Consider the following 204,695-nt stretch of genomic DNA (forward strand, 5'->3'; position numbering starts at 1 on the left):
CAGCTCCAGGAAGGGCGAGCCGGGGTCGAGCAGGGTGTCCACCCGGTCCCGGGGCAGCAGCTTGCCGCGCGCGACGTGCCGGGCCCGGGACTGCTCGCCGCCGCCGAGCCGGACGGCGGCGAGGCGGGTGCGGAGGTCGTCCGCGAGGGCCTGGTGCGCGGCCTCGTTGGCCCGCCAGGCCGCTGAGGACGGGTCCGCGGTACTGGTCAGCACCGGTGCTTCCTGCATGGTGTCGAGCTCCCTTGCCCGCGTGGTGCGCGGGATGCGCGCGAAGTTAGTGACCGTTAACGTCACTGTGAGGTTAACGAGCGCTAACGAGTCTGTCCAGGGCGGCCGGGGGGCGACCCGGCGGCGGCCGCGGGCGGGGGAGGGGCGTCACGGGCGGGCCGGGGACCGGAGTGGCGGCGGCGCCTCGTGCCGGGCCGGGGAGAACGGGCGCCGGTGGCCGCTCGCGCCGGGCGGGGGCACCCTGCGCCGGTGGCCACTCGTGCCGGGCCGGGGGAACGGGTGCCGGTGATCGCTCGCGCCGGGCCGGGGCCGGGATGCGTGCGGGGCGGGCCCGTCAGGGATCATTCGGCGCATGAGCACGCATGACGCGACGGGGATACCGGCCGGTGCCCCGGCCCCTGGCCCCGACCAGAGACCGCAGCACCCCTCGGCCGCCGCGACGGCTCCGGCCCCGCGGGTGCCTCACACCCCGCAGGACCCGCAGGCCCCACGCGACCCGCAGGCCCCACGCACCCCGCAGGACCCGCCGGGCCCGCTCACCGCGCAGGACCCGCAGGCTCCGCACACCTCGCAGGTCGCGCAGGACCCGTCGAGCCCACGGGTCCCGCATCCCGCGCAGGCCCCGCATCCCGCGCAGGCCCCGCACCCCGCGCAGGCCCCGCGCCCCGCGCAGGCCCCACACGCCCCACACGCCCCCCAGACCCCGCAGGCCGCGCCCCCGGGCCACGTCCCCGCCGGTGTCTTCGGGCCGCCCCCGAGCCCGGTGGGGCCCGGTCCGTACGGGGGTCCGGCGGCCGGGGGCGGTCAGTGGCCCCCGTACCCCCCGGCCCCGGCCCGGAAGGCGCTGCCCGCGCTGCCCGTGCCCCGGCGGATCGTCGAGGTCGACGCCCTGCGCGGGTTCGCCCTGCTCGGGATCCTGCTGGTCAACGTGTTCGTGATGAGCGGTGCGGCCGGGATCGGCGGCGGCACCGGGGCGGTCGCCACCGCGCCGGGCGCCGGCGGCGACGCGACGGGTGCCGACTCCGTGGTGACCTGGCTGGTGTCGTTCCTCGCGCAGGGGAAGTTCTACCTGCTGTTCGCCTTCCTCTTCGGCTACAGCTTCACCGTCCAGATGGCCTCCGCCGAGCGCTCCGGGGCCCGCGTCGTGCCCCGCACCCTGCGCCGCACCGCCGGGCTCCTCGTACTCGGCCTGCTGCACGCCGTGTTCCTCTTCGCCGGGGACATCCTCACCTCGTACGCGCTCCTCGGCCTGATCCTCCTCGCCTCCCGCAACGCCTCCCCGCGCGGCGCCCGCACCGCCGCGTATTGGGTGTGGGGGGCCTTCGGCGCCCTGCTGCTCCTGCTGTCCGCGCTGATGGCGCTCGTCCCGCCGACCGCCGCCGACCTCGCCGGCACGGACGCCGAGTCCGCCGCGCTCGCCGCCGCCTACCGGGGCTCCTCCGCCGACGTCGTCGGCGCCAACCTCGACCAGCTCCCCCTCGTCGTCCTCGTGGCGGTCCTGGGCGCCGGAACGGTCGTCCCCGCCTTCCTGTTCGGGCTGGCCGCCGGGCGCTCCGGCTGGTTCGACCGCACGGACCCGGCCGGGCTGCTCCGTACCGTGCGCGTCGGACTCGCCGTCGGCCTGCCCGCCGCCGCGCTCGCCGCGACCCTGGAGCTGGGCGGCGGGCGCTGGTCGACGCTCGGCTCGGCGCTGGGCATGCTGACCGCCCCGGCGCTCACGGCCGCGTACCTCTGCGGCATGCTCCTGTTCTTCCGCACCCGCCCCGGCCGCCGCGCCGTCGCGGTCCTGGCCCCCGCGGGCCGCATGTCGCTGACGAACTACCTCACCCAGTCCCTGGTCATGGCCCTGGTCTTCACCGGGTACGGCTTCGGGCTGTACGGCGAGCTGGGCGTCGCCGTCCCCGTCCTGATCGCCCTGCTGCTGTACGCGGTCCAGCTCGCGGTCAGCGGACCGCTGATGCGGCGCCACCGGCACGGGCCGGTGGAGTGGCTGCTGCGCGTGGTCACCCTCGCGGGCCGGCCGGGCGGCGCCCGCACCGGCGCCGGTCAAGTTAACGAGCGCTAACGCGCCGGTCTAGAATGCTGCCATGAGCACCCAAGCCGCCCCCGGCGGAACGTCCCGGGTCGCGGCCCCCACCCGCCGCGAGCAGATCCTCAGGGAAGCCGCGCGCCTCTTCGCCGAGCGCGGCTTCCACGGGGTCGGCGTCGACGAGATAGGCGCGGCGGTCGGCATCAGCGGCCCCGGCCTCTACCGGCACTTCGCGGGCAAGAACGCGATGCTCGCCGAGCTCCTGGTCGGCATCAGCGAACGCCTCCTGGAGGGCGGCCGGGCCCGCGTCGCCGCCGCCCCGGACGACCCCGCCGCCCTCCTCGCCTCCCTGGTCGACGGCCATGTCGACTTCGCGCTCGACGACCGCCCCCTGATCACCCTCCACGACCGCGAACTGGACCAGCTGCGCGAGAGCGACCGCCGCCGGGTGCGCCAACTCCAGCGCCAGTACGCGGAGCTGTGGGTCCAGACGGTCCGGGACCTGCACCCGGCGACCCCCGAGTCCGAGGCCCGAGCCGCCGTCCACGCGGTCTTCGGCCTCCTCAACTCCACCCCCCACCTGGGCTCGGGCCTGCCGGACCGGGACGCGACGGCGGCACTGCTGCGCCGCCTGGCCCACGGCGCGTTCGGGGCGCTCGGCTCCTGAGCCCGCCCGCGGGCCCGCCCGGCAGAATGGACCCCATGCCCATACTCAGCCGTGCCGCCCTCGTCGAGCACCTCGTCCGCACCCGCATCGCCGGGGACGTGGCGACCCCGCGCGACAACAACCTCTCCCACTACCGCAAGCTCGCCAACGGCGACCGTCACTACTGGCTCGGCATCGAGCTCGGCGACCGGTGGACGGACGAGCAGGACGTACTGGCCGTGATGGCCGAGCGGTGCGGGGTGAGCGACGACCCCGAGCACCGGCACGGGCAGGACACCATCGACCCCGAGCTGACCGTCGACGCCCTGGACCGGGCCGCCGCCCGCCTGCGCAAGGCCGCCGCCGACCGGCAGCGGGTGCTGTTCGCGACCGGGCACCCCGGCTCGCTGCTCAACGTGCACGGCGCGACCGCGCGGGCGCTGCGGGACGCGGGGTGCGACGTCGTGCGGATCCCGGGCGGGCTGACGGCGGACGAGGGGTACGTGGTGCAGTTCGCGGACGTGGCCGTGTTCGAGCGGGGGGCCAGCCTGTGGCACACGCACTCGCCCGCGCCGATGACCGCGATCCTGGACGGCCTGGAGCGCAACGGCGAGGCCCGCCCCGACCTGGTCTTCGCCGACCACGGGTGGGCGGGGTGCGCCGGGCAGCGCGGCATCGACGCCATCGGGTACGCCGACTGCAACGACCCGGCCCTCTTCCTCGGCGAGGCGGAGGGGACCATGGCCGTCACGATCCCGCTGGACGACCACGTCGTGGACCCGTTCTTCTACGAGCCGATGACCGCCTACCTGCTGGACGCGGCCGGTCTGCGCTGATCCGGGCGACCGCCTACCCGCCGGCCGCGGCCGGCCTGCGCCGGCCCCGGCGCGGGGTCGGGTCCAGATAGACCCGGGCGACGGCCGGATAGCGCTCGCGGAGCTGCGCCTCCGCCTGCTCGCAGGCCCATTCCACCTCGGCGGCCGACGCCACGTCCCGGAAGTCGATCTTCGCGGCGACGAGGACCTCGTCCGGGCCCTGGATGAGGGTGGTCAGTTCGATGACGTCCGCGATGTGGGGTACGGAGAGCAGCTCCTCCCGTACCCCCTCCCCCATCTGCGCCGGCACGGCCCGCCCGATGAGGAGCTGGGCGTTGCTGCGGCCCAGGACCCAGGCGACGTACGCCAGCAGCAGGCCGATCAGGACGGAGGCGAGGCCGTCCCACACGGCCGAGCCGGTGAGCCGGCCCAGGAACAGGCCCGCCGCCGCCAGCAGCAGGCCCGCGAGGGCCGCGGAGTCCTCCATCACGACGGCCTTGACCGCCGTGTCGGGGGTCAGCCGGAAGTAACGGCCGACGGGCGCGCCCAGCCGGGCGGCCTCCGCGCGGACCTGCTTGACGCCGGTGCGCAGCGAGTAGCCCTCCAGGAGGAAGGCGACCGCGAGGACGATGTAGGAGACGAGGGGGTTTCCGAGTTCCTCGCCGTGGGTGAGGGTGTGGACGCCGTCGTAGACCGAGAAGACCGCGCCGCCGACGAAGGTCGCGACGGAGGCGAGCATCGCCCAGATGTAGCGCTCCGGGCCGTGGCCGAGGGGGTGCGTGGCGTCGGCGGGTTTCCCGCTGCGTTTGAGGGCGGTCAGCAGGAGGAGTTCGGTGACCGTGTCGGCCACCGAGTGCGCCGCCTCCGACAGCATCGCGCTGGAGCCGCTGATGACTCCCGCGACCGCCTTCGCGACCGCGATGCCGAGATTGGCGACCGCCGCGACGACCACCGTGAAGGTGCTCTCGCCCCCGGGCTTTTCCGTACCGTTGTCTGTCTTGCCGTGCTCCGCCATGCCTCGGACCGTATGCCCGATCAGCGCGGTACGCGAACCACGCCCTCCTGGATGACGGAGACGGCCAGCCGCCCGTCCTGGGTGTAGATCCGCGCCTGGCCGAGTCCGCGCCCGCCCGACGCCGACGGCGACTCCTGGTCGTACAGCAGCCACTCGTCCGCCCGGAAGGGGCGGTGGAACCACATCGCGTGGTCGAGGGACGCCCCGACGACGTCGCCGGTCGCCCAGCCGCCCCGGCCGTGGGCGAGCAGCACGGAGTCCAGGAGCGTCATGTCGGAGACGTAGGTGGCGAGGCAGATGTGCAGCAGGGGGGCGTCGGCGAGTTTGCCGTTGGTACGGAACCAGACCTGCGAGCGCGCCTCGCGCGGCTCGCCGACCGTGGCGTACGGGGGCGGGTCGACGTAGCGCAGGTCGATCGCGGCGCGGGCCTCCAGCAGGCGGTCCACCGTGGCCGGGTCGACGAAGCGGCCGGCGTGGCGGGGCAGGGTCTCGGCGGCCGTGGGCAGCGTCGCCGGGTCGGGGGAGACCGGCATCGGGGCCTGGTGCTCCAGGCCCTCCTCGTACGTCTGGAACGACGCGGAGAGGTGGAAGACCGGCCGGCCGTGCTGGACCGCGACCACCCGGCGGGTGGTGAAGGAGCGGCCGTCGCGGATGCGGTCGACCGTGTAGACGATCGGGGCAGACGGGTCGCCGGTGCGCAGGAAGTAGGCGTGCAGCGAGTGCGGGAGGCGGTCCTCGGCGACCGTGCGTCCGGCGGCGACCAGGGCCTGGGCCGCGACCTGGCCGCCGAACACGCGCGGGACGATCGCCGAGCGGCTCACGCCCCGGAAGATGTCCTGCTCGATCCGCTCCAGGTCGAGCAGATCGAGCAGGGAATCGAGTGCCTTGGTCATGGGAGGGGCAGCGGGTGGCTGCTACAGGCCCATGTCCTTGGCGATGATCATCTTCATGACCTCGCTGGTGCCGCCGTAGATGCGGTTCACCCGGTTGTCGGCGTACAGGCGGGCGATCGGGTACTCGTTCATGAAGCCGTAACCGCCGTGCAGCTGGAGGCACTTGTCGATCACGCGGTGGGCGACCTCGGTGGTGAACAGCTTCGCCGAGGCGGCCTCGGCGGCCGTCAGCTCGCCGGCGTCCAGCGCCTCCGTGGCCCGGTCCACGACCGCCTCGGCGGCGTCCACCTCGGCCTGGCAGGCGGCCAGCTCGAACTTGGTGTTCTGGAAGGCGGCCACCGGCTTGCCGAAGACCGCGCGGTCCTTGACGTACTGCTTGGTGAAGCGGATCGCGGCCTTCGCCTGGGCGTACGCGCCGAACGCGATGCCCCAGCGCTCGGAGGCCAGGTTGTGGCCGAGGTAGCCGAAGCCCTTGTTCTCCTCGCCCAGCAGGTCCTCCACCGGCACCTTCACGTCCACGAACGCCAGCTCGGCGGTGTCGGAGGTGCGCAGGCCCAGCTTGTCCAGCTTGCGGCCGACCGAGTAGCCCTCCAGCGTGGTGTCCACGGCGAACAGCGAGATGCCGAAGCGGCGGTCGTCCTCGCGCGGGGGCGCCGTGCGGGCGCAGACGATCACGCGGTCCGCGTGCACGCCGCCGGTGATGAAGGTCTTGGCGCCGTTGAGGACGTAGTGCGTGCCGTCCTCGGAGAGCTTGGCGGTGGTCTTCATGCCCGCCACGTCGGAGCCGGTGCCCGGCTCGGTCATGGCGAGCGCCCACATCTCCTCGCCGGTGACGAACTTCTCCAGGTAGCGCTTCTTCTGCGCGTCGGTGGCGAGCATCTTGATGTACGGCAGGCCCAGCAGGACGTGCACGCCGGAACCGCCGAAGGTGACGCCCGCGCGGGCGGTCTCCTCGTACAGGACGGCCTCGAACTTGTGCGACTCCATGCCGGCGCCGCCGAACTCCTCGGGCACGTTGATGCCGAAGACGCCCAGCTCGCCGAGCTTGTAGTAGAACTCGCGCGGCGCCTGTCCGGCGGCGAACCACTCGTCGTAGACGGGCACGACCTCCGCCTCGATGAAGGCCCGCAGGGTCTCCCGGAACGCCTCGTGGTCCTCGTTGAATACGGTACGGCGCACGTGACGCTCCCTCTGCGAGTGGTGGTTCCCTGTCCTTGAGCGAGGCCCGCCGGCCGCGACCGCTAAGCGCTTGCTCAGATACCCGGCAAAAGTTACCGGCCGGTTCTGGGGGTGTCCAGGGGGGAGGGGTGTCGGAGGGGCCACAGGGGGCCGTCCGGGGGGTGCGGGCGGGGTGGACGCCCGGCAGGGGGCGGGTCCCGCGCGGCGGCCTGTTCTGTCCTTCGCGTACAGGTGCCGGGGCCTCTTCATCCATCCGTACATGTGCGGAATCCGTCGTGCTGCCTACGCTCGGAGCCATGAACACTCCCTCTTCCGAGCCCCGCGGCCCCGTCGACTCGTCCCGCATTCCCCGGTACGCCGGTCCGGCGACGTTCGCCCGGCTGCCGCGCCTGGACGAGGTCGGTGGGCGCACGGATGTCGCCGTCGTCGGCGTTCCCTTCGACACCGGCGTCTCCTACCGGCCGGGCGCCCGCTTCGGCGGCAACGCCATCCGTGAGGCCTCGCGGCTGCTGCGGCCCTACAACCCGGCGCAGGACGCCTCCCCGTTCGCGCTGGCGCAGGTCGCCGACGCCGGGGACATCGCCGCGAACCCGTTCAACATCAACGAGGCCGTCGAGACCATCGAGGCCGCCGCCGACGACCTGCTCGGGTCCGGCGCGCGGATGATGACGCTGGGCGGCGACCACACCATCGCGCTGCCGCTGCTGCGGTCGGTGGCGAAGAAGCACGGGCCGGTCGCCCTGCTGCACTTCGACGCGCACCTGGACACCTGGGACACGTACTTCGGCGCGGAGTACACGCACGGAACGCCGTTCCGGCGGGCCGTCGAGGAGGGCGTCCTCGACACCGAGGCGCTGTCGCACGTCGGCACGCGCGGCCCGCTGTACGGCAAGCAGGACCTGCGGGACGACGAGAAGATGGGCTTCGGCATCGTGACGTCGGCCGACGTCATGCGGCGCGGCGTGGACGAGGTCGCCGACCAGCTCCGGCAGCGGATCGGGGACCGGCCGCTGTACATCTCGATCGACATCGACGTGCTGGACCCGGCGCACGCCCCCGGCACGGGCACGCCCGAGGCCGGCGGCCTCACCTCGCGGGAGCTGCTGGAGATCATCCGGGGGCTGTCGTCCTGCCACCTGGTGTCGGCGGACGTGGTCGAGGTCGCGCCGGCGTACGACCACGCCGAGATCACGTCGGTGGCGGCCTCGCACACGGCGTACGAACTGACGACGATCATGTCGCGGCAGATCGCCGCCGCGCGGGGTTGAGCGGGGTCCCGTGCGGGGTTGAGCGGGGTCCCGTGCGGGGTTGAGCGGGGTCCCGTGCGGGGTGGGGGCGGTTCCCTGTCCCGTGCGGGGAGGTGGGGGGTCCCTGTCCCGTGCGGGTGCGTCGTGGCTGGGCGCGCAGTTCTCCGCGTCCCTGACGGCACGCCCTCCGGGCAGCCGTCCCCGCCCCGGCACGGGCCCGCCGCCGCACCATGCGCCAAGCTGGGGTGCATGACCCACGATCACGACCTCGTCCTGCGGCCCACCCCCGCGCAGACCGCCGCCGCCCTCGCCCCGCCCGCCGGGCGCACCGGTGGGGACCTGGTCGTGGAGACCCTGCGGGGGCTCGGGGCCACCACCGTGTTCGGGCTGCCCGGGCAGCACGCCCTGCCGCTCTTCGACGCCCTGCGGCGCTCGCGGCTGCGGTACGTGGGGCTGCGGGTCGAGAACAACGCCGGGTTCGCCGCCGACGGCTACGGGCGGATCACCGGCGAGGCCGCCCCGCTGTTCCTGTCCACCGGGCCCGGCGCGCTCACCGCCCTTCCCGCCCTCCAGGAGTCGGCCGCCGCCTCCGCGCCCGTGCTGGCGATCTCCAGCCAGGTGCCGGTGGACGGGCTGGGGGGCCACCGGCGTGGCCACCTCCACGAACTGCGGGACCAGCAGGCCTCGTTCCGGGACGTCGTGAAGTCCGTGCACATCGCCCGTACGCAGTCCCAGATCCCGTCCGTGATCGCCGAGGCGTGGGAGTCCGCGCTGAGCGCCCCGCACGGGCCCGTCTGGGTCGAGATCCCGCAGGACGTGCTGGCGGCCGAGACCTCCGTGCCGGTCGTCGTCGCCCCGGACGGCATCCCGCACGAACTGCCGCCCCGCCCCGAACTCACCGCCGTGGCGGCCCACCTGCTGTCCACCGCCGCGCGCCCGGTGATCGTCGCGGGCGGCGGAGTCGTACGGTCCGACGCCTCGAAGAAGCTCAGGCAGCTCGCCGAGCGGCTCGACGCGCCCGTGGTCACCACCTTCGGCGGCAAGGGGGCCTTCCCCTGGCACCATCCGCTCTCCCTCCAGTCCTGGCTGGAGGACCGGCACCTGACCGACTTCCTGGAGGAGGCCGACGTCCTGCTCGTCGTCGGGTCCGGGCTCGGTGAACTGAGCACCAACTACCGGACGTTCGCCCCGCGCGGGCGGATCATCCAGATCGACGCCGACCTCGGGAAGCTCGAAGCCAATTACCCGGCTCTCGGCATCCACGCCGACGCCCGGCTCGCCCTCACGGCCCTCCTGGAAACCGTCGAGGAGGCGCGGGCGGACGACGGCGCCGCCGCAGCCGTACGGGACGTACTCGACCGGATCCGTCAGCGCATCGACGGGCAGGGGCTGCGGCTGGAACAGGACGTCCTGGCCGCCGTCCGCGAGGCGCTGCCCGCCACCGCCCCCAGCTTCTGGGACATGACGATCCTGACCTACTGGGCCTGGTCCGCCTTCGACGCCGGCCGGCCCAACACCATGCACTCCGCGCAGGGGGCGGGCGGGCTCGGCTACGCGTTCCCGGCCGCCCTCGGCGCGGCCGTCGCCGACCCCGACAGCCCCGTCCTCGCCGTGTCCGGGGACGGCGGCGCCCTGTACTCCGTCGCCGAGCTCGCCACCGCCCGCCAGCACGACCTGCCGGTGACCTGGCTCATCGTCGACGACGGGGGGTACGGCATCCTGCGCGAGTACGCGGACGAGGCCTACGGCGAGCCGTTCGGCACCGAGCTGTCCCGGCCGGACTTCGTCGCCCTCGCCGAGTCCTTCGGGGTGCCCGGGACCCGTACGACACCCGAGTCCCTGGCCACCGACCTCGCCGCCGCGCTGAAGGCCCCCGGGCCCTCGGTGGTCGTGCTGCCGGCGCGGCTGCGGATGTTCGGGGCGACGCACACGCAGGCGACCTAGGCCTGCGCTGCCACCGTGACCTCGGGCGGCCGGTCCTGGCGGTCCGGAGCATCGGCGGCCGGGGTTTCGCCGGCCGGGGCCCCGGCGAGGGGCTGGAACTCGACCGTCCAGGTGTCGCCGCTCAACCGCATCGTCAGCGCGGCCTCCAGGGCCAGCGCCAGCCGGCCCAGCAACGGCAGGGTGGGCACGGTTCCGCCCAGTTCCATCTTCGAGAGCTGGGGCTGGGACATGCCCGCCCGGCGGGCCAGCACGGTCTGCGAGAGCCCGAGCGCGGTGCGCCTGTCATAGATGATCTGCCCGAGGTCCCAGGCGAGATCGCGCTCCTTGCGCCGCCGCTCCCGCTCCGGGTCCTCGGCAATCCCCTCGACGACCTTGCGGTCCCGGGATCGCTTCCACTCCGCGTGACTGACCATGGGGTCATCCTCTCTCAATCGGTACGACGAAATTCCTGTTCCGCGGGATCGTGCTCGGCCTCGCACTCGGCCTTGGCGCGCCGCGCACGGGCCACTTCGGTGGTCTCCCGCTGCCGTGTCTTGCGAAAGACGGTCAGCATGACCACCCGGCGGCCGGGGGCGAGCCAGTACGTGATGCGGACGGACCTGCGGTCGTGGCCGATGGTGAAGCGCAGTTCACGGACGCCGTCCCCCAGGTAGCGGGAGTAGGGCTCCCGCAGGGTCGTGGCGTTGTGGCGGAGGCGTTCCGCCGCGTCCTCGACGGCCTCGTAGTCCTCGGCCGGCAGATTCATCAGCCACAGCCGAACCTCCGCCTCGATCTCGATCTCGAATGGATCACTCATGTCTGGGACCGTATAGATCCTCAGAAGTATATATCCGGTAACAGCTAAAGGGCCCCTCGAAGGTGTGAACCCTCCCTTCCCGCTGACGCCACCGCCCCTTCCCCCCACGGCGTACAACCTTTTCCCTCCCCCCGAGTCCTCTGTGGCGGGGAGTGCCGCACAGCCGCTCCCGGGCCGCCGGCACCCAGTGCGGTCCAGCCAGCAGAGTCCAGGGGACGGATACGCATGCCCATACGCACCAGCGCCACCACCACGCACCGCCGCATAACCAGAGGCCTCACCGCCGCCGCCCTCGCCGCCGGCGTCCTCCTCCCGGTCGCCGCCGCGGGCCCCGCCACCGCCGCCGCACCCCGGGTGACGTGCAGCTCGAACAAGGCCGGGCTCGCCAAGAAGCTCACCGCCGACCTCACCGCCGCCCTGCGCGGCCGGCCCGGCGCCCCCGCCCTCGCCGTCCACGAGCGGGCGACGAACACGTACTGCACCCTGCGCGCCCAGGACTCCTACGACTCCGCCAGCATCGTCAAGGTCACCGTCATGGGCGCCCTCCTGTACGACGCCCAGAAGCGCGGGCGCGCCCTGACCGCCCGCGAGCGCGACCTCGTCACCGCCATGATCACCACGTCCGACAACAACGCCACCAGCACCCTGTGGAAGCAGCTCGGCACGGGCAAGGTCAACGCGTTCCTGAAGGCCGCCGGGGCCACCCGCACCAAGCCCGGGGCGAACGGCTACTGGGGCCTCACCCAGGTCAACGCCGCCGAGCAGAGCAAGGTCCTCGACCTGTTCACCCGGACCAACGCCGTCCTCACCGCCGCCTCCCGCGCCTACGGCCTGGACCGCATGGCCCGCGTCGTGCCCGCCCAGCGCTGGGGCGCCCCCGCGGGCGCGCCCCGCACCGCGAAGGTCCACGTCAAGAACGGCTGGCTGCCGCGCGCCACCAAGGGCTGGCGGGTGCACTCCCTCGGCGTCTTCACCGGCCAGGGCCACGACTACACGATCACCGTCCTCACCCACGGCAACACGACGATGCGGCAGGGCGTCGACACCGTCCAGGCCGTCTCCCGCGCCGTCCACCGCGACCTGAACCCCGCCGCGAAGGCCGCCCACACCCTCCAGGCCCCCGAGGTCGTGCCCCCCGCCGTCCCGCGGGAAGTGATCCCGCCGACCCCGGAGAACCCCGCCCGGCGGTGACCGGGGGCGGCTCCGGCGCACCGGACCGCCGCCCGCGCCCCCGCCCGGACCCCGCGGCGGGATGAAATCCGCAGCTCGCGGCGTTGGTGCCTTCCGGTGGGACGAGAACCAACGGGAGGCACCGCGTGGCAGACCAGGAACAGAGGGCCGTCGGGGCCCGCAAGGCGGGCTGGGCCCGGCGGCTGACCTCCTACGCCTGGCGCTACCGCGCCAACGTCCTGCTCGCCCTCGGCTCCTCCCTCGGCGGCATGGCCGTCATGGCCCTCGTCCCGCTCATCACGAAGATCGTCATCGACGACGTGATCGGGAAGGGCACCCGGTCGCTCGCCGTGTGGACCGGGCTGCTCATAGCCGCGGCCGTCGTGGTGTACGTGCTGACGTACATCCGCCGGTACTACGGCGGCAAGCTCGCCCTGGACGTCCAGCACGACCTGCGCACCGAGATGTACGGCACGATCACGAGGCTTGACGGCCGCCGCCAGGACGAGCTGTCCACCGGACAGGTCGTCGGCCGCGCCACCAGCGACCTCCAGCTCATCCAGAGCCTGCTGTTCATGCTCCCGATGACCATCGGGAACATCCTGCTCTTCGTCATCTCCCTCGGGATCATGGCGTGGCTCTCACCGCTGCTCACCCTGGTCGCCCTCGCCGTCGCCCCCGCTCTCTGGTTCATCGCCCGGCTCAGCAGGAAGCGCCTCTTCCCCGCCACCTGGTACGCCCAGGGCCAGGCCGCCGCCGTCGCCGGAGTGGTCGACGGGGCCGTCTCCGGGGTGCGCGTCGTGAAGGGCTTCGGGCAGGAGGAGCAGGAGACCGGCAAGCTGCGCGAGGTCTCGCGGCGGCTGTTCGCGGGCCGCTTGCGGACGGTGAAGCTCAACTCCCGTTACACCCCCGCCCTCCAGGCCGTCCCCGCCCTCGGCCAGGTCGCCATGCTCGCCCTCGGCGGCTGGCTCGCCACCCGGGGACAGATCACCCTGGGCACGTTCGTCGCCTTCTCCACCTACCTCGCCCAGCTCGTCGGCCCGGTCCGGATGCTCGCCATGGTGCTCACCGTCGGACAGCAGGCCCGGGCGGGCGTCGAGCGCGTACTGGAGCTGATCGACACCGAACCGTCCCTCGTGGACGGGACGAAGGAACTCCCCGCGGACGCCCCCGCCACCGTCGAGTTCGACGCGGTCGCCTTCTCGTACGAGGAGGGCCGCCCGGTCCTCGACGGGTTCTCGCTGGAGATCCGCGAGGGCGAGACCGTCGCCGTGGTCGGCTCGTCCGGCAGCGGCAAGTCGACCGTCTCGCTGCTGCTGCCGCGCTTCTACGACGTCGAGCGCGGCGCGGTCCTGGTCGGCGGCCACGACGTGCGCGAGCTGACCCTGGAGTCGCTGCGGGACGCCATCGGGCTGGTGCCCGAGGACAGCTTCCTCTTCTCCGACACCGTCCGCGCCAACCTCGCCTACGGCCGCCCCGACGCCACCGACGAGCAGATCCGCGCCGCCGCCCGCGCCGCCCAGGCGGACCGCTTCATCGACGAGCTGCCGAACGGCTACGACACCCTGGTCGGCGAACAGGGCCTCACCCTCTCCGGCGGCCAGCGCCAGCGGCTCTCGCTGGCCCGCGCCATCCTCACCGACCCCCGCCTGCTCCTCCTGGACGACGCCACCTCGGCCGTCGACGCCCGGGTCGAGCACGAGATCCACGAAGCGCTGAAGTCCGTGATGGCGGGCCGCACGACGCTCCTCATCGCGCACCGCCGCTCCACCCTGAACCTCGCCGACCGGATCGCCGTCCTCGACCGGGGCCGCCTCGCCGACATCGGCACCCACGCCGAACTGGAGCGCCGCTCGGCCCTCTACCGCCGTCTGCTCACCGACCCCGACGAGCTCGGCGGCGTGTCGCCCGGGCACGTGCTCCAGCAGGCGCCGGTCCAGGACGACCGGTCCGTGCAGGCGGAGCTGGACGCCGAGTTCGACGCCGAGCGCGGCATCACCCCCGCCCTGTGGACACGGGACGGGAACGACCCGGCCGAGGACACCGGCCACGCGCCCGGCATGCCCGCCACGCCCGAGCTGCTGGCACAGGTCGAGGCACTGCCGCCCGCGCACGACGTCCCGGACATCGACGAGGCCCGCGCGGTCGCGCCCGAGGACTCCTACAACCTCCGCCGGCTGCTGCGCGGCTTCGGGCTGCCGCTGCTGGTCAGCCTCGGCCTGGTCGCCGTCGACGCGGGCATGGGCCTGCTGCTGCCGGTCCTGATCCGGCACGGCATCGACGAGGGCGTCACCCGGCTCGCGCTCGGCGCGGTCTGGACGGCCGCCGGGCTGGCCCTGCTGGCCGTGCTGGTGCAGTGGGGCGCGCAGGTCAGCGAGGCCCGGATGACGGGACGCACCGGCGAGCGGGTGCTGTACTCGCTCCGGCTGAAGATCTTCGCGCAGCTCCAGCGGCTGGGACTCGACTACTACGAGCGGGAGCTGACCGGGCGGATCATGACCCGGATGACGACGGACGTCGACGCGCTCTCCACCTTCCTCCAGACCGGCCTGGTCACCGCGTTCGTGTCCGTCGTGACCTTCCTCGGCGTGCTGGTGGCGCTCGTGGTCATCGACGTCGAACTGGCGCTGGTCGTCTTCGCGACGCTCCCGCTGCTGGTCGTCGGCACGTACTTCTTCCGCAGGAAGAGCGTCCAGGCGTACGAACTGGCCCGCGACCGGGTCTCCGTCGTCAACGCCGACCTCCAGGAGTCCGTCGCCGGACTGCGCGTCGTGCAGGCCTTCGGACGGGAGCGGGCCGGCCGCGAGCGGTTCGCCGAGAACAGCCGCGACTACCGGCGGGCCCGGGTGCGCGGCCAGTGGCTGATCTCGGTGTACTTCCCGTTCGTACAGCTCCTCGCGTCCGTCGCGGCGGCCGCCGTCATGATCGTCGGGGCCGGGCGGATCGAGGCCGGGACGCTGACGGCGGGCGCGCTGGTGGCGTACCTGCTCTACATCGACCTGTTCTTCGCGCCGGTGCAGCAGCTCTCGCAGGTCTTCGACGGGTACCAGCAGGCCACCGTCTCGCTGCGGCGCATCCAGGAGCTGCTGCGGGAGCCCACGTCCACGGCCGGTGCGGCCGCGCCGAAGGACGTTCCGTCGCTGCGCGGCGAGATCGCCTTCGAGGACGTGTCGTTCAGGTACGGAGAGGAGGAGGAGGCGCTCTCGGACGTCTCCCTGCGCATACCGGCGGGCCAGACCGTCGCCTTCGTCGGCGAGACCGGTGCGGGCAAGTCGACCCTGGTCAAGCTGGTCGCCCGGTTCTACGATCCGACCTCGGGCCGCGTCACCGCCGACGGCCTGGACCTGCGCGACCTCGACATGACCGCGTACCGCCACCGCCTGGGCGTCGTCCCGCAGGAGGCGTACCTCTTCGCCGGGACGGTCCGCGACGCCATCGCCTACGGGCGGCCCGACGCCACCGACGCCCAGGTCGAGGCGGCGGCCCGCGCGGTCGGCGCGCACGACATGATCGCCACCCTGGACGGCGGCTACCTGCACGAGGTCGCCGAGCGCGGACGCAACCTCTCCGCGGGCCAGCGCCAGCTCGTCGCGCTCGCCCGCGCCGAGCTGGTCGACCCGGACGTGCTGCTCCTCGACGAGGCGACCGCCGCGCTCGACCTCGCCACCGAGGCGCAGGTCAACCGGGCCACCGACCGGCTCACCGGCCGGCGCACCACCCTGGTCGTCGCGCACCGGCTGACCACGGCCGCCCGCGCCGACCGGGTCGTGGTGATGGACCGCGGGCGGGTCGCCGAGGACGGCACCCACGACGAGCTGCTCGCCCTGGACGGGCGGTACGCCCGGCTGTGGCGCACGTTCGTGGGGGAGGACGAGCCGGCGGCGGTCTGAGCCGGGAGCCCCGCGGCCCGGCCGGCCCGGCTCGTTCCCGCCCCTCGGTGCCGGTCGCCCGCTTTGCCCGTGCAACCGTTGTGGGCCCCCGGGCGTCGTACGTGCATACGACCCCCGGGCCGCCGGGGGTGCGGGTGTTCGACGGTGCGGGGGTGTTCGGTGGGGAGGGGCGGGGCAGGCGTGGGTCCGATGGGACGGATGAGGCGAAGAGTGACCGGTGTGCTGGCGGTGACGGTCGCGGCCGGGCTGCTGACCGTGGGCGGCCCCGCCGTCGGCCGGGCGGACGCGGCGGCCGGCGCCTGCGCCGGGACACGTGTCAAGACGTACGGCTTCGCGACCGGCGAGGTCCGCGTGCACCGGAACGGCTCCTACGTGTGCGCCATGACGGTCGCCAAGCGGCCGGGCGTGCGGCAGAGGATGCGGGTCGGCGTTCAGGCGCGCGGGAGCAGGGCGGCCGTCGACTCGGGGACGTACGCGCGACGGGCGGGGCCGGTGACGGTGTACGCCAGGGCACGGTGCGTGCGGGTGGAGGGGGCGGTGGCCGGGCGGGGGACGGCCTCGGGCTGGATCCTGTGCTGAGACCGGCCCGGACCGCGGATTCTTCCGTCCGGTTGCCGGTGTGGCGCACATTCGTCCAACTTCCCTGGTGACAAAGGGGTTTGCGGGACACTAGGTTCCCCCTGTTGTCCGTGTGCCGACAGGGGAGTGGTTCATGCGCAAGACGTTCCGGGCAGTGGTCGCGGGAGCGGTGCTCATAGGCACCGTCGGAGCGACCGGGGGCGCCGTCCAGGCCGCGCCCGCCGAGCCGAGACCCGCCGCACGGCCGGCCGCCGCCGACATCAGGGACCGCATCCTCGCGGTACCGGGCATGAGCCTGATCGAGGAGAAGCCGGTCGACGGCTACCGCTTCTTCGTCCTGAACTTCACCCAGCCGGTGGACCACGCCCACCCCCGGAGGGGCACCTTCCAGCAGCGCCTGACCGTCCTGCACAAGGACGTGGACCGGCCCACCGTCTTCTCCACCAGCGGTTACGACCTCTACACCGACCCGTCGCGCAGCGAGCCCACCCGGCTCATCGACGGCAACCAGGTGTCCATGGAGTACCGCTTCTTCACCCCCTCCCGCCCCCGGCCCGCCGACTGGTCCAAGCTCGACATCGAGCAGGCCGCCGACGACCAGCACCGCGTCTTCACCGCGCTGAAGAAGATCTACGGCAAGAAGTGGCTGTCCACCGGCGGCTCCAAGGGCGGCATGACGGCCACCTACTACGAGCGCTTCCACCCCCGCGACATGGACGGCGTCGTCGCCTACGTCGCCCCGAACGACGTGGACAACCGTGAGGACTCGGCGTACGACCGCTTCTTCCGCACCGTCTCCACCAAGGAGTGCCGCGACAGGCTCAACGCCGTGCAGCGCGAGGCCCTGGTGCGGCGCGGACCGCTCACCGCCAAGCTGAAGAAGTGGGCGGCGGAGAACAGGGCGACCTTCCGCACCGTCGGCAGCCTCGACAAGTCCTACGAGTCCTCGGTGCTCGACTTCGTCTGGGCCTTCTGGCAGTACAGCGACGAGTCCGAGTGCGCGGACGTCCCCGCCGCGGACTCCTCCGACGAGGTCATCTACGACTACGTCGATTCCAAGTCGCCGTTCTCCTCCTACACCGACCAGGGCCTCGACCCGTACACGCCGTACTACTACCAGGCCGGCACCCAGCTCGGCGCGCCCCAGTACACGTACCCGCACCTCAAGGGCCTGATGAAGTACGGCCCCGACTACTTCCAGCCGCGCGCCTTCGTGCCGCGCGAGATCCCCATGCGGTGGCAGGAGGGCGTCATGAAGGACGTCGACCGCTGGGTGAACCGCAACGCGCACCGGATGATGTACGTCTACGGGGCCAACGACCCGTGGGGCGCGGAGCGCTTCCGCCCCGCGCGCGGCGGCGACAACCACGTCTACACCGTGCCGGGCGCCAACCACGGCGCGAGCATCGCGGGCCTGCCGGCCGATGAGCGGGCCGCCGCCACCGCCCGGCTCCTCAAGTGGGCCGACGCGGCGCCCGCCGCCGTCCAGGCCGACCCGTCGAAGGCCGAGCGGCTCACCGCGTACGACGCCCGGCTCGACCGGACGGAGCTGAACAGGGAGCGGACGCTGCGCCCCTGACCCCTACACCGGCCGGGCGCACCCCACCGGCTTCCCGCCGCCCAGCTGCACGTACAGCCGGGTGGCGGGAGGGCAGTCGGGGCGGGCGTCCACGGCGCGGCTCACCCGGTACTCCGGGGAGCGCCCGCCCGAGCCGTCGCAGGGGGTCTCCTCGACCTGGCCGCCGCCCGCCCCGTACAGGCAGTCCCCGACGATCGTGTGCGGGCCGCCGCCCCCGCCGGGGTCGCCCGGGTGGGGGTCGGTGAGGTTGCGCATGCAGGCGTAGCCGCGCGGGACGACGCCGTCGCCGTTCTCGTCGCCCCGGGTGTCGCCGGGCGGGCGCGACTCCGAGATGTGCAAGACGAAGTCGGTGGTGGCGGGACACGAGGGGCCGTTCCCCGCCTGCCCGTTGTAGCGGGCGGTCACCTTCGCGGCGGCGCGCTCGCTGCGGCAGGAGACCTCGCGGGGGGCCCTCCCGTACGAACTGCACTCCCGTACGTCCAGGAAGACGGCCCCGTGGCCGGACGGCGCGGCGGGCAGCGAGTCGGCGGCCCGGGCCGGACCGCCGCCGGTGGCGCCGTTGCCATTGCCATTGCCGTCGCCGTTGCCGTCGCCGTCGCCGGAGAAGGGGTTCTGGCAGCCGGTCAGCACGGTCGCGGCGAGGAGGGCGGCGACGGCCCAGACCCTGGGCGAGGGCCGCGTGGCCCGGGTCTGTTCGCCTGCTCTCCGTGCCCCGGTCGTGCTGGACGTCCTCGTCGTTCCTTTTGTCCTGCGCATGCAGCATCCCCCCCGAAAGCCTCCGCACCTGTGCCCAGAGTGGGCCGTCCTGGCGGGCGCACGCCAGGCTCACGGGGGCGAATTACGTCGTACGGGGCGGCGGCGGGGCCTTCCGGCCCGCAGAACGGCCCCGTGTTCGACCACATCCGTCACTCCGTGCGCCCGCAGTCGCTCCCGTACCGGCTCCGGTAAAAACCATGGAATCCGGGGAACCCGGCCGCGACCCGCTCCGTCCCATCGCCGTACTGCTGGTGAGTCTCCGCAGAGCGGTGTCGGCCCACGCTGCTGGCCGCGTTCGCCGACTCCCCTCTCCAACCGCCTGCGGCCGGCAGCACGGCCGCCACCGGTGCGCCCCCTGACGTATGCGCCGGTGGCGGCCCCCTCTCTCCTCCCCCTCCGGAACCGCCGACTCCGTTCCCCCGCACGGCTCTTGACGGGTACTTAGTTTCAGGGAAGCGTGACCCCGCTGGAAGTTTCCGTCAAGGGCCGCCGCGTCCGCCGAGGGCTTCATGGAGGGGTACCGCGATGTCCGAGAACACCTTCGAGCCGTCCCGCCGCGCACTGCTGGGCGCGAGCGCCGCCGCGGTGGCCGTCGCCGCCTCCGTCGCGCCCGTCGCCGCCGCCGAACGGCCCACCGCGTACTCCGACGCCCGGCTCGGACGGATCATCTCCGGCATGACGCTTCCGGAGAAGGTCGGCCAGCTCTTCGTGATGCGCGTGTACGGGCACTCCGCGACCGCCCCCGACCAGGCCGACGTGGACGCGAACCTCAAGGACCTGGGGGTGCGCGACGCCGCCGAGCTGATCGCCAAGTACCACCTCGGCGGGATCATCTACTTCGCCTGGGCGCACAACACCCGCGACCCGCACCAGATCGCCGACCTGTCCAACGGCATCCAGCGGGCGGGGCTGGCCGAACGCCACCGCGTCCCGCTGCTCGTCTCCACCGACCAGGAACACGGCATCGTCGCCCGCGTCGGCAAGCCCGCCACCCTGCTGCCCGGAGCCATGGCGCTCGGCGCGGGAGCCTTCCGGCGGGGCGCCCGGGACGCCCGCGAGGCCGCCCGGATCGCCGGGGCGGAACTGCTCGCCATGGGCATCCGGCAGAACTACGCGCCGGACGCGGACGTCAACGTCGACCCGGCGAACCCCGTCATCGGGGTGCGCTCCTTCGGGTCGGAGCCGCGCGCGGTGGCGGAACTGGTCGCGGCACAGGTCCGCGGCTACCAGGGGGCCGGCGTCGCCACCGCGGCCAAGCACTTCCCCGGGCACGGCGACACCAAGGACGACAGCCACGACCAGCTGCCGCACATCGACCACACGCGCGAGGAGTGGGAGGCCCTGGACGCCCCGCCGTTCCGGGCCGCGATCGCCGCCGGGATCGACTCGATCATGACGGCGCACATCGTCGTGCCGTCCCTCGACCCGGCGCTGGACCCGGCCACCCTGTCCCGGCCGATCCTCACCGGAGTGCTGCGCGAACAGCTCGGCTACCGGGGCGTGGTCGTCACCGACTCGCTCGGCATGCAGGGGGTGCGCACCAAGTACGGGGACGACCGGGTGCCGGTCCTCGCCCTGAAGGCCGGCTGCGACCAGCTCCTCAACCCGCCGAACCTGGCGGTGGCGTGGAACGCGGTGCTCGCTGCGGTCAGGAGCGGCGAGCTGACCGAGTCCCGCCTCGACGAGTCGATCCTGCGCATCCTGCGCCTGAAGGCCCGGCGCGGCCTCTTCGACCGCCCGTACGTCACCCACCGGGGGGTCGACCGGACCGTGGGCGTCCGCGGCCACCTCGCGGCGGCGGACCGCATCGCGGACGCCACGACGACGCTGCTGGTCAACGAGGGCGGCCTGGTTCCGCTCTCCCGGCGCGAGCACCGCAGGGTACTGGTCGTCGGGGCCGACCCGGCCTCGCCCTCCGGCACGACGGGACCGCCGACAGCCGTCCTGGCCCGGCTGCTCGGGGAGGCGGGCTTCACGGCGACCGCCCTGTCCACCGGGTCGGCCCCCACCCCCGCGAAGATCGCCGAAGCGGTGGCGGCGGCGCGGGCGGGCGCGGACGCGGTGCTGGTCGCGACGCGGAACGTCTCGGCGACGAGCGCCCAGCGGACGCTGGTGAGGGAACTGGCGGCCACCGGGCTGCCGGTGGCCGTCCTCGCCCTCCAGAACCCGTACGACGTCGCGCACCTGGCCGGAACGGGAGCGCGGGCCCACCTGGCGGCGTACTCCTGGACGGACGTCGAGCTGGGCGCGGCGGTACGGGTCCTGACCGGCCGGACCCGCCCGGCCGGGCGGCTGCCGGTGCCGGTCCAGCGGGCGGACGACCCCACGAAGGTGCTCTTCCCGGTGGGCCACGGCCTGCGCCGCTGACGCGGGGACGGGGCGTGCCGCCGCGCCCCTCCCAGGAGCCGGGGTCCGGAAACCGCCCCGGTCTCCCGCACCCCCGGCCGCCTACGCCGCCGGCGCCCGCAGCGCCAGGAACTCCCGCCCCGCCACCAGCAGCCCCGGCAGCTCCGCGGCCTCCGGATACCACCGCTTCTCGTACTCCCAGCACACCCACACGTCGTCATCGGCCCCGGCGGTGCCGGGGGCGGCGTCGGACCCGCCGAGCTGCGCCAGGCACTCGTCCAGCGGCAGCACCCCGCTGCCCAGCGCGAGCGGCGTGGTCACGTCCCCGGAGGCGATGTCCTTCACCTGTACGTAACCGAGGTGCGGCGCGAGCACGCCGTAGGAGGTGACGGGGTCCTCCCCGCCGAGCCAGGTGTGCATGACGTCCCACAGCACCCCGACGTTCTTGTGCCCGACCGCCGCCACCACCCGGGCCGCGTCCACGCCCGTGCGGTGCGAGTCGTGCGTCTCCAGCAGGATGCGCACGCCGTACTCGTCCGCGCTCTCCGCCGCCGCCCCGAGCCGCCGCGCCGCCCGCTCGTCGCCGCCCCCGACGTCCTCGCCCGCCCCGGGGAAGACCCGCACGTACCGGGCCCCCAGGTCCCGCGCGAGCTCCAGCAGCCCCCGGACCTCCTCCAGCACGGGCCCGTCCTCGCCCTCCGCCGCGACCTTGGCGTACCCGGCGACCGTCAGGATCTCGACGCCCGCGGCGGCGAACGTCTCCACCACCTCCGCCCGCTCCTTCGCCCCGATCCCCGGATGCACCGGCTCCTCCGGGTGCGCACGCAGCTCCACCCCCTGGAACCCGCACGTCTGCGCCAGCGCGGCGACCTCCGACATCGGCATCCCGGGCACCCCGAGGGTGGAAAAGGCGAGCTTCACCGTCTGAACAACTCCTTCGATCCGTGTGCGTGCGCCGCGTCCGGTGTGCGTGCGCCGCGTTCCGTACGCGGGGGCCGCGACCTGCACGTCATCGGGTGCGCCCTTCCCTCCCGGTACCCCTGTCAGCGGTCCGAAACCGCCCGCACCCGCCGTCGCCGCGTAGCCGCGCCCCGCACGGGGCAGGGAACGGCCATGACCCCTACCGCAGCCACGCCCTGGCAATTCACCGACTCCCGCGGCCAGTTGGTGACCGCGCCGGCCCGCCCGGCCCGTATCGCCGCCTACATCCAGGCGGGCGCGACCCTGTACGACCACGGCCTGCGCCCCGCCGGGATCTTCGGCTCCTACCACGACGGCCCCGCCCCCGACCCGGCCAAGGCGGGCAGCCTGCCGCTCTCCGAGGTCGCGTACTTCGGCGCGGGCCAGGCACTGGACCCCGACGCGGTCCTCGCCGCCGGAATCGACCTGCTGGTCGCCGTCAGCTACGGCGGCAGCGCGGTCTACGGCATGGAGCCGGACACCGCCAAGCACCTCGAACAGCACATCCCCACCGTCGTCCTGGACATCGGCCAGGGCCGCTCCCTCTCCGAGGTCCGCGACACCTTCCACGCCCTCGCCGAGTCCCTCGGCAGCACCGAGCCCCCGGAGGCCGCGCACGCCCTGGCCGACGCGCAGGCCAAGCTGAAGTCCCTGATCAGCCCCACCACGCCCGCCCTGCTGGCGCTCTCCCCGGCCGACGCCGCCGACGTCCACCTGGCCCGCCCGCACGCCTGGCCCGACCTGCGCGCCCTCACCGCCCTGGGCGTCCCCCTGCTGGACCCGCCCCCGGAGGGCGGCGCGAACTGGTCGACGGTGCCGTGGGAGCGGGCCGCCGGACTCGCCCCGCAACTGGTCCTCGCCGACGTACGGGCGAACGCGGCCCCCTTCGAGGCGGGGCGAATCGGCCCGGACGTCGAGGTCGTCCCCTGGAACCCGGAACTCCCGGCGAGCGCGACGGCCCACACGGCCTTCTTCGAGTCCATCGCCGAAGCCCTCCACGAGGCCTGAGGAAACCGCCTCAGCGGTGCGGGGGACGCCTGGGGTGACGGCGCGGGGCCGAGGGCCTGGAGGCGGAGCCCCGGCGGCGACCGCACCCCCACCCACCCGCACAACGGACCCGCCCCCCGAGGGATCATGGACGGCGCGCGACGCACCGACCCGCCAGGAGGCCCCATGTCCCGCCCCATCACCCTCGTCACCGGCGGCAGCCGCGGCATCGGGGCCGCCACCTGCCTGCGCCTGGCCGCCGACGGCCACGACATCGCCCTCGCCTACGCCCAGGACGAGAGCGCCGCCCGGACGGTCGCCGCCCAGGTCCGCGAGGCCGGGGCCCGCGCCCTCGCCGTCCGGGCCGACACCTCCCACGAGCCCGACGTCGACCGCCTCTTCGACACCGTCGCCGCCGAGCTCGGCCCCCTCACCGGCCTGGTCAACAACGCCGGCGTCACCGGTCTGCTCAGCCCCCTCGCCGAGGCCTCCACCGGCGACCTCCGCCGCGTCCTGGACGTCAACGTCCTGGGCACCCTCCTGTGCTGCCGCCGCGCCGTCCGCGACATGACCGCCCACGGCACCCCGGGTGCCATCGTCAACGTCTCCTCCGGCGCCGCCACCCTCGGCAGCCCCGGCGAGTACGTCCACTACGCCGCCTCCAAGGCCGCCGTCGACACCATCACCCTGGGCCTCTCCAAGGAGCTCGGCCCCGACGGCATCCGCGTCAACGGCGTCGCCCCCGGCCTCGTCGACACCGACATGCACGCCACCATGGGCGACCCGGACCGCCCGGCCCGGATGGCGCCCGGCATCCCGCTGCGCCGGGCGGCCGACCCGTCCGAGATCGCCGCGGGCATCGCCTGGCTCCTGTCGGAGGACGCCTCGTACACGACCGGCACCGTGCTGCGCATCGCGGGCGGCCGCTGACCGGGCCGCCGCCAACGAGCGCCTACGCGACCGGCGGGGCGACGTCCGTCCTGGCGGACCGGCTCAGCCCAGCCAGCGTTCCCGCTCCGCCCGCAGGGCGTCGCCGACCGTCGCCGGTTCGGCGTCCCACACCCGGGTGGCCCGGCCCGCACGGGTGTAGCGCGGCCAGTCGGCGCCCGGGTCCAGGTCCCGGACGAAACCGACCCACGCGCCGTGCATCGCGTCCGCGAGCGCCTGCGGCGGAGTCGGGCCCGCGACCTCGGCGACGTTCTCCGCGTCCAGCGCGTCGAAGGAGAACGGCAGGTCCAGGCAGTGGAAGGCCTGCCCCGCGAACGGCCCCGCGGCCTTCGTCTCCCACCGGAACTCGTAGAACCAGGTGGGCAGTTCGCGTGCCGCGCGGCCCTCGGCGATCGTCAGGCCGGGCCGGCGGAAGACGGCGTCGGTGAGGGCGGAGCCGCCCATCGCGTCGAACTCGTCGCGGGTGAACCCCAGCATCAGCGGCTGCTCGCCGACGCCCGCGCCCGCACCGCCGTCGGCGAGCGCCTCGGTCACGGGCACGGGGATCAGCCCGCCGTCCGCGAAGGGGGCGAGGGCGAGGCCCTGGGGCAGGCCCTCGCGGTCGTCGCCCGGCGCGTCCAGGGCGTCCTGGAACTCGTACAGCGTCCCGTACGGCAGGTCCCGCAGCGCGGCGGCCGTCGCCGGGACCCCGGTGCGGGCGGTGAACAGCCGGGCGACGCCCTCGCCGGCGGCCTTGTCCTGCGGCCGCATCACCGCGCCGGACACCGAGATCGCCGCCCGGAACAGGCCCTGGGCGCGCGGCGTGGCCAGCAGCGTCTGGACGGCGCCGCCGCCCGCCGACTGACCGGCCACCGTGACCTTCGCCGGGTCGCCGCCGAACGCGGCGATGTTGTCGCGCACCCACTCCAGCGCGGCGATCCAGTCGAGCACCCCCCGGTTGTCGGGGGCGTCGTCCAGGTGCAGGAAGCCCTCAATGCCGAGCCGGTAGCCCACCGACACCAGCAGGACGCCGTCCCGGTTGAAGGCGGCCCCGTCGTACCAGGGACTGGCGGCCGAGCCCGCGACGTAACCGCCGCCGTGGATCCACACCAGCACGGGGAGCCCGCCCCGCTCGGGGGCGGCCTCGGCGCGCGGTGTGAAGACGTTCAGGTTGAGGACGCCCTCGCCCGGGATCGTCGGCTCGGGAATGATCGTCATCTCAGTGAAGGCGCGGCGCTGGGCGGTGGGTCCGTACGCGGTGGCCTCCAGCGGCCGGGTCCACGGCCGCGGCGGCACGGGCGCGGCGAACCGCAGGTCGCCGACCGGGGGTTGGGCGTACGGAATGTTGAGGAAGCGGTCGCCGCCGGCCCGGCGTTCGCCGCGTACGGGGCCGAGGGCGGTGGTGACGACGGGGGCCTGGGCGGACATGGCACTGCCTCTCCTGGGGCGCGCACCGGCGTCGTGGCCGACCGGAGCGGGGGGGTGCTGTGCGGGGTGGACTCGCTGCTCCTCAGCAGGTTCCGCTTCCGCCCCATTTAAGTCAAGGGTTGAAATAAATGAGGTGGCCGCCCCCGCACCCCCCGTCGGGCCCCACCGGGCACAATCGGCGGGTGCCGCACACCACGCCCGCCCCCGTCCCTCTCGACTCCGCCTCCGTACGCCGGCGCAACCTCGCCCTGGTCCTCCAGCACATCGCCGCCCACGGCCCCTGCTCCCGCAGCCGCATCGCCGCCGCCGTCGGGCTCGTGCCCGCGTCCGTCACCGGCCTGGTCGCCGATCTGGCCGCCCGCGGCCTCGTCCAGGAGGAGGCCGGCGGAACCGGGGGAGGGCGAGGCCGCCCCGGCCGCCCCGTCCGGCTCGCCCCCCGGCGCGTCCTGGCCGTCACCGTCCAGATCACCCTGGAACAGCTCCGCACCCAGGTCACCGACCTCGCCGGCGCCGTCATGAGCCGCGCCGACACCCCGTACCGCGTTCGGCACGGCGACCCCGCCCCGCTGGCCCGCGCCGTCGCGGCCGTCGTGCGCGAGGCGGAGGACCGGGTCCGGTCCGTTCCCGGTGCGCTGCTCTCCCGCGTCGTCGTCGCGATGGCGGGCCCGGTCACCTCCGACGCCTCGCACGCCGTCCTGGCCGCCACCGACTTCGGCTGGACGGCCCCGGTGGACCTCGGCGCCCTCGTCACCGCCGAACTGCCCTCCCTGGGCTGCCCGTTGGGGGTCGTCAACGACGCCAACGCCGCCGCCCTCGCCGAGTACCAGGCGCTGGCCGCCGACCGGCCCCGCCCGCCCCTCGGCCTCGCCTACCTCAAGGCGGACACGGGCGTCGGCGGCGGCCTCGTGGTGGGCGGCCGCATCGTGGACGGCAGTCACGGCGCCGCCATCGAACCCGGCCATCTCCCCGTCGCCCTGGACGGCCCGCCCTGCGCCTGCGGTGCGCGCGGCTGCCTCGCCGTGTACGCGGGCCCGGAACCCCTCCTGGCGGCCGCGGGCCTTGCCGCCGCACTCCGTACGGACGGCAAGGACGCGGCACTCGCCGCACTCGACCGGGCCCTGCACGCCGGCGACCCGGCCGCCCTCGCCGCCCTCGCCGCGGCGGGCGAGGCGGTGGGCGCGGCGATCCTCGGCATGGTCGCGCTGCTGGACGTCGAAGAGATCGTGCTCGGGGGCTACCTCGCGGACTGGCACCGGTGGCTGGCGCCCGCCATCGACGCCCGCCTGGCGGGCCGCCGGGCCCTCGCCGCCCCCTGGATGCCCCGCCTGACCCCCAGCACGCTCGGCACCGGCGCCACGCTCCACGGCGCCGCCGCCCTCGCCCGCGCGGCCGTCCTCGACGACCCGGGCGCGATTCCGCCGCTGTCCCCGTGACCCCCGCGAGCGCCGGCCCCGGCCCGCCCCCTCACCCGGCCCGCACCACCCCCGTCGAGCCCCGCACCACCAGCTCCGCCGCAACCACCTCCACGTGCCCCGCCGCCCCCGCACCGGCGGCGAGCGCCCCCGCCCTCGCCCCCGCCTCGTACAGCGGCAGCCGTACCGTCGTCAGCGCGGGCACCGCGTCCGTCGCCGACGGCAGGTCGTCGAACCCGGCCACCGACAGATCCTCCGGAATCCGCAGCCCCCGCTCCCGCGCCTCCGCGCACACACCGAGCGCGATCGTGTCGTTCGCGGCGACGATCGCGGTCAGGTCCGGGGCGGCGGACAGGAGTCGGGCGGCGGCCGCCCGGCCGCTCGCGCGGTCGTACGAACCGTGCAGGACCAACGCCGGATCGTCGGCGGCCCCCGCCGCCGCGAGCGCCTCCCGGTGCCCCTCCAGCCGGTGCCGGGTCGTGGTCCGCTCGGCCGGTCCGGCGACGTAACCGATCCGCCTGTGCCCGAGGGAGAGCAGGTGCCCGGTGAGGCGGCACGCCCCGGCCCGGTTGTCGAAGGAGAGCGTCGCGTGGACGAACTCCGCCCCACCCAGCGCCGGCCGCCCGCACAGCACGATCCGGGTGCCCGCCTCCGCCAGCCTGGCCAGCTTCGCCGCGACCGCCGCCGAGTGCTCGGCGTCCTCGATCGCACCGCCGGTCAGGATCACGGCGGCCGCGCGTTGGCGCTGGAGGAGAGTGAGGTAGGTGAGCTCCCGGGCGGGCGAGCCCCCGGTGTTGCAGACGACGGCCAGCCGCTCGGCGTTCGTGCGGATCGGGGCCGAGGCGTCCGACGGGGTGTTGAGATGGGCCTGCGCCGCCCCCGCCATGATCCCGAAGAAGGGGTCCGCGATGTCGTTGACCAGGATGCCGACCAGGTCGGACGTGGCGGCGGCGAGCGCGCTGGCCGGGCCGTTCACCACGTAGTCGAGCTCCGAGACGGCGCGCAGGACGCGCTCGCGGGTGGCCGCCGCGACGGGGTAGTTCCCGTTCAGCACCCGGGACACCGTCGCGGGGGACACCCGGGCGTGCGCCGCCACGTCCGCCAAGGTCACTGTCATCGCGCAGTCCTCATCAAGCCCTCATCCGTCCGTCCCGGTCCGCCGGGTCCCGCCCGCCCGCTCGCCGGGACCAGGTGCGCGGTCCCGGGTCTTGTCGCATCGCCGTGCACAGGTTAGCTTCTTGCCTCACAGCGTATAGAAAGCGCTTTCTACAGGGTGGGGCCGCCGAGCGCGGCCGTACGAAGGGACTGACGTGACACGCAAGACAGTGCGGATCGCCATGAACGGCGTCACCGGGCGCATGGGTTACCGCCAGCACCTCGTACGGTCCATCCTGGCGATCCGCGAACAGGGCGGCCTCGACCTCGGCGACGGCGAGGTCCTGTGGCCCGAGCCCGTCCTCGTCGGCCGCCGTGAGCACGCCCTGCGGGCGATGGCCGAGCAGCACGGCATCGAGGAGTGGTCCACGGACCTGGCGGCCGTCCTCGCCGACGACTCCGTCGACGTCTACTTCGACGCCCAGGTCACCTCGGCCCGCGAGGACGCCCTGAAGCAGGCGATCGCCGCCGGAAAGCACCTCTACACCGAGAAGCCGACCGCCACCGGCACCGAGGGCGCCCTCGAACTCGCCCGCCTCGCCCGGGCCGCCGGCGTCAAGAACGGCGTCGTCCAGGACAAGATCTTCCTCCCCGGCCTGCTCAAGCTGAAGCGCCTCATCGACGGCGGCTTCTTCGGCGACATCCTCTCCGTCCGGGGCGAGTTCGGCTACTGGGTCTTCGAGGGCGACTGGCAGGCGGCGCAGCGCCCCTCCTGGAACTACCGCTCCGAGGACGGCGGCGGCATCGTCGTCGACATGTTCCCGCACTGGGAGTACGTCCTGCACGAGCTCTTCGGCCGCGTCACCTCGGTCACCGCCCAGGTCGCCACGCACATCCCCGAGCGCTGGGACGAGAACGGCAAGCCCTACCCCGCCACCGCCGACGACTCCGCCTACGGCATCTTCCAGCTCCAGGGCGGCGCGATCGCCCAGATCAACTCCTCCTGGTCCGTCCGCGTCCACCGCGACGAACTGGTCGAGTTCCAGGTCGACGGCACCCACGGCTCCGCCGTCGCGGGCCTGCGCAACTGCCGCGTCCAGCACCGCTCGGCCACCCCCAAGCCGGTCTGGAACCCCGACCTGCCGGTCACGGAGTCCTTCCGCGACCAGTGGCAGGACGTCCCCGACAACGCCGACTTCGACAACGGCTTCAAGGCCCAGTGGGAGCTCTTCCTGCGCCACGTCGCCCTCGACGAGCCCTACACCTGGGACCTCCTGGCGGGCGCCCGCGGCGTCCAGCTCGCCGAGCTCGGCCTCAAGTCCTCCGCCGAGGGCCGCCGCTACGACGTCCCGGAGCTGTCCCTGTGAGCACCGTGCTCCTCCCCCTCGCCGGAGGCGGAATCCACACCCACACCCCCCGCACCGAGACGTCCTCGTACGTCCCCGGCGGCAGCCCCCTGGTCTCCCGTACGGTCTTCTCCGCAGCCCACGTCGTCGCCGACCCCTGCGCCGACACGAGCCCCGACTCCCCGGCGGCCGTCGACTGGGACGCCACCCTCGCCTTCCGCCGCCACCTGTGGTCGCACGGCCTGGGCGTCGCCGAGGCGATGGACACCGCCCAGCGCGGCATGGGCCTGGACTGGGCGGGCGCGGCGGAACTCATCCGCCGCTCGGCCGCCGAGGCGAAGGCGGTCGACGGCGCGATCGCCTGCGGCGTCGGCACGGACCAACTCCCCCCGGGAGCACACGACCTGGCGACGGTCACGGCCGCGTACGAGCAGCAGCTCGCCCTCGTCGAGTCCACCGGCGCACAGGCCGTCCTGATGGCATCGCGCGCCCTCGCGGCGGCGGCCCGTGGCCCCGAGGACTACCTGGCGGCGTACGGGCACCTCCTGCGGCAGGCCACCGAACCCGTGATCCTGCACTGGCTGGGCCCGATGTTCGACCCCGCCCTGGAGGGCTACTGGGGCTCGACCGACCTGGACGCGGCGACCGAGACCTTCCTCCAGGTCATCACCGCCCACCCCGAGAAGGTCGACGGCATCAAGGTGTCCCTTCTCGACGCCCGGCGCGAGATCGACCTGCGCCGCCGCCTCCCGGAGGGTGTGCGCTGCTACACGGGCGACGACTTCCACTACCCCGAGCTGATCGCGGGCGACGAACACGGCTTCTCCCACGCCCTCCTGGGCATCTTCGACCCGCTGGGCCCACTGGCGGCGGAAGCGGTGCGGGTCCTCGACACGGGGGACCGGGACGGTTTCCGTAAGCTCCTCGACCCGACCGTCGAACTCTCCCGGCACCTCTTCCGGGCCCCCACCCGCTTCTACAAGACAGGCGTCGTCCTCCTCGCCTGGCTGGCGGGCCACCAGTCCCACTTCACGATGGTCGGCGGCCTCCAGTCCGCCCGCTCCCTGCCGCACCTGGCCCACGCCTACCGACTCGCGGACGGAGTGGGCCTGTTCCCGGACCCCGCCCTTGCCGCGTCCCGTATGCGCTCCCTGCTGACCGTCCACGGAGTACCCCAGTGACGACCCCCGACCCGACCCGCCTCAGCATCAACCAGGAGACCATCAAGCAGTGGTCCCTGGAGGAACTGGCCACCGGCTGCACGGCCGCGGGCATCTCCCACGTCGGCCTGTGGCGGGCCCCCGTCCAGGAGTACGGCGTAGAACGCGCCGCCAAGCTGATGCGCGCCTCCGGCCTGGCCGTCACCAGCCTGTGCCGGGGCGGCTTCCTCACGGCCACCGACCCGGAGCAGCGTGCCGCCGCCCTCGACGACAACCGCCGCGCGATCGACGAGGCGGCCGTCCTGGGCACGGACACCCTTGTCCTGGTCTCCGGCGGACTGCCCGACGGCGAACGGGACTTGACGGCCGCCCGCGAACGCATCGCCGACGCGCTCGCCGTCCTCGCCCCCTACGCGGCCTCCTGCGGCATCCGCCTCGCCATCGAACCCCTGCACCCGATGTTCGCCTCGGACCGCTGCGTGGTCTCCACCCTGGGCCAAGCCCTGGACCTGGCCGAACGCTTCCCCGCCGACCAGGTCGGGGTGGTCGTGGACACATATCACATCTGGTGGGACGACCAGGCTCCCGCGCAGATCGCCCGGGCGGGTGCGTCCGGCCGCCTCCACTCCTTCCAGGTGGCGGACTGGATCACTCCGCTTCCGGCGGGTGTCCTGCTCGGCCGGGGCCGGCTCGGTGACGGCAGCATCGACATGCGCGCCTTTCGTGAACTGGTCGATGCGGCGGGCTTCGTGGGGGCGATCGAGGTCGAGATCTTCAACGAGGAGCTCTGGGGGCGTCCCGGGGCGGAGGTCCTTGGGGAGGTCGTGGCCCGCTTTACGGAGCACGTGCTGTGACATCGGGCTGTACGAGTGGGTCCCGCCCCCTTGGTAGTGGTGCTACCGGGGGTGGTCCCGTTTCGGGAGGGCGGACGAGGTCCCGGAGTGGGGTGGGGCCTGGTCGGGTGTGCGGGAGAGATCGCGGGGTGGGGTGGGGTGGGGCGGGGCCGGGTCGGGTCGGGTGTGCGGGTGGGGGCGGTGGTTGATGGGCCCGGGTCGGGTGTTGTGGGGGCCGTCCTCTTGTCCGGAGTGTGGCGCTTGCGGGGAGCCCGTCAAGGGCGCTCCTTCGTCGCGTCGGCTTCGCCGATGTCGCGTGCGCTCCACCCTTGACTGTCTCCCCTCCAGCGCTGGTTTCGTGGTGCGGAGGACGGCCCAGAAATGGCCCCGGAGGAGGCCGGGAAGCGGCCGTTCGCCGTTGCCGGGTGCGAGTGGGTGGGTGGGGGCGCCGGGAAGTGGTCCGGGTTGCTCGCTGCCCGTCGGCGGGTGGGTGGGGTGTCGGCTATGGGTGACGGGTGTGTGCGCCTGATGCTGCCGGTGGGGGTGCGCCGACTTGAATGGGGCTGCGGGCGTCACGTCGGCGGGTGCGGGCCGCCGTGGGGCCGATGCTCAAGCTGGTGGCTGAGGTAGGTGGGTGGATTCAAAGGAGAAACGACAGGCGTAGGTGTGCTGGGACATATGCATTGAGCCCATATATCGCCGCCCGCCCCCCTGTCTGCTGGTGCCCGCCGTGTCTGACGTCTTGGAGGAAAAGGTCGTTCGTCAAAGCAGAGGCGGGCGGGGGAGTGATTGATGGGGTGGCGCGTGCGGCGCGGAAGCGGCCGGAACACGATGGGGCATCACAGAAGTGGGACACATCTGCGCTCGTGTGTCCCACTTCGCGGCCCACGCGCACCCGCAATTCCAGCGGAGCGCAGACAAACGGGGAGCACCCCTCGCCCCGCCGTCCCACACCCGTCCCGCATCCGTCACATGTCCGAATGTGCCCGCATATCGGTCCTGCTGTTAGCTCATGTGGTGAAGGTGTCCCAGAAGTAGGACACTCCCGCGTCTATGTGTCCCACTTTTGGAACACACCCCCCGCGAACCCGCTCTGCGAAGCGCCCTCCCAACCCGCCCACGCGGACCAGGCCCGGCACCGTACAGGCCTTCAGGGGGGTGGGTAGTGGCATGTGCGTCCAATGCAGATGTCCCAGCACACCTACGAACACCGATGAGCTGGGAATCCACCCACTGACCTCAGCCACCAGCTTGTGCACCGGCCCTACGGCGGCCCGCACCCGCCGATGTGACGCCCGCAGCCCCATTCAAGTCGGCGCACCCCCACCGGCGGCATCAGGCGCACGCACCCGTCACCACTAGCCGACACCCCACCCACCCGCCGACGGGCAGCGAGCAACCCGGACCACTTCCCGGCGCCCCCACCCACCCACTCGCACCCGGCAACGGCGAACGGCCGCTTCCCGGCCTCCTCCGGGGCCATTTCTGGGCCGTCCTCCGCACCACGAAACCAGCGCTGGAGGGGAGACAGTCAAGGGTGGAGCGCACGCGACATCGGCGAAGCCGACGCGACGAAGGAGCGCCCTTGACGGGCTCCCCGCAAGCGCCACACTCCGGACAAGAGGACGGCCCCCACAACACCCGATCCGGGCCCATCAACCACCGCCCCCGCCCGGGCTACTTCTTGCCGCCTCCCAGCACCTGACCCAGCAGATCACCGAGCCCGCCCCCCGCGCCGGGCCCCGCCCCCGCCGCCCCGGGGTTCCGCTTCTCCGTGGCCCGCTTCGTCACCACCGCCAGGACCACCGGCAGCGCGATCTCGATCGCCCGCGTCACCGACGCCTCGGGCAGCCCGGTCTTCTTCGCGACAGCACTCGCCACCGGCTTGGCCATCTTGCCGAGCATCCCGGCCATCATTCCGCCGCCGAGCAGACCACCCAGGCCGCCGCCCAGCGTGGCCACGCCCTGGAGCGGCGGATCCGCAGCCTCCGTGAGGGCGGCCCGGACCTCCTCGGCCTCCTCGGGCGAGGCGTTCTCGGCCTTCTCCGTGAGCCCTCCCGCGAAAGCGTCCGCGGTGGACGCGACGACGCTCTGGGCGCCGGCCGCGTCCGTACCGAGCAGTCCGGCGATCTCGGCGAGCTTGTCGTCGCCCAGCTCGTTGAGCACGTCCTTCTGAAACGAGTCGTCGTTCATATCGGAAACGCTACGTCTGCACCCAAATGTCGGCACCTTATGACCACCCGAAGAAAATCCCCCGCCGCCGTACAACCCTTGGCCGCCCTCGCGGGTCTTACGTGACATCAGGGCTTCCGGGGGGAATCTGGGGGGATTCGAGGGAGGCCTGACACGGGGAGGGGGACATCGAAGGGCCCGGTCGACGGACCGGGCCCTTCGACTTCCACGAGGAAGCTGCGCGAGGGAGTTCCCTCGATGCCGCGTGCTTCAGGCAGTCAGTCTGCCGCTCCGCACCGCGCCCACGAAGGACGATCGGCCCTCGACGGGCAAGCGGGCAAGCGGGCAAGCGGACGACCGGGCAAGCGGACGACCGGGCCACGCGCCGCCGGGCCCCCGTCCCCGGCACGGACGTCCCCGGTGAACCCCACCAGGCGCCTCGTCGAAGTCCTCCCTTCGAGCAGAAGGCGAACGGTTCACAAGACCCCGGCCCGCGCCCGCCCTAGCATGGGCGCTCCCGGCCCCGACCGCCCGCAGAGGAGTTGACCATGGTGTTCGCCGTTGACCCCGAGGCGTGCGAGAGAACGGCGGATGCGGTGCGTGTCGCGCTGCAACGACGCCCCGACTGGCTCCAGGCCTTCGAGCAGGACTGGCTGAGCGCCGCCGCGGACTTCGACAGCGAGGCCCTGGAGCGCGTGGTCGACAAGTGGTTTCCGTTCGCCTGCGCCTGTGCCACCCCCGGCTACCTGGACGAGGTGGAGCACACCGTCAAGCGGATGACCGAGGGGGACACCGAGGGCATGGTCTTCTTCGACGACGACGGCAACACGTACGACGCCGACAACAGGCCGGTGGACGCCAGGGGACACGGATGAACGACGTGTACGCGATCCGCTACGCCGACCGGGCCGCGCGGTGCAAGGCGACTCTCACGGCACCCCGGGCCGCGTCCCTCGCGGCGCTGGAGAAGCAGTTGGCCCGGAATCCCTTCGGGCCTCCGGCGACCAGCAACCGGGACAACAGTTGGTCCGCCGCCTTCACCGGCGGCTTCGTGACGTACATCGTCTCCAACCGTCACGTCGTGGTGAACGTCGTGGATCTCGTCGCGCTCTGACCCGGGCCCCGGCCCGGGCCTTCGTCCACAGCCCCGCACACGTTGTCGGACCCCGGCGGTAGCGTCGTCCCATGTCCAGCACAGGCAGCGCGGCAGGCGCACAGGGCGGTCCGGTCAACAAGGCGGTTCTCGAAGGCGTCCTGGAGCGGATCACGTACGCCAACGAGGAGACCGGTTACACGGTCGGCCGTGTCGACACCGGGCGCGGGTCCGGCACGGGCGACCTGCTGACCGTCGTCGGCGCGCTGCTCGGCGCGCAGCCGGGGGAGTCCCTGAGGATGGAGGGGCGCTGGGGGTCCCATCCGCAGTACGGCAAGCAGTTCACCGTCGACAACTACACGACGGTCCTGCCCGCCACCATCCAGGGGATCAGGCGCTATCTCGGTTCCGGGCTGATCAAGGGCATCGGGCCGGTCATGGCCGACCGGATCACCACCCACTTCGGCGTGGACACCCTCGACATCATCGAGCAGCAGCCGAAGCGGCTGGTGGAAGTGCCGGGGCTCGGGCCGAAGCGGACGAAGATGATCGCCGTCGCCTGGGAGGAGCAGAAGGCCATCAAGGAGGTCATGGTCTTCCTCCAGAGCGTGGGGGTCTCCACCTCCATCGCCGTCCGCATCTACAAGAAGTACGAGGACGCCTCGATCTCCGTCGTGAAGAACCAGCCGTACCGCTTGGCCGCCGACGTCTGGGGCATCGGCTTCCTCACCGCCGACCGCATCGCCCAGGCCGTCGGCATCCCGCACGACAGCCCCGACCGGGTGAAGGCGGGCCTGCAGTACGCCCTGTCCCAGTCCTCCGACCAGGGGCACTGCTTCCTCCCGGAGGAGCGCCTCATCGCCGACTCGGTGAAGCTGCTCCAGGTCGACACCGGGCTGGTCATCGACTGCCTCGCCGAACTGGCCGAGGACCCGGAGGGCGTCGTACGGGAGAAGGTGCCCGGTCCGGAGGGGCCGGGCGGAGAGCCGGTCACCGCCGTGTATCTGGTGCCCTTCCACCGGGCGGAACTCTCCCTCGCCGGGCAGGTGCTGCGCCTGCTGCGCACGGAGGAGGACCGGATGCCCGGCTTCCGGGACGTGGACTGGGGGAGGGCGCTTTCCTGGCTGGCCACGCGAACGGGCGCCTCCCTCGCCTCCGAGCAGGAGGCCGCCGTCAAGCTCGCGCTGACGGAGAAGGTCGCGGTGCTGACCGGCGGCCCCGGCTGCGGGAAGTCGTTCACCGTACGGTCCGTGGTGGAGCTGGCGCGGGCGAAGCAGGCGAAGGTGGTGCTGGCCGCGCCCACCGGGCGGGCGGCCAAGCGGCTGTCCGAGCTGACGGGGGCCGAGGCGTCCACCGTGCACCGGCTGCTGGAGCTCAAGCCGGGCGGGGACGCGGCGTACGACCGGGACCGGCCGCTGGACGCCGACCTGGTGGTCGTCGACGAGGCGTCCATGCTGGATCTCCTGCTCGCCAACAAGCTGGTCAAGGCGGTGGCACCCGGTGCCCACCTCCTCCTGGTGGGGGACGTGGACCAGTTGCCGTCGGTCGGGGCGGGGGAGGTGCTGCGGGACCTGCTCGCGGCGGGCGGCCCCGTGCCGCACGTGCGGCTCACCCAGATCTTCCGGCAGGCCCAGCAGTCGGGCGTCGTCACCAACGCGCACCGGATCAACTCCGGGGAGCACCCCCTCACCCAGGGCATGAAGGACTTCTTCCTCTTCGTCGAGGACGACACCGAGGAGGCGGGCCGGCTCACCGTGGACGTCGCGGCCCGCCGCATCCCGCAGAAGTTCGGGCTCGATCCCAGGACGGACGTGCAGGTGCTCGCCCCCATGCACCGCGGCGCCACCGGGGCCGGCAACCTCAACGGGCTGCTCCAGCAGGCCGTCACCCCCGCCCGCCCGAACCTCCCCGAGAAGCGGTTCGGCGGCCGCACCTTCCGCGTCGGCGACAAGGTCACCCAGATCCGGAACAACTACGACAAGGGGGAGAACGGCGTCTTCAACGGGACCGTCGGCGTCGTCACCGCGCTGGACCCGGTCGAGCAGACGCTGACCGTGCGTACGGACGAGGACGAGGAGGTCGCGTACGACTTCGACGAACTCGACGAGCTGGCCCACGCGTACGCCGTCACCATCCACCGCTCCCAGGGGAGTGAATATCCGGCCGTGGTGATCCCGGTCACCATGAGCGCCTGGCCCATGCTGCAACGGAACCTCCTGTACACCGCCGTCACCCGGGCCAAGAAGCTGGTCGTCCTCGTCGGTTCCCGCAAGGCCATCGGCCAGGCGGTGCGCACGGTCTCGGCCGGTCGCCGGTGCACCGCGCTGGCCCACCGGCTCGCAGGCGGAACGTACGTGCCGACCCCGCGTCAGTCCTCCCGGTCAATCTCTGCGGGCCATCGGTGGGAAACATCACCCGGGGCTTCCGGAACCGGGGCGAAGGGGGCAGTATGAGCAGGTTGGCGGCACTCAGTGCCGCGAACTGGCCTGTTGGCCGACCCCGAGTGCACTCTGCTGAGCCAAGTGGGGGATGGTAGAGACAGTCAGGGCACCTCGAAGAAGAGGCACTACGTCGGTGAGGGATGACGTGAGCGAGAGCGACAACTCTGTAGTACTGCGGTACGGCGATGGCGAGTACACCTACCCGGTGATCGACAGCACCGTCGGCGACAAGGGCTTCGACATCGGGAAGCTCCGGGCCCAGACAGGACTGGTGACCCTCGACAGCGGCTACGGCAACACCGCCGCCTACAAATCCGCGATTACCTACCTCGACGGCGAGCAGGGCATCCTGCGCTACCGCGGGTACCCGATCGAGCAGCTGGCGGAGCAGAGCAGCTTCCTGGAGACCGCCTACCTGCTGATCAACGGCGAGCTCCCGAAGGACGACGAGCTGTCGACCTTCAAGAACGAGATCACCCAGCACACGCTGCTGCACGAAGACGTCAAGCGCTTCTTCGACGGCTTCCCCCGCGACGCGCACCCGATGGCCATGCTGTCCTCGGTCGTCTCGGCGCTGTCCACCTTCTACCAGGACAGCCACAACCCGTTCGACGAGCAGCAGCGCCACCTGTCGACGATCCGTCTGCTGGCCAAGCTGCCGACGATCGCCGCGTACGCGTACAAGAAGTCGATCGGCCACCCGTTCGTCTACCCGCGCAACGACCTCGGCTACGTCGAGAACTTCCTGCGGATGACCTTCTCGGTGCCCGCGCAGGAGTACGACCTCGACCCGGTCGTCGTCGCCGCGCTGGAGAAGCTGCTCATCCTGCACGCGGACCACGAGCAGAACTGTTCGACCTCCACCGTGCGCCTGGTCGGTTCCTCGCAGGCGAACATGTTCGCCTCGATCTCCGCCGGCATCTCCGCCCTGTGGGGCCCCCTGCACGGCGGCGCGAACGCGTCCGTGCTGGAGATGCTGGAGGCCATCCAGGCCGACGGCGGCGACGTGGACGCCTTCATCCGCAAGGTGAAGAACAAGGAGGACGGCGTCCGCCTGATGGGCTTCGGCCACCGGGTGTACAAGTCCTTCGACCCCCGCGCGAAGATCATCAAGGCTGCGGCGCACGACGTCCTCTCGGCCCTCGGCAAGTCCGACGAGCTGCTGGACATCGCGCTGAAGCTGGAGGAGCACGCGCTCTCCGACGACTACTTCGTCTCGCGCAACCTCTACCCGAACGTCGACTTCTACACGGGTCTGATCTACCGGGCGATGGGCTTCCCCACCGACATGTTCACCGTGCTCTTCGCGATCGGCCGCCTGCCGGGCTGGATCGCGCAGTGGCACGAGATGATCAAGGAGCCGGGTTCGCGCATCGGCCGCCCGCGCCAGATCTACACCGGCGAGGTCCTGCGCGACTTCGTTCCGGTCGAGGGCCGCTGACCTCTTCGCCTCCGGGCCGCGACAGCGAAAAGCGCCCCGCCGCCGATCCCCCCACGGGTCGACGATGCGGGGCGCTTCCCTGTTTCCCGGATCGGATTCCCCCCACGGGATCCCCACCGGGCCGTCTGACGGCTTGCGCCGCCAGAAGTCTCTGGGTCGTGCGTCCTGCTCGGTCCTGCTGTGCGTGCGTACCGCTCGTACGTCCTGCTCCGTGCGCGTCCTGCGTACCGCTGCGGTCCGCCAGGACACGTAACGGACGGGAGGGCCGCTCAAAGCTCCCCGGCGTACGTGTCCCGGCCAACGCTTGCCGGGGACGTCCCCCAAGACATCCCGCGAACGTCCCCCAAGACGTTCTTGGCATCGCTTCTTGGACTCGCGAACCCGGCCAATGGTTACCCCCTCAACACAGTGATCTGCGTCACTCCACCATGCACTGTAGTTGCGACGCGTTCGTGTGTGTTGGTGTACGTCATGTGAAGGTACGGAGCCGGAGGCTGTTTGTCACTACGAAGACGGAAGAGAACGCCATCGCGAATCCCGCGATCATCGGGTTGAGCAGCCCGGCAGCCGCCAGCGGGAGTGCCGCGACGTTGTAGCCGAAGGCCCAGAAGAGGTTGCCCTTGATGGTCGCCAGGGTCCGCCGCGACAGCCGGATCGCGTCCGCCGCGACCCGCAGGTCGCCCCGGACGAGCGTCAGGTCGCCGGCCTCGATCGCCGCGTCCGTGCCGGTGCCCATGGCCAGGCCCAGGTCAGCGGTGGCGAGCGCCGCCGCGTCGTTCACGCCGTCGCCGACCATCGCCACCGTGCGGCCCTCGCCCTGGAGGCGGGCGACCACGGCCGCCTTCTCCTCGGGCAGGACCTCCGCGTACACCTGTGCGGCGTCGATCCCCACCTCTGCGGCCACCGCGTCGGCCGCCCGACGGTTGTCGCCGGTCAGCAGCACCGGTACGAGACCGAGGGCGCGCAGCTCCCGCACCGCCTGGGCGCTGCTCGCCCGCACGGTGTCCGCGACGGTGAGCACTCCGCGCGCCTCGCCGTCCCAGGCCACCGCGACGGCGGTACGCCCCCGGGCCTCGGCGGCGGCCTTCGCGTCGGCCAGCCGCGGCGGCAGCTCGATCGCGGCGTCGGACAGCAGCTTGGTCCGGCCCACGAGGACGGCGTGTCCCTCGACCTCGCCCCGCACGCCGAGCCCGGGGACGTTGGTGAAACCGGAGACGGGCGGGTGGTCCCGGCCCGCGCCGCCCTCCGTGTCCGACGCCGCGGCCACCCGCGCCACCGCCCGCGCGATCGGGTGCTCGGACGCGTGCTCCAGCGCCCCCGCGAGCCGCAGCAGCTCCGCGCGCCCGACCCCGGGGGCCGGGAACACGTCCTTCAGCTCCATCCGGCCGGTGGTCACCGTGCCCGTCTTGTCCAGGACGACGGTGTCCACCCGGCGCGTCGACTCCAGCACCTCGGGCCCCTTGATCAGGATGCCGAGCTGCGCGCCCCGCCCCGTCCCCACCATCAGCGCGGTCGGCGTCGCGAGGCCCAGCGCGCACGGGCACGCGATGATCAGCACCGCCACGGCGGCGGTGAACGCGGCCGTCACGTCGTCCGTGACCAGCAGCCACCCCACCAGGGTGCCCAGCGCGATCAGCAGCACCACCGGCACGAACACGGCCGAGATCCGGTCCGCGAGCCGCTGCACCCGCGCCTTGCCGTTCTGCGCGTCCTCCACGGCCCGCGCCATCCGGGCCAGTTGCGTGCCGGAGCCGACGGAGGTGGCCTCGACGACGATCCGCCCGCCGGCGTTCACCGTCGCCCCGGTGACCTTCTCGCCCGGACCCACGTCCACCGGCACCGATTCACCGGTGAGCATCGAGGCGTCGAGCGCCGCACGGCCCTCGACGACCGTGCCGTCGGTGGCCACCTTCTCCCCGGGCCGTACGACGAACCGGTCGCCCACCGACAGCAGCCGGACCGGAATCCGCACCTCCTGGCTGCCGCGCAGGACGGCGACGTCCGTGGCGCCCAGTTCCATCAGCGCGCGCAGCGCCGCGCCCGCCCTCCGCTTGGAGCGGGCCTCCAGCCAGCGGCCGAGCAGGATGAACACGGTGACCCCGGCGGCCACCTCCAGGTAGACCGCGGACGCCCCGTCCGGGCGGCCCGCCGTCAGGCCGAAGCCGTGCCGCATCCCCGGCATCCCCGCGTCCCCGAGGAACAGCGCCCACAGGGACCAGGCGAAGGCCGCCAGGGTGCCCGTCGAGACGAGGGTGTCCATGGTGGCCGCACCGTGTGTGAGGTTCGTCCAGGCGGCCCGGTGGAAGGGCAGCGCCCCCCACACCACGACCGGCGCGGCCAGCGTCAGGGACAGCCACTGCCAGTTGTCGAACTGGAGGGCGGGGACCATGGACAGGAGGATCACGGGAGCGGCGAGCAGCGCGCAGACGACCAGCCGCTGCCGCAGGGCGAGGAGGTCACGGTCGGCCGGCTGCTCCCGCGCCGCCTCCTCGGGGGCCGGCGCGGCGGGCTCCTCGGCGGTGTACCCCGTCCGTACGACGGTGGCGATCAGGTCCGGCACGCCGACCGCCGCACCGTCGTACGCGATCCGGGCCTTCTCCGTCGCGTAGTTGACGGTGGCGGCCACCCCCTCCATCCGGTTGAGCTTCTTCTCGACGCGGGCCGCGCAGGAGGCGCAGGTCATACCGCCGATGGCCAGCTCGACGTGCGTGTCCAGAGGGGCGGGCGGGGTGGCGCTGTTCATCGGGGCTCCAGACAGCGGACGGGCCGTACCCGTACCAGTATGGGGAACCGGCGGGTACGGCCCGGCAGGGCGCGGGGGCGGCGGGTCAGCGGGTGCCGACCAGCTCGTACCCGGCCTCGTCGACGGCGGCGCGGACGGCCTCCTCGTCCAGCGGGGCGGCGGAGACCACGGTGACCTCGCCGGTCGAGGCGACCGCCGTGACCGAGGCGACGCCGGAGAGCTCCGAGATCTCGGCCGACACGGCGCCCTCGCAGTGGCCGCAGGTCATGCCCTTGACCTCGTACACCGTGGTGACGGAACCGACCGCCACGTCCGCCGCGCCGGCGGAACCGCAGGAACCGGACGGCGAGCAGCAGGAGCCCGAGGCGGCCTGGGGGGTCTCGGCGGCGGGGGTCTGAGCAGTCATGTCGGTGCTCCTCTTCGAAGGACGTACGCGGCACATCCGGGCGGTGTCGCGCGACTGTGGTGCTCAGGGAGGGCACGGGGCTGCCGTGACTCCCTGACACGGCACACACTATACCCCTAGGGGGTATCAAATCCAGCGTGGCCCGGCGACACGCCGAGCGCGGTGCCGCCCGCCCTGTCGCCGGGCGCGGCGACGACCGCCGTCGCCGTCGGCGGCAGAGCGGCGGCCGAGAGCGAGGCGGGGAAGCCGGAGCGGTGGCGGTGGCGGTGGCGGTGGCGGAGCCGGCGTCGGAGGCGGAGTCGGAGTCGGACGGAGCCTCAGTGGGCGGGCCGGCCCCGGTGGACGGCCCACTCCCGGGCCAGGATCGACATCCGCGTCGCGTCGACCCAGCCGTCCCGCTCGTCCCACAGGGCCTCGCGCTCGACCCCCTCGGCGACGAAGCCGACCTTCTCGTAGGCCCGGCGGGCGCGCGGGTTGAAGTCGTAGACGCCGAGCCCGACCCGGTTGAGGCCGAGCACGTCGAAGGCGTACGTCACGATCAGGCGGCAGGCCTCGGTGCCCAGGCCCCGGTCGCGTCCCGCGGGCCCGAGCAGGGTGCGGAAGGAGCAGCTCCGGTTGGCCGGGTCCCACTCGTTCAGGACCACTTCGCCGACGCACATGCCGGTGGCCCTCTCGACGACCGCCAGGTCGAGCCGGTCGGTCTGCCCGGCGCGGGTCAGGTACCAGGCGCGGGTGCGGTCCACCTCGTCCTCGGTGAAGGCCGGGGAGCCGGTGAAGCGGGCCACCTCCGGGTCCCGGAGCGCCGCCAGCATCGCCGGGAGGTCCCCCTCGGTGAAGGGGCGCAGCAGGGTCCGCCCGCCGGTCAGGGTCGGCTTGACGGAGAGGTCGGCGTGCGGGGCGGCGGTCATGCGGTGATCCTCCGCGCCGCGGGGGAACGGCGGCAAGCGAAATTCGGGGGGAAGGGGGCGGGCCCCGCACCGACGGCCTGGATGCGGCCGGGTGCGGGGCCCGCGGGCGGCGGAACGGTCAGCCCCGGCGTCCTCTGTTGCCGGGACGGCGGGACACCCAACTGCGGATCGTGTCCGCGTACCAGTACGGCTTCCCGCCCTCCACGTGGTCGGGCGGCGGCAGCAGGCCGTGCTTGCGGTACGAGCGCACGGTGTCCGTCTGCACCTGGATGTGTGCGGCGATCTCCTTGTACGACCAGAGCTTGTGGTCCGTCGTCATCGGTGCACCTCCCTGCGACTGCCCGCAGCCACGGCCGGGGGGCCGTCGGGGGAGCTGCGGCTGTCGCTTGGCGATCACTCAGCCTCTGCCCCGTGAACGACGCTGCGTGACCAGGAGGGAGGGGCTGTCGTGTGCCTGTGACGGAAGGCCCGCGTAATGGCGACAAGTGTGACGCAAAGGACATCTCTGTGACGGAAGTGGTGCGGGGGACAGGGGCGACACACCGGCCGGGCCGGACCGATGTGCTCGGCCCGGCCCGGCCGGGGGTGATAGGGGAAGCGCCCTGGCGGCGGCCTTCCGCTCCACTCCTCCGGCCGCGCCCCGCGCCCCGCTACGCCCCGCACCCCCGCAGGAACGCCCGTGTCCGGCGCGCTATCGGCAGCGGCGCGTCCGGCGCGCACGGGTACATGTCCTGCTCGACGATCGCGAACAGGTCGCTGCCGCGCGCCTCCGCGAGGCGCCGCGCCGCCGCCAGCACCGGTGCGAGGTCGGGCACCCCGCGCGGCGGTTCGCACATCACCCCGAGCCCGACGGCGGGGCCGAACGGCAGCCGTTCCTCCCGCACCCGTGCCAGCACCACCGGGTCCACCTGCTTCAGGTGCAGATAGCCGATGCGCTCCCCGTACGTCTCGATCAGCTCGACGCTGTCGCCGCCGCAGTAGGCGTAGTGCCCGGTGTCCAGGCACAGCGACACCAGTCCGGCGTCGGTGCCGTCCAGCAGCCGTACGACGGCCTCCTCGCCGTCGACGTGGGTGTCCGCGTGCGGATGCACGACGACCTTCAGCCCGAACTCCTCGCGCACCTGCCGCGACAGCCGCTCCGTCTGCGCGGTGAGCGTGCGCCACTGCGCCGGGGAGAGCGTCGCGTCCTCCAGCACCTCGCCCGTCCTGTCGTCCCGCCAGAACGCCGGAATCATCACCAGGTGGTCCGCGCCCACGCCCTGCGCGAGGCGGGCCACCGTCGACACGTGCGACCAGGTCGACTCCCAGTGCCGTACGCCGTCGTGGTGCAGCGCGGTGAAGACGGTGCCGGCCGCCGCCCTGAGGCCGCGCGACCGGAGCTCCGGCAGCAGGGCGGCGGGCCGCGGCGGCAGATAGCCGTACGGGCCCAGCTCGATCCACTCGTACCCCGCGCCCGACACCTCGTCCAGGAAGCGCCGCCAGGGAACCTGCCGTTCGTCGGAGGGGAACCAGACACCCCAGGAGTCCGGGGCGGAGCCGATCCTGAGGCGCGGGTGGCGTGCGTCGGGAGCCATGGGGGAAGGGTCCGGGCAGGCCGAGAGGGGTGTCAAGGGGGAGGCGGGGGAAGGCGGTCGGGGAAGCGGCGCAGGCCGCGCGGTCCGTATGTCCTGACAAACCATTGACAGTGTTCCGGGCCCGCGGATAGACCTGGGACCGCCGCCGGCCCGAGGAGGTGCTCGTGTACGACCTGATCGTGATGGGCCGCCTCGGGGTGGACCTGTATCCGCTGAGCGCGGGCGTGCCGCTGGACCGGGTCGAGACCTTCGGCCGGTTCCTCGGCGGCTCCGCGGCCAACGTGGCGGTCGCGGCGGCCCGGCTGGGGCCGCGCACGGCACTCGTCTCGCGCACCGGGGCCGACCCCTTCGGGGCGTACCTGCGGCGCGAGCTGGCGGCCTTCGGCGTCGACGCGCGCTGGGTGACCGAGGTGGCCGCGTACCCCACGCCCGTCACCTTCTGCGAGGTCTTCCCGCCGGACGACTTCCCGCTGTACTTCTACCGGCGGCCCCGCGCCCCCGACCTGGAGATCCGGCCCGGCGAGAGCGACCTCGACGCGGTGCGGGCCGCCCGCCTGTTCTGGGCCACCGGCACCGGGCTCTGCGCCCAGCCCAGCAGGGACGCCACCATGGAGGCCCTCGCGGCCCGTTCGCGCGCCCCGCACACGGTGTTCGACCTGGACTGGCGGCCCGTGTTCTGGACGGGGCAGGACCCGCGCCCGTACTACCGGGAGGCCCTGCGGCACGCGACGGTGGCCGTCGGCAACCTCCAGGAGTGCGAGATCGCCACCGGTGCGCGGACGCCTGCCGAGGCGGCGGCGGAACTGCTCGCCGCGGGGGTGGAGCTGGCGGTCGTGAAACAGGGCCCCGAGGGGGTGCTCGCCGCGCACCGGGACGGGACCCGGGTGCGCGTGCCGCCCCTCGAGGTGACCGTGCTCAACGGGCTCGGCGCGGGGGACGCGTTCGGCGGCGCGCTGTGCGAGGGGCTGCTGGCGGGGCGTCCGCTGGAGGAGACGGTGCGCCGGGCGAACGCGGCGGGGGCGCTGGTGGCGACCCGGCTGGAGTGCTCCTCCGCGATGCCCTACGCACACGAGATCGACGCACTGCTGGCGACAGGGGGCACCGGGCATGGCTGAGCACCCGCACGAACCCCGACGGGGGGCCCCGGGCATGGCCGGGCACCTGCACGTACCGGCGGGCGGCGCGGCGCACGGACCGTACGCGCTGGACATCGGCCCCGAACGGGCGGGCTGGACGTACGCGTCGCTGCGCGTGCTGGAGCTGCGGCCCGGCGGGTCCCACCACCTGGCCACCGGGGACGCGGAGTGGATCGTGCTGCCGCTGGCCGGGGCGTGCGACGTCCTGGTCGACGGGCAGGCCGTCGGACTGCGCGGCCGGGAAGGGGTGTTCGCCTCGGCCACCGACTTCGCGTACCTGCCCCGGGACGCCCACGCCCGGATCTCCTCCGGCGCGGGGGGCCGGTTCGCCCTGGCCGGGGCGAGGTGCGAGCGACGGCTCCCCGTCCGTCACGGACCGGCGCCGGACGTGCCCGTGGAGTCGCGGGGGAGCGGCCGCACCGCGCGCACGGTGCGCAACTTCGCGTCCGCCGACGCCTTCGCCTGCGACCGGCTGATCGCGGTGGAGGTGGTCACCCCGCCGGGGAACTGGTCCTCCTACCCGCCGCACAAGCACGACGAGGCGGTGGCGGGGAAGGAGTCGGTGCTGGAGGAGATCTACCACTTCGAGCTCACCGGCGTCGGCTACCAGCGCATCTCGCCGTCCCGGCCCGGGGGATCGGACCTCCTGGCGGAGGTGCGCTCCGGGGACACGGTCCTGGTGCCCGACGGCTGGCACGGCCCGTCGATCGCGCCGCCGGACGGGCCCCTGTACTACCTGAACGTCATGGCGGGCCCGGTCCGCTCCTGGGAGATCACTTTCCGGGAGGGGCACGGCGGGGCCTACCGCTGACCAGCCCGTGCGGGGCGGGCGCGCGGTGTCCGTCCCGTGCGGGAGCGTCCGGCCGGTCGTACGCCTGACGGCAGGCCGTCCCCGTCCCGAACCCCTCCCGGAGGAGGACCCCGATGCCCGCCACCGCCACCACCCGCCGCCTGACCACCGCCCAGGCTCTCCTCACCTTCCTCACCCACCAGTTCACCCCCGCCCGCACCCGCCTCATCTCCGCCACCTGGGGCATCTTCGGGCACGGCAACGTCGCCGGGGTCGGCCAGGCCCTCACCGAACTCGGCCCTGCCGCCATGCCCTTCCTCCAGGGCCGCAACGAGCAGGCCATGGTCCACGCCGCCACGGCCTACGCCCGCCAGAGCCGTCGCCTCTCCACCCACGCCGTCACCACCTCCATCGGCCCCGGCGCCACCAACCTCGTCACCGGAGCCGCCCTCGCCACCGTCAACCGTCTGCCCGTCCTCCTCCTGCCGGGCGACACCTTCGCCACCCGCCCCGCCGACCCCGTCCTCCAGCAGCTCGAAGTCCCGTACGCGGGCGACGTGTCCGTCAACGACTGCCTGCGCCCGGTCTCGGCGTACTTCGACCGCGTCACCCGGCCCGAGGCCCTGATCCCCGCCGCCCTGGCCGCGATGCGCGTCCTCACCGACCCGGCCGGGACCGGCGCCGTCACCCTGTGCCTGCCGCAGGACGTCCAGACCGAGGCGTACGACTGGCCGGAGGACTTCTTCCGCGACCGGGTGTGGCGGGCGCGCGCCCAGGAGCCGGACGCGCACGCCCTGGACCGGGCCGTGGAGTGGCTGGGAGCGGCCCGCCGCCCCCTGATCGTGGCCGGCGGCGGCGTCCGGCACGGCCGCGCCGAGGACGCCCTCGGCCGCTTCGCCGAGCGCACCGGCATCCCCGTCGCCTCCACCCAGGCGGGCAAGGGCTCGCTCCCGTACGACCACCCCTGCGACGTCGGCGGCGTCGGGCACACCGGCACCGCCACCGCCAACCGCCTCGCCCGCACCGCCGACCTGGTGCTCGGCGTCGGCACCCGCTGGAGCGACTTCACCACCGCCTCCCGCACCCTCTTCCAGCACCCCGGCGTCCGCTTCGTCAACCTCAACGTGACCGACGCCGACGCCCACAAGCTGAACGCCCTCGCGCTGGTCGGCGACGCCCGCAAGGGGCTCCTGGCCCTCGGGGACGAGTTCAGCGGCCGTACGCCGGAGACCTACCGCACCGAGTTCCGCACGGGAAAGGCGGAGTGGGAGGCCCATGTGAGCGCCGTGTACGCCGCCCGCGACGACAAGGCCGCACCCACCCAGGCCCAGGTCCTGGGCGTGCTCGACGCACTGGTGGACGAGCGGGACGTCCTGATCAACGCGGCGGGCTCCCTCCCCGGCGACCTCCACCGGCTGTGGCGGACCCGCTCGCGCGACCAGTACCACGTCGAATACGGGTACTCCTGCATGGGGTACGAGATCCCCGCCGCCCTCGGCGTCCAGCTCGCCGCCCCCGGGCGGCCCGTCTGGGCGCTGGTCGGCGACGGAACGTACCTGATGAACCCCACCGAGATCGTCACCGCCGTGCAGGAGCGCCTGCCGGTCAAGGTGGTGATCCTCGACAACCGCGGGTACGCCTCCATCGGCGGCCTCTCCGAGACCGTCGGCGCGGAGCGCTTCGGCACCGACTACCGCTTCCGCGCCCCCGACGGCACGTACACGGGAGCGCCCCTGCCGCTGGACCTCGCCGCCAACGCGGCCTCGCTCGGCATGCGGACCCTGCGCGCCCACACCGTCGCTGACCTGCGGGAAGCCCTCGCCGACGCGCGGGCGAGCACGGTTCCCACATGTGTCTACGTCCGGACCGAAACGGGCGACACAGTGTCGGGCCCCTCCGGCGGCGACGCGTGGTGGGATGTTCCCGTGGCCGAGACCGCGACCCGCCCGTCGGCGGCCCGGGCACGCGCGCAGTACGACCGGCACGTCGCAGCCCGACGCCACCACCTCTGAAGGAGTGCAGTTCATGAAGACCGTCAACCACTGGATCGGTGGCAGGACCGTCGAGGGCGCGTCGGGCAACTGGGGCCCCGTCACCGACCCGGCCACCGGCGCTCCCGACACCCGCGTCGCCCTGGCCTCCGTCGAGGAGGTGGACGCCGCCGTCGCGTCCGCCAAGGCCGCGTACGCGACCTGGGGCACCTCGTCCCTCTCCACCCGCACCGCGATCCTCTTCCGCTACCGCGCCCTGCTCGACGCGCACCGCGACGAGATCGCCGCGCTGATCACCGCCGAGCACGGCAAGGTGCACTCCGACGCGCTCGGCGAGGTGGCCCGCGGCCTGGAGATCGTCGAGCTGGCGTGCGGCATCACCACGCAGCTCAAGGGCGAGCTGTCGACGCAGGTGTCCAACCGGGTGGACGTGTCGTCGATCCGGCAGCCGCTCGGCGTCGTCGCCGGCATCACGCCGTTCAACTTCCCGGCCATGGTGCCGATGTGGATGTTCCCGATCGCCGTCGCGTGCGGCAACACCTTCGTGCTGAAGCCCTCCGAGAAGGACCCCTCGGCCTCGCTGCGCCTCGCGGAGCTGGCCACCGAGGCCGGTCTGCCGGACGGCGTGCTGAACGTCCTGCACGGCGACAAGGTCGCCGTCGACCGCCTCCTGGAGCACCCGGACGTCGCCGCGGTCTCCTTCGTCGGCTCGACCCCGATCGCCCGCCGCATCCACCAGGTGGCCTCCGCCAACGGCAAGCGGGTCCAGGCCCTCGGCGGCGCCAAGAACCACATGCTGGTCCTCCCGGACGCCGACCTGGACGCCGCCGCCGACGCGGCCGTCTCCGCCGCGTACGGCTCGGCGGGCGAGCGCTGCATGGCCGTCTCCGCCGTCGTCGCGGTCGGTTCGATCGGCGACGAACTCGTCGCGAAGATCGTCGAGCGCGCCGAGAAGATCAAGATCGGTCCGGGCAACGACCCCGCCTCCGAGATGGGCCCGCTGATCACCGCCGCCCACCGCGACAAGGTCGCCTCGTACGTCACGGGCGCGGCCGCCCAGGGCTCCACCGTCGTCCTCGACGGCACGGGTCACACCGTCGAGGGCTTCGAGAACGGCCACTGGATCGGCCTCTCGCTCCTGGACCACGTCCCGACCGACTCCGACGCCTACCGCGACGAGATCTTCGGCCCGGTGCTGTGCGTGCTGCGCGTCGACACGTACGAGGAGGGCGTGGCCCTCATGAACGCGTCGCCGTTCGGCAACGGCACCGCCATCTTCACCCGTGACGGCGGCGCGGCCCGCCGCTTCCAGCTGGAGATCGAGGCGGGCATGGTCGGCGTCAACGTGCCGATCCCGGTGCCCGTCGGCTACCACTCCTTCGGCGGCTGGAAGGACTCGCTCTTCGGCGACCACCACATCTACGGCAACGACGGCGTCCACTTCTACACCCGGGGCAAGGTCACCACCACCCGCTGGCCGGACCCGGCGGACGCGCCCTCGGGCGTCGATCTGGGCTTCCCCCGCAACAACTAGCCCCTACGGTTCCGCTCCCTCACCCCGCCCCGCCTCGACGGCCCCGCCCCCGCTCCCTCGGGTGGCGGGGCCGCCCCCGGGGGGGGAAAACGGGCAGGCAAGGGGGCGGCCTCTCCCGCTCCCGGCCCACCCGGGTGCCCCCGCCCCGACACCGGCCGCTCCCGCGCACGAGCCCCGCCCCGTGCCCCCCCACCCCCTACGGATACATCCCCCCGGCCCCCACCCCCCGCGCCCCCACCACCCGCTCCACCGACACCAGCGTGAACCCCCGCTTCCGCAAGCCGTCCACCACCTCCGCCACGGCCGCCCCGTCCGCCCCCTCCCGCACCCGCACGATCCCTCCCGCTCCCCACCCCACCTGCACCAGCCCCAACTCCCGGCACACCGCCCCCACCTGCCGGTTCGTCAGCCCCTGCGGCGGCCGCATCAGCCGCGGCCGACGCCCCGTCACCTGTTCGACCACCCGCTGCGTCTGCGCCAGTTGCCGCCGCGCCTCCGCCACCGGCACGTCCGTCAGCCGCGGCTGCGTCCAGGTGTGGTTGCCCACCTCGTGACCCTCGGCGGCCATCCGCCGCACCAGCTCCGGATACCGGAAGACGGGCCCCCGCCCGGCGACGAAGAACGCCGCCGGGGCGTCCTTCCGCGCCAGCACGTCGAGCACCGCTCCCGTGCGCGGCCCCGGCCCCCCGTCGAAGGTCAGCGCCGCGCACGCGACGACCCGGCAGTCCACCGGGTCCGCCGTCGTGCCGCCCGCGAAGCCGGTCAGCAGGGCGGCGCCCACCGCGGCGGCGGCGGCGATCAGGGAACGGCGCGGTTTCGTCACCGCACACCGGTACCAGCGCGGGCCCCCCGCACAAACGCCCCGCCCGCCCCGGGTCACCCGGTCAGCGCGGCGACGTCCCCACGGCGACCGTCGCGCCCGTCTCCTCGTCCTCCTCCACCCGTGCGGCCAGCCCGCCCCGTGCCATCGCCGCCACCGTCCGCCCGGCCTGCCGTTCGCTCGTCTCGATCAGCAGACTGCCGCCCGGAGCCAGCCAGCGCGCCGCCCCGGCCGTCACCCTGCGCTGCACGGCCAGGCCGTCCGCGCCGCCGTCGAGCGCGACCCGGGGCTCGTGGTCGCGGGCCTCGGCGGGCAGCAGGGGGATGTCGTCGGTGGGGACGTAGGGGGCGTTGGCGACGAGGACGTCCACCCGGCCCCGCAGCGCCGTCGGCAGGGGCGCGTACAGGTCGCCCTCGTGGACCCGGCCGCCCAGCGGCTCCACGTTGCGCCGCGCGCACCGGACCGCCGCGGGCTCCACGTCGGCCGCGTGCAGCTCGGCGCCGGGCAGCCGCGCCCCCAGCACCGCCGCCACCGCCCCCGAACCGCAGCACAGGTCCAGGACCACGGCCCCCGGCTGCCGGGCCGCGGCCAGCGCCAGCGCGTGCCGGACGAGGAACTCCGTACGCGGCCGGGGAACGAAGACGCCCGGGTCGACGGCGACGCGGTGACCGCAGAACTCGGCCCAGCCGAGCAGGTGTTCCAGCGGCAGGCCGGCCACCCGCCGGGCGACCAGCGCGGCGAGGTCCGGGCCGGTGCGTCCGGTGGACAGGAGCAGCCGTGCCTCGTCCTCGGCGAACACGCAGCCGGCGGTGCGCAGTCGGGCGACGAGGGCGGTGAAGACGGCGGGGGAGAGCGCGGTGAGGGACATGGGAGAGCCTTTCGGAATGCTTACCGAGGGCGCTCTCCGGTCGAAATCCGTTACGACGGGACCGATGACGGTGTCATCGGGCGACGGCTACGGCGACCACGGGGCGAGAGCACCCGACCTGCGACAGCGGTAATGGGTCTCACCTCCTGAGGTCCGGGCCCACACACCGGTGGTGGGCAACGCGGTCCGACCGTACCCGAGCAGGTCAACCGCTGTACAGGCCGGTGGACGACCGGGCCGTCGGGCGGGCGCCACCGGTGACGGCGGGCGGCGCGCCGCCCGCGCGGCGCACGCCGAGCGAGCGCGCGGTACGCGGCCGCCGGGAGGCCCGCGTCGACGACCGGCGGAGCCGGGCTCCGCGACAACGGGTGCGGCACACGGGCGGCGCGGAAGACCGGCCGGCGGGGGAGGCCGGGCGCTCCGCGGTCACCCCCACCGCGCCGGGCCCGCCGAAGGGGCCCCGTATGCCTCCGGGCCGGGCGCTGGACGCGCGCCGGGCCCCGCGTGCCTCCGGGCGCCGGGCGTTGGACACGCGCCGCCGGTGTGCCGTCGGCGGACTACTTGCCGGCGGCGAAACGCATCAGGGCCTGCTCGTCGCCCTGCTTGATCTTGCCGGTCTGGTTGATGACCTCGAGCTGCCAGTTCGGCCCGTTGCGCACCGCCTTGGCGACCGCGCAGCCGTTGTCGCTGGTCAGCAGCGAGGGCCAGATGTCGGCGACCTGCTGGACGCTGCCGCCCGTGGCGTCGTACACCTTGAAGCTGATGTTGCGCGCCTTGGAGAAGGAACTGCTCTTCTTGAAGGCGGCGGCGACGAACACGATCGACGTGACGTTCGGCGGCACCTTGGAGAACTCGACGGTCACCGTCTCGTCGTCGCCGTCGCCCTTGCCGGTCTGGTTGTCACCGCTGTGCACCAGGCCGCCGTTGCCGAGCGGGTCCAGGGAGTCCAGGCCGGCCAGGCGCACCGGGTCGCCGCCCGACATCGCGACGGCGATCAGGTCCAGGTCCGTGCCGACCGTCCGCAGGAGCTTGCCCAGGACACCGCCGCTGCTGCCGGAGGTGGGGTCCCAGGACACCCCGATGGACATGTGGGTCACACCGGCCAGGTCCGCCGGTCCGTCTTCCTTGCTGAGCGTGATCATGTGCGATCCCTTTGCTGGTGGACAAGTGAGTACAAAGTCTGCATCGAACACTGCAACGATCTCCGGGCGGGGTTGGTTCCAGCGCGGGCGCACCGGACCCGGCAACCGAGCGCCGGCGGCCGCGGTCCGCCGTCCGGGGCGTACAGCGCCCGCGGTAGGGCGGCCGGGCGGTCTACTCCCGTCGGAGGGGCACGAGTTCCACCCGGCGGCGGCCCGGGGCCGCCGGGGCGGACCGTAGGGTCGTCAGCATGGAGAATCCCCTTCGCCGACTTCCGCGCGGACGCCCGCGCGGGCGTCGGCTCGCCGCCGTGGTCGCGGTGCTCGCCGTGTTGCTGGGCGGAGGCGTCTGGGCGTCCGTCGCCGCCGCGGACGACCCCGTACCGGTGCACAGGTCCGACCGCATGCTGGAGATGCCCGGCGCACGCGTCGACACCTCGTACTTCGTCGGCGACGGCGGCGGCCGCCGCCCCGCCGTCCTGATCGGGCACGGCTTCGGCGGGTCCAAGGACGAGGTCCGCGCCCAGGCCGAGCAGCTCGCCCGCGACGGGTACGCCGTCCTGACCTGGTCCGCCCGCGGCTTCGGCAGGTCCGGCGGGAAGATCGGCCTCAACGCGCCCGACGCCGAGGTCGCCGACGTCACCCGGCTCGTCGACTGGCTGGCCGGCCGGAAGGAGGTCCTGCTGGACAAGGAAGGCGACCCCCGCGTCGGCGTCACCGGCGGCTCCTACGGCGGCGCGGTCTCCCTGCTGGCCGCCGGCCACGACCCCCGCGTGGACGCCGTCGCCCCCCGGATCACGTACTGGGACCTCGCCGATTCCCTCTTCCCCGACGGGGTGTTCAAGAAGCTCTGGGCCGGGATCTTCGTCACCACCGGCGGCGGCTGCCACCGCTTCGAACCGAAGCTGTGCGAGCTGTACGAGAGGGTCGCCGTCACCGGAAAGCCCGACGACGCGGCGCGCGCCGCCCTCCGGGCGCTCAGCCCCTCCGCCGTCGCCGACCGCATCAAGGTGCCCACCCTGATCCTGCAGGGCCAGAGCGACTCCCTCTTCCCCCTCGGGCAGGCCGACCGGATGGCGCGGGCGATCACCGGCAACGGCGCCCCCGTCGCCGTCGACTGGCTCTCCGGCGGACACGACGGCGGCGACCCGGAGACCGCCCGCGCACAGCGGCGCGTCACCGCCTGGTTCGACCGGTACCTCAAGAAGGACACCTCCGTCGACACCGGTCCCGCCTTCCGGGTCAGCCGCACCGGAGGCGTCGACTCCACCAACGGCGCAGCCCGGCTGCGCGGCGCCTCCGCCGACGTCTACCCGGGCCTGCGCGGCGGCGCCCGGGCCGTCCCCCTCACCGGCCGCAAGCCCGAGCAGACCTTCGGCAACCCGGCGGGCGGCAACCCGCCCGCCATCTCCGCCGTGCCCGGCGCGGGCGCCCTCTCGCAGCTCTCCGGGCTCGGCGTGGGCCTCTCCCTGGACTTCCCCGGCCAGTACGCCCGTTACGACTCCGCGCCCCTCGACGAGGGCGTCCAGGTCACCGGAACGCCCACCGTCAAGGTCAGGGTGAAGTCCACCAGCGACGACATGGTCCTCTTCGCGAAGGTCTACGACGCCGCCGCCAACGGGCGGCAGGTGCTCCCGCGCCAGCTCGTCGCCCCCGTCCGCGTCACCGGCGCGAAGGCCGGGAGGACCGTCGAGCTGACGCTCCCCGCCGTCGACCACACGTTCCAGGCCGGACACCGGATGCGGCTCCTGCTCACCGCGACCGACCTCGGCTACGCCTCCCCGGCCGAGCCCGCCGCGTACACCGTCTCGCTCGCCGACGGCACGCTGAGCGTCCCCACCGACGCGGAGCTCGCCACCGCCGCCGCCGGGCTCGCCCGGTGGGTGTGGGGGCTGCCGCTCGCCGGCGTGCTGGTCGCGGGACTCCTGCTGCTCAGCGCCCGGCGCCGGACGGCCGCCCCGGCGCCGGACCCGGCGCTCGCCGAGGTCCCCCTCCAGATCACCTCCCTGAGCAAGCGGTACGGCAAGTCCGGCGACCGGTACGCCGTCCGCGACCTCTCCTTCCGGGTCGAGAGGGGCCAGGTGCTGGGCCTGCTCGGCCCCAATGGCGCGGGCAAGACCACCACCCTGCGCATGCTGATGGGCCTCATCACCCCCGACGGCGGCGAGATCCGCGTCTTCGGGCACGCCATCCGGCCCGGCGCGCCGGTGCTCTCCCGGGTCGGCGCGTTCGTCGAGGGCGCGGGCTTCCTGCCGCACCTCTCCGGACGCGCCAACCTCGACCTGTACTGGCAGGCCACCGGGCGGCCCGCCGAGGACGCGCACATCGACGAGGCCCTGGAGATCGCCGGCCTCGGCGACGCCCTCCAGCGCGCCGTACGGACGTACTCCCAGGGCATGCGCCAGCGCCTGGCCATCGCCCAGGCCATGCTGGGCATGCCGGACCTGCTGATCCTGGACGAGCCGACCAACGGCCTCGACCCGCCGCAGATCCGCGAGATGCGCGACGTGATGATCCGGTACGCGGCCGGCGGACGCACCGTCATCGTCTCCAGCCACCTCCTGTCCGAGGTCGAGCAGTCCTGCACCGACCTCGTCGTCATGGACCGCGGCAGGCTCGTCCAGGCCGGGCCCGTCGCCGAGATCATCGGGTCCGGCGACACGCTCCTGGTCACCGTCGCCGGCGACGTCAGCGCGGCGGCCGTCGAGAAGGTCGCCGCGCTGCCGGGCGTGGAGACGGCGGTACGCGCCGAGGGCGGCCTCCTGGTCCGGCTCGACGGCGCGAGCGCACAGCAGCTCGTCGCGGAACTGGTGCGCCTGGACGTGCCGGTGACGGGCGTCGGCCCGCACCGCCGCCTGGAGGACGCGTTCCTCACCCTGATCGGAGGCTCCGCATGAGCACAGCAGGCCCCGCCGCGGCGGACACCGCCCCCGGCTACCGCCCCGGCCGCACCCTGCCGCTGCGGGTGGAGGCCCGCCGCCAGTGGCGGCGGCGGCGCACGCTGGTCATGGCGGTGATCCTGGGCGCGCTGCCCTTCGTCCTGATCGCCGCCTTCGCCATCGGCGGCACCCCCGCCGAGCGCGGCAGCGGCGCCAACAACCGCATCAACCTGATGGACACCGCCACCGCGTCCGGCGCGAACTTCGCCGCCACCTGCCTCTTCGTCTCGGCGGGCTTCCTCCTGATCATCCCGGTCGCGCTGTTCTGCGGCGACACCGTCGCCTCGGAGGCCAACTGGTCCTCGCTGCGCTACCTGCTGGCCGCTCCGGTGCCCCGCGCCCGCCTGCTGTGGAGCAAGCTGGCGGTGGCGCTCGCCTTCAGCCTCGCGGCGATGGTCCTGCTGCCGCTGGTCGCCCTGGTCGCGGGCACCGCGGCCTACGGCTGGGGGCCCCTGGAGCTCCCCACCGGAGGCGCCCTGGCGGCGGGCACGGCCCTGCCCCGCGTCGCGATCATCGTCGGCTACCTCTTCGTCTCCCAACTGGTCACCGCGGCGCTCGCCTTCTGGCTCTCCACGAAGACGGACGCCCCGCTGGGCGCGGTCGGCGGCGCGGTCGGCCTGACCATCGTCGGCAACGTCCTGGACGCGGTCACGGCGCTCGGCGACTGGCGCGACTTCCTGCCCGCACACTGGCAGTTCGCCTGGGTGGACGCGCTGCAACCGCAGTTGGAGTGGGGCGGCATGCTCAAGGGCGCGTCGGTCTCGGTGACGTACGCGCTGGTCCTCTTCGCCCTCGCCTTCCGGGGCTTCTCCCGCAAGGACATCGTCTCGTGACGTAATCGAAGCTGCGGCGGGCGGCCGGCTCCGTACATCATGTGCGGCATGTCAACTCTTCTGCTCGCCCTGGCAGTTGTCTCCGCCGGCCTCTACGCGGGCATGATGCTCGTCTTCCGGACGGGCGTCATGCCCGCACTCGCGCGGGTGCCGGACGACCAGTTCGCGGCGGTCATGCGGCGCATCAACGAGGAGGTGCCGCGCGCTGTCTTCGTCACGACGATGTTCGCGTCGGTGCTCTTCCCCGCCGCCGCCCTGTTCGTCCCCCCGGAGGGCGGCCGCACCTCCCTCCAGCTCTGGCTGCTGATCGGCGGCCTGGCCCTCACCGTCCTCAACCACGCCGTCACGGCGGGCGGCAACGTCCCCCTGAACAACGCCCTCGCGTCCGCCGAGAACGGACCGGCGACGGACGCGCAGGCCCGCGCGGCCTTCGAGACCCGCTGGAACCGCCTGCACGCCGTCCGCACCCTGTGCGCGGTGGCGGGCTTCGCGCTGCTGGTGGCGGGCGCGGTGGTGACCGGCTGACACGGCCCCCCGGTCCCGTCCGCCCCGCGCGGGCTGTTCATTCCGGCAGGTGTGATCGCGGTTCCGGGTGCCGGTACGGCGACACCAAGGGTTCAATCATGCGGAAAAGCGGAATTCCGGAGTCCTCAAGAGGCGATCTTCCTTCGAAGGGGGGAGGGTGAGCACCGGGTCGATTCGCCGTCGCGCACGCCACGTTCTCTACCCATGGAGGAAAGAGAGAGTGTTTTCGGAATCCGCTTCATTCCGTGCCGCATGGATTACTCGCGGCCTGTCCGGGCATTTCGGCACCGGAGGCCGCGAGCCCGCCGAAGGGTGCCCGCCGCAGGCGCGCCGGCCGGTGCGGCGTCGCGCCCGGGCGGGCGTGGCGGCGCTGGTGCTCGCGGTCACCGGGGGCGCGCTGCTGCCCGTGGCGGCGGCCGGCGCCGCTGCGGCCGCCCGGCCGGCCGAACCGCTGCCACCGGCGCCGCAGTACGCGCCGGGCCCGCCCCCGGCCCACCACGCGAGCCCCCCGCCGTCCGGTACGTACACCATGCCGCCGCCGTCCTGGCACACCGCCCCGCAGGGGGCGCCCGACGGGCCCTCGCCCCGCCAGGCGGCCGCCCGGGCCACGCCGAGCCAGGTGGCCACCGCCTTCGTGCGGTTGCTCAACCGTGAGCGGGCGGCCGCCGGATGCCGTCCGGTGCGCACCCAGCGGACGCTCACGTACGTGGCGCAGCAGCACAGCGCGTACCTGGCGAAGAGCCGCACCCTCACCCACACCGACGCGTACAACCGGGACGTGGGAGAACGGCTGAACGCCGCCGGGTACCGCTGGCGGCGCGCCGCCGAGAACCTGGCCGTGGCCTCCTCCGACGCGCCGTCGGCGCTGCGGGAGTGGAAGGAGAGCCCCCGGCACCGCCGGTCCATGCTCACGTGCGCGTTCCGCCACGCGGGGGTGGGAGCCGTCCGGTCCGGCGGCCGCACCTGGTGGACGCTGACCCTGGCCGTACCGGCCCGCTAGGGGCCGCACGTGCGTGACCGGCCGCACCCGCGGCGGCGGGCCGGTCGCGCACGGCGCTCCGCAGTCGGCGAATTCGGGGCCGCAGTGCGGAACCTGCGCGCGTTTTTCGACGACGCGCACCCGGGCGGGGACGGGCGGCGGATTCCGTCGGGCGGAACAGCGGTGGCAATTCCACATCGGTAAGTGAAGCGCCCCCGGTTGCGGAGCCTTTGCACTCGACGACATCGACGGGCCCGTCCTCCCACGCGCCGTTCACCGCATTGCCCGTCCTCCGTCCGGTGCGGGGAAAACCCCTCGAACGGGAATTCCGCACGACGTTGTTGACGTGGGCGTCGTCATCGGGGAGGGCGGGGCCCGGCGGTTCGGGAACGGGGCCCCGCTGCCGGGTGAGGCCGCTCTGCGGGCCCGCGGGTGCGGCGACGGCGCGTCGCGCGGCCCGGGTAGCGGCGGTGCGCGCGAAAAAGGCCCTCCCCGGAAGGAGGGCCCGAAGGTTTTCGCGCGGTGCGCCCCCGGCAGGACTCGAACCTGCGGCCAAGCGCTTAGAAGGCGCCTGCTCTATCCACTGAGCTACGGGGGCCGGGCGGTGGGCCTGGTGGGGCCCGGGTCGGCCGGTGGGGCCGTTGCCGGGGACAAGGATAGGGCTCCGATCGCCTTGGCCCGGCTGCTTCACCTGCGTGGCACGATGTGGAGGTTCAGTGAAGCGCCCCCGATAATCGCAGGCAAGTGCGAATCCCGCACCGCTTTTGGCGTCCCGTACCCCGGGTGTTGTGCACTCGTTATGCCTGTGCCCCACTCGTCCCAAGTGTCCCGGGGTGCGCATTGTCACCGATTGGGGGGATATTGGCGCGCAGAAGCCCTCTATACGCTTCTAAAAAAGGTCATAATTGGGCATTCTTCGTATGTGGTGACCTTGGACGTACGGCCTCAGCTGCTCGACGCACTTTCCGCCCTGCGCGACCGTGTCGCCGCCGTGCGCCTCCCCTTTCCGCTGCCGGGAGCGCCCAGGGCCCGGCAGACGCGGGTGGAGCTTCTCGCACAGCTCGACGACTACCTGGTGCCCCGGCTGCGCGCCCCCGAGGCACCGCTGCTCGCCGTCATCGGCGGCTCCACCGGGGCCGGCAAGTCGACGCTCGTCAACTCCCTGGTGGGCAGACGCGTCACCGAGGCCGGTGTGCTGCGGCCGACGACGCGCACCCCGGTCCTGGTGTGCCACCCCGACGACCACCACTGGTTCGCGGGACAGCGCGTCCTGCCGCAGTTGACGCGCGTGTGGCTGCCGGAGCGGTGCGAGGAGGAACGGGAGGACCAGGACGCCAGGGGCGACGGGAGCGAGGAGCAGGAGAGCGGGGTGCTGCGGGTGGAGACCTCCGCGTCGCTCCCGGCGGGACTCGCCCTCCTCGACGCCCCCGACATCGACTCGCTGGTGTCCGCCAACCGGGTGCTCGCGGCCGAACTCCTCTGCGCCGCCGACATCTGGGTGATGGTGACGACGGCGTCCCGCTACGCCGACGCGGTGCCGTGGCACCTGCTGCGTACCGCCAAGGAGTACGGCGTGACGCTGGTGACCGTTCTCGACCGGGTGCCCCACCAGGTGGTCGGCGAGGTGTCGCGGCAGTACGCGGCGCTGCTCACCCGCGCCGGGCTCGGCGCGGTGCCCCGCTTCACCGTCCCCGAACTCCCCGAGTCGGCGGGCGGAGGCAACGGGCTGCTGCCGTCCACGGCGGTCGCCCCGCTGCTGGAGTGGCTCACCCACCGGGTGCGCGACCCCGCCGCCCGGCAGCAGGCCGTCGCGCGCACCGCGTGCGGCGTCATGGACTCCCTGAACGCCCGGATGCCGGAGCTGGCGGGCGCGGTCGCCGCCCAGTACGCCGCCTCCGTACGGCTGACGGGGGCCGTGGAGAACGCGTACGCGAAGGAGGGCGCACGGGTGCGCGGGCGGCTGGAGAGCGGTGCGGTGCTCTCCGGTGACGCCCTCACCCGCTGGCGGGCCCACCCCGCGGACGCCACCGACGGGGAGCTCCTGGAATCCCTGGTGGACAGCCTCACCGCCCTGTTGCAGTGCGCCGTCGCCGCCGCGGACGAACAGGTGCGCGCCGTGTGGGGCGCCGAACCCGCGGCCCGGGCGGTGGTTCCGGCCGGCCCCGACCCCGAGTCGGGCGAGCGCATCGGGCTGGTCGTGCGGCGCTGGCGGCGGGTGCTGGAGGAACTGGCGGAGGAGGAGGTGCGGGAGCTGGAGCGGCCCGCGGCCCCCGACCCCGAGGCCGTCGCCGCCCTCCTCGCCGCTTCCCTGCTGGGCGGCAGGCGGGCCCGTTCGGCCGGGGAGCGGCTGGCGGAGCGCATCGGTGCGCAGGGCGCGCTGCGGTTGCGCGACCGGGGCGGCGAACTGGTGACGACGTACATCGAAAGGGTCCTGCACGCCGAGCGCGACCGGCGGCTGGCCCCCCTGGACGCGCTGGACGTGACGCCCGAGCCGCAGGCCGAGCTGATCGCCGCGCTGTCCGTGACGAAGAAGGAGAGGTGACGGCGATGGGCGCGGAGACGGGTGCGGACGCGGCGGACGCGGCGAGGGCGAACCGGAGCGGCTGGGACGACGGGCTGATCGCCCGGCGGGCGGCGGACCGGCGGCCGGGCGACGGCCCGCGCGGGCGGGTGCCGCGGGCGCGGGCGCTCGAAGGGCCGCGGGGCTTCCCCGCGGACGAGTTCGGCGACCTGCCGCCGGGCGGGGGCGAGTACGGGGCCGACCTGTCCGTACGGCTGGACGCGCTGCGGGAGTTGCTGGGGCTCTCGCGGACCCGGCTCGCGGACGACGCCCTGCACGAGGCCGGGCGGGTGCTGGACGAGGCGGTGGCACGCCGGCGGCTGTCCGCCCAGCACACGGTCGTCGCCGTCGCCGGCGCGACCGGAAGCGGCAAGTCCACGCTCTTCAATTCCCTCGCGGGAGTGAGGATCTCCGAGACCGGGCTCAAACGGCCCACCACCTCCGCGCCGATCGCGTGCAGTTGGACCGACGGCGCGGCGGGGCTCCTGGACCGCCTCGGCATCCCCGGACGGCTGCGCCGGCGCCCCTCCCCGGCCGGTACCGGCGCCGGCGGCGACGAGGGCCTGCGCGGACTGGTCCTGGTGGACCTGCCCGACCACGACTCGGCCGTCACCGCGCACCGCGAACAGGTGGACCGGGTGCTGGCCCTGGTGGACGCGGTGATCTGGGTCGTCGACCCGGAGAAGTACGCGGACGCCGCCCTCCACGAGCGCTATCTGCGGCCGCTCGCCGGGCACGCCGAGGTCACCTTCGTCGTCCTCAACCAGATCGACCGGCTGCCCGGCGATTCGGCCGACCTGGTCCTGGACGACCTGCGCCGCCTCCTCGACGAGGACGGCATGGCGCTCGGCGAGCACGGCGAACCCGGCGCCGTCGTCCTCGCGCTCTCCGCCCTGACGGGTGAGGGGATGGAGGAACTCCGCGAACTGCTGCGGGCGTTCGTCACGGAAAGGGGCGCGGCGGGCCGGCGGCTCGCGGCGGACGTGGACGCGGCGGCGGCCGGGCTGCGCCCGGTGTACGTGGCGGAGGGCCGGGCGGGACTGGGCGAGCGGGCGCGGGCGGAGTTCGCGGACCGGCTGGCGGCGGCGGTCGGCGCGGCGGCGGCCGGGGAGGCGGCCGAGCGGGAGTGGCGGCGCAACGCGGGCAGGGCGTGCGGGTCGCCGTGGCTGCGGCTGTGGCGCTGGTACGAGGCCCGGCGCGTCCCGGGCGGCGGCGCGGTGGGGCCGGAGCGGGCGGCCGTGCCGCCCGCGGACGTGGAGGTGACCGCGCGCCAACGGGTCGAGCAGGCGGTGCGGACCCTCGCCGACGCCGCGACCCACGGGCTGCCCGCTCCCTGGGCGCAGGCCGTACGGGAGTCCGCGGTGCGCGGGGCGAAGGGGCTGCCCGAGGAGCTGGACGTGCTCGTCCTGGAGGCCGGGGTGCCGCGCGGCAACCCGCCCAGGCCCGCCTGGTGGCCCGCCGCGGTGCTCGCCCAGGCGGCGATGACGCTGCTTCAGGTCTACGGCGGGCTCTGGCTGCTGGGCCAGGTCCTCGGGGTGCTGGAGCCCGACCTGCTGCCGCCGTTCCTGCTGATGCTGGCCGGGATGGCCGGCGGGCCGGTCGTGGAGTGGGGCTGCTGGGCCGCGGCCAGGGGGCCCGCGCGGCGGTACGGGCAGGACGCCGAGCGGCGGCTGCGGGAGGCGGCGGCGGGCTGCGGCCGCGCCAAGGTCCTGGACCCGGTCTCGGCGGAGCTGCTGCGCTACCGGGAGGTGCGGGAGCGGTACGCGGTGGTGACGGGGGCGGGGCTGGGCTGACGCGCCCGTTCCACGTCGTGCGGGCTGCTCGCGCGGTCCTCGCGGAAGGCCCCGTCACCCCGTCGGGTGACGGGGTTCTCCCCATCCGGCCCGTTGTCCACAGGCCCCGGCGGGAATCGCGGAAACCGGCCAGCATGACGACAGGCGCCTTACGACAGGCGCCGCACGGCAGGCAGAGAACGGGGGAGAAGCGATGAACGACACGATGGTGACCCTGGTGGGCAACGCCGCCACCGCACCCGTCTTCATGGAATCGGCGCTGGGCACGGGATCGGTACGGCTGCGGCTCGCGGTGACCGCCCGGCGCTTCGACCGCGGGCAGGACGCCTGGGTCGACGGCCCCACCAGCTTCTACACGGTGTGGGCCAGGCGCTCGCTCGCCGGGAACCTGGCCGGTTCGGTGGACGTGGGCGATCCGCTGGTCGTCTACGGCCGGCTGCGGGTCAAGGACGAGACGAAGGACGACCGGCGCTGGCTCTCGGCGGACGTCGACGCCGTGGCGGTGGGGCACGACCTGTCCCGGGGGACCTCCGCCTTCCGGCGGGTGGCCAGGGCGGACCCCCGCCTGGTGGAGCCGGTCTCCGTCCGCGAGGCCGCCGCCGCCGGAAACGCCGGGAACGGCGGAGCGCCCGGGGCGGGCTCGCCCGCGGTCGTGGGGTGGGGCGGCGAGATCCCGGTGACCTGGGCGGCACGCGGGGCCCCGGCCGAGGCGGTCCCGGACGGGACGGGCCCGGACCAGGCGGTCCCGGACAAGGCGGGCCCGGACCAGGCGGTCCCCGGCGGTGGGAGGACTCCGGACGTGAAACCCGCCCGCAGGCCCGGCCGCCCCGTGGGGGCCGCCTCCTGACCCGGCGTCACCACGCAACGTGGCCAAGCACAAAGGAACGGTCACCGACGATAACGATTCCGATGCTAAATCGGACGTCCGGACGCAAGGCGGGGAGCTGTTCGGCGGAGCGTCCATAGGATTCCCGGATACCCATGGGGCTCTTGAGGTTGCAGGCGAGGCACTCCCCACACGCGCACCATGCGAAAGAACCTCGCCCGGAGGGGACTTGCATGTTTGACGAAGCGCCCGCTTCGGAACGAAGGCGCCGCACCGCTCGCGCGCCCCGTACCACCACCAGCACCGCCCGCACCACGAGAGCCGGCCGCACCAGCAGAACCGCCCGCGCCGCCCGCGGGCTCGCCGTCGTCGCGCTGGCCCCCGCGCTGCTCCTGGCGGGCCCGGCGGCCGGCACCCCGGCGGCGGCGGCCGAGAAGCCGCGCAACCCGGGAGGCGCGGCAGCCACCCTCGGCAGGCTCACCGTCCACGGCACGGTCACCATCCGTGACGCGGGCCAGGAGTGGAAGACCGAGGCCGGCCTCTACGAGATGACCGTCACCGGCGGCGGAACCCTCCAGAGCTACGGCGTCGACCTGCGCAGCGCGGCCCGCACCGGGACGACGTACAAGGAAGTCGGCTGGGACGAGTCCTCGCTGCACAAGAACAAGAACGCCGGGAAGATCCGCTGGATCCTGGAGCACTCCTACCCCCAGGTCAACAACCTCTCCGAGCTCGCCGAGGCGGCGGACGTGAAGTCCCTCGACGACACGTCCGCCGCGGCCGGCACCCAGGCCGCGATCTGGCACTTCTCCGACAACGTGGAGGCGGTGCCGGCCGGCCGCAGCGCCCGCAGGCTCGCCGCCTACCTCACGCGGGCCGCCGAGCGCGCCGCGGAGCCCGAGGCCTCGCTCGCCCTGGACCCGCCCGCCGTCGCGGGCCGGGCCGGGGAGCGGGTCGGCCCGGTCACCGTGCGCACCCGGGCGGACCGGGTCACCGTCGCCCCGTCCGGCGACGCACCGCACGGGATGCGGATCGTCGACGCCGAGAACCGGCCGCTCCGGGACGTCGGCCGGGGCGCCCGCCTGTACTTCCAGCCGCCCGCGGACGTCCCCTCCGGCACCAGCGCGCTCACCGTCCAGGCGGACGCCCGGGTGCCGATCGGGCGGGCCCTGGTCAGCGACACGCACAGCCAGACCCAGATAGTGGCCGGTTCCAGCTCCTCCACCGTCACCGCCGAGGCCACCGTCACCTGGGCCGAGAAGCAGGCCGCGGGCGCGGTCCCGGCGCTCTCCGCGAAGCGGGACTGCGCCAACGGCGGCATCGCCCTCACCGGCACCAACGCGGGCGACGCCCCCTTCACCTTCGAGCTCCTGGGCGCCCGGCACACCATCCCGGCACGCGGCTCGCGCACGGTGACCGTCCCGCTCCAGGAGGACCAGGCGTACGACCTCACGGTGTCCGGTTCCGCCGGCCCCCCGGCCCCCCACGGCTCCGCCGATTCCGGCAGCCCCGTCGCCCTGCGGATGAACGTCAGGGGCGTCCTGGACTGCGAGATCGCGGGCGCCGCCGCCATCGGCACCGCCGACGCCCCCGCCAACCGCCCCACCCCGGCCACCGGCGGCAGCGCCCCCCTGGCCACGGCCCCCGGCGACAACCTGGCCGAGACCGGCGCCTCGGGCGCCACCACCGCGATCCTCTACTCCGCCCTGGGCCTGCTGGTCCTGGGCACCGGAGCGGTCGTCCTGCTCCGCAAGAAGGAACCCGCCCCCGCCCCCGACGGGAACTGACCGCCCCCGGAAGACCCACGGCACCCCCGGGGGCCTGCCAGGACAGGCCCCCGGCCCCCCGCGCCGGGCCCCGCGTCCGGCACCCCGGCAGTTATCCGGTTACCGCCGGGGGAGTGACGTCAGGCAAGATGGGGTGTATCTGCCCACCCCACGATCTGCCGGACGGTTTCTCTTGGCTGAGTTCATCTACACCATGCGCAAGGCGCGTAAAGCGCACGGCGACAAGGTGATTCTCGACGACGTCTTCCTGAACTTCCTGCCCGGCGCGAAGATCGGTGTGGTGGGCCCCAACGGTGCGGGCAAGTCCACCGTTCTCAAGATCATGGCCGGTCTGGAGCAGCCGTCCAACGGCGACGCGTTCCTCTCGCCCGGTTACAGCGTCGGCATCCTCATGCAGGAGCCGAAGCTCGACGAGTCGAAGACCGTGCTGGAGAACGTCCAGGACGGCGCCGCCGAGCAAATGGGCAAGCTCAAGCGCTTCAACGAGGTCGCCGAGCTCATGGCGACCGACTACAGCGACGAGCTCCTGGAGGAGATGGGCAAGCTCCAGGAGGACCTGGACCACTCCAACGCCTGGGACCTCGACGCCCAGTTGGAGCAGGCCATGGACGCCCTGGGCTGCCCGCCCGGCGACTGGCCCGTCACCAACCTCTCCGGTGGCGAGAAGCGCCGCGTGGCGCTGTGCAAGCTGCTCATCGAGGCCCCGGACCTGCTCCTCCTTGACGAGCCCACCAACCACCTGGACGCCGAGTCGGTGAACTGGCTGGAGCAGCACCTCGCGAAGTACCCGGGCGCCGTCGTGGCCGTCACCCACGACCGGTACTTCCTGAACAACGTCGCCGAGTGGATCCTCGAACTCGACCGCGGCCGCGCCATCCCCTACGAGGGCAACTACTCCACGTACCTCGACAAGAAGGCCACCCGCCTCAAGGTCGAGGGCAAGAAGGACGAGAAGCGCGCCAAGCGCCTCAAGGAAGAGCTGGAGTGGGTGCGGTCCAACGCCAAGGGGCGTCAGACCAAGTCCAAGGCCCGTCTCGCCCGGTACGAGGAGATGGCGGCTGAGGCCGACAAGATGCGGAAGCTGGACTTCGAGGAGATCCAGATCCCGCCGGGCCCGCGACTGGGCTCGATCGTCGTCGAGGTGGAGAACCTCTCCAAGGCCTTCGGCGACAAGGTCCTCATCGACGACCTCAGCTTCACCCTGCCGCGCAACGGCATCGTGGGCGTCATCGGCCCGAACGGCGCCGGCAAGACCACGCTGTTCAAGATGATCCAGGGCCTGGAGAAGCCGGACAGCGGCTCCATCAAGGTCGGCGACACCGTCAAGATCAGCTACGTCGACCAGGGCCGCGCCAACATCGACCCGAAGAAGTCGCTGTGGGCCGTCGTCTCCGACGAGCTGGACTACATCAACGTCGGCCAGGTCGAGATGCCCTCGCGCGCGTACGTCAGCGCCTTCGGCTTCAAGGGCCCGGACCAGCAGAAGCCGGCCGGCGTCCTCTCCGGCGGTGAGCGCAACCGCCTCAACCTGGCGCTGACCCTCAAGGAGGGCGGCAACCTGCTCCTCCTCGACGAGCCCACCAACGACCTCGACGTCGAGACCCTCTCCTCGCTGGAGAACGCGCTCCTGGAGTTCCCCGGCGCCGCGGTCGTGATCTCCCACGACCGCTGGTTCCTGGACCGGGTGGCGACGCACATCCTCGCGTACGAGGGCGAGTCCAAGTGGTACTGGTTCGAGGGCAACTTCGAGTCGTACGAGAAGAACAAGGTCGAGCGGCTGGGCGCCGACGCGGCCCGCCCGCACCGCGCCACCTACAAGAAGCTGACCCGAGGCTGATAGCCAGTGGCACGCCACATCTACTCCTGCCCCCTGCGCTGGTCGGACATGGACGCCTTCGGGCACGTCAACAACGTCGTCTTCCTGCGGTACCTGGAAGAGGCGCGGATCGACTTCATGTTCCGGCTCGCGCCGGGGGAGGGCAGCGCGTCCTTCACGGGCGGGTCCGTCGTCGCCCGGCACGAGATCGACTACGTGCGGCCCCTGGTGCACCGGCACGAGCCGGTGCGCATCGAGTCCTGGGTCACGAAGATCGGCGCGGCGTCCCTGACGATCGCGTACGAGATCAAGGACCCCGAGCAGGTGTACGTCCGGGCGTCCACGGTCGTCGTCCCGTTCGACCTGGCGGCGGGCCGGCCGCGGCGGATCACCGCCGAGGAGAAGTCCTTCCTGCTGGAGTACCTGGACGACTCCGCGACGCCCGCCGACGTCACCGGCCGCGGCAAGGCCGTGGCGGCGTGAACGTGCGGGCGGGAGCCCTGACGCTGGAGCTCGAAGGACCCGGGGAGGCGGCGGACCTCGCCGCCTTCCTGGGCCGTCTGCTGCGGTACGACCGGGCCGCCGCCGTCCGCCTCCAGGCGCACGGCGGCGCGCTCGCCGTCTTCGGCCGCCCGCCGTCCTTCGACGTCCTTGCCGTCCGCGCCGCGCGCCTCGCCCGGCCGGCGGACCTGGACGTCACCGTCTCCGCCGGTGAGCTCCTCGACGGCATCGAGGACGCCGCGCCCGCGGTACGGGTCCCCCAGGCCGTCACCGGGCCGCCGTGGGCCGGTCTGCTCCCGCCGCGCGGCGGCTGGCACCGGGTCGAGGGCGTCCCGGACGCCGGGGCCATGCGGGGCGTGGTCGCGGCGGCCGTCGCCGAGTTCCGCGCCCGGGACGAGGAGCTGGGGGAGGCCGGGCGGACCCGTCAGGCCCGGGACCGGATCGGGGCCGACATCTGGTCGCGGACCCTCGCCGGCACCGAACTGCCGCTGCGCGCCGTGCACGCGGCCCAGTCGCTGGGCTTCCTGCGCCCCGGGGTGCCGGTGGCGCTCTTCGCGGCGGGCGCGTGGCTGCGGCTGCGCACGCCCTACGGGGAGATCGCCCTGCGCGGGGTCACGGGCGGACTGGGCGCGCTCCAGGTCACCCCCGCCTGAAACCCCGCGCCTCCCAGGGAGGCGCCGGAGGCCGGCCCGTTACTTCTGGTCGTCCGGCCACACCCCGATGTGGTCCGACTCCAGCTCCAGCATCACCCGGTGCCGCATGTCCAGCGACTCCGTGTACTCCTGCGGGAGCTGCAGCCGCCCGGCCCGGTCCAGCATCGCGTACTCGCGTGCGACCACCGACTCCTGGCCGGTCGCGGCGTCCACCTCCGTGCGGCGCAGCACCTCGGTCGAGGTGCGGCCGTCGCGGATGGCGACGGTGCGCCGGACCTCGTCGGCCACCGTCTGGTCGTGGGTGACGATGACGACGGTGGTGCCCAGCTCCTCGTTCGCCCGCCGGAACGCGGCGAAGATCTGCTCGGCGGTCACCGAGTCCAGCTCGCCGGTCGGCTCGTCCGCGAGCAGTACGGACGGTTCGTTGGCCAGCGCCACCGCGATGGCCACCCGCTGCTGCTGGCCGCCCGACATCTGCGCGGGCCGCCGGTCGCGGAGCTCGGCGACCTCCATCATCGCCAGCAGGTGGTCCACCCGGGCGACGCGCTCCGCGTTCTTGCCGCGCCCCTTCAACTGCATGGGCAGCGCCACGTTCTGGGCCGCCGTCAGGTACGGCAGCAGGTTGCGGGCGGTCTGCTGCCAGATGAAGCCGACCACGTTGCGCCGGTAGTGCAGCCGCTCCTTGGCGCCCATCGCCAGCAGGTCGCAGCCCGCCACCTTCGCCGCGCCGGCCGTCGGCTCGTCCAGCCCGGCGAGGATGTTCATCAGCGTCGACTTGCCGCTGCCGGACGCGCCGACCAGGGCCATCAGATCGCCCTCCTGGACCAGCAGATCGAGCCCCTGGAGGGCCTGCACCTCCACCCCGTCGGTGGTGAACACCCGCACCAGCCGGTCGCAGGCGATCAGCGCGTCATGCCCGAACGCGGGCTTCGCCCGCCGGGAGGCGGCCGCCCGCTCCAGATCCGCCAGGGTCGTCGCCGTACCGGACCCCGTGCCGGAGGCCGTACCGGAAGTCGCGCCGGTCATCGCATCGGTCATCGAGCGTCTCCTGCCCTGAGTTCTGTCGTCGTGGTGCGCCGCGTGGACCACCACGCCTGGAGGGCCGCCACACCCGTCGCGATGCCCACCACCGCCACGGCCGGCACCAGCAGCGACCAGCCGTCCGTGCGCAGCGGGGCCGCGGCGGTGCCCACCCAGTGCGTGTGCGTGGCCAGGGCCAGCGTGGCCAGGTCGATGCTCGGGGACAGCAGGGCGATCGCCGTCCAGCCCACCAGCGCCCCGCCGCAGGCCGCGAGCAGCGCCTGCGGCAGCGACTCGAAGACCAGCAGCCGTCTGCTCTGCCTGCGGGTCAGGCCCATCGTGCGCAACCGCGCCAGCAGCGCGCCGCGCTCCGGGGAACTCTGCAGCAGCGACAGCAGCACGGCCAGCACCGCGAAGCCCGCCCCGGCCGCGATCGCCGCCGTGTACACCTGCTCGGCACCCCGCTGCAACGGCGGGTCGCTGAGCTCGGCACGGGCCTCGGTGCGCAGTGCGACCACCGCGTCCCGGCCCGCCAGCGCCCGCAGCGCCTTCTTGTCCAAACCGCTGCCCGTGATCATCAGGGTGGACGGCCTGAAGCCCGGGAGCGCCGCCTTGTCGATCACCAGGAACTCCCGTTCGTCCATGACGGGCGTCGCCGACAAGGTGCCGCCCAGGCGCGTCGTGAAGGAGCCGAGGACGACACTGCGCAGCGCCAGGTCCTTCTTCCCCGCCAGCCGCTCGGCCGTCTTCGGCGAGGCGAGCACGGGGAACACCCGGCCCCGCGGGGCCAGCGCTCCCGGGTCGAACTCGCCGATGCCGGTGTGACGGGACAGCTTCGCGTACGAGTCCGGGTCGACGGCGACCAGCGTGACGTCGGGCTGCCGGTCCTGGAGCGACAGGCGGTAGTCGACGCCGACCGGGCTGACGTCCCGCACCCCGGCCGTCCGCCGCACCTCGGCGACCGTCCCCGCGTCGAACGAGCCCACGTTGCGGCGCAACATGGCGTCCGCGCCGACCGTCACCGTGGCGGCCCGGTCCCGCGAGTCCGACACCCCGGCCAGGACGGAACCGCCGAACGCGGCCGTGGACAGGGCGATCAGCAGGGCCAGCAGCGGCAGCGTCGCCGTGGCCGGGGCGCGCCCCGACCGGGCCGCCGCCAGGAACCCGACGGCCCCCCGGCGCCGGGCCGCCGGACGCGCCGCCAGCCGCAGGGGCAGCGGGTACAGCCGTACGAGGACGAAGGAGGCGATCACCGCGACGAGCACCGGAGCCGCACTGACCAGCCCGTCGGCGCCGCTCCCGGTGCCGCGGCGGCTCAGCGCGGCGATCGCGCCCGCCGTCAGGGCGACGAAGGTGAGCTCGACGACGGTGCGCCGCCGGGACGGCTTCGCCCGGACCAGGTCGGCGCGCTCCCCGTGGGTCCTGGGCCGCAGGTGGGCCACGGCGGCCCGGACCGGCAGTCCCGCCACCGCGGTCGCCGCGACGGCCGCCGCGGCCAGCACCGACGCCGTGGTGCGCGCGCCCGGCAGCAGCAGCCAGGCGGCCAGCCAGCCGACGGCCGCCGCGGGCACCGCCACCACGGCCAGCTCGGCGCACAGCCGCCCCGCCATGCCCCGCACCGAACCGCCGCGGGCCCGCAGCAGGGCCAGTTCGCCGTGGCGGCGGGCGGAGGCGAGCGCGCCCATCATGAGCAGGACGACTCCCGCGACCGTACCGATGCCGTATCCGGCGACGGCGACGACCGGGTCGATGGTGGCGCGGCTGGCCAGATGACGGGCGACCAGGGTCTCCAGGTCGGTGGTGAGGACGGTCGTCACCCGGGCCCGCTCGCGCAGCAGGCTCTGCGCGGGACCGCTCTCCAGGGAGGCGACCGCGCTGGTCAGCGGCCCGGCGTCCGGTGCGGTGAGGGCGTCCGTGCGGGGCGCGAGGTCCCAGAAGGGGGCCGGTTCGGTCCGTCCGGCGGGCAGGTCGGGCCCGGCCTCCAGCGGCAGCAGCACCTCGGCCGACCAGAAGTCGGTCTCGCCCGACATGTCGGCGGCCTTGACCACCGGGGTGTGCAGGCTCGGGCGGACGTCCCAGTACATGGACGCGGGGCGCAGCGGCTCGACGATGCCGGTGACGCGCACCGCCGTGTTGCCCCCGCCGCTCTTCTGGGCGAGATGCAGCACCGCGCCGACCTTGATGCGCAGGTCACGGGCGGTCGCCCGGGTGACCACGCCCTCCAGCGCCACCTCGGGGCCGTCCGCGGTGAAGTCGTCCCCGGCCCCGGCCCCGGAAGGCGGGTGCACGGCGGCCCGTCCCTCGACCAGCCGGGAGTGCCGGGCCAGGTCCGAGCGCGTGGACAGGGCGAGTTCGGCCGGCTCCAGGCTGAGCCGGGGCAGCCACTTGTCCTGGCCGACCAGCGGCTGGTGGGCGCGGACCCCGTACGCGGAGTCGGCGAGGTCCGCCGTCAGCGGCGCCGGGAGCGTGCGCACGATCTCCTGGAGCGTGCCGCGGAGCTTCTCGGGCGTCCTGACCAGCCGGCCGTCCGGGACGGACGAGGGGTCGAGGGTGACCTGCACGGCCCGCTGCTCGGACGGCGCGGTGCCGAGCGCGTGACGCAGCCCGGCGTCCTGGTACCGGTCCACCGCCCGGGGATAGGCGGCCGCGAGGAAGGCCGTGACCAGGACCAGCACGCCCAGCGCGACGGCGGCGCCGGGCGCGGTGCGCAGCCGGGTGCGCACCCAGGGGGCGACAGCGCGGTGGCTCATCAGTTGCCGCCTCCTTGGAAGCGCAGGGTGGTGGCGGGGTCGCCGCGGCGCAGCGCGAGCAGCAGCACCACCAGCAGCGGTACGGCGACGACGCCCGCCAGCAGCACGGCGACCTGCCCGGCGGGCAGGTGCACCAGGACGTGGGGCAGCGGCTGGGTGGCCTGCCCGGTCAGTACGATCAGCGGGACCACCGCCCGGGTCAGCACGGCGCCCAGGGCCACGCCCACGACCAGCGCGACGCCGATCAGCAGGGACTGCTCGGCGGCGATCAGCCGGGCCAGTTGCCGCGGCGGCGTGCCGAGCGCCCGCAGCACGGCGAACTCCGCGGTCCGCTCCCGCAGCGAGCCCATCGCGCCGACCGCGAAGCCGACCGCGGCGAGCAGCGCCGCCACCACGGCCACCGCGAGGAGGGCCGCCTGGGGGCCCGCCCCGAGCGGGTCGTCCGCCAGCTCGCGCAGGGTCTCGTCCCGCACGACCACCTGGGAGGGGTCGAGGTCGGGGCGCTCGCGCAGCTCGGCGGCGGCCTGCGCGGCCCGGCCCGGCGCGGTGGCCAGCCACCATTCGTCGGGCTGCGGGGTCGTCGCCTGCTGCCGGGTCAGCTCCCGGTTGAGGGCGTTCAGGTCCAGCAGCAGGCCGTCGCCGTCGCGTTCGGCCTCCTTCGGGCTGCCGCCCGGCAGGGTGGCCGGGCCGGTGGTGGGCAGTTGCCGCAGGGTGCCGGCGACGCGGACGGTCAGGGTGGTGCCGGACAGGTCGAGGTCGATGTCGGAACCGGCCCTGGCGCCGGCCGACGCCAGGAAGGAGTCGGTGGCCAGGGCCCGCAGCGGGCCCGGCCGGGGGCCGGTCGCGCTGAGCCGCACGGTGGACACGGGGATCTGGGCGGAGAAGGCGTCCTCGGGCTTGTTCGCCCCGGTGTCGAAGGCGGCCCGCAGCAGCGAGGCGCCCGGCTCCCGGACGGCGACGCCGGCCTCGGCGTGGGGGTTGGCGCCCGCCGCGTCGTTCTCCGCCCCCACGGTGACCGAGGCGCCCATCCAGTCCAGCCGGGCCGGCCGGGGCACGGCGGTGCCGTCCGCGGCCCGGACCGCCGTCAGGGCCAGGTCCAGGTACTCCGGCTTCCCGGCGGGCCTCGGGAGCGTCGCCTCCAGCCCCGTCACGTACAGGGGCCGGGGCGGGTCGCCCGCCGCGGCCAGGTCCGCGGTCAGCACGTGGGGGCGCGTGTCGGCGGTCAGCGCCCCGGCGGGCAGCCGGTGGGCGGTGCCGTACCGGTCCTCCACGACGACCTGGATCTCCGCCCGGGTCGTGGAGGCGGCGCCGGACGAGCGGCCGAGCGTCAGGTCCAGCCGGAACCGGTCGCCCGCGGGGACCGGGACGCCGTGGCGTTTCAGGTCGCTGCCGCGCAGGGCGGCGGTCAGCGTGCCGACGGCCGGGGCGCCGCCCTCGACGAGGTCCTCGCGCAGCAGCAGGCCCTCGTCGGCCTGCGCGGTGTCCAGCGCCAGCAGGGTCGCCGTCCGGTCGCCCGACAGCGGAACCGTGCGGCGCACGGCGGGCGCGGCCGAGGTCACCCCGGGGGTCTTCAGGTACGCGGCCCCCGCGCCCGAACCGGAGTCGGTGCTGCCGGTGATCCGGAGGGAGGCCCCGGCGCGGAAGTCCGCCTGGTCCTCCTGCGAACGGTTCCAGGACGCGCCCTGCCCGATGGCGAGCATGCCCATCGCGACGGCCAGCACCAGCAGCAGCACGGGCCCGGTCCCGCGCAGCGGCCGCCGGCTGAGCTGCCAGCCGGCCAGCGCCACGGGCAGCGCACGGCCGCTCGCCGCCCGCTTCTCCGCCAGCCGGGCCAGCGGCGGCAGCAGCCGCAGCGTCAGCACGGTTCCGGCCAGCAGGGCCAGCGCGGGCGCGGCGACCAGCAGCGGGTCCACGCCCAGTTCGCCGGTGCGGTCGCCGGACAGCGGTCCGGCGCCGGAGGTCTGCCGGTCCAGTTGCCAGTAGGCGACGGCCGCGACCACCAGCAGGGCCACGTCCGCGCCCGCCTTCATCGGCGCGGGCACCGAACGGCCCTTCTTCTCGCGGCCCGCGGCGAGCGCCGGGGCCACCACGGCGAGCGCGCACCCGACGCCCACCGCGATGCCGACGGCCCAGATCCCCGGCGTCGGGCCCGCCGCCTCCAGCGAGAGCCCGATCCGCCCGAGTGCGCCCTGTTCCGAGAGCAGCCGGGCCAGCGGGCCCGCCAGCAGCGGCGCGAGCACGGCGGCGGGCAGCGCGAGCAGCGCGGCCTCGATGGCGGACAGGGCCACGACGCGCTGCCGGGAGCCGCCCCGCGCGATCAGCAGCGAGGTCTCGCCCGCCCGCTCGGCGCTCAGCAGCCGCGCGACGAGCAGCAGCGCGTAACCGGCCAGCAGCATCAGTTGCAGGGAGACGATCAGCAGCGTCGAACGCGACACCAGCAGGGCCCGCTGCGCCTGGTCCAGCACCTGGGGCAGCCCGTTGGCGACGGCCACCGCCCCCTTGAACGGCGCGGTGGCCTCGACGTACGCGGCGCCCCCGACGGCGGCCTCCCGCAGCGCGCCGATCCGCCGGGTGTCCACGGCGCGGAAGTCCGCGGTGACCATCCAGGCGACGCTGCCGAAGGACACGGTGGCCGAACGCAGCAGGGCGGGGTCGGCGAGCAGCGGCCCGTAGGAGGTGAAGGTGGCGCTGCGGATGCCGCGCCCGTTCAGCTCCTCCAGCTTCCAGTACGGGTCGGAGGGCTTCCGCGGCTCGTACAGGCCGGTGACGCGGATCTTCCGGGCGGGGCCCGAGAGGCGGTCGGTGAGGGTGACGACCGCGGGGCCCGGGGTGAGCTTCAGCACCTTGGCAGCGTTGTCGGGCAGCGCCACCTCGATGACGGTGCCGCTGTCCGCGCTCTTCGGCGCGGCCCCGGGCCAGCTCCCGGCGGTCAGCCGCACCCGGTCCCGGTCGAGCCCGGCGAACCTCGTGAGGCCGGGTTCGCCGCCCGGGGACGCGGCGGGGCCCAGGGTGCGCGGGAGCGCGTAACTCCCGGACTGGTTCAGGGCGTCGACGCGGGTCGGCAGTCCGTCGAAGGTGCGCCGCGCCGCCTCCCGCACGACCTCGTCGGCGTCGGCGCGCCGCGCTTCGGTGACGGCGCTGCTGGTGACGGTCAGCGCGGCCGCGGAGGCGTCGCGGGAGCCGAGCGAGCGGCGCAGTCCCGCGTCCCCGATGGAACCGGAGAAGGCGGTCAGCGCCGCCAGTACCGCGGTGGTCAGCAGGACCGCGAGCAGCGCCGCCGCGAGCAGCAGCCGGTGCGCGCGCACCCGCAGAAAGACAAACCCCGTCACCTGTCCCCCTGACCCGCCGCGTGGGAGGGCTCCGTGGAACCCTCCCGGGATGCTGTCAGAGGAACAGAGGGACGGAAACCGCTTACCGTTCCGCCTTGACCTGATCGTGATCGTATTCCGGCGGCGGATCACCGCATGCCGGTCAACGGCGGGCGGATTCGTCCAACTCTGCGGTCACCCGGGGTGGTTCAGCCCTCCGTGTTGACCATGGAGGCGGCGGCGTACGTCATGTAGTTCCACAACTGCCGCTCGTGCTCCGCGGCCAGCCCCAGCTCGTCGACCGCGTCCCGCATGTGCCGCAGCCACGCGTCGTGCGCCGCCCGGTCCACCCGGAACGGCGCGTGCCGCATCCGCAGCCTCGGATGCCCGCGCTCGTCGCTGTACGTGCGGGGGCCGCCCCAGTACTGCATCAGGAACAGCCGGAAGCGCTCCTCGGCCGGACCGAGGTCCTCCTCCGGGTACATCGGCCGCAGCAACGGGTCCTCGGCGACGCCCCGGTAGAAGCGGTGCACCAGGCGACGGAAGGTCTCCTCCCCGCCGACCTGCTCGTAGAAGGTCTGCTCCTGAAGCGTTCCCCGCGGAATCTCGTTCACCTCTCCATCGTCTCAGACGCCCCGGCCGAGGACTCGGGTCCTAGGGCCCTCTCGCCAAGGGGGCGGTGCCCGCGCCACAGTGGGCACATGGGCGCAACAGCGGAGTCCGGCGGCCCCCACCCGTACGCCGACGAGCGGGCCGCCCTCGTCACCGAGATCGCCGCGGCCGGAGCACTGAAGGACCCGGCCTGGCGGGCCGCCTTCACCGACGTGCCCCGGCACCTGTTCGTGCCGTACTGGTTCCGCCCGGGGCCCGGCGGGTACGAACGCCTGTGGTCCGAGGACCCCGACCCGCGCCGCCGGGCCCGCTGGCTGCGCGGCGTCTACGCCGACGTCCCGCTCGCCACCCGGGTGCGCGACGGCGTCCTGCTCTCCTCCAGCAGCCAGCCCTCGCTGATGGCGCGGATGCTGGACGAACTGGAGGTGCGCGACGGCCACCGCGTCCTGGAGATCGGCGCCGGCACCGGCTACAACGCCGCCCTGCTCGCGCACCGCCTCGGCGAGGAGCAGGTCACCTCCGTCGACCTCGACCCGGAGACCGCGGACGCGGCCCGCTCGCACCTGCGCCGGGCCGGCTGGGCGCCGACGGTCGAGACCGGCGACGGCGCCCGGGGCTGCCCGCGGCGCGCCCCCTACGACCGGATCACGGCCACCTGCGCGGTGCCGTCGGTGCCCCCGGACTGGCTCAGCCAGTGCGTGCCGGGCGCGCGGATCCTGGCGCCGCTGTCGACGGGCCTGATCGCGCTGCGGGTGCGCGACGCGGGACACGCGGAGGGGCGCTTCCTGCCCACCCCCGCGTACTTCGTCCCGCTGCGCGGCGGACTCACGGCGCCGGCCCCGCGCTACACGGGAGGCCTGCCGCGCACGGCGCTCGACGACGACCTCTTCCGCTTCCTGCTCTCGCTGAGCACGAACAGCCTCGACCCGCACGAGGCGCTCGCCCTCTGGCACCTGGAGGGCCGCCCGCGGCGCGAGCGCTTCGGGGTCACGGTGACGCCGAGCGGCCAGTGGGCCTGGCTGGACGACGCGGCGGGCCCGTACGCGTGGCCGCTCCTGGGGCCCGGGGGCTGAGCCCCGGGCCCCGGGGCCTCAGCCCCGGTGGATGCGGATCGTCGTCCAGGCGCCGACGTGCACCCGGTCCCCGTCGTTCAGGGGGACGGGCACGTACGGCTGGATCGGGTCCTCGCCGCCGTTGATCGTCGTGCCGTTCGTCGAGTTCTGGTCGACGACCGCCCACGACCCGTCCGGCTGCTCCACCAGCACCGCGTGCTGGTGCGAGACGCCCGGGTCCTCCGGCGGCACCGCGAGGTCCACGTCCGGGGACTCGCCGGTGGAGTGCCGGCGCCGCCCGATGGTGATCTGGTTGCGGCCGCTGAGCTGGATCTGCTGCTCGGGCGAGTACGCGGGCAGGTTGAGGCCGCCCGCCTCCGGGCCGCTGCGCTGCATCATCGCCATGAAGTAGTCGCGGTCCGGGCTCACGGTGGCCGACCACTGCCCGCCGCCCTGCTGGCCCTGCTGCGGATACCCGTAGCCGCCCTGCTGTTGCTGCTGCGACGGCGGCGGCAGCATCCAGTCCTCGTCACCGCCCCCGCCGTGCTGCTGGCCGTGGCCCTGCTGCCCGGGAGGCCCCTGCTGCTGGTACTCCTGCTGGTAGCCGCCCTGCTGGTACGGCTCGGCGGGACGGTTCAGCTGCGAGGGCCGGGACCCCTGGTACTCGTACGGGTCGCGCCCCTGCTGTCCGTACCCCTGCTGCTGCATGTGCTGCTGCGGCGGCTGCGCGTACGTCGCCTGCTGGGTGAGGAAGTTCCACCGGCACTCCTCGCAGTACGGCGCCATCGGCTCGCGCGGCGTGCGGCACTGCGGGCAGAGCTCGGCCTGCGCGGTGGCGTCCGGGCCGTACCCCGGGTCGGGCTGTGGATATCCGTAACCGGGCGGCGGGGGCGGCGGCGCGGCGCCGGCCATGCGATGGCCGCAGACCTCGCACCAGTCGTCGGAACCCGACTGGTGTCCGTTCGGGCAGGTCGGCATGTCGGCGCTTCCCCCTCTCCTCGTCCGGCCCGCAGGCCGTACACAGTCTCGTGAAATCCGTGGATCCCTTGAGACAACTCGTGATCGAAAACGGTTGTACTGGATTTACTTCTTTACTCGGACGGTCTTCGTGGACCGGGTTTCGAGAGTCATCTCGTCCGCTTCCGCGACCTTCGCCTTCAGCCGCACAGTACCCGTCGCCTCGTCGACGACGTCCACCACCTTCGCAAGCAGTTTCGCAGTATCCGCGTTCCCCGAGGCCGCCGCGAGCTGCACCGCCCGTCCCAGTTTGGCCGTGGCACCGTCGAAATCGCCCGATTTCCGGGCATCCAGCCCCTGTTGGATCGCCTGCGCGAGTTCCGCCTGGCCCGTGTAGTGGGCGACCTGCGGATTGATCGAGGTGGAGGCCGCCATGTCGTCCGTCCACACCGCGCGCACCAGCCCCTGCGACAGGGTCGTCGGGGCGCCGCCCGCCGCGTCCGGGAGGATCAGCGAGACCCGCGCGGCCAGCATCTCCTGGCCCACACCGGCCTGCGGCACCGTCACGCACACGTGGTAGTCGCGCGACTCGTCACCCCAGGAACCCGTCGGGTAGTCTCCGGCGCGGGGACCCGCCTCGCTCCTGCGGGAGGTCAGCTCCTCGACCGTCGGGGCGACCTGCTTGACGAACTTGATCTCCACGCCGACCGGGGTCCACAGCCGCAGGTTCACGTCCGCGACCTCCTTGCCCATCGCGTTCTCCATCATCCGCGTGAAGTCTGCGGCGAGCCCCGCCGGGTCCGCGACGATGTCCGCCGTGCCGAGGAGCGCGGAGGCGATGCCGGTGACCTCCTTCACCTCCCAGTCCGTCCCCACCCCGCGGGCGTCGCAGGTGAAACGGCCCGCGACGGCCTCCAGCGCGGCGGCCAGGTCCTGGGGCGACTCGTGCTCGTTGCGGCCGTCGGTCAGCAGGATGCCGTGCCGGATCGGGGCCTGCGAGGTGGCGAGGAGCCGGTCGGCCAGCCGCAGCCAGGTGCCGATCGCGGTGCCGCCGCCCGCGGTGAGCGAGCGCAGCGCCCCCTGGGCCTGGGCGCGGGTGGTCGCGTCGGCCACCGCCAGCCTGCCCTGCCCCGGGTAGACCTCCTTGGCCAGATGGGTGCCGCCGACCACCGCGAAGGCGGTCCCGTCGCGCAGCGCGTCGATCGCCGCGGCCGTGGCGTCCCGGGCGCCGCGCATCTTCGTCGGCGGGTAGTCCATCGAACCGGAACAGTCCACCATGATCACCACGGCCGCCGCGGGGCCGGCTCCGGGTATCGCGGAGGGCACGCCGGACGCACCCGTCAGGGGTGCGCCGCCGCTGGTGCCGCCGCCGGTCGAGGTCACCGTGACGATCGCGTTGACCTCCCGGCCGCCCTCCGGCAGGAACTCGTTCTGGTACACGTCGACGGAGAACTGCGGCACGTTGGACTTGGCGAAATTGGCCATCGAATCGGCTCCTGGTGAGTCCTGCGGAGAGTGCGAACCTGCGGAATCCTGTGGGTGGGGGGCGAGGGGCGGCCGGCCCGGCGACGGGCGTCCGTGGGGGACGCCCGCCTACGCGTAGGCGGAGCCTGCCCCCTGCGACGGCATCGGGAACGGCACGACCGCCACTGTTACGTTGTCGTGGCCCCCGCCGTCGAGCGCGTGCCCGACCAGCACCTGCGCGCTGTGCAGCGGCCGGGTCCCGGCGTCGGGGGGGACCGCCCGCGCCATCTCGTGCGCGGACTCCGCGTAGTTCCACAGCCCGTCCGTGCAGACGACGACCACTCCCGGCCGGTCCGGCTTGAACGAGGCGGTGTGCGGATCGATCTCGTACGCGTCCGCGCCCAGCCAGCCGGTGATCGCGTGCGCCCGGTCGTCGGCGTACGCCTCGGCCTCGCCCATCAGACCCGCCGCCACCATCTGCGCCGCCCACGAGTCGTCCTCGGTGAGCCGGGACGGCGGGGCGGAGCGGTCGTCGGGCACCCAGTACACCCGGCTGTCGCCGATCCAGCCGACGACCAGCAGGCCGCCGGCGACGATCGCGGAGACCAGGGTGCAGGCGGGCGCGTTCTGGTGGCGGTGCGGGTCGTGCTCCATGGGCTGCGCCTGCTGCGCGGCGAGCGTGTTGACGGCCTCGGCGGCCGCCAGGATCGCCTCGTGCAGGGCCTGCTGGGGGTGCGTGCCGCGGGGCAGCGCCGCCCGGAGCGAGGCGTCGGCTGCGGCCGCGGCGGCGGCGGACGCCTCGTCGGGGCGGGTCGCGGAGGACACCCCGTCGCAGACCACGGCGATCGTGGCGGTCGAGCCGTCCGCGAGCGCCGCCTCCGAGACGGCGAACGCGTCCTCGTTGCGGTGGTGGCGCAGCCCCCGGTCGCTGACCGCGGCGACCGTGCCCAGCTCGTACTCCTGGTGGTCGCGCTCGCGGGGCTGGGCGTGGCCGCAGTTCTCGCAGTAGCCGTCGGTGTCGATGCGCCCGGCCCGGCAGGCCACGCACACCTTCTGGGCGGCGGCGGGCGCGGGCAGGGGGTAGTCGTCGCCGGCCGGCCGGTCCGGCTGCTCCACGACGGGCATGTCCGCGGTCTCCTCGCCGCCGTCGTCGTCCGGCACGCCGGAGCCCTGCGGGTGCCCGGAGCTCTGCCCGTGTCCGGGGCCCTGCGGGTCTGCGGCGGCCTGCGGGTGTCCGGGGCCCTGCGGGTCTGCGGCGCCCCGCGGGTGCCCCGGGCCGAAGTCCGGTGCGGAGGCGTCCCGGGTCGGCGGATGCGCGGGCTGCCCGGCGCCCGCGTACGCCCCGGCGGCCGGCTCCGTGCCCGCGGGGCGGTCCGTGCCGCCGCCGTCGGCCCCGCGCCCCGGCGCCGGGGACCCGGGCCCGTACGGTCCCGGGTCGTGGCTCCCGACGGCCACCGTCGGCCGGTCGGCCGGGGGTTCCGGCACGGCCGTCAGGTCGTACCCGCACTCCTCGCAGAACGAGTCGCCCGCTTCCAGCGGCTCCTCGCAGCGGGGGCAGGCCGACAACTGGTGCGTCTGCGACATCATCACACCCAAGTCCGGGGGCGGAGGCGGTTGGCCCGCTCCACCAGGTCGATCCTCTCGTCGCCGCGCTGCGCGAGCCGTGCGAGCACCCGGTACGAGCGTTCCAGCCCGAAACGCAGGCCCCGTTCGTCCAGCGGGCTGCCGAGCAGCGCGGTCTGCACGGGGCGGGCCCCGTGCCCACCGGAGAGTACCCAGTCCAGCGCCGTACCCAGCACCTCGGTGGCCAGCTGTTCCCGCCGCACGGCGTCCAGGCCGAACCCCTGGAGGGCCTCCACCTGCGCCGCCGACGCCAGCAGGTCGTCGATCAACGGCTCGTGCGCGGCGCGCCGCCGCAGCCTCGCCCGGACGGCCGCCACCCGGGCCGCCGTGTAGTGGATCGACGCCTCGGGCACCGACTCCAGCGTCCGCACGGCCCCGGTCCGGTCGCCCGCCGCGAGCTGCACCCGGGCCAGGCCGAAGGCGGCGCTCACGAAGGAGGGGTCCGTCGTCCACACCAGGCGGTAGTACTCGGCGGCGTTGTCCAGTTGGCCCAGCACCTCCGCGCACACCGCGAGCGCCAGCTTCGGCGCGGCCTCGCCGGGGAACGCGTCGTAGACCGCGTCGAAGGACAGGGCGGCCGTCTCGTTGTCGCCGGCCGCGAGGGCGGCGACGCCCCGGTACCAGACCACCCGCCAGTCGTCCGGGTAGGCGGCCTCCAGGTCGGCCAGGGTCTGCGCGGCGGTGGGTACGTCGCCCATCTCCAGGCGGGCCCGCAGCTCGCGCAGCCGCCGCTCCACCGAGTCGCCCGGCGCCTGCTGGAGCGCCGTGAGCAGCTCGGCCGGGGCGGAGGCCATCAGACCCGCCAGGAACCCGGCGTTGGGGTCGTTCGGGTCCACCCGGGGCACCGGCAGGGCCAGCGCGGTGGTGGCGGAGTGCAGGGACACCAGGTATGAGGGCGCGTTCTCCGGCGCGACGGAACCGGCCGCGCCGGCCGCGGCCGGGGCGGCGCCGGGCGGGGCCTGCGGCGCGGGCGGCGCGCCGGGGGCCTGCGGCGGCAGGGGGAGCGCGCCCTGCGTCGGGGCGTACGCGGCGGCCTGCGCCGGGAGCGGCGCGCCCGGCCGGCCGGCCGGGGCGCTCTGCGGGGCGGAGGGGGCGGGCGGCGCGCCCTGCTGCGCCGGGACCGGCGCGGGGGCCCCCTGCCGCCGTGCCGCGCCCCGCCCGGTCCGGCGCGGCGCGGGCAGCGACCGTACGCCCAACTGCGAGACGGAACCCGTCAGTTCCGCGAACAGTCCGGTGTCCGTGACCCGCAGCTCCGGGCCGAACAGCGTGGACAGCGACGGCCGCGGCCTGCCCGTCTGGAGCGCCACGACCTCCCGCAGCACCCCGGTCAACTGGTCGGCCATCTCCGAAGCGGAGGCGAACCGGCGGGCCGGGTCGGGGTCGGTGGCCCGTACGAGCAGGCGGTAGAAGGACTCGTACTGGTGGAAGACCGGAATGTTGTCCGGGTCCGGGAGGCAGTCCACGAAGACGTTCGTGTAGCCCTGGAAGTCGAAGGTGAGGACGGCGAGCGTGCGCGCCACCGTGTACAGGTCCGAGGCGACCGAGGGGCCGAGCTCGGCGACCTCGGGGGCCTGGTAGCCGACCGTGCCGTAGATCGCGGACTCGTCGTCGTCCATGCGGCGCACCGCGCCCATGTCGATCAGCTTGAGCTGGTCCTGCTGCTGGATCGCGTTGTCGACCTTGAAGTCGCAGTAGAGCAGGTTGCGGCTGTGCAGGTGGCCCAGGGCCTCCAGCGCCTCGATGCCGTACGCGCAGGCCTGCTCGACCGGCAGCGGGTCGCGCTTGCCGCCGGCGTCGCGGCGCTCGTTGGCGATCTCCTTGAGCGACTTGCCGCCCACGTACTCCATGACGATGTAGCCGTCGAGGGAGCCGGTGCGGGTGTCCAGGTGCTCCACGAAGTTGTAGATGCGCACGATGTTGGAGTGCTCGATCTCGGCGAGGAAGCGGCGCTCGGAGATCGCGGCGGCCATCGCGTCCTGGTCGCCGGTGTCCAGGAGGCCCTTGAGGACCACCCAGCGGTCCGAGACCGCCTTGTCGACGGCGAGGTAGACCCAGCCCAGGCCGCCGTGCGCCAGGCAGCCCACGACCTCGTACTGGCCGTGCACCACATCACCGGCGTTCAACTTCGGCACGAAGGAGTACGGGTTGCCGCACTTGGTGCAGAAGCCCTCGGTGCGGCCCGTCCTGGCGCCGCGCGAACGGCCCACCGGCGCACCGCACTCCGAGCGCGAGCAGAACCGCTTGCGCTCCGGCACCTCCGGATTGTCCATGATCGCCGTGCGGGGGTCGGGGCGCGGCACCTCGGGCACGCTGACCAGGCCCGCGCCGAGCCGGCTGCGGCCGGAGGCGGCGGTCGACTTCCCCGAGGAGCGCACGGACACCGAGCGGGACGCCGTCGAGCCGGTGAGCGCGCGCGAGAGCCTGCCGGACACCGAGCGGCGGGAGGTCGACGAGCGCGACGAGCGGGACGCCTGCGAGGAGGCGCGCGACCCGGACTGCGCCGAGCCGCTGCCCGAGCCCCGGGACGACGCCCTGCCGCCGCCGGTGACGCCGGTGGCGGTCGGGGCGATCATCCCGTTCGGCGACACCACGGGGGCCAGCCCGCAGGTGTCGCAGTACAGCTCGCCGCCGCCCATGTCCTCGTAGGCGCCCCCGCAGCCGGGGCGCTGGCAGGTCGTACTCATCGGTTTCCCCCGTCGGTGCGGTCGTTGGGCTCGTACGTGGCAGCCGGGGCGGGGCCGGTCGCGGAACGCGCGGCGGGCCCGGCCGGGCCGGGCGCGAGGACGTCCCGCGCCGTCTCCTGGTAGCGCAGCACCGCCTGCTCGGCGACCCGCAGGTCGCAGGGCGCGCTCCACAGCATCCGGCGGGCCGCGTCGTAGCGCTCGACGAGCTGCGGGTCCTCGGCCATGCCGTGCCGGGCCACCTTCGCCCGGTACGCGTCCAGCCTGCCGCGCAGCTCGGCGCGGACCGCCAGCGGGGCGGTCACGGCCGTCAACGACTCGCGGGCGCGCAGCAGTTCGTTCTCGGCGTCCCGCTCCAGCGATTCCAGCAGCGGCGACAGCCGGTGCCACTGGGCGCGCCTGCGGTACTCGGCGGCCGTCGCCAGGAGCTCCTGCAGGGCGGTCGGCGGGCCGCTCACCGCGGGCACCTCGGAGGCGGCGATCTTCGCGAGCACCTCGCCGCGCGCGGACCGCGCCTCGGCGAGGGTGCGGTCCGCCCGCGAGAGCACGTCCCGCAGCCGTACGAGACGCTGCTCGGCGTCCTGCCGTACGGTCAGCACCGCGTCGACCTCCCGGCGCACGTCCTCCAGGGCGCGCGCCGCACGGTCGTAGCGGTCGGTGTCGGGGCGGCCGCCGCCGGGCGCCGAACTGCCGGGCGCGGGGCGCCAGAAGGCCAGCGGGTCCGACACCACCTGGGCGCGCAGCGCCGCCAGCTCCCGGGTGATCGACTCCAGGTCGTCGCCCGCCGGGTGCTCCCCGGGACGCACCCCCACCGAGTGCGCCAGCGAACGCGTGCGGTGCAGCTCGGCCGCCAGCAGGTCTATCCGGGCCGGCAGCGCCGACCACACCGCGTCGGCCGCCACCACCATGTCCAGGGACGCGGCGTACAGCTCGTTCATCCGGGCGACCAGATCGGCGAGCGAGAACTGCTCGGACAGCTTCGCCGGGCCGTTGACCGAGGGCGGGGCGCCGTGCGCGTGCGCGCCGCCGGAGACGGTGACGCCCGTGCCGGTGAGGACGTCGGTCAGCTCCACCAGGTCCTCGCGGCTCGGCCAGCGCCGCCGCGCCCGTACGTCACGGGCGTGGGCGAGCGCCGCCGCGTACGCGTCGAAGTACGTCCACAGCAGTGCGATCGACTGCTCGGCGGACGCCCACCGGTCCTTGGTGACCCCGGTCAGCTCCGCGCCCTCCAGCAGGCGCCGGCCCGCATGGTCCTGGAGGGCGAGCAGTGACGTCTCGATCGCCTCGTGCTCGGCGCCGAGCCGCGCCAGCGCGCGGTCGGCCAGGTCCCGGTCGAACACCGGACCCCGGGCGCTGCCCGCCGGGCCGGGGGACGATCCCGCGACGCCCATCGATCACCTCTCCTGCTTCCGGTGTGCCTGGTGCTGCGTGTGGTGCCGGTACGGCGCTCTCCCGCCCGGGGCTCAGTCGAGGAACTTCGGTTCCGGCGGCCCGGTGAGCCCCTTGAGGTCCTCCGACAGCCACGCGCGGTACGACTCCTGCCACGGCCCCTTGCCGTAGGCGGCCAGCACCTTGTTGATCCGGCGCACCAGGTCGGAGGCCTCCTTGTTCGTCGCGACGGCGTAGAACTCCTCGGTGAACGGCCCGGTGCCCTTGAGCTCGATCGCCGGGTCCTGCGCCGCCTGGCTCGCCGCCAGCGCGTTGTCCGTGACGATCGCGTCGACCTGGCCGAGCTGGAGCCGCACCAGGCAGTCCAACTGGTTGGGGACGAGCAGTTCGGGGGTGTTGAAGAGCGCCCCGTACGACTCCTTCTTCATGGCGTCCAGGGCGGTGGAGCCCCTGGCCGTGCAGACCTTCTTGCCCTTCAGGGAGGCGTCGTGCCCGGTGATCCCGGACTCCTTGGGGGCCAGCACCTGCTGGCCGGCCTGGAAGTAGGCGTGGGAGAACGCGACCTTCCGGATCCGGTCGCAGTTGACCGTCATCGTGCGCACCACGATGTCGATCTTCCCGGCCTCCAGCAGCGGAATGCGCTGGTTGGTGGGTATCGCCCGGTAGATGACGTCGTTCTCATCGCCCAGCACCTCCTTCGCGATGGCCTTGACGATGTCGATGTCGAAGCCTTCGAGCCGGCCGGTGGCCGGATTGCGGTAGCCCCACCGGAAGCTGTTCTGGTCGACGCCCGCGATCAGCTTGCCGCGCGCCTTGATCTTCTCGATCGTCGGGCCGTCCGCCGAGTCCGCGCGCAGGCTCCGCTCGGGATTCTGGCAGTCGGGGGCCTTCGCGGCGGCCGCGGCCGCGGTGCCGTGCGCGGCCGTCACCGTGTCCGGACCGGCCTGCGCGGGCAGCGGCAGCACCGCGGCCCCCGCGGTGAGGGCCACCGCCGCCCCCAGCGCGACGAGCCCGAGCCGCCAGCCACCGCGCAGGGTGCGGGCGGCGGGGTGCGGTGTGCTCTCGCCCGCGTGCGCGGAAGCGGCCCCCGGGCGGGGCGCACCGTCGCCCGCGGGCAGCGCGCGGGCCCCCGCGGGCGGCGAACCGTCGCCGTGCGTACCGGTGTCGTCGGCGCCGGACCCGGCTCCGTGCCTGCTCATCGCACTCCCTGTGGCCGCCGCGTCCTCGTGCGCGCCGTGCGCGTCGCGTCCCCTCATCCCCCTCATCACCTGTACTCCGAAAGCCTGCGCCCGATGCCCAGCAGCGCCGCGGCGGCGGCCAGCACGGCCAGCACGGCCGCCCCGGCCGCCAGCCCGGACAGGGCGCCCCGGCCGTCCTCGGCCGCCTCGGTGAACTCGCGCCGCTCCCACTCCAGGGCCGCCGCCAGCGCCTGGTCGACCTTGCCGAAGGACTGGCCGGTCGAGTCGCTCGCGCCGATCACCTTCTCCAGCGCCGCGTCGTAGTCGCCCTGGTCGTCGGTCGCCCGGGCGTCCTTGTGCTGGGTCTTCCAGACCTTCACGCTCTCCGCGGCCTTCTGCACCGGGCCCTTGCCCCCGTCGTCGTCGGCGAGCTGCCCGGCCCGGGTGAGCTGCTTCTCCAGGTCGGCCATGCCGCTCGTGTAGTCCGCCTCGTACTTGTCGCCGCCGGCCGCGGTGGAGACCGCGCCGCGCGAGACCAGGGTGAGGTTCTCGTTCGCCCGGGCCTGGAGCGAACTGATCCGGGCGTCGCTGAGCACCTTCAGCGACTCCTGCCCGTACGTCCTGGAGTCGTCCAGCCCGGACGAGGCCAGCGCGTGCCCGACCGCGAGCCACAGCAGTACGGCGAGCGAGGCGACGGACGCCCCGAGCAGGCCGTGGTTGAACACCCGGTTGGTACGGCGGTAGTTGCGCAACTGCGCCCAGCCGAGGCCGCCCAGCGCCAGCACGCCGAGCCCCAGCGCCACGAACGGCCAGGCCGTCGCGTCGTCGTAGTCCCGGTAGAGGCGGTCCGTCTCCTCGTCGTACAGCTTCTTCGCGGCGGGCAGCAACTGCGTCGTCATCCGCTCGTTCGCGTACCGCAGGTAGGCGCCGCCCAGCGGCAGGCCCTGGCGGTTGTTGGCGCGGGCGCGCTCGACGAGGCCCGTGTACGTGGGGAGCAGCTGGTTGAGCCGGGCGATCTGCCGGCCCGAGGTGCTCGCGCTGGAGGTGTTGGCCGCGGCCTTCACCAGCAGGCCGGAGGCCTCCGCGATGTCGTCGTTGTACTGCTTGATCACCGACGGCGGTTCCTGCGCGCCCGCGAGGAAACCGCTGGCGGCGGCCGTGTCGGCGGCGGCCAGCGCGCGGTAGATGCTCGCCGCGTCGGCGGACAGCGGCTGGCTGCGCACCACCACGTCGTCGGCGGCGGACTCGCGGTCGGCGACCTGCCAGGCCGTCACCGCCCCGAACGCGATCACCAGCGCGGCCAGCGCGGCCCCGATGATCCGCAGCCGGCCGGGCTCGGTCGTCGCGGCGGCGCGCAGCTTCTCCACGCCCTCGGACCAGGCGGTGCGGCGGGCGGGCGGCGGGTGGTGCGGCGGCAGCGGCCCGGACGGGCCGGAGGCGGCCGCTCCGGGTGCCGGCGGTCCGGACGCGGGCGCGCCGGGTGCGGGCGCCCCGGGCGCGGTCGGCGTCACAGCCACGGCGGTCCCCCCTGGGCCGCCCGTCGGCGGGTGTGCCACGAGACCTCCCCCTCGGTCGTGGACGGCTGGCCCGCCCTCCGGCAGGCCCCCTCGACATGAATACGTCGCAGAGATCCGTTTGGTTCCCGTACCGAACCCGGGAGGGGGTCCGTTCGTTGCCCAATTCGCGCCAGGGACATGCCACTTCACGCCTGATCCTATGCGCCGATCCGCCCCCGGACCATGCCCCCTGCCCCCTTGGGCCTCGCAGCCTCTCCAGCCCCTCGGGCAGCGGGGTCCCCGGGAGCGAGGGGGGTGCCCCCTGTTCGAGCGAGGCCGAGAGCTCGGGGGAGGGCGGGCAAGGGGGCGGTCCTCCCGCTTCCGGCCCACCCGGGTGCCGCTCCTCGCGTGAGCGCCTGTGCCGGACGCCCGTCCAGGAAGCCCCGGCCCGTCCCCGTACCCCCGTACCCCCTATGCGAAGTGCTCCCGCACCACCCGCCGCACACCGCCCCCCGCCCCCACGGCGTCCAGCCCCAGCAGCGCGGCCCCCAGCACCGGCGCCGCCGTCACCACCCGCACCTCAGCCTTCGGCGCCCGCTCCGCCAGCAGGGCGCGGATCCGCGTGTCCAGCTCCGGATGCCGCGCCGCCAGCACACTCCCGCCGAGCAGCACCGGCGCCTCGTCCTCCAGGAGGCCGAGCCGTTCCAGCGCCACGGACGCCATCGCGACCACCTCGTCCCCGAGCCGGTGCACCAGCCCGCGCGCCACCGCGTCCCCCGCGGCGCTCACCGCGAACACCAGCGGCGCCGCCTCGTGCAGCCGCACCGCCGGGATGCGCCCCAGGTGCAGCGCCTCCACCAGGGCGTACATCGACTCCACCCCGTAGTGCGCGGGCAGCACGGTCGCCAGGGCCGTCGGCTCGCCCCGCCCGTCCTCCGCCCGCGACGCGGACCACATCGCCTCGTCGGCGAGACCCCCGCCGCCGCCCCAGTCCCCGGAGATCTTCCCGATCGCCGGGAAGCGGGCCGTGCGCCCGTCGGGCAGCATGCCGACGCAGTTGATGCCCGCCCCGCACACCACCGCCACACCGCGCGGCTCGTCCACCCCGGCGCGCAGGATCGCGAAGGTGTCGTTGTACACCTCCGTCGTGCGCCCCCAGCCGCGCGCCTGCACCGCCGTCGCCAACTCCCGCTCCTCCACCGGGAGGTCCGCGTTGGCCAGGCACGCCGAGACGTGGTCCACGCCCGGCACGCCGGCCGTCGACAGCGCCTGCGCGACCGCCCCCGCGAGCACGTCGACCGCCACCTGGACCCCCACCAGGGGCGGCTGGAAACCGCCGCCCCTGCCGGTGCCCAGGACCCGGCCGTCCGCGCCGATCACGGCGACGTCGGTCTTGCTGTTGCCCGCGTCGATCGCGAGGACGCTGCCGTCCTCGAACCGGTGCGGGGGAGTGCTCACGCCCACGCCAGGTGCTCCCTGTTGTGCGCGATCAGTCTGTCCGTGAGCGCCTCCGCGTACTCGATCTGCCCCACCAGGGGGTGCGCGAGCAGTGCCTTGAAGACCCGCTCGCGGCCGCCGTGCAGCGCGGCCTGCAGGGCGAGGTCCTCGTACGCCGTGACGTGCGCGACGAGCCCCGCGTACATCGGGTCCAGCGGCGGCGTCCGGAGCGGCGTCGCCCCGCCCGCGCCGATCCGCGCCTGCGTCTCGATCACCGCGTCGTCGGGGAGGAAGGGCAGGGTGCCGTTGTTGTACGTGTTGACCACCTGCACCGGTGATCCGCCGCCGCCCAGCAGCCCGGACGCGAGGTCCACGGCCGCCTCCGAGTAGAAGGCGCCGCCGCGCCCGGCCAGCAGCTCCGGCTTCTCGTCGAGCGTGGGGTCGCCGTACAGCGCCAGCAGCTCCCGCTCCATCGCGGCCACCTCCGCCGCCCGCGAGGGCTTCGTGCCCAGCTCCCGTACGACCTCGTCGTGCTGGTAGAAGTAGCGCAGGTAGTACGAGGGGACGACGCCCAGGCGGTCGACGACCGTGCGCGGCATGCGCAGGTCGGCGGCGATGGCGTCGCCGTGCTCGGCGATCAGCTTCGGCAGCAGGTTCTCGCCGTCCGGGCCGCCCAGCCGTACCCCCAGCTCCCAGGTGAGGTGGTTGAGGCCCACGTGGTCGAGGTGGATCTCGGCGGGGGTGACGTCGAGCAGCGCGGCGAACTTCCGCTGGAAGCCGATCGCCACGTTGCACAGGCCGACCGCCTTGTGCCCGGCGTTCAGCAGGGCGCGGGTGACGATGCCGACGGGGTTGGTGAAGTCGATGATCCAGGCGTCCGGGTTCCGGCGGCGCACCCGCTCGGCGATGTCCAGGACGACCGGGACCGTGCGCAGCGCCTTCGCGAGGCCGCCGGCGCCGGTCGTCTCCTGGCCGACGCAGCCGCACTCCAGCGGCCACGTCTCGTCCTTCTCGCGGGCCGCCTGGCCGCCCACCCGGAGCTGGAGCAGCACCGCGTCGGCGTCCGCGACGCCCGCGTCCAGGTCGGAGGTGGTGGTGATGGTGCCCGGGTGGCCCTGCTTGGCGAAGATCCGGCGGGCCAGCCCCCCCACCAGGTCCAGGCGGTCGGCCGCCGGGTCGATCAGGACCAGCTCGGAGATCGGGAGCGTGTCCCGCAGCCGGGCGAAACCGTCGATCAACTCGGGGGTGTAGGTGGAGCCTCCACCGACTACTGCGAGCTTCATGAGTGTGATGACCTAGCCCTTCACTCCGGTCAGCGTGACACCCTCGACGAACGCCTTCTGGGCGAAGAAGAAGACGAGGATCACGGGGGCCATGACCAGGACGGTCGCGGCCATGGTCAGATTCCAGTTGGTCTGGTGCGCGCCCTTGAAGGACTCCAGGCCGTAACTCAGCGTCCACGCCGCCGGGTTCTCCGAGGCGTAGATCTGCGGGCCGAAGTAGTCGTTCCACAGGGCGAAGAACTGGAACAGGGCGATCGCCGCGATGCCGGGCTTGGCCATCGGCAGCACGATGCGGACCAGCGTGCGGAATTCGCCGCAGCCGTCCACCTTCGCCGCGTCCAGGTATTCGTTGGGGATGGTCAGCAGGAACTGCCGCAGCAGGAAGATGGAGAAGGCGTCCCCGAACGCGAGCGGAATGATCAGCGGCCACAGGGTGCCGGTGAGGTCGAGCTGCTTCGACCAGAACAGGTACATCGGGATGATGACGACCTGCTGCGGCAGCATCATCATCGAGATCACCAGCAGCAGCGACAGATTGCGCCCGCGGAAGCGGAACTTGGCGAGCGCGTACGCGACGGGGACCGAGGAGACCACCGTCAGGACGGTGCCCAGGCCCGCGTACAGCAGGCTGTTCTTCCACCAGGTCAGGAAGCCCGGCGTCTCGAAGACCTTGACGTAGTTGCTCCACTGCCAGGTGTGCGGCACCAGGTCGCTGGTGAGCGCCTGCGCGTCGCTCATCAACGAGGTGAGCAGCAGGAAGACGAACGGCAGCACGAAGAACAGCGCGACCGCGATGCCCAGGGAGTGCACGCCGATCCAGTGCAGCGCCGCCCTGCGGCGGGCGGTGCGGTGCGCGGGGGTGGGGGCGGGCTCGGGGGTCTTGAGCGGTCGTTCGAGTGTCGAGGTGGACACGGACATCAGTCACCTGCCTGGAGGAGGCCGCCACGACGTCGCATCAGGAGGGCCGTGAAGGCCATCGCGAGGACGAACAGGACGAGTGCGGCGACCGCGGCGGCGCCGTAGTCGAAACGCTGGAAGCCGAGGTTGTAGACGAGCTGCGGGAGGGTCAGGGTCGACTTGTCGGGGAAGCCGGGCTCGAACTGCTGGCCCGAGTTCCCGATGACGCCGGAGGCGACCTTTCCCGCCACCAGGGGCTGCGTGTAGTACTGCATCGCCTGGATGACACCGGTGACGACGGCGAACAGCACGATGGGCGAGATGTTCGGCAGCGTCACGAAGCGGAACCGCTGCCAGGACGACGCGCCGTCCAGCTCCGCCGCCTCGTACTGCTCCTTCGGCACGTCGAGGAGCGCGGCCATGAAGATGACCATCAGGTCGCCGATGCCCCACACCGCGAGGACGGTGAGCGCCGGCTTCGACCAGGCCGGGTCGGTGAACCAGTTCGGCGCGGGGACGCCGAGCGAGGACAGGATCTCGTTGACCGGCCCGGTGCCCGGGTTGAGCAGGAACACGAAACCGAGCGTGGCGGCCACCGGGGGCGCCAGGTACGGCAGGTAGAAGAGGGTGCGGAAGACTCCCGTACCCGTCTTGATCTTGGTGATGAGCAGGCCGACGCCGAGGCCGAAGACGACCCGGCACAGCACCATCACGACGACCAGCCACAGCGTGTTGCGCATCGCCGGCCAGAAGTTCGGATAGTCCTGGAAGACGTAGCTCCAGTTGTCGAGTCCGTTGAAGACCGGGACGCCGAAGCCGTCGTACTTGGTGAACGAGAAGTACACGGTGGAGACCAGCGGGTACGCGAAGAACACCGCGAAGCCGATCAGCCACGGGGACATGAAGGCCGCCGTGCGCAGGGCCGCCTTCCGGCGCTTCGCGGCCAGGGCCGGCGCCCCGCGCTTCGTGTCGAGCGTGTGGATGGTCATGCGCGGACTACTTCGCCTTCGCGATGTCGGTGTCGATCTGCTTCGCGGTGCGCTCCAGACCGGCCTTCAGGTCCTTCTCCGCGCCCTTCTCGTACTGGAAGCCGAACTCCTGGAGGGTGTTGAGGTACGAGGCGCCGTTGACCGCGCCCGAGGGGGTGTTGGACTTCGCGTGCTGGGCGATGTCCAGGAAGGTCTTGAACGCCGGGTCGTTCTTCAGGTCCGGCGACTTCAGCGCCTCGAACGTCGAGGGCACGTTGTGGATGCCGTTGGAGAACTCGACGACCGCCTTGGTGTCGGTCGTCATGAACTTCACGAGTTCCCACGCGGCGTTCTGCTTCTTGCTCTGCGGGGCGATGCCCAGCACCGTGCCCGACAGGAAGCCCTTGCCGTAGTCGCCGACCCGGTTGTCCGGCACCGGCATCGGCGCGACACCGATCTCGAAGGGCACCTTGGCGTCCTTCGCCATCCCCAGCCGCCACTCGCCGTCCAGCTGCATGGCGACCTGGCCGGTGTGGAAGGGGTGCTTGGCGCTGAACTCGTCGCCGAAGGTGTTGCGGTACTTCTCCAGCTTGTCGAAGCCGCCCAGCCCGTCCACGAGCTTCTTCTGCGCCGTGAACATCTCCGCGAACGCCGGGTCCGTCGCCACCGCCGACTTGCCGTTCTTGTCGAAGTACGCCGGGCCCCACGAGCCGAGGTAGTGCTCGGTGGTCGTCTCGTAGCCGTGGTAGTTCGGCATGAAGCCGAGCTGCTCGTAGCTGTCGCCCTTGGTCTTCGTCAGCGCCTTCGCCGTCGTCAGGAGTTCCGAGTACGTCTTCGGGGCCTCCTTGATGCCGGCCTTCGCGAAGGCGTCCTTGTTGTAGTACAGGCCGTACGCGTCCGCCAGCAGCGGCAGCGCGCAGCGCTTCCCCTCGAACTGGGTGTAGTCGAGCATGACCTTCGGGAAGGTCTTCTCCAGGTCCAGCTTCGACTTCTCGATGAACGGCTTCAGGTCCGCGAACGCGCCCGAGGAACAGAACTTCCCGACGTTGGACGTGGTGAACGACGACACCACGTCCGGGCCCTTGGAACCGCCGCTGCGCAGCGACTGGTTGAGCTTGTCGTCGTTGACGTTGCCGACGACGTTCACCTTGATGTTCGGGTGCGCCTTCTCGAACCGGTCGACGTTCTCCTTGATCGCCTTGACCTCGCTGGGCGCGCTCCAGCCGTGCCAGAAGTTGATCGTGGTGTTGGCGTTCGGGTCGTCCTTCGCCACGTTCTCGGCGGAGCCGGTACAGGCGGTGGCGAGAACGGAGATCGACGCGACGGCGACGGCGGCGGCGGTCAGACGGCGGTTTCTGCGCATGGCAAAGCTCCCAGGGACAGGACGGGGCAGGACGGGACGAGGCGGGCAGGGACGGGGGACTAGCGGGAGGAGGTGTCGAACACTTCGTCCCGGGTGGCCTCCAGGGCGCTCTGCAGCGCACCTCTCAGCACGGGGCTCCGGTGGATCTCACCGAGCACCAGGCGGGGACGGGGCGCGGCCAGGTCGGCCAGCTCCGTCTGCACGAGCGAGCGCAGGGGTTCACCGCCGGCGACGGCCAGCCCACCGGACAGGACGATCAGTTCGGGGTCCAGCACCGCCACCACGGACGCCAGCCCCACCGCCAGCCGGTGCGCGTACTCGGGCAGCAGTCCGCACAGCCCGGCCTCCCCGCACGCCGCCCGCTCCAGCAGGTCCACGGCGACCTCCACGGCGGGCTGCTCCGGCGTCTGGTGCCCGAGGCCCTTGGCGATCCTCGGTACGGCGACGGCGCCGGCCAGCTCCTGGAAGCCGCCGCCGTTGGCCTGCGCCACCCGGCGGATCAGCGGGGCGCCGGGCACCGGCAGGAAGCCGACCTCGCCCGCGCCGCCGGTCCAGCCGCGGTGCAGCCGCCCGCCCAGCACCAGGGCGGCGCCGAGACCGGCGTCGGCCCACAGCAGGACGAAGTCCCCGTGGCCCCGGGCCGCACCGAGCCGCTGCTCGGCGACCGCCGCCAGGTTCACGTCGTTCTCGTACTCCACCGGCATCGGCAGCGCCGCCGCCAGCTCGTCGAGCAGTGTGGGGGAGTGCCAGCCCGGCAGGTGCGAGGCGTACCGCAGCCGCCCGGTGCTCGGGTCGAACGCGCCGGGGGTGCCGATGACGACCCGGTGCAGGCCGGCCGTGGTCAGGCCGGCGTCCTTCGCGGCGCCCTCGACCGCCTGCGTCACCTGGCTCACGACCCCCGTCGACGCCCGTCCGGGGGTGGCCAGTTCGAAGCTGCCCACCGTCTCGCCGGTGAGGTCGGCGACGGCGGCCCGGATGCGGCCGGGGTCGACGTCCAGGGCGGCGACGTGCGCGGCGCCCGCGTTGACCGCGTACAGCTGCGCGCTGGGTCCCGGGCGGCCCTCGGTGGTGCCGGTGGCGACGACGAGCCCGGCGGCCTCCAGGCGGGCCAGCAACTGGGAGGCGGTCGGCTTGGAGAGCCCGGTGAGCTTGCCGATCCGGGTGCGGGAGAGCGGGCCGTGCGCCAGCAGCAGATCGAGCGCCGCCCGGTCGTTCATCGCGCGCAGCACACTCGGTGTGCCCGGAGTCGTGGCCATGACGCCCTCACCCGCCTTTCGGCTGCCTGCTCCCCAACCACGTTGTTAGGAAAGTTTCCTATTCGGTGCGAGGAACGTAAGGCGCAGGTGAAAGGCCCGTCAATGGGAAGCGCCCCCGAGGCAACCAAAGCGTTACCTGCGGGGGCGCAGAAAGGTGTTCCTGGGGCTGTTGTGTCTTTTGCGCTTTTCGCGCGGTACGACACCGGGCGGGCCGGTACCTACTTGTTCAGGTTCGGCTGCGCGGCCGGCGCCGGAGCCGGTGCGGCCGGGCCCGGGCCGGGCGTCGCGCCGGCGGGCGGGATCGGGTTGGCCGCCATCGACTGCGGGGACAGCGGGTTGGCCATGGCGGACGGGGCGGCGACACCCGCCGACGGGTCGGCCGCCTCCGCCTCGGGCACCGCCTCGGGGCCGCCGACGATCCGGATGCCCGCCTTGTCGAAGGCCGCCTTGACCCGCCAGCGCAGCTCGCGCTCCACGCCCAGCGCCTTGCCCGGCATCGTCTTCGCCGACACGCGCACGATCATCGACTCCAGCAGCACCGAGTCCAGGCCCAGGACCTCGATGGGACCCCACAGCCGCTCGTTCCACGGCTCGGCCTTCGCCATCTCGTCGGCGACCTCGGCGAGCACCTCGCGGATGCGCTCCAGGTCCTCCGTCGGGCGGACCTGGACGTCGATGCCGGCGGTCGCCCAGCCCTGGCTCAGGTTGCCGATCCGCTTGACCTCGCCGTTGCGCACGTACCAGATCTCGCCGTTGTCGCCGCGCAGCTTGGTGACGCGCAGCCCCACCTCGATGACCTCGCCGCTCGCCACCCCGGCGTCGATGGTGTCGCCGACGCCGTACTGGTCCTCCAGGATCATGAAGACGCCGGACAGGAAGTCGGTGACCAGGTTGCGGGCGCCGAAACCGAGCGCCACGCCCGCGACACCCGCGGACGCCAGCAGCGGTGCCAGATTGATGTTCAGGGCGCCCAGCACCATCAGTGCCGCGGTGCCCAGGATCAGGAACGACGCCACCGAGCGCAGCACCGAGCCGATCGCCTCCGAGCGCTGCCTGCGGCGCTCGGCGTTGACCAGCAGCCCGCCGAGCGCGGTGCCCTCCACCGCCTGCGCGCTGTTGTTCATGTGCGTTATGAGCTTGGTGATGGTGCGCCGGATGACCGTCCGCAGCACCGTCGCGATGATCACGATGAGCAGGATGCGCAGGCCCACGTTCAGCCAGGTGGACCAGTTCTGCTCCACCCAGCTCGCGGCGTTGCCGGCCTTCTCCGCCGCCTCGTCGAACGTGCCGGGATCGGCGGGCGGACCTGCGACCAGTAGGGCGGACCAGGACACCTCGGGCACCTCCATGCGATGTGGCAGGCCCACCACACTAACGGGGCAAGGTGGCACACCTTGTTGACATCGGGGCGCCGGGCCTGTGGTTCCGGACACCTCCGCGGCCGGTTCCCCGCTGTGGCGCACAACACGTCGGGCCCATTACCCGGACGTGGTGGCGCCACGACCAGGCATGAGGGGAGACTGTTCGGGAATCGTCCCGGCGCGAGCCACGCGCCGCCGGCGTACAAGGAGGCATCCGTGCCGCATGTCCTGGTACTCAACGCGTCGTACGAGCCCCTCGGCGTCGTACCGCTCCGCCGCGCGCTCGTCCTCGTCCTGGAGAACAAGGCCCTGTGCCTCGAGGAGTCCGGCGCCTTCCTGCACAGCGCGACCCGGGCCGTCCCCGCGCCCAGCGTGGTACGGCTCAAACGCTTCGTGCGGGTCCCCTACCGGGGGCCCGTTCCGCTCACCCGCCGTGCGCTCTTCGCCAGGGACGGCGGGCGCTGTATGTACTGCGGTGGCGTCGCAACCAGCGTCGACCACGTCATTCCGCGCAGTCGCGGCGGACAGCACGCCTGGGAGAACGTGGTGGCGGCCTGCCGTCGCTGCAATCACGTCAAGGCCGACCGGCACCTGCTGGAACTCGGCTGGCGCCTGCGCCACCAGCCCGCCCCGCCGTCGGGGCTGGCCTGGCGCATCATCGGGACGGGGCACCGCGATCCGCGCTGGCTGCCGTACCTCCAGCCCTTCGGCGCGGACGACGCCCTGGCCCGGATCGACGGCGTCTCCGCCTGAGACCGGGCTCTTTCGTCGGCGTTCGCCCACCCGCCGGGCGGGGCGGGTGAGCGTTCACACACCACGGGCTTGAGGTGAGTGAGCGCTCACTCGCGTGGTCCGGGTGGAGGGTGAACGCTCACTCACCCGGCCCGGCCGGAGGGCCAACGCTCACCCGCCCCTGCCGGACCGCGGGCGCACGCTCACTCACCCCGCTCGCGCCCTCGCCCCCGCTCCTCCTCCGCCACCGCGTACACCTCGACCGACCACAGCGAGTACCCGAACCGGGTCGCCCGCCTGTCGCCCTGCACCCGGACGAACCTCACGTCCCGTGCGTCGAAGCGCACCGTCTCCGCACCCCCGCGGCCGTCCCGGACGGTGGCCGCCGTGCGCCAGGTGCGGCCGTCCGCCGACACCTGGACGCGGTACGCCGTCGCGTACGCGTCCTGCCAGCGCAAGGACACCAGGCCCACCCGCGTGGGCCTCGCCAGCTCCGCCTGCCACCAGGCGCCCGCTCCCGCCGGCGACGACCAGCGCGTGCCGGCCCTGCCGTCCGCCGCGGCCGACGCCGGGAAGTCCGCCGTCTCGTCCCCCGAGGAGGAGATCCGCGCCGTACGCGCCAGATCGGGCCCCGCCGTACGGGGAGCCGCCCGCACGACGAGCGTCTGCTCCGCCCCCTCGCCGAAGGACACCGGAATCCGGTACTCGCCCGCCGGGGCGTCCTTCGCGACCCTGACGTCCAGCGGCACCGAGGCGTCCGTGCCGCGCGGCACCACCGTCGCCTTCGGCGCGAGCACCTCGATGCCCCGGGGAGCCCTCGCGACCAGCTCCCCGCGCACCTCGCCGGGCCGCTGCCCGGTCAGCGCCGCCCGCACCCGCACCGGCGGCCCGCCGATCTCCGCGTCGATCTCCGCCCGCGACAGCGCGAGCCTGGCCTCCGGCTCGTCCGCGTACCACGGCACCACCCGCTGCACCCGGGGGGCCTGCCGCTGCCAGGCGAGCCGCACCGCGTCCACGCGCGTGCCGCCCACCGGCGTCTGCGTCCAGCCGTCCGCCGTGAGCGCCCCGGCCCGCCGCCACCCCTCGCCGGGGACGTGCACCTCCACGGCGGCGTCGGTGACACCGGGGGCGGCCATCGTCGTGACCGTCGACACCGGACGCGCCCGGCCCAGCCGCACGGTGTACGTGCCGGGCCCCTCGGTCACCTGCCCCGGCTCGCGGTCGGCGCCGGTCCAGGCCGCGCCCTGCCGCACCGCCTTCGACAGGAACGGGTCCAGCACGCCCTTGCCGACGGTCACCCGGGGCGCGCTGAGCGCCTTCCGGGAGGCGTCCAGGGCCCGCGAGTGCCGCCAGGCGCCCGCGCCGTCCCCGGCGGCCTGCGCCTGGAGCATGTCCACGGCCTGCTCGCCCGCCTGCCCGTACCGGGCGAACCGCTCGATCCACGGCCGCACCTCGTCGTCGAAGGCGCCCTGGGCGGCGGCGCCGAGCCGCCGCGGGGTCTCCCGCATCACCGTGAAGGCGGCCCGCAGCCGCTGTGCCGCCGCGTTCCGCGGACCGGCGTCGGCCGACGAGCGCGACGCCCAGAACGCGTCCATCAGGGGACGCAGGTACGCCGACTCGTGGTGCGGGTCCAGGATCGAGGAGGCGTGGTTCCCGGCGAACGCCCGCATCGCCTCCCGGGCCTTCGCGTCGTCGCCCGCCAGGTCGTCGACCGCCGCCCGCCAGGACTCCTGCGGCCGGTAGCCGCGCGGGTTCCAGGCGAAGTCGGCGGCCGTGAACAGCGGAATGCGGGACGCGGAGGGCTGCTCCATGGCGTTCGACAGCAGCGCGGCGCTGCGGCCCGCCACGGCCGGTTCGCGGCCCGTGTAGGGGCCGAGGAAGATGCGGTCCTGCGCGTAGTCGTTGACCGGGTAGTTGTCCATCGTCACCAGCGGATGGCCGAACGCCTCCCGGGTGGTGACCAGTTCGCGCCCGCTGATGGTGCGCGGCACCACGCCCACCCCGGTCCACGCCACCTGCACCCGCCCGTCCAGCTCGGCGGCCAGGGCGCGCCGGTACTCCGTGGCGCCGTCCTGGTAGAACTCCGTCGGCATCAGCGACAGCGGCTCCGCGCCCGGATGCCGGTCCGCGAGGTGGCGGGCCACCGCGCTCGCCACCCGCGCGTGCGCCTTCGCCGCGGCCGCCGGACCCGACCCGAACACGTCGGCGTCCTGACCGCAGTGCCACTCGCTGTAGCTGACGTCCTGGAACTGGAGCTGGAAGACCCGCACCCCCAGCGCCCACATGGCGTCCACCTTGCGGGTGAGGGCGCGCACGTCCCGGTCGTCGGACATGCACATCGCCTGCCCCGGCGCCACCGCCCACCCCAGCGTCACGTGGTTGCGCCGCGCGTGCTCCGCGAGCACCCGGAAGGAGGCGCGCTCGGCGGCCGGGTACGGATCGCGCCACAGCGCCTGGCGGTACGGGTCGTCCCCGGGCGCGTACAGGTAACGGTTCTGCTTGGTGCGGCCCAGGAAGTCGATCTGGGCGAGCCGCTGCTCGGTGGTCCACGGCCGCCCGTAGAAGCCCTCCGTCATGCCGCGCACGGCCGTCCCCGGCCAGTCCCGCACGACGACGCCGGCGACGGCGGTGCGCGCGCCGTCCGTGCGGACCAGCTGCCGCAGGGTCTGCGCCGCGTGGAAGACGCCGTCCGCGCCGACGCCGTCCAGCGCCACCGTGTCGCGCCCCCCGAACCGTCCCACCGCGATCCGGTAACCCCCCCGCGGGAGATCGCCCGTCGCCGGCGCGCGCAGCGCCGCCATCGCCTCGTCGGCCGCCCCGGCCCGTACGACCAGACCGCGCGGCGGCAGCGGCTCGCCCGGGGCCACCTCGTAGAGGGTGTGCGCGCCCGCGCCCCGCAGCACGCTGCGCAACGCGTTCACCGCGTACGCGTCGGTGCCCGGCGCGACCACCAGCACCGCCTCGTCGCCCACCGGAACGGCGGGGCCGGCGGCACGCACCGTCTGCGGGCGCGGCCACACCGCCGGCGGCGCGCCGTCGCCGTCCTGGTCCCGCGACGCGGGGGCGGGCAGGTCCGGGGCGGGCGGAGCGGCCGCCGCGCCCGGCGCACCGCCGAGCAGGCCGCCCATCACGGCGAGCGCGACGGCGGTCGCGCCCCTTCTGCGCCCCAACTGCACCCCAGTACTCCTCTGTGCTCACGTGCCGCGCGCCGCCGCGGCGGACGGCCGCGGCGCATCGCCGTCGCCGCCCGTCCGCGCCCGCGCCGGCGTGCGGCATTGATCGTTCCGTTACCCGCGCGCGCCGAGCCCATCACCCGTGTGCCGACAGTGTCAATGCGGGCGCCACCGGCGTTCCGCCCGCGCACGGCGGATGTGCCGGACAGTCTGCGGCCGTGCGTCCGATTCCTTCCACTTCTTGCGCCGACTGCCCATCGGAGGAAGTAATGTGACCCGGATCACGTTCCCGTACGGGAAAGGTCTGCGGCTCCGCCCGGTGGGTAGAGACGCTGAAGTCCGCGTCCCCCACCGAGGGAGGCCTCCGTGGCCGCTTCCGCCCAGCTCCTCCTGTCCGCCCTGTCCCCACAGGTCTCGGGCCCCGACTCCGTCCTCGACGGGTCCTGCGCCTGTGGCTGCGGCGCCGAGCCGCTCCTGACCAGCGAGCCGCCCCTCGCCGACGCCGCGCCGCTCACCAGCGAGCCTCCGCTCACCGACGCGACGCCCCTCACCAGCGAACCGACCTCGTACGGCACCGCGTCCGGCACGGAGTACCAGCACCCGGGGATCTGAATGACCGCAGCAGGGGGAACGGCGCCCGACGACCGGCCGCCGGTTCCGCGCGACACGCCCGGGGCGCCCGCCGCGCCGGGACAGCCCGACCGGGCCGGCCGCGACCGTGCGCCCGGCACACCGCCGGCGGAGCCGCGCCCGGCCCCGGCGCCACCGCCCCGGCCCGCCGCCGACCCGCCGGAACCCCCAGCCGCGGACGCCCGGCCGAACGGCACCGCCGGGCCGGACCCCGCGCCCGGCGGACACCCGGACCCGGCCGCGGCGGACCCGCCGCCCGTCTCCGGCACGCCCTTCTCGGCGGCACCGGCTGATCCCGGCCGGCCCGCCGCCCCCGACCCGGCCGCCACCGCGTCGTCCGAGACTCCCGACGCGCCCACGGCGCCCGGCCCCTCCGACGCCCCCGCCGTCGCCGCCCCGCTGGCCCGGCTCGCCGCCCTGCACGGCGTCGCCGTCTCCTACGCGCCCTCCGAGGGCCGCACCGTCCACGTCCCCGAGGCCACCGTCGTCGCCGTGCTCGCCGCCCTGGACGTCGACGCACGCACCCCCGAGGCCGTGGACGCCGCGCTCGCCGCCCACGACGCCCGCGCCGACAGCGCGGTGCTCCCGCCCACGCTCGTCCTGTGGCAGGACGCCCAGGAGCCCCCCGGGGCCCTCACGGCGCTCCCCGGAGGCACCGCGCTGCGCGTCAGCACCGAACAGGGCGAGACCCGCACCTGGTCCGTCCCGGCCCCCGCCCGCCGCGACAGCTCCGCCCCCGCCGCCGGGAGCGCCCCCTGGGCCGAACTGCCGCCCGGCGTCCACCGGTTGTCGGCCGTCCTGCCCGACGGCCGCGAGTCCTCCTGCCACCTCGTCGCCGCACCCGCCCGCACGGTCGCCCCCGAAGGCCCCCGGCACGGCTTCCTGGTCCAGCTCTACTCGCTGCTGTCCACCCGTTCCTGGGGCATGGGCGACCTCGGCGACCTCGCCGAACTCGCCGCCTGGGCCGGACGGTCCGTCGGCGCGGGTTTCGTGCAGGTCAACCCGCTGCACGCCGCCGTCCCCGGCGCCCCGACCGACCCCTCCCCCTACCGCCCCTCCTCCCGGCGCTTCCCCGACCCGGTGCACCTGCGGATCGAGGACGTCCCCGAGTTCGCTCACGTCACCGGCCCCGGCGACCGCGCCCGCCTGGACGGCCTCGTCGCCCGCGCCGCCGCCCTGCGCGACGGGGTGCTGTCCGAGGGCGCCCTGCTCGACCGGGACGCCGTCTGGGCGCTCAAGCGCGAGGCGCTGGAGATCCTGTACGCGGTGCCGCTGGGCCCCGGCCGGCGCGCCGCCTACCGCGACTTCCTCGCCGAACAGGGCACCGCCCTGGAGGACCACGCCACCTGGTGCGCCCTGGTCGACACCTACGGCCCCGACCGCGCCCGCTGGCCCGGCGCACTCGCCGACCGCGCCTCCGCCGACACCGCGCGGGAGCGCGCCGCGCTGGCCGGCCTGGTCGACTTCCACTGCCGGGCCGTCTGGGACACCGACCGCCAGCTCGCCGCCGCCCAGCGCGCCGCCCGGGAGGCGGGCATGGCCGTCGGCCTGGTGCACGACCTGGCCGTCGGCGTGCACCCCGACGGCTCCGACACCTGGGCGCAGGCCCAGGCGTACGCGTCCGGCATGTCGGTGGGCGCGCCCCCGGACGCCTTCAACGCCCACGGCCAGGACTGGGGCCTGCCGCCCTGGCGGCCCGACGTGCTCGCCACGACCGGCTACGCCCCGTACCGCAGCCTGCTGCGCAACCTCCTGCGGCATGCCGGCGCCGTCCGCATCGACCACGTGATGGGCCTCTTCCGGCTCTGGTGGGTGCCCGCGGGCCTGCCGCCCACCGAGGGCGCGTACGTCCGGTACGACGCCGAGGCCATGCTCGCCGTCCTCGTCCTGGAGGCGCACCGCGCCGGGGCCGTCGTCGTCGGCGAGGACCTCGGCACCGTCGAGCCCGGCGTGCGCGACGCGCTGGCCGCGCGCGGCGTGCTCGGCACCTCCGTGCTGTGGTTCGAACGGGACTGGGCCGGCACCGGCCGCCCGCTGCCCCCCGACGCCTGGCGCGAGGGCTGTGTCGCCACCGCCACCACCCACGACCTGCCGTCCACCGCCGCCCGCCTCACCGGCGACCACGTCGCCCTGCGCCACCGCCTCGGCCTGCTCACCCGCCCCCTGGAGGAGGAGCGGGCCGAGGACGCCGCGGAAGTCGCCGACTGGCTCACCTGTCTCACCCGGCTGGGCCTGCTGCCCGAGGGCGGGGGGGACGAGGAGGCCGCGATCCGGGCCGTGCACCGCTTCCTGCTGCGCACCCCCGCCCGCATGGTCGGCATCTGGCTGCCCGACACCGTGGGCGACCGCCGCCCGCAGAACCTGCCCGGCACCTGGGACCAGTACCCCAACTGGCGGCTGCCCCTCGCGGACGCCGCCGGCCGTCCCCTGACCCTGGAGGAACTGGTCGCCTCGCCCCGGCTGCACGCCCTGATGGAGGTGTTCCGCGAGGCGTCCGGCACCGGCACGGAAGCGGGGGCGAAACCCCTTACGGCACCCCCGGGCGAGCGCCCCGCTTAGTCGTTCGCTACTTTTGCACCGTGGACAAGAAGAACGCTCTGCGCGCCGGCGCTGTCGCGACCGGTACGACGCTGATGATGCTGCTCCTGTCGTCTCCCGCGCTCGCGGCCGTACGGGACGACGGTGACGACCCGGGCAAGGGTCTGAGCGTCGCGGAGACCCTCGGTCTCTTCGTCGCCGCCCCGATCGGCCTGTTCGTGGTCATCGCCGGCCTGGTGATGGTGCTCGACAAGTCGCGCAAGCAGGCCTGACACCGGACTTCGCCTCTCCGAGGGCGGGGGGGGGGGGGGGGGGGGGGGGGGGGGGGGCGCGCGCCGCGCCCCCCCCCCGGGCCCCCCCCCCGCGCAACAGCGGGGAAGAATATGAGGGTGGGGGGGTGGGTGGCCACCCGGGGCCGCCGGGGGCCGGGCCCCGGTTGTCCCCCGCGCGGGGGGGGGGGTGGCCCCGTGGCACCGCGGGCCGCCCCCCCGCCGCCCTCGCTGCGTTCGCCCACGCCTTCATCGTTCGTTTTCACTGAACAGTGGTGTCGAAAAGTTTCGATGGACCTGAACGTCGCCCGGGTGTGACGGTGGTGCCCTCACCGGCCACCGCGACATCCAGGGGGACAACGATGGCAGTACTCCACCGCACACCGGGAAGCACCACCGCCGCCGCGACCGAGCCGGACGCCGGCACCGCTCCCGGCCCGGCCCTCCGAAGGAGCGCCGGGCTCGGGCTCCTGCTCGCCGCCGTCGCCACCGTCGTCTGGTCCGGCAGCTTCGTCACCTCCCGCGGACTGCACGACTCCGTCCCCCCGGTCCAGGCCGCCTTCTGGCGCTGGATCGTCGCCCTGCTCGCCGTCGCCCCCTTCGCCGTCCGCGCCACCTGGCGGCAGCGCGCCGTCCTGCGCGAGCACCTCGGCTTCGTCGCCCTCGCCGCCCTGCTCGGCGTCACCGTCTACAACACCCTCGTCAACCAGGCCGGTCTCGACACCCCCGCGGGCACCATGGGCATGATCATGGCCGCGTCGCCCGTCGTCATGGCGGTGCACGAGCGCCTGGGCGGCCGGCGGCTCGGCGCGCGCCGGGTCGTCGGCATGCTGGTCGCCTGCGCCGGCGTCCTGCTGCTGGTGAGCGAGGGCTCCCTCGCCCTCGGCCTGTCGGCGGGCGCGTTCTGGATGATCGCCGCCGCGCTGTGCTTCGGCTCCTACAGCACGCTGCTGCGCCGCAAGCCCGCCGGCATCGGCGGACCGGCCTTCCTGTTCAGTACGTTCGTCCTCGGCGCGCTGATGCTGGCCCCCGTGTACGGCGTCAGCCTCGCCGTCCAGGGCGGCTTCGAGGCGCGCCCCGGCACCGTCGGCCCGCTCCTGTACGTCGGCGTCTTCTCCTCCGCCGTCGCCTTCTTCGCCTGGAACAAGGCGGTCTCCCTGATCGGCGCGGCCCGCGCGGGCGTCGTCTACTACCTCCAGCCGGTGTGCGTGGCGCTGCTGTCCTACGCCGTCCTGGGCGAGGAGACCGGATGGCTCCAGGCGCTGTGCGCGGCGCTCATCCTGGGCGGCGTGGTGCTGGGCGCGACCGCCGGTCCCGCCGGGCCGCGGAAGGCCCGCTAAGTTGCGGGTCATGACCGAGTGGGACATCAAGAAGCTGCGCATCCTGCGGACCCTGCGCGAGAGGGGCACCGTGACGGCCACCGCGGAAGCGCTGCTGATGACGCCGTCGGCCGTCTCCCAGCAGCTCTCCAACCTCGCCAGACAGCTCGACGTGACCCTCCTGGAGGCGCACGGCCGCAGGGTCCGCCTCACCGACGCCGCCCACCTCGTGCTCCGGCACGCGGAGGCGGTGTTCGCGCAACTGGAACGCGCGGAGGCCGACCTGGAGGGCTACGCCAAGGGCGAGACGGGCGAGGTGCGCGTCGGCGCGTTCTCCACCGCCGTGCCCGCCCTCGTCGTACCCGCCGTACGGCGCCTGCGCGAGACGCATCCGGGCCTGGAGGTGCGCGTACGGGAGGCGGAGGCGGCGGAGGCGTACGAACTCCTCGCGGACGGCGCCGTCGACCTCGCCCTCTCGCTCGCCGCGCACGCGCCCACCGCCCGCGACCCGCGGTTCGCCCGCGTCCCGCTGCTCGCCGACCCCCTCGACGTGGCGCTGCCCACGCACCACCCGCTCGCCGCCGCCCCCGGCCTGCGCCTGGCGGACCTCTCGGGCGAGGCGTGGATCTTCGGCGGCAGCGGCCCCTGGTCGGAGATCACCACCGCGGCCTGCGAGGCGGCGGGCTTCGTGCCGGCGCAGGCGCACAGCGCCGCCGGCTGGACGGCGATCCTGGCCATGGTCGAGGCGGGCATGGGGGTCGCCCTGGTCCCGCGGATGGCCGCCGCCGAACGCCGCGCCGGCGTCGTGATGCGCGTGCTGGAGGCCGATCAGCCGCGCCGCCACGTGGTGGCCGCGGTACGCCGGGGCGCGGAGGACGGTCCCGCGGTGGGCAGGGCGCTGGCGGCCCTGCGGGCGGTCGCGGGCGAGAGGGCGTAGAGCGGCTCCACGAAGGTTCCGGGCGGGGGCCGCATCGCCGTGCCGCCCCATCGTTCAGTTCTGCTTCAAAGCCTGTACGAAAACTTTCGATGGACCTGGGTGGTGCCGGGGCCCCACAGTCGTACCCATGACGACCAACGAGAGCGACCCGCACGCCAACGACGCAGCCCCCTACGGCGGAGGCGACCCGTACGCCGACTACCGCGGTGCGGGCGACCTCCCGTTCACCGAGCTCGTCGACCTCGCCGACCGCCGCCTCGGCGCCGGTGTCATCGCCGCCAACGACGAGTTCTTCGCCGAGCGCGAGAACCTCCTCATCCGCGAGCGCGCCGTCTTCGACCCGGAGCACTTCGGGCACAAGGGCAAGATCATGGACGGCTGGGAGACCCGCCGCCGCCGCGGCGTCGACGCCGAGCACCCCTTCCCCGAGGCCGAGGACCACGACTGGGCGATCATCCGGCTCGGCGCGGCCGGCGTCATCCGCGGGATCGTCGTCGACACCGCCCACTTCCGCGGCAACTACCCGCAGCGCGTCAGCGTCCAGGCGACCGCCGTCGAGGGCTCCCCGAGCCCCGAGCAGCTCCTCGCCGACGACGTGAAGTGGGAGGAGATCGTCCCCGTCACACCCGTCAGGGGCCACGCGGCCAACGCCTTCGCGATCGACGTCGAGCGCCGCTTCACGCACGTACGCCTGTGCCAGCACCCCGACGGCGGCGTCGCCCGGCTGCGCGTGCACGGCGAGGTCGTCCCGGACCCCGAGTGGCTCCAGCTCCTCGGCACCGTCGACCTCGTCGCCGTGCAGAACGGCGGCACCTACGAGGACGCCTCCGACAAGTTCTACTCCTCGCCCACCCAGATCATCCTGCCCGGCACCTCCCGCAAGATGGACGACGGCTGGGAGAACCGCCGCCGCCGGGTGCGCGACACCAACGACTGGGTGCGCTTCAAGCTCGTCGCCCAGGGCGCGATCCGCGCCGTCGAGATCGACACCGCCTACCTCAAGGGCAACTCGGCCGGCTGGATCGCCCTCAGCGGCCGCAACGGCGACAGCGGCGACTGGTTCGAGATCCTGCCGCGCACCAGGCTGCAGCCCGACACCCTGCACCGCTTCAAGCTCCCCGCGCAGGCCGTCGCCACCCACGTGCGCCTCGACGCCTTCCCCGACGGCGGCGTCGCCCGCATGCGCCTGCACGGCACCGTCACCGAGCAGGGCCACGCCGAGCTCACGGCCCGCTACGCGGACCTGAGCGACTAGGAACCACAGGCTCCGTGCGTGCGGTGGACAGCGAACCCGCACGCACGGGAACAACAGAGGGCCCCGGCGCACACCCACCCGCGCCGGGGCCCTCCTCCCGTTCGGCCGCCGCTACGCAGCGGCCGCCTCGTCCGCCGCCTGCGCCTTGAGCGCCCGCTCCACACCGGCGCGCGACTCCGACACCAGCCGCCGCAGCGCCGCACTCGGCTCCGCCGACGCCAGCCAGACGTCCGTCGCGTCCAGCGTCTCCTGCGACACCTGGAGCGCGGGGTAGAGACCCACCGCGATCTGCTGGGCGATCTCGTGCGAGCGGGAGTCCCACACCTCCTTCACCGCGGCGAAGTACTTCGCCGTGTACGGAGCCAGCAGCTCCCGCTGGTCGGTCTGCACGAAGCCGCCGATGACCGCCTCCTGGAGGGAGTTGGTCAGCTCGTCGGACTCCACGACCGACGCCCACGCCTCCGCCTTCGCGGCCTCCGTGGGACGCGCCGCACGGGCCGAGGCCGCGTGCTGCTGGCCCGCCGAGGTGTTGTCGCGCTCCAGCTCCGCCGCGATCTCGTCCTCGTCGACGACGCCCACGGCCGCCAGCCGGTTCACGAACGCCCAGCGCAGGTCGGTGTCGACGGCCAGGCCCTCGACGGACTCCGAACCCTCCAGCAGCCCGCGCAGCAGGTCCAGTTGCTGCGGGGTGCGCGCGGTGGCGGCGAACGCCCGCGCCCACGCGAGCTGGTGGTCGCTGCCCGGCTCGGCCGTCCGCAGGTGTGCCAGCGTCGCCTCGGTCCACTGCGAGAGGCCCGCCTCGCGCCAGGACGGCGCCGCGTACAGGTCCAGCGCCAGCTTCACCTGGCGGTGCAGCGACTGCACCACACCGATGTCGGACTCCTTGGAGATGCCGGAGAGCACCAGCGCGAGGTAGTCACGGGTGGCGAGCTCGCCGTCGCGCGTCATGTCCCAGGCCGACGCCCAGCACAGGGCGCGCGGCAGCGACTCGGCGAAGTCGCCCAGGTGCTCGGTGACGAACGCCAGCGACGCCTCGTCCAGACGCACCTTCGCGTAGCTCAGGTCGTCGTCGTTCAACAGCACCACGGCCGGACGCGCCCGCCCCACCAGCGCCTCCACCGGCGTCAGCTCGCCGTCGACGTCCAGCTCGACCCGGTCGGTGCGCACCAGCCGGCCCGTGTCGTCCAGGTCGTACAGGCCGATCGCGATGCGGTGCGGCCGCAGCGTGGAGACGCCCTTCGCGCCCACGGGCAGCGTCGGCGCCTCCTGCTTGACGGCGAAGGCGGTGACGACGCCGTCGGCGTCCGTCTCGATCTCCGGGCGCAGGACGTTGATCCCGGCCGTCTGGAGCCACTTCTGCGACCACGTCCCCAGGTCGCGGCCACTGGTCTGCTCCAGCGCGCCCAGCAGATCGCTCAGCTGCGTGTTGCCGAAGGCGTGCGCCTTGAAGTACGCCTGCACGCCGGCGAAGAACGCGTCCATGCCGACGTACGCCACGAGCTGCTTGAGCACCGAGGCGCCCTTGGCGTACGTGATGCCGTCGAAGTTGACCAGCACGTCGTCCAGGTCACGGATGTCCGCCATGATCGGGTGCGTGGAGGGGAGCTGGTCCTGCCGGTAGGCCCAGGTCTTCATGGAGTTCGCGAACGTCGTCCAGGAGTGCGGCCACTTCGAGCCCTCGGCGTAGGCCTGGCAGGCGATCGAGGTGTAGGTGGCGAACGACTCGTTCAGCCACAGGTCGTTCCACCACTCCATCGTCACCAGGTCGCCGAACCACATGTGGGCGAGCTCGTGCAGGATCGTCTCGGCCCGCACCTCGTACGCGGCGTCCGTGACCTTCGAGCGGAACACGTACTGGTCGCGGATGGTCACCGCACCGGCGTTCTCCATCGCGCCCGCGTTGAACTCCGGCACGAAGAGCTGGTCGTACTTGGCGAAGGGGTAGGCGTAGTCGAACTTCTCCTGGAACCAGTCGAAGCCCTGCCGGGTGACGGCGAAGATCTCCTCGGCGTCCAGGTGCTCGGCCAGCGAGGGGCGGCAGTAGATGCCCAGCGGCACCCGCTGCCCGTCCCCGCCCTCGTACACCGAGTGCACCGCGTGGTAGGGACCCGCGATCAGAGCGGTGATGTACGTCGAGATGCGCGGCGTCGGCGCGAAGACCCAGACGTCGTCCTTGACGTCCTCGGGCTCCGGCGTCGGCGAGTTCGAGATCACGGTCCAGCCCGCCGGGGCCTTCACGGTGAACTGGAAGGTGCCCTTCAGGTCGGGCTGCTCGAAGGAGGCGAACACCCGCCGCGCGTCCGGCACCTCGAACTGCGTGTACAGGTACGCCTGCTGGTCGACCGGGTCGACGAAACGGTGCAGGCCCTCACCGGTGTTGGTGTACGCGCAGTCCGCGACGACCCTCAGCTCGTTGGCCCCGCCGCGCAGCGACGGCAGCGCGATGCGCGAGTCGGCGAAGACGGCCGCGGCGTCCAGCGCCTCGCCGTTCAGCACGACCTCGTGCACGGTGGGCGCGACCAGGTCGATGAAGCTGGCGGCGCCGTCCTCGGCGGAGTCGAAGCGCACCGTGGTCACCGAGCGGTACGTGCCGCCCTCCTGCGCGCCACTGAGGTCGAGCTCGATCTCGTACGCGTCCACCGTGAGCAGCCGCGCGCGCTCCTGCGCCTCTTCGCGGGTCAGATTGGTACCGGGCACCCTGTCATCTCCTCGGATCGTGACGTTCCGGGCCATCCTTCCACGGCCCGGTCCGCAGTCGGCAGTGAGATTTGCGGTCCCGGCGGGCGCACACGACAAGGGCGGCGGCCCCCGGGTCCCCGGGGGCCGCCGCCCTTGTCGTGGCGGGACGCGTCAGCCGTTGAGCTCCGCCGCCACCAGCTCCGCGATCTGCACCGCGTTCAGCGCGGCGCCCTTGCGCAGGTTGTCGCCGGAGACGAACAGCGCGAGGCCGTTCTCCACGGTCTCGTCCACCCGGATGCGGCCGACGTAGGAGACGTCCTGCCCGGCCGCCTCCAGCGGCGTCGGGATCTCCGAGAGCGCCACCCCCGGCGCCCCGCCGAGCAGCTCGTAGGCGCGCGCCACGCTGAGCGGACGCTCGAAACGCAGGTTGACCTGGAGCGAGTGGCCGGAGAAGACCGGCACGCGCACACAGGTGCCGGACACCTTCAGCTCCGGGATCTCCAGGATCTTGCGGGACTCGTTGCGGAGCTTCTGCTCCTCGTCCGTCTCGAAGGAGCCGTCGTCCACGATGGAGCCGGCCAGCGGCAGCACGTTGAACGCGATCGGCTTCTTGTAGACGTTCGGCTCGGGCAGCTCGACCTTGTCGCCGCCGTGGGTCAGCTCGGCCGCCTGGTCGACGATCTTCTTCACCTGGCCGTCGAGCTCGGCGACACCGGCCAGACCGGAACCGGAGACGGCCTGGTAGGTGGTGGCGACCAGCGCGGTCAGACCGGCCTCGTCGTGCAGCGGACGCAGCACCGGCATCGCGGCCATCGTCGTGCAGTTCGGGTTGGCGATGATGCCCTTGGGGCGGTCGGCCACCGCGTGCGGGTTGACCTCGGACACCACGAGCGGGACCTCGGGGTCGCGGCGCCAGGCGGAGGAGTTGTCGATGACGACGGCGCCCTGGGCGGCGACCTTCTCGGCCAGCGCCTTGGACGTGGCGCCGCCGGCGGAGAAGATCACGATGTCGAGGCCCGTGTAGTCGGCCTGCGCGGCGTCCTCGACGACGACCGGCCTGCCGTCCCACTCCAGCGTCGTGCCGGCGGAGCGCGCCGAGGCGAACAGCCGCAGCTCCTGCACCGGGAACTTCCGCTCCGCGAGGATCCGCAGCACAACTGCGCCGACCTGACCGGTGGCTCCGACGATTCCGACCCTCACGGTGACTCCTCAGTCCCTTGTGTGTGCAGGCATGGCGACCTGCGGCGATGGCACCCATGATGCGGGAGGTGCCGTCCGGCTTGTCCAATCGGTTGTCCGAGGGGCGGACCGCGGCGCCGCGAAGCGTCCGCTCAGCGGACAGCGGGCACCGGATTTCCCGAACCTCCGGACACAGGGTCCCTGCCCCCTTCATGCTCTGCCCATGACTGTGACAAAGAACAAGTGGACGCCGACCCACGGCGACCCCTACCGGCCGGTCCCGTACACCCCCGCCCGGATGGACGCCGCCGCGTCCCTGGCCCGCGCCGCCGAGCTGCGCGCCCGCATGGACGAGCGCCGCACGGTCCGCCAGTTCTCCACCGACCCGGTCCCCGAGCAGGTCGTCCGGGACGCCATCGCGTGCGGCGCGACCGCCCCGTCCGGCGCCCACCAGCAGCCCTGGACCTTCGTCCTGGTCAAGGACCCCGACGTACGCCGCCGGATACGCGAGGCCGCCGAAGCGGAGGAGCAGCTCTCCTACGACGGCCGGCTCGGCGAGGAGTGGCTCGAAGCGCTCCGCCCGCTGGGCACCGACGAGGTCAAGCCGCACCTCACGGACGCCCCCGCCCTGATCGTGGTCTTCCAGCAGCGCTACTGGCTCGCCGAGGACGGCACCAAGCGCAAGCACTACTACGTCGACGAGTCGGTCGGCATCGCGGTCGGCATGCTCCTGTCCGCCCTCCACCTCTCGGGCCTCGCCGCCCTCGTCCACACCCCCAGCCCCATGCGCTTCCTCTCCGAGGTGCTGCACCGCCCGGTCAACGAGAAGGCCTTCGCGGTGATCCCGGTCGGCTACCCGGCCGACGACTGCCGGGTCCCCGACCTGGTCCGCAAGTCCCTGGACCAGGTCCTCGTCGAGATCTGACCGGCGCCTGCGCCTGTCACCGCATCCGCACCTGCCACCGCACCCGCGCCCGCCCCGGCCTCCGGACGCGCGAAAGGGGCGGACCGGAGACTTCCGGCCCGCCCCTCACTCGTACAGGAAGATCAGTCCGTTACTGGACGACCTTGTCGATCTGCACGCTGCCCGTGCCCGCGGCCGTGCCGCGCGCGTTCAGCAGTTGCACCTGGCCGAAGAACTGCCGGCCTTCCGGCGCCGGGCCACCGACGTTCACCGAGGCCGTGACCTGGGCGGACGCACCGTTGGCGAGGGTGACGGTCTTGCTCTCGTCGGTCGTGACGGTGCCGAGCGACGGCGCGAAGAACACGTCCCGGTAGTCGTACGTGGTGCTGCCGGCCGGAACCGAGTAGCCGTCCACGACGATGGTGTACGTGCCGGCGGCGGGCTTGACCAGGCTGACGGCCTCCTCGGAGTCGCCGTCCGCGGCCTTGCCGACCTCCTTGCCGTCCTTCAGGACCACCAGGTCCAGGTCCGCCTTCGCGTCGGAGACCTTGCCGATGGCGACGTCCAGGCGCTCGACGCCCTCGCCGAGGACGACCGTGGTCTCCTGCGTCTCACCCTGCTTGATGGCCGGCGTGGCGACCTTGGCGGAGCCCAGCGGGCCGCCCTTCAGCTTGCCGGTGAGAGCGCCGAAGTCGTTGGTGACCTTCCACTCGACGGGGGCCGGCGTGCCGGCCTTCGCCTCGGGGACGACCTTGACCGCGGGGTCGAAGGTGGCGCCCAGCAGCGTCACGTCCAGCGTGTGCGGGTTGTCCAGCAGCGGCGACGTACGGCGCGACTCGACCTCGATCTCCCAGACGCCCGGCGCCGGTTCCGGGTAGGAGCGCACGTCCGGGCGGCAGGTGTTCGCCGGGTTGGTGTAGTTCGGGTAGCAGTTGGTGGTCGCCGTCGGGTCGGACGGGACGCCGTAGGGGTGGATCGAGATGAACCGGGTCTGGCTGCCCGCGGCGAGCCCGCTCAGCGCCACTTCCAGGTTCTTCGCGCCCGCGGGGACGTTGACGAAGTACGAGGTGGGGGCGTTGCGCTGGACCGTGCCGGTCTTCTTCAGCGCGTAACCGGGCTTGGCGAGCTCGTCGGCCGCGACCACGGTCGTCAGGATCTGCTTGTCGATGCCCTCGGTGGCCTTGTCGGAGACCTCCAGGACGGCGCTGTGGATGCCGCCGGTGCGCGGCTGCGCGGACACCTTCACCGTGACCGGCTTGTTCAGCGGCAGCTTCACGACGTCGTCGCCGACGACGCGGAAGGTGCCGTCGTTGTTCTCGAAGTGCAGCTCGTGGCGGACGTCGCCGGCCGGGCCCGAGGTGCGGGTGACGGTGATGTCGTACGTCTTCTTCTGTCCGGTCTTCAGGCCGCCCTCGCGGTCGTACAGACCGGTGCCGAAGCCCGGCGTCTTGAGCGCCTGCTCGATCGCGGTGTCGACCGGGGCCTTCACCGTGTACTCGTGCGCGGTGGCGCCCTTCTTCAGCGACTTCCACGCGTCGACGACGTTGATGAGACCGGCGCCCTGCTCGTGCGCCTGCACGCCCTTGATGTGGTCCGCCTGGCTGACCAGCGCGGTGCGCAGCTTCGCCGGGGTGAGGTCCAGCTTGGCCTGCTTGGCGGCCGACAGCAGCAGCGCGGAGGCGCCCGCCGCCTGCGGGGAGGCCATCGAGGTGCCCTGGAGCATCTGGTAGCCGGCCGGCAGCGGGTAGCCCGCCTCGGCGACCGGGCCGCCGGGCAGCCAGGTCTGCGTGGTGTTGATCGCCGCGCCGGGCGCGGTGATCGTCGGCGCGAAGCCGCCGTCCTCGCGCGGGCCGCGGGAGGAGAACGGCATCATCGCGTACTTGGTCTTCACGACCGAGCCGTAGTTGGCCGCCCAGGTCTCCTTGGAGATGGACGCGCCGACCGAGATCACCTTGTCGGCGAGGGCCGGGTCGCCGATGGTGTTGGTGCCCGGGCCGCTGTTGCCGGCCGAGATGACCAACTGCACGCCGTAGGTGTCGATCAGCCGGGTGTAGAGCTCGGCGCGGGCGTTGTTGCCGTCGTTGAGCGCCGGCAGACCGCCGATCGACATGTTGACGATGTCGACGCCGCGGTTCTGGACGAGGTCGGCCATGCCCTCGGTCAGGGCGATGTTGGTGCAGCCGCCGTCCCAGGTGCAGGCCCGCGAGGACACCAGCTTGGCGCCGGGCGCCGCGCCGTTCATCTTGCCGCCGAAGAGCTTGTTGGCGGCGGTGATGCCCGCGACGTGGGTGCCGTGCTCGCTCTCGATGAGACCGATGTTGACGAAGTCGGCCTTCGCGCCGGCGCCGTTGTAGACGACGTCCTTGCGGTACTCGACCACGAACGGGATCTGCTCGACGACGTCCGTCGCCGGGTCGTCCTTGCCGAAGTACCCGATCTGGAACTTGTCCTTGTACGGGCTCATCGCGGTCTCGTCGGCGAAGTCGCCGTCGTTGTCCAGGTCCACCCGGACCGTCCCGGCGGCCGGGTCGTACAGCACGCCCCAGACGTCGGTGGTGTCGCCGTCGCGGTTCAGGTCGCCCTTGGCGTCGCCGCCCGTGGTGGCGTTCTCGCGGAAGACGTTGAACTTGTACGTGCCCTCGGGCGCGCTCCAGGTCCGGCCGCCGGCGGTGAAGGCCGGGCCCTTGACCTCGGTGAGCATCGGACGCCAGGTCAGGTCGCCGTCGGCCACCGGGTCCGTCGACGTCACCCAGTCGACGATCTTGCGCTCGCCGGTGGTGGTCTTCTGGAGCGCCGGGTGCCCGAGGTCGACACCGGAGTCCATGATGCCGATGGTGACGCCGCGGCCGTCCGCCTTCGAATTCTTCTTCACGAAGTCCACGGCGCCCGTCTCGAAGGACGGGTTGTACGGGTTCTCGGCGGGGGTGTTCCGGTCCGGCGCCGGGTACGTGCCCTTGCCGGCCTCGGCGGCGCCCCGGGCGCGGTCGGCGGACGGCGTCGGGTCGTCGAGCTTGATCTCCTGCTTGAGGTCGATCGCGTGGACGCTGGAGAGCTTCGCGGCCGCCTTCAGCGCGGCCTCGGCCTTCGCGGTGGGCAGCGTGGCCCGCACGTAACCGAGCTTGTCGTCCCGCTTGCCGACGATCGCGCCCTGCACGCCGTCGAACTGGGCCGTGACCTGCTCGGTCGCGCCCGGCGCGGTGGCCACCATCACGGTGACGTCCTTCGCGCCCGAGTTCTGCGCCTCGGTGAGCAGCGCCTCGTCGACGCTGCCGAGCTTGGCCTCGGCGGCCTTGGGGGCCGGAGGAGTGGGGTCCGGGGCGTCCGCGGCGAAGGCGGGCAGCGGCGCGGTCGCACACAGCGCTGCGACCAGCGAGGCCGCGAAGGCTATTCGCGCGGTACGTCTGACACCGCCCGCGCGGGGCGCGGAGGGCTGGGGGGTGGCGGTCATGTGCATCCCTGAATGTGAAGGATCTGGAAGAAGTCCGGACAGAAAGAGTCCGGATTTCGGTGCCCAATGACCGGTCAGCATGTCGTAAGTGACAGTTGTTTGGGGAGAGTTGACTGAGTCGTCATCGCCTCTGGCGTGAACCCGCCACTGGCACGATCCCGCCCCGCGGGAACCGGGTGCCCTCTGCACGCACCCCGGCCGCCCGTCCCCCGCGGCCGCTCCCCGGCCCCCGGGGCCCGCCGCACCCGATTGCCCCCGTTCCGGGTGCGCGGCGCCCGGTACCGCCTAGCCTCTCCAGATGAACGCAGAGTTGAGAGTGGCCGCCTACGCCGTGTGCGTACGGGACGAGAAGGTGCTGCTGGCCCGCTGGGTGGCCCGCGACGGCGCGAAACGCTGGACGCTGCCCGGCGGCGGCCTCGAACACGGCGAGGACCCCCTGGAGGCGGTCGTCCGCGAGGTCGACGAGGAGACCGGCTACGCCGTCGAGCCGGTACAGCTCCTCGGACTGGACTCCATCCGCCGCCGCTACCCCCGCCGCCTCGGGTCCTTCGCGGACTTCCAGGGCCTGCGCGTCGTGTACGAGGCGAGGATCACCGGCGGCGAGCTCCGCCACGAGACCGGCGGCTCCACCGACCTCGCCGCCTGGCACCCCCTCGAAGCCGTCACCGCCCTCGACCGGGTCGAGCTCGTCGACACCGGTCTCGAACTGTGGCGCACCCGCCCGGCCACCGGCCGGGTGAAGTCGCCCTCCTGACCCGGGCCCGCCGCACGGCGGGCCGGGCCGCCGCCGCCGCCGGCTCAGCGGGGGAGCACGACCACGTAGGCGGCCGGGTCGCGGTCCACGGACGCCATGAGCGCCGTGCGCACCACGGCCGCCTGCTGGTCCGCCGCGTCCCGCAGCTTCTTCGGCGTGAGGTGCACGACGGTGATGCCCAGACGCTCCAGGTGCTCGCGCTTGCGCGCGTACTCCGTCCAGAGCGCGTCCTCGTCCTGGCGCGGCGCCCGGGTGTCCAGCTCCACGGCCACCGACTGGTCCGGCCAGAACGCGTCCACGCCGCCCAGGTGCGGGCCGCCCGGCAGCCGCAGGTCCACGTTCCACACCGGGTCCGGCAGCCCGAAGTCGCGCACCATCGCGTACAGGCGGTCCTCGGCGATCGAGCGGCCCTCCGCCAGCAGGGCGTCCACCGCGTCGCTCACGTGCGGCCGGGTCAGCAGCCGGGCCAGGGTCAACTCGCGCACGATCGACGCCGGTTCGCAGTGGCCTTCGCGCACCGCCTCCGTCAGGACGCACCGCACCGCGTTCGCGTCGCTCAGTTGCGCCACCGCGTCGGCGACCGCCCGCGCCACCGGGGCCACCGGCAGGCCCGTGACCAGCTGGGCGCCGGGCAGCGCGTGCGCCCGTACGACCCGGACGAAACCGACCGACCGCAGCCGCCGGGTGCGGGGTACCAGCACGTCGATGTGCTCCAGGCCCAGCAGCGGCGGCGCGGAGGCGAACCGGTGCAGGGCCAGGGCCGCGAGACCGGTGATCACCGCGCCCTCCTGGGACCGCCCGGTGTACAGCAGCGCCGCGTGCAGCCGCTCCTCGCTGGTCGCCGCCCCCCGGTGCAGCAGGAACACCCCCGGCAGCACCTGCTGCCACGGTCCGCCCGCCCGGCACTGCGCCGCCGCCTTCGCCGCGGAGACGCCGTGCTCGCGCAGTTGGGCGGAGGTCAGGACCCGGCGCTGGACCTCGGAGAGGTGACGGAGCGGCAGGGCGCGGACGGCGGCCTCCGCCGACACCGCGGGGGACGCGGTCCGGGGCCCGGGGGTCGTGCGCGAGGCGGGCACGGACTGCGCCGGGGGCGTGGACCGGCCCGGGGGCGTGGACTGCGCCTGGGGGTGCGTGTCGTTGTTCATGCCGACGACTTTCCCGCCCCCGGCCCCGCTTCTAACCGCTGTTACAGTCCCGTCGACATTCCGGGACAACCCCGCCCTAAAGTACGGCTGTTCGACTGCCGAGCAGTACCCCGGGCGGAGCGTCCGAAACGTACGCGGACGTCCGAAAGGTGCGCGGGGCGCACCGAGAACGCACGCGGGGTACGCCGAGAACGCACGCGGGTACGCCGGGAACGCACGCGGGGGCGCGCCGGGAACGCACGCCCCCGCAGGCCGGTCAGACCGCGTCGCACTCCTGCGCCCGCTGCGCCCGCGCCAGGTCGTCCCGCGCCTCCAGCACCAGTCGCCGCAGCGCCGGGGCCGCCTCCTCGTGCGCGGACAGCCACGCGTCGGTGGCGGCCAGCGTGGCGGCCGGGTCCTGGAGCGAGGGGTACAGGTCACGGACGATCAGGACGCCGATCTGGATGGAGCGTTCGGCCCACACCCGCTCGATCGCCGCGAAGTACTTCTCCGCGTACGGCGCGAGCAGCTCGCGCCGGCTGCCGCGCACGAAACCGGCGTTGGTGGCCTCCACCAGCGCGTTGGACAGCGCGTCGGACTCCACCACCGCCGCCCACGCCTGCGCCTTGACCGCCGCCGAGGGACGCGAGGCGAGGCAGCGCACCTGGTGCCGCTTGCCGGACGCCGTGTCGTCCCGGGCGAGTTCGGCGCCGATCGCCTGCTCGTCGGCACGGCCGTGCGCCGCCAGCGGCGACAGGAAGGCCCAGCGCAGCTCCTGGTCGACGTCCAGGCCGTCGATCCGCGCCGAACCCGCGAGCAGCCCCTCCAGGAGCTGGAAGTCGGCGTCCGACGACGCCACGGAGGCGAAGAAGCGCGCCCAGGCGAGCTGGTGCTGGCTGCCCGGCTCGGCGCCGCGCAGCTCGCGCAGCGCCCCCTCGGCGAGCTGCCGCGCCCGCTGCTCGCGCGTCGCGGGCGCCACGTAGTGGACGAGCGCCGTCTGCGTCCAGGCGTGCAGCATCTGCAGCACCCCGATGTCGGACTCCCGGCCCGCGAACCGCAGCACCAGGTCGAGGAAGTCCCGGGCGGGCATCAGGGCGTCCCGGGTGAGGTTCCACAGCGCCGACCAGCACAGGGCGCGCGCCAGCGGGTCGGTGAGGTCGCCGAGGTGGGCGCGCAGGGTCTCCAGGGAGCCCTGGTCGAAGCGGATCTTGCAGTACGTCAGGTCGTCGTCGTTGACCAGGACCAGCGCGGGCCTCTCGGCCCCGGTGAACTCCGTGACGACCGTGCGCGCACCGGCCACGTCCGTCTCCGTACGGGCGTAGCGCACCAGTTCGCCGCCCTCCAGCCGGTACAGGCCCACCGCGACCCGGTGCGGGCGCAGCTCCGGGTGCGACGCGGCGGCCTCCTGCACGACGGCCAGCTCCGTGACGCGCCCCGCGGCGTCGTACGTCACCACCGGGGTGAGCGCGTTGACCCCGGCCGTCTGGAGCCAGGCGCGCGACCACTCGCCGAGGTCGCGGCCGCTGGTCTCCTCCAGCACGGAGAGCAGGTCGCCGAGCCGGGTGTTGCCGTACGCGTGCGCCTTGAAGTAGCGGCGCGCGCCCTCCAGGAACGCGTCCCGGCCGACGTACGCCACCAACTGCTTCAGCACGGAGGCGCCCTTGGCGTACGTGATGCCGTCGAAGTTCAGCTTCGCGTCCTCCAGGTCACGGATGTCGGCCGTGATCGGGTGCGTGGACGGCAGTTGGTCGGCGCGGTACGCCCACGCCTTGCGGCGGTTGGTGAAGGTGATCCAGCCGTCGGTGAAGCGGGTGGCCTCCACCATCGAGAAGGAGCCCATGAAGTCCGCGAACGACTCCTTCAGCCACAGGTCGTCCCACCACTGCATGGTGACCAGGTCGCCGAACCACATGTGCGCCATCTCGTGCAGGATGACGTTCGCGCGGCCCTCGTACGCCGAGTCCGTGGTCCTCCCGCGGAAGATGAGCTCCTCGCGGAAGGTCACCAGGCCCGGGTTCTCCATCGCGCCCAGGTTGTACTCCGGGACGAAGGCCTGGTCGTACTTCCCGAAGGGGTACGGGAAGTCGAAGTTGTCGTGGAAGAAGTCGAGTCCCTGCTTGGTGACCAGGAAGACGTCGTCCGCGTCGAAGTGCTTCGCGAGCCCCTTGCGGCACATCGCGCCGAGCGGGATCTCCAGCGTCGTGCCGTCGGCCAGGGCGCGCGTGTAGGTGTCGGTGACGCAGTGGTACGGACCGGCCACCACGGCGGTGATGTACGTCGAGATCGGCTTGGTCCCGGCGAACGTCCAGACGCCGTCCACGAGGTCGCCCGCGCCGTTGCTCCACACCGTCCAGCCCTCCGGGGCCCGCACCGAGAAGCGGTAGGGGGCCTTCAGGTCGGGCTGCTCGAAGTTGGCGTACACCCGGCGGGCGTCGGCCGGCTCGTACTGCGTGTAGAGGTAGACCTCGCCGTCCTCCGGGTCGACGAAGCGGTGCATGCCCTCGCCGGTGCGGCTGTAGGCGCAGTCGGCGTCGACCACCAGGACGTTCTCGGCCGCCAGGCCGTCCAGGGCCACCCGGGCGCCGTCGAAGACCTTCGCGGGGTCCAGCCGCGTGCCGTTGAGCGTCACCGCGTTCACCGAAGGGGCGACGAGGTCCGCGAACGTGGAGGCGCCGGGCGTGGCGGCCCGGAAGCGGATCGTCGTCACCGAACGGAATGTGCGCGGCCCTTCCCCCTCGTGGTCGCCGACCGCCGACCGCAGGTCGAGCGCGACCTCGTAACCGTCGACGGACAGCAGCTCTGCCCGCTTCCGGGCTTCGTCGCGGGACAGGTTCTCACCGGGCACGGGCACTCCTTCGTGACACGTCGGACATGGTTCGACGGCTTCTCGAAACAGGTCCGATCCTCCCATGTGCTCCTTACCCGGCGTGCACGGGAATGCGGGCAGTGCCCGCGTGGTTGTGTGGCGCACAGCGCGCGACTCTTGAAACATTCACGAGGAGAGACATGTCCGAGAACGCGAAGACGAACGAGAAGACCACGGCCGACTTCTGGTTCGATCCGCTGTGCCCGTGGGCCTGGATGACCTCGCGCTGGATGCTGGAGGTCGAGAAGGTGCGCCCCGTGCGGGTCCAGTGGCACGTGATGAGCCTGGCCGTGCTCAACGAGGGCCGCGACGACCTGCCGGAGCGGTACCGCGAGGCCATGAAGACGGGCTGGGGCCCGGTGCGCGTCGTCATCGCCGCGCAGCAGCAGCACGGCGAGGAGATCACCGGGGCGCTCTACACCGCGCTCGGCACCCGCATCCACAACGAGGGGCGCGGCATCACCGACGAGGTCGTCGCGGAGGCCCTCGCGGAGGTCGGCCTCCCCGCCGAACTGCTCTCGTACGCCACCTCGGACGCGTACGACAAGGAATTGCGCGCCTCGCACCAGTCGGGCATCTCGCTGGTCGGCGAGGACGTCGGCACGCCCGTCATCGCGGTGCCCGGGGCGGACGGCGAGAAGGTCGCCTTCTTCGGCCCGGTCGTCACGCCCGCCCCGAAGGGCGAGGACGCGGCCCGCCTCTGGGACGGCACCCTGCTGGTCGCCGGGACCCCCGGTTTCTACGAGCTGAAGCGCACCCGCACCCAGGACCCGGTCTTCGACTGACCGCCGCCCCGGCCGTCCCGCGCTCCGGCGGCCACCGCCGCGCGCGGGCGCCTCGCGCCGACACCGGTGCCCGGCGGGGCGTGGGTGCCCCGTGTGCGCCGCCCAGCAGGCGCCACGCGCCCTCCCCGCTTAGCGTCTCTCCATGGAGACAGGCGCGATACACGGCGACAGCCACATAGGCGGCACGGGTACGGCCGACCCCGGGGCCGCCGTCATGGCCGGCGGCCCCGCAGCCGCCCCGTACCTGCCGAACGACAACGCCCCCCATGCCACCCTGCCCGTCCGCCCGACCGACCGGGCGGTGCGGGCAGGGTGCCTCGTCCTCGCCCGCCTCTGGCGGCTGACCGGCCTGCGGAACGCCTCCGGCGCCCTGCGCCACTACCTCGGCGGCACCGGTGAGACGTACCGCATCGACGCCAGCACCCTCGTCGCGCTCCCGCCGGTCCGGGCCGCCGTGAACACCCGCCTCATGGAGGCCGAGGCGGGGCGGTGGTCGCACCGCGACACCTGGCACGGCGTCACCGTCACCCCCGCCACCAGCCTGGACTGGTGGCTCGCCGTCCGCGGCGTGCAGTTCCGCGTCGAGCGCCCGAACCCGGACTTCTACCGGGTGGAGTTCCACAAGACCTGGAACTTCGACCGGGGCGAGTCCGCGTTCGGCATCCCCTTCACCCTCTTCGCCCGCCTCCACGAGACGGGCCTGGCCTGGGAGTTCGTCGCCGTCGGCCGCACCGGATACCTCCCCAGGTGACGCCCGTACCGGCACAGAAGAGCCCCCGCGAGTCATGTCCTCGCGGGGGCTCTTCGTCATTCCACCCGCCCGGTGAAAGTTGAGAAGACGATCACGAGCAGGGTGCTGAGGGGTCCCGCCGCGGGGCTGCGGCACACGGCGGGGCGTCGCGCACCGCGGTCGCGGTGCGCGCCGGACTTCACGGCGTGATGAGAGGCGTCCGGTTCTTCGCGTCGGCGTAGCGCTTCGCGACGTCCTGCCAGTTGACGACGGCCCACATGGCGTCGATGAAGTCGACCTTCTGGTTCTTGTACTGCAGGTAGAAGGCGTGCTCCCAGGCGTCGAAGACCAGGACCGGCACGGAACCCTGGCCGACGTTGCCCTGGTGGTCGTAGACCTGCTCGACGATGAGGCGGCCCGAGACCGGCTCGTACGCCAGGACGCCCCAGCCGGAGCCCTGCGTCGTGGCGGCGGCCTTCGTCAGCTGCGTCTTGAACTTGGCGAAGGAGCCGAAGGACTCGGTGATGGCGTCCGCCAGGTCGCCGACGCCGTCCGCGGCCGTCGGCTCGCCGCCGCCGCTGTCCTTGGGGGAGGCCATGTTGTGCCAGTAGATGCTGTGCAGGATGTGGCCGGACAGGTGGAACGCGAGGCTCTTCTCCAGCCCGTTGATCGCACCCCAGGCGTCCTTGTCGCGGGCCTCTTCGAGCTGCTCCAGGGTGTCGTTGGCACCCTTCACGTACGCCGCGTGGTGCTTGTCGTGGTGCAGCTCGATGATCTGCGGGTTGATCACGGGCTCAAGGGCCGCGTAGTCGTACGGAAGTTCAGGAAGCGTGTAGATGGCCATGTCGTCCGACCCCTCCGATTGCTTATTGCAAGTCTTATGCATCTGCACGCTACCAGCACTTATGTGGGGGAGCAGCTTAGGTCTGCCTCAGTAAAAAGCCCTAGGTCCGCAAGCCGGGGGCTTGCGGACCTAGGGCCGACGAGGGGTGCGCGCGGGTCTAGTCGCGGGCCTTGGCCAGCTTCTGGCGGACGACGCCCACCACGATCAGGAAGAGCGTCAGGCCGCCCGTCCCGGCGAGCTGGAGACGGGTGTCGGGCTGGCGCAGCATCAGGAAGAAGATGACCGCCATCCCCGCCAGCGCCACCCAGGTGAGCACCGGGAACAGCCACATCCGGACGACCAGCTTTTCGGGCGTCTCCCGCTCGGTGCGGCGGCGCAGGATCAGCTGGGAGACCGCGATGAAGATCCAGACCACCAGGATCAGCGCGCCGATCATGTTCAGCAGCCACGGGAAGACCTTGTCCGGGCTGATCCAGCTCAGCGCCACGCACACGAAGCCGAACACCGAGGAGCACAGCACCGCGACCCGCGGAACGCCGCTGGACAGCCTGCCCAGGAAGGCCGGGCCCTGTCCGCGTCGGACCAGCGAGTACGCCATGCGGGACGAGCCGTAGATGTTGGCGTTCATCGCCGACAGCAGCGCCGCCAGCACGATCACGTTCATGATCTGGCCGGCCGCCGGGATGCCCAGGTGGTCGAGGGTGGCGACGTAGGGGCCGATCGCGGCGACCTTCGGGTCGTCCCACGGCACCAGGGTGACCACGACGGCCATCGAGCCGATGTAGAAGACCGCGATGCGCCACATCGCGGTGCGCACCGCCTTGGCGACGCCCTGCACCGGGTGCTCGGACTCGGCGGCGGCGATCGTCACCGTCTCCAGGCCGCCGTACGCGAAGACCGAGGCGAGCAGGCCGATGATCAGGCCCTCGCTGCCGTGGGGGAAGAAACCGCCCTCGCCGGTGAGGTTGGTGAGGCCCGGGGCGCCGGTGTCGCTGCCCGGCAGCACGCCGAAGATGGCCAGCAGGCCGATCACCAGGAACAGCGAGATCGCGCCGACCTTGAGCGCGGCGAACCAGAACTCGAACTCGCCGAAGTTCTTCACCGCCGCCAGGTTCGTGGCCAGGAAGATCACCATGAACAGCGCCACCCAGGCCCACTGCGGGGAGCCCGGGAACCAGCCCTGCATGATCTTCGCCGCGCCGATGCCCTCCAGGCCGACCGCCACGCACAGCAGGAACCAGAACGCCCAGCCCGCCGTGAAGCCCGCCCACGGCCCGATCGCCCGCTCGGCGTGCGCGGAGAACGAGCCCGAGCTCGGGTTCGCCGCCGACATCTCGCCCAGCATCCGCATCACCAGCATGACGAGCAGGCCGGATATCGCGTACGCGATCACGATGGAGGGACCCGCGGCGGCGATGCCCGCGCCCGAGCCCACGAAGAGCCCGGCGCCGATCACCCCGCCGAGGGCGATCATGGAGAGGTGGCGCTGCTTGAGGCCGTGCCCGAGCGAGGCGTCGGCGTCGGCCGGTGCGGCGGGCGTCCGTGAAGGCGGCGGGGGCGCGGAGGTCCGGGACATGAGCGTGCCCTGTTCACTAGCTGAGACGGGGGAGCGAGCCAAGAGTGGCCCTCAGTCTCGGTACGGCACCGCTCAGAGGGAACCGTCGACCGCTATACGGACACGACGCTCACACACTGTGAAGGTTCAGGCACGCCTCGCGCGCAATTCCCGCACGAGTGACACCAGCAGCACCACCGCTGTCGCGCCCGCCGACCACAGCAACTGCGGCCGGGTCGAGGCGTCCAGCAGCATCAGCACCAGGACGACGGCCATCGCGGCCAGTGCCGCCCACGTCAGATAGGGGAACGCCCACATCCGCAGCGTGAGCCGCTCCGGCATCTCGCGCTCGATGCGCGGGCGCAGCTTGAGCTGCGAGACCGCGATCAGCCCCCACACGAACAGAAGCACCGCGCCGACCGCGTTGAGCATGTACAGGAACACCGTGTCCGGCCACAGCAGATTGAGCACCACCGACCCGAACCCGAAGGCCACCGACGCCAGCACCGCCCGCCGCGGCACCCCGCCCGGGGAGACCCGCAGCAGGCCCCGTGGCGCCTCACCGCGCTCGGCCAGTGAGAAGACCATGCGCGAGGAGCCGTACAGATTGGCGTTCAGCGCCGAGAGCAGCGCCACGAACACCACGATGTTCATGATCGTCCCGGCCGCCGGAATCCCGATCCGGTCGAGCACGGCGACGTAGGGACTCAGCCCCGGCGTCATCGAGTCCCACGGCAGCAGCGTCACGACGACCAGCATCGAGCCGACGTAGAAGAACAGGATGCGGAACACCGCGCTGCGCACCGCCCGCCCGACCGCGCGGGCCGGGTCGTCGGTCTCCGCGGCGGCGATCGTCACGACCTCCAGGCCCCCGAAGGCGAAGACGACCGCGAGGACGCCCGAGATCACCCCCGACGCCCCGTTCGGGAAGAAGCCGCCGTCCCCGGTCAGGTGCGCCGTGCCGACCGGATCGGTGTCGGGCAGCACGCCGAAGACCGCGAGGGCGCCGAGCGCCAGGAACAGCACGATCGCCCCCACCTTGAGCGCGGCGAACCAGAACTCGAACTCCCCGAAGTTCTTCACCGCCGCCAGGTTGGCGGCCGTGAAGACCACCATGAACACCAGCACCCAGGCCCACTGCGGCACCCCGGGCGCCCAGCCGTTGGCGATCTTCGCCGCACCCGTGGCCTCCACCGCCAGCACCACGACCAGCAGGAACCAGTACAGCCAGCCCACGCTGAACCCGGCCCACCGCCCCAGCGCCCGCTCCGCGTGCACCGAGAACGAGCCCGAGGCCGGCATCGCCGCCGACAGCTCCCCGAGCATCCGCATCACGAGCATCGCGATGGCGCCCGCGATCAGGTACGACAGCACGATGCCGGGACCGGCCACCGCGATGCCCGCGCCCGAGCCCACGAACAGCCCGGCGCCGATCACCCCGCCGAGGCCGAGCATCGTCAGATGGCGCTGCTTGAGCCCTCCGGACAGGGGCTCCTGCGAGCCCTTCGGGTTCTGCGGCTCTTGCGGCTGCCGTACGGCCTGGTCGTGCATGGCGCTCGTGCTCTCGAAGGACCGTGGAGCGGAACTCGACGGCCGTGGGGGCGGAAAGGGGGACGGGGCCGCGGGACGGCCACCCGATTTGGCGGGACCCCACAGTGTCCCCTCACCCGGCCCCGCCGCGCAAAAGGGATCTATCTGCTTTCGCCGCCAGTGACGCGCGTCACGCCGCGCCGGGTCGAGTCCTGGCCCTTTGTACGAAGTCCACCAAGCCCCTGTTCGCGGCTTTGTCGGCGCTCTAGGGTGATCGGGCGACGGCCCCCGGGTTAACGTCGCCATGTCCCTGACTGCCCCCCTCTTCACCGCGGAGTCCCGATGAGCACTGCTGCCGTAACCGCCCGCCCCGGCGCGGTCCTTGCCGACCTGCTTCCCGCCACGCGCGTACGCGACCTCGCGCTCGTCGTCGGCGGCGCGGCGCTCACCGGCATCGCCGCCCAGATAGCCGTCCCGGTGCCGGGCTCCCCGGTCCCGGTCACCGGCCAGACCTTCGCCGCGCTCCTGGTCGGCACCGCCTTCGGCGCACGCCGGGGCTTCCTCTCGCTGGCGCTGTACGCGCTGGTGGGCATGGCCGGGGCGCCGGTCTTCCAGGCGGGCACCTCGGGACCGGGCGGCGCATCCTTCGGTTACGTCATCGGGATGCTGCTCGCGGCCACCGCGGTCGGCGCACTGGCCCGGCGCGGCGGCGACCGCTCGGTGCTGCGCACGGCGGGCACCATGGCCGTCGGCTCGGCGGTCATCTACGCCGTCGGCGTCCCGTACCTGATGGCCGCCACCGGCATGGACCTCTCCGCCGCCCTCGCCGCGGGCGTCGTCCCCTTCCTCATCGGTGACGCCCTGAAGGCGGCCCTGGCGATGGGCGCGCTGCCCACCGCGTGGAAGCTCGTGGGCCGCAAGGGCTGAAGTCCGTCGCCCGTACGTCGAAGGGGGCTCCCGGCACCGGCCGGGAGCCCCCTTCTTCCATGGGCGCCCACAAGCTCCCCGTCGCGGCGGCGGACGGTGTCCGAGTGCGCGCCGCCCGCCCGCGCCGGGGCGCTCCGGGGCTACGGGCGGACCACCGGCTCCTCCGCACCGCTCCCAGCGGCCGGCGGCAGGGTGCCGTTGCGCTTCTGCACAACCTCGCGGACCAGCGCGAAACCGACCACCAGCGCGGCGACCAGCAGCGACAGCAACACCTGGGTGCGGCCCGCGTCGTCGGTGAGCATGTAGACGAGCACGAAGGAGATCATCGCGATCGTCGCCCACGTCAGATACGGGAACAGCCACATCTTCACGACGAGCTTGGACGGGTCCTCGCGCAGGATCATGCCGCGCATCCGCAGTTGTGTGAAACAGATGACCAGCCACACGAAGAGCGCGACCGCGCCGGAGGAGTTCAGCAGGAACTGGAAGACCGTGTCCGGCCACTTGTAGTTGAAGAAGACGGCGACGAAACCGAAGACGACCGACGACAGGATCGCGACCTGCGGCACACCGCTCTTGTTGACGCGCGTGAACGCCTTCGGCGCGTCCTTGCGCCGGCCCAGCGAGTAGGCCATGCGGGAGGCGGTGTAGAGACCGGAGTTCAGGCAGGACAGCACGGCCGTCAGGACGATCACGTTCATGATCTGACCGGCGTGCGGGATGCCGATGGAGTTCAGCGCGGCGACGTACGAGCCGCCCTCGGCGACGATCGACTTGTCGTTCCACGGCAGCAGCGTCAGCACGACGAAGATCGAGCCGAGATAGAAGATGCCGATGCGCCAGATGACGCTGTTGGTGGCCTTGGTGACGGCGCGCTGCGGGTCCTGGGACTCGCCGGCGGCCAGCGTGACGATCTCGGAGCCCATGAAGGAGAACACGACCATCAGGACACCGGTCAGGATCGCTCCGTACCCCTTGGGGAAGAAGCCTCCGGTGTCGGTGAGGTGCGCGAACCCGGCGCCGGGGTTGTCCGAGCCCGGCAGGACGCCGAAGACGGCCAGCAGGCCGATCACCACGAACGCGCCGATCGCGACGACCTTGATGCCCGCGAACCAGAACTCGAACTCGCCGTACGACGACACCGAAGCGAGGTTGGTGGCCGTCAGTACCAGCATGACGATCAGGGCCCAGCCCCACTGCGGCACCGCCGGTATCCAGCCCTCCAGGATCTTCGCACCGGCCGTCGCCTCGACGGCGAGCACCACGACCCAGAAGAACCAGTAGAGCCAGCCGATCGAGAACCCGGCCCACCGGCCGAGCGCCTGGTCGGCGTAGGCGGAGAACGACCCGGACGAGGGCCGCGCGGCGGCCATCTCGCCGAGCATCCGCATCACGAACACCACCATCACGCCCACCAGGGCGTACGACAGCAGGATCGCCGGACCCGCCGCGGCGATGCCCGCACCGGAGCCCACGAAGAGCCCGGCGCCGATGACGCCACCGATCGCGATCATGGACAGATGACGGTTCTTGAGACCGGCCTGGAGGCCGCCGCTGTCACCGGTGGCGGAGGCGGCAGCGGGCACACCGGGGTCGCCGGGCCCTCTGTCCTGCTTCTCCGTCGGGGTCGGGTGCGCACTCATGCACAAACCTCATTCGTTCTTCGGGCACGTCGTCGGGCCGCAGGGTCATGACACTCGGGGCAGACGGTCGGTCTGCCGAGCCCCCGCATTCAAGCCGAGCCGGAAGCGATCCGGAAGACCTGATTCCGGATCGTTGTGTCGGGCAGAAGTCCCGGACGTACGTCCCGAGCCGCGAGGGACCAAGGTCCTTACCCCGATGCGCCCTACCCCGCGCGGCGCATGCCACACTCGACCCATGCGCGTGTACCTCGGTTCCGACCATGCCGGATACGAACTCAAGAACCACCTCGTGGAGTGGCTCACGGCCCACGGCCACGAGCCCGTCGACTGTGGTCCCCACATCTACGACGCCCAGGACGACTACCCGCCGTTCTGCCTCCGCGCCGCCGAGCGGACGGCCGCGGACCCGGACTCCCTCGGCATCGTGATCGGCGGCTCCGGCAACGGGGAGCAGATCGCCGCCAACAAGGTCAAGGGCGTACGGGCCGCCCTCGCCTGGAGCGAGCAGACGGCGGCGCTGGGCCGCGAGCACAACAACGCGAACGTCATCTCCATCGGCGGCCGCATGCACACCGAGGCCGAGGCGACGAAGTTCGTGGAGATCTTCCTCTCCACCCCGTACTCGAACGAGGCCCGCCACAGCCGCCGCATCGACATGCTCTCGACGTACGAGACCACGGGCGCCCTCCCTCCCATCCCCCCGCACCACCCCCACCAGGACTGACCCCCTCACCGAAGCCCCTCGTCCCCTTGGGCCTCCCCCCGTCCCCTTGGGGGGCGGGGCCGCCCCGGGGGGCGGAACGGGCGGGCAAGGGGGCGGCCCCGCCCGCTCCGGGCCCACCCCGGAACGCCCCCGCCCAGCCCCGCTTGCCGGCCGCCCGCCCCCGCCGAGGCCCCGGCCCGCCCCGCGCCGGCCGCACGCCCCGCGAGGGCCCGCCCACCCCCGCACCCCCTCCGGAGGAGCCCCGTGCCCGAGGGCCACACCATCCACCGCCTCGCGCACGAGTACGCCATCCGCTTCACCCCCCACCCCCGCCTCCGCGCCACCAGCCCCCAGGGCGCCTTCGCCGCCTCCGCCGCCCTCCTCGACGGCCACCGCCTCACCGCCACCGAGGCCCACGGCAAACACCTCTTCCTCGGCTTCGGCCCCCTCGGCTGGGTCCACATCCACCTGGGCCTCTTCGGCAAGGTCGCCTTCGAGGGCGCCCAGGGCCCCGGCGCCAAGCCGGACACCGTACGCCTGCACCTCGCCACCCCCGCCGGCGACGCCCGCGCCGACCTCCGCGGCCCGACCGTCTGCGCCCTCGTCACCGACGCCGAGAAGCAGGCGGTGCACGCCCGGCTCGGCCCCGACCCCCTGCGCGAGGACGCCGACCCCGACCGGGCCCGCGCCCGCGTCCGCGCGTCCCGCACCACGATCGCCGCGCTCCTGATGGACCAGAAGGTCGTCGCCGGCGTCGGCAACGTCTACCGCGCCGAAGTCCTCTTCCGGCACGGCATCGACCCGTACACCCCGGGCAGGGAGATCACCGACGCCCAGTGGGACGCGGTCTGGCAGGACCTCGTCGACCTCATGCGGGAGGGCGTGCGCCTCAACCGCATCGACACCGTCCGCCCCGAGCACACCCCCGAGGCGATGGGCCGCCCGCCCCGCAAGGACGACCACGGCGGCGAGGTGTACGTCTACCGGCGCGCCGCGCTGCCCTGCCACCTGTGCGGCGACGAGATCAGCACCGCCGGCCTCGCCGCCCGCAACCTCTTCTGGTGCCCCACCTGCCAGAAGGCCTGACCGCGCACCGCGGCCGGCGCCCCGCTAGAACCCGTGCGGCAGCCACGGCGCCACGTCCGACCCGAACGCCGCCGCGGCCTGCGCCACCGCTCCCTCGCGCAGCTCCCGCACCCGTCCCGCCGCCGCCAGCGCCGCCAGCGAGAACCCGCCCAGATAGGCCGCGCCCAACTCCCGTACCGACAGCGCGACGTCCGCCGGGTCCGTGGTCCGCTCGCACACCGCGCCCTTCGCGTCCCCGGTCAGCCGCCACCGCCCCTCGTTCCACGGGCAGAACGCGTCCTCGACCTCGAAGACCACGTCCACGGCCGTCCGGTAGGTCCGGGCCTCCAGCGCCGCCCCCACGTCCACCAGACGCACGTGCAGCGCGTCCCGCAGCACCAGCGCGCTGCGCCGGGTGTCGGAGACCAGGTGCAGCCAGGTGTCGTCGCAGGGCCGGTTCACGGAGACCAGCTTCGACGTGAGGTCCAGGTCGAACAGGAACCGCCACAGCGCGGCCGCCGCCTGCGGCGCGCGCGGTCCGACCGCCTCCAGGTCCTCCAGGACCACCACCCCGTCCGCCCCCGCCGCGCTCCACTGCGGCTTCACGCGGAACCGGGCGAAACCCAGCACCGTGCCGTCGGGGTCCTCGGCCAGGACGCACTGGAGAGCCGTCGCCCCCTCCCGGTCCTTCTCCGGGTCCAGCACCTGCAGCCGGTCCCAGCCGGGCTGCCGCGCCATCATCCCGGGCCGGCCGGGTACCGCGGCGGCGTAGATCTCCTCGCACGTCCGGTGGACGTCCGCGTCGGTCACCTGCGCATAACGCAGCCGTACGTCGTCGGTGCCGTCCGGCACCGAGAGCCGCACCCGCGCGGTGTCGATCTCGGCCCGCATCTCGCAGGTGGCCACGCCGTACCCGAACCGGCCGTAGATCACCGGCTCCGACGCCACCAGCACCGCGACGGCCTCGCCGCGCGCCCGCACGTCGTCCAACTGCCGGCGCATCATCGTCGTCAGCACCCCGCGGCGGCGGTGCGTGGCGGCCACGCTCACCATGGTCACCGCGGCGACCGGCAGCGACGCCCCGCCGGGCACCGTCATACGGAAGCTGAAGGCGCCCGCGGTGCCGACGCAGCCCGCGCCGTCCCAGACGCCGATCGTGCGGTCGAACTCGGTCAGGTCGCGGAAGAGCTCCCGCTCCTCCTGGGACTCCGTGACCCCGAAGGCCCTCTCCAGCGACGCGTAGAAGGTGTCCCACTCGGCAGGCGTGAGCACGCGCAGTTCCGTCGTCATGTGCCCATGCCTACCAGCGGCCGCCCCCGCCGAGCCACCCATTTCGAACGCGATGTCATGGGGTCCCCCTGCGGAGCAGCCGTGCGGGTGGATAAGGTCCACGGCAATGGGCGCGGCACGGAGAGTCGATTCGTACACGGCCCGGTGGCGCAAGTCCGCGCACCGGGTCCGCAACGGGCTGCGCCGCTCCGGCGTCGACTACTTCCGCGGCGACGGCTCCGACTGGATCGCCCTCGCCGCCCTGCTGCTCACCGTTCCGGCGATCGCCCTCGGCACGATCCTGATGCCGGTGTGGTGCGCGCCGGCCCTGCTCGTCCTGCCGATCGTGGCGGGCGGGCTGCTGCTGCGCCCGGCGAGCCTGCTGGGCCTGTACGCGGCCGCCGCCACCGCGCTGATCGTCGAGTCCGTCGTCCTCGGGCCCTACACCCAGGGCCCGGCGCGGGTCACTCCCGGCACCGTGCTGACCGTCGCCGCGTGCGGCTTCTTCGGGCTGGTCGTCGCGCAGTTCAGGGCGCGCGTCGGCGTGCCGTGGAGACGCGGCGGCACCATGCTCTTCGACCTGCGCGAACGTATCCGGGTGCAGAGCGCCCTGCCGCAGCTTCCCAAGGGCTGGCACCGGGAGATGGCCCTGCGCCCGGCCGGCGGCCAGTCCTTCTCCGGTGACTTCGTCGTCGCCGCGCGCACCAACGGCGGGCGCACCCTCGAAGTCGTCCTCACCGACGTCTCCGGCAAGGGCATGGACGCGGGCTCCCGCGCCCTGCTGCTCTCGGGGGCCTTCGGCGGCCTCCTCGGCTCGCTGCCGCCGCACGACTTCCTGCCCGCCGCCAACGGATACCTGCTGCGCCAGAACTGGGACGAGGGCTTCGCCACCTCCATCCACCTGGTGCTCGACCTGGAGACGGGCGAGTACGAACTCCTCTCCGCGGGACACCTGCCCGCCCTGCAACTGCACGCGGGCAGCGGCCGCTGGGAGGAGAAGTCGGGGGAGGGGCCCCTGCTGGGCGTCTACGACGGCGCCGAGTTCGACCCCGGCAAGGGCGTGCTGGCCCCCGGCGACGTCCTGATGCTCTTCACGGACGGCCTGGTGGAGGCCCCGGGCCGCGACATCAGCGAGGGCGTCGACCGCCTCACCGGCGAGGCCGACCGCTATGTCGCCGCAGGCTTCGAGGGCGCCGCCTGGCACCTCATCGAAGCGGTCGCCAAGGACGTCAACGACGACCGGGCGCTGCTGCTCCTGTGCCGCGACTGACACCGGCGCCGGCCTCCCCGGCGCCGGTGCCGGGCACCGTCGTACGGCCTGCGGGCATCACCGCGCGGCCGACGGCTCCTTCGTCGGCGACACGTCCGTCACCTGCGGCGGTACGTCCTTGTCCCGGCCCGGCAGGATCTTCGCCAGCCAGTGCGACTGCCCGGCCGCCAGCGGCCCCAGCACGGCCAGCAGCAGCACGTACCCGGCGATGAACGGCGACAGCCGCTCGTCCAGCCCGGCGCCGGCCGCCATCGTGGCGAGGATCAGCGCGAACTCGCCGCGGGCGAGCAGCGTGGTGGAGATGTTCGCGGCCGGCTGCGCCCCGAAACCGTGGATCCTCGCGGCGCTCACCCCCGCGATCACGTTCATGACCAGCGTCACCGCGACGGCCGCCAGCACCGGCCACAGCACGACCGGCAGGTCGCCGGGGTCGATGGACAGCCCGAACGCGAAGAAGAAGATCGCCCCGAACGCGTCCCGCAGCGGGTGCACCAGCTTCATGATCCGCGGCCCGGAGGACGTGCTGCCGAGCATCAGACCGACCATGAACGCGCCGATGGCGTCCGCCACCCCGAACCACTCGGAGACACCCGCCACGAAGACGGCGGCCCCGAGGAAGGAGATGACCAGCAGTTCGTTGTCCTCGGTCCCGATCAGCCTGCCGACGGCCCTCGTGCCGAACCGGGCGGCCAGGGCGAGCAGCAGCAGGAACCCGAAGGCCTTGCCCGCGTCCACGGACGCCGCCGCGAGGCTGTCCGCGCCGGACAGGATGGGCTGGAGGGCGGCCAGGTACAGCGCCAGGAAGATGTCCTCGACGACGATGATGCCGAGGATCGGCTTGGTCTCCGCGTTGCCGATGCGGCGCAGGTCGACCAGGACCTTGGTGACGATCGCCGAGGAGGAGATGCCGAGCACACCGGCCAGGACGAGGGCCTCCGGCGTCCCCCAGCCGAGCGCGAGACCGAAGCCGAGCCCGGCGCCGACGTTCAGGACGAGGTAGGCGGCCCCGGCGAACGCCATTTTGCGCCCGCCCGCCTTGAGGTCGTCCAGGTGGAATTCGAGACCGAGGTAGAAGAGCAGCAGGACCAGGCCCAGCGCGGAGAGCATCTCCAGCTCGTGCGGGTCCTTCAGCAGGACCCAGCCGGGCGTGTGCGGGCCGAGCAGGATCCCGGCCAGGATGAACAGGGGGATGGTCGGCAAACCGATCCGGCCGCCGAGCCGGGCGAGGACAGCGGCGGCGAGAAAGGCGCCGCCCATGGCTATGAGTGTGTCTGCGTGTCCGATGGGACCGTTCCTCCTGTGGCGTCGGGGGATCGTCAGAGGGGTGAGGTCAAGCGCGCGTCAAGAAACCGTCAGTAATTAGTTTACCGAACCTTTTGTGCCGCAAGGAGTGCCCCGGGAAGAACACCCCGGCGGCTTGGCCCCCGGACGGCCGCCCGCCCTCAGCGCACCCCGCCCGCCGCCTTCCGGAACGCCCACCCCAGATCCGGTTCCGTCACCGGCTTCAACGCCCGCCGCACCACCGGAGCGCACAGCACCGTCACCAGCGCCACCGCGCACACCGTCACCACCACCCGCCCCACCGGGGTCTCCAGGTGGTACGTCCGCGCCCACCCCGCGTACTCCGCGTACCGGACCACGAAGCCGTGCAGCAGATACCCGCCGATGGTCCCCGCGCCCAGCGACGTGAACCACATCCGCCGCCGGGGCACCCACGCGAGGAAGCACGCGGTCAGCGCCAGCGCCGCCCCGGACAGCGCGACGGTCGTCAGCACCCCCACCCACCACGGCTGGCCCATCTCCTGCGCCCCGTGGTTGCGGTACACCCAGTCCAGCCGGGTCCGCGGAGCCGCCCAGTACACGACCGCGAACGACACCGGGCACACCACGGCCGCCGCCCACCGCGCCCGCCACCGCTGTACCAGCCGGAAGTGCTCGGGCCGCAGCCGCAGCCCCAGCACGAAGAACGGCAGGAACTGCAGCACCCGCTGCGCCGACAACTGCTGACCGATGTCCGGTACGGCGGCGGCCGCGGCCGCGATCAGCAGGGCGAGCGGAACCGGCCACCGCACCGCCAGGAACAGCGGGGTCAGCAGCCGCCAGAAGAACAGCGCCATCAGGAACCACATCAGGAACCACGGCGACAGCATCCGCACCGGCACCCGCTCGCCCTCCATGACGCCGAAGAACACCGCGTAGGCCGCCTGGAAGACCGCATACGGAACGACAACGCTCGAAACAAGCCGCATCAGCTTGCGCGGCTTCATGTCGAAGGAGCGCGAGAAGTAGCCGGAGATCAGAACGAACGCCGGCATGTGGAACACGTACACCCACATGTACAACGCCTCGGTGGTCCGGCTCCCGGAGAGCACGAGGGGCCACGAGTGCCCCATCGCGACCAGCACGATCGCCAGGTACTTGGCGTTGTCGAAATAGGCGTCCCGCCCCTTGCTCCCCTGGTCCCGCCGCTCCCCGGCGGCCCGAGCCGCCGTTCCGCGGCCGCCGTCCTCCGAGGGGGCGAGCCCGGGGACCGCCTCCCGCGACGGCGCAAGAGGGTCCCTCTGTCGTGTCTGGGGCGTCGGAGACATCTGAGGCACCCTAGTGCCGCCCGTGACCCGGGACGCCCGTTGACCGCCACCCCCGTGTGTCGCCTACACCACCGCTGCGGCAAGATCACGTCATGATCCGGCCATCGTCCACGGCCGACTGTGCGTCACCCGGCAGTCAGCGACGGGGTGTTGGTGGCACGATGGCCTAGCGGGGGAAGCACTGGGCCGTGTGTCCCCGGGCCGGCAAGGCGGACCGACCAAGGGTGTGATCAGTTGTGGCCATTTCACTGTCAGTGGTGCTGCTGTTGGCAGTCGTCCTCGTGGTGTTGATACGAGGCGGCTCGCTCAAGGGGGGACCCGCTGTCGTCGCGATACTTTTCGGCTTCTTCCTGGCCTCCACCGGTATGGCAGACGACATCCAGCGCTTCCTCAACTCCATAGCCAGTACCCTCAACTCCATCAACTTCTGAGGCCCGGTGCACGCGAAAAGGCCCCCGGCCCGGCGAGCGAACTCACCGGGCCGGAGGCCGTTGCGGAGCGGGCGACGGGAATCGAACCCGCGTAGCTAGTTTGGAAGACTAGGGCTCTACCATTGAGCTACGCCCGCGCGCACCCCGCGGTCGCCGCGGCGACCGGGGTACGGACAGCACTGTAGCGGGTCGGAGCGCGTCGACGCACACTCCGGGGGGACGAGCCGGCGAAGCGGCCGACGCAGCGCCTCGGGACATGTACCCTACGTGTCGCACCGACGGGGTGTGGCGCAGCTTGGTAGCGCGTCCGCTTTGGGAGCGGAAGGTCGTCGGTTCGAATCCGGCCACCCCGACCAGCACGATCCTGTCTCCACCTGTCTCCGCCTTGTGTCCACCGCCCGCCGCGGGCCGCTCCGGTTCCGGCCGCGGGATCGCATTGTGGGAGCACGTCCGCTTGCCGTTACTATGCAAGCTGCGTGCCCGTGTGTCTGATACCGGGCTCGATGAGCAGGACCGCCCCACTGAAGCGGTTCGGCAGAACCCCAGAAGTCAGCCACCAAGGAGACCGAACCGTGAAGAGCGCCGTGGAGACCCTGAACCCGACCCGGGTTCGGCTCAGCATCGAGGTGCCCTTCGAGGAGCTCAAGGACAGCCTCGACGCGGCGTACAAGAAGATCAACCAGCAGGTCACGGTGAAGGGCTTCCGCAAGGGCAAGATCCCGAACCGAGTCATCGACCAGCGGTTCGGCCGTGGCGCTGTGCTGGAGGAGGCCGTCAACGACGCCCTCCCGAAGTTCTACACCGAGGCCGTCAACGAGGGTGAGCTGAACCCGCTGGGTCAGCCCGAGGTCGACATCACGGAGCTGAAGGACGGCGAGCTGCTGGCCTTCACCGCCGAGGTCGACATCCGCCCGGCGATCGAGATCCCGGACTACTCCGGCATCGAGGTCGAGGTCGACGCCGTCACCGTCTCCGACGAGGACGTCGACAAGGCTGTCGAGGACCTGCGTGGTCGCTTCGCCACCACCAACCCGGTGGAGCGCGCCGCCGAGGACGGCGACGTCGTCACGATCGACCTTCAGGCCAAGGTCGACGGCGAGGTCCTGGAGGACGGCGTGGCCGAGGGTGTCTCGTACACCATCGGCTCCGGCGAGCTCCTCGAAGGCATCGACGACGCCGTCAAGGGCCTGGAGGCCGGGGCCGAGGCCACCTTCACCTCCCAGCTCAAGGGCGGCTCCGCCGAGGGCAAGGACGCCGAGGTCACCGTGAAGGTGTCCGCCGTCGCCGCCCGCGAACTCCCCGAGCTGGACGACGACTTCGCCCAGATGGCGTCGGAGTTCGACACCCTGGAGGAGCTGCGCGCCGACAGCCGCAAGCGCCTCGAGAACATGAAGCAGTACGACCAGGCCACCCAGGCCCAGGAGCGCGTGCTCGACAAGCTCATCGAGCTCGTCGAGGTCCCGATCCCCGAGAAGCTGCTCGAGGACGAGGTCAAGACCCGCAAGCACAACCTGGAGCACCACCAGCTCGGTCAGATGGGCCTCGACCTCGCGAAGTACCTGGAGATCCAGGGCAAGACCGAGGAGGAGTTCGACAAGGAGACCTCCGAGCAGGCCGTCAAGGGCATCAAGACCCAGTTCATCCTCGACGAGCTGGTCAACAAGGAGAAGCTGAACGTCAGCCAGGAGGAGCTCACCGAGCACCTCATGCGCCGCGCGCAGTCCTCCGGCATGTCCCCCGACCAGTTCGCCCAGGCCGTCGTCGAGGGCGGCCAGGTCCCGATGCTGGTCGGCGAGGTCGCCCGCGGCAAGGCCCTCGCGGTCGTCGTCGAGGCCGCCACGGTCAAGGACACCAACGGTGAGCTCGTCGAGCTCGACGACGACGAGGACGAGACCGCCGAGACGGCCGAGGCCGCCGAGACGGTCGACGCCGACGCCAAGGACGACGCCGACGCCAAGGACGCCGACGCCGCCGAGGCGAAGGACGCCGCCGAAGCCAAGTAGGCCCCAGCAGCACCCGCGTGACGACGACGGGCCCGGACGCACTCGCTGCGGCCGGGCCCGTCGCCGTACCCGCCCGCCCGCCCGGACCCGTACACCTGAACTCACCACCTTGCGCTCCCAGCGAACAGTTCAGGAAGCGGGATGGCGTTGTCCTACCTGCGCGTTAGGGTCCATGAGTAGGCGGGTTGGGTGGGACACCCGACCCCCCGTACGAAGACGCTGAGACGGCCGGAGCCGTCAGAGACGAGCAGGTGGAATACGTGACGAATCTGATGCCCTACGCCGCCGGCGAGCCGTCCCTCGGTGGAGGCCTCGGCGACCAGGTCTACAGCCGACTTCTGGGCGAGCGCATCATCTTCCTCGGCCAGCAGGTCGACGACGACATCGCCAACAAGATCACGGCGCAGCTGCTCCTCCTGGCCGCCGAGCCGGAGAAGGACATCTACCTCTACATCAACAGCCCTGGCGGTTCGGTCACGGCGGGCATGGCGGTCTACGACACCATGCAGTACATCCCGAACGACGTCGTCACGATCGGCATGGGAATGGCGGCCTCCATGGGCCAGTTCCTGCTGACCGGCGGCGCCCCCGGCAAGCGCTTCGCGCTGCCCAACACCGACATCCTGATGCACCAGGGCTCGGCCGGCATCGGCGGCACGGCCTCGGACATCAAGATCCAGGCCGAGTACCTGCTGCGTACGAAGAAGCGCATGGCGGAGATCACCGCCCGGCACTCCGGCCAGACCGTCGAGACGATCATCCGCGACGGCGACCGCGACCGCTGGTACACGGCCGAGGAGGCCAAGGACTACGGCCTCATCGACGAGATCATCTCCGCTGCTTCGGGTGTTCCGGGCGGCGGCGGCACCGGGGCCTGAGCCCCGCCTGCCACTGCTCCGCAACCTCGCCCCATGAACGCCACCAGGATGGTGAACACCCCCATGAGCAACTTCTCCGCCCCTGCCAACGGCCTGTACACGGGTCCGCAGGTGGACAACCGCTACATCGTTCCCCGCTTCGTCGAGCGCACCTCGCAGGGCGTGCGCGAGTACGACCCGTACGCGAAGCTCTTCGAGGAGCGCGTGATCTTCCTCGGCGTGCAGATCGACGACGCCTCCGCCAACGACGTCATGGCGCAGCTGCTGTGCCTGGAGTCGATGGACCCCGACCGCGACATCTCGATCTACATCAACTCGCCCGGCGGCTCCTTCACGGCGCTCACCGCGATCTACGACACGATGCAGTTCGTGAAGCCCGACATCCAGACGGTCTGCATGGGCCAGGCGGCCTCCGCCGCCGCCGTCCTGCTCGCCGCCGGCACGCCGGGCAAGCGCATGGCGCTGCCCAACGCCCGGGTGCTGATCCACCAGCCGTCCTCGCAGACCGGCCGCGAGCAGCTCTCCGACCTGGAGATCGCGGCCAACGAGATCCTGCGCATGCGGACCCAGCTGGAGGAGCTGCTCGCCAAGCACTCCACCACGCCGATCGAGAAGATCAGCGAGGACATCGAGCGCGACAAGATCCTCACGGCCGAGGACGCCCTGGCGTACGGCCTGGTCGACCAGATCGTCTCGACGCGCAAGAGCACGGCAGCGGCTGCGGCCTGAGTGCCCCTACTGTGAAGTAACGGGTCCTGCCCACCCCTTGGCACCGTCCACACCACGTCCGCGTACGCGTGAACCGTGCCAAGGGGGGCCCGAACGGGGGGTCAGGCAAGGTACCGTCGAAGATTGAGGCACCAGGAGTCGCTGCACCCGGCGGCTCCCAGGCGAAGGGGATTCACCTCGTGGCACGCATCGGTGACGGCGGAGACCTGCTCAAGTGCTCGTTCTGCGGAAAGAGCCAGAAGCAGGTGAAGAAGCTCATCGCAGGTCCCGGTGTGTACATCTGCGACGAGTGCATCGACCTCTGCAACGAGATCATCGAGGAGGAGCTCGCCGAGACGAGCGAGGTCCGCTGGGAGGAACTGCCCAAGCCTCGCGAGATCTACGAGTTCCTGGAGGGGTACGTCGTCGGGCAGGAGCCCGCGAAGAAGGCCCTCTCGGTGGCGGTCTACAACCACTACAAGCGCGTCCAGGCCGGTGAGAACGGCGGCGGCGCGGGTCGCGAGGACGCGATCGAGCTCGCCAAGTCCAACATCCTGCTGCTGGGCCCCACCGGCTCCGGCAAGACGCTGCTCGCGCAGACCCTGGCGCGCATGCTGAACGTCCCGTTCGCCATCGCCGACGCCACCGCCCTCACCGAGGCCGGTTACGTCGGCGAGGACGTCGAGAACATCCTCCTGAAGCTGATCCAGGCGGCCGACTACGACGTCAAGAAGGCCGAGACCGGGATCATCTACATCGACGAGATCGACAAGGTCGCCCGCAAGAGCGAGAACCCGTCGATCACCCGCGACGTCAGCGGCGAGGGCGTGCAGCAGGCACTCCTGAAGATCCTCGAAGGCACCACGGCCTCGGTGCCTCCGCAGGGCGGGCGCAAGCACCCGCACCAGGAGTTCATCCAGATCGACACGACGAACGTGCTGTTCATCGTGGGCGGCGCCTTCTCCGGACTGGAGAAGATCATCGAGTCCCGGGCCGGCGCCAAGGGCATCGGCTTCGGCGCGACGATCCGCTCCAAGCGCGAGATCCAGGCCAGCGACCAGTTCTCGGAGATCATGCCGGAGGACCTGGTGAAGTTCGGGATGATCCCCGAGTTCATCGGCCGCCTGCCCGTGATCACCTCGGTCCACAACCTGGACCGCGAGGCACTCCTGAAGATCCTCATCGAGCCGCGCAACGCCCTGGTCAAGCAGTACCAGCGCCTCTTCGAACTCGACGGCGTCGAGCTGGACTTCGACCTCCCCGCCCTGGAGGCCATCGCCGACCAGGCGATCCTGCGCGGCACGGGCGCGCGCGGCCTGCGCGCGATCATGGAGGAGGTCCTCCAGTCGGTGATGTACGAGGTGCCGTCCCGCAAGGACGTCGCCCGCGTGGTCATCACCGAGGAGGTCGTCCACTCGAACGTGAACCCGACGCTGGTGCCGCGGGAGCCGCGCATCATCGGCAAGAACGACGGGCGGCACGAGAAGTCGGCGTAGGTCTCGTCCTGGTACGTACGAAGGGGCCCGCCCGGTGGAATCCACTGGGCGGGCCCCTTCGCGTACGTACGGCCGCTACTTCTTGACGCGGACCTCGTTGCGGAGCTTGGCGACCTGCTCGGCGGTCTCCTCCATGCTCAGCCCCTGCTGCGCCGCCGAGGCGGAGCCCCCGGCGATCGTGCTGTAGTCCGCCCAGACACAGAGGGTGCTGGGGACGAGTGCCCCGGTCTGCTTGTTCTTGCTCTCGGCGGCCTGGCACCGCATGAGCGCGTTGTCGAGCGAGCTCGGGCTCATGTCCTGCGGGCTGCCCAGCAGCTTGACGGTGTCCTTCTTCTCGGCGGCCTTCTTGTCGGAGTCGGCCTTCAGCTTCGCGAAGAAGTTGTCCAGCGCCTTCTCCGGATCCTTGATCGTGCCGTAGGCGCCGTTGAAGTTGACGGTCTTGACCGCCTTCAGCTTTTCGAGCGTGCCGGGGTCCGTCGGGCTCAGCTTGGACGTGTCCACGTCGGAGTAGAGCATGGACACCGGCTGCGGGTCGGCGACACCGGCCGCGGTGTACTCCTCGACGGACTTGCTGTCCTTCGACGTTCCGTCGGTCTTCAGCATCTTCGAGTACGTGCCGCCGAACACCTTCTCCTGCGCGACCAGCTTGTGCGGCCCGTCGTCCGAGATGCCGTTGAAGAACGCGAAGTACGCCCCCGCGCCCGCCGCCGCCAGCACCACCACCGCCAGCCCCACGATCAGGCCCGTCTTCTTCTTCTTCGGCTCCGGGCCACCGGGGTACGGCTGCTGCCCGTACGGGGCCTGCGGCGGCTGACCGTACGGGGGCTGCTGGCCGTACGGGGGCGGCTGCTGGCCGTAGGGCTGCTGGGGCTGCTGCGGGTACCCGTACCCCTGCGGCGGCGGTGCCTGCTGCGGGTAGCCGTAACCAGGCTGGCCCTGCGGCGGCTGGCCGTAGGGGCCGGGCTGGCCGCCGTACGGATTCGGCTGCTGCGGCTGCTGGCCGCCGTACGGGCCGGGCTGGTTGTAGCTCATGTGCCGGGTTCCCCCTCCAGATGCTGATGCGTCGCGGACATCCTCTCGGACGGGTGTGACAACAGGGCTTCCGGGGGCCGCACTGTTACCAAAGAAACGCGTTTCGGAGCGGTGCTCCGGGGCCCTTAAACTGGCCGCGTGACCGAGAACTCTCAGACTCCGCAGCCCGCAGCCACCGACGCATTGCCGACGACCTACACGCCGGCCGCCGTAGAGGGGCCGCTGTACGAGCGCTGGGTAGAACGCGGTTACTTCACCGCCGACGCGAAGAGCGACAAGCCCGCGTACACCGTCGTCATCCCCCCGCCCAACGTCACCGGCAGCCTCCACCTGGGCCACGCCTTCGAGCACACGCTGATCGACGCCCTCACCCGCCGCAAGCGGATGCAGGGCTACGAGACGCTGTGGCAGCCGGGCATGGACCACGCGGGCATCGCCACCCAGAACGTCGTCGAGCGCGAGCTCGCCAAGGACGGCAAGTCCCGTCACGACCTGGGCCGCGAGGCGTTCGTCGAGCGCGTCTGGCAGTGGAAGGAGGAGTCCGGCGGCCAGATCTCCGGCCAGATGCGCCGCCTCGGCGACGGCGTCGCCTGGGACCGCGAGCGCTTCACCATGGACGAGGGCCTCTCCAGGGCCGTCCAGACCGTCTTCAAGAAGATGTACGACGACGGCCTCATCTACCGCGCCGAGCGCATCATCAACTGGTGCCCGCGCTGTCTGACGGCCATCTCCGACATCGAGGTCGACTACCAGGACGACGACGGCGAGCTCGTCTCCATGACGTACGGCGAGGGCGAGGACACCATCGTCGTCGCCACCACCCGCGCCGAGACGATGCTCGGCGACACCGCCGTCGCCGTCCACCCCGACGACGAGCGGTACGCCCGCCTCATCGGCAAGCAGATCAAGCTGCCGCTGACCGACCGCAGCATTCCCGTCGTCGCCGACACGCACGTCGACCCGGAGTTCGGCACGGGCGCCGTCAAGGTCACCCCCGCGCACGACCCGAACGACTTCGCCATCGGCCAGCGCCACGACCTGGAGACCATCCAGGTCCTCGACGAGCGCGGCGTCATCATCACTCCCGGCCCCTTCCAGGGCCTGGACCGCTTCGAGGCGCGCTCCGCGATCGTCGCCGCCCTGCGCGCGGACGGCCGGATCGTCGCCGAGAAGCGCCCGTACGTCCACTCCGTCGGCCACTGCTCCCGCTGCAAGACGACGCTGGAGCCCCGCCTGTCGATGCAGTGGTGGGTCAAGGTCGAGACGCTCGCCAAGGCGGCCGGCGACGCCGTCCGCGACGGCCGCGTCGACATCCACCCCGCCGAGCTGACCCAGCGCTACTTCGACTGGGTCGACAACCTCAACGACTGGTGCATCTCGCGCCAGCTCTGGTGGGGCCACCGCATCCCCGTCTGGCACGGCCCGAACGGCGAGATGGTCTGCGTCGGCCCGGACGACGAGGCGCCCGCCGGCGAGGGCTGGCACCAGGACACCGACGTCCTCGACACCTGGTTCTCCTCCGGACTGTGGCCGTTCTCGACCATGGGCTGGCCGGAGCGGACGGAGTCGCTGGAGAAGTTCTATCCGAACTCCGTCCTGGTCACCGGCTACGACCTGATGTTCTTCTGGGTCGCCCGGATGATGATGTTCGGCCTGTACGCCATGGACGACGTCCCGTTCCGCACCATCGCCTTCCACGGCATGGTCCGCGACGAGAACGGCAAGAAGATGTCGAAGTCCTTCGGCAACGTCGTCAACCCGCTGGACTGGATGGACAAGTACGGCTCCGACGCCGTCCGCTTCACCCTGGCCCGCGGCGCCAACCCGGGCGTCGACGTGCCGATCGGCGAGGACTGGGTCCAGGGGTCCCGCAACTTCGCCAACAAGATCTGGAACGCGACCCGCTTCGCGCTGATGAACGGCGCGACCGTCGAGGGCGAGCTCCCGGCCCCCGAGCGGATGACGGCCACCGACCGCTGGATCCTGTCCCGCCTCAACACGGTCGTCGCCCAGGTCGACGCGCTCTACGACGACTACCAGTTCGCGAAGCTGTCCGACGCCCTGTTCCACTTCGCGTGGGACGAGGTCTTCGACTGGTACGTCGAGCTGTCCAAGACGACGTTCTTCGCCGAGGGCGAGCAGGCCAAGGTCTCCGCGCGGGTCCTGGGCGAGGTCCTGGACGTCACCCTGCGCCTGCTCCACCCGGTCGTCCCCTTCGTCACCGAGACGCTGTGGACGACCCTCACGGGCGGCGAGTCCCTCGTCGTCGCCGACTGGCCGACGGACTCGGGCTTCCGGGACCCCGCCGCCGAGCAGGAGATCGAGCTCGTCCAGCAGGTCGTCACCGAGGTCCGCCGGTTCCGCTCCGACCAGGGCCTCCAGCCCGGCCAGAAGGTCCCCGCCCGGCTCACCCTGGACGGCACGGCGCTCGCCCCGCACGAGGCCGCCATCCGCCAGCTCCTGCGCCTCCAGCCGGCCGGCGAGGGCTTCCACGCCACCGCCTCGCTGCCCGTCGCCGGTGCCACGGTCGCCCTGGACCTCTCCGGCACCATCGACGTCGCCGCCGAGCGCAAGCGCCTCACCAAGGACCTGCAGGCCGCCGAGAAGGAGGTCGTCCAGGCCAACGCCAAGCTCGGCAACGAGGCCTTCCTCGCGAAGGCCCCCGACAACGTCGTGGACAAGATCCGCGGCCGCCTGGCCAAGGCCGAGGCCGACATCGCGCGCATCACCGCGCAGATCGAGGCACTGCCGCAGCAGTAGGCGGAGCTCCCGGCGCGCGGTGCGCGCGGGGCCGCGCACGTCAGGGAAGAGCCCGGGGGCACCACGCACAACGCGCGGTGCCCCCGGGCTCTCTCCGTACGCCACACCGCGGAAACGCTCTCCGCCGGCGCCCTTCGCTCCCGGGGTGCCGCAGGTCACGCGGGTAAAGGCGCCAAGGCCGTCGAACCGGGTCGAAAGACCCAGGCATGATGGAGCGTATGCACGACAAGCCCACCGCCTCGCCGGTACACCGGGCCTGGGCGGCGGGCCGGCACTGGCTGGACGCCCGCACCGTCCACCGGCACGCCCTGGACCTGCTGGTCCCGCTGATCTGCTTCGCCCTGATGCTGCTGGACGTCCCCGGCCTCGCCGAGGCGGACAACTCCCTCAACCGCGTCTCCGCCACCCTCGTGCTCGCGCTGGGGGCGGCCTCCCTGCTGCTGCGCCGGCGCTTCCCCTGGATCCCGTACGTCGTCGCGCTCGCGCTGCTGGGCTGGCTGCACGAACTCACGCTGATGCAGTTCGCCCTCTACAAGATCGGCCGCTACCGGGGGCGGGCCGCCGCCGCCCTGGCGACGCTGGGGTACGTGGGCTTCGCCTATGTGCTGTTCCTGCTCCAGCGGTGGCCCGAGAAGCAGGCCGACACCCTCACGGAGTTCCTCAGCCTCATCGTGCCCATCGGGGTGCTCGCGGCCGGTGTGGGCGTCGCCGCCAACCGGCAGGACCTCGTACGGGAACTGGAGGTCCAGCGGGGGCGCACCGCCGCCCTGCAGGCCGTGCAGCAGGAGCGGCTGTCGGTGGCGCGGGACGTGCACGACTTCGTGGGGCGGGAACTGACGCTGCTCGCGGTACGGGCCGAGGTGCTGGCCGTCCGGGCCAGGGGCGAGGCCCACCAGAAGGACTTCGACGAGCTCTCCGACACCGCCCGCAAGGCGCACCGCATCCTCAACGAGATCATCGTGCAGCGCGCCCGCGAGAACGACGCCACCCCCGGCATCGACGGACTCGCCGTGCTGGCGTCCGAGGGCGAACGGGCGGGCAGCCCGGTGGTCCTGGACATCGACGGCCGGGCGGGCGCCCTGTCGCCGCTGCGGCAGGCCGCCGTCTACCGGGTCGTGCAGGAGTGCCTGACCAACGCGGTCAAGCACGCGCCGGGCCAGGAGGTCCGGGTACGGATCGCCCTCGACGGCGTCCATCTGAGCATCGAGGTGTGCAACGACCTGCCCAGCGCCGTCCCCGCGAAGGAACCCGTCTCCGCCGGCACCGGCACCTTCTCCATGGGGGAGCGGGTGGAGTCCATGGGCGGCACCCTCCGGGCCGGACACCACGACGGGAAGTACCGCGTCCTCGCGACCCTTCCCGCCGGGGTGTGAGTCTTCCCAAGCGACGGACGGACGTCCGGCCCCTCCGCGGGATCGTTCAACAATCCGCCTAGCCGGCCTTCAGGAGTTTCTGGAGGTTGTCGAAGTCCTCCACGCACTTGCCGGACCCGATCGCCACGCAGTCCAGCGGATTGTCCGCGACGTGCACCGGGATGCCGGTCGCCGCCGCGATCCGCAGGTCCAGGCCCGGCAGCAGGGCGCCACCGCCGGTGAGCACGATCCCGTACTCCATGATGTCGCCGGACAGTTCGGGCGGGCACTCCTCCAGCGTCGCGCGCACCGCCGCGATGATCGCCTCGACGGGCTCCTCCAGCGCGGCGCGCACCTCGGACGTCGTGAGGTCGAGCGACATCGGCAGACCGCCGACCTTCTGCCGCCCGCGGATCGTGAAGGCGCGCATCTCCATCGCCGGGTCCTCCGGCACCGGCCACGCCGAACCGATCGCCACCTTGATGTCCTCGGCGGTGCGCTCGCCGATGAGCAGCTTGTGCTCCTTGCGCACGTAGTCGGTGATCGCGGTGTCCATCCGGTCCCCGCCCACCCGCAGCGACTGCGCGGTCACGATGCCGCCCAGCGAGATCACCGCGACCTCCGTGGTGCCGCCGCCGATGTCCACCACCATCGAACCCCGGGCGTCCGACACCGGAAGGCCGGCGCCTATCGCCGCCGCCATGGGCTCCTCGATGAGGTGCACGGCACGCGCACCGGCCCTGGTGGCCGCGTGCACGATGGCGCGGCGCTCCACCGGCGTCACCCCGCTCGGCACGCACACCACCATGCGCGTGCGGGGGCGGCGCCCCGGCACCGCCTTGCGGACGAAGTGCCGGAGCATCTCCTCGGCCGCCTCGTAGTCGCTGATCACACCGTCGCGCAGGGGACGGATCGCCGTGATGGACCCCGGTGTGCGCCCGATGGTCTCCTTGGCCTCGGTGCCGACGGCCAGCGCCGTCGTCGAACCGGCCTTCACCGCCACCACGGAGGGCTCGTTGAGGACGATGCCGTGCCCCCGCATGTACACCAGGGTGTTCGCCGTACCCAGGTCGATGCCGATGTCCCGGCTGTCCCGCCCGCCGCGGATGCGTGCGGGGGCGGCAGGGGCCTGCGTGGTCTCGTCGCTCACTCGACAACCTCCTGATTCGTGATCTACCAGGGTCACACACCCCTTTGGTAAGGAAGGGATAAAAGACCCCCGGGGTGGCCGCCCGAAGGCCCCGGGCCCACGGACGCCGGTCACGCTCCGTACCGGGGCGGTCCCTGTGGGACGTTGTCGTACCGCCTCCGTAGACTGGCGGGGTGAGTGACCTCCCCCAGCCAGACGACCAGCCCGACGACCAGGCCTTCGCCGAGATCGTCGCCGCCGAGACCGAGCGTGACCCCGACCTCGCCGTCATCGAGGCGGGCAGCCGCACCCTGCGCACCCACGGCGGCGCCCCCGCCGGCGACACCGTGCCCACCCGCCCCGCCGACCCGGAGGTGGACAAGGCGCTGCGCGAGGTCGAGACCGAACTCGCGAGCCGCTGGGGCGAGACCAAACTCGAACCCTCGGTGACCCGCATCGCGGCCCTCATGGACGTGCTGGGCGAGCCTCAGAAGGCGTACCCCTCGATCCACATCACCGGCACCAACGGCAAGACCAGCACCGCCCGCATGATCGAGGCCCTGTTCGGCGCCTTCGAGCTGCGCACCGGCCGCTACACCAGCCCGCACGTGCAGTCGATCACCGAGCGCATCAGCCTGGACGGCCTCCCGATCAGCGCCGAGCGCTTCGTGGAGACGTACCAGGACGTCAAGCCGTACGTCGAGATGGTCGACGCCGCCCAGGAGTACCGCCTCTCCTTCTTCGAGGTCATGACCGGGATGGCGTACGCGGCCTTCGCCGACGCACCCGTCGACGTCGCCGTCGTCGAGGTCGGCATGGGCGGCACCTGGGACGCCACCAACGTCATCGACGCGGCCGTCGCCGTGGTCACCCCGATCTCCCTGGACCACACCGACCGCCTGGGCGGCACGACCGCCGAGATCGCCGGTGAGAAGTCCGGGATCGTCAAGCAGGACGCCACCGTCGTCCTGGCCCAGCAACCCGTCGACGCGGCGCAGGTCATGCTGAAGAAGGCCGTGAGCGTGGACGCCACGGTGGCCCGCGAGGGCATGGAGTTCGGCGTCGTGGCCCGCGAGGTGGCGGTCGGCGGCCAACTGGTCACCCTGCGCGGCCTCGGCGGCGAGTACGAGGAGGTCTTCCTCCCGCTGCACGGCGCCCACCAGGCGCACAACGCGGCCGTCGCGCTCGCCGCCGTCGAGGCCTTCTTCGGCATCGGCGCCGACCACGCCCGCACCCTGGACATCGACACCATCCGCAAGGCCTTCGCCTCCGTGACCTCCCCGGGCCGCATGGAGGTCGTCCGCCGCAGCCCCACCGTCGTCCTGGACGCCGCGCACAACCCGGCGGGCGCGCGGGCGGCCGCGGAGGCGGTCAGCGAGGCGTTCAGCTTCAGCCGGCTGATCGGCGTCGTCGCCGCCAGCGGCGACAAGGACGTACGGGGCCTCCTGGAGGCCTTCGAGCCGATCTTCGCCGAGGTCGTCGTCACCCGGAACTCCACCCCGCGCTCCATGGACGTCGACGAACTGGCCGCCCTCGCCGTCGAGGTCTTCGGCGAGGAACGCGTCCAGGTCGAACCGCGCCTCGACGACGCCATCGAGGAGGCCATCACCCTCGCCGAGGAGGACGGCGAGTTCTCCGGCGGCGGCGTCCTGGTCACCGGGTCCGTCATCACCGTCGGAGAGGCCCGGCTGCTGCTGGGCAGGAGCTGAGGTCCCGCGATGCGTACGCTCTGTGCCTCCACCCTCGTCGGGGAGTTCTTCGTGATCGGCTTCGCCGGGCTGGTCGCGATGAAGTCCGACGACCTGTCCATGGCCACGGTGTGGACGGTGTGCGGCATCGCGATGCTGCTCTCCGTCCTCCTGTGCGGAATGATCACGCGTCCCGGCGGGCTCCAGCTCGGCTGGGCGCTCCAGGTCGGGCTCGTGGTGAGCGGCTTCTGGGTGCCGGTGATGTTCTTCCTCGGCCTGGTCTTCGGCGGGCTGTGGTGGGCCTCCATCCACTACGGCCGCAAGATCGACGAGGCCAAGGCGCGCTGGGCGGCGCAGGCGGAGGCGGAGGCCTGACTCCCTGGGCCTGACGGTGCGTGACAGGTCCCCCGTTCGGCCCTGTAATCTGCCCACCACCGCATCCGCACCCGCGAGAAACGCACCCAAGGAGCCCGCACGTGACCCAGCGCACCCTCGTCCTTCTCAAGCCCGACGCCGTTCGCCGCGGTCTCATTGGCGAGGTCATCGGCCGCATCGAGCGCAAGGCCGGCTGGACGATCAGCGCGCTGGAGCTGCGCAGCCTGGACCAGGACACCCTGGAGGCGCACTACGGCGAGCACAAGGGCAAGCCCTTCTACGAGCCCCTCGTCGCCTTCATGTCCTCGGGCCCGATCGTCGCTCTCGTCGTCGAGGGCGAGCGCGTCATCGAGGGCGTACGTCAGTTGGCCGGTCCGACCGACCCGATTGCCGCGGCTCCGGGGTCCATTCGGGGTGACTTCGGCACCATCGTCCGCGAGAACCTGATCCACGCCTCGGACTCCGAGGAGTCCGCCGAGCGCGAGCTGAAGCTGTTCTTCCCGGGGCTCGTCTGACCGGAGGAAACGGCGCACTTTCTGACTGAATGTCAGCCGAACAGCGCCGCCCGCCTGGGGCGACCGAAGTAATTCGGTCGCCCTTCGGCATATGCGTCCCGCCGGAGGGAACGCATCCCCCCGACACGGCGTCACCATGGGTGAAGCGGGTACGTGTTCTGCCCACGACGGCGGCCACAATGGCGCAGGGCCCTCGCGCGGTGACCGTACATGCGGCACTACGATGGAAGTCACCGCGCCCGCACCGTCCAGCGCACCACCCGCTTCGCCTACCGATACAAGCCATCGCACGCAGCAATCGGGAAGGCCCGACGCATCCTCATGGGGAAGAAGAGGGAACCAATGTCGTTCATCGGCCGTGATATGGCTGTCGACCTCGGGACCGCCAACACGCTGGTGTACGTCAGGGGTAAGGGCATCGTGCTCAACGAGCCCTCCGTCGTCGCCATCAACACCAACACCGGCGGCATCCTCGCCGTCGGCGCCGAGGCAAAGAAGATGATCGGCCGTACGCCGGGCAACATCGTTGCCGTACGGCCCCTGAAGGACGGCGTGATCGCCGACTTCGAGATCACCGAGCGGATGCTCCGCTACTTCATCCTGAAGATCCACAAGCGCCGTTACCTGGCCCGCCCCCGCGTCGTGGTCTGCGTGCCCTCCGGCATCACCGGAGTCGAGCGCCGCGCCGTCATCGAGGCGTCCACCCAGGCCGGCGCCCGCCAGGTGCACATCATCGAGGAGCCCATGGCCGCCGCCATCGGCTCGGGCCTGCCCGTCCACGAGGCCACCGGCAACATGGTCGTGGACATCGGCGGCGGCACCACCGAGGTCGCCGTCATCTCGCTCGGAGGAATCGTCACGGCACAGTCGATCCGCGTCGCGGGCGACGAGCTGGACAACGCGATCATCCAGCACATCAAGAAGGAGTACTCCCTCCTCCTCGGTGAGCGGACCGCCGAACAGATCAAGATCACCATCGGTTCGGCGTTCGACCTGGACAAGGACGAGCACACCGAGATCCGCGGCCGCGACCTCGTGTCCGGTCTGCCGAAGACCGTCGTGATCTCCGCGGCCGAGGTCCGCAAGGCCATCGAGGAGCCGGTCAACGCGATCGTCGACGCGGTGAAGACGACGCTCGACAAGTGCCCGCCGGAGCTCTCCGGCGACGTCATGGACCGCGGCATCGTCCTCACCGGTGGCGGCGCCCTGCTGCGCGGCCTGGACGAGAGGCTGCGCCGCGAGACCGGCATGCCGATCCACATCGCGGAGGACCCGCTGGACTCCGTCGCGCTCGGAGCCGGCAAGTGCGTGGAGGAGTTCGAGGCGCTCCAGCAGGTGCTGGACGCCCAGCCCCGCAGGTAATGGCTTGATCCACGGCGTCCGGGGCCACCTGCCGGCCCCGGACACCGCAGAAGAATCCGCCGTACGGGGCCTGTCGTCCCGTGCGGCGGATCGTTGACATACACGCATACGCATTTTCCCGACGAGGAAGGCACGGCCGCCGCACGTGAGGGACACACGAGAGAGCCGGCTGCTCCTGGTGCTGCTGATCGCCGTAGCGTTCGCGCTGATCACGGTGGACATCCGCGGCGGCGAACAGTCACCCGTCGACGGAGCCCGCAAGGCCGCCGCCGCCGTCTTCGGACCGGTGGAGAAGGGCGTCGCCACCGCCGTCGACCCGATCGGCAACGCCATCGGCGCCGTACGCGCGTCGGGTGACGACCACGATCAGCTCAAAGCCCTGGAGCGGGACAACCAGGAACTGAGGCTGCGCCTGGGCAGCGACGACCGCAACCAGAGCCGGGTGCGCCAGCTCGACGGCATGCTGAAGAAGGCGGGCGCGGGACAGTACGGCATCAAGGGCGCCGAAGTCATCGCCATAGGAGCGGCCCAGGGCTTCTCCTGGACCGTCACCATCGACGTCGGCAGCAACGACGGCATCCAGCGCGACATGACCGTCCTCAACGCGGACGGACTCGTCGGCCGCGTCACCACCGTCGGCCCCCACACCTCCACGGTGCTGCTCGCCAACGACACCAAGTTCACCGTCGGCACCCGCATGGAGAAGAGCGACGAACTGGGCTTCGCGACCGGGCAGGGCGACCGCCCGCTCAGCGTCCAGTTCCTCAACGGCAAGGCCAAGGTCAAGCCGGGCGACCGCCTGGTGACGTTCGGCTCGCGCGCCGCGAAGCCCTTCGTGCCGGGAGTCCCGGTCGGCGAGGTGGTCCGCGTCGACCCCTCCGGCGGCGACCTCACCCGTACCGTCTACGTCCGCCCCTACGTCGGCTTCACCAAGCTCGACATCGTCGGCGTCGTCGTGGCCGCCCCGCGCACCGACCCCCGCGACACCGTCCTGCCGGAGAAGCCCACGCCCGCTCCCACCGTCACCGTCACCGTGACACCGAAGCCTCCCGGCGAGAACAACGGCAACGGCAACGCCGAGAACAACGGCAACAACAACGCCGACGGAAACGCCGCCGACAACAACGCCAACAACAATGGCAATGCCAACGACAACGGCAATGCCAACGCCAACAACAACGCGAACAACAACGGCAACGGCAACAACAACGGCAACGGCAACAACAACGGCGCCGGCGACGGCAACGCCGACGGCCAGTGACCAGGAGCTGAAGAACCTGATGCGCTTCAACCGGATCCTGCTCTCCGCCACCCTGGTGGTCGTCGCCCTGGTCATCCAGGTCACCGTCCTCGCCAGGCTCCAGCTCCCCGGCGCCGTCCCCGACCTCACCCTCCTGGTCGTCCTCGCCCTCGCCTTCGTGTACGGACACGTCAGCGGCGCCCTCATCGGCTTCGCCGCGGGCCTCCTCGCCGACCTCGCCCCGCCCGCCGACCACGCCGCCGGGCGCTACGCCCTCGTGCTGTGCGTCATCGGCTACCTCGCGGGCCTCGTCAAGCCCGAGAACGGCAAACTGCGTTCGGCGACCGCCCCCATGCTGGTGGTCGTCGGGGCCGCCCTCGGCTCCACGCTCCTGTACGCCGGAGTCGGCGCTCTCGTCGGCGACAGCGCCGCACGCCACGTCGGCCTCGGCGGACTGCTGTTCACCGCCGCCCTGTACGACCTGCTTCTCGCACCCTTCGTCGTACCCGGCATCATGGCGCTCGCCCGCCGCGCCGAGAACGACCCCCTCACCGAATCCTCCTCCTCCGGCTCCGACGTCTCCTCCGGCTGGCTCGCCGGCGGCACGGGGCTGCGCATCGGCGAGCAGAAGGGCGGCCTGCGGCTGCGCGCCGCCCGCTCCCGCGCCCAGCGTGCCGGACGCATCAAGGGAGTGAAGCGCCTGTGAGCAACATCCCCGAGACCGGGCGCACCGCCCGCGTCACCATCCGCCTCGTCGTTCTGCAGGTCCTCGTTTTCTCCCTGCTGCTCACCCTCGGCGGGCGCCTGTGGTACCTCCAGATCCGCAACGGCCAGGAGTACACCGACGAGGCCAAGAACAACCACGTCCAGCAGGTCGTGCAGCCCGCCGTCCGCGGCTCCATCCTCGACGCCCGCGGCGTCCCCCTGGCCGACAACGAGACCAAACTCGTCGTCTCCGCGTCCCGCACCGAGCTGATGAAGATGAAGGACGACGGCAAAGCCGTCCTCACCCGGCTCGCCGACGTCCTGGACATGCAGCCCAAGGACGTCACCGACAAGGTGCGCCTGTGCGACTCCAAGACGCCCCAGCCCTGCTGGAACGGCTCGCCCTACCAGCCGATCCCGGTCACCAACAAGGCCACCACGCAGCAGGCCCTCCAGATCCGCGAGCGCGCCGAGGACTTCCCCGGCATCACCGCCGAACCCACCGCCGTACGCCGTTACGCCGCCCCCGGCAAGGCCAACACCGCGCAGGTGCTCGGCTACCTCTCGCCCGTCACCGACGCCGAGATCGAGAAGGCCAAGGACAGCGACTCCCCGTACCTGCGCTCCGACCAGGTGGGACGCTCCGGCCTGGAGCGCACGTACGACCGTGAACTGCGCGGCAAGGCCGGTGTCACCCGCTACGAGGTCGACAACCTCGGCCGCGTCATCGGCCGCGCGAAGGCCGACAAGGCCGAGCCCGGCGCGAACGTCGTCACCAGCATCGACGCCCGCGTCCAGGCCGTCGCCGAGTACGAACTCCTCGCCGCCATGAAGGAAGCCCGCAAGGCCCTCGACAAGAACACCGGCACCAACTACAAGGCCGACGCCGGCGCCGTCGTCGTCATGGAGTCCAGGACCGGCCGCGTCGTCGCGATGGCGTCCAACCCCACCTACGACCCCAACGCCTGGGTCGGCGGCATCTCCGGCAAGGACTACGCCGCGCTCACCGGCAAGGACTCCAACTTCCCGCTCCTCAACCGGGCCATCCAGGCGCAGGCCGCCCCCGGCTCCATCTTCAAGGTGATCCCGACGACCGCCGCCGTCAACGCCGGATACGACTTCAACGGCAGCTACCCCTGCCCCAGCTCGTACTCCATCGGCGGCCAGACCTTCACCAACTACGAGTCCAAGGGCCACGGCAACATCAGCCTCGGCGGCGCCCTCGAAGTCTCCTGCGACACCGTCTACTACGCCCTCGCCCACCAGCAGTGGCAGCGCGACGGCGGCACCAAGCCGAAGAAGGACGCCAAGGACTGGTTCTACAAGACGGCCCACCAGTTCGGCCTCGGCAAGGAGACCGGCATCGACCTGCCCAACGAGGTCCCCGGCCGCGTCCCCGACCGCCAGTGGAAGCAGAAGTTCTGGGCGGCCAACAAGGACGCCTGGTGCAAGCAGGGCAAGAAGGACGGCTCCTTCGTCGAGAAGATCGCCTTCGAGAACTGCATCGACGGAAACCGGATGCGCGCCGGTGACTCCGTCAACTACTCCATCGGACAGGGCGACACCCTCGTCACCCCCATCCAGATGGCGTCCATCTACGCGAGCATCGCCAACGGCGGCACCGTGCACACCCCCTCCGTCGGCAAGGCCGTCATCAGCGCCGACGGCAAGAAGGTCACGGAGATCAAGCCGAAGACGCAGGGCCGGCTCCCGATGAACGCGAGCACCCACAAGCTGATAGACGGCGCCCTCGCGGGAGTCGCCACCCGGGGAACGGCCGCCTGGAGGTTCCAGGGCTGGCCCCAGGACAAGATCCCGATGCACGCCAAGACGGGTACCGCGGAGGTCTACGGCAAGCAGACGACCTCCTGGTTCGCCACGTACACCAAGGACTACTCCGTCGTCATGACGATCTCGCAGGGCGGCACCGGCTCCGGTGCTTCCGGACCCGCCGTACGCAAGATCTACAACGCGCTGTACGGACTCGACATGGCCGGCAAGTACGACCCGAAGAAGGCGCTTCTGCCGCAGCCGCAGAAGAACCTCCCCACGATCCAGGCGGACGGCTCCATCGACGCACCCGAGATCAAGCCCTACGTCCCCGCGCCTGACGAGCCCGTCGCGCCGGAGGGCGTCGCTGGCCCCCCGCCCGCCGGCCCCGGCACCAGGGGCGGCCACCCCGCCGGCCGCGGCGCCGGCGTGCAGAGGGTGGGTGACTGACCATGGCAGGCAGCACCCACGGCTTCTCCGTCCAGCGCTACGCACCCGAGCGCGGCACGCTGGCCAGGCTGACCGCACGCGACTCCGTCCTGCGCCGCCTCGACTGGCCCCTGCTGCTGTCGTCGCTCGCCCTGTCCGGGCTCGGCGCGCTGCTGGTGTGGTCGGCGACCCGCAACCGCGACACCCTCAACCACGGCGACCCGTACTACTTCCTCTTCCGCCACCTCATGAACACCGGCATAGGGGTCGCGCTGATGATCGGCACGATCTGGCTAGGCCACCGCACCCTGCGCGGCGCGGTGCCGATCCTCTACGGGCTCTCGGTGCTCCTCGTGGTCGCCGTGCTCACTCCGCTCGGCGCCACCGTCAACGGCGCCCACGCGTGGATCGTCATCGGCGGCGGCTTCTCCCTCCAGCCGTCCGAGTTCACGAAGATCACGATCATCCTGGGCATGGCGATGATGCTCGCCGCCCGGGTCGACGCCGGCGACCAGGACCATCCCGACCACCGCACCGTGCTCAAGTCGCTGGGCCTGGCGGTCGTCCCGATCCTGATCATCATGCTGATGCCGGACCTCGGCTCGGTCATGGTCATCGCCATGATCATCCTGGGTGTGCTGCTGGCCTCCGGAGCCTCCAACCGGTGGATCTTCGGCCTGGTCGGCGCGGGCGTGCTCGGCGCCGTCCTGGTCGCCGTCCTCGGCCTCCTGGACGAGTACCAGATCAACCGCTTCGCCGCGTTCGCCAACCCCGACCTCGACCCCGCCGGCGTCGGCTACAACACCAACCAGGCGCGCATCGCGATCGGCTCCGGCGGACTCACCGGCACCGGACTCTTCAAGGGCTCCCAGACCACCGGACAGTTCGTCCCCGAACAGCAGACGGACTTCGTCTTCACCGTCGCCGGAGAGGAACTCGGCTTCCTCGGCGCCGGCGCCGTCCTCGTCCTGCTCGGCGTCGTCCTGTGGCGGGCCTGCCGCATCGCCCGGGAGACCACCGAGCTCTACGGCACCATCGTCGCCGCCGGCATCATCGCCTGGTTCGCCTTCCAGTCCTTCGAGAACATCGGCATGACGCTGGGCATCATGCCGGTCGCCGGACTTCCGCTGCCGTTCGTCTCCTACGGAGGCTCGTCCATGTTCGCCGTCTGGGTGGCGATCGGACTCCTGCAGTCCATCCATGTGCAACGGCCCGTCACCGCGTAACAGCGCGCCCCTGTTTGGGACCGGCCGCTGCGTCTAGATTCATGTCATGGCGGACACCAAGCGCGAGATCGAGCGAAAGTACGAAGCCACTCCGACCGACACCGACAGCGAACCCCGGCCGCCCGACTTCACCAAGGTGGCCGGGGTCGCCTCCGTCCAGGACCGGGGCGTCGTTCACCTGGACGCCGTCTACTACGACACAGCCGCCCTGGCACTGGCCGCCCACGGCATCACCCTGCGCCGGCGCACCGGCGGCGAGGACGCAGGCTGGCACCTCAAACTGCCCGTCGCCCCGAACGTACGGGACGAGATCCACGCCCCCCTCACCGACACCGACGACGTGCCGCGCACCCTGTCGGCCCTGGTGCGGGCGCGCACTCTGGGAGAACCCCTGCTGGCGACCGTACGACTGCGGTCCGCGCGCCATGTGTGGCACCTGCGGGACGCAGCGGGAGAACTCCTCGCCGAAGCCGGCCTCGACACCGTGACGGCGCAGCGCCTCGACGGCGGCGACGCCCGCACCTCCTTCACGGAGATCGAGATCGAGCTCGCCGACGGCGGCGACCCCGCCTTCCTGGACGCCGTCGACAAGAAACTCCGCAAGGCGGGCGTACGGCCCTCCGCCTCCCCCTCCAAACTGGCGCGCGCCCTCGCCGAGACCGGCGGCGGCCCCGAGCCCCGCGCGGTGCGGGACGACGACAGCGCGGGCGGCCGCGTCCTGGCGTACCTCCGCGACCAGATCGAGGCCATGGCCGTCCACGACCCCGCCGTGCGCCGCGACCTCCCCGACTCCGTGCACCAGCTCCGGGTCGCCACCCGGCGCCTGCGCAGCGCGTTCAAGACGTACCGCACCGTCCTCGACCGCACCGTCACCGACCCGCTCGGCGACGAGCTCAAGTGGCTGGCGGCCGAACTCGGCGTCGACCGCGACCAGGAAGTCCTCGCCGACCGCCTCCTCGCCCGGCTGACCGCCCTCCCGCGCCCCCTCCTGCTGGGTCCGGTGCGCGGCCGCCTGCGCATCTGGTCCGTCGCCCGCCGCAGCGGCTCCCGCCGCCGCACTCTCGCCGTCCTCGACAGCCGCCGCTACCTGGAGCTCCTGCGCTCCCTGGACGCCTTCCTCGCCGCGCCGCCGCTGCGCCCCGCCGCGGGCCGGGACGCGGCCGCCGTCCTGCACAAGGCCCTGGTCAAGGACCACGCCCGGCTCGCCGACCGCACCGAGCACGCCCTCGCGCTCCCGCCGGGCCCGGAGCGCGACCTCGCCCTCCACGAGGCCCGCAAGGCCGCCAAACGGCTGCGCTACGCCGCGGAGTCGGCCCGCCCGGCACTCGGCAAACCCGCGAACAAGCTCCGCAGGAGGGTCAAGGAGGTGCAGAGCGTGCTCGGCGACCACCAGGACAGCGTGGTCGCCCGCGCCGAGCTGCGGAACCTGGCCGTCCAGGCCCACGCGGCGGGGGAGCCGTCCTTCGTGTGGGGCCTGCTGTACGGCCAGGAGGAGGCCCGCGCCGCGGACCGCGAACGGGAGCTCCCCGAGGCGTGGCGGAGGGTGCCGGGGGTGTGACCCGGCCGGGCCGGGGGGTCCCGCGGGGCCGGACGTGCACCGGCACCCCGTACCCGCGTTAGGCTTGAGGGTCCCCCCTGCCCGCTCATGAGAGACACCGCGATGCCTGTTGAGTCGGTCTTCCCCCGCCTGGAAGCCCTCCTGCCGCACGTGCAGAAGCCCATCCAGTACGTCGGCGGTGAGCTGAACTCCACCGTCAAGCCGTGGGAGAGCGCCGACGTCCGCTGGGCGCTCATGTACCCGGACGCGTACGAGGTCGGACTCCCCAACCAGGGCGTCATGATCCTCTACGAGGTGCTCAACGAGCAGGAGGGCGTCCTCGCCGAGCGCACCTACAGCGTGTGGCCCGACCTCGAAGAACTGATGCGCAAGCACGACGTGCCGCAGTTCACGGTGGACGCCCACCGCCCGGTCAAGGCCTTCGACGTGTTCGGCCTCAGCTTCTCCACGGAGCTGGGCTACACCAACATGCTCACCGCCCTCGACCTCGCCGGCATCCCGCTGAACGCCGCCGACCGCACCCTGGACGACCCGATCGTCCTGGCGGGCGGCCACGCCGCGTTCAACCCGGAGCCGATCGCGGAGTTCATCGACTGCGCGGTCATCGGCGACGGCGAGCAGGCCGTCCTGGACATGACGGCCATCATCCGGACCTGGAAGGCGGAGGGCCGCCCCGGCGGCCGCGAGGAGGTCCTCTTCCGCCTCGCCAGGACCGGCAACGTCTACGTCCCGGCGTTCTACGACGTCGAGTACCTCCCCGACGGCCGTATCGCCCGCGTCGTGCCCAACAGGTCCGGTGTGCCGTGGCGGGTCTCCAAGCACACCGTCATGGACCTCGACGAGTGGCCCTACCCCAAGCAGCCCCTCGTCCCGCTCGCCGAGACCGTCCACGAGCGCATGAGCGTCGAAATCTTCCGCGGCTGCACCCGCGGCTGCCGTTTCTGCCAGGCCGGCATGATCACGCGCCCCGTGCGGGAGCGAAGCATCACCGGCATCGGCGAGATGGTCGAGAAGGGCCTGAAGGCCACCGGCTTCGAAGAAGTCGGTCTCCTCTCGCTCTCCTCCGCGGACCACACCGAGATCGGCGACATCGCCAAGGGCCTCGCCGACAGGTACGAGGAAGACAAGATCGGCCTCTCCCTGCCCTCGACCCGCGTCGACGCGTTCAACGTTGACCTCGCCAACGAGCTGACCCGCAACGGCCGCCGCTCCGGCCTCACCTTCGCCCCCGAGGGCGGCAGCGAGCGCATGCGCAAGGTCATCAACAAGATGGTGTCCGAGGAAGACCTCATCCGCACCGTCTCCACCGCCTACGGCAACGGCTGGCGTCAGGTGAAGCTGTACTTCATGTGCGGCCTGCCGACCGAGACCGACGAGGACGTCCTGCAGATCGGCGACATGGCGGTCAACGTCATCGCCGAGGGCCGCAAGGTCTCCGGGCAGAACGACATCCGCTGCACCGTCTCCATCGGCGGCTTCGTGCCCAAGCCGCACACGCCCTTCCAGTGGGCGCCGCAGCTCAGCGCCGAGGAGACCGACGAGCGCCTCGGCAAGCTCCGCGACAAGATCCGCGGCGACAAGAAGTACGGCCGTTCCATCGGTTTCCGCTACCACGACGGCAAGCCCGGCATCGTCGAGGGCCTGCTCTCGCGCGGCGACCGCCGCATCGGTTCGGTCATCCGCGCCGTCTACGAGGGCGGCGGCCGCTTCGACGGCTGGCGCGAGTACTTCAGCTACGACAGGTGGATGCAGGCGGCCGCCAAGACGCTGCCGGAGTACGGCGTCGACGTCGACTGGTACACCACGCGTGAGCGCACCTACGAAGAGGTGCTGCCCTGGGACCACCTGGACTCCGGTCTCGACAAGGACTGGCTCTGGGAGGACTGGCAGGACGCCCTGGACGAGACCGAGGTCGACGACTGCCGCTGGACCCCGTGCTTCGACTGCGGTGTCTGCCCGCAGATGGACACCAGCATCCAGATCGGCCCGACGGGCAAGAAACTGCTGCCGCTGTCGGTCGTGAAGTAGCCGCAACCGAACCGAGGGGCCCGGCCGGGGAACGCATCCCGGCCGGGCCCTTTTCCGTCCCGCCGCGAGAGCATCCACAAAGGCCGCCGCGGCGTCCTGTACGGAAACGGGGGAGGAACGGCCATGGATCTCGACAAGCGACCACCCGGAACACCGGCGCCGGCCACCGCGGCAGCGCCGCCACCGGCGCCCGCGCCGGTGCGGCAGGAGGGCTGTCTGACGGCCTTCGTGCGGATTCCGGTACGGATCGTGGTGCTGGTCCTCGTCCTGCCCGTACGCGTGGTGTGGGACCTCGTGCGCACCGGCGGCGGACTCCTGCGGCGCACCGTGCTCATCCCGCTCGGGCGCGCCCTGGCCCGGCTCGGACGCACCCTGGTGGTGATTCCCGCCGGGTGGCTGTACGCGGCGGTGCTCACGCCCCTGGGACACGGCCTGAAGCGGCTCGGGCGAGCGGTGTTCGTCACACCGTGGGCGGCGCTCGGGCGGCACGTGGCCGTCCCGCTGGCGCGGTGGCTCCACCGCACCCTGCTGACACCGCTGGGCCACGGACTGCGAGCGCTCGCGGAGCTGCTGTTCGTCTCCCTGTGGGTGGCACTGTGGCGTCACGGTGTCGCCGCCCCCGGGCGCTGGGTCCACCAGTGGCTCCTGACGCCGCTGGGGCGCGGGCTGCGGTGGCTGGGGCGGGTGCTGGGCGCCGGGGGAGCGGCGGCGGGACGCGCGCTGTGGACGGCGCTCCGGTTCCTCGTCGCCCGGCTGGTGGTCGTACCGCTGGTCGCACTGTGGACCTGGGTGCTGGAGCCGGCCGGCCGGGCCGCCGGGTGGCTGGCCCGCCACCTCGGCAGCGTGCTCGCCGCCGCCGCGCGCGGACTGTGGACCGCCCTGAAGTGGACCGGCCGCACCCTGGTGGCGGTCCCCGCCGGGTGGCTGTACGGGGCGGTGCTCACCCCGCTCGGCCGGGCCGTCGCGTGGAGCGTGCGGACGCTGCTGGTGCGGCCCGTGCTGTGGCTGGCCCGCGAGGTCGGGGCCGCCCTCGGGCTCTGCTGGCAGGTCGCCGGGTACGTGTCCCGGGCGCTCGGCCGCGCCGCGAAGTGGCTGGCGTGGAACGCGCTGGGCCGCCCCCTCGCCTGGACGTACCGCACCGTCATGACCCCCGTGGGCCACTGGCTGCGCGACGACGTCTGGCGGCCCGCCGGACGGGCGGCCGCGGAAGCCGGCCGTTCGGCCCGCGAGGCCCTCAGCGCGGCCCGCACCGCCTTCCGCGACACCCGCCGCGACCTCTGGCGCGGCCTCGTCGGCTCCCCGCAGCGCCCCCCGGCCCCGGCGCGCCCGACCGAGGTGTCCGCCCCGCTCCTGGAGAAGCCCCGCCCCTGACCCCCGTGCGGGACGGTCCGCAGGAGTGGATCACCCCTGCCCCGGGAACCAGCCCGGTCCCCGGCGCGTACTCTGGGTAGTACAAAGACTGCCCCGGCGCAGCACCCCCACCGAGGCCCCCTGCTCCGCAGGGCCGGACCGGAACGGGAGACGCCGCACGGGGACACCCCACAGGCCCGTGGGCGCGCGGAAGACGCGCCGCCCCGCACCGAGGAGAAGAACCACTGGGCAAGCGACAGCCCGAAGGCCCGCCGCCCGCACCGGCGGTGCAGCGCATCCGACTGCGCTACACCAAGCGAGGCCGCCTCCGGTTCACCAGCCACCGAGACTTCCAGCGCGCTTTCGAGCGCGCCCTGCGCCGTGCCGAGGTGCCCATGGCGTACTCGGCGGGCTTCACCCCGCACCCCAAGGTCAGCTACGCCAACGCGGCGCCCACCGGCACCGGCTCCGAGGCGGAGTACCTGGAGATCGCCCTCACCGCGCCCCGCGACCCGCAGACCCTGCGCGGGCTGCTCGACGCGTCGATGCCCGACGGCCTCGACATCGTCGACGCGGTCGAGGCCCGGACCTCCGGCCTCGCCGACCGGCTCACCGCCTCCATCTGGGAACTGCGGCTGAACGGCGTCACCGGCGAGCAGGCCGCCAAAGCCGTCGAGTCCTTCCTCGCCGCCGGGACCGTCGAGGTCCAGCGCCGCACCAAGAACGGCATGCGCAGCTTCGACGCCCGCGAGGCCGTCGTCGAGATGGCCGCCGTACCGCTCGCCGAGAGCGTGGCCGCCCCGCAGGGTGAGGCAGGCGATAGGCCCCCGGCGGAGCCCTGTGCGATACTGCGGCTGGTAGTGCGGCACATGACACCCGCCGTACGACCCGACGACGTCCTTTCCGGTCTCCACGCTGTGGCCGACCTGGCGCCGCCGGTCCCCGCAGCGGTGACCAGGCTGGCGCAGGGGCTTCTCGACGAGGAGTCCGGAACGGTGACCGACCCGCTCGCGCCCGACCGCGAGGCAGTGCAGGCAGGCTCTACCACAGCCCCCGCAGCCGCCGCCGCGAAGGTGCCTGAAGGTTCCGGTTCCGCGTAAGGACAGTCGCCGCAGCGCAGCCCTGGCACTCGGGAGCCACCTGGGTCGGGCCGCGTAACCAACCGGACTTTCGCCAGGCCGTACGTCTCGTGCATACGGAACCGGCGAGCTAGAGATCAGCTCCCGTGCGGCGCCCGCGCCCCGGACGGTGGCCCCGCACCACGCGAGGGCCGCGGCCGGACCGGATCCAGGCGCGGCGCCCGGGAGCGCGACGGGAGAACCCCGCATGCTTGAGCCGATCGACCCCGCTGAGGCCGACAACACTTCGCCCAGCGACACCCTGCCGCCGCGCCGCAGGCGCCGCGCGGCCTCGCGTCCCGCCGGACCCCCCGGGGGCGGCGCGACCCAGCAGGACCAGCCGGACCCGTCGGATGCCGCCAAGACCGTAGAGGCCGCGGCTCCGGCCATACCGGCCGGAGAGGGTGCCGTGACCGACACCACCAACAACGCTGCCAACGCCGACACCACCGGCACCACCGCGAACGCCGGCACCGGCGACAGCGCCGCCCCCGCGCGTCCGCGCCGCCGTGCCGTGCGCAAGGCGTCCGCCCCGGCGGGCCCGCCCGCCCAGGCCGCCGAGAAGGCACCGGCAGCCGCCCCGGCCGTCGACGAGGCCCCGGCCGCCGAGGCCGCCGCCGAGGAGGCTCCCGCGCCGCGCACGCGCCGTCGTGCCGTGCGCAAGGCCACCGCCCCGGCGGGCGCCCCGGTCGAGGCCGGCGCCGCACCCGCCGTCGCCGAGGAGGCCCCCGCCGCCGACGAGGCCCCGGCCGAGGCCGCCGCGCCGCCGCGCCGCCGCGCCACGCGCAAGAGCGGTGCCGCCGCACAGCCCCGAACGGAGCAGAAGCAGGCCGAGCAGCCCCAGGCCGAGGAGACGCCCGCCCCCGTGGCGGAGCCCGCCCCTGTAGCGGAGCCCGCCGCCGAGGAGGCTCCCGCGCCGCGCACGCGCCGTCGTGCTGTGCGCAAGGCCACCGCCCCGGCGGGCGCCCCGGTCGAGGCCGCCCCCGCCGAGGAGATCCCGGCCGCCCAGGAGACGCCGGTCGTGGCCGAGACGCCCGCCCCGGTCGCCGAGACCGCCGCCGAGGAGACGCCCGCGCCCCGCGCCCGCCGTCGTGCCGTGCGCAAGGCGTCCGCCCCCGCGGGCTCGCCCGCGCCGGCCGCCGCCGAGACCGCGGCCGAGCCCGTCGCCGTACCGGAGGAGGCCGCGGCGGAGAAGGCCGTGCCGGAGCAGCAGGAGCAGCCCGTCGAGGAGGCACCGGCCGCCGAGGAGGCGCCCGCGCCGCGTACGCGCCGTCGTGCCGTGCGCAAGGCCACCGCCCCGGCGGGTGCGCCCGCGCAGGCCGAGGCCCCGGCCGCGGCCGAGCCCGTCGCCGTACCGGAGACCGTGCGGGAAGCGGCGGAGGAGACCCCGCGGGAAGCCGCGAAGGAGGCCGTCGAGGACGAGGCGCCGCGAGGCCGCACCCGTCGTCGGGCGAGCCGTCCGGTCGCCACCCCGAAGTTCACCGCCGAACAGACCGCTCCTGCCGCGCCCGCCGCCGAGGAGAAGGCCGAGGGGAGCGCGCCGCGTTCGCGCCGTCGTGCCCAGCGGCCCGCCGTCGCCGTCTTCCAGGCGCCGGTCTTCGCCGAGCCCATGTTCCAGACCCCGGAGACCGCCGCCATGGCCGCGGCCTCCGCGCCGGTCGAGGAGCCGGAGCCGGAGGACGCCGAGGAAGAGACCACCGAGGCCGAGGCCGTCGTCGAGGCGCCCGTGCAGGAGGCGGAGCCCGCGCAGTCCGGCAGCCGCCGCCGTCGCCGCCGGCGCGGCGAGAGCGCCCCGGCCGAGCAGCCCCGTACCGAGGTCCGGGAAGCCCCGCAGGACGCGGCCGACGCAGCCGACGCGGCCGACGAGGACACCGCGCAGGGCCACGAGGCCGACGGCCACGACGAGTCGGACGACCCCGACGACCGTCGTGCCCGCCGCCGCCGTCGCGGTGGCCGTCGCCGCCGCCGGGGCGAGGCCCTGGAGCACGGCGACGTCGAGGACAACGACAACGAGCGCGACAGCGGCCACAAGCGGCACGAGGACGCCCCCGAGCCGCAGCAGGACGTGGAGCACGCCTCCGACGAGGACGACTCCGACGACCACGACGACGAGCACCAGGCCGGCTCCGCCAGCAGCCGCCGTCGGCGCCGTCGCCGCCGTCGCAGCGGCGACTCCGGGCACGACGAGGTGCAGTCCGGCTCCGACGACCCGGAGCGCACCGTCGTCAAGGTCCGCGAGCCCCGTAAGAAGGAGGCCGAGCGCGAGCCGGGCACCGGCTTCGACGAGGTCCAGTCCATCAAGGGCTCGACCCGTATGGAGGCCAAGAAGCAGCGCCGCCGCGAAGGCCGTGAGCAGGGCCGCCGCCGCGTCCCGATCATCACCGAGGCGGAGTTCCTGGCACGCCGCGAGGCCGTCGAGCGCGTCATGGTCGTCCGCCAGAACGGCGAGCGCACCCAGATCGGCGTCCTCGAGGACGACATCCTCGTCGAGCACTACGTCAACAAGGAGCAGTCGACGTCCTACGTCGGCAACGTCTACCTGGGCAAGGTGCAGAACGTCCTCCCCTCCATGGAGGCCGCGTTCATCGACATCGGCAAGGGCCGCAACGCCGTCCTGTACGCCGGTGAGGTCAACTTCGAGGCGCTCGGCATGGCCCACGGGCCGCGCCGCATCGAGACCGCCCTCAAGTCCGGCCAGTCCGTCCTCGTACAGGTGACGAAGGACCCGATCGGCCACAAGGGCGCACGTCTGACGAGCCAGGTGTCCCTGCCGGGCCGCTACCTCGTGTACGTGCCCGAGGGCTCCATGACCGGCATCAGCCGCAAGCTCCCCGACACCGAGCGGGCGCGGCTGAAGACCATCCTCAAGAAGATCGTCCCCGAGGACGCGGGCGTCATCGTGCGCACCGCCGCCGAGGGCGCCAGCGAGGACGAGCTGCGCCGCGACGTCGAGCGACTGCAGGCGCAGTGGGAGGACATCCAGCAGAAGGCGAAGAGCAACGGCGCGTCCAACGCCCCGACGCTGCTCTACGGCGAGCCGGACATGACCGTCCGCGTCGTCCGCGACATCTTCAACGAGGACTTCTCCAAGGTCATCGTCAGTGGTGACGACGCCTGGCAGACGATTCACGGATACGTCGCCCATGTCGCCCCCGACCTCACGGACCGGCTGTCGAGGTGGACGTCGGAGGTCGACGTCTTCGCGACGTACCGGATCGACGAGCAGCTGATGAAGGCGCTGGACCGCAAGGTCTACCTGCCCAGCGGCGGTTCACTGGTCATCGACAAGACCGAGGCGATGATCGTCGTCGACGTCAACACGGGCAAGTTCACCGGGCAGGGCGGCAATCTCGAAGAGACCGTCACCAAGAACAACCTGGAGGCGGCCGAGGAGATCGTGCGCCAGCTGCGGCTGCGCGACCTCGGCGGCATCGTCGTCATCGACTTCATCGACATGGTCCTGGAGTCGAACAGGGACCTGGTGCTGCGGCGCCTCCTGGAGTGCCTGGGACGCGACCGCACCAAGCACCAGGTGGCGGAGGTGACCTCGCTCGGCCTCGTGCAGATGACCCGCAAGCGGGTCGGACAGGGCCTTCTGGAGTCCTTCTCGGAGACCTGCGTCCACTGCAACGGGCGCGGCGTCATCGTGCACATGGAGCAGCCGACCGCCCTGGGCGGCGGTGGCGGCTCCAAGCGCTCGAAGAAGCGCGGCAAGGGCGGCAGCGGCTCCGAGCACGCCGACCATGCCGAGCACGTCGAGCACGCCTCCGGTGCCGGTCACTCCGAGCACTCCGCCCCGGACAACGGTTCCGGTCACGGGCACGACCACCACGCGGACGAGCCCCTGGAGGTGGAGACGGAGGCGGAGGTCGCCGCCGAGGTGGCCGCGCCGGTCGCGCTGCCCTCGCCGGACTTCGTACCGGACGAGGAGCTCTACAGCAGCGCCGCGGAGGCCGAGGCCGCCGCGACCCGCGGCCGCGGCCGTCGGCGGGCCTCGCGCAAGGCGTCGGCCCCGGCCGGTGCTCCGCGCGGCAGGACCTCGCCGGCGGACTACATCGAGAACGCGTCGCCGATGAAGGCGAAGGCGGCCGCACCGCAGGCCCCCGAGGCCCCGGCCGCGGAAGAGGCTCCGGTCGCCGAGGAGGCTCCGGTCGTCCAGGAGGCTCCGGTCGCCCAGGAGGTGGCCGAGGAGACCGCCGCGGCGCCGCGCGGGCGTCGCAGGGCGACCCGCAAGGCGTCGGCTCCGGCCGGCGCCCCGAAGGAGACTCCGGCCGCCGAGGCAACCGCGGTGGAGTCGGCTGCGGCCGCTCCCGCCCCGGTCGAGGAGGCCCCGGCCGCTCCGGCGGCGGAGGCCGCCGCGGCTCCCGCCGCTCCCGTGGCGGACGCGGCGCCGCCGCGGGCCCGCCGCAGGGCGACCCGGAAGGCCACCGCTCCGGCGGGGTCGCCCGCCGGGTCCACCGAGGCGGCCGTGCTCGTCGTGGACGCCGCACCGTCGGCGTCCGCCGCGAAGACGTCCGACGCGCCGGTTGCCGAAGCGCCGACGGACGCACCGACGGCGGAAGCATCGGTGACGGACGCACGGGTGACGGACGCAGCGGTGACCGAGGCAGCGGCGTCGGAAGGCGACGAGGCCGCGGCCCCGGCCAAGAAGACGGCACGCAAGATCGCCGCCAAGAAGGCCGCTCCGGCGAAGAAGACGGCGGCCAAGAAGACCGCCGCCAAGAAGACCGTCGCGAAGAAGACGGCCGCCAAGACCGCCAAGACGGCGACCAAGACGGCCACGAAGACGGCGGCCAAGAAGACTGCGAAGAAGACGGCCGCGGCGGAGCAGACGCTCCCCTCCGTGTCCGCCCCCGCGCAGGACTGACGCTCCACCGGTCCGCCCGCATCCCGGGGCGGCGCCAGCAGCACCAGCAGGGCTCGCAGTACCAGCAGTACTCGCAGTACCCAGCGGAACCGGCCTCGGCCGGAACCGGGTGGCCAGCGCCGATCGGGCGCTGGCCACCCTGGTATCCGGGACCTGTCCGAGATCCGCCCGGGGCCCTGCCCGGCCATCCGATCGGGGCCCGGGGCCGAAGGCCGTGAAATGACCCTGAACAACGGAGAGTTCGAAACCTCATGAGCAACAGCGCCACCCCTCGCCCCATACGCAAGGCCGTCATCCCGGCCGCAGGGCTCGGCACCCGCTTCCTGCCCGCGACCAAGGCCACTCCCAAGGAGATGCTGCCGGTCGTCGACAAGCCCGCGATCCAGTACGTGGTCGAGGAAGCCGCCGGGGCGGGACTCTCCGACGTACTCATGATCACGGGCCGCAACAAGCGCGCCCTCGAGGACCACTTCGACCGCAACTACGAGCTGGAGTCGGCGCTCACCAAGAAGGGCGACGCCGACCGCCTCGCGCGCGTCCAGGAGTCCAGCGACCTCGCGACCATGCACTACGTCCGCCAGGGCGACCCGCGCGGCCTCGGCCACGCGGTGCTGTGCGCGGCCCCGCACGTCGGCGACGAGGCCTTCGCCGTCCTCCTCGGCGACGACCTGATCGACCCCCGCGACCCGCTCCTCGCCCGCATGGTCGAGGTCCAGCAGACGTACGGCGGCAGCGTCGTCGCGCTGATGGAGGTCGACCCGGAGCAGATCCACCTGTACGGCTGCGCGGCCGTCGACGCCACCGCCGAGGGCGACGTCGTCAGGATCAACGGCCTGGTCGAGAAGCCCGCCACCGAGGACGCCCCCAGCAACCTCGCCATCATCGGCCGGTACGTCCTGGACCCGGCCGTCTTCGAGGTGCTGCGCAAGACCGAGCCCGGCCGCGGCGGCGAGATCCAGCTCACCGACGCCCTCCAGACGCTGGCCGCCGACGAGGCGGTCGGCGGCCCCGTGCACGGCGTCGTCTTCAAGGGCCGCCGTTACGACACGGGCGACCGCGGCGACTACCTGAAGGCCATCGTCCGCCTCGCCGCGGAGCGCGCGGACCTCGGCCCGGACTTCAAGACGTGGCTGCGCGGCTACGTCGCGGAGGAGATGTAGTCCTCCTCCGGCAGTCCGCGACGGAGCCACGGCGCCCTCGCGGGACGCCTCTCGGGGCGGTCACCCTCGTACCACCGGGGGAGGCCGCCCCGTACTCTTTGCCCCGCACCACCCTCGCACCCCCGCACCACCACCCCTGCACGACCGCACGACCCCCGCGCGACCACGCACACCCCGCACGACCGCACGAAGGAGAACCCCATGATCGGCCTGGTACTGGCGGCGGGCGCCGGACGGCGTCTGCGTCCCCACACCGACACGCTGCCCAAGGCGCTCGTGCCCGTCGACGGCGACACCACCGTCCTCGACCTCACCCTGGGGAACTTCGCGAAGGTCGGCCTCACCGAGGTCGCGATCGTCGTCGGCTACCGCAAGGAGGCCGTCTACGCGCGCAAGGAGGAGCTGGAGAAGACGTACGGCGTCACGCTCACGCTCATCGACAACGACAAGGCCGAGGAGTGGAACAACGCCTACTCCCTGTGGTGCGCCCGCGACGTCCTCAAGAACGGTGTCGTCCTCGCCAACGGCGACACCGTCCACCCCGTCTCCGTCGAGGAGACCCTGCTCGCCGCCCGCGGCGACGGCCGGAAGATCATCCTCGCCCTCGACACGGTGAAGAACCTCGCCGACGAGGAGATGAAGGTGATCGTCGACCCCGCCACGGGCGTCAGCCGGATCACCAAGCTGATGGACCCGGCGACCGCCACCGGTGAGTACATCGGCGTCACCCTCATCGAGGGCGAGGCCGCCGACGAGCTGGCCGACGCCCTGAAGGCGACCTTCGAGCGGGACCCCGACCTGTACTACGAGGACGGCTACCAGGAGCTCGTCAACCGCGGCATGACGATCGACGTGGCCCCCATCGGCGACGTGCGGTGGGTCGAGATCGACAACCACGACGACCTCGCCAGGGGCCGGGAGATCGCATGCCGGTACTGACCCGGCTGATCCCCTCGCCGGTCGCCGTCGACATCTCCTGCGGAGCCCTCGACGGCCTCGCTGACGTCCTCGCGGACCAGCGGATCTCCGGTTCGGGCGCGCTCGCCGTCGCCATCAGCGGCGGCTCGGGCCTGGCGCTGAAGGAGAGGCTCGCGCCCGTCCTGCCGGACGCCGACTGGTACCCCGTCACCGACGGCACCATCGGCGCGGCCGTGCGGCTCGCCGAGGAGATGAAGGGCCGCAAGCGCTACGATGCGGTCGTCGGCCTCGGCGGCGGGAAGATCATCGACGTCGCCAAGTACGCGGCCGCCCGCATCGGGCTGCCCATGGTCGCCGTCGCGACGAACCTCTCGCACGACGGCCTGTGCTCCCCGGTGTCGATCCTGGACGACGACGACGGACGCGGCTCCTACGGTGTGCCCACGCCCATCGCGATGCTCATCGACCTCGACGTCATCCGGGACGCCCCGCCCCGTTTCGTACGCTCCGGAATCGGCGACGCCCTCTCCAACATCTCCGCCGTGGCCGACTGGGAACTCTCCCACCAGGTCAACGGGGAGAAGGTCGACGGCCTGGCCGCCGCCATGGCCGGGCAGGCCGGCGAGGCGGTGCTGCGCCACCCCGGCGACATCACCCAGGACGCCTTCCTCACCGTGCTCGCGGAAGCCCTCGTGCTGTCCGGCATCTCCATGTCGATCAGCGGCGACACCCGGCCCTCATCGGGCGCCTGCCACGAGATCAGCCACGCCTTCGACCTGCTGTACCCGCAGCGCTCGGCGCTCCACGGCGAGCAGGTCGGCATCGGCGCGGTCTTCGCGATGCACCTGCGCGGGGCGCACGAGGAGGCCGGTCTCTTCGCGGACGTCCTGCGCAGGCACGCCCTGCCGGTGCTGCCCGGGGACATCGGCTTCACCGTCGAGGAGTTCGTGGCGGCCGTCCGGTACGCGCCGCGGACGCGGCCGGGGCGCTTCACCATCCTGGAGCACCTCGATCTGTCGGAGAACGGCATCAGGGACGCGTACAACTCCCTGGTGAAGGCCGTCGGCGCGTCGGGTGGGCAGCCGTGACGGCGGGCGTCAGCCCGGTTTGACCCGCCGGTCGGGGCCCCGTAACCTTGACCGTCGGCGTCTTTTTGTGCGCCAAACCCCTGAGCAACCCCCTCCCGGATCACTTCGGTGCCTGCGGGAGAGGCCGCTCGTCCTGTTTCGCGCCGGAAGCGGCTGGCATCAGGGGTCCCGTCTTCGAGTGAAAGTGAGATCCGCGTGTACGCCATCGTGCGCAGCGGTGGTCGCCAGCACAAGGTTGCTGTCGGCGACATCGTTGAGGTTGACAAGATTTCCACTGCCAAGGTTGGCGACGCGGTCGAGCTTTCGACGCTGCTCGTTGTCGACGGTGACTCCGTGACCAGCGACCCGTGGGTCCTGGCCGGGATCAAGGTCACGGCCGAGGTCGTGGACCACCACAAGGGCGAGAAGATCGACATTCTCCGCTACAAGAACAAGACCGGCTACCGCCGTCGCCAGGGTCACCGCCAGCAGTACACGGCGATCAAGGTCACCGGTATCCCCACGGCTGCGAAGTAAGGGACTGAGACATGGCACACAAGAAGGGCGCATCGTCCACTCGGAACGGTCGCGACTCCAACGCTCAGCGGCTCGGCGTCAAGCGCTTCGGCGGCCAGGCCGTCAACGCCGGTGAGATCCTGGTCCGCCAGCGCGGCACCCACTTCCACCCGGGCACGGGCGTCGGTCGCGGTGGCGACGACACGCTGTTCGCTCTCGCCGCCGGTGCGGTCGAGTTCGGTACGCACCGTGGCCGCAAGGTCGTGAACATCGTTCCGATCGCCGGCTGAACAAGCCTGCTTTCCCGAGCACCTCGCAGAGGCGCTCGGTCGAGTGCCTCCACGAGGTGCTCGGAGCGACACACCGCATGTTCCGAGGGCGGACGCTCTTTCCCGGCTACGGGGAAGCGTGTCCGCCCTCGGCGTGTTACGTATGTAGACATTCCGCATTACCTGTACTGGAGGACACCCATGACCACCTTCGTGGACCGCGTCGAACTGCATGTCGCCGCGGGTAACGGAGGCCACGGCTGCGCCTCCGTACACCGTGAGAAGTTCAAGCCGCTCGGCGGCCCGGACGGCGGCAACGGCGGCCGCGGCGGCGACATCATCCTCGTCGTCGACCAGGCCGTGACCACCCTGCTCGACTACCACCACAGCCCGCACCGCAAGGCCACCAACGGCCAGCCCGGCGCCGGCGACAACCGCTCCGGCAAGGACGGCCAGGACCTGATCCTGCCCGTGCCGGACGGCACCGTGGTCCTCGACACGGAGGGCAACGTCCTCGCCGACCTCGTCGGCCACGGCACCACCTACATCGCCGGTGAGGGCGGCCGCGGCGGCCTCGGCAACGCCGCCCTGTCCTCCGCCCGGCGCAAGGCCCCCGGCTTCGCGCTGCTCGGCGAGCCGGGGAAGTTCGCGGACATCGTCCTGGAGCTCAAGACCGTCGCCGACGTGGCCCTGGTGGGCTACCCCAGCGCCGGGAAGTCCTCGCTGATCTCGGTGCTCTCCGCGGCCAAGCCGAAGATCGCGGACTACCCGTTCACCACGCTGGTCCCCAACCTCGGCGTCGTCACCGCGGGCTCCACCGTCTACACCATCGCCGACGTCCCCGGTCTGATCCCCGGCGCCAGCGAGGGGCGGGGCCTGGGCCTGGAGTTCCTGCGGCACGTCGAGCGCTGCTCGGTCCTGGTGCACGTCCTGGACACGGCGACGCTGGAGTCCGACCGCGACCCCATCTCCGACCTCGACGTCATCGAGGAGGAGCTCAAGCTGTACGGCGGCCTGGACGACCGGCCGCGCCTCGTCGTCCTCAACAAGGTCGACATCCCCGACGGCAAGGAACTCGCGGACATGATCCGCCCGGAACTCGAAGCCCGCGGCTACAAGGTCTTCGAAGTGTCCGCCGTGTCCCGGGTGGGCCTGAAGGAACTGTCCTTCGCCCTCGCCCAGGGCATCTCCAAGCTGCGTGCCCGCAAGCCGGTGGAGGAGGCGACCCGCATCGTCATCCGCCCGAAGGCGGTCGACGACAGCGGCTTCAAGGTCGTCAAGGACGAGGTCGAGAACGTCTTCCGGGTGCGCGGCGAGAAGCCCGAGCGCTGGGTGCAGCAGACCGACTTCAACAACGACGAAGCCGTCGGCTACCTCGCCGACCGCCTCTCGCGCCTGGGCGTCGAGACCGAACTGATGAAGGCGGGTGCCCGCGCGGGCGACGCCGTCGCGATCGGCTCCGAGGAGAACGCGGTCGTCTTCGACTGGGAGCCCACCGTCATGGCGGGCGCCGAGATGCTCGGTCGTCGCGGCGAGGACCACCGACTCGACGCCCCGCGCCCCGCGGCCACCCGCCGCAAGGACCGCGAGGCCGAGCGCGACAATTCGCAGAAGGAATACGACGAGTTCAAGCCTTTCTGACGCATCGTCAGTTATTTGCTCGTCGGCTGTTCCTCCCGTCGGTGTCCGACGTGAGACAGGGGCCCGGCGCCGAGACCTCCCTCTCGGTGCCGGGCTCTTTTCCGTGATCCCGTCCGCCCGCGCCGCCGGGCGCCGGCCGTGCGGACAGAAGTCCTTGCGGGCACCGGCGTTGCGGCATACCGGATTTCGGCGTGCCGTCGAGCCGGGCGACGGTGTGCCGTCACTGCCGAGGTGCGGCAGATACTCTCCGAGTGCATGTTCCACGCCTGCGGTGCGGGCCCGACCCAGGACCGTGTTCTCGGCGAGACGGCCGACGCGCACGCAGGTGTCGGTCGTTCGGCAGGGGGGCTGCCGCCGACGCGTGAAGAGAAGTGGGAACCGACGTTCACTTCAAGGTTGCTTGGGCGAGGGTTTCCGGGGTGGTGCCGTGAGATCTAGTGAAAACCGGCAAAGCGGAATCCCCGACGCAGGGCGTCTACCCTGGAAGACCCCCGTGCGGCCATCGGTTCTGTGACGACGGCTGCACCGGAGTTTGGGGCCCGCTTCCTCCGGGGAGCGGCGCGCGAAGAGTTCCGGTCGGTACGGCCGGTGCGACATCAATGAGGAGCATTCAGGGTGCACCCCGCACAGATCACCGTGGTCGTCATCGTCTTCAACGACGCGGACCGCATCGCCACGGCTGTCGAGTCCGCCCTCGCCCAGGGTGATGCCGTCGGCGAAGTGATCGTCGTCGACGACGCCTCCACCGACGGCACCCGCGAAGCCGTGGAGGCCATCGCCGCCCGACACCCCCGAGTGCGCCCCCTGTACCGGACGCAGAACAGCGGCGGCTGCGGCAGTCCCCGCAACGACGGCATCACCGCGGCGGCCTTCCCCTACGTCATGTTCCTCGACAGTGACGACGTCTACCCGCCGGGCGCCGCCGACGCCCTCCTCGCCGAGGTCGCCCCCGGCATCGACGTCGTCGCCGGAAGCTGCGTACGCCGCGAACTGCCCGAGAACCGCGACACCGTGTGGGCGCCCGCCCTCTACGACACCAGCACCGGCGCCACCCTGCCGGGCACCGTCCTCAAGGGCATCACCGCACACCCCGAATTCCTCGTCGACACCCTCTCCGTGAACAAGCTCTACCGCCGGGACTTCCTCGCCGAGCACGCCGCCGTCTTCCCCGACGGCCCCTTCCACTACGAAGACTTCGTCTTCACGGCGAAGGTGTACGCGGCCGCCCCCCGCATGGCCGTCATCGAAACCCCGGTCTACATCTGGCACGTACGCCGCGCGGACGCGGCACTCTCCATCTCCCTGCGCCGCGCCACCCTCGCCAACTGGGAGCACCGGGTGGAGGCGCACCGCCGCGTGGTCGAAGTGTTCCGCACCGCGGACCTGCCCGACCTCGCGGTCGCCGCCCAGACCAAGTTCCTCGACTACGACCTGCCCATGTACGTACGGGAACTCGCCCAGCGCGCCCCCGACTACCGGGCCGACTGGTGGAAGCACGCCCGCACCTACCTCGCGGACTTCGACCCGACCGCCTACGAGAGCGCCGAGGCGCCGTCCCGCTGGCTGGCCCGCGCCCTGACGGCCTGGCCGCGGCCCGTGGAACTCGACAGGGTCATGGCCCTGGCCGCCCAACCGCCTCGGCTGCTGCCCCCCTCGTACACCAACGCGGCGGGGGAGCCCACGCTGTCCGGCCGGCATCCCGAGGTCGTCCTCGACGGTCTCTCCGCACTGCCCACCGAAAAGCTGCCCGTGACCGTCAACGGCACGGTGTCCGTGGGGCACACGCTCGGGTTCACCCTGACGATCCCGGAACTCCACGGCCTGCTCGGCCCGTTGGACCCGCAACGGGCCGTCCTGCGCCTGGCCGACCAGCACGACGACCTCCCCGCGAGGATCCGCGAACAGCCCCTGCGCCGCACCGAAGACCGGTGGCAGGCCACCTTCGACGTGACCACCAAGGACCTGGCCGATGCCGCCCGCCTGGTGTCCTGGCGCGTCCAGGCCGACGTGATCTGCAAGGGCGGCGAGCGCATCACCACCGAAGTGCGCGCCGCACACCCCGGCGTGGCCCGTCGTCGGGTCGTCCCGCGGCTGGGCCGCCCCCTGCTCGTCCAGATCCACGTGACGCCGCGGGGCGCACTGATGGTGCGGATCGCCGGAGGGCTGCACGGGGTGCTGGACGTGGCCCGCCACCGCCTCAAGAGGCTGCTGGCACGCTGAACCGCGGCAGGCCGCACCACGGGAAAGCGGGGCCGAACGACGGGAAACGCGACGCAACACCACGGAAAATGCGACGCCCGCACCCCGAGAAACACGAGAAAGAGGGGCGTCCCCCGGACGACAGGTCCGGAAAAAGCCCCTCTTCGTACTTCTCTTCACTCTCGGATGCCCGAGGAATCAGCGCTCCAGGAACGCGAAGAGCTCCTCCCACCGCCGGGTGATCGACTCCGGCGAGTACCGCTGTACGTTCTCCCGGGCGAGATCGCCCATCCGGTCCCGCAATTCCTGGTCCTGCATCAGCCGCACCAACTGCCGGGCCAACTCAGGAGTGTTCCCGGGGCGCGCCAATAGGCCGTCCACCCCGTCCTGGACGATCTCGTGCACACCCGGCGCGCAGTCGAACGCCACACACGGCACACCACACGCCATGGCCTCCAGCAGCGCCAGCGGAAAGCCCTCACCGCGCGAGGACTGCGCGAACACCGAAGCGCCGTGCAGCGCACCGACCACGTCCCGGGTCTGACCGGCCCACTCGACCGAACCGTCCAGGCCCAGATCCGTCGCCTGCTTCTTGAGCGACTGCTCAAGCTCGCCCGCACCGTACAGCTTCAGCTTCCAGCCCGGCACCTGCGGAGCCGCCTCCGCCCAGGCGTCGAGCATCATGTCGAGGCCCTTCTGGTGACTGAGCCGGCCGATGCTGACGACCGTCTTCTCCGTACGGGGAGACACCGTCTCGGGCATCATCGGCAGCGGATTCGGCATGAACCCCACGTTGTTGAGCCCCTTGACGGCCCACAGATCGGCGTCCTCCTGCGTGAGCAGCAGCAGCCGGTCGACGTTCTTGTAGTGCTTCAGCACACGCCCGTAGCGCGAGGACTGCCGCGAGTACTCGTAGCTCTCGTGGCTCATGCCGATGACCGGGTGCCCGGCCGTGTCGGCCAGCTCGACCCACTCCATCGCCCACACCTGGGTGACGACGATCATCGCGCCCGGTGCGGCCGTGCGGAACATCCGCGACAGCTTCGCGGACGTCTCCCGCATTCCGGCGTCCCGGCGTGCGTTGTGCAGCCGTGCGGCGACGTCGACCTTGCCGCGCAGCCCGCGCACCGGCCTGCGGCCGGGCGGACGCTGCTCGTACAGCGTCACCCGCTGGTACGGAGGGTTCTCCCCGAGATCCATGGCGACGTCGGCGGGCGCGATGCCCACGACGGTGACCCGGTGCCCGCGTTCGGCCAGCAGCGAGGCCATCTGGGTCTGCCAGCGGGCCACGCCGCCGAGTTCGTCGACCTCATTGCCGACGAAGAAGATGTCGCGTGGAGTCATCGGGAGCGGCCCTTTCCTGCGAAGAAGCGGTCCGCGATCTGCGCGGCCGCGTCACCGTGGTCGTACTCGCCGTACCGGTCCACGAATTCCTTCACCTGCGGACCGTACTGCGCACGCACGCCGTCCAGGTCCTCCAGTACGGAGAACAACTCCGCCTCGGTGCGCGGAACCGGGCCCGGGGCGGTGCCGAGGAGGTCGAAGTATGTGCCGCGGATGTCCTGGGAGTACTCCTCCCAGTCGTACGCGAAGAACACCATCGGCCGTTGCAACAGCGCGAAGTCGAACATCACCGAGGAATAGTCGGTGATCAACGCGTCCGACGCGAGGAGCAGCGGAGTGATGTCCGGTTCCTCCGAGACGTTGACGACCCGGCCCGCCATCGCCGGCGGCAGCGCCACCTGGTTGAGGTAGTGGGTGCGCACCAGCAGGGTGCACTTCTCACCGAAGCGGTCCGCGAACTCCTCCACGGAGAAGGGAAACTCGAACTTCTGGACCTTGCCCTGGGCGTTGGCGCGGAACGTCGGCGCGTACAGCACGACCGGCAGCCCGGGACGAATGCCCAGCCGCTCCTTCAGCTCCTTCACCTGCGCACTCTCCACCGTCGCGTCACGCCCCTTCACCAGGGCGTCGTTGCGCGGGTAGCCGGTGCGCAGGAGTTTGGACTCCGGAATCCGGTAGGCGCGCGCCAGAGTGCGCACGTCGTGCTCGGTGCGCACCACGAAGTGGTCGAACCGGTCCAGCGACTTCTGGTACGAGGCCTGTTCCGTCTCCGACATCAGCCGGTAGCCCGGCTCGTCGAAGCCCATGCGCTTCAACGCGGAGCCGTGCCAGGTCTGGATGTACGTCGTCTCGGGACGCTTGGCCAGCTTCAGCGGAAAACCCTGGTTGTCGACCCAGAACTCGGCCTGCGCGAGCGCCCTCAGGTACTTCCAGGACCAGCGCTTGACCAGTTCCACGTCACCGGGGAAACCGTTCGGCTTCGCGCCCGCGTACGACCAGATCGCGTGGACCGGGGCGCCGCGCCGCTTCAGCTCCTCGTAGAGCGCCCGCGGGCTGTCGCTGTACTGCTTGCCCAGGTGGCTCTCGAAGACCACGGTGCCCTTGCGCACGGGCAGCGCCCTGATCATGCGGTGGTAACCGTCGATCTTGCGGGCGCCGGAGTTGAGCTCCTTGCGCACGCTGCGGGCCTTGCGGTACGTGGTCTTGGCGATCCGCGCCGGCAGGCTGTCCATGTTGTTCTGGATCAGCGCACGGGCCCTCTGGGCGGCCGCGCTGTGCTGCACGATGTGGAACGCCAGGTGACCGCGCCCGGAGACCTCCGCCTCCATGCGGTCGCCCGCCAGGCGCGTCAGCCGCGGCTTGACGCCGATGATGCCGGTGCGCTCGATGTCGGTGTTGCCGACGGTGATCGCGCTCTCGGTCTTCTTCCCGTCGACCAGCAGGTGCAGCCGTACGTTCCACACGTCGTCGACGACGCCGAGCGGGCGCAGCTCCTTCGCCAGCGGCAGAGCGGCCTCCCAGCGCACCCGGTCGCCGTCGACGCGCACACTGCGCGCGGGGAAGCGGAACGTCTGCAGGCTGGCTCGGCGGGCCTTGAGCACGACCTCGGCGGACAGCTTCGCCTCCGGCAGGATCTTGCCCAGCGGGTTGACGACCGCCCCGGCGAGCTCCACGACGGTGGGGCGCTCCGTGTAGCGGGTGAGGCTGTTGCGCAGGTCCAGCTTGTCGACCGGCCTGGTGTGGTAGCCGAGGTCGGTGACGTCGAGCAGGGCGCGGGCGTGCGGATCGTCCAGGTGCTCCGCGCACCAGTAGATCCGGCCGTCCTTCTCCACCAGCGGCATCGTCAGCTTGTTCCGGTTGAGGAGCATGTCGATGGCCGGCATCAGGTTGTCCCAGTCCTCCTGCAGCAGGAGGTAGGCGCAGATGGCGTGGGCGGGATGCAGTTCGCTGTACGCCTCGGGGGCGAAGGACTGGACGTACTCCCGGGCCATCCCGGCGAAGGCGTGCCGGTAGTCGTCGTCCAGGAACGGCAGCTCGCGCAAGTAGAGGACCAGGTCGTGCTTCAGGAACTTGATGTCCTTGTGCAGTTTCAGGTCGTCCATCGAACGGGACTTCAGGATTTTGTCGATCCGCCGGTGGATCTCCACCCGGTCCGCGAAATTATTGATTTCATTGCGGCGATTACTGATCGACTTCTTCTCGGTCTTCTCGACCACGTTCCAGAAGTAGACGGTATTGGGGATCAGGGTGATCCGGGAGGCGGCCAGGTAAGCCTGCGCGGAAAAAAGCAGGTCCTCGTAGTGAATCCGCTTGGGGAACGTGAGGTTGCTTTCGATCAGGAATTCCCGCCGGTAACACTTGTTGGTCGACAGGGTGTCGAAAACCAGCAGGTCCGGCAGTTCGGCGACGGAGTCCAGCGTGCGCGTGGAGTTGTAGAGCCAGCGGTACCACTCGGTCGTCTTGCCGTGCCTGCTGTCGACGTGCACCCGCAGACACAGGCCGGACACCAGGTCGGCGCCGGTGCTCTCGGCGGCCTCCAGCATGTTGCGGCAGGCATTGAGTTCGAGTGTGTCGTCGCTGTCGAGGAACATGACGTAGCGGCCGCGGGCCACCGCGATACCCTGGTTGCGTGGCTCACCGCAGCCGCCGCTGTTCTCCTCCAGTTGGATCGCCCGGACCCGGTCGGGGTGCTCGGCCGCGAGTTTCCTGGCCACGGCATAGGAACCGTCGGTGGAGCAGTCGTCGGCGACGATCACCTCGACGTTGTGCAACGTCTGGTCCAGGACCGACTGCACGGCCGTCGGCAGGCGCTCGGCGTCGTTGTAGACGATGACCACGACACTGATGTCCGGCACGGTCGTCGGGAGGGTGTCCGGCGAGGGAGACGGGCTTGACAAGGCCACCTCTGTCTTCACGTCCTCGGTACGTTTTGATTACTGACCCCTCACAACTGCGGGTATGCGAGGGAGGGCCAACTGATGAGTCCTGAGGGATCTTCTCGAAGGATTTCGACAGTCCTCGTCAGGCTAGCCCATGGGTGAAGCCCCTGATCCCATGCCCAGAGATACCCCGATCGGTGAGCAATCGGCCTCTGTATAGTGCCTCTATGACTTGGCTGGTAACGGGTGGCGCGGGATACATCGGTTCACACGTGGTAAAGGCTCTCGCCGACGGCGGGGAAAGCGTTGTGGTGCTGGACGACCTGAGTACGGGATCGGAGGCGAGGATTCCCTCCGGCGTTCCGCTGGAGCGCGGCTCGGTGCTCGACCGCGCGCTCCTGGACGACGTACTGAACAAGCACCGTGTCACCGGTGTGGTGCATATCGCCGCCAAGAAGCAGGTGGGCGAATCAGTGGAACAGCCCCTGTTCTACTACCGCGAGAACGTGGTCGGTCTGCAGACCGTCCTGGAGGCGTCCGCCGCGGCCGGGATCAAGCACTTCGTCTTCTCCTCCTCCGCCGCCGTCTACGGCATGCCCGACGTCGACCTCGTCACCGAGGACACCCCCTGCCTCCCCATGAGCCCCTACGGCGAGACCAAGCTCGCCGGCGAATGGATGGTCCAGGCGGTCGGCCGCGCGCACGGCATGGCCACCGCGTGCATGCGCTACTTCAACGTCGCGGGTGCCGCGACGCCCGAACTCGGCGACCCCGGCGCCTTCAACCTCGTCCCCATGGTCTTCGAGCGCATCGACGCCGGTGAGTCCCCGCTCATCTTCGGCGACGACTACCCGACCCCCGACGGCACCTGCGTCCGCGACTACATCCACGTCGTCGACATCGCCTCCGCGCACGTCGCCGCCGCCCGCAAGCTCGTCGCCGCCCCCGGGACCCACCTGGTGCTCAACATCGGCAAGGGCGAAGGCGTCTCCGTCGCCGAGATGATCGACGTCATCCGCGAGGTCAGCGGCCACGGCGACATCAAGGCCGAGGTCGCCCCGCGCCGCCCGGGAGACCCCGCCCGCGTCGTCGCCGCAGCCGACCGCATCCGCGCCGAACTCGGCTGGGAAGCCGGCCACGACGTACGGGACATGGTCGAGTCGGCCTGGGCCGGCTGGCGCCACCGCCACCCGCAGGGCTGACCACCCGCACGTGCGCCACGTTGACGGCGGGCCCCGGAAACCTCCGGGACCCGCCGCCGGCGCGTCCGGGGGCCGGAACTGCCGAGCACCGCACCACCGCTCTCCCGTACATTGCGGGAAACCCGTCGGCACCGGAGCCCCGGAGTCGGAACGCGGGAGACCGCCGGCCCCGGAGCACGGGAGCCGCGGACAGGGACACGGTGACCGCGCGCGAAAAACCAGCGCGCGGCACGGCGCACGCGAACCAAGGGGATGCAGGCACGTGGCAGGGGCAAGCGGACGACCGGATCAGGACGCCAGGCAGGGCGTCGGCGAGGCACGCAGAGTCGTCGTCAAGGTCGGCTCCTCGTCGCTGACCACCGCCGCGGGCGGCCTCGACGCCGACCGCGTCGACGCCCTCGTCGACGTCCTCGCCACCGCCCGCGGCGGCGGCGCCCGCGAGATCGTCCTTGTCTCCTCCGGTGCCATCGCCGCCGGACTCGCCCCCCTCGGCCTCAGGAAACGCCCGAAGGACCTCGCCCGCCAGCAGGCGGCCGCGAGCGTCGGCCAGGGGCTCCTCGTCGCCCGCTACACCGCCTCCTTCGCCCGCTACGGCGTCCGTGTCGGCCAGGTCCTGCTCACCAGCACCGACACCAGCCGCCGCGCCCACTACCGCAACGCCTACCGCACCCTCGACCAGCTCCTGGCGATGGGCGCCCTGCCGGTCGTCAACGAGAACGACACCGTCGCCACGGACGAGATCCGCTTCGGCGACAACGACCGGCTCGCCGCCCTCGTCGCCCACCTCGTCCGCGCCGACCTCCTGGTCCTTCTCTCGGACGTCGACGGTCTGTACGACGGAGATCCGGCCAAGCCGCACACCTCCCGCATCGCCGAAGTCACCGGACCCGACGACATCGCCCACGTCCAGATCGGCAGCGCCGGCAAGGCGGGCGTCGGCACCGGCGGCATGGTCACCAAGGTCGAAGCCGCCCGCATCGCCGCCGCCGCGGGCATCCCCGTCGTCCTCACCTCCGCCACCCACGCCGCCGACGCGCTCGCCGGACGCGACACCGGTACGTACTTCCACCGCACCGGCAGGCGCAGCGCCGACCGCCTCCTGTGGCTCGCGCACGCCTCCACGCCCCAGGGTGCGCTCACCCTCGACGACGGTGCGGTACGGGCCGTGGTCGAGCGGCGTACGTCGCTGCTGCCCGCAGGGATCGCCGCCGTCGAGGGGGAGTTCGGCGCGGGGGACCCCGTGGAACTTCGCGACAGCACAGGCCGAGCCGTCGCCCGTGGACTGGTCAACTTCGACGCGAAGGAACTTCCGCAACTTCTCGGCCGCTCCACCCGCGACCTCGCCAAGGAACTCGGACCCGCGTACGAACGCGAGGTCGTGCACCGCGACGACCTGGTACTGCTCCACGGCTGACAGCTTCGTGAGCAGACGCTCAAAACCCTCGTGGCGTGCACCGGGCGTCCACGAAACGGCCAAAAGTCCAGCCTCCCGGTGGAGACCTTCGGGAAAACCGCCCGCAACCGGCTCCGGACTGGTCAACTTTGTTGCGGGGGTACAGCACACAAACGCATCAGGAGGCCGCCGGTGAGACGAGCGCGCCCGGGGACGCCGCCCCGAGGTACAGCCGAGCGAGCTCTGACGAGCGTCGGGGCGGGCACTGACTTCGACGACGGCGCAGACACCCGCGAGGGCCGGGAGACGGAGACGGACCGGCAGACCCGGCCCGTCCGGCGACAGGACCCCGAGGTGTCACGCCTCTGGTACATCACCCTCAGCGTCTCCGGCGCCGAGACGCCGCTCGCCGAGGTCAGACGCGGCCTCGAACAGCTGGCACACGACCATCCCTTCCTGCTGACCAGCCGCTACGCCAGCGATCACGCGGAGATCCGCTACTGGGAAGAGGCCCGCGATCTGCACGACGCGGCCGCCGTCGCCCTGCGACTGTGGGGCGAACACCGCTCCACGGCGAAACTGCCTCCGTGGGAGATCGTCGGCCTCGAAGTCATCGACCGCCACACCTATCACCAGCGTGTGGCCGAGGGGTACGGACCGCCCCCGGCCGCCCCGGTGGGCGTGCACCCGTACTGATGCGTTCTCGGCTCCCCGGTCCGCCCTGTCGCTGCTGTGGAGCTCCCTCGGGGGCTGAAGCAGCTCGCAGGAGCGGGCCGGGCACCCCGGCGCGCGCCAAGAAACGGTCCGGGCACATCAGCGGGGCAGCCCGGTGCGCGGTAAGGGAACGGTCCGGGCGTGCCAGAAGCGGGGCCGCTGCGCGCTGGGGGGCGAGCCGGCGAGAGTGCATCAGGGCCTCGGCGCAGCCTCCCCCGAGCCCCTCCCCGCCCTCGGTCGTCGCCTCCCTCGGCCCGCCCCGTCGCGTGTCCCGCCCGTCTCGGACTCCGAAACACCTCCCGGACACCCCGCGGCACGGGATTACGCTGCCCCCATGACCCAGCACCGCGCCCCCGCCGAGCTCTCCCCGGTCCTCACCGCCGCCACCCGCGCCCGTGAGGCCGCGGCGGGGCTCGCCCCGCTCCCGCGCGCCGCGAAGGACGCCGCCCTCCTGGCCGTCGCCGACGCCCTCCTCGCCCGCACCCAGGAGATCGTCGAGGCCAACGCGCGGGACGTGGAGCGCGCCCGTACGGCGGGCACGGCCGAGTCCGTGGTCGACCGGCTCACCCTCACCGCCGAACGGGTGCGCGCGATCGCCTCCGACGTGCGCGACGTGGCGGCCCTGCCCGACCCGGTCGGCGAAGTCGTCCGCGGCTCCACCCTCCCCAACGGCATCGACCTGCGACAGGTGCGCGTCCCCCTCGGCGTCGTCGGCATCATCTACGAGGCACGCCCCAACGTCACCGTCGACGCCGCCGCCCTCTGCCTGAAGTCCGGCAACGCCGTACTGCTGCGCGGCTCCTCCTCCGCGTACGCCTCCAACACCGCGCTGGTGGGCGTCGTACGGGACGCCCTGGAAGAGGCCGGGCTGCCCGCCGACGCGGTGCAGCTCGTGCCCGGGGAGTCCCGTGACTCCGTACGGGAGCTGATGCGCGCCCGCGGCCTGGTCGACGTGCTCATTCCGCGCGGCGGCGCCTCCCTCATCCGCACCGTCGTCGAGGAGTCCACCGTCCCGGTCATCGAGACCGGCACCGGCAACTGTCACGTCTACGTCGACGCGGCCGCCGACATCGACACCGCGGTCGACGTCCTCATCAACTCCAAGGCGCACCGGGTGAGCGTCTGCAACGCCGCCGAGACACTCCTAGTGCACCGGGACATCGCCGACGCCTTCCTGCCGCGCGCCCTGGACGCCCTCGCCGACGCCGGTGTGACCGTGCACGCCGACGCCACCGTTCTCGCGCACGCGGAGAGCTCCAAGGCCACCGTCGTACCGGCCGACGAGTCCGACTGGGAAACCGAGTACCTGTCGTACGACATCGCGGCCGCCGTGGTGGACTCCCTGGACGACGCCGTCGCCCACATCCGGCGCTGGTCCTCCGGCCACACCGAGGCCATCGTCACCACCTCGCAGGGCGCGGCCCGCCGCTTCACCCAGCTCGTCGACTCCACGACGGTCACGGTCAACGCCTCCACCCGGTTCACCGACGGCGGCCAGTTCGGCTTCGGCGCGGAAATCGGCATCTCCACCCAGAAGCTGCACGCCCGCGGGCCGATGGGACTCCCGGAGCTGACGTCCACCAAGTACATCGTCACCGGCGACGGTCACATCCGCTGACACCGTTGCGTGCGTTTCCCTCACACTGTCACGTGTGTCCGTCCGCACTGTCGCGCCCGCCCCCGCGTCGTCAACTCTGCTGCCTCCTGTGTCCGTTCTCTGCCCAAAACGACCGTCCGGGTCTACGCTGAACGAGTGCCGGACGACGTGGAGGGCAAGCCGTTCCCGGATGGCTGGGAACCCGACGACGACCGCGGGGGCGCGGACGAGGACTTCGCCACCGTGGTGTTCGACGAGGACTTCGTCAAAGCCGCCGAGTTCCATGAACCCAGTGCGGTGGAACGCCTGCTGGCGGCCGCCGAAGCGCGTGCGGAGGCCGATGCCGCCCGCGCCTGGGCCGGTCGGCTGCCGCCCGACGACGACTCGCCGTACGAGATGCGCGACGGGTCTTTCGCCTACGGCGACACGGACGGTTACGACCGTTACGGCAACCCCGCCCACCCCGGCCCCTACGGACCGTACGGCGGCACGCTGCGCCCGTACCGCAACTCCGCGCGCTGGCACCGGCCGGTCGCCTGGGTCCTCGCCGTGCTGATGGGGATCGGCATGGTGGCGTTCGCCTTCGCCGCCGTTTACCGGGGGGCTTCCGGCAGCCGCGACGGGCAGGCGCCCGCGCCCGCATCCACGAGTGGCGTCGACGCCATCCCGCCCGCTGTCCCCGGCAACGCTCCTTCGGCGTCCGCGGAATACACGGCTCCGGCCGTTTCCGCGCATCCCCGCACGCCGTGAATCCGCCGGAACCGAAGAACCCCTCCGCAAACCTTCAACACCGTTCGAAATGACGGAACTTCCGGCGAAATTCTGCCGTACCGCGGCGTTTGACTTCGCTTCTTGCGACCTACTCTGAAAGGGAGACTCTCTCCCCACCGTAGGGCTCAGGGAGAAGCGATGGCAGGCCGATCGGATCCGCCCGAGGGCACCCCGCCCGAGGGCTTACCCAACAGTGGTGACGACGACTACCGGTCCGTCGTGTTCGACGAATCGTTCGTCCGCGCCGCCCGGCTCCAGGAGTACTCCGCGACGGAACGCGTGGGAGACCACGCGCCCGCCGTCAGGACGCTCCCGCCCGCACCACCGGCACCGGCCGCCCGCAACGGGCGCACCCAGGTGCTCCTCCTCGTGCTGCTCGTCGCGCTCGCCTTCGCCACAGCCGTCTACCTGGGGGTACGCACCCCCGCGCAGCCCCCGTCCGAGCACCGCCCCGACGCCTTGCGCGCCACTGTCGTACCGCTGGCGCCCCTCGGCCCCGTACCCGGCGGCAAACCCGCCGAACTCCTCCTGCACAGCCCCGCCGCCCAGTTCCGCACCGGGGCCGAAGGCATCCAGCTGCCCGTACCCAGAGGCACCCGGCACTTCTCCGAGAGCCAGGTGCAGGCCGCCCTCACCATCGCCAAGGACTACCTGGTGCAGTCCTCCCTCGACCCGGAGGTCCTCACCGGCGGCAAGGACCGTGCGGTGCGTCTGCTGCTCGACCCCGATCAGCACAACCAGTTCGACGCCGCCTTCGACGTCCCGGCCGAGCCCGGCGCCCAGGCCTCGGGCTGGCTGGTCCGCTTCGACCCGCAGAAGGTGGCCCTCGCGGGCGCCCCGCGCGCGAACGGCTTCCTGCGCGCCGTCGAGCTCGGCCCCGACCTCCTCGACGTCACCACCGACCACACCTTCGTCTACCCGCTGCGGCCCGCCGCGGGGAAGGCGGCCGCACGCGCCGACGGGGCATCGCTGTTCACCGTGCGCCGCGAACTGCACTTCCGGTACGACGCCGAGGACCTGCGCCGGCACCGTACGGAGCTCCTCACCGCCTCCGCCTTCGCCGGCCCCCAGGCCTGCGCGGCCCCGGGAGCGGAACAGGCCTGGCAGCCCCTGCTGGCGGGCCCGCGGGCCCCGGAGCCGGGGAAGGCGCACGAGGTCGCCCGTACGGCGCCCACGGCCTCCTCGGGCGCCTCCACGGCCCCCTCGCGGGCTTCGGCACCCGGCATCGACCCGTACGCGACGGGGGCCCGGTCCGGAACGCTGTGCGGCACACTCTCCGCCGCCGCGCAACCGAGCGGGCCCCCGCCGCGCTGACATCAGCCCCCGGAGCCGTTCTCGCCGGAACCGCTCCTGCCGGTTCCCGAGCCGCCGGTGAACTTGTCCCGCAGCTTGCCGCCGAGGTCGCCCGCACCGCCCGCGATGTCGCCGACCAGTTTCATCAGCGGGTCCTTGCTGGTCTTCACGGTGTCCGCGTAGTGGGCCGCGGACTCCTTGATGGAGTCCGTCACCGAGGTGTCCTTGTCCTCGTCCCGGCGCGGGTAGTGGCCGTCCATGATCCGCTGGTAGTCGCGGCTCTCCGACCACTTCTTGAGCTCCGCGGCGCGCACCGTGGTGAACGGGTGCGAACGCGGCAGCACGTTCAGGATCTTCAGGACGGAGTCGCGCAGATCACCGCCCGCCTCGTACTCCTCTGCCTGCTTGAGGAACGCGTCCACGTTCATCTCGTGCAGGTGGTTGCCGCCCGCGATCTTCATCAGCCCGCGCATGGACGCCTGGAGGTCCTGACCGACCAGCAGGCCCGCGCGGTCCGCCGAGAGCTCCGACTTGCGGAACCACTCGCGCAGCGCCGTGACGATCGCCATGATCGCGATGTTGCCCAGCGGAATCCACGCCACCTTCAGCGCCAGACTCGTCAGGAACAGCAGGATCGTCCGGTACACCGAGTGCCCGGACAGCGCGTGCCCCACCTCGTGCCCGACGACCGCCCGCATCTCCTCCTCGTCGAGGAGTTCCACCAGACCCGTCGTCACCACGATGATCGGCTCGTCGAGACCGATGCACATGGCGTTGGGCTTCGGGTCCTGCGTGACGTACATCGCGGGAACCTTCTCCAGGTCCAGGATGTAACAGGCGTCCCGCAGCATCGAATTGAGGTGCGCGAACTGTTCGTCGCCCACCCGCACCGAGTCGGACAGGAACAGGAGCCTGAGACTGCGCTCCGGCAGCAGCCCGCTCAGCGCCTTGAACACCGTGTCGAACCCGCTCAGCTTGCGCAGCGCCACCAGGGCGGACCGGTCCGCCGGGTGCTCGTACGCCCGCGAGGAGATTCCGGGGAACCTCCGGCGCTGCCGGCCCGGCAGATTCTCGTGCCCGCCGCCGTCCCCGTCGTCCCGCCCGTGCCCGTGATTGCCGTCTGTCATGAATGACCCCTGCTCTCGTACGAGACATGTCCCGTCCCCCGGACGGCCCCAGCCTAGAGGGGCGCGTTCGGAGGCCCTCTCCTGGCTGACGCGGCCCCGCCCGTACCGGTTGCCCGGGAGCCGATATCCGCCCAACGACTGAGTCGGCGTGAGCGTGCCCGCTCCCGCCGCATACGATGTTGCCGAAGTCTCCCCTCCGTCTCCCGATAGGTCCGCCGAAGATGAGCCTCCACCAGACCGCAGCCCAGCTCGTGACCCTCGCCTCCGGCGAAGGCGGCGGGCACGTCGACCAGCACGCCTCACTCAGCCCCCTCATCACCGGCGGCGGCGCCTTCATCGCGCTGATGCTGCTGCTGTGGATCACCACCCGCTTCAACCGGGACCGCTGAACCGGGCCGGGGGACCGGGCCGGCCGCACGGGCCAGTAGGGTCTGCACGCATGGGAGAGCAGGTAACGCCTACCGGTCCGGCCGGTGGCAGCAGCGGTGACAGTGCCGTCGGTACGGGTAAGGGCAAGCGCCGCCTCGGCGTCATGGGCGGCACGTTCGACCCGATCCACCACGGCCACCTGGTGGCGGCCAGCGAAGTGGCCGCACTGTTCCACCTCGACGAGGTGGTGTTCGTACCGACCGGACAGCCGTGGCAGAAGAGCCACAAGCTGGTCACCCCCGCCGAGGACCGCTACCTGATGACGGTCATCGCGACCGCGTCCAACCCGCAGTTCTCCGTCAGCCGCATCGACATTGACCGCGGCGGCCCCACGTACACCATCGACACCCTGCGGGACCTGCGCTCCCTCAACGCGGACGCCGACCTGTTCTTCATCACCGGCGCCGACGCCCTCTCGCAGATCCTCACCTGGCGCGACGCGGAGGAACTCTTCGCCCTTGCGCACTTCATCGGCGTCACCCGCCCCGGACACGACCTGACGTCCGACGGGCTGCCCGAAGGCGGTGTGTCCCTGGTGGAGGTGCCCGCCCTGGCGATCTCCTCGACGGACTGCCGTGCGCGTGTACGCGGCGGAGACCCGGTCTGGTACCTGGTGCCCGACGGTGTGGTCCGCTACATCGACAAGCGCGAGCTGTACCGGGACTGACGGCACACGGCACTGAGCAGCAGCACGGAAATGGGGCACCGGTGAACGACCGCCAGAACCCGTACGACCCATACGCCCAGGACCCCTACACCCCGCCGCAGCCGGAAATCGTCGGCTACGACGCGTACGGGCAGCCGGTGTACCAGCAGACCCCGCAGCAGCAGACCGCACAGTCGCAGATTTCGCAGTCGCAGCAGGGTTACGACCCCTACGCGGCGCAGCAGCAGCCCCAGCAGCAGGCGTACGGATACGACCCGTACGCGCAACAGTCCCAGCAGACCGCCGGGTTCGACCCGTACACATCCCAGGCGACGCAGCAACAGATTCCGGAACAGTACGGGTACGAAACCGGACGGCAACAGCAACAGCCGCCGCAACAGCAGTGGATTCCGCACCAGGCGCCGGCCCCGGGGCCCCAGCAGGGTCAGAGGCAGCCCCAGCCCGAGCCTGCGGAGCAGGAGACGGCGCAGCCGGAATCACCGCAGGAGTCGCCGTCGCCCAAGCGTCGCTCCGGCACTCCCGAGTACGCCACGGAACAGTTCTCCTTCGTCGAAGAACCGGACGAGAACTCCGAAGACGTTATCGACTGGCTGAAGTTCACCGAAAGCCGCACCGAACGCCGCGAAGAAGCCAAGCGCCGCGGGCGTTCCCGCGTCGTCGCCCTCGCCGTCGTCCTTGCCCTGGTCGTCGTCGGCGGCGTCGGCTACCTCTGGTACGCGGACAAGCTGCCCGGCATGTCCTCGGAGAAGAGCGGCGGCCCTGCCGCGGCAGGCGCCCAGAAGCGGGATGTGATCGCTCTGCACCTGCACGACGTCAAGGACCGCAACGCCACCTCCACGGTGCTGCTCGTCGACAACACCAGCACCGGACAGGGCACCACCGTGCTGCTTCCCGACGCGCTCACCCTCGCCGACGACAACGGGGTGGCCACCACCCTCGCGAAGTCCGTCGGCGACGACGGAGCCTCCGGGACCCGCGAGTCCCTCGGCACCGCGCTCGGCACCCGCATCGGCGGAACCTGGCGGCTGGACACCCCGTACCTGGAAAACCTCGTCGACCAGGTCAGCACCATCGAGATCGACACCGACACCTCCGTGCCCGACCCGACGAAGAAGGGCGCGGCGCCCCTGGTGAAGCAGGGCAAGCAGCAGACCCTCAGCGGCACCATGGCCGTCGCGTACGCCACCTACCGAGCACCGGGCGAACCCGAGGCCAAACAGCTCGCCCGCTTCGGAGCGGTCATGAACGGCGTCCTGAAGAAGCTCTCCGACGACCCGGACACCGCCCTGATCACCGTGCGGAACCTCGGCATGATCCTCGACCCGTCGCTGCCGGAGAAGACGCTCGCCACGTCCCTGGCGAAACTCGCCGCGCACGCGAAGAAGGGCGCCTACCGGACGGTGCTGCTCCCAGTGGGATCCGACGGGCGCGTCAGTGCCTCCGACACCGTCGTCAAAACCGTCCTCGGCGGCACCGCCGGCACCCCCGAGCAGGGAGCCGCCGTACAGGTCGGGGTGCGCAACGCCACGGGCAAACCGGCAGCGGTCGAGGCCGCACGGATCGCCCTGGTCAACGGCGGTTACACGTTCGCCGACGGCGGCAAGGAGGCTGTCGCGGCCGCCTCCCGGGTCACCTATGCCGACACCGCGCAGAAGACGACGGCCGAAGAGGTCGCCAAGACCCTCGGGCTGCCGACGGCCGCCGTCAGCAAGGGGAGCACCACACCGAACGTACAGGTCGCCGTCGTCCTCGGCCGGGACTACAAGGTTCCCGACTCACCCAAGTAGGACCAGGCGCCTGCCTGCCCCGCCGGAAAAACACCGGCGGGGCATGTCAGCGTGACGTGAGACCCTTGTGGTAATCACCTACCGCCGACGAAAGCCTGCTAGTGACCGCCACTGACCGTTCCATCGAGCTCATCAACGCCGCCGCCCAGGCGGCCGCCGACCGGCTCGCGCACGACATCATCGCGTACGACGTCAGCGATGTGCTGTCCATCACGGACGCCTTTCTGCTGGCCTCCGCGCCCAACGACCGCCAGGTCAAGTCGATCGTCGACGAGATCGAGGAGAAGCTCAACAAGGAGCTCGGCGCCAAGCCGGTCCGCCGCGAGGGCGACCGCGAGGCCCGCTGGATCCTCCTCGACTACGTCGACATCGTGGTGCACGTCCAGCACAGCGAGGAGCGCGTCTACTACGCGCTGGAGCGCCTGTGGAAGGACTGCCCCGAAATCGCGCTCCCCGAGGACGCGGTGAAGACCCGCGGCAAGGCCGAGGAGCACGCCAAGCTGAACCCGGCCGGCGAGCTGGACGGAGACCTGGACGGAGACGCGTTCTGAACGGCACGGGGGCGCAGCAGCGCGCAGCAGGGAGCAATCGCGGCCGTCGCATCGTCCTGTGGCGGCACGGCCAGACCTCCTGGAACCTGGAACGCCGCTTCCAGGGCAGTACGGACATCGAGCTGACCGACACCGGAGTGGCCCAGGCCCGCCGGGCGGCACGCCTCCTCGCCTCACTGAAGCCGGACGCCATCGTGGCCTCCGACCTCAGCCGGGCCGCGGCCACCGCCGGGGAGCTGGCCGCCCTCACGGGCCTCGACGTCACCCACGACGCGGGCCTGCGCGAGACGTACGCCGGTGCCTGGCAGGGCCTCACGCATGAGGAGATCGTCGCGCGGTACGGCGAGCAGTACGCCGCCTGGAAGCGCGGTGAGCCGGTCCGGCGCGGCGGGGGCGAACTGGAGACCGAGGTCGCCGACCGGGCCGCTCCCGTGGTCCTGGCACACGCCGACAAGCTCGCCGACGGCGGCACCCTCGTCGTCGTCAGCCACGGCGGGACCATTCGCACCACCATCGGCCGTCTCCTCGGCCTGGAGTCGCACCACTGGGAGGGCCTGGGCGGCCTCTCCAACTGCTGCTGGTCCGTCCTCGGCGAGGGCGCCCGTGGCTGGCGGCTGATGGAGCACAACGCCGGGACCCTTCCGGAACCCGTGCTCGGGGACGACGACTGAGCGGTTCTTCGGCCCTCCCGGCCCCTCCGGGAGCGGCGGCCGACCCGGATTTCACTTTCCGGCAGGTCACAGGCTAGAGTTCTTCTTGTTCGCAGCGCGGAGCGGGAAACACCGCACAGAGTTGAGAACACGCGGGGCTATAGCTCAGTTGGTAGAGCGCCTGCATGGCATGCAGGAGGTCAGGAGTTCAATTCTCCTTAGCTCCACAATCAAGATCCCGTCCCCGGCAGGGGGCGGGATCTTTTGCTGTCCCCCTTGCGTAGCCGTGACAGAATCGACGGCCCAGGGGGCGGCCGCCGAAGGGGAGGGGACGATGGGCGCACACAGGCGAAAGTGTGACTGGTGCGGCAGCGGCACACCGATCGTCCGCGACATGGAACCGGTCAACTCCGAGTACCAGTACTGGTGCGAGGAGTGCGCGCGGGCGCTGATCATAAAAGGCGACCCGATCGAGACGTACCGGGAGCTGGAGGGCGAGCCGATCTACGGTCGGCTGCTGGACGAGCACTGCACCCTCAAGCGCTTCTACTCGTTCGCGCGGGCCTGACGGCTGCCGGACGTTCTTCCCGTGCACGCTGGGAACGACGCCGGCCCGGTCCGTACGTCCTGAGCAGATCCGTGCCGCGAAAGCCCGCGAGGACGAAGGCCAGTCCCACGGCCGGGTAGCCCGCCGACAGCAGGAACTGGCCGAGGTCCTGGTCGAGTTCCGGGCGTCCCTGCCGGCCGTGTGGGACGGTCCACAGGGCGTACGAGAAGAAGACCGCGGCGGCCGCCCAGACGCCCGCCGCGTACACGCGCCCGCTCCGTACCGCCTGCCCGGCCAGGAACACCACCAGCGGTACGCACCACACCCAGTGGTGCGACCAGGAGATCGGGCTGATCAGCAGGGCCGTCATGGCACAGGTCAGCACCGAACGGGCACCCTTTCCGCGCAGTGCGGCGTCCACCGCCGTGCACAGCCCCACGGCCGCCACGAGGGCGGCGACGGCGACCCACCAGCCCCCGGGGGCGTCCGTGTGCAGGAGACGGGCCAGTACCCCGGCCAGGGACTGGTTGGCGGTGTCCTCCGTGTTGCCCACCCGGGTGGACTCGAAGAGCGCCCGCGTCCAGAAGGTGAGGGAGTCCCGGGGCAGCAGCAGTGCCGAGCCCACCGTTGCGGCAAGGAAAGCGCCGACGGCGACCGACGCCTGCCGCAGCCAGGGATCGCCGCGATACGTTCCGGTGTGCCGCCCCCTGGCCAGACCTGCCAGCAGCAGGAAGACCACGAAGAGTCCCGGCGTGAGCTTCACCGCCGTCGCGAGCCCGATGCCCACGCCCGCCCAACGGTGCCCCTCCTTGCGCGTCAGGTCCCACAGGACCGCGACCGCGATCGCGAGATTGATCTGTCCGTACCTCAGCGTCGTCCACACCGGCTCGCACCAGACCGCTGCCGCGGCCACCCACAGGGCCGTCGCGAAACGGTTGCACCCGACGAGTCGCAGGGAGAGGCGCACCAGGGCGACCAGCAGGACCAGATTGCCCAGTGTCCCGAGAATGCGCAGGAGATCGGGGTGTGGCAGCGACAACGGTGTGAACAGCAGTGCCGCGAAGGGCGGATACGTCGTCGGAAGGTTCGCCGCGGTGGCACGCAGCGCGTAGAGATCCCCGCCCGCCAGGACCGTGGCACCCTCCGCGCGGTAGACGATCAGATCGATCATCGAGACCCGGGCGAGGCGCTGTGCGGCCCAGAAGACGGCGAAGGAGAACAGACAGACCACCCCGGCGACAGCAACCGGATGCCGCGCGACAGTACTGCGTACAGGGGAGGGAGGCACGAACCGGGGGGATCTCACAAAGGGTGACCGTACCGTCACACAGGGGTGCGGCGGAGTGGAGCGCGCGGCCGACGGAAAGGGGTGCGGAAAGGGATTTGGTGATGCGGCGATCCACCGTCTAAAGTTGGCGATGTCGCCGGGGGAGACCACGGAAAACGACACGAAGTGCACAGCACGGGGCTATAGCTCAGTTGGTAGAGCGCCTGCATGGCATGCAGGAGGTCAGGAGTTCAATTCTCCTTAGCTCCACAGTGAAAGAGGCGGCCCGTCCATCGGACGGGCCGCCTCTTTGGCATGCCAGGGTGCGTGGTACGGGCCGTCAACCGCGGCCCTGCTCCAGGAACTTGCGGGGCATGATGGCAGTGCTTTCGGCGCGGGACCGCTCCAGGCGGAGGGCGAGCGCGGGGCACCGGCGCACCGCGCGCCGGGCCCGGTCGTGCAGGTGCAGGGGAACCGAGGTGTCGGCGAAGGCGGGAAAGCCGTCGTGGCCCATGCGAATCAGCTCGGGAACGACATCGGCGCACAGACCGTGCCCTTGGCACAGCGTCCAGTCGACCTCCAGTTTCTCGCCGCTCGCCGCACTTTCCTGATGGCGTGCTCCATGTCGGACGGGGGCGGGGAGAGGCAGCACGCCGGTGGTGGGACGCCCGCAGCCGCCACCCAGGACATGGGCGGCCAGATCGTCGGTGAAGGCGTGCAGGGCGGACAGCAGGAAACGTACCGAGCCGTCAGGGTGCTTGCAGGCACCCCGGCCCTTCGCCGTCTGCGACACCTCCCGCAATGCTTCCAGTGCGGCCTGGCCGCCGCCGTCCAGCACGTCGGAGAGTCCACCGGCCGCGGCGGGCAGGCCGAGCCGGCACGGGCCGCACTGGCCCGCGCTCTCGGCGGCCAGCCAGTTCGCCACGCGCAGGGACTCACCGAGCGGGCATGTCTCCGCGCCGATCGGCAACAGGGCACCCGCCCCCAGGGCCCCGCCGAACGACGCCAGGGACGCCCGGGAGACCGCGGCGTCGTGCGCGGCATGGGCGTCGATCCAACTGCCGTGATAGCCGCCGGTCAGCACGCCCTGGGGGAGCGGCGGAGCGCCTGCCAGCCGCAGGACGTAGCCCAGTGGAACGCCCGAGGGAGCCTCCATCACCACTGGGCGGGCAACGGCACCGGAAACCGTGAGCAGGATGGTCCCTGGCTCATCGGGGGCACCGGTACGGGCGTAACGGTGCGGCCCCAGCCGTGCGGCGACCGCAAGCTGTGCGTACGTTTCGGCATTGGACAGCAGGGTGGGGGCGCCCGACACACCGGACTCGGCGGCGCGTTCACGGCGGCCGGGAGGAAGCGCGGGGCCGCCGTTCACGGCACGGATCATGGCGGACGCCTCGCCGGAGACCATGCGTTCGGGAGTGCGTACGACGCGGGCCCGGAGGCCGCGGTTGCGGATGCGACGGTCGGTGAGGCCGCGCTCGTCGAATGCGTCGCGCAGGGACGCCTCGGTGGAGTCACGGGTGACGGCGACGACGAGCAAGCGCGCACCGAGCGCCTCCGCGGCGAGCAGCGCACCGTCCAGGACGAGGTGCGGGGCACGGTTGATGAGCACGGTGTCCTTGCGGCAGGCGGGCTCGCCCTCACTGGCGTTGACGACGACCACGGGCTGCACTCCGCGGCGCACCGCGGACTTTGCGACGGTTCGCAGCTTGCGGGCGAACGGGAATCCGGCACCGCCCCGGCCGAGGAGGCGGACTTCCTCGGCGAGAGCGACCAGCCGCTCTCCGGAAACCGGGGCGAGCGGGCCATGCACCTTCAGATGCGTGGCGAGGTTAAGGCGGTCGGCCGTCTCGAAGCCCCTGGTGAGATGCGGGAGACCGACGGTGACGACGTGCGGGACGTCGGGCAGGGGTGTGTTGCGGTCGTTCAACTGTGATCTCCCGTGGGGGTGCGCGCGTGCCGGGGCTGGGACAGGGCGGCACGCGGTGACCTGGCGTGGGGCAGGTGCGGCGTGGACCTTCGCTGCGGCGGCGGGCCCAGGGCGCCGGCGACGATGCGCCTCTTGATCCGCTCGGGAAGCAGACGCAGGCCCAGCACCGCCGACACCGCCGCCAGACACAGGCCGTACAGCACGACGATCCACCCGGCGGCCGGCCGGCCGGTGAACAGGCCGTGCAGTAGGGCAGAGCACCACGCCGGATACGCCAACATGTGCAGCGCCCGCCACCGGCCCGGCAGTACCCGGCCGGGCACCGCGAACGCGCTGCGCAGGGCACCCGTGGTGGCGGCCGAAACCATCAGCAGGCCGGCCAGTGAGCCGAATCCGACGAGCACCGCCGTGGCGGAGGAGCCGCCCGAGAACGGCACCAGGGCCGCCAGCAGTGTGGTGTGGCCGAGTACGACCTTGACCGTGAGATGCAGCAGGAGGAAGCACAGGGAGGCGATGGCAGTGAACCGGTGCACACCCTGGGCCACCAGACGGTGCCGGGGCCGCAGCAACAGCCGATCGGTGGCCAGCAGACCCCAGGCGACGGACGCGGTGAGGGCGACGAGGGCCAGTGCACCCGTGGTGAAGTCAAACGCCGCTCGCAGGCCGTCGCCACCGAGGACAGCGACCAGCGGCAGCGACGCCGGCGCCAGGGTGGCCAACAGTTGGGGCGGCGCGCATCGGGGCGGGCGTCGGCTCGGGGAGGGCGGTGCGGCTGCTTTGTGATGCGCACGCGGAGAGAGGTTCATGGGAGAGGACTCCGGAAGCTCGGGAATGTGGTCCCGTGGGGGGAAGCTAGGCGGCCCGGAGCGAGGCACAGGGGGGTTTGGTGGTTCCCCGGTGCGCGGAGAGGGCGGGCGGGTACGGTCCGCGCAGCATGTGCTGGGAAGTCGGCCGGGGGAGGCGTTCGTACAGGCGCCGGAATCGTGTACTGCTCGGTGGCGGGCGGGCGGCTCGATGCGACGTCCATGACCCCTGCGGTACCCTGACGCCATGCGTGCCGTACGCCTTCTGCTTAGTGAGCCGCGCTGATCAGTCCCGACCGGTGAAAACACCTGGCCGGCATCGGCGCGGCGTCCCCTCCTGTGCGAGGGGATTTTTCATTTCCGCAGGCAGAGATCCGTAGGCAGAGACGAAATCGATGGAGCTTCGAAAAACATGAGCGAGATGAATGCCGCTGCCGCTGCCGAGACGGCAGCCGCACACCGCTACACGGCTGCCATGGCCGCCGACATCGAGGCACGCTGGCAGGACTTCTGGGACGAGGAAGGCACCTACGAGGCGCCCAACCCCGGCAACGGAGACCTGTCGGGCGACGCGGAGCTGGCCGCGAAGCCCAAGAAGTTCATCATGGACATGTTCCCGTACCCCTCGGGGGCGGGTCTGCACGTCGGGCACCCGCTGGGCTACATCGCCACCGACGTCTACGCCCGTCACCAGCGGATGACCGGCCACAACGTGCTGCACACGCTGGGCTTCGACGCTTTCGGCCTGCCCGCCGAGCAGTACGCGGTGCAGACCGGCACGCACCCGCGGACCTCCACCGAGGCCAACATGGCCAATATGAAGGACCAGCTGCGCCGTCTGGGGCTGGGGCACGACAAGCGCCGTTCGTTCGCGACGATCGACCCCGAGTACTACAAGTGGACGCAGTGGATCTTCGTCCAGATCTTCAACTCCTGGTACGACGCCGACGCGAAGAAGGCCCGCCCCATCGCCGAGCTGGTCGCCCAGTTCGAGAGTGGTGAGCGTGCCGTTCCCGGGGGCCGCGCCTGGGCGGACATGGACGCCGCCGAGCGTGCCGACCTGCTGAGCGAGTACCGGCTGGCGTACGCCTCCGACGCACCCGTGAACTGGGCGCCGGGCCTGGGCACCGTGCTGGCCAACGAGGAAGTCACCGCCGACGGCCGTTCCGAGCGCGGCAACTTCCCCGTCTTCAAGGCAAAGCTGCGCCAGTGGAACATGCGCATCACCGCCTACTCCGACCGTCTGATCGACGACCTGGACGGTCTGGACTGGCCCGAGGCGATCAAGCTGCAGCAGCGCAACTGGATCGGCCGCAGCGAGGGCGCCCGCGTCGACTTCGCCGTCGACGGCGCCGCCGAGAAGAAGATCACCGTCTTCACCACGCGCCAGGACACCCTGTATGGCGCCACCTACATGGTGCTGGCGCCCGAGCACGATCTGGTCGCGGACATCGTTCCGGGCGCCTGGCCCGAGGACGCCCGTGACGCGTGGACCGGCGGGCACGCCACTCCGGCCGAGGCCGTGGCCGCCTACCGCAAGCAGGCTGCCGCCAAGTCCGACGTCGAGCGGCAGGCTGATGCCAAGGTGAAGACCGGCGTCTTCACGGGTGCGTACGCGACCAACCCGGTAAGTGGTGAAAAAGTCCCCGTTTTCATCGCCGACTATGTGCTGGTGGGCTACGGCACCGGCGCGATCATGGCGGTTCCCGCGCACGACACCCGTGACTTCGCGTTCGCGCGCGCCTTCGAGCTGCCGATGCGCTGTGTCGTCGAGCCGACGGACGGGCGTGACGCGGACCCGGCCACATGGGACGACGCCTTCGCCTCGTACGACGGAAAAATCGTCAACTCCGCGGCCGCGGAATCCGTTTCGCTGGACGGCCTGAGCGTCGCCGACGCGAAGGTCCGCGTGACCGAGTGGCTGTCCGAGAACGGTTGCGGCGAAGGCACCGTCAACTACCGGCTGCGCGACTGGCTGTTCAGCCGTCAGCGCTACTGGGGCGAGCCCTTCCCGATCGTCTACGACGAGGACGGCATCGCGCACTCGCTGCCCGAGTCGATGCTGCCGCTGGAACTGCCCGAGGTCGAGGACTACTCGCCGCGCACCTTCGACCCCGAGGACGCCGACGCGCAGCCCGAGACGCCGCTGTCGCGCAACCAGGACTGGGTCAACGTCACCCTGGACCTGGGCGACGGCCCGAAGAAGTACCGCCGTGAGACCAACACCATGCCCAACTGGGCCGGCTCCTGCTGGTACGAGCTGCGCTATCTGGACCCGCACAACAGCGACAAGCTGGTCGACCCGGCCGTCGAGCAGTACTGGATGGGTCCGCGTGACGGCATGCCGCACGGTGGCGTCGACCTGTACGTCGGTGGCGCCGAGCACGCCGTGCTGCACCTGCTGTACGCGCGGTTCTGGTCGAAGGTGCTGTTCGACCTGGGGCACGTCTCGTCCTCGGAGCCGTTCCACAAGCTGTACAACCAGGGCATGATCCAGGCATTCGTCTACCGGGACGCACGCGGTATCGCCGTTCCGGCGGCCGAGGTCGAGGAGCGCGACGGCGGGTTTTACTATCAGGGCGAAAAGGTCAGCCGCGTCCTGGGCAAGATGGGCAAGTCCCTGAAGAACGCCGTCACACCGGACGAGATCTCCGCCGAGTACGGAGCCGACACCCTGCGCCTGTACGAGATGGCCATGGGCCCGCTGGACGTGTCGCGCCCCTGGGACACCCGGGCGGTCGTCGGCCAGTACCGACTGCTGCAGCGCCTGTGGCGCAACGTCGTCGACGAGACGACCGGCGAGGTCACCGTCACGGACACCGAACCGGACGAGGACACCCTGCGCGCCCTGCACAAGGCGATCGACGGCGTCGGCCAGGACATGGCCGCGATGCGCTTCAACACCGCCATCGCCAAGATCACCGAGCTGAACAACCACCTGACGAAGTCGGGCGGTCCGCTGTCCCGCTCGGTCGCGGAGCGCCTGGTGCTGCTGGTCGCCCCGCTGGCCCCGCACATCGCCGAGGAACTGTGGCGCAAGCTGGGCCACACCGAGTCCGTCGTCCACCAGGACTTCCCCGTCGCGGACCCGGCGTACGTCGTCGACGAGACCGTGACCTGCGTCGTCCAGGTCAAGGGCAAGGTCAAGGCACGCCTGGAGATCTCCCCGTCGATCGGTGACGACGAACTGGAGAAGTTGGCGCTGGCCGACCCCGCGGTCGTCGCTGCCCTGGACGGCGCCGGCGTCCGCAAGGTGATCGTCCGCGCGCCGAAGCTGGTGAACATCGTCCCGGCCTGACACCGGGAGACGGTTCCGGCACATCACCCGGAATCGTAGGAAAGGAGCGACCGCGAACACCGGCTGAGGGCTTTCCCCTACGGGCAGGTTGGGGGTTCCGATGGAACCTCTTGCCTGCCCTCTCCGTTTACGGTGGAGAAGCTGGTGCACTCGTGGACCGGTGGCCGGGTCGTTCAGTCGGGTTCGTCGCAACCAACTATGGAGGGGCGTCATGGAAGAAGTCGTCATTCTGATCATGGCGCTGCTCTTCTTCGCCTTCCTGGGGCTGGGGGTATACGTCACCGTGAAGGCGGTCGGAGCGGCCCGGCGCGGAGTGGACCGCACGATCACCCAGGCCCGGCGCACCGTCGAGGACACCACGCTGCGGGCCAAGAGCTACGGCCAGCCGGGCATGGGCGGCGAACTGGCCCAGCTGCGGCTGTCGCTGCGTACGTCCATGCGGGCCACCCAGGAGGCGCTGTCCACCGGTGTGGCCTCCGACGCGTCGCTGACGGAGTCCCTGGCGCTGTTCGAGCGGCTCAGTGAGTACGGTCACCAGTTGGACGACGAACTGCGCCGGCTGGAGCGAGACCCCGACAAGGAGCGGGCCGCCGGCAGCATCCCCGAACTGCGGGAACGCACGGAACAGGTCGTTTCCTCGGCCGACTCGCTGCGGTGGGCGGCCCGCGACCGGGCCAGGAAGTTCGCGGACGACGACCTCGCTTCGCTGAGCGAGCAGATCCGCATGGAGTCCGGGGCGCTACGGCACTGGGCGGCCGTGGAGCCGGAGCCGGGCCAGGAGCAGGACCCGGCCCGGCAGAACGGTGCGACGACCGGGGCCGAGCAGAACTGGCCGCGGACCGCCGGCACGGGGCCCGGGAAGTCCGAGGAGAACTCCGGGAGCACCGCGCAGCCCGGTCCGCAGGCGATCACCGGCCGGGACCCGAACGTGCCGACCGCGTATCCCTGGCAGAAGGCTCCCCGTCCGGAGAGCACCACCTGAACCACCCGCCAATGCGAACCGTCTGCGCAGGTCCGCACGGATGACCACCGTCGTGGCAAGAGCGGTGCGCGGCAGTCTGCGTACGGCGTGAGGAGCGACAACCAGCCGGGTGCCCGCCGCCGGTGCCGAGGGGCCGGGCTGCCGCCGGGCACCGCCTGCGGGTAACCTCCCGCTCATGTCCCGCCATGTCGCGATCGTCACCGATTCCACGGCCTACCTGCCGCACCCGACGATGGAGCGGCACGGCATCACCGCGGTGCCGCTGACCGTCGTCCTCGGCGACCAGGCGCTCGAAGAGGGAACGGAGATCTCCGCCCGCTCACTCGCCCAGGCCCTCCAGAGGCGTCGCTCGGTGACCACGTCCAGGCCGAGCCCCGAGGTTTTCGCCGCCACCTACCGGGCGGCGGCCGAGGCCGGGGCGACGGGGATCGTCTCGCTGCATCTGCCCGCCGAGCTCTCCGGGACGTACGACGCGGCTGTGCTCGCGGCTCGGGAGGCTCCCGTGCCGGTGCGGGTGGTGGACACCGGGATGGTCGCCATGGCGCTGGGGTTCTGCGCCCTGGCGGCGGCCGAGGTCGCGGAGGCGGGCGGCACGGTCGACGAGGCGGTGGCGGCCGCGGAGAAACGGGCCTCGGGCACCTGTGCGTACTTCTACGTCGACACCCTCGACTACCTGAGGCGCGGCGGCCGGATCGGTGCCGCGCGGGCCCTTCTCGGTTCGGCGCTCGCCGTCAAGCCGCTCCTCTCGCTCGACGACGGGCGGATCGAGATGCTGGAGAAGGTCCGTACGGCCTCCAGAGCGATCGCCCGGCTGGAGGAGATCGCCGTGGAACAGGCCGGCGAGCGGGCCGTGGACATCGCGGTGCACCACCTCGCGGCCCAGGACCGCGCCGACATCCTCGCCCAGCGGTTGCGCGAGCGTGTGCCGGGGCTGGTCGACCTGCATGTCAGCGAGGTCGGCGCCGTCATCGGGGCCCACACGGGACCGGGGCTGCTCGGCGCGGTGGTCTCCCCCCGCTGAGGTTCCCCGAACTCCGAATCCCGAAGAAACCTCCGAAAGGGTGGGCGAGTTTTCCACAACTCGCGGCTTATCCACAGGAATTGACCAAGATCAGCAGTGTTGGGCGGATCGGTCTACCGTCCCGTGCATGGCTCTTCGATCACGCAACGAAACGACAGGACCGGGCCGCGTTCCCGGTCACCGCACTCACTTCTCCTCCCGTACGCGTCGTACGGGCCCTACGGGTAGCACGGGCCGGACGGGGCTCCGAGGTCCGTCGGCCGTACGTTCCGGCAGGCGCGGGGCGGCTGTCGCCGCCGCGGAGGCCTCCCGGCGCAGGGCGGACGCTCTCCTGGCGCACCCCGTGGCGGTGGTCCGGGCGCTGGGGGCGAGGGCTTTCGCCCCCTCGGCCGTAGCGGGGCCGTCCGGCAGGCCGCCGACCGGGACCACGACGGCCTCGCCCGCCTCGATCGCGCCCGCAGCCGGTCTGTTCTCGGCCAGCCCGCCCCCGGCCTCCCCGCTCCCGGCCTCCCCGCTCCGGACTTCTCCGCCCCCGACGACTCCGCCCCCGACGACTCCGCCCCCGACGACTCCGGCCACGACGACTCCGTCCTCGACGATCTCGCCGTCGGCCCTGGCCCGCGCGGCGGTCTCCTCTGTCGCCGCTGCTGCCGCCGCGCTGTCGGTGTCCTCCGCCCCGCCTCCCCAAGCGTCCGTGCCGCCCGCGTCCGCCCCGCGCCCGCCCGTCGGCCCCTCCGGCCTCCCGGGTGGGACCGCTCCGCCCGGGACGCGTCCGCGTCGTGCGGGCGGATTCCAGCGGGCCTGGGCCGCTGCGAAGGAGCGGATGCCCGTGTGGGTGCAGGTCCGGTGCGGCATGGAACCGCGAACGCTGGGCGCGCTGGCGGCCGTTCTGGTGGTCTCCGCCGGATTCGCCTTCCACCACTTCCTCTCCGGGCGCCCCGAGACTGTCCACGTCCCGGAGAAAGCCCGGGCGAACGGGACGGCCACCGTGCCCGGGACCGCCGCACCCGGTGCCGCGGTGCACCCGCCGAAGTCCTCGTCGGTTCCCGTGCCGGTTGTGGGCCCGGGGCAGGTGCCGCAGGCCGAGGGGGGCGCGGTCGTGGTCGTCGACGTGAGCGGGAAGGTCAGGAGGCCGGGAGTGCTCCGACTGCCCGCCGGATCGCGGGTCGCCGACGCACTGCGGGCAGCCGGCGGGGTCAAGACCGGCACCAGCACCGAAGGACTCAACCGGGCCCGGGTGCTGGCCGACGGTGAACACGTGCTGGTGGGCGGTCCGGCCCTGCCGCCGCCGCAACCGGGCGGCGGACCAGCGGCGGGTCCGGGGGGCGGCCCGCCCGCCGTGCCGATCAGTCTCAACACCGCGACCGTGGAACAGCTCGACACACTGCCGGGGGTCGGCCCGGTGCTGGCCCGGCACATCGTCGACTACCGCACCCAGCACGGCGGATTCCGGTCCGTGGCGGAACTTCGGGAGGTCAACGGAATCGGCGACCGCAGATTCACCGACCTCCAAAAGCTCGTACGGCCATGAACCGCTCCGGCTCCCACGACCCCGCGCGGGCCCAGGGCACCCCTCCCGCCGCCGGTGGCCGGCAGGCCGTGCACGCCGCCTCCGCGCACCGCCTGGGGGACTCGAACCCCTGCCAGGAGGGGCCGACCGACCTGAGGCTGGTGCCGCCGGCGCTGGCGGCCTGGGTGGCCGCCGCGCTGACGGTGGGCGCACCGGCGGCCCGAGCCGTCGTACTCCTCGCGGTGGTCCTGACCGGAGCCGTCGTGGCTGCCCTGTTCATCGCACGCGTACCGGCGAATCCGGCCGGCCACCGGACGGCACCCGGGGCCCACGGCGATGAGAACGCGGCCGGGACGTCGGCCGCCGACGGGCGGATCCAACGCGTCACGGCCGTCGTCACCGTACTTCTGTGCGCCGCGGCGGCAGCCGCTTCGGCCGCCCTGCACTCCGCCGACCTCCACCGCGGTCCGGTGCCCGAACTGGCCCGCAGGCACGCCGTGGTGGAGGCCGAGGTGACGGTCAGCGGCGATCCGCGCAGGACCCGTCCGCGGGTGCGGGGCGACCGGGCGACCCCCGGTGCCGTCGTCCTGGACGCCCAGGTCACCCGGGTCACCGCCGTGGACGGTACGACGACCGCCGTGCGGACCCCGGTGCTCGTCCTCGCACCGGTGCGCGGGCCGACCGCGCGGTGGTTGCGGTTGCTGCCCTCCACCCGGTTGAAGGTGTCCGGTGCCCGGATGGCGCCGCCGATGCAGGAGGGCGACAGGATCGCCGCCGTGCTGCGGGTACCGGGTGACGGAGGGCCGCAGATCCTGGCCCCGCCAAACGCCGTGCAGCGGACCGCGGGAACGCTCAGGGCCGGCCTTCGCGAGGCCACCGACGACCTGCCGCAGGACGCGCGGGCACTGCTGCCGGGTCTGGTCGTCGGCGACACCTCCCGGATGGAGCCCGACCTGCACGAAGCCTTCCGGGCGACCGACCTGGTGCACCTGACGGCCGTCTCCGGAAGCAATCTGACCATCGTGCTGGTGCTGCTGATCGGGCCGCCCTCACTCGCCCCGCGCGCCGAGCGACGCGGTCTCGCGCCCCGCCTCGGGCTGTCACTGCGGACCACCGCGCTGTGCGGCGGCGCGCTCACCCTCGCCTTCGTGATCGTGTGCCGCCCGGAGCCCAGCGTCCTGCGGGCCGCCGCCTGCGGGCTGATCACCCTCCTCGCCATCGGCACCGGACGCCGCCGGTCGCTGATCCCCGCACTGGCCGCCGCCGTGCTGCTCCTGATCCTGTACGACCCCTGGCTCGGACGCAGTTACGGGTTCCTCCTCTCCGTGCTGGCCACGGGCGCGCTGCTCACCCTCGGCCCGCGCTGGAGCGCGGGGATGCGGCGCCGCGGAGTGCCGCCCCGGCTCGCCGAAGTGCTGGCGGCGGCCTGTGCGGCGCAGGCGGTGTGCGCCCCGGTGGTGGCGGTGATGGCCGCCCGGGTCAGCCTGGTGGCGATTCCGTGCAACCTCCTCGCGGAGCTCGCGGTCGCGCCCGCCACGGTGCTCGGGTTCGCCGCCCTGGCGGTGGCGCCGGCGGCGATGCCGGTCGCCGAACTGCTCGCCCGTGTCGCCGGGTGGCCCGCCGGGTGGATCGCCGCGGTGGCCAGGACCGGAGCCTCGCTGCCCGGTGCGGAGATCGGGTGGCCCGGCGGCTGGCAGGGCGGTGCCCTGCTGGCCCTGGTGACCGCGGCGGTGGTGCTCGCCCTGCGGCGGGCGCCGCGCCACCCGTGGCTGAGCCTGGCGTGTGTGCTGCTCCTGCTGCTGGCGTTGCTGCGTCCGGCGCCGCTCACCGAATTCCTGCACCGGTGGCCGCCGGACGGGTGGCGGTTCGTGCTGTGCGACGTCGGTCAGGGGGACGCCACCGTGCTCGCGGCGGGGGAGGGCGCCGCCGTGGTCGTCGACGCGGGGCCGGATCCGGCGCGGGTGGACAGGTGCCTGCGCGACCTCGGCGTCACACGCGTTCCCCTGGTGCTGCTCAGCCACTTCCACGCCGACCATGTGAGCGGGCTGCCCGGAGTGCTGCGCGGCCGCGACGTCGGTGCGATCCGTACGACACCGCTGGCGGCGCCGGGGGAGCGGGCCGCGTTCGTCCGGCGGACGGCGGCCCGTGCCGGGGTGCCGGTGGCCGCCGTCCGGGCCGGTGAGCGCTACCGCACCGGGCCGCTGGACGCATGGGTGCTGTGGCCGCCACCGCCTCCGGAACCCGTGCCGGCCGAGCCGAACGACGCGAGCGTCACCCTGTTCGTACGGTACGAAGGGCCGCAGGGGGAGCTGACGCTTCTGCTGCCGGGAGATCTCGAACCGGTCGCGCAGCAGGCGCTGTTGCGGTTCCGTCCCGTGCTGCCCGCGGTGGACGTGCTGAAGGTTCCCCACCACGGTTCCGCGCACCAGGACCCCGGGCTGCTGCGCAGGGCGGCACCCCGGCTGGCGCTCGTCCCGGTGGGCCGCGACAACCCGTACGGCCATCCGGCTCCCGTGACCCTGGCCGTGCTCGAGGCGCTGGGCGCGGTGGTGCTGCGCACGGACCGGGACGGCGCGATCGCCGTCACCGGCAGCGGCACGGAGCTGGAGGCGGTGCCGCGGAGGGGCTGATGCCTGCCGTACGGGGCGGGTCGGTGTCGTACGGAGTCGTACGGCATCGGGGCCGCCCCCCGGAACCCCCGTACCGGGGCGGCCCGCCCCCCCACGGGGGGGGGGGCCCCGCCCCCCCCCCGGGGACCGGCGGGGGGCCGCCCCGCCCGCCCCGCCGGGTGGGCAAATAGGACG

At 72.6% G+C, this 204,695-nt stretch carries 152 protein-coding genes, 5 tRNA genes and 2 pseudogenes (1 of these 159 running past the window's edge); 98 read left to right on the forward strand and 61 right to left on the reverse strand.

Annotated features, from left to right (window positions below):
* A protein-coding gene (locus ACIP93_RS22555; protein ID WP_401761233.1) for a carboxyl transferase domain-containing protein crosses the window boundary here: on the reverse strand, positions 1-228 show its 5' portion. It extends 1,389 nt beyond the left edge of the window; 228 of the gene's 1,617 nt are visible here — the first part of the coding sequence; its start codon is at positions 226-228; the stop codon falls past the left edge of the window.
* Positions 229-580: 352 nt separating this feature from the next.
* Here ACIP93_RS22555 and ACIP93_RS22560 point away from each other — a divergent pair, with 352 nt between their 5' ends.
* The 3 genes from ACIP93_RS22560 to ACIP93_RS22570 are packed head-to-tail and all read left to right on the forward strand — an operon-like array spanning position 581 to position 3,739.
* A complete protein-coding gene (locus ACIP93_RS22560) occupies positions 581-2,293 on the forward strand; it encodes a DUF418 domain-containing protein (protein ID WP_401761234.1) in 1,713 nt (570 codons plus the stop codon).
* Between the two features lie 22 nt (positions 2,294-2,315).
* Entirely contained in the window at positions 2,316-2,924 is a 609-nt protein-coding gene (locus ACIP93_RS22565; RefSeq protein WP_401761236.1) for a TetR/AcrR family transcriptional regulator, read from the forward strand.
* Between the two features lie 35 nt (positions 2,925-2,959).
* Positions 2,960-3,739 (forward strand): phosphatase, encoded by a 780-nt coding sequence (locus tag ACIP93_RS22570; protein WP_345222778.1) that lies wholly within the window; start codon positions 2,960-2,962, stop codon positions 3,737-3,739.
* A gap of 13 nt (positions 3,740-3,752) precedes the next feature.
* Here ACIP93_RS22570 and ACIP93_RS22575 read toward each other — a convergent pair whose 3' ends face one another.
* Genes ACIP93_RS22575 through ACIP93_RS22585 form a run of 3 tightly spaced genes read right to left on the reverse strand, consistent with a single transcriptional unit; the run spans position 3,753 to position 6,805 of the window.
* A complete protein-coding gene (locus ACIP93_RS22575) occupies positions 3,753-4,733 on the reverse strand; it encodes a cation diffusion facilitator family transporter (RefSeq protein ID WP_401761238.1) in 981 nt (326 codons plus the stop codon).
* 20 nt (positions 4,734-4,753) lie between these two features.
* Positions 4,754-5,626 (reverse strand): acyl-CoA thioesterase II, encoded by an 873-nt coding sequence (locus ACIP93_RS22580; protein WP_345222783.1) that lies wholly within the window; start codon positions 5,624-5,626, stop codon positions 4,754-4,756.
* A gap of 21 nt (positions 5,627-5,647) precedes the next feature.
* On the reverse strand, positions 5,648-6,805 hold the full coding sequence (locus ACIP93_RS22585; RefSeq protein WP_345222786.1) for an acyl-CoA dehydrogenase family protein: 1,158 nt from the start codon (positions 6,803-6,805) through the stop codon (positions 5,648-5,650).
* A gap of 296 nt (positions 6,806-7,101) precedes the next feature.
* On the opposite strand from ACIP93_RS22585, the gene speB reads away from it, so the two are divergent.
* Together speB and ACIP93_RS22595 are read left to right on the forward strand one after the other, a co-directional pair.
* Complete coding sequence (gene speB, locus ACIP93_RS22590) at positions 7,102-8,073, forward strand: agmatinase (protein ID WP_345222789.1); 972 nt, start codon at positions 7,102-7,104, stop codon at positions 8,071-8,073.
* A 228-nt stretch (positions 8,074-8,301) separates the two neighbouring features.
* Positions 8,302-9,996 (forward strand): thiamine pyrophosphate-binding protein, encoded by a 1,695-nt coding sequence (locus ACIP93_RS22595; protein ID WP_401761240.1) that lies wholly within the window; start codon positions 8,302-8,304, stop codon positions 9,994-9,996.
* On the opposite strand, the gene ACIP93_RS22600 is transcribed toward ACIP93_RS22595, so the two are convergent.
* Together ACIP93_RS22600 and ACIP93_RS22605 are read right to left on the reverse strand one after the other, a co-directional pair.
* A complete protein-coding gene (locus tag ACIP93_RS22600) occupies positions 9,993-10,409 on the reverse strand; it encodes a helix-turn-helix transcriptional regulator (RefSeq protein WP_345222793.1) in 417 nt (138 codons plus the stop codon). The genes ACIP93_RS22595 and ACIP93_RS22600 overlap by 4 nt on opposite strands.
* A gap of 14 nt (positions 10,410-10,423) precedes the next feature.
* The gene (locus ACIP93_RS22605) at positions 10,424-10,792 is read right to left on the reverse strand and encodes a type II toxin-antitoxin system RelE/ParE family toxin (RefSeq protein ID WP_345222795.1); all 369 of its coding nucleotides are present in this window, start codon (positions 10,790-10,792) and stop codon (positions 10,424-10,426) included.
* 225 nt (positions 10,793-11,017) lie between these two features.
* Here ACIP93_RS22605 and ACIP93_RS22610 point away from each other — a divergent pair, with 225 nt between their 5' ends.
* The 4 genes from ACIP93_RS22610 (at position 11,018) to ACIP93_RS22625 (ending at position 18,010) form a co-directional block, all read left to right on the forward strand.
* A complete protein-coding gene (locus ACIP93_RS22610; RefSeq protein WP_401761241.1) occupies positions 11,018-11,983 on the forward strand; it encodes a serine hydrolase in 966 nt (321 codons plus the stop codon).
* A gap of 125 nt (positions 11,984-12,108) precedes the next feature.
* Entirely contained in the window at positions 12,109-15,852 is a 3,744-nt protein-coding gene (locus tag ACIP93_RS22615) for an ABC transporter ATP-binding protein (protein WP_345222800.1), read from the forward strand.
* Positions 15,853-16,050: 198 nt separating this feature from the next.
* A complete protein-coding gene (locus ACIP93_RS22620; protein WP_401761243.1) occupies positions 16,051-16,431 on the forward strand; it encodes a hypothetical protein in 381 nt (126 codons plus the stop codon).
* A 133-nt stretch (positions 16,432-16,564) separates the two neighbouring features.
* Entirely contained in the window at positions 16,565-18,010 is a 1,446-nt protein-coding gene (locus tag ACIP93_RS22625; protein ID WP_345222805.1) for an aminopeptidase, read from the forward strand.
* A 3-nt stretch (positions 18,011-18,013) separates the two neighbouring features.
* Here ACIP93_RS22625 and ACIP93_RS22630 read toward each other — a convergent pair whose 3' ends face one another.
* Entirely contained in the window at positions 18,014-18,766 is a 753-nt protein-coding gene (locus ACIP93_RS22630) for a hypothetical protein (RefSeq protein ID WP_401761244.1), read from the reverse strand.
* Between the two features lie 525 nt (positions 18,767-19,291).
* On the opposite strand from ACIP93_RS22630, the gene ACIP93_RS22635 reads away from it, so the two are divergent.
* Positions 19,292-21,133 (forward strand): glycoside hydrolase family 3 protein, encoded by a 1,842-nt coding sequence (locus ACIP93_RS22635; RefSeq protein WP_401761246.1) that lies wholly within the window; start codon positions 19,292-19,294, stop codon positions 21,131-21,133.
* Positions 21,134-21,214: 81 nt separating this feature from the next.
* Here the strand turns inward: ACIP93_RS22635 and ACIP93_RS22640 are convergent, their stop codons facing one another.
* A complete protein-coding gene (locus ACIP93_RS22640) occupies positions 21,215-22,033 on the reverse strand; it encodes a sugar phosphate isomerase/epimerase family protein (protein ID WP_401761248.1) in 819 nt (272 codons plus the stop codon).
* A gap of 192 nt (positions 22,034-22,225) precedes the next feature.
* Here ACIP93_RS22640 and ACIP93_RS22645 point away from each other — a divergent pair, with 192 nt between their 5' ends.
* Positions 22,226-23,080 carry an ABC transporter substrate-binding protein gene (locus tag ACIP93_RS22645; RefSeq protein ID WP_401761249.1) on the forward strand — a complete coding sequence of 285 codons (855 nt, stop codon included), beginning with the start codon at positions 22,226-22,228 and terminating at the stop codon, positions 23,078-23,080.
* A gap of 165 nt (positions 23,081-23,245) precedes the next feature.
* Entirely contained in the window at positions 23,246-23,989 is a 744-nt protein-coding gene (locus ACIP93_RS22650) for an SDR family oxidoreductase (protein WP_401761251.1), read from the forward strand.
* Between the two features lie 63 nt (positions 23,990-24,052).
* On the opposite strand, the gene ACIP93_RS22655 is transcribed toward ACIP93_RS22650, so the two are convergent.
* Positions 24,053-25,414 carry a carboxylesterase/lipase family protein gene (locus ACIP93_RS22655; RefSeq protein WP_401761252.1) on the reverse strand — a complete coding sequence of 454 codons (1,362 nt, stop codon included), beginning with the start codon at positions 25,412-25,414 and terminating at the stop codon, positions 24,053-24,055.
* 182 nt (positions 25,415-25,596) lie between these two features.
* Here ACIP93_RS22655 and ACIP93_RS22660 point away from each other — a divergent pair, with 182 nt between their 5' ends.
* Positions 25,597-26,847, forward strand: coding sequence for an ROK family protein (locus tag ACIP93_RS22660; protein ID WP_401761254.1), 1,251 nt, complete (start codon positions 25,597-25,599; stop codon positions 26,845-26,847).
* Positions 26,848-26,878: 31 nt separating this feature from the next.
* Here the strand turns inward: ACIP93_RS22660 and ACIP93_RS22665 are convergent, their stop codons facing one another.
* The gene (locus ACIP93_RS22665) at positions 26,879-27,943 is read right to left on the reverse strand and encodes a LacI family DNA-binding transcriptional regulator (RefSeq protein ID WP_401761255.1); all 1,065 of its coding nucleotides are present in this window, start codon (positions 27,941-27,943) and stop codon (positions 26,879-26,881) included.
* Positions 27,944-28,136: 193 nt separating this feature from the next.
* Here ACIP93_RS22665 and ACIP93_RS22670 point away from each other — a divergent pair, with 193 nt between their 5' ends.
* Genes ACIP93_RS22670 through ACIP93_RS22680 form a run of 3 tightly spaced genes read left to right on the forward strand, consistent with a single transcriptional unit; the run spans position 28,137 to position 31,281 of the window.
* Positions 28,137-29,288 carry a Gfo/Idh/MocA family protein gene (locus tag ACIP93_RS22670; RefSeq protein ID WP_401761257.1) on the forward strand — a complete coding sequence of 384 codons (1,152 nt, stop codon included), beginning with the start codon at positions 28,137-28,139 and terminating at the stop codon, positions 29,286-29,288.
* A complete protein-coding gene (locus ACIP93_RS22675; protein ID WP_401761259.1) occupies positions 29,285-30,448 on the forward strand; it encodes a dihydrodipicolinate synthase family protein in 1,164 nt (387 codons plus the stop codon). Before ACIP93_RS22670 ends, ACIP93_RS22675 begins: the two co-directional genes overlap by 4 nt.
* Positions 30,445-31,281: a sugar phosphate isomerase/epimerase family protein gene (locus tag ACIP93_RS22680; RefSeq protein ID WP_401761261.1), complete on the forward strand. Its 837-nt coding sequence runs from the start codon at positions 30,445-30,447 to the stop codon at positions 31,279-31,281. Before ACIP93_RS22675 ends, ACIP93_RS22680 begins: the two co-directional genes overlap by 4 nt.
* Positions 31,282-32,937: 1,656 nt before the next feature.
* Here ACIP93_RS22680 and ACIP93_RS22685 read toward each other — a convergent pair.
* Positions 32,938-33,453 (reverse strand): DUF937 domain-containing protein, encoded by a 516-nt coding sequence (locus tag ACIP93_RS22685; protein ID WP_401761262.1) that lies wholly within the window; start codon positions 33,451-33,453, stop codon positions 32,938-32,940.
* Positions 33,454-33,980: 527 nt separating this feature from the next.
* On the opposite strand from ACIP93_RS22685, the gene ACIP93_RS22690 reads away from it, so the two are divergent.
* From ACIP93_RS22690 to ACIP93_RS22705, 4 genes and pseudogenes are all read left to right on the forward strand, one after another.
* Entirely contained in the window at positions 33,981-34,307 is a 327-nt protein-coding gene (locus ACIP93_RS22690) for a hypothetical protein (protein WP_345222833.1), read from the forward strand.
* Entirely contained in the window at positions 34,304-34,546 is a 243-nt protein-coding gene (locus ACIP93_RS22695) for a hypothetical protein (protein ID WP_345222835.1), read from the forward strand. Before ACIP93_RS22690 ends, ACIP93_RS22695 begins: the two co-directional genes overlap by 4 nt.
* Positions 34,547-34,617: 71 nt before the next feature.
* Positions 34,618-36,876, forward strand: a pseudogene (locus ACIP93_RS22700) (ATP-dependent RecD-like DNA helicase); the annotation flags it as partial.
* 235 nt (positions 36,877-37,111) lie between these two features.
* Entirely contained in the window at positions 37,112-38,407 is a 1,296-nt protein-coding gene (locus ACIP93_RS22705) for a citrate synthase (protein ID WP_345222840.1), read from the forward strand.
* 469 nt (positions 38,408-38,876) lie between these two features.
* On the opposite strand, the gene ACIP93_RS22710 is transcribed toward ACIP93_RS22705, so the two are convergent.
* The 5 genes from ACIP93_RS22710 to ACIP93_RS22730 all read right to left on the reverse strand — a co-directional run bounded on the left by ACIP93_RS22710 (position 38,877) and on the right by ACIP93_RS22730 (position 44,038).
* Positions 38,877-41,150: a heavy metal translocating P-type ATPase gene (locus ACIP93_RS22710; RefSeq protein ID WP_401761265.1), complete on the reverse strand. Its 2,274-nt coding sequence runs from the start codon at positions 41,148-41,150 to the stop codon at positions 38,877-38,879.
* A gap of 85 nt (positions 41,151-41,235) precedes the next feature.
* Entirely contained in the window at positions 41,236-41,556 is a 321-nt protein-coding gene (locus ACIP93_RS22715; protein WP_401761267.1) for a heavy-metal-associated domain-containing protein, read from the reverse strand.
* A 317-nt stretch (positions 41,557-41,873) separates the two neighbouring features.
* On the reverse strand, positions 41,874-42,464 hold the full coding sequence (locus ACIP93_RS22720) for a GNAT family N-acetyltransferase (protein WP_401761269.1): 591 nt from the start codon (positions 42,462-42,464) through the stop codon (positions 41,874-41,876).
* 118 nt (positions 42,465-42,582) lie between these two features.
* On the reverse strand, positions 42,583-42,783 hold the full coding sequence (locus ACIP93_RS22725; protein WP_345222850.1) for a MerR family transcriptional regulator: 201 nt from the start codon (positions 42,781-42,783) through the stop codon (positions 42,583-42,585).
* A gap of 331 nt (positions 42,784-43,114) precedes the next feature.
* Positions 43,115-44,038, reverse strand: a complete 924-nt coding sequence (locus ACIP93_RS22730; protein WP_401761271.1) for a sugar phosphate isomerase/epimerase family protein — start codon at positions 44,036-44,038, stop codon at positions 43,115-43,117.
* 182 nt (positions 44,039-44,220) lie between these two features.
* Between ACIP93_RS22730 and iolC the strand changes: the two genes are divergently transcribed.
* The 4 genes from iolC to ACIP93_RS22750 all read left to right on the forward strand — a co-directional run bounded on the left by iolC (position 44,221) and on the right by ACIP93_RS22750 (position 49,489).
* Positions 44,221-45,153 carry a 5-dehydro-2-deoxygluconokinase gene (gene iolC, locus ACIP93_RS22735; protein WP_401761406.1) on the forward strand — a complete coding sequence of 311 codons (933 nt, stop codon included), beginning with the start codon at positions 44,221-44,223 and terminating at the stop codon, positions 45,151-45,153.
* The gene (iolB, locus tag ACIP93_RS22740) at positions 45,146-45,985 is read left to right on the forward strand and encodes a 5-deoxy-glucuronate isomerase (RefSeq protein ID WP_401761273.1); all 840 of its coding nucleotides are present in this window, start codon (positions 45,146-45,148) and stop codon (positions 45,983-45,985) included. Before iolC ends, iolB begins: the two co-directional genes overlap by 8 nt.
* Before the next feature lie 113 nt (positions 45,986-46,098).
* Positions 46,099-47,976: a 3D-(3,5/4)-trihydroxycyclohexane-1,2-dione acylhydrolase (decyclizing) gene (gene iolD / locus ACIP93_RS22745; protein WP_401761275.1), complete on the forward strand. Its 1,878-nt coding sequence runs from the start codon at positions 46,099-46,101 to the stop codon at positions 47,974-47,976.
* 13 nt (positions 47,977-47,989) lie between these two features.
* The gene (locus tag ACIP93_RS22750) at positions 47,990-49,489 is read left to right on the forward strand and encodes a CoA-acylating methylmalonate-semialdehyde dehydrogenase (RefSeq protein WP_345222857.1); all 1,500 of its coding nucleotides are present in this window, start codon (positions 47,990-47,992) and stop codon (positions 49,487-49,489) included.
* 196 nt (positions 49,490-49,685) lie between these two features.
* Here ACIP93_RS22750 and ACIP93_RS22755 read toward each other — a convergent pair whose 3' ends face one another.
* The 3 genes from ACIP93_RS22755 to ACIP93_RS22765 all read right to left on the reverse strand — a co-directional run bounded on the left by ACIP93_RS22755 (position 49,686) and on the right by ACIP93_RS22765 (position 52,319).
* Positions 49,686-50,312 (reverse strand): polysaccharide deacetylase family protein, encoded by a 627-nt coding sequence (locus ACIP93_RS22755; RefSeq protein WP_401761277.1) that lies wholly within the window; start codon positions 50,310-50,312, stop codon positions 49,686-49,688.
* 61 nt (positions 50,313-50,373) lie between these two features.
* Positions 50,374-51,177: a putative protein N(5)-glutamine methyltransferase gene (locus ACIP93_RS22760; RefSeq protein ID WP_345222862.1), complete on the reverse strand. Its 804-nt coding sequence runs from the start codon at positions 51,175-51,177 to the stop codon at positions 50,374-50,376.
* 557 nt (positions 51,178-51,734) lie between these two features.
* Positions 51,735-52,319 carry a TerD family protein gene (locus ACIP93_RS22765; protein ID WP_345222863.1) on the reverse strand — a complete coding sequence of 195 codons (585 nt, stop codon included), beginning with the start codon at positions 52,317-52,319 and terminating at the stop codon, positions 51,735-51,737.
* A gap of 248 nt (positions 52,320-52,567) precedes the next feature.
* On the opposite strand from ACIP93_RS22765, the gene ACIP93_RS22770 reads away from it, so the two are divergent.
* The 4 genes from ACIP93_RS22770 to ACIP93_RS22785 all read left to right on the forward strand — a co-directional run bounded on the left by ACIP93_RS22770 (position 52,568) and on the right by ACIP93_RS22785 (position 57,613).
* Complete coding sequence (locus ACIP93_RS22770) at positions 52,568-55,213, forward strand: alpha/beta fold hydrolase (RefSeq protein ID WP_401761279.1); 2,646 nt, start codon at positions 52,568-52,570, stop codon at positions 55,211-55,213.
* Entirely contained in the window at positions 55,210-56,088 is an 879-nt protein-coding gene (locus ACIP93_RS22775; RefSeq protein ID WP_345222868.1) for an ABC transporter permease, read from the forward strand. Before ACIP93_RS22770 ends, ACIP93_RS22775 begins: the two co-directional genes overlap by 4 nt.
* Positions 56,089-56,136: 48 nt before the next feature.
* Positions 56,137-56,613: a DUF1772 domain-containing protein gene (locus tag ACIP93_RS22780; RefSeq protein ID WP_401761280.1), complete on the forward strand. Its 477-nt coding sequence runs from the start codon at positions 56,137-56,139 to the stop codon at positions 56,611-56,613.
* Positions 56,614-56,950: 337 nt separating this feature from the next.
* Complete coding sequence (locus tag ACIP93_RS22785; protein ID WP_401761281.1) at positions 56,951-57,613, forward strand: CAP domain-containing protein; 663 nt, start codon at positions 56,951-56,953, stop codon at positions 57,611-57,613.
* 504 nt (positions 57,614-58,117) lie between these two features.
* Here the strand turns inward: ACIP93_RS22785 and ACIP93_RS22790 are convergent.
* Positions 58,118-58,190: transfer RNA gene (locus ACIP93_RS22790), tRNA-Arg, on the reverse strand.
* A gap of 333 nt (positions 58,191-58,523) precedes the next feature.
* On the opposite strand from ACIP93_RS22790, the gene ACIP93_RS22795 reads away from it, so the two are divergent.
* The 7 genes and pseudogenes from ACIP93_RS22795 to ACIP93_RS22825 all read left to right on the forward strand — a co-directional run bounded on the left by ACIP93_RS22795 (position 58,524) and on the right by ACIP93_RS22825 (position 67,528).
* Entirely contained in the window at positions 58,524-60,134 is a 1,611-nt protein-coding gene (locus ACIP93_RS22795; protein ID WP_345226455.1) for a dynamin family protein, read from the forward strand.
* Positions 60,135-60,139: 5 nt separating this feature from the next.
* The gene (locus ACIP93_RS22800; RefSeq protein ID WP_401761283.1) at positions 60,140-61,945 is read left to right on the forward strand and encodes a GTPase; all 1,806 of its coding nucleotides are present in this window, start codon (positions 60,140-60,142) and stop codon (positions 61,943-61,945) included.
* A 193-nt stretch (positions 61,946-62,138) separates the two neighbouring features.
* Positions 62,139-62,546 (forward strand): annotated as a pseudogene (locus ACIP93_RS22805) (single-stranded DNA-binding protein); the annotation flags it as partial.
* A gap of 458 nt (positions 62,547-63,004) precedes the next feature.
* Positions 63,005-64,558, forward strand: a complete 1,554-nt coding sequence (locus ACIP93_RS22810; RefSeq protein ID WP_401761285.1) for a TQXA domain-containing protein — start codon at positions 63,005-63,007, stop codon at positions 64,556-64,558.
* 172 nt (positions 64,559-64,730) lie between these two features.
* Entirely contained in the window at positions 64,731-66,395 is a 1,665-nt protein-coding gene (gene ettA / locus ACIP93_RS22815) for an energy-dependent translational throttle protein EttA (RefSeq protein WP_345226458.1), read from the forward strand.
* 6 nt (positions 66,396-66,401) lie between these two features.
* Positions 66,402-66,857, forward strand: coding sequence for a thioesterase family protein (locus ACIP93_RS22820; RefSeq protein ID WP_345222878.1), 456 nt, complete (start codon positions 66,402-66,404; stop codon positions 66,855-66,857).
* A 2-nt stretch (positions 66,858-66,859) separates the two neighbouring features.
* A complete protein-coding gene (locus ACIP93_RS22825; protein ID WP_401761408.1) occupies positions 66,860-67,528 on the forward strand; it encodes a hypothetical protein in 669 nt (222 codons plus the stop codon).
* A 39-nt stretch (positions 67,529-67,567) separates the two neighbouring features.
* Here the strand turns inward: ACIP93_RS22825 and ACIP93_RS22830 are convergent, their stop codons facing one another.
* The 4 genes from ACIP93_RS22830 to ACIP93_RS22845 form a co-directional block, all read right to left on the reverse strand.
* Positions 67,568-68,566, reverse strand: a complete 999-nt coding sequence (locus tag ACIP93_RS22830; protein WP_401761287.1) for an ABC transporter ATP-binding protein — start codon at positions 68,564-68,566, stop codon at positions 67,568-67,570.
* The gene (locus tag ACIP93_RS22835; protein WP_401761289.1) at positions 68,563-71,298 is read right to left on the reverse strand and encodes an FtsX-like permease family protein; all 2,736 of its coding nucleotides are present in this window, start codon (positions 71,296-71,298) and stop codon (positions 68,563-68,565) included. The genes ACIP93_RS22830 and ACIP93_RS22835 overlap by 4 nt, the downstream gene beginning before the upstream one ends.
* Complete coding sequence (locus tag ACIP93_RS22840) at positions 71,298-74,627, reverse strand: FtsX-like permease family protein (protein ID WP_401761290.1); 3,330 nt, start codon at positions 74,625-74,627, stop codon at positions 71,298-71,300. The genes ACIP93_RS22835 and ACIP93_RS22840 overlap by 1 nt, the downstream gene beginning before the upstream one ends.
* Positions 74,628-74,815: 188 nt before the next feature.
* Positions 74,816-75,220: a globin gene (locus ACIP93_RS22845; RefSeq protein ID WP_345222882.1), complete on the reverse strand. Its 405-nt coding sequence runs from the start codon at positions 75,218-75,220 to the stop codon at positions 74,816-74,818.
* Positions 75,221-75,307: 87 nt separating this feature from the next.
* Here ACIP93_RS22845 and ACIP93_RS22850 point away from each other — a divergent pair, with 87 nt between their 5' ends.
* Positions 75,308-76,291: a methyltransferase domain-containing protein gene (locus tag ACIP93_RS22850; protein ID WP_401761292.1), complete on the forward strand. Its 984-nt coding sequence runs from the start codon at positions 75,308-75,310 to the stop codon at positions 76,289-76,291.
* Between the two features lie 18 nt (positions 76,292-76,309).
* Here ACIP93_RS22850 and ACIP93_RS22855 read toward each other — a convergent pair whose 3' ends face one another.
* From ACIP93_RS22855 to ACIP93_RS22920, 14 genes are all read right to left on the reverse strand, one after another.
* Positions 76,310-77,248 (reverse strand): FHA domain-containing protein, encoded by a 939-nt coding sequence (locus ACIP93_RS22855; protein ID WP_345222885.1) that lies wholly within the window; start codon positions 77,246-77,248, stop codon positions 76,310-76,312.
* Between the two features lie 105 nt (positions 77,249-77,353).
* Positions 77,354-78,712 (reverse strand): VWA domain-containing protein, encoded by a 1,359-nt coding sequence (locus tag ACIP93_RS22860; RefSeq protein WP_401761294.1) that lies wholly within the window; start codon positions 78,710-78,712, stop codon positions 77,354-77,356.
* Between the two features lie 108 nt (positions 78,713-78,820).
* Positions 78,821-80,275, reverse strand: coding sequence for a protein phosphatase 2C domain-containing protein (locus ACIP93_RS22865; RefSeq protein WP_401761296.1), 1,455 nt, complete (start codon positions 80,273-80,275; stop codon positions 78,821-78,823).
* 2 nt (positions 80,276-80,277) lie between these two features.
* On the reverse strand, positions 80,278-82,998 hold the full coding sequence (locus tag ACIP93_RS22870) for a tetratricopeptide repeat protein (protein WP_401761298.1): 2,721 nt from the start codon (positions 82,996-82,998) through the stop codon (positions 80,278-80,280).
* Positions 82,995-84,386 carry a hypothetical protein gene (locus ACIP93_RS22875; protein ID WP_401761300.1) on the reverse strand — a complete coding sequence of 464 codons (1,392 nt, stop codon included), beginning with the start codon at positions 84,384-84,386 and terminating at the stop codon, positions 82,995-82,997. The genes ACIP93_RS22870 and ACIP93_RS22875 overlap by 4 nt, the downstream gene beginning before the upstream one ends.
* A 72-nt stretch (positions 84,387-84,458) precedes the next feature.
* Positions 84,459-85,583 (reverse strand): glutamate ABC transporter substrate-binding protein, encoded by a 1,125-nt coding sequence (locus tag ACIP93_RS22880; RefSeq protein WP_345222893.1) that lies wholly within the window; start codon positions 85,581-85,583, stop codon positions 84,459-84,461.
* Positions 85,584-85,648: 65 nt separating this feature from the next.
* Entirely contained in the window at positions 85,649-87,073 is a 1,425-nt protein-coding gene (locus ACIP93_RS22885; RefSeq protein WP_401761410.1) for a hypothetical protein, read from the reverse strand.
* Positions 87,074-87,529: 456 nt separating this feature from the next.
* Positions 87,530-88,522: an N-acetylglucosamine kinase gene (locus ACIP93_RS22890; protein ID WP_380837058.1), complete on the reverse strand. Its 993-nt coding sequence runs from the start codon at positions 88,520-88,522 to the stop codon at positions 87,530-87,532.
* The gene (locus ACIP93_RS22895; RefSeq protein ID WP_401761302.1) at positions 88,513-89,778 is read right to left on the reverse strand and encodes a 6-phospho-beta-glucosidase; all 1,266 of its coding nucleotides are present in this window, start codon (positions 89,776-89,778) and stop codon (positions 88,513-88,515) included. Before ACIP93_RS22895 ends, ACIP93_RS22890 begins: the two co-directional genes overlap by 10 nt.
* A 12-nt stretch (positions 89,779-89,790) precedes the next feature.
* Entirely contained in the window at positions 89,791-90,690 is a 900-nt protein-coding gene (locus ACIP93_RS22900) for a carbohydrate ABC transporter permease (RefSeq protein WP_345222899.1), read from the reverse strand.
* A 5-nt stretch (positions 90,691-90,695) separates the two neighbouring features.
* The gene (locus tag ACIP93_RS22905; protein WP_401761304.1) at positions 90,696-91,664 is read right to left on the reverse strand and encodes a carbohydrate ABC transporter permease; all 969 of its coding nucleotides are present in this window, start codon (positions 91,662-91,664) and stop codon (positions 90,696-90,698) included.
* 7 nt (positions 91,665-91,671) lie between these two features.
* A complete protein-coding gene (locus ACIP93_RS22910; RefSeq protein ID WP_345222904.1) occupies positions 91,672-93,006 on the reverse strand; it encodes an ABC transporter substrate-binding protein in 1,335 nt (444 codons plus the stop codon).
* Between the two features lie 59 nt (positions 93,007-93,065).
* The gene (locus ACIP93_RS22915) at positions 93,066-94,262 is read right to left on the reverse strand and encodes an ROK family transcriptional regulator (RefSeq protein ID WP_345222909.1); all 1,197 of its coding nucleotides are present in this window, start codon (positions 94,260-94,262) and stop codon (positions 93,066-93,068) included.
* A 218-nt stretch (positions 94,263-94,480) separates the two neighbouring features.
* A complete protein-coding gene (locus ACIP93_RS22920; protein ID WP_401761306.1) occupies positions 94,481-95,596 on the reverse strand; it encodes a mechanosensitive ion channel family protein in 1,116 nt (371 codons plus the stop codon).
* 243 nt (positions 95,597-95,839) lie between these two features.
* Between ACIP93_RS22920 and ACIP93_RS22925 the strand changes: the two genes are divergently transcribed.
* Positions 95,840-96,376 carry an HNH endonuclease gene (locus ACIP93_RS22925; RefSeq protein ID WP_345222915.1) on the forward strand — a complete coding sequence of 179 codons (537 nt, stop codon included), beginning with the start codon at positions 95,840-95,842 and terminating at the stop codon, positions 96,374-96,376.
* Between the two features lie 182 nt (positions 96,377-96,558).
* Here ACIP93_RS22925 and ACIP93_RS22930 read toward each other — a convergent pair whose 3' ends face one another.
* Positions 96,559-99,531, reverse strand: coding sequence for a beta-N-acetylglucosaminidase domain-containing protein (locus tag ACIP93_RS22930; protein ID WP_401761308.1), 2,973 nt, complete (start codon positions 99,529-99,531; stop codon positions 96,559-96,561).
* Between the two features lie 363 nt (positions 99,532-99,894).
* Between ACIP93_RS22930 and ACIP93_RS22935 the strand changes: the two genes are divergently transcribed.
* The 6 genes from ACIP93_RS22935 (at position 99,895) to alc (ending at position 106,476) form a co-directional block, all read left to right on the forward strand.
* A complete protein-coding gene (locus ACIP93_RS22935) occupies positions 99,895-100,140 on the forward strand; it encodes a hypothetical protein (RefSeq protein ID WP_345222917.1) in 246 nt (81 codons plus the stop codon).
* Complete coding sequence (gene malQ / locus ACIP93_RS22940) at positions 100,141-102,717, forward strand: 4-alpha-glucanotransferase (RefSeq protein ID WP_401761310.1); 2,577 nt, start codon at positions 100,141-100,143, stop codon at positions 102,715-102,717.
* 20 nt (positions 102,718-102,737) lie between these two features.
* A complete protein-coding gene (locus ACIP93_RS22945) occupies positions 102,738-102,968 on the forward strand; it encodes a hypothetical protein (RefSeq protein WP_345222919.1) in 231 nt (76 codons plus the stop codon).
* Positions 102,969-103,327: 359 nt separating this feature from the next.
* Positions 103,328-104,305, forward strand: a complete 978-nt coding sequence (locus ACIP93_RS22950; protein ID WP_401761312.1) for a DMT family transporter — start codon at positions 103,328-103,330, stop codon at positions 104,303-104,305.
* 10 nt (positions 104,306-104,315) lie between these two features.
* Positions 104,316-105,221, forward strand: a complete 906-nt coding sequence (locus ACIP93_RS22955) for a LysR family transcriptional regulator (protein WP_401761314.1) — start codon at positions 104,316-104,318, stop codon at positions 105,219-105,221.
* Between the two features lie 127 nt (positions 105,222-105,348).
* Positions 105,349-106,476: an allantoicase gene (gene alc, locus ACIP93_RS22960; RefSeq protein WP_345222926.1), complete on the forward strand. Its 1,128-nt coding sequence runs from the start codon at positions 105,349-105,351 to the stop codon at positions 106,474-106,476.
* Positions 106,477-106,587: 111 nt separating this feature from the next.
* On the opposite strand, the gene pepN (ACIP93_RS22965) is transcribed toward alc, so the two are convergent.
* The gene (gene pepN / locus ACIP93_RS22965; protein ID WP_401761316.1) at positions 106,588-109,173 is read right to left on the reverse strand and encodes an aminopeptidase N; all 2,586 of its coding nucleotides are present in this window, start codon (positions 109,171-109,173) and stop codon (positions 106,588-106,590) included.
* A 153-nt stretch (positions 109,174-109,326) separates the two neighbouring features.
* Positions 109,327-110,355: an aspartate-semialdehyde dehydrogenase gene (locus ACIP93_RS22970; RefSeq protein ID WP_345222933.1), complete on the reverse strand. Its 1,029-nt coding sequence runs from the start codon at positions 110,353-110,355 to the stop codon at positions 109,327-109,329.
* Between the two features lie 202 nt (positions 110,356-110,557).
* Between ACIP93_RS22970 and ACIP93_RS22975 the strand changes: the two genes are divergently transcribed.
* The gene (locus ACIP93_RS22975) at positions 110,558-111,259 is read left to right on the forward strand and encodes a nitroreductase family protein (RefSeq protein WP_345222935.1); all 702 of its coding nucleotides are present in this window, start codon (positions 110,558-110,560) and stop codon (positions 111,257-111,259) included.
* 130 nt (positions 111,260-111,389) lie between these two features.
* On the opposite strand, the gene ACIP93_RS22980 is transcribed toward ACIP93_RS22975, so the two are convergent.
* Entirely contained in the window at positions 111,390-114,686 is a 3,297-nt protein-coding gene (locus ACIP93_RS22980) for a S8 family serine peptidase (RefSeq protein ID WP_401761319.1), read from the reverse strand.
* Between the two features lie 298 nt (positions 114,687-114,984).
* Between ACIP93_RS22980 and ACIP93_RS22985 the strand changes: the two genes are divergently transcribed.
* Positions 114,985-115,440 carry an NUDIX hydrolase gene (locus ACIP93_RS22985; protein WP_345222939.1) on the forward strand — a complete coding sequence of 152 codons (456 nt, stop codon included), beginning with the start codon at positions 114,985-114,987 and terminating at the stop codon, positions 115,438-115,440.
* Between the two features lie 44 nt (positions 115,441-115,484).
* On the opposite strand, the gene ACIP93_RS22990 is transcribed toward ACIP93_RS22985, so the two are convergent.
* Together ACIP93_RS22990 and pepN (ACIP93_RS22995) are read right to left on the reverse strand one after the other, a co-directional pair.
* Positions 115,485-116,654 (reverse strand): hypothetical protein, encoded by a 1,170-nt coding sequence (locus tag ACIP93_RS22990; protein WP_401761321.1) that lies wholly within the window; start codon positions 116,652-116,654, stop codon positions 115,485-115,487.
* A 187-nt stretch (positions 116,655-116,841) separates the two neighbouring features.
* The gene (gene pepN, locus ACIP93_RS22995) at positions 116,842-119,409 is read right to left on the reverse strand and encodes an aminopeptidase N (RefSeq protein WP_345222943.1); all 2,568 of its coding nucleotides are present in this window, start codon (positions 119,407-119,409) and stop codon (positions 116,842-116,844) included.
* Between the two features lie 161 nt (positions 119,410-119,570).
* Between pepN (ACIP93_RS22995) and ACIP93_RS23000 the strand changes: the two genes are divergently transcribed.
* Both ACIP93_RS23000 and ACIP93_RS23005 read left to right on the forward strand, forming a co-directional pair.
* Entirely contained in the window at positions 119,571-120,215 is a 645-nt protein-coding gene (locus ACIP93_RS23000; protein WP_345222947.1) for a DsbA family protein, read from the forward strand.
* Positions 120,216-120,357: 142 nt separating this feature from the next.
* Positions 120,358-120,966, forward strand: a complete 609-nt coding sequence (locus tag ACIP93_RS23005; RefSeq protein WP_401761323.1) for a hypothetical protein — start codon at positions 120,358-120,360, stop codon at positions 120,964-120,966.
* Positions 120,967-121,144: 178 nt separating this feature from the next.
* Here the strand turns inward: ACIP93_RS23005 and ACIP93_RS23010 are convergent, their stop codons facing one another.
* The 3 genes from ACIP93_RS23010 to ACIP93_RS23020 all read right to left on the reverse strand — a co-directional run bounded on the left by ACIP93_RS23010 (position 121,145) and on the right by ACIP93_RS23020 (position 124,895).
* Positions 121,145-121,789, reverse strand: coding sequence for a superoxide dismutase (locus tag ACIP93_RS23010; protein ID WP_345222950.1), 645 nt, complete (start codon positions 121,787-121,789; stop codon positions 121,145-121,147).
* 157 nt (positions 121,790-121,946) lie between these two features.
* Positions 121,947-123,365, reverse strand: a complete 1,419-nt coding sequence (locus tag ACIP93_RS23015) for an amino acid permease (RefSeq protein WP_345222952.1) — start codon at positions 123,363-123,365, stop codon at positions 121,947-121,949.
* Between the two features lie 126 nt (positions 123,366-123,491).
* Positions 123,492-124,895, reverse strand: coding sequence for an amino acid permease (locus ACIP93_RS23020; RefSeq protein WP_401761325.1), 1,404 nt, complete (start codon positions 124,893-124,895; stop codon positions 123,492-123,494).
* 321 nt (positions 124,896-125,216) lie between these two features.
* On the opposite strand from ACIP93_RS23020, the gene ACIP93_RS23025 reads away from it, so the two are divergent.
* Positions 125,217-125,801, forward strand: coding sequence for a biotin transporter BioY (locus ACIP93_RS23025; RefSeq protein WP_401761327.1), 585 nt, complete (start codon positions 125,217-125,219; stop codon positions 125,799-125,801).
* A gap of 140 nt (positions 125,802-125,941) precedes the next feature.
* On the opposite strand, the gene ACIP93_RS23030 is transcribed toward ACIP93_RS23025, so the two are convergent.
* The gene (locus ACIP93_RS23030; RefSeq protein ID WP_401761329.1) at positions 125,942-127,444 is read right to left on the reverse strand and encodes an amino acid permease; all 1,503 of its coding nucleotides are present in this window, start codon (positions 127,442-127,444) and stop codon (positions 125,942-125,944) included.
* A gap of 235 nt (positions 127,445-127,679) precedes the next feature.
* Here ACIP93_RS23030 and ACIP93_RS23035 point away from each other — a divergent pair, with 235 nt between their 5' ends.
* Together ACIP93_RS23035 and ACIP93_RS23040 are read left to right on the forward strand one after the other, a co-directional pair.
* Positions 127,680-128,168, forward strand: a complete 489-nt coding sequence (locus ACIP93_RS23035; RefSeq protein ID WP_345222959.1) for a ribose-5-phosphate isomerase — start codon at positions 127,680-127,682, stop codon at positions 128,166-128,168.
* Positions 128,169-128,411: 243 nt separating this feature from the next.
* Entirely contained in the window at positions 128,412-129,233 is an 822-nt protein-coding gene (locus ACIP93_RS23040) for an Fpg/Nei family DNA glycosylase (RefSeq protein ID WP_401761330.1), read from the forward strand.
* Between the two features lie 24 nt (positions 129,234-129,257).
* Here ACIP93_RS23040 and ACIP93_RS23045 read toward each other — a convergent pair whose 3' ends face one another.
* Positions 129,258-130,502: a GNAT family N-acetyltransferase gene (locus ACIP93_RS23045; protein ID WP_345222963.1), complete on the reverse strand. Its 1,245-nt coding sequence runs from the start codon at positions 130,500-130,502 to the stop codon at positions 129,258-129,260.
* 106 nt (positions 130,503-130,608) lie between these two features.
* On the opposite strand from ACIP93_RS23045, the gene ACIP93_RS23050 reads away from it, so the two are divergent.
* Positions 130,609-131,751 (forward strand): PP2C family protein-serine/threonine phosphatase, encoded by a 1,143-nt coding sequence (locus ACIP93_RS23050; RefSeq protein WP_401761332.1) that lies wholly within the window; start codon positions 130,609-130,611, stop codon positions 131,749-131,751.
* Positions 131,752-131,808: 57 nt separating this feature from the next.
* Here the strand turns inward: ACIP93_RS23050 and ACIP93_RS23055 are convergent, their stop codons facing one another.
* Together ACIP93_RS23055 and ACIP93_RS23060 are read right to left on the reverse strand one after the other, a co-directional pair.
* On the reverse strand, positions 131,809-133,008 hold the full coding sequence (locus ACIP93_RS23055) for a cation:proton antiporter (protein ID WP_401761333.1): 1,200 nt from the start codon (positions 133,006-133,008) through the stop codon (positions 131,809-131,811).
* Between the two features lie 185 nt (positions 133,009-133,193).
* A complete protein-coding gene (locus ACIP93_RS23060) occupies positions 133,194-134,339 on the reverse strand; it encodes an acyltransferase family protein (RefSeq protein ID WP_401761335.1) in 1,146 nt (381 codons plus the stop codon).
* A gap of 236 nt (positions 134,340-134,575) precedes the next feature.
* Between ACIP93_RS23060 and ACIP93_RS23065 the strand changes: the two genes are divergently transcribed.
* A complete protein-coding gene (locus ACIP93_RS23065; RefSeq protein WP_345222971.1) occupies positions 134,576-134,770 on the forward strand; it encodes a hypothetical protein in 195 nt (64 codons plus the stop codon).
* 66 nt (positions 134,771-134,836) lie between these two features.
* On the opposite strand, the gene ACIP93_RS23070 is transcribed toward ACIP93_RS23065, so the two are convergent.
* Positions 134,837-134,907 (reverse strand) — tRNA-Gly (locus tag ACIP93_RS23070).
* A gap of 142 nt (positions 134,908-135,049) precedes the next feature.
* Here ACIP93_RS23070 and ACIP93_RS23075 point away from each other — a divergent pair.
* From ACIP93_RS23075 to clpX, 5 genes are all read left to right on the forward strand, one after another.
* Positions 135,050-135,126 (forward strand) — tRNA-Pro (locus tag ACIP93_RS23075).
* A 216-nt stretch (positions 135,127-135,342) separates the two neighbouring features.
* Positions 135,343-136,773: a trigger factor gene (gene tig, locus ACIP93_RS23080; protein ID WP_401761336.1), complete on the forward strand. Its 1,431-nt coding sequence runs from the start codon at positions 135,343-135,345 to the stop codon at positions 136,771-136,773.
* A 260-nt stretch (positions 136,774-137,033) separates the two neighbouring features.
* Positions 137,034-137,651 carry an ATP-dependent Clp protease proteolytic subunit gene (locus tag ACIP93_RS23085; protein ID WP_380837040.1) on the forward strand — a complete coding sequence of 206 codons (618 nt, stop codon included), beginning with the start codon at positions 137,034-137,036 and terminating at the stop codon, positions 137,649-137,651.
* 48 nt (positions 137,652-137,699) lie between these two features.
* Positions 137,700-138,380 carry an ATP-dependent Clp protease proteolytic subunit gene (locus ACIP93_RS23090; RefSeq protein WP_345226465.1) on the forward strand — a complete coding sequence of 227 codons (681 nt, stop codon included), beginning with the start codon at positions 137,700-137,702 and terminating at the stop codon, positions 138,378-138,380.
* A 179-nt stretch (positions 138,381-138,559) separates the two neighbouring features.
* On the forward strand, positions 138,560-139,855 hold the full coding sequence (clpX, locus tag ACIP93_RS23095; RefSeq protein WP_345222976.1) for an ATP-dependent Clp protease ATP-binding subunit ClpX: 1,296 nt from the start codon (positions 138,560-138,562) through the stop codon (positions 139,853-139,855).
* Positions 139,856-139,930: 75 nt separating this feature from the next.
* Here the strand turns inward: clpX and ACIP93_RS23100 are convergent, their stop codons facing one another.
* Complete coding sequence (locus tag ACIP93_RS23100) at positions 139,931-140,887, reverse strand: hypothetical protein (RefSeq protein ID WP_401761339.1); 957 nt, start codon at positions 140,885-140,887, stop codon at positions 139,931-139,933.
* A 138-nt stretch (positions 140,888-141,025) separates the two neighbouring features.
* Between ACIP93_RS23100 and ACIP93_RS23105 the strand changes: the two genes are divergently transcribed.
* Both ACIP93_RS23105 and ACIP93_RS23110 read left to right on the forward strand, forming a co-directional pair.
* Positions 141,026-143,647 (forward strand): valine--tRNA ligase, encoded by a 2,622-nt coding sequence (locus tag ACIP93_RS23105; protein ID WP_401761340.1) that lies wholly within the window; start codon positions 141,026-141,028, stop codon positions 143,645-143,647.
* 206 nt (positions 143,648-143,853) lie between these two features.
* A complete protein-coding gene (locus tag ACIP93_RS23110) occupies positions 143,854-145,020 on the forward strand; it encodes a sensor histidine kinase (RefSeq protein ID WP_401761342.1) in 1,167 nt (388 codons plus the stop codon).
* Between the two features lie 58 nt (positions 145,021-145,078).
* Here ACIP93_RS23110 and ACIP93_RS23115 read toward each other — a convergent pair whose 3' ends face one another.
* On the reverse strand, positions 145,079-146,107 hold the full coding sequence (locus tag ACIP93_RS23115) for a rod shape-determining protein (RefSeq protein ID WP_401761412.1): 1,029 nt from the start codon (positions 146,105-146,107) through the stop codon (positions 145,079-145,081).
* Positions 146,108-146,322: 215 nt separating this feature from the next.
* Here ACIP93_RS23115 and ACIP93_RS23120 point away from each other — a divergent pair, with 215 nt between their 5' ends.
* The 20 genes from ACIP93_RS23120 to ACIP93_RS23215 all read left to right on the forward strand — a co-directional run bounded on the left by ACIP93_RS23120 (position 146,323) and on the right by ACIP93_RS23215 (position 174,150).
* Positions 146,323-147,837, forward strand: a complete 1,515-nt coding sequence (locus ACIP93_RS23120) for a folylpolyglutamate synthase/dihydrofolate synthase family protein (protein WP_345222989.1) — start codon at positions 146,323-146,325, stop codon at positions 147,835-147,837.
* A 9-nt stretch (positions 147,838-147,846) separates the two neighbouring features.
* Positions 147,847-148,191: a DUF4233 domain-containing protein gene (locus ACIP93_RS23125; protein WP_345222991.1), complete on the forward strand. Its 345-nt coding sequence runs from the start codon at positions 147,847-147,849 to the stop codon at positions 148,189-148,191.
* A gap of 101 nt (positions 148,192-148,292) precedes the next feature.
* A complete protein-coding gene (gene ndk / locus ACIP93_RS23130; RefSeq protein WP_345222994.1) occupies positions 148,293-148,706 on the forward strand; it encodes a nucleoside-diphosphate kinase in 414 nt (137 codons plus the stop codon).
* A 342-nt stretch (positions 148,707-149,048) separates the two neighbouring features.
* The gene (locus ACIP93_RS23135; protein WP_345222996.1) at positions 149,049-150,068 is read left to right on the forward strand and encodes a rod shape-determining protein; all 1,020 of its coding nucleotides are present in this window, start codon (positions 149,049-149,051) and stop codon (positions 150,066-150,068) included.
* Between the two features lie 145 nt (positions 150,069-150,213).
* On the forward strand, positions 150,214-151,329 hold the full coding sequence (gene mreC / locus ACIP93_RS23140; protein ID WP_401761344.1) for a rod shape-determining protein MreC: 1,116 nt from the start codon (positions 150,214-150,216) through the stop codon (positions 151,327-151,329).
* Positions 151,330-151,348: 19 nt separating this feature from the next.
* Positions 151,349-152,014 carry a rod shape-determining protein MreD gene (mreD, locus tag ACIP93_RS23145; protein ID WP_345223000.1) on the forward strand — a complete coding sequence of 222 codons (666 nt, stop codon included), beginning with the start codon at positions 151,349-151,351 and terminating at the stop codon, positions 152,012-152,014.
* A complete protein-coding gene (gene mrdA, locus ACIP93_RS23150; RefSeq protein ID WP_401761346.1) occupies positions 152,011-154,233 on the forward strand; it encodes a penicillin-binding protein 2 in 2,223 nt (740 codons plus the stop codon). The genes mreD and mrdA overlap by 4 nt, the downstream gene beginning before the upstream one ends.
* A gap of 2 nt (positions 154,234-154,235) precedes the next feature.
* Positions 154,236-155,438: a rod shape-determining protein RodA gene (gene rodA / locus ACIP93_RS23155; protein ID WP_345223005.1), complete on the forward strand. Its 1,203-nt coding sequence runs from the start codon at positions 154,236-154,238 to the stop codon at positions 155,436-155,438.
* 46 nt (positions 155,439-155,484) lie between these two features.
* Positions 155,485-156,996 carry a CHAD domain-containing protein gene (locus ACIP93_RS23160; RefSeq protein WP_401761348.1) on the forward strand — a complete coding sequence of 504 codons (1,512 nt, stop codon included), beginning with the start codon at positions 155,485-155,487 and terminating at the stop codon, positions 156,994-156,996.
* Between the two features lie 102 nt (positions 156,997-157,098).
* Complete coding sequence (locus tag ACIP93_RS23165; RefSeq protein ID WP_345223009.1) at positions 157,099-159,024, forward strand: TIGR03960 family B12-binding radical SAM protein; 1,926 nt, start codon at positions 157,099-157,101, stop codon at positions 159,022-159,024.
* 123 nt (positions 159,025-159,147) lie between these two features.
* A complete protein-coding gene (locus tag ACIP93_RS23170) occupies positions 159,148-160,395 on the forward strand; it encodes a hypothetical protein (RefSeq protein ID WP_401761350.1) in 1,248 nt (415 codons plus the stop codon).
* 266 nt (positions 160,396-160,661) lie between these two features.
* The gene (locus ACIP93_RS23175; RefSeq protein WP_345223013.1) at positions 160,662-161,474 is read left to right on the forward strand and encodes a TIGR03936 family radical SAM-associated protein; all 813 of its coding nucleotides are present in this window, start codon (positions 160,662-160,664) and stop codon (positions 161,472-161,474) included.
* A 226-nt stretch (positions 161,475-161,700) separates the two neighbouring features.
* Positions 161,701-166,359, forward strand: coding sequence for a ribonuclease E/G (locus ACIP93_RS23180; protein WP_401761353.1), 4,659 nt, complete (start codon positions 161,701-161,703; stop codon positions 166,357-166,359).
* A 251-nt stretch (positions 166,360-166,610) separates the two neighbouring features.
* The gene (gene galU, locus ACIP93_RS23185) at positions 166,611-167,519 is read left to right on the forward strand and encodes a UTP--glucose-1-phosphate uridylyltransferase GalU (protein WP_401761355.1); all 909 of its coding nucleotides are present in this window, start codon (positions 166,611-166,613) and stop codon (positions 167,517-167,519) included.
* Positions 167,520-167,720: 201 nt separating this feature from the next.
* Entirely contained in the window at positions 167,721-168,458 is a 738-nt protein-coding gene (locus ACIP93_RS23190; RefSeq protein ID WP_401761356.1) for a sugar phosphate nucleotidyltransferase, read from the forward strand.
* On the forward strand, positions 168,446-169,525 hold the full coding sequence (locus ACIP93_RS23195) for an iron-containing alcohol dehydrogenase family protein (protein WP_401761358.1): 1,080 nt from the start codon (positions 168,446-168,448) through the stop codon (positions 169,523-169,525). The genes ACIP93_RS23190 and ACIP93_RS23195 overlap by 13 nt, the downstream gene beginning before the upstream one ends.
* A 195-nt stretch (positions 169,526-169,720) precedes the next feature.
* Positions 169,721-170,041, forward strand: a complete 321-nt coding sequence (gene rplU, locus ACIP93_RS23200; protein ID WP_189824244.1) for a 50S ribosomal protein L21 — start codon at positions 169,721-169,723, stop codon at positions 170,039-170,041.
* 11 nt (positions 170,042-170,052) lie between these two features.
* On the forward strand, positions 170,053-170,310 hold the full coding sequence (gene rpmA, locus ACIP93_RS23205; RefSeq protein WP_018103204.1) for a 50S ribosomal protein L27: 258 nt from the start codon (positions 170,053-170,055) through the stop codon (positions 170,308-170,310).
* A gap of 180 nt (positions 170,311-170,490) precedes the next feature.
* Entirely contained in the window at positions 170,491-171,930 is a 1,440-nt protein-coding gene (obgE, locus tag ACIP93_RS23210) for a GTPase ObgE (protein WP_401761360.1), read from the forward strand.
* 615 nt (positions 171,931-172,545) lie between these two features.
* Positions 172,546-174,150 carry a glycosyltransferase family 2 protein gene (locus ACIP93_RS23215; protein ID WP_401761361.1) on the forward strand — a complete coding sequence of 535 codons (1,605 nt, stop codon included), beginning with the start codon at positions 172,546-172,548 and terminating at the stop codon, positions 174,148-174,150.
* Positions 174,151-174,327: 177 nt separating this feature from the next.
* Here ACIP93_RS23215 and ACIP93_RS23220 read toward each other — a convergent pair whose 3' ends face one another.
* Together ACIP93_RS23220 and ACIP93_RS23225 are read right to left on the reverse strand one after the other, a co-directional pair.
* On the reverse strand, positions 174,328-175,473 hold the full coding sequence (locus ACIP93_RS23220) for a glycosyltransferase family 4 protein (RefSeq protein ID WP_401761362.1): 1,146 nt from the start codon (positions 175,471-175,473) through the stop codon (positions 174,328-174,330).
* Positions 175,470-178,328 carry a CDP-glycerol glycerophosphotransferase family protein gene (locus tag ACIP93_RS23225; RefSeq protein WP_401761364.1) on the reverse strand — a complete coding sequence of 953 codons (2,859 nt, stop codon included), beginning with the start codon at positions 178,326-178,328 and terminating at the stop codon, positions 175,470-175,472. Before ACIP93_RS23225 ends, ACIP93_RS23220 begins: the two co-directional genes overlap by 4 nt.
* 251 nt (positions 178,329-178,579) lie before the next feature.
* Between ACIP93_RS23225 and galE the strand changes: the two genes are divergently transcribed.
* The 6 genes from galE (at position 178,580) to ACIP93_RS23255 (ending at position 185,343) form a co-directional block, all read left to right on the forward strand.
* Complete coding sequence (galE, locus tag ACIP93_RS23230) at positions 178,580-179,554, forward strand: UDP-glucose 4-epimerase GalE (RefSeq protein WP_345223036.1); 975 nt, start codon at positions 178,580-178,582, stop codon at positions 179,552-179,554.
* 262 nt (positions 179,555-179,816) lie between these two features.
* Positions 179,817-180,968: a glutamate 5-kinase gene (proB, locus tag ACIP93_RS23235; RefSeq protein WP_401761365.1), complete on the forward strand. Its 1,152-nt coding sequence runs from the start codon at positions 179,817-179,819 to the stop codon at positions 180,966-180,968.
* A gap of 171 nt (positions 180,969-181,139) precedes the next feature.
* Entirely contained in the window at positions 181,140-181,643 is a 504-nt protein-coding gene (locus tag ACIP93_RS23240; RefSeq protein WP_401761367.1) for a hypothetical protein, read from the forward strand.
* A gap of 352 nt (positions 181,644-181,995) precedes the next feature.
* Positions 181,996-183,279: a glutamate-5-semialdehyde dehydrogenase gene (locus ACIP93_RS23245; RefSeq protein WP_401761368.1), complete on the forward strand. Its 1,284-nt coding sequence runs from the start codon at positions 181,996-181,998 to the stop codon at positions 183,277-183,279.
* A 135-nt stretch (positions 183,280-183,414) separates the two neighbouring features.
* Positions 183,415-184,008 carry a hypothetical protein gene (locus ACIP93_RS23250; RefSeq protein ID WP_401761370.1) on the forward strand — a complete coding sequence of 198 codons (594 nt, stop codon included), beginning with the start codon at positions 183,415-183,417 and terminating at the stop codon, positions 184,006-184,008.
* 159 nt (positions 184,009-184,167) lie between these two features.
* Entirely contained in the window at positions 184,168-185,343 is a 1,176-nt protein-coding gene (locus ACIP93_RS23255; protein ID WP_401761372.1) for a hypothetical protein, read from the forward strand.
* A 2-nt stretch (positions 185,344-185,345) separates the two neighbouring features.
* Here the strand turns inward: ACIP93_RS23255 and ACIP93_RS23260 are convergent, their stop codons facing one another.
* The gene (locus ACIP93_RS23260; RefSeq protein ID WP_401761373.1) at positions 185,346-186,449 is read right to left on the reverse strand and encodes a M48 family metallopeptidase; all 1,104 of its coding nucleotides are present in this window, start codon (positions 186,447-186,449) and stop codon (positions 185,346-185,348) included.
* A 221-nt stretch (positions 186,450-186,670) separates the two neighbouring features.
* On the opposite strand from ACIP93_RS23260, the gene ACIP93_RS23265 reads away from it, so the two are divergent.
* The 7 genes from ACIP93_RS23265 (at position 186,671) to ACIP93_RS23295 (ending at position 191,101) form a co-directional block, all read left to right on the forward strand.
* Complete coding sequence (locus ACIP93_RS23265) at positions 186,671-186,838, forward strand: hypothetical protein (protein ID WP_401761375.1); 168 nt, start codon at positions 186,671-186,673, stop codon at positions 186,836-186,838.
* A 50-nt stretch (positions 186,839-186,888) separates the two neighbouring features.
* Complete coding sequence (gene nadD, locus ACIP93_RS23270; RefSeq protein ID WP_345223053.1) at positions 186,889-187,545, forward strand: nicotinate-nucleotide adenylyltransferase; 657 nt, start codon at positions 186,889-186,891, stop codon at positions 187,543-187,545.
* A gap of 41 nt (positions 187,546-187,586) precedes the next feature.
* Positions 187,587-189,332, forward strand: a complete 1,746-nt coding sequence (locus ACIP93_RS23275) for an LCP family protein (RefSeq protein ID WP_401761377.1) — start codon at positions 187,587-187,589, stop codon at positions 189,330-189,332.
* A gap of 101 nt (positions 189,333-189,433) precedes the next feature.
* Complete coding sequence (rsfS, locus tag ACIP93_RS23280; protein WP_345223056.1) at positions 189,434-189,883, forward strand: ribosome silencing factor; 450 nt, start codon at positions 189,434-189,436, stop codon at positions 189,881-189,883.
* Positions 189,880-190,554, forward strand: coding sequence for a histidine phosphatase family protein (locus tag ACIP93_RS23285; protein WP_401761413.1), 675 nt, complete (start codon positions 189,880-189,882; stop codon positions 190,552-190,554). The genes rsfS and ACIP93_RS23285 overlap by 4 nt, the downstream gene beginning before the upstream one ends.
* Positions 190,555-190,687: 133 nt before the next feature.
* Positions 190,688-190,760 (forward strand) — tRNA-Ala (locus ACIP93_RS23290).
* A 167-nt stretch (positions 190,761-190,927) separates the two neighbouring features.
* Positions 190,928-191,101: a hypothetical protein gene (locus ACIP93_RS23295; protein WP_345223059.1), complete on the forward strand. Its 174-nt coding sequence runs from the start codon at positions 190,928-190,930 to the stop codon at positions 191,099-191,101.
* On the opposite strand, the gene ACIP93_RS23300 is transcribed toward ACIP93_RS23295, so the two are convergent.
* Positions 191,070-192,311, reverse strand: a complete 1,242-nt coding sequence (locus tag ACIP93_RS23300; RefSeq protein ID WP_401761380.1) for a glycosyltransferase 87 family protein — start codon at positions 192,309-192,311, stop codon at positions 191,070-191,072. The two genes, ACIP93_RS23295 and ACIP93_RS23300, sit on opposite strands and share 32 nt — an antisense overlap.
* Positions 192,312-192,544: 233 nt before the next feature.
* Here ACIP93_RS23300 and ACIP93_RS23305 point away from each other — a divergent pair.
* Positions 192,545-192,617 (forward strand) — tRNA-Ala (locus ACIP93_RS23305).
* Between the two features lie 70 nt (positions 192,618-192,687).
* Here the strand turns inward: ACIP93_RS23305 and ACIP93_RS23310 are convergent.
* Entirely contained in the window at positions 192,688-194,277 is a 1,590-nt protein-coding gene (locus ACIP93_RS23310) for an NADH-ubiquinone oxidoreductase-F iron-sulfur binding region domain-containing protein (RefSeq protein WP_401761381.1), read from the reverse strand.
* Positions 194,274-194,996 (reverse strand): hypothetical protein, encoded by a 723-nt coding sequence (locus ACIP93_RS23315; RefSeq protein ID WP_401761383.1) that lies wholly within the window; start codon positions 194,994-194,996, stop codon positions 194,274-194,276. Before ACIP93_RS23315 ends, ACIP93_RS23310 begins: the two co-directional genes overlap by 4 nt.
* A 496-nt stretch (positions 194,997-195,492) precedes the next feature.
* Between ACIP93_RS23315 and leuS the strand changes: the two genes are divergently transcribed.
* From leuS to ACIP93_RS23330, 3 genes are all read left to right on the forward strand, one after another.
* On the forward strand, positions 195,493-198,378 hold the full coding sequence (gene leuS / locus ACIP93_RS23320) for a leucine--tRNA ligase (protein WP_401761385.1): 2,886 nt from the start codon (positions 195,493-195,495) through the stop codon (positions 198,376-198,378).
* A gap of 211 nt (positions 198,379-198,589) precedes the next feature.
* Positions 198,590-199,360: a hypothetical protein gene (locus ACIP93_RS23325; protein WP_401761387.1), complete on the forward strand. Its 771-nt coding sequence runs from the start codon at positions 198,590-198,592 to the stop codon at positions 199,358-199,360.
* A gap of 175 nt (positions 199,361-199,535) precedes the next feature.
* On the forward strand, positions 199,536-200,381 hold the full coding sequence (locus ACIP93_RS23330) for a DegV family protein (protein ID WP_401761389.1): 846 nt from the start codon (positions 199,536-199,538) through the stop codon (positions 200,379-200,381).
* Positions 200,382-200,567: 186 nt separating this feature from the next.
* Here ACIP93_RS23330 and ACIP93_RS23335 read toward each other — a convergent pair whose 3' ends face one another.
* The gene (locus ACIP93_RS23335; RefSeq protein WP_401761391.1) at positions 200,568-201,236 is read right to left on the reverse strand and encodes a hypothetical protein; all 669 of its coding nucleotides are present in this window, start codon (positions 201,234-201,236) and stop codon (positions 200,568-200,570) included.
* Here ACIP93_RS23335 and ACIP93_RS23340 point away from each other — a divergent pair.
* Together ACIP93_RS23340 and ACIP93_RS23345 are read left to right on the forward strand one after the other, a co-directional pair.
* Positions 201,235-201,912: a helix-hairpin-helix domain-containing protein gene (locus tag ACIP93_RS23340; RefSeq protein WP_380837034.1), complete on the forward strand. Its 678-nt coding sequence runs from the start codon at positions 201,235-201,237 to the stop codon at positions 201,910-201,912. The two genes, ACIP93_RS23335 and ACIP93_RS23340, sit on opposite strands and share 2 nt — an antisense overlap.
* Complete coding sequence (locus ACIP93_RS23345) at positions 201,909-204,521, forward strand: ComEC/Rec2 family competence protein (protein ID WP_401761393.1); 2,613 nt, start codon at positions 201,909-201,911, stop codon at positions 204,519-204,521. The genes ACIP93_RS23340 and ACIP93_RS23345 overlap by 4 nt, the downstream gene beginning before the upstream one ends.
* Positions 204,522-204,695 lie beyond the last annotated feature (174 nt).

The sequence above is a fragment of the Streptomyces sp. NPDC088745 genome (assembly GCF_044751045.1).
GTDB lineage: Bacteria > Actinomycetota > Actinomycetes > Streptomycetales > Streptomycetaceae > Streptomyces > Streptomyces cremeus.

Coding starts and splice junctions, on each gene's coding strand:
- ACIP93_RS22560 (WP_401761234.1), top strand. CDS start 581: ATGAGCACGCATGACGCGACGGGGATACCGGCCGGTGCCCCGGCCCCT.
- ACIP93_RS22565 (WP_401761236.1), top strand. CDS start 2,316: ATGAGCACCCAAGCCGCCCCCGGCGGAACGTCCCGGGTCGCGGCCCCC.
- ACIP93_RS22570 (WP_345222778.1), top strand. CDS start 2,960: ATGCCCATACTCAGCCGTGCCGCCCTCGTCGAGCACCTCGTCCGCACC.
- ACIP93_RS22575 (WP_401761238.1), bottom strand. CDS start 4,733: ATGGCGGAGCACGGCAAGACAGACAACGGTACGGAAAAGCCCGGGGGC.
- ACIP93_RS22580 (WP_345222783.1), bottom strand. CDS start 5,626: ATGACCAAGGCACTCGATTCCCTGCTCGATCTGCTCGACCTGGAGCGG.
- speB (WP_345222789.1), top strand. CDS start 7,102: ATGAACACTCCCTCTTCCGAGCCCCGCGGCCCCGTCGACTCGTCCCGC.
- ACIP93_RS22595 (WP_401761240.1), top strand. CDS start 8,302: ATGACCCACGATCACGACCTCGTCCTGCGGCCCACCCCCGCGCAGACC.
- ACIP93_RS22600 (WP_345222793.1), bottom strand. CDS start 10,409: ATGGTCAGTCACGCGGAGTGGAAGCGATCCCGGGACCGCAAGGTCGTC.
- ACIP93_RS22605 (WP_345222795.1), bottom strand. CDS start 10,792: ATGAGTGATCCATTCGAGATCGAGATCGAGGCGGAGGTTCGGCTGTGG.
- ACIP93_RS22610 (WP_401761241.1), top strand. CDS start 11,018: ATGCCCATACGCACCAGCGCCACCACCACGCACCGCCGCATAACCAGA.
- ACIP93_RS22620 (WP_401761243.1), top strand. CDS start 16,051: ATGAGGCGAAGAGTGACCGGTGTGCTGGCGGTGACGGTCGCGGCCGGG.
- ACIP93_RS22625 (WP_345222805.1), top strand. CDS start 16,565: ATGCGCAAGACGTTCCGGGCAGTGGTCGCGGGAGCGGTGCTCATAGGC.
- ACIP93_RS22630 (WP_401761244.1), bottom strand. CDS start 18,766: ATGCGCAGGACAAAAGGAACGACGAGGACGTCCAGCACGACCGGGGCA.
- ACIP93_RS22635 (WP_401761246.1), top strand. CDS start 19,292: ATGTCCGAGAACACCTTCGAGCCGTCCCGCCGCGCACTGCTGGGCGCG.
- ACIP93_RS22645 (WP_401761249.1), top strand. CDS start 22,226: ATGACCCCTACCGCAGCCACGCCCTGGCAATTCACCGACTCCCGCGGC.
- ACIP93_RS22650 (WP_401761251.1), top strand. CDS start 23,246: ATGTCCCGCCCCATCACCCTCGTCACCGGCGGCAGCCGCGGCATCGGG.
- ACIP93_RS22655 (WP_401761252.1), bottom strand. CDS start 25,414: ATGTCCGCCCAGGCCCCCGTCGTCACCACCGCCCTCGGCCCCGTACGC.
- ACIP93_RS22665 (WP_401761255.1), bottom strand. CDS start 27,943: ATGACAGTGACCTTGGCGGACGTGGCGGCGCACGCCCGGGTGTCCCCC.
- ACIP93_RS22685 (WP_401761262.1), bottom strand. CDS start 33,453: ATGAACGACGACTCGTTTCAGAAGGACGTGCTCAACGAGCTGGGCGAC.
- ACIP93_RS22690 (WP_345222833.1), top strand. CDS start 33,981: ATGGTGTTCGCCGTTGACCCCGAGGCGTGCGAGAGAACGGCGGATGCG.
- ACIP93_RS22695 (WP_345222835.1), top strand. CDS start 34,304: ATGAACGACGTGTACGCGATCCGCTACGCCGACCGGGCCGCGCGGTGC.
- ACIP93_RS22710 (WP_401761265.1), bottom strand. CDS start 41,150: ATGAACAGCGCCACCCCGCCCGCCCCTCTGGACACGCACGTCGAGCTG.
- ACIP93_RS22715 (WP_401761267.1), bottom strand. CDS start 41,556: ATGACTGCTCAGACCCCCGCCGCCGAGACCCCCCAGGCCGCCTCGGGC.
- ACIP93_RS22720 (WP_401761269.1), bottom strand. CDS start 42,464: ATGACCGCCGCCCCGCACGCCGACCTCTCCGTCAAGCCGACCCTGACC.
- ACIP93_RS22725 (WP_345222850.1), bottom strand. CDS start 42,783: ATGACGACGGACCACAAGCTCTGGTCGTACAAGGAGATCGCCGCACAC.
- ACIP93_RS22730 (WP_401761271.1), bottom strand. CDS start 44,038: ATGGCTCCCGACGCACGCCACCCGCGCCTCAGGATCGGCTCCGCCCCG.
- iolC (WP_401761406.1), top strand. CDS start 44,221: ATGGGCCGCCTCGGGGTGGACCTGTATCCGCTGAGCGCGGGCGTGCCG.
- iolB (WP_401761273.1), top strand. CDS start 45,146: ATGGCTGAGCACCCGCACGAACCCCGACGGGGGGCCCCGGGCATGGCC.
- iolD (WP_401761275.1), top strand. CDS start 46,099: ATGCCCGCCACCGCCACCACCCGCCGCCTGACCACCGCCCAGGCTCTC.
- ACIP93_RS22750 (WP_345222857.1), top strand. CDS start 47,990: ATGAAGACCGTCAACCACTGGATCGGTGGCAGGACCGTCGAGGGCGCG.
- ACIP93_RS22760 (WP_345222862.1), bottom strand. CDS start 51,177: ATGTCCCTCACCGCGCTCTCCCCCGCCGTCTTCACCGCCCTCGTCGCC.
- ACIP93_RS22765 (WP_345222863.1), bottom strand. CDS start 52,319: ATGATCACGCTCAGCAAGGAAGACGGACCGGCGGACCTGGCCGGTGTG.
- ACIP93_RS22770 (WP_401761279.1), top strand. CDS start 52,568: ATGGAGAATCCCCTTCGCCGACTTCCGCGCGGACGCCCGCGCGGGCGT.
- ACIP93_RS22775 (WP_345222868.1), top strand. CDS start 55,210: ATGAGCACAGCAGGCCCCGCCGCGGCGGACACCGCCCCCGGCTACCGC.
- ACIP93_RS22780 (WP_401761280.1), top strand. CDS start 56,137: ATGTCAACTCTTCTGCTCGCCCTGGCAGTTGTCTCCGCCGGCCTCTAC.
- ACIP93_RS22800 (WP_401761283.1), top strand. CDS start 60,140: ATGGGCGCGGAGACGGGTGCGGACGCGGCGGACGCGGCGAGGGCGAAC.
- ACIP93_RS22810 (WP_401761285.1), top strand. CDS start 63,005: ATGTTTGACGAAGCGCCCGCTTCGGAACGAAGGCGCCGCACCGCTCGC.
- ACIP93_RS22830 (WP_401761287.1), bottom strand. CDS start 68,566: ATGACCGATGCGATGACCGGCGCGACTTCCGGTACGGCCTCCGGCACG.
- ACIP93_RS22835 (WP_401761289.1), bottom strand. CDS start 71,298: ATGAGCCACCGCGCTGTCGCCCCCTGGGTGCGCACCCGGCTGCGCACC.
- ACIP93_RS22850 (WP_401761292.1), top strand. CDS start 75,308: ATGGGCGCAACAGCGGAGTCCGGCGGCCCCCACCCGTACGCCGACGAG.
- ACIP93_RS22855 (WP_345222885.1), bottom strand. CDS start 77,248: ATGCCGACCTGCCCGAACGGACACCAGTCGGGTTCCGACGACTGGTGC.
- ACIP93_RS22860 (WP_401761294.1), bottom strand. CDS start 78,712: ATGGCCAATTTCGCCAAGTCCAACGTGCCGCAGTTCTCCGTCGACGTG.
- ACIP93_RS22865 (WP_401761296.1), bottom strand. CDS start 80,275: ATGTCGCAGACGCACCAGTTGTCGGCCTGCCCCCGCTGCGAGGAGCCG.
- ACIP93_RS22870 (WP_401761298.1), bottom strand. CDS start 82,998: ATGAGTACGACCTGCCAGCGCCCCGGCTGCGGGGGCGCCTACGAGGAC.
- ACIP93_RS22875 (WP_401761300.1), bottom strand. CDS start 84,386: ATGGGCGTCGCGGGATCGTCCCCCGGCCCGGCGGGCAGCGCCCGGGGT.
- ACIP93_RS22880 (WP_345222893.1), bottom strand. CDS start 85,583: ATGAGCAGGCACGGAGCCGGGTCCGGCGCCGACGACACCGGTACGCAC.
- ACIP93_RS22895 (WP_401761302.1), bottom strand. CDS start 89,778: ATGAAGCTCGCAGTAGTCGGTGGAGGCTCCACCTACACCCCCGAGTTG.
- ACIP93_RS22905 (WP_401761304.1), bottom strand. CDS start 91,664: ATGACCATCCACACGCTCGACACGAAGCGCGGGGCGCCGGCCCTGGCC.
- ACIP93_RS22910 (WP_345222904.1), bottom strand. CDS start 93,006: ATGCGCAGAAACCGCCGTCTGACCGCCGCCGCCGTCGCCGTCGCGTCG.
- ACIP93_RS22915 (WP_345222909.1), bottom strand. CDS start 94,262: ATGGCCACGACTCCGGGCACACCGAGTGTGCTGCGCGCGATGAACGAC.
- malQ (WP_401761310.1), top strand. CDS start 100,141: ATGACCGCAGCAGGGGGAACGGCGCCCGACGACCGGCCGCCGGTTCCG.
- ACIP93_RS22950 (WP_401761312.1), top strand. CDS start 103,328: ATGGCAGTACTCCACCGCACACCGGGAAGCACCACCGCCGCCGCGACC.
- ACIP93_RS22955 (WP_401761314.1), top strand. CDS start 104,316: ATGACCGAGTGGGACATCAAGAAGCTGCGCATCCTGCGGACCCTGCGC.
- alc (WP_345222926.1), top strand. CDS start 105,349: ATGACGACCAACGAGAGCGACCCGCACGCCAACGACGCAGCCCCCTAC.
- ACIP93_RS22975 (WP_345222935.1), top strand. CDS start 110,558: ATGACTGTGACAAAGAACAAGTGGACGCCGACCCACGGCGACCCCTAC.
- ACIP93_RS22980 (WP_401761319.1), bottom strand. CDS start 114,686: ATGACCGCCACCCCCCAGCCCTCCGCGCCCCGCGCGGGCGGTGTCAGA.
- ACIP93_RS22985 (WP_345222939.1), top strand. CDS start 114,985: ATGAACGCAGAGTTGAGAGTGGCCGCCTACGCCGTGTGCGTACGGGAC.
- ACIP93_RS23000 (WP_345222947.1), top strand. CDS start 119,571: ATGTCCGAGAACGCGAAGACGAACGAGAAGACCACGGCCGACTTCTGG.
- ACIP93_RS23005 (WP_401761323.1), top strand. CDS start 120,358: ATGGAGACAGGCGCGATACACGGCGACAGCCACATAGGCGGCACGGGT.
- ACIP93_RS23010 (WP_345222950.1), bottom strand. CDS start 121,789: ATGGCCATCTACACGCTTCCTGAACTTCCGTACGACTACGCGGCCCTT.
- ACIP93_RS23015 (WP_345222952.1), bottom strand. CDS start 123,365: ATGTCCCGGACCTCCGCGCCCCCGCCGCCTTCACGGACGCCCGCCGCA.
- ACIP93_RS23020 (WP_401761325.1), bottom strand. CDS start 124,895: ATGCACGACCAGGCCGTACGGCAGCCGCAAGAGCCGCAGAACCCGAAG.
- ACIP93_RS23025 (WP_401761327.1), top strand. CDS start 125,217: ATGAGCACTGCTGCCGTAACCGCCCGCCCCGGCGCGGTCCTTGCCGAC.
- ACIP93_RS23030 (WP_401761329.1), bottom strand. CDS start 127,444: ATGAGTGCGCACCCGACCCCGACGGAGAAGCAGGACAGAGGGCCCGGC.
- ACIP93_RS23035 (WP_345222959.1), top strand. CDS start 127,680: ATGCGCGTGTACCTCGGTTCCGACCATGCCGGATACGAACTCAAGAAC.
- ACIP93_RS23045 (WP_345222963.1), bottom strand. CDS start 130,502: ATGACGACGGAACTGCGCGTGCTCACGCCTGCCGAGTGGGACACCTTC.
- ACIP93_RS23050 (WP_401761332.1), top strand. CDS start 130,609: ATGGGCGCGGCACGGAGAGTCGATTCGTACACGGCCCGGTGGCGCAAG.
- ACIP93_RS23055 (WP_401761333.1), bottom strand. CDS start 133,008: ATGGGCGGCGCCTTTCTCGCCGCCGCTGTCCTCGCCCGGCTCGGCGGC.
- ACIP93_RS23060 (WP_401761335.1), bottom strand. CDS start 134,339: ATGTCTCCGACGCCCCAGACACGACAGAGGGACCCTCTTGCGCCGTCG.
- ACIP93_RS23090 (WP_345226465.1), top strand. CDS start 137,700: ATGGTGAACACCCCCATGAGCAACTTCTCCGCCCCTGCCAACGGCCTG.
- ACIP93_RS23100 (WP_401761339.1), bottom strand. CDS start 140,887: ATGAGCTACAACCAGCCCGGCCCGTACGGCGGCCAGCAGCCGCAGCAG.
- ACIP93_RS23110 (WP_401761342.1), top strand. CDS start 143,854: ATGATGGAGCGTATGCACGACAAGCCCACCGCCTCGCCGGTACACCGG.
- ACIP93_RS23125 (WP_345222991.1), top strand. CDS start 147,847: ATGCGTACGCTCTGTGCCTCCACCCTCGTCGGGGAGTTCTTCGTGATC.
- ACIP93_RS23135 (WP_345222996.1), top strand. CDS start 149,049: ATGTCGTTCATCGGCCGTGATATGGCTGTCGACCTCGGGACCGCCAAC.
- mreD (WP_345223000.1), top strand. CDS start 151,349: ATGCGCTTCAACCGGATCCTGCTCTCCGCCACCCTGGTGGTCGTCGCC.
- rodA (WP_345223005.1), top strand. CDS start 154,236: ATGGCAGGCAGCACCCACGGCTTCTCCGTCCAGCGCTACGCACCCGAG.
- ACIP93_RS23160 (WP_401761348.1), top strand. CDS start 155,485: ATGGCGGACACCAAGCGCGAGATCGAGCGAAAGTACGAAGCCACTCCG.
- ACIP93_RS23165 (WP_345223009.1), top strand. CDS start 157,099: ATGCCTGTTGAGTCGGTCTTCCCCCGCCTGGAAGCCCTCCTGCCGCAC.
- ACIP93_RS23170 (WP_401761350.1), top strand. CDS start 159,148: ATGGATCTCGACAAGCGACCACCCGGAACACCGGCGCCGGCCACCGCG.
- ACIP93_RS23180 (WP_401761353.1), top strand. CDS start 161,701: ATGCTTGAGCCGATCGACCCCGCTGAGGCCGACAACACTTCGCCCAGC.
- galU (WP_401761355.1), top strand. CDS start 166,611: ATGAGCAACAGCGCCACCCCTCGCCCCATACGCAAGGCCGTCATCCCG.
- ACIP93_RS23190 (WP_401761356.1), top strand. CDS start 167,721: ATGATCGGCCTGGTACTGGCGGCGGGCGCCGGACGGCGTCTGCGTCCC.
- ACIP93_RS23195 (WP_401761358.1), top strand. CDS start 168,446: ATGCCGGTACTGACCCGGCTGATCCCCTCGCCGGTCGCCGTCGACATC.
- rpmA (WP_018103204.1), top strand. CDS start 170,053: ATGGCACACAAGAAGGGCGCATCGTCCACTCGGAACGGTCGCGACTCC.
- obgE (WP_401761360.1), top strand. CDS start 170,491: ATGACCACCTTCGTGGACCGCGTCGAACTGCATGTCGCCGCGGGTAAC.
- ACIP93_RS23220 (WP_401761362.1), bottom strand. CDS start 175,473: ATGACTCCACGCGACATCTTCTTCGTCGGCAATGAGGTCGACGAACTC.
- galE (WP_345223036.1), top strand. CDS start 178,580: ATGACTTGGCTGGTAACGGGTGGCGCGGGATACATCGGTTCACACGTG.
- ACIP93_RS23245 (WP_401761368.1), top strand. CDS start 181,996: ATGACCCAGCACCGCGCCCCCGCCGAGCTCTCCCCGGTCCTCACCGCC.
- ACIP93_RS23255 (WP_401761372.1), top strand. CDS start 184,168: ATGGCAGGCCGATCGGATCCGCCCGAGGGCACCCCGCCCGAGGGCTTA.
- ACIP93_RS23260 (WP_401761373.1), bottom strand. CDS start 186,449: ATGACAGACGGCAATCACGGGCACGGGCGGGACGACGGGGACGGCGGC.
- ACIP93_RS23265 (WP_401761375.1), top strand. CDS start 186,671: ATGAGCCTCCACCAGACCGCAGCCCAGCTCGTGACCCTCGCCTCCGGC.
- nadD (WP_345223053.1), top strand. CDS start 186,889: ATGGGAGAGCAGGTAACGCCTACCGGTCCGGCCGGTGGCAGCAGCGGT.
- ACIP93_RS23295 (WP_345223059.1), top strand. CDS start 190,928: ATGGAACCGGTCAACTCCGAGTACCAGTACTGGTGCGAGGAGTGCGCG.
- leuS (WP_401761385.1), top strand. CDS start 195,493: ATGAGCGAGATGAATGCCGCTGCCGCTGCCGAGACGGCAGCCGCACAC.
- ACIP93_RS23325 (WP_401761387.1), top strand. CDS start 198,590: ATGGAAGAAGTCGTCATTCTGATCATGGCGCTGCTCTTCTTCGCCTTC.
- ACIP93_RS23330 (WP_401761389.1), top strand. CDS start 199,536: ATGTCCCGCCATGTCGCGATCGTCACCGATTCCACGGCCTACCTGCCG.
- ACIP93_RS23340 (WP_380837034.1), top strand. CDS start 201,235: ATGGAACCGCGAACGCTGGGCGCGCTGGCGGCCGTTCTGGTGGTCTCC.
- ACIP93_RS23335 (WP_401761391.1), bottom strand. CDS start 201,236: ATGCCGCACCGGACCTGCACCCACACGGGCATCCGCTCCTTCGCAGCG.
- ACIP93_RS23345 (WP_401761393.1), top strand. CDS start 201,909: ATGAACCGCTCCGGCTCCCACGACCCCGCGCGGGCCCAGGGCACCCCT.